A 230,686-nucleotide genomic window follows, 5' to 3' on the forward strand; every position below is an offset into this window, starting at 1 on the left:
GGGAGCGAGCCTGCTCGCGAAGAGGTCCCCCAGAGCAACAAAAATTCCGGAACCTGCAATGAAACAGAAACAAGCCCAATGGCCCTGGCACGTCCTGACCGTGCTGGTGCTGGTCGGCCTGGCGGGCGCGTTGTATTACGCCACGTCGCTGATGTCCTACGAATGGCGCTGGAACCGCGTGCCGCAGTACTTCGCCTATCAGGCCGAAGAGTCCCAGCGCGCCAGCGACATCTCCACCGTCACCGAACTGGTGCGCAAGGGCGGCAGCGCGCAGGTCACCCTGCGCAACGACGCCGGTGACGAGCAGCACCTGACCGTCGACGAAAACAGCCTGCAATTCGCTCAGGGCGACGATGTGGCCGAAGGTGACGTCGTAGGCGTGACCCGGCATTGGGCGGCAGGGCCGCTGCTGTGGGGCCTTTGGACCACGCTGTGGCTGTCGGTAGTGTCCGGCGTACTCGGTCTGCTGATCGGTCTGGTCACCGGGCTGTGCCGCTTGTCGAGCAACCCGACCCTGCGCGACCTGTCGAGCATCTACGTCGAACTGGTGCGCGGCACGCCGCTGCTGGTGCAGATCTTCATTTTCTACTTCTTCATAGGCACGGTGATGAACCTGTCCCGGGAGTTCGCCGGGATCGCCGCGTTGTCGCTGTTCACCGGTGCCTACGTGGCCGAGATCATCCGCTCCGGTGTGCAGTCGATTGCCCGTGGCCAGAACGAAGCGGCCCGCTCGCTGGGTCTGAGCGCCGGCCAGTCGATGCGCCATGTGGTGCTGCCGCAAGCGTTCAAACGCGTGCTGCCACCGCTGGCCGGACAGTTCATCAGCCTGGTCAAGGACACCTCGCTGGTGTCGGTGATCGCGATTACCGAGCTGCTGAAAAGCGGCCGTGAAGTTATCACCACCTCGTTCTCGCCGTTCGAAATCCTGTTCTGCGTTGCTGGCCTGTATCTGTTGATCAACCTGCCGCTGTCGAAAATCGCCAGCCGGCTTGAGCGGAGGCTCGCGCAAAGTGATTGAAGTCCGCGATCTGGTAAAAGTCTTCGACACCCGTGGTCAGGTAGTGCGGGCGGTGGATAACGTCACCACCACGGTGGCCAAGGGCGAAGTGCTGGTGGTGATCGGCCCGTCCGGCTCCGGCAAATCGACCTTCCTGCGCTGCCTCAATGGCCTGGAAGCGTTCGACTCGGGTTCGGTGAGCATCGACGGCCTGCAACTGGCCGACCCGAAAACCGACGTCAACGCCTACCGCCGCGAAGTCGGCATGGTCTTCCAGCACTTCAACCTGTTCCCGCACATGACCGTGCTGGAAAACCTCTGCCTGGCGCAGAAGGTCGTGCGCAAGCGCGGGCAGAAGGAAAGTGAGGCCAAGGCCTTGGCGTTGCTGGAGAAGGTCGGTATTGCGCAAAAAGCTCGCGAATACCCGTCACGTCTGTCCGGCGGTCAGCAGCAGCGCGTAGCGATTGCCCGGGCGCTGGCGATGGACCCGAAAGTGATGCTGTTCGACGAGCCGACATCGGCCCTCGACCCGGAAATGGTCGGTGAAGTGCTGGATGTGATGAAGAACCTGGCCGTGGAAGGCATGACCATGGTCTGCGTCACGCACGAAATGGGCTTCGCCCGGGAAGTGGCGGATCGGGTGCTGTTCTTCGATCACGGCAAATTGCTGGAAGATGCGTCCCCGGCGGAGTTCTTCGATGCGCCGAAGGATCCGCGCGCTCAGGCTTTCCTGCGTCAGGTCTTGTAACGGCGGCGTTCTCCCGGACGCCATCGCTGGCAAGCCAGCTCCCACAGTAAATGGGTTGAACACGAACTTTGTGAACGACTGGAAACCTGTGGGAGCTGGCTTGCCAGCGATAGCATCACCTCGGTCCACAGTGAACCGAGGTCGATGGATCACCTCAAACCTTGAACCGCCCCACCAGCATCTGCAGATGCGTCCCCAACCGCGCCAGCTCAACACTCGACGCCGCGGTCTCTTCACTCGCCGCCGACGTCTGATCCGACACATCCCGCACATTCAGCACGCTACGGTTGATTTCCTCGGCCACGGCACTCTGCTGCTCGGCTGCCGCTGCAATCTGCTGGTTCATCGCCTGAATCGCCGAGACGGTGCGGGTGATGCTTTCCAGCGAGCCACCGGCGCGGCGGGTCAGTTCGACGCTGCTGTCGGTCAGGCTGCGGCTGTTGTCCATGATTGTCGCCACTTGCTGGGTGCCGGTCTGCAGGCCGACGATCAGCTCTTCGATCTCTTCGGTGGACTTCTGTGTGCGCTGGGCGAGGCTGCGCACTTCATCGGCGACCACCGCAAAGCCACGCCCGGCTTCACCGGCACGCGCCGCCTCGATGGCGGCGTTGAGCGCCAGCAGGTTGGTTTGCTGGGCCACCGACTTGATCACGTCGAGCACGCTGCCGATCTTGTCGCTCTCGCGCTTGAGTTCGCCCATGGCCTCGGTGGAGTGGCCAACCTCGGCCGCGAGGCGCTCGATCTGCGCGATGGCTTCACCCACCACCTTGTCGCCTTCGCGGGCCTGCTGGTCAGCAGCGACGGCCGCTTCCGAAGCTTCCTCGGCGTTGCGCGCGACTTCCTGCACCGTGGCAGCCATTTCGTTCATGGCGGTGGCGACCTGGTCGGTTTCGACTTTCTGATTGTTGACCCCGGCGCTGGTCTGCTCGGTGACGGCAGACAATTCTTCGGCGGCACTGGCGATCTGCGTGACGCCGTCGCTGATGCCACCGATCAACTCGCGCAGGCCTTGGGTCATGCTCTGCATCGAACGTTGCAACTGGCCGAGTTCGTCGCGACGCTGCGACACCAGGTTGTGGGTCAAGTCACCGGCAGCCACACGTTCGGCGACTTTCAGGGTCTGGTTCAGTGGAATGATGATCTGCCGGGTGATCGCCCACGCAGCCAGCAAACCGAAGGCCACGGCCAGCAGGGTGGCGATGATCAGCATGTTCTTGGCGTGCGCGGCATCGGTATCGCGCACTACGGTTTGCGATTCGGTGAGTTTCTTGCTGACGTCGAGGAGGATGTCGCCCTGAGCCGTCATGGTTGCCCCGGCCTTGGCATTGCTCACCTGCGAGTCGCGGAACTGGGCGACCGCCGCGCGATAAGCCTTGATCGAGTCGGTGGCCTGTTGCAGGTTGGCGATGTGCTGTTCGGGCAGTTTCGCCGGCAGGCTGTCGAGGTTTTTCAGTGCATTGTCGATGGCGTCCAGCGCTGGCTGCTCCGCCTCGGCCTTGCCGCTGTAGGTGTAGCCGCGCACCTGATAGCGCGCTTGCTGCAACAGTTTGCTCAGTTCGATCACGCTGTTGAATTGCGCGACGCTGTCACCCTGCAGCATGGATTTCTCGACTTCCGAGACTTTGGCCACGGCATTGTCGGCACTGGCGCCAAGCTTGCTGCGCGCGTCCTCACGCTGCACGGTGGCCTGTGTCATGTCGGCGAAGGCGCGTTTGTACTCGGCGACAGCGGCCAGTTGCTGATCGACCATGGCCGCATCTGAGGGCTGCTCGATCAGGCCGCGCGCGGTTTGCAAGCCGCTGGCGAGTTTGGCCAGCAACTCGTTGACCGCGCCCGGGCCTTGTTCGCCACGACGCGCTTCATAGTCCAGACGCGCCAGGCGCAGGTCCTTGGTCAGTTCATTTAGGCTGGAGATGAAGCCGAGCTTGTCGCCACGGCTGATAATGCCGCTCATGCCGGTCCAGCCGGTAAAGGTGATCAACAGGGTGAGCAACAGCACCAGGCCGAAACCGATACCCAGCTTGCGTTTGACGCTGACGTTTCCAAGATTCTCGGCTAACCAACGGTACATGCGACGACTCCCCTCGGACCACTAATTGGACTTATGGGCACTGTATCGGCGGAGTGATGGCAATCTGTAACCCGAATTGAATGCCAACCCGGTTTCTGTAGGAGCTGACGAGTGCAACGAGGCTGCGATCTTTTGATCTTGCCGTTAAAAAACAAGATCAAAAGATCGCAGCCTGCGGCAGCTCCTACAGGGAGAGGTGTGTCAGAACAGGCGGGCGAGGAGGGCGGTGACGGCGGTTTCGACGCGCAGGATGCGCTCGCCCAGTTGCACCGGTTGCAGGCCAGACTTGGCAAGCAAGTCGATCTCGTAAGGAATCCAGCCACCTTCGGGGCCGATCGCCAGCGTTACCGGTTCGCTCAACGCGCGCGGGCACGGCGGAAAATTGCCGGGATGGCCGACCAGGCCGAGGGTGCCTTCGGTTATCGCAGGCAGTCGATCTTCGACGAACGGCTTGAAGCGTTTTTCGATGATGATGTCCGGCAGCACGGTATCGCGGGCCTGTTCGAGGCCGAGGATCAAATTCTCGCGAATCGCTTCCGGCTCCAGAAACGGCGTCTGCCAGAAACTCTTCTCGACGCGGTAGCTGTTGACCAGAATCACCTTCGACACGCCCATGGTCGCCACGGTCTGGAACACCCGACGCAACATCTTCGGCCGCGGCAGGGCCAGTACCAGCGTCAGCGGCAGCTTGGCCGGTGGCGGTTGAACGAGGCTGACGCGCAACTCGGCTTCGCCAGCCTCAAGGCGCAACAGTTCAGCCGAACCCATCAGCCCATTGATGCGCCCGACACGCAGGCTGTCGCCGACTTCGGATCGGTGGACCTCCTGCATATGCGTCAGACGCCGGTCACGCAGCACGACGCGGTCGGCCGCGATGAAGTCGGCCTCTTCGAGCAACAGCAGGTTCATGCCTGGGTCGCTGGCGGCTGGTCGTTGTGATCGTCAGCCGGCGTTTCGTCCGGGCGTTCGCGTTTGCTGACCAGGTTGCCAAACAGAATGCCGATTTCAAACAGCATCCACATCGGCACGGCCAGCAGGGTCTGCGAGAAGATGTCCGGCGGCGTGAGGATCATGCCGACCACGAAGCAGCCGATGATCACGTACGGACGGATCTTCTTCAGGTATTTGACGTCGACCACGCCGATCCACACCAGCAGCACCACGGCCACCGGGATTTCGAACGCGACGCCAAAGGCGAAGAACAGCGTCATCACGAAGTCGAGGTAGCTGGTGATGTCGGTCATCATTTCCACGCCGGCCGGGGTGGCCGCGGCGAAGAACTTGAAGATCAGCGGGAACACGAAGTAATAGGCGAACGCCATGCCGGTGTAGAACAGCAGGATGCTCGACACCAGCAGCGGCACGGCGACGCGCTTCTCATGCTTGTACAGGCCCGGCGCGATGAAACCCCAGATCTGGTGCAGGATCACCGGAATCGCGAGGAACAGCGAGACCATCATCGTCAGCTTCAGCGGCGTGAGGAACGGTGACGACACATCCGTGGCGATCATCGTCGCACCGGCCGGCAGGTACTGGCGCAGCGGCGTCGAGACGAAGGTGTAGATCTGCTGGGTGAAGGCGAACAACCCGGCGAAGATGATGAACACCGCCGCCACACAACGCAGCAGGCGGGTGCGCAACTCGGTGAGGTGCGATACCAGCGGCATGTGCTGGTCGTTTTCGGGGAGATCGCTCATGGGGCTCGCGGCGGCAAAGTGGTGTCGTGAGGCGCAGGTGTGATCGGCGCGGCGGTTGGAGATACGTGTTCAACCGAAGTTTCTGTAGCAGTCGACACGGGGGCTGGCGGCGCTACAGCGGCGGCAGGTGCAGGTATCGGAGCTGTTACGGCTGGCGCGGCTGGCGCATGAATCGTCTGCTCACCCACATGCTCAACCGGCGTCGGCTCCTGCTGAACCGGCGTGAAAATCTTCCGCGCCTCCTGCTCCAGCGACAGAATGTGCTCGTTGTGCAGTTGCCGACGGATCTCGTCGGCACCGATTTCACGTTCAACTTCCTGTTTGATCGCGTTGAAGCTGCGCTTCAGCCGCCCGACCCACAGGCCGGCGGTGCGCGCAGCGCCCGGCAGACGCTCGGGGCCCAGCACCAGCAGGGCAACGAGGCCGACGAGCAGCAGTTCAGAGAAGCTGATACCAAACATTTGTCAGTCTCACACGTCTTTGCGGATCGGCTCTTCGACTTTCTGCGCCTGCACGTCGATGGTGTGCGGCGGGTTGGCCTGAGCAGTGGCTTGCGGCTGCACCGGTGGTACCGGCTGCGCAGGCGTTACGGTCGGATCGGCGGCCGGTTTTTCGTCATCGTTCATGGCTTTACGGAAGCCCTTGATCGACTCGCCGACGTCGGTGCCGAGGTTTTTCAGTTTCTTGGTGCCGAACACCAGCACCACGACTACCAGAATGACGATCCAGTGTTTCCAGTCAAAAATGCCCATGTTGCTGTTCCTCTCTAAAAATTGTTCAGGCGGACGGACGCGAGGCTTTCTCGACGTGTCCGGACAGACCGAAGCGACGATCCAGTTCATCCAGCACGGCCTGCGGATGCTGCCCCAGTTGGGCGAGCATGACCATGCTGTGGAACCACAGGTCGGCAGTCTCGTAGATCACATCGCTGCAGTCACCGCTGATGGCGGCGTCCTTGGCGGCAATAATGGTTTCGACCGACTCTTCGCCGACTTTCTCCAGAATCTTGTTCAGGCCCTTGTGATACAGACTAGCTACATATGAGCTGTCGGCAGCGGCGCCCTTGCGCTCTTCAAGTACCTGAGCGAGGCGGGTCAGGGTGTCACTCATGTTTGTGTCCTGCGGAATAGATTGCGTGCGGGTCTTTCAAGACAGGGTCGACCGTTTTCCAGTCGCCGTTTTCGAAGACGCGGTAAAAGCAGCTTTGACGGCCGGTATGGCAAGCGATGTCGCCAATCTGTTCGACCATCAGGATGATCACGTCGGCGTCACAGTCCAGACGCATTTCATGCAGGGTCTGTACGTGGCCGGACTCTTCGCCCTTGCGCCACAGCTTGCCACGGGAACGTGACCAGTAGATTGCACGGTTTTCCGCAGCGGTCAGTTCCAGCGCTTCACGGTTCATCCAGGCCATCATCAGCACGCGTCCGGTCTTGTGATCCTGGGCAATCGCTGGCACCAGGCCATCGGCGTCCCACTTGATCTCGTCCAGCCAGTTTTTCATCTTCGACTCCGACAGCGAACCCGCACTTCAATAGTCGGGTTCAGGCGTTGAAACAGTGTGCCAGCCGATCAGCGAACTGGCTATCGGCGAACGACCAGATACAAGCCGACGGCCACCATGATGCCCGCCGGCCAATGCCCCAGTTCGTGCAGCGGGCCGCCGGCGGCGAGGATGGTACCGCCCGCCAGGTGCGCACTGCCGAGCAGGCGCAGGAACCAGTCGTCCTTGCGTTTGTGCCACGGTGGCGGCGGGTCGTAGGCGTGCGGTTGGGACATGCGTTCGAGCAGATCACGGGCCATGTTGGCCAAGTGCGGCAGCTGTTCGAACTGGCTCTGCACGTTGCCGATCAAGGCTTTCGGGCTGACGCGCTCGCGCATCCAGCGTTCGAGAAACGGTTGTGCGGTGTTCCACAGATCCAGATCCGGGTACAACTGACGGCCGAGGCCCTCGATGTTCAGCAAGGTCTTTTGCAGCAGCACCAGCTGCGGCTGCACTTCCATGTTGAAGCGTCGCGCGGTCTGGAACAGGCGCATCAGCACCTGGCCAAATGAAATATCTTTTAACGGTTTTTCGAAGATCGGCTCGCACACGGTACGGATCGCCGCTTCGAATTCGTTGAGTTTGGTTTCCGCCGGCACCCAGCCCGAATCGATGTGCAATTGCGCGACGCGGCGGTAGTCGCGCTTGAAGAAGGCGAACAGGTTGCGCGCCAGGTAGTCCTGGTCTTCCGGGGTCAGGCTGCCGACGATGCCGCAGTCGATCGCGATGTACTGCGGGCTCCACGGGTTGACGGTGCTGACGAAGATGTTGCCCGGGTGCATGTCGGCGTGGAAGAAACTGTCGCGGAACACCTGGGTGAAGAAGATCTCCACGCCGCGCTCGGCGAGCATTTTCATGTCGGTGCGCTGGTCGGCGAGGGTCGCCAGATCCGTTACCTGAATCCCGTAGATGCGCTCCATCACCAGCACTTTCGGCCGGCACCAGTCCCAATAGACTTGCGGCACGTAAAGCAGCGGCGAGCCTTCGAAGTTGCGCTTGAGCTGGCTGGCATTCGCCGCCTCACGCAACAGGTCGAGTTCGTCGTAGATGGTTTTTTCGTAGTCCTGCACCACGTCCACCGGGTGCAGCAGGCGGGCGTCGGCGGAGATCTTTTCGGCGGCGCGGGCGAGGATGAACAGCCACGCCAGGTCTTGGGCAATCACCGGTTTCAGGCCTGGGCGGATCACCTTGACCACCACTTCTTCGCCGGTCTTCAGTTGCGCAGCGTGCACCTGCGCCACCGAGGCCGAGGCCAGCGGCTCGACGTCAAAGCGGCTGAACACTTCGCTGATTTTCTTGCCCAGCTGTTCTTCGATCAGCTTGATCGACAGCTGCGAATCGAACGGCGGCACGCGGTCCTGCAGCAGCATCAGTTCATCGGCGATGTCTTCCGGCAGCAGGTCGCGGCGGGTCGAAAGAATCTGCCCGAACTTGATGAAGATCGGCCCCAGATCCTGCAGCGCCAGTCGCAGGCGCGCGCCACGGTTCAGCTCCAGCGGTTTGCGCGGGAACCAGCGCCACGGCAGCACGTAGCGCAGCGCCAGGAGAAACCAGGGCAACGGCAGCTCGAACAGCAGGTCATCGAGGCGGTAGCGGATCACGACGCGCTGGATGCGCAACAGACGGCGGACGGCAAGCAGCTTCATGCGTTATCGCTTGGGTCGAGGGATCGGGAAAGGCGCTCGAAACGCGCCTCGAGACGTTCCAGATCAAGTTTGATCCGGTCCAGCTCGCTGAACCGCGCTTCGGCTTCGCGCTGGCCGACGAGGGTGCGCGATTCTTCGGCGAGGTATTCGGCGAGGTTCTGGTTGAGGCTGGCAAATCCTTGTTGATACCAGCGCGCGCGGCTGCGCAGATGACCTCCGACCAATTGCGTGGCGACCGGGCCGAGCCAGCGCGAGAGTTCGTACTCCCAGTCCAGCTCGAGGTCCTGCAACACGCCGGCCAGTTCCAGCAACACACCGCTGTCACCGTCGAGCTCGACTTCCGGGGCGTGCAGCACCGCGGTCTTGTCTTTGCTCACGGCCAGTTTCACCAGGCTGGAAGCGGGTGCGCGCAGGGTGCAATCGACGCCGGTTTCCCAGTGCGAAGCGAGCATCAGGCCCTCATCGCTGGGCAGGATGAACAGTTGCAGCGCCGGGCTGCGGCAATCCACGGCAATCACTTTGCCGGTCAGATGCGCCAGCCGCGGCAGCGCCGTGCTGTCGAGACGCAGCACCCGGTTGAGGCCGAGTTCGACGCTGGCGAGCAGCCCGGTGAGCAACATCAGGGCTTGATGCCGCGGTGCAGGGCGACGATGCCTGCAGTCATGTTGTGATAGGTCACGCGGTCGAAACCGGCGTCGACCATCATCGACTTCAGGGTTTCCTGATTCGGGTGCATGCGGATCGATTCGGCCAGGTAGCGATAGCTTTCCGAGTCGTTGGTGATCAGCTTGCCCATCAGTGGCATGAAGGCGAACGAGTAGGCGTCGTAGGCTTTCGACATCAGCGCGTTGGTCGGCTTGGAGAACTCCAGCACCAGCAGGCGGCCACCGGGCTTGAGCACGCGCAGCATCGAACGCAGGGCGTCTTCTTTGTGCGTCACGTTGCGCAGGCCGAAGGCGATGGTCACGCAGTCGAAGTGGTTGTCCGGGAATGGCAGCTTTTCCGCATCGGCCTGGACGAATTCGACGTTGCCCGACACACCCAGATCCAGCAGGCGGTCACGACCGACCTTGAGCATGGATTCGTTGATGTCGGCCAATACCACCTGACCGGTCGGGCCAACCAGGTGCGAGAATTTCTTGGTCAGGTCACCGGTGCCGCCGGCGATATCGAGCACGCGGTTGCCTGCACGCACACCGGACAGTTCGATCGCGAAACGCTTCCACAGACGGTGCATGCCGCCCGACAGAAGGTCGTTCATCAGGTCGTATTTCGCGGCTACCGAGTGGAAAACCTCAGCGACTTTTTCCGCTTTCTGGCTTTCCGGAACGTTTTTGAAGCCGAAGTGAGTGGTGGGTTCGGCATCGCTGCCTTTGCGCTGATCAGTCATATCGCTGTCACCAAAAGAGAATGCGCGACATTCTAATCCCCAAGCCATGCTTTGTCTTGGAATGGCTAAAGGTAAGATGGGCGACCTTCGGGACGATTTGCCGCAGACGCGGTCAAGATTTACCGACACCCATTCATCAAGCAGGAGTCATTCAATGGCCAAAATCAGTGTTGAGCGTGCCCACAGCCTGGGCAAGGAAGCCGCCCGCGAGAAGGCCGACAAGCTGGCGCAGAAACTCTCCGATCAATATGGCCTGGAGCCGCAGTGGTCGGGCGACACCCTGAACCTCAAGCGCTCGGGCGTGAAAGGCGCAGTGCATGTGGCCGACGATTCGATCCGTGTCGACGTGGAACTGGGCATCATGATGTCGGCCATGAGCGGCATGATCAAAGCCGAGATCGAGAAGGCGCTGGATAAAGCGCTGGTCTGAACATCAAAAGATCGCAGCCTTCGGCAGCTCCTACAGGGGAATGTGTACCTCTGTAGGAGCTGCCGAAGGCTGCGATCTTTTCATTCAGGCACCCCTTATTTATGTCAGTTGTTAGGGTGCCGTTTCTAATTTTTCTCCCTACTTTGTGCCTGAGCCCGACACCTTTGCGGGCAGTTCCTCAAACCTTCTGCGCGTGAGGTGCACCATGGCCAAAGTCATTCTGAAGAAAAAAATCGACGCTTCGACTTCTGCTCTGAGCGACGTCAAATCCTATGCCCGCAAGATCTGGCTGGCAGGCCTGGGTGCCTACGCCAAGGTCGGCCAAGAGGGCAGCGACTACTTTCAGGAGTTGATCAAGGCTGGTCAAACTGTTGAAAAGAAAGGCAAAAAAGCCGTCACCGAAAAACTTGAAGCCGCCAACGCCGAGATCGATGAAGCCAAGGGTGAAGTCAGCTCGTTCAAAGGTCGTGTCGAAGTTCAGCTCGACAAGGTCGAGAAGGCGTTCGACTCCCGTGTGGCGAGCGCCTTGAATCGTATCGGCATTCCGTCTAAACATGACGTTGAGACACTCTCTGCTAAGCTCGATGAGCTGACGGCATTGCTCGAACGCGTCGCGCGTAAATCTTAAGGAGAACGGGATGGCTGGTAAAAAGAACACCGATAAAGAAGGCAGCTCGTGGATTGGGAAAGTCGAAGACTACTCCCGCAAAATCTGGCTGGCTGGTTTAGGCGTGTACTCGAAGATCGACACTGACGGCAGCAAGCTCTTCGAGTCACTGGTCAAAGACGGCGAGAAAGCCGAGAAGCTCACCAAGTCTGCAGTCGGCAAGAAAGTCGATGCCGCCAAGGACTCCGCTTCGTCGGCCAAGTCGCGCATCAGCGGCGTGAAAGATCGTGCACTGGGCAAGTGGGACGAGCTGGAAGGGGCTTTCGACAAGCGCCTGAACAGCGCGATTTCGCGCCTGGGTGTACCAAGCCGCAATGAAGTCAAAGCGCTGCACAGCAAGGTTGAAACCCTGACCAAGCAGATCGAGAAACTCACCGGTCTGAAGACCCAGCCGGTCGCGGCGAAAACTGCAGCGGCCAAACCGGCAGCCAAAACCGCCGCCAAGCCACTGGCCAAAGCGGCGGCGAAACCCGCTGCCAAAGCAGCGGCCAAGCCTGCAGCCAAAACCGCAGCAGCCAAACCTGCCGCTAAAACCGCCGCCGCCAAGCCGGCAGCAAAAGCTGCAGCCAAACCGGTAGCCGCCAAAGCCGCTGCGAAACCGGCGGCAAAACCAGCCGCCAAGCCAGCAGCGAAAACCGCAGCGGCAAAACCTGCTGCCAAGCCAGCCGCGAAACCGGCTGCGGCGAAAAAGCCGGCAGTGAAAAAACCGGCCGCGCCGAAAGCTGCCGCGCCAAAACCGGCCGCCCCGGCGGCTAAACCTGCTACCCCGGCAACCCCGGCCAGCGCGTCGAACTCCGCCGCTGCACCGACTCCGGTAGCGACCCCGACTGTTGCATCGACGCCGTCGACACCCACCAGTCAGTCCTGATTTTTCAGGGCAAAACAAAACGCCCGGCCTGTGAAGGTCGGGCGTTTTTGTTTGAAGATCAAAAGATCGCAGCCTGCGGCAGCTCCTACAGAATCGTTGCCAAACCGAAAAATGGGTGGCGAACATGACCAATGTAGGAGCTGCCGCAGGCTGCGATCTTTTGATTCTGGATCACTCGTGATCTTCAAGATACTGCAGGGCCATACGTTCGGTGGCGACTTTCACCGGCGGCAGCAGATGTGGCGCCACCAGCATCATGATCTGGTACACCACCAGCCTGACCTCACCTTCGCGATCGAGTATCCGTTGATAGTCCAGCGAGAACAGCAGGGTCATGGTGATCTGCTCCACCAGTTGCCCCAACGCCTGGGTATCACTGACCAACTGCCCTGCCGCCTTCAACTGCGCCAGCAATGACGCCAGGGTGCGCTTGAGCGCATTGAGCAGATGACGAATGCCTTTGGCCAGTTTCGGCAGCCGCCCGGCAAGGTTCGACAGGTCCTGGAACAGAAACCGGTATTGCGCCAGGCGCTCGACGATCAAGTGCAGAAACAGCCAGTAATCCTCCGGCGCCAGCTCGACGTCCGACGGTGGGTCGAGCAGTGGCGTCAGTTCATTCTGGAAACGCTCGAACAGGCCGAGAATCAGCGGCTCCTTGCCGTGGAAGTGGTAGTAGAGGTTGCCGGGGCTGATCCCCATTTCGTTGGCAACCTCCATGGTGGAGACATTGGGCTCACCCTTTTCGTTGAACAGTTGCAGGGCACATTCGAGAATCCGGTCGCGGGTTTTCATCCAGTCTTCTTAGAAAAGTTCGGTTAAGCGTCAGCGCACATGCACGTAGGTGCCGGGTGCTGCCTCCATCGGTGGATAGTTCGGGTTGCCGAGCGTGAACGTGGTTTCGCGCTGGGCGCCGGAGCGTTGCTGAATCCACTCCAGCCACTGTGGCCACCAGCTGCCGTCGACGCGTTTGGCGTCGTAGTACCAGGCGCGTGGATCGCTGCTGAGCTTGCCGTTCTCGACGTAGTTGGCTTTCGGGTTGCTCGGCGGGTTGAGGATGCTTTGCACGTGGCCACTGTTGGACAGCACGAAGCGCCGCTCCCCGCCAAGCAACAGGGTCGAGCGGTACACCGCGTCCCACGGCGTGATGTGGTCATTCATGCCGGCCACGCTGAAGCTGTCGACCGTCACTTTCTGCAGGTCGATCGGCGTGCCACAGACTTCCAGCCCGCCCGGATGGGTCAGCGGGTTGTGCTTGAAGAAGTCCAGCAGGTCGCCGTGAAATGCGGCGGGCAGGCGGGTGTTGTCGTTGTTCCAGTAAAGGATGTCGAACGCGGGCGGCTCTTTGCCCAACAGGTAATTGTTGACGAAGTAGCTCCAGATCAGATCGTTGGGGCGCATCCAGGCAAACACCTTGGCCATGTCGCGTCCGTCGAGCACGCCTTTCTGATAGGAGCGGCGCTTGGCGGCTTCGAGGGTTTGTTCATCGGCGAACAGCGTGGCCGGGGTTTCAATCTGACTGTCGAGCAGGCTGACCAGATAGGTCGCGCTGGAGACACGTCGCAGCTGCCGCTTGGCTTGCAAATGCCCCTGCAGGGCGGCAATGGTCAGGCCACCGGCGCAGGCGCCCATCAGGTTGACGTCGCGGGCGCCGGTGATCGCCCGGCAGATGTTCATCGCTTCTTCCACTGCTTCGACGTAGGTCGACAAGCCCCATTCGCGATGGCGCACGTCTGGATTGCGCCAACTGATCATGAACGTCTGCAGGCCATTTTTCAGCGCGTACTGGACGAAGCTGTTCTGCGGGCTGAGGTCGAAAATGTAGTACTTGTTGATTTGCGGCGGCACCACCAGCAGCGGCTTGGCGTATTGCTTTTCGCTCATCGACTTGTACTGGATCAGTTCAAGCATCTCGTTGCGAAACACCACGGCGCCAGAGGTGGTGGCGACGGTCTTGCCGACCTCGAATGCCTGTTTGGTGACCTGGCGCGGCAGGCCGTCGTTGTGCAGCAGGTCATCGAACAGATGACTCAGACCGCGCACCAGACTTTGCCCGCCGGAGTTGAACAGCTCCTTGACTGCCAGCGGGTTGAGCAGCGTATTCGACGGTGCCACCGCGTCGTTGAGCAAGGTGAAGGCGAAGTGCGCGCGGGCGCGATCGTCATCGCTCATGTTGCTTTCATCAATCCAGCTCTTGACCTGTTTTTGCCAGGCCAGATAGGCCTGCAGGCTGCGCCGGTAGAACGGATTGAGGCTCCATGCCGGATCAGCGAAGCGGCTGTCGTTCGGGTTGGTCGGGTGCAGGGTTTCACCGAGCAACACGCGACCGAGTTGGCCACCGAGTTTCAAGGCGTGCTTCGCGCTGTGAATCGGGTTGCGCAGACCGTGGGCGGCGACGCTGCGCAAGGTCGAGATCAGGTCCCGGCCGCGCAGGCCGGTGATCGCACTTTGTGCGTTGATGAACACGGCGGGGCTGGGCACAACGCCCGTCGCTGGTTTGTCGCGCATGACTCAACACTCCTTCGTCTTCAGGTCAAAAACAAACTCACCGAACCAGAACACCATAGTCGCTGTTACGGGTTGCTGCCCGCGCGGCGTCCTGCCGCGCACTTTGTTCAAAACCCTGCATAAAGCCTGCCGCAGTGATTCAGCCGCCCAGTGGGGTCGGATGCGGATGCATCACGGCGCGCTGGCGTTCCTCCTCAAGGAATTTCATGATGATCGGCGCCACGGCTTCGGCGCGGGTGATCAGGAACAGATGGCCGTCGTCGATGATGTGCAGCTGGGCGTTGGGAATCCGCCAGGCAAGCATGCGCATGTTGATCAGCGGGATCAGCGGATCGTCGTCGCCGGCCAGTACCAGCGTCGGCTGATGGATCTTGTGCAGCCAGTGAATGCTGGTCCAGCCCAGGCCGGCGAACAGCTGCCAGTAGTAGCCGAGCTTGCCCGCCGAACGCACCTTGGCGGCATGGCTGGCGGCCAGCGTCGGGTCGCGGCGGAACGAGCCGCCGTAGATCAGCGGGGCGATACGGATCACGTGCGATGGCTGAATGTAGCGCCGCGGACTGGCCATCATCCACAGCACTTTCGGTTTACCCGGCACCATCACCGCACCGGCGGCGGTCGCTGCCAGCACCAGTTTTTTGCAGCGCTCGGGGTAGTCGTGAGCAAACTGCTGCGCCAGCGCGCCGCCCCAGGACACGCCGATGACGTTGACCTGGCCGTAATCGAGGTAGTCGAGCATCCGCGCGGTCAGCTTCGCCAGCCCGGGAAAGCGATACGGCCGGTTGGGCGTCGACGAGCCGCCGACACCGGGCACGTCGAAGGCGATCACTTCCAGATCCGGGTCCAGCGCCGCGACAAATGGAAACACCAGCTCCAGGTTGGCGCCGATGCCGTTGAAAATCAGCAAGGGCGTCAAATGAGGCTTGCCGGGGCGTACCGCCGTGCGGAGGGTCTGACCATCCAGGTCGACGGTACGGAAAATGAACGGTTGCGGCATGCTTCAGGCCCTGTGGATTAATTCATCCCCGCTCCCCTGTAGGAGTGATTCTGTGGCGAGGGGATTTATCCCCGATCGGCTGCGAAGCAGTCGCAAAATCAATGGATGCGGTTTGTCAGTTGCACCGCGTCAGTTGGTTTTGGGGCCGCTGCGCGACCCATCGGGGATAAATCCCCTCACCACAAATTCACTCCACAGTTTGGGACGTCGGGTGGTGTCAGTTACCGCTCATGTACGTAAGTGCCCGGCGATGCTTCGCCTGCCGGATAAGCCTTGTTGCCCAGTTTCAGTGGCGCCTTCTTCAGATCGCCCGAGCGCTCGGCCTGCCATGCCTGCCAGTACAGCCACCAGGAATCGGTGTGCTTGGTCGAGTTCTCTTGCCAGTCATCGGCATTGGCGGCCATGCCTTCGCTGGTCATGTAACGCGATTTCGGGTTGCCCGGCGGGTTCAGGATGCTCTGGATATGCCCGCTGCTCGACAGCACGAACTCGACCTTGCCGCCAAACAGCTGCGCCGACTTGTAGCAGGACTTCCACGGGGTGATGTGGTCGTTGGTGCCGGCCAGCGAGAAAATGTCGGCAGTGACCTGCTTGAGGTCGATCGGCGTGCCGCACACTTCCAGTGCATTGGGCCGAATCAGTGGGTTGTTTTTGAACATCTCGATCAGGTCGCCGTGGAACGCGGCCGGCAACCGGGTGGTGTCGTTGTTCCAGAACAGGATGTCGAACACCGGCGGCTCGTTGCCGAGCAGGTAGTTGTTGACCCAGTAGTTCCAGATCAGGTCGTTGGGGCGCATCCACGCGAAGACCTTGGCCATGTCTTTGCCTTCGAGCACACCGGCCTGATAGGAGTGGCGCTTGGCGGTCTCCAGGGTCTGCTCGTCGACGAACAGGGCGACGTCGCTGTCCAGCGTGGTGTCGAGCACGCTGACCAGCAGCGTGAGGGCGTTGACCTTGTTCTCGCCGATCGTGGCGTAGTGGCCGAGCAGGGCGGTGCAGGTAATGCCGCCGGAGCAGGCGCCGAGCATGTTTACGTCTTTGCTGCCGGTGATGGCCGTGACCACGTCGACGGCTTCCTTGAGCGCATCGATGTAAGTCGAAAGGCCCCACTCGCGCTGGGCCTTGGTCGGGTTGCGCCAGCTGACGATGAAGGTCTGCACGTTATTGCGCAGGCAGAAGCGCGCCAGACTTTTGTCCGGGCTCAGGTCGAATACGTAGAACTTGTTGATCTGGGGTGGCACCACGAGCAGCGGGCGCTCGTGGACTTGCTCGGTGATCGGCTTGTACTGGATCAGCTCCAGCACGTCGTTGCGAAACACCACCGCGCCTTCGGTCACGCCCAGGCTCTTGCCGACCTCGAACGCGCCCATGTTGACCTGGCTCGGCATGCCGCCGTTGTGCACCAGATCCTTGGCCAGATGCGAGAGGCCATCGAGCAGGCTTTTGCCGCCGGTCTCGAAGAAGCGTTTGACCGCCGCCGGGTTGGCTGCGGTATTGGTCGGGGCCATGGCTTCGGTCATCAGGTTGATCACGAAGTGGCCGCGCGCGATGTCTTTGGGGGACAGGCTGCTGTCGTCGATCCAGGAATGGAGCTCCTTGCGCCACGCCAGGTAGGTTTGCAGATAACGTTTGTAGAGCGGGTTCTGACTCCACGCCGGATCAACGAAGCGACGGTCATCGCTGGCCGGTTGCAGTTCGGATTTGCCGAATAGCACGTTCTTCAGTTCGAGGCCGAAATGGGTGACGTGCTTGACGCTATGGATAGGTTGTTTGATGGCCTGGGTCAGCACCATTCGAGCAGAGGCCAGCAGATCCTTTCCGCGTAGCCCAACGACGGGATTAAGCCCCAGGGTGTTTTCCGAGGCTTGGTACTTCAGGTCATCGTTATTCTTGTTACTCATCTACGACGCTCCATTGTCCTGAGACGAGTACCCGGTTTCAGCTGTGCAGTTCCACAGCCAATGCCAGGTACTACTGCTCGGGTGACCGTTAATTCTGCATAGCTGCTTTACAGTTCATAGAGCACTGCAGGGAACTTGCCAGCTCCATTGGTTACCCGAGTTTAATTTTTTTCGCAAGCAGCCGATCCTCGACCGCCAGGCGCAGCATTCAAACAGATGAATTTAGAAAATGCCCTCTAAAGAGCAAGAGTCTCGGACTAGAGCATCAGCTTGACAATCGACTGGTCCGGATCGCGGGTTTTTCCGGCGGCTTTGAGCTCGGCCAGATAATCGGCCCAGAGTGCGTCATAACGTCGCCCCAGCTCGTAGAGGTAATCCCAGGTGAACAAGCCGCTGTCGTGACCGTCGTCGAAGGTCAGTTTCAGTGCGTAGTGACCGGCCGGTTCCAGGCCGCTGAGGCCGACATTGAGCTTGCCGAATTGCAGGATCGGTTTGCCGTGGCCCTGGACCTCGGCGGAAGGGGAGTGCACGCGCAGAAATTCCGCGGGCAGGGTGTACTCCTCGCCGGACGCGTACTTGAGCGTCAGGGTTTTCGAGGCTTTGTGCAGTTTGATGTCGGTGGGGATCGTGGTCATTGCAGGTCATCCGACTGTGATGAACCCCTGTAGGAGCTGCCGCAGGCTGCGATCTTTTGATTTTGCTTTTCAAGATCAAAAGATCGCAGCCTGCGGCAGCTCCTACAGGGAAGAGTGACCTACAGGATATAACGGGACAGGTCTTCGTTCTGCGCCAATTCGCCCAGATGGCTGTTGACGTACGCAGCGTCGATCAGGATCGGCTGGTCGTCATGCGCGCTGGCCAGGTCGCCGGCGCTGAACGATACCTCTTCCAGCAGACGCTCAAGCAGCGTGTGCAGGCGACGGGCACCGATGTTCTCGGTCTTCTCGTTGACCTGCCAGGCGATCTCCGCCAGACGCTTGATACCTTCGGGCTGGAACTGGATGTTCAGGCCTTCGGTTTTCAGCAGCGCACAGTATTGCTCGGTGAGCGAGGCGTGCGGTTCGCTGAGGATGCGTTCGAAGTCTTCCGGGCTCAGGGCCTTGAGTTCGACGCGGATCGGCAGACGACCCTGCAGCTCAGGCACCAGATCGCTCGGCTTGCTCAGGTGGAACGCACCGGAGGCGATGAACAGGATGTGGTCGGTCTTGACCATGCCCAGCTTGGTGTTGACGGTGCAGCCTTCGATCAGCGGCAGCAGGTCGCGCTGTACGCCTTCACGGGAGACATCGGCGCCGCCGACATTGCCGCGCTTGGCGACCTTGTCGATTTCGTCGATGAACACGATGCCGTGTTGCTCGACCGCTTCCAGCGCCTTGGCCTTCAGCTCTTCTTCGTTGACCAGACGCCCGGCCTCTTCGTCGCGCACCAGTTTCAGCGCTTCTTTGACCTTGAGCTTGCGGGCTTTCTTCTTGCCCTTGCCCATGTTGGCGAACAGGTTCTGCAACTGGCTGGTCATCTCTTCCATGCCAGGTGGCGTAGCGATTTCGATGCCGGCCACTTCGGCGACTTCGATCTCGATTTCCTTGTCGTCCAGCTGACCTTCACGCAGGCGCTTGCGGAACAGCTGACGGGTGTTGGAATCGCTGCTCGGGGTTTCTTCGTTACTGAAACCCATGCGTGCCGGTGGCAGCAGTGCGTCGAGGATACGATCCTCGGCAGCGTCTTCGGCACGGTGACGCACGCGGGTCATTTCCTGCTCGCGGAGCATCTTGATTGCGGCATCGGCCAGATCACGGATGATCGATTCGACGTCACGCCCAACATAGCCGACTTCGGTGAATTTGGTCGCTTCGACCTTGATGAACGGCGCGTTGGCCAGCTTCGCCAGACGACGGGCGATTTCGGTTTTACCGACACCGGTCGGACCGATCATCAGAATGTTTTTCGGGGTCACTTCAACGCGCAGCTCTTCAGGCAGCTGCATGCGGCGCCAGCGGTTGCGCAGGGCAATCGCGACGGCGCGCTTGGCATCGTCCTGGCCGATGATATGGCGGTTGAGTTCGTGGACGATTTCGCGGGGAGTCATGGACATAGTAATTGACGGTCCTCAAGCAGAAACAAGCCGTGGCACTTAGGCCGCGTCAGGCTTATTCAGCGAGATCCTGCTCCTCAATGGTCTGAGTGTGGTTGGTGAATACACAGATGTCGCCGGCGATGCCGAGGGCGGTTTCGACGATCTCACGGGCCGACAGGTCGGTCTTTTTCAGCAGCGCGCTGGCCGCAGCTTGCGCGTAGGCGCCGCCGGAACCCATGGCGATCAGGCCGTCTTCGGGTTCGACCACGTCACCGTTACCGGTGATGATCAGCGAGGCGTCCTTGTTGGCGACCGCGAGCATGGCTTCGAGGCGGCTCAGGGAGCGGTCGGTGCGCCATTCTTTGGCGAGTTCGACAGCGGCGCGGATCAGGTGGCCCTGGTGTTTCTCGAGCTGCCCTTCGAAGCGTTCGAACAGGGTAAAGGCGTCGGCGGTGGCACCGGCGAAACCGGCGATGACCTGGCCGTGGTACAGGCGACGAACTTTCTTCGCGTTGCCTTTCATCACGGTATTGCCGAGAGAAACCTGGCCGTCGCCGCCCATGACGACTTTGCCGTGGCGGCGGACTGAAACGATGGTGGTCAAGGGAAGAGTCTCCACGCAGCGGGGCGAAAATGCCTTATGCCCATTCATATGGGGGTGCTGGATAGGATTTCAACCACAGCGCGGGAGAGGGGACGAGCGGTGATGGAGGGGGATGCAAATCCCTGTGGCGAGGGAGCTTGCTCCCGCTCGGCTGCGCAGCAGTCGTAAAACCTGCAACCCCGGTCTGTCTGATGCACCGGATTCACAGGGTTTGGGGGCGCTTCGCACCCCAGCGGGAGCAAGCTCCCTCGCCACAAAGTCCGCCGAACGATTACGTTCGGCGAGAGGTCAGCGGCTCTGGCGTTGTTGTAACAACAGGTTGCTGAAACCGCTGCCGGCCAGTTGTTTCTGTGCGGTGGTCAGTTGCTCGCGATTGCTGAACGGGCCGACCAATACGCGGTACCAGGTTTCATCCTTCACCGTGCCCGACTCAACCGAAACAGCCTGGCCCAGCAGAATGATCTGCGCCCGCACCTTGTCCGCGTCCGCCTCTTTGCGGAACGAGCCGGCCTGGAGGAAGAACTTGGTCACCGGCGCCGCTTTCGCCACCGGCGGCGCTGGCGGCGGGGTAATACCTGACAGCGCAGCCTGCGCCCGCGCGGTGTCGATCTTCGCCGCTTCCGCCGGGGTGACCGGCGTGGTCGGCACTTGTGGCGTCGGCAAGGTTTTCTCCGGCACGGCATCCGGCGGCACGATCACTTCCGATTCCGGCAGCAGGGTGTAGAAGTCGTACTTCGGCTTCACCGGTTGCGTCGGGCTCGGCGGGGTCTTGTTGGCCTCGGCGATCTTCGACGCTTTCTGCTGCTGCGCCTGCTCGACTTTCTCGCGCTTGACCGTGTCGCTGCCCTTGCCCGGCTCCAGTTTCATCAGGAATACGATGAACGCACCGACCGTCAGGCCGATGGCCATCCACAGCCAGCCCGGAATCGGTTGCTTTGCAGGAGCTTGGTAACGGCTGGCGCCACGCTTGGGTGCAGGTTTTTTCTTGGCAGCCAACTTACATGCGCTCCAGAGTTTCCAGGCCCAGCAGTTCCAGGCCTTGCTTGAGAGTACGACCGGTCAGCGCGGCCAGGCGCAGACGGCTCTGCATCTGGGCCGGCGTCTCGGCGGCGAGGATCGGGCAGTTCTCGTAGAAGCTGGAGAACAGACCGGCGACGTCATACAGATAAGTGCAGAGGATGTGCGGCGTGCCTTTTTCCGCGACGTTGTTCAGCACTTCGCCGAACTGCGCCAGTTTCGCCGCCAGCTCGTGTTCGTGCTCGGCTTCGAGAACGATCTGGCCGTCGACTTCGCTGAAGTCCTTGCCCAGTTTGCGGAACACGCCAGCCACGCGAGTGTAGGCGTACAGCAGATACGGTGCGGTGTTGCCTTCGAAATTCAGCATCAGGTCGAAGTTGAAGCTGTAGTCGCTGGTGCGGTGCTTGGACAGGTCGGCGTATTTCACCGCACCGATGCCGACGACCTTGGCGATGTTGCGCAGTTCGTCTTCGGCCAGCTCCGGGTTTTTCTCTTTGACCAGGTTGTAGGCACGTTCCTGGGCTTCGGTCAGCAAATCGATCAGCTTCACGGTGCCGCCATCACGGGTCTTGAACGGACGGCCATCGGCGCCATTCATGGTGCCGAAGCCCATGTGCTCCATTTCCATCGGATGGGTCACGAAACCGGCCTTGCGCGCCACGGCGAACACTTGCTGGAAGTGCAGGGCCTGACGCTGGTCGACGAAGTACAGCGCGCGGTCGGCTTTCAGTTTGCCAGAACGGTAGCGCACGGCTGCCAGGTCAGTGGTGGCGTACAGGTAACCGCCATCGGCCTTGACGATGATTACCGGCAGCGGATCGCCGTCGGCGTTCTTGAACTCGTCGAGGAACACGCACTGGGCGCCGTTGCTCTCGACCAGCATGCCCGCGGCTTTCAGGTCGTTGACCACGTTGATCAGGTCGTCGTTGTAGGCGCTTTCGCCCATCACGTCGGCCATGGTCAGTTTGACGTTGAGCAGTTCGTAGATCTTCTGGCAGTGCGACAGCGAGATGTCCTTGAACTTGGTCCACAGCGCCAGGCACTCGGCATCGCCGGCCTGCAGCTTGACCACCAGGCCACGGGCGCGGTCGGCGAACTCTTCGGACTCGTCGAAACGCTGTTTGGCGGCGCGGTAGAAGTTTTCCAGATCGGACAGCTCGTCGCTGGTGATCGGGTTTTCCTGCAAGTAAGCCATCAACATGCCGAACTGGGTGCCCCAGTCGCCCACGTGGTTCTGACGGATCACTTCGTCGCCGAGGAACTCGAGAACACGGGCCACGCCGTCGCCGATGATCGTCGAGCGCAGGTGGCCGACGTGCATCTCTTTGGCCAGGTTCGGTGCCGACAGGTCGACCACAGTGCGCTGCACCGGACCGGCCTTGCGCACGCCAACGTGAGCATCGGCCAGCGCGGCGTCGAGGCGCGAGGCCAGAGCCTGGGTGTTCTGGAAGAAGTTGATGAAGCCGGGGCCGGCGATTTCGGCCTTGGTGACGTTGTCGTCGGCCGGCAGCGCAGCAATGATTTTCTCCGCCAGATCGCGCGGCTTCATGCCCGCAGGCTTCGCCAGCATCATGGCGATGTTGCTGGCGAAGTCGCCGTGGGTCTTGTCACGGGCGTTCTCCACCTGAATCGCCGGCGACAGGCCTTCAGGCAACACACCTTCGTTGACGAGTTGGGTGAGGGCTTGTTGGATCAGCTGGCGAATGGTGTCTTTCATGGTCTTCTCTTTCGACCGCAAGCGCGGCGGCGCATCGATGCGCGGGTGGAAAAACTGGGCATTATCCGTTGCGAAGACGGGCTTGCCAACCTTAGCAGGCAGGATGTGGATATGTGGTGACATTAAAAGCAAAAGATCGCAGCCTGCGGCAGCTCCTACAGGGGAACACGCTCGATTCTGTAGGAGCTGCCGCAGGCTGCGATCTTTTGATCTGCTAGTACAAATCCACCGGATCGACATCCAGCGACCAGCGCACGGCCCGCCCGCTCGGCATCTGCTCCAACTCCAGCAACCAGCTGGCGAGCAATCGATGCAGCGGTGCCCGCGCTGCCGCCTGCACCAACAGCTGCGCCCGATAGCGACCGGCTCGGCGCTCCATCGGCGCCGGCACCGGCCCTAGCAGTTCGATCCCGCCCAGCTTCTGCTCGGCCAGCAAACGCTCGGCGGCGCTGCATGCCTCATCGAGGAAACCTTCGGCCTGCCCCGGTTTGTGCGCTTCGGCACGCAACAGGGCCAAGTGTGAAAACGGCGGCAGTCCCGCAGCGCGGCGCTCGCTCAGCGCCTGTTCGGCAAAGGCGAAGTAGCCCTGCTCGGTCAATTGCACCAATAAAGGATGGTCGGCCAGGTGGGTCTGGATGATCACCTTGCCCGGCTCTTCCGCCCGACCGGCGCGCCCGGCCACCTGCACGATCAACTGCGCCATACGCTCGCTGGCGCGGAAGTCGCCGGAGAACAGCCCGCCGTCGGCATCCAGAATCGACACCAGCGTAACTCGGGGGAAGTGATGCCCCTTGGCCAACATTTGCGTGCCGACCAGAATGCACGGCTGTCCCTTCTGAATCGTCGCGAACAACTGATTCATCGCGTCCTTGCGCGAGGTGCTGTCGCGGTCGACGCGCAGCACCGGGTAATCCGGGAACAGAATCGCCAGGCGTTCTTCGGCGCGTTCGGTGCCGGCGCCCACCGGGCGCAGATCAACTTTATTGCACTTGGGGCATTGGCGCGGCGTGCGCTCGACGTTGCCACAGTGGTGGCAGCGCAGTTCGCCGTAGCGTTGGTGCACGGTCATTCGCGCGTCGCAGCGCGAGCACTCGGACATCCAGCCGCAATCGTGGCACAGCAACGTCGGCGCAAAGCCGCGCCGGTTGAGAAACACCAGCACCTGCTGGCCGGCCGCGAGGGTCTGGCCAATGGCTTGTTGCATCGGCCCGGAAATGCCGCTGTCCAGCGGACGGCTTTTCACGTCCAGCCGCAGGAAACGTGGTTGCCTGGCGCCGCCGGCCCGCTCGTTGAGGCGCAGCAGGCCATAACGACCGGTGTAGGCGTTGTGCAGGCTTTCCAGCGACGGCGTGGCGGAGCCGAGGACGATCGGGATGTTTTCCTGTCTCGCGCGCACCAGCGCCAGATCCCGGGCGTGGTAGCGCAGGCCTTCCTGCTGTTTATAGGAGCCGTCGTGCTCTTCGTCGATGATGATCAGCCCCGGGTTCTTCATCGGGGTGAACAGCGCCGAGCGCGTGCCGATAATAATGTCGGCCTCGCCGTCGCGCGCGGCGAGCCAGGCGTCGAGGCGCTCGCGGTCGTTGACCGCCGAATGCAGCAGGGCGATGCGTGCGTTGAAGCGCTGCTCGAAACGCGCCAGGGTCTGTGGGCCGAGATTGATTTCGGGAATCAGCACCAGCGCCTGCTTGCCGGCTTCGAGGGTTTCGCGGATCAGTTGCAAATAGACTTCGGTCTTGCCGCTGCCGGTGACGCCCGCCAGCAGAAACGCGTGATAACTGTCGAACCCGGCGCGGATCGCCTCGTAAGCGGCGCGTTGTTCGGTGTTGAGTGGCAACTCCGGCTGGGCCAGCCAGTGTTCATGGCGCACGCCGGGCGCATGCCGGCGGATTTCCACTTGCACCAGGCCCTTGGCCAGCAGCAGGTCGAGGCTGTCCTTGCTCAGCATCAGCTTGCTCAATAACTGATGAGCCACACCGTGCGGGTGCTGTGCCAGCGTCGCCAGCGCTTCCCGTTGCCGTGGCGCACGGGCGATGCGCGGATCATCAAGGCTGGCGCCGGGCGCGACGGACCAGAAGCGCTCCTGACGGGTCTCCGCCAGTTCGCCCTGACGCAGCAGCACCGGCAGCGCCCAGCTCAAGGTGTCGCCCAGGCTGTGCTGGTAATACTGCGACGTCCACAGGCACAGCTTGAACAGTGCGGGTGGCAACGGCGGTTCGACATCGAGCAGGGCCAGCGCCGGTTTGAGTTTCTCCAGCGGCACGTCGCTGGTGTCGGCCACCTCGACCAGAATCCCAATCATCTCCCGTCGCCCGAATGGCACCCGCAAGCGCATGCCCGGTTGCAACTGGGCGCGCTGCACCCCGGCCGGGGCCCGATAGTCGAACAGGCGGCGCAGGGGCGAAGGCAGGGCGAGGCGCAGAATGGCGTCGGGCACGCGGGGGGATCTCGATCAGCAGGCGATTAAAAGGACTGCGTACATAACCTGTGGGAGCGAGCCTGCTCGCGAAAGCGGTGTGTCAGGCGGCTGATAGGCTGGCTGATAGATCGTCTTCGCGAGCAGGCTCGCTCCCACAGGGACAGCGCAATGGGCCGGGAGCCTAGCAGACGGTCGGTCTCAGGGACAGCTTGCGCGATTGACATTGTCTGGTAGAATCCGCGGCCTAATTACGTGCGGTATTCAACAATAGTGTTGGGTGGCGGCACGCTAGCCTGAGGAATACACCATGAAAGCTGATATCCACCCGGATTACCCAGTAGTTGCTGTTACCTGCAGCTGCGGCAACAAGTTCGAAACCCGTTCGACCTTCGGCAAAGCCCTGGCGATCGACGTTTGCAACGAGTGCCACCCGTTCTACACCGGTAAGCAGAAGACTCTGGACACCGGTGGTCGCGTTCAGAAGTTCGCCGACCGTTTCGGTGCCTTCGGCGCCAAGAAGTAAGATTGGTCATCCTGGAAAGCCTCTACGGTTTTTCAAGGCTGATGAAAAAGGCGTCCCTTGTGGGCGCCTTTTTTGTGTCCGCGATTTGGCTGTCCGGCGCCCAGGCCTTCTGCACCGCGCCCAAAGGGCTGAGCAGTGTTGCGGTACAGCGCGTGGTCGACGGCGACACCTTGCGCCTGAGCGATGGACGCAGCGTGCGGATGATCGGTCTCAACACGCCGGAACTGGGCAAGCAGGGCCGCAGTGATGAGCCCTTCGCCGTGGCGGCGCGCAAGCGTCTTGAAGCACTGGTGGCGGACAGCGGCGGTCGGGTCGGTTTGCTGCCGGGCAAGCAGGCCAAAGACCGTTACGGTCGCACCCTCGCGCATGTCTACAGTTCAAGTGGGGCCAATCTTGAAGCGCAAATGCTTGCCGACGGCCTGGGTTTTCAAGTGGCGGTGGCACCGAATGTCGACCTGGTTGCCTGTCAGCAAGCCGCCGAACAGCGTGCACGAACCGCCGGGCGCGGGGTCTGGCGCCAGTCGCCTGTACTGAAAGCGGAGCATATCCGCGCTTCGGGGTTCGCCGTGGTCAGTGGGCGTGTGAGCAAGGTTCAGCGCAATCGTGGCGGAATCTGGATCGAGTTGCAGGGCTCGGTTGTACTGCGCGTTGCGCCCAATCTGCTCGGACAATTCGACAATACCCGGTTGCAGTCGCTCAAAGGCAGGCAGGTCGAGGCTCGCGGCTGGGTCGTTGACCGTTCACGGCGTGGCGGGTTGAAACCGGGTCAGCCGCGTTGGCTGCTGCCGTTGACCGATCCATCGATGCTGCAAAGTGTGCGCTGAAGAAAAATTGTAGACATTTTTTATGTCGATTGTGAACAGTCCAGCCCTTGTGCGCCGTGGCTCTTGGCCCAAAGTCGTAGGACAGGGCGCTTGACAGGGGTGACCGCTCAGTCTTGTGGGGACTTTGCGAGGCGCGTATCCTCGCTGACCAGTCTGTCCAACAGTAAAAAGCGGAATGCCAAAATGTCTGATCTGAAAACTGCCGCTCTCGAATATCATGCCAATCCTCGTCCAGGGAAGCTGAGTGTCGAGCTCACCAAGGCCACCGTTACCGCCCGCGACCTGTCGCTGGCCTACAGCCCCGGCGTAGCTGAACCAGTGCGTGAGATCGCCAGCAAACCTGAACTGGCCTACAAATACACCGGCAAGGGCAACCTGGTTGCAGTCATTTCCGATGGCACCGCGATTCTGGGGCTGGGTAACCTCGGCCCACTGGCTTCCAAGCCGGTAATGGAAGGTAAAGGCGTACTGTTCAAGCGCTTCGCCGGCATCGACGTGTTCGACATCGAAGTCGACTCCGAAAGCCCGCAGGCCTTCATCGACACCGTAAAACGCATCTCCATCACCTTCGGTGGCATCAACCTGGAAGACATCAAGGCACCTGAGTGCTTTGAGATCGAGCGCGCTCTGATCGAGCAGTGCGACATTCCGGTATTCCACGATGACCAGCACGGCACCGCGATCGTGACCGCTGCGGGCATGATCAACGCCCTGGAAATCGCCGGCAAAACCCTGCCGGAAGCCAAGATCGTCTGCCTCGGCGCCGGCGCTGCGGCCATCTCCTGCATGAAGTTGCTGGTGAGCATGGGCGCAAAAATCGAAAATATCTTCATGGTTGACCGTACCGGTGTGATCCACTCCGGCCGTGACGACCTGAACCAGTACAAAGCGGTATTCGCTCACACCACCGACAAGCGCAGCCTGGCTGATGCTCTGCAAGGCGCTGACGTGTTCGTCGGTCTGTCCGGCCCGAACCTGCTGAGCGCTGAAGGCCTGCTGTCGATGGCGGCCAACCCGATTGTCTTCGCCTGCTCGAACCCTGATCCGGAAATCTCCCCGGAACTGGCGCACGCCACCCGCAGCGACGTGATCATGGCCACCGGTCGTTCCGACTACCCGAACCAGGTCAACAACGTACTGGGCTTCCCGTTCATCTTCCGTGGTGCCCTGGACGTTCGCGCCAAGCGCATCAACGAAGAAATGAAAGTGGCTGCGGCCAACGCCCTGCGCGAACTGGCCAAACTGCCAGTGCCACAGGACGTGTGCGACGCCTACGGTGGTGCGCCGCTGGAATTCGGCCGTGAGTACATCATTCCGAAGCCAATGGACAAGCGCCTGATCACCCTGATCTCCGACGCTGTGGCGAAAGCTGCGATCGAGACCGGTGTGGCGACCCTGCCGTATCCGAAGAACTACCCGCTGAAAAGCGTGGATGACGTGTTCAACGGCTAAGCCGTTGTAGCGCTCCAACGAAAGCCCCGGCTTGTGAGAGTCGGGGCTTTTTGTTTGGCAGATCAAAAGATCGCAGCCCGCGGCAGCTCCTACAGTTGGCCTTGGTGGCCGCCGATTTCGCGGATCGGCGCCGATTCTGTAGGAGCTGCCGCAGGCTGCGATCTTTTGATCTTGCTTTGAAGCACAAAAAAGCCCCGCGCTTCTCACGAAGGCGGGGCTTTTTGCTTGGGCTGGATCAGAACAGATCGATCGGCGCCTGCTCATCCGCTGGCAGCGGGCTGCCCGGTACGGCACCGTTGCCCAGCTCATTCACCGAGGGCGGCGTGTCTTCGGACTTGAACAGCTCGAAGTAGGCGCCCGGCGTGCTTGGCGTTGCCGCACGACCGCTGACCGGATCCACCCGCAGGCTGAGAATGCCTTCCGGCTCAGGCTGTACGTGCGGCGGCTTGTCCTTGAGCGCGGCAGACATATAGTTCATCCAGATCGGCAGCGCCACGGTGCCGCCGAACTCGCGGCGGCCGAGGCTTTCCGGCTGGTCGAAGCCGGTCCACACGGTGGTCACGTAATCGGCGTTGTAACCGGAGAACCACGCATCCTTCGATTCGTTGGTGGTACCGGTCTTGCCGGCGATGTCGCTGCGGCCCATGGCCAGCGCGCGGCGACCGGTGCCGAGCTTGATCACGTCCTGCAGCATGCTGTTGAGGATGTACGTGGTGCGGCCATCGACGATTCGCTCAGCCACCGCAGGCACTTGTGGCGCAGCCGCAGCGCCCGGGGCTTCGCCCGGAACCGCAGCGGTGTTGACGGTAATCGGCTGAGGCGTCGGCGCTGCGATGCCATCGGTCGCCGAGCCGCCCTGTGGCACGGTCGGCGGGTTGGCGACGAACAGCGTGTCGCCGTTGCGGCTTTCGATCTTGTCGATGATGTACGGGGTGATCTTGTAGCCGCCGTTGGCGAAGGTGCTCCAGCCGGTAGCGATCTCCATCGGGGTCAGGGTCGCGGTACCCAGCGCCAGCGACAGGTTCGGCGGCAGGTCCTGCTTGTTGAAACCGAAGCGGGTGATGTAGTCGATGGTCTTGCCGACACCCATCGCCTGCAACAGGCGGATCGACACCAGGTTACGCGACTTGTACAGCGCTTCGCGCAGACGGATCGGGCCAAGGAAGGTGTTGGTGTCATTCTTCGGCCGCCAGACTTTGTCCAGGTACTCGTCGACGAACACGATCGGGGCGTCGTTGACCAGGGTCGCGGCGGTGTAACCGCTGTCCAGCGCAGCGCTGTAGACGAACGGCTTGAAGCTCGAACCCGGCTGACGCTTGGCCTGCAGGGCGCGGTTGTAGTTGCTCTGTTCGAAGGCGAAACCACCGACCAGCGAGCGAATCGCGCCGTTCTGTGGATCCAGCGACACCAGCGCGCCTTGCGCCTGCGGGATCTGGCTGAACTTCAGCGAGTTGTTCGGCTGGCGCTGCACGCGAATCAGGTCGCCGACCTGCGCCACGTCCGACGGCTGGCGCGGTGCGGCGCCCATGCTGTTGGTATTGAGGAACGGGCGTGCCCATTTCATGGTGTCCCAGGCGACGTGCTCTTCGCCGGTACGGGTCAGCACCTGCAAGCCATTCTTGTCGACCTGGGTGACGATGGCCGGCTCCAGGCTGCTGATGGTGCGCTGCTTGGTCAGTTCGGTGGCCCACGCTTCGTGGGTCTTGCCCGGCAGGCGCGACTCGGGGCCACGGTAACCGTGACGCTGGTCGTAGGTCATCAGGCCTTCGTGCAACGCGGTGTTGGCCATTTCCTGCAGGTTGCTCGGCACGGTGGTGGTGACGCGGAAACCTTCTGTGTAGGCGTCGCTGCCATAGCGGCCGACCATTTCCGCACGGGCCATTTCGGCGATGTACGGTGCGTTCACTTCCGGGGTCGGTACGTGATAGCTGGCGTTCAGCGGCTCGTTGATCGCGGCGGTGTAGTCGGCCTCGGAAATTTTTCCAAGCTTGTACATGCGGCCGAGGATCCAGTCGCGGCGTTCTTTGCTGCGCGCCGGGTTGGCCAGCGGGTTGAAGCGCGACGGGGCTTTTGGCAGGCCGGCGATCATCGCCATCTGCGCCAGGCTGACGTCGCGGATCGACTTGCCGTAATACACCTGCGCCGCCGCCTCGATGCCATAGGCGCGGTTACCCAGATAAATCTTGTTCACGTACAGCTCAAGGATCTCGTCCTTGGTCAGCTGTCGCTCGATTTGCAGGGCCAGAAGAATCTCAGTGGTTTTGCGCGAGAAGCTGCGTTCGCTGGTCAGGAAGAAGTTCTTCGCCACCTGCATGGTGATGGTGCTGCCGCCGGACTGGATGTGGCCGCTTTTGACCAGTTGGGTCGCGGCACGCATCAGGCTGCTCGGATCGACGCCATAGTGGTTGGCGAAATTGTCGTCTTCAGCACTTAGTAACGCATTAATGAAATTGGGTGGAATGTCGGCGAAACGGATCGGAGTACGGCGCATTTCGCCAAATTCTGCGATCAACTTGTTGTCGCTGCTGTAGACCCGCAGCGGAATCTGCAACTGAATGCTTCTCAGCGCCTCCACAGACGGCAAACCCGGACTAAGGTAAAGAAACGCGCCGCTGAGACCTAAAAGCAGTCCGCAGAAAACGGCGACGATGGACCAACCGAAAAATTTCAGCAGACGAATCAAGGCTTTTAAGCATCCAGGGCAAAGAATGAAGGTGGCGACAGGGTTCCGGTAACACACAGAACGGCCCGCGCCGGCAGTAAAAAGCGGAAAAAAACGCTGGGCATTATAAGCACTTTTCTGCTGGGGGCGTCATTTGCGCTTCTGTCAAGGCGTGATGAAGGAACGCAAGACGTATTACAGAGTCCGTAACTCACGGAAAGTCATAGGGAATTGGTAGTGCTGGGACTCTTCAATAAAAAGACCGATACGTTACTGGGGATCGACATCAGCTCCACTTCGGTGAAGCTGCTGGAACTCAGCCGTCAGGGCGACCGCTACCGTGTCGAGGCCTACGCGGTGGAGCCGCTGCCGCCCAACGCGGTAGTCGAAAAGAACATCGCCGAGCTTGAAGGCGTGGGCAATGCCTTGTCCCGTGTACTGGTCAAGGCGCGCACCGGGCTCAAAAGCGTGGCGGTGGCGGTGGCCGGTTCAGCGGTGATTACCAAGATCATCGAGATGGATGCCGGGCTGACCGATGACGAACTGGAAAACCAGCTCAAGATCGAGGCCGATCAATACATCCCCTATCCGCTGGACGAGGTCGCCATCGATTTCGAGGTCCAGGGTGTGTCGCCACGCAACCCGGAGCGGGTCAACGTGCTGCTGGCCGCCTGTCGCAAGGAGAATGTCGAAGTTCGCGAGGCAGCGCTGGCGCTGGCCGGGCTGACTGCGCGCGTGGTCGACGTCGAGGCCTACGCGCTGGAGCGCTCGTTCGGCCTGCTCGCCACTCAATTGGCCGCCTCGCAGGAGCGCCTGACTGTCGCCGTGGTGGACATCGGCGCCACCATGACCACCCTCAGCGTCCTGCACAACGGCCGAATCATTTATACCCGCGAGCAACTGTTCGGTGGCCGGCAACTGACCGAGGAAATCCAGCGCCGCTACGGTCTGACCGTCGAGCAGGCCGGACTGGCGAAAAAGCAGGGCGGTCTGCCGGATGACTATGTCAGCGAGGTGTTGCAGCCATTCCGTGACGCCCTGGTGCAGCAGGTCTCGCGCTCATTGCAGTTCTTTTTCGCCTCCGGGCAGTACCATTCGGTCGATCACATTCTGCTGGCCGGCGGCACAGCCTCGGTACCGGGGCTGGATCGCCTGATCGAGCAGCGTCTGGGCACCCCGACCCAGGTCGCCAACCCGTTTTCCGACATGGCCTTGAGCAGCAAGGTCAACGCCGGGGCCCTGGCCAGTGACGCGCCGGCCCTGATGATCGCCTGCGGGCTCGCGCTCAGGAGTTTCGACTGATGGCGCGGATCAACCTTCTCCCCTGGCGTGAAGAACGCCGCGAAGAGCGGCGCAAGCGTTTCCTGCTGATTCTCATCGGGGTCTTCGTCGGCTCGGTGGGCGCGGTATTTATCGCCGATCAGATCTTCAGTACCGCCATCGAGCGGCAGGCCGAGCGCAATGCCTACATCGGCAAACAGATTGCCGTGGTCGACGAACGAATCAAGCAAATCAGCGAACTCAAGGCGCGGCGCCAGCAACTGGTCGAGCGCATGCGCATCATCCAGGACTTGCAGGGCAACCGGCAGATCAGCGGGCGGATCTTCGACCAACTGGCGCGCACGCTGCCGGACGGGGTGTATTTCACCAGCGTGAAACTGGCCGGCAAGACGCTGTCGATCAGCGGCGCGGCGGAGTCGAACAATCGCGTTTCGGAGCTGATGCGCAATCTGGACGCCTCAGACTGGTTCGACGCGCCGAGTCTCAATGAAGTGAAAGCGACGACTGCCGGTCAGGTGGACCAGGCCAACGTCTTTCAGCTGACCGTTCGTCAGACCCAGCCGGCTGTGACGGAGGGCGACAAATGAAACCGTCCGAATGGCTGCAAAGTCTGCGCAATATCGACTTCAACGATCTGGACACCAGCAATATCGGCTCCTGGCCGGCCGCGGTGAAAAGCATCGCGGGAGTGTTCCTGGCGGTGCTGGTGCTGGCGCTTGGCTACAACTTTTTCATCAGCGACATGGAAAACCAGCTGGAAGCCAGGCGTCAGGAAGAAGACACCTTGAAAGAGCAATTCGCCAGCAAGGCGCGCATGGCCGCCAACCTGGAGTTGTATACCCAGCAGATGAAGGAGATGGAAAACACTTTTGGCGTGCTCCTGCGGCAGTTGCCCAGCGACACCGAAGTCCCGGGATTGCTCGAAGACATCACCCGCACCGGGCTGGGCAGCGGCCTCGAATTCGAAGAGATCAAACTGCTGCCGGAAGTGACTCAGCCGTTCTACATCGAGTTGCCGATCCAGATCACCGTCACCGGGGCTTACCACGACCTTGCGACGTTCGTCAGTGGGGTTGCCGGGTTGCCACGGATCGTCACCTTGCACGATTTCGAACTGGCACCTGCCAGCCCCGACGGCGGGACGAAGCTGCGCATGAACATCCTCGCCAAGACTTACCGCTACAACGACAAGGGGTTGGACAAATGACCCCGTTTCGTTTTTTCGCCCTGTCAGTGCTGTTGTTCGGCCTCAGTGGTTGCGGCAGCAGTGACGAGTTCAGTGACCTCGACGCATACATGAACGAAGTACGTTTGCGGCCGGCCGGCCGTATCGAGCCGACGCCGACGTTTCATTCCTATCCCACGTTCACCTACAGCGCGGCCAACCTGCGCAGCCCGTTCTCGCGTCAGGTGCGAGTCGATCTGGCCGGGCACCAGCGCGGCTCGCGCAACGCCAAACCCGACCCCAACCGGGTCAAGCAATACCTCGAAGGTTTCAACATCGAGCAGTTTGAAATGGTCGGCACGATCTCCAATGCCTCCGGCTCCTTTGCGCTGCTGCGCGGAGCGGGCGGGGTGCATCGGTTGAAAGTCGGCGACTACCTGGGGCGCAACGATGGGCGCATCGTCGCTATCAGCGCCACTCAGGTCGATGTGGTCGAGATCGTGCCCGACGGCGAAGGCGCCTGGCTGGAACGCCCGCGCACCATTCCTTTGAAAGAGCACTCATAGTGGAAGTCGAACAATGAACAGGATTTTCTCCACCCTCGGTTTTTCGCTATGGATAGCGCTGCTTTCACCGATGGTTCAGGCGGCCAGTCTCAAGGCGCTGGATGTCGCGGCGTTACCGGGTGACCGTGTCGAGTTGAAGCTGGCCTTTGATAGCCCGCCACCGCAACCCAAGGGCTACACCACCGAATCGCCGGCGCGGATCGCCCTGGACCTGCCGGGTGTCGCCAGCCAACTGACGAACAAGACCCGCGAACTGGGCAGCGGCAACGCCCGCAGTGCGACAGTGGTCGAAGCCAGCGACCGCACGCGTCTGATCATCAACCTGACGCAACTGACGCCGTATACCTCACGGGTCGAGGGCAACAATCTGTTCGTGGTGGTCGGGCAGGGCGCCAAGCCTGCTGCGCCAAAGCCTGCCGCTGCTGCGCCGCGACCGGTTGCGGCTCCGGCGAAGGCTTACACCCCTGTCGCCAAAACCATTCGTGGCGTCGATTTCCAGCGCGGTACTGCAGGGGAGGGGAACGTGGTCATCGACCTTTCCGACCCGAGCATCGCCCCGGACATCCAGGAGCATGACGGAAAGATCATTCTCAGCTTTGCCCGCACCCAGTTGCCCGACAGGCTGCGAGTACGCCTCGACGTCAAGGACTTCGCCACCCCGGTGCAGTTCGTCAATGCCACCGCCACTGGCGATCGCGCGGTCATCACCGTCGAGCCCAGCGGCACGTTCGACTATTCCACCTACCAGACCGACAACAAGCTGACCGTCAGCATCCGCCCGATGACCGTCGATGATCTGCAAAAGCGCAATGCCGACCGCAACAGCTACAGCGGCGAAAAGCTTTCGCTGAATTTCCAGGACATCGACGTGCGCTCGGTGCTGCAACTGATCGCCGATTTCACCAACCTCAATCTGGTGGCCAGCGATACGGTGCAGGGCGGGATCACCTTGCGTCTGCAAAACGTGCCATGGGATCAGGCGCTGGATCTGGTGCTGAAGACCAAAGGTCTGGACAAGCGCAAGATCGGCAACGTGTTGCTGGTGGCGCCGGCCGACGAAATTGCCGCCCGCGAGCGCCAGGAGCTGGAGTCGCAAAAACAGATCGCCGAACTGGCGCCGCTGCGTCGCGAGCTGCTGCAAGTGAACTACGCCAAAGCGGCGGACATTGCCAAGCTGTTCCAGTCGGTGACCAGCGCCGAAGCGAAAATCGATGAGCGCGGCTCAATCACGGTCGATGAACGGACCAACAACATCATTGCCTACCAGACCCAGGATCGCCTCGACGAACTGCGGCGGATCGTGGCGCAGCTGGATATCCCGGTGCGTCAGGTGATGATCGAAGCGCGGATCGTCGAAGCCAACGTCGATTACGACAAGAGCCTGGGCGTACGCTGGGGCGGTTCGATCCAGAACAAGGGCAACTGGAACACCTCCGGCGTCAGTAACGGCACCTCGACCACCATCGGCACACCGGGCAGTACCAGCACCAACTCGCCGTTCGTCGACATGGGCACGGTCGGTAACACATCCGGGATCGGCATCGCCTTCATCACCGACAATGTGCTGCTCGATCTTGAGCTGACCGCCATGGAAAAGACCGGCAATGGTGAAATCGTCTCCCAGCCGAAAGTGGTCACCTCCGACAAGGAGACCGCGAAGATCCTCAAAGGCACCGAAATTCCGTACCAGGAAGCCAGCTCCAGCGGGGCGACGTCAGTGTCGTTCAAGGAGGCTTCGCTGTCGCTGGAAGTGACGCCGCAGATCACCCCCGATAACCGCATCATCATGGAGGTCAAGGTTACCAAGGACGAGCCGGACTACCTGAACAAGGTGCAGGATGTGCCGCCGATCAAGAAGAACGAAGTCAACGCCAAAGTGCTGGTAAACGACGGCGAGACCATCGTGATTGGGGGCGTTTTCTCAAATACTCAAAGCAAGGTCGTAGATAAGGTGCCATTTCTTGGCGATGTGCCGTATCTTGGCCGCCTTTTCCGGCGTGATGTGGTTTCGGAGAAAAAATCCGAGCTGCTGGTATTTCTCACTCCGCGTATCATGAATAACCAGGCGATTGCTGTGAGTCGTTGATTCTGTGCGAAATTTGATTCTTGTAGGACCGATGGGCGCTGGAAAAAGCACCATCGGCCGGTTGCTGGCCAAAGAGCTGCGCCTGCCGTTCAAAGATTCCGACAAGGAAATTGAACTGCGCACGGGCGCCAATATCCCGTGGATCTTCGACAAGGAAGGCGAGCCCGGCTTTCGTGACCGTGAGCAGGCGATGATCGCCGAGCTGTGCGCGTTCGACGGTGTGGTGCTGGCGACCGGCGGCGGCGCGGTGATGCGCGATGCCAACCGCAAGGCCCTGCACGCGGGCGGGCGGGTGGTGTATCTGCACGCCTCCGTCGAGCAGCAGGTCGGGCGTACCTCGCGCGATCGCAATCGTCCTTTGCTGCGCACCGCCGATCCGGCGAAAACCCTGCGTGACTTGCTGGAGCTCCGCGATCCGCTCTATCGAGAGATCGCCGATCTGGTGGTGGAAACCGACGAACGGCCACCGCGCATGGTGGTGCTCGACATTCTCGACCGTCTGGCACAGTTGCCACCCCGTTAAAGCGCCGCCGGAAATGCGCTATCCTCGGCGTCCTGTCACCGCCGTCGAGGTTGTGGCGGATGGCGTGCGAGCGGCGTCACATCAGCTAAAGGTCGCAGACAACCAATAATTCAAGGCAGGACGCCTGCTTCCATCTTCACTGTGGGGACACATGCAGACACTCAAGGTCGATCTAGGCGAGCGCAGCTACCCGATTCATATTGGCGAAGGTTTGTTGGATCAGCCCGAGTTGCTGGCGCCGCATATCCACGGGCGGCAGGTGGCAATCATCTCCAACGAGACCGTTGCGCCGCTCTATCTCGAACGTCTGACCCGCAGTCTTGCGCCGTTCTCGGTGATTTCCGTGGTGTTGCCGGACGGCGAAGCCTTCAAGAACTGGGAAACCCTGCAACTGATCTTCGACGGCCTGCTGACCGCCCGTCACGACCGTCGCACCACGATCATCGCCCTCGGCGGCGGGGTCATCGGTGACATGGCCGGTTTTGCTGCCGCCTGCTATCAGCGCGGCGTGGATTTCATCCAGATTCCTACCACGCTGTTGTCCCAGGTCGATTCGTCGGTGGGCGGCAAGACCGGTATCAACCATCCTTTGGGCAAGAACATGGTTGGCGCGTTCTATCAGCCGAACGTCGTGCTGATCGATACCGCATCGCTGAAAACCCTGCCAGCGCGTGAGTTGTCGGCCGGTCTGGCCGAAGTCATCAAATACGGGCTGATCTGCGACGAGCCGTTCCTGAGCTGGCTTGAAGAAAACATCGACGCCCTGCGCGCACTGGATCAGAAGGCCCTGACCTACGCCATCGAGCGTTCCTGCGCGGCCAAGGCTGCGGTGGTCGGTGCCGATGAGAAGGAAACCGGCGTGCGTGCCACGCTCAACCTCGGCCACACCTTCGGCCACGCCATCGAGACCCACATGGGCTATGGTGTCTGGTTGCATGGTGAGGCGGTCGCCGCTGGCACCGTGATGGCGCTGGACATGTCCGCGCGCCTGGGCTGGATCAGCGAGCAGGAACGTGACCGCGGCATTCGTCTGTTCCAGCGTGCCGGTCTGCCGGTGATCCCGCCGGAAGAAATGACCGAAGCCGATTTTCTCGAACACATGGCAATTGATAAAAAAGTGATCGACGGTCGTCTGCGCCTGGTGCTGCTGCGCCGGATGGGCGAAGCGGTGGTGACCGCCGATTATCCGAAAGAGGTTCTACAGGCCACGCTGGGAGCGGATTACCGCGCTCTGGCTCAGCTTAAAGGTTAATAAGATTCCGATGACTAGTTTGCATGCCGACGAGGCGTTCCTCGGCCATTTCCAGTTAAGTCACGACCCTTTCGCGCCGCGGGTGCCGGGCTTCAAATTCTTCCCGGCCCAGCGCAAGCCGGTGCTGGGGCAACTGCACCATCTGGCGCGTTACAGCCAGTTGCTGCTGGTGGTCACTGGCCCGCAAGGCAGCGGCAAGACTCTGCTGCGCCAGGCGCTGGTAGCCAGCACCAACAAGCAATCGGTGCAAAGCGTTGTGGTTTCGGCCCGTGGAGCGGGCGATGCCGCCGGGGTGCTGCGTCAGGTTGCTCAGGCGCTGGACGTTGGGCAGGCCGAGGTCGGCGCGATTCTGGCGCAAGTGGTGCAGTTGGCGCTGACCGGGCAGGAAGTCTATCTGTTGGTGGATGACGCCGAGCAGCTCGACGAATCCGCGCTCGAAGCGCTGATGGCGCTGGGTGCCGGTGCACCGGAAGGGCGCCCGCACGTGTTCCTGTTCGGTGAGTCGTCGCTGATCGCGCAGCTCGAGGCCTTGCACCTTGAGGAAGAGCGCTTCCACGTCATCGAATTGCAGCCGTACACCGAAGAAGAGACCCGCGAATATCTCGACCAACGGCTCGAAGGTGCGGGCCGGGGTGTCGAACTTTTTACCGCGGATCAGATCTCTGAGATTCACGAAAGCTCGGAGGGTTGGCCTGGCAACATCAACCAGGTCGCTCGCGATGCACTGATCGAAGTCATGATTGCCAGCCGCTCTGCGGTCAAGCGTCCAAGTATGGGGTTCAACATGCCGAAGAAACACGTATTGGCGATTTCCGCCGTCGTTGTGGTCGCGGTCGCCGCCGCCTGGCTGATGCCGGGTCGCAACAAGGCACCAACCACCGGCGCACCTGCCAACGAACAGGCACAACTGCCGTTGGGCCAAGGCGCCAAGGGTGGCGCGCCGAACGTCGAGTTCGCCGGCAATACCCAGCCGATGCCGCTGCCGCTGGTCGGCAATTCGCAGCCGGTAATGCGCGGCCCGTTGGCTGAGGCCGCAGGCGGCATCACCGAAGGTGACGACGGCGTGCCGGTCGAAGGTTCCAGCGCGACGCCGCCAACCGTAACGACTTCCGCACCACCGGCAGGTGTTCCGGCCGGTCCAGCGCCGACGCCAGTGCCTGTTCCGGCGGCCAAGCCGACCCCGGCACCGACTCAGGTCGCCACCGCCAAGCCTGCTCCGGCAGCGCCAGCGGCCAAACCGGCCCCGGCGCCGGCCAAGCCTGTTGCTGCCGCCAAACCGGCCGAGAAGCCGGTTACCGTGGCCAAGGCTGCCGGTGGCAACTGGTACGCCGGTCAGCCGACCAGCAACTATGTGGTGCAGATCTTGGGCACCAGCTCCGAAGCGACCGCGCAAAACTTCGTCAAGGAGCAGGGCGGCGAGTACCGTTATTTCAAGAAAGTCCTCAACGGCAAGCCTCTCTACGTGATCACCTACGGCAACTTCGCCAATCGTGATGCAGCCGTTTCTGCCATCAAGGCCTTGCCAGCGAAGGTTCAGGCTGGTAAACCTTGGCCTCGCACTGTCGCCAGCGTCCAACAGGAACTGGCAACAACTCGCTGAAGATTCGGCGGCCTTACCCAGGCCGCCTCTCCAAGCACCTCAAAATTTCTACAAGTGCGCGCCGTCTCTACAGACCGCGTGCCTTGTGGTGTCTGCGTCACAGTAGTCTTTGAGTCGTTGCAGTCAGAATTAAAAAAGTTTTGACTAGCACAGCAGATCGCTTTAAACCTTTCACAAATGCGACATGAATTTGCGACATTTCGTCGTCAAATTTGTGAGCGTCTGTGTCGCTGTGTACAATGACCACCCTTTTGCCCCCGCAAAGCCGGCGTACGTTCGGCGCGGCAAGCAAGTGGTTGAATTGAAAAGAAATTTGCCTCGTAAAGAGGCAGCCTGGTGAGAAAGTGTCTATGAAAGCAGGTCTGTACCAACCAGATGAATTCAAGGATAACTGCGGTTTCGGCCTGATAGCCCATATGCAGGGCGAGCCCAGTCATACCCTTTTGCAAACGGCCATCGAGGCCCTGACCTGCATGACCCACCGCGGTGGGATTAATGCCGACGGCAAGACCGGTGACGGTTGCGGTCTGCTGATTCAAAAGCCCGATGCCTTCCTGCGGGCGATGGCCCAGGAAAACTTCAGCGTCGAGCTGCCCAAGCAATATGCCGTGGGCATGGTCTTCTTCAACCAGGATCCGGCCAAGGCCGAAGCCGCTCGCGAGAACATGAACCGCGAGATCCTCGCTGAAGGCCTGCAACTGATCGGCTGGCGCAAAGTGCCGATCGACACCAGCGTCCTCGGCCGTCTGGCCCTTGAGCGTCTGCCGCAAATCGAGCAGGTGTACATCGGCGGTGAAGGCCTGAGCGATCAGGACATGGCGGTCAAGCTGTTCAGCGCCCGTCGTCGCTCGTCGGTGGCCAACGCCGCCGACACCGACCACTACATCTGCAGCTTTTCGCACAAGACCATCATCTATAAAGGCCTGATGATGCCGGCTGACCTGGCCGCGTTCTATCCGGACCTCGGCGATCAGCGCCTGCAAACCGCGATCTGCGTGTTCCACCAGCGCTTCTCCACCAACACCCTGCCGAAATGGCCGCTGGCCCAGCCATTCCGCTTCCTCGCGCACAACGGCGAGATCAACACCATTACCGGTAACCGTAACTGGGCACAGGCCCGTCGGACCAAGTTCACCAACGATCTGATGGATCTGGAAGAACTCGGCCCGCTGGTCAACCGTGTCGGTTCCGACTCCTCGAGCATGGACAACATGCTCGAACTGATGGTTACCGGTGGCATCGACCTGTTCCGTGGCGTGCGGATGATCATTCCGCCTGCGTGGCAGAACGTTGAAACCATGGACCCGGATCTGCGTGCGTTCTACGAGTACAACTCGATGCACATGGAACCGTGGGACGGCCCGGCCGGCGTGGTGATGACCGATGGTCGTTACGCGGTGTGCCTGCTCGACCGTAACGGTCTGCGTCCGGCGCGCTGGGTCACCACCACCAACGGTTTCATCACCGTTGCGTCGGAAATCGGCGTCTGGAACTACCAGCCAGAAGACGTGATCGCCAAGGGCCGTGTCGGTCCGGGCCAGATCCTCGCCGTGGACACCGAAACCGGGCAGATCCTCGACACCGACGCGATCGACAACCGTCTGAAGTCACGTCATCCGTACAAGCAATGGCTGCGCAAGAACGCCCTGCGCATCCAGGCGACCATGGAAGACAACGACCACGGTTCGGCGTTCTACGACGTCGATCAGCTCAAGCAATACATGAAGATGTATCAGGTCACGTTCGAAGAGCGTGATCAGGTGCTGCGTCCGCTCGGCGAACAGGGCTACGAAGCCGTGGGTTCGATGGGCGACGACACGCCGATGGCCGTGCTGTCGCAGCGCGTGCGCACGCCATACGACTATTTCCGCCAGCAGTTCGCGCAGGTGACCAACCCGCCGATCGACCCGCTGCGTGAAGCGATCGTGATGTCGCTGGAAATCTGCCTCGGTGCCGAGCGCAACATCTTCCAGGAATCGCCGGAGCACGCCTCGCGCGTGATCCTCAGCTCGCCAGTGATCTCGCCGGCCAAGTGGCGCTCGCTGATGAACCTCGACCGCCCGGGTTTTGAGCGGCAGATCATCGACCTCAACTACGACGAAAGCGTCGGTCTGGAAGCGGCGATCCGCAACGTTGCCGATCAGGCTGAAGAAGCCGTGCGTGCCGGGCGTACCCAGATCGTCCTGAGTGACCGCCATATCGCCCCGGGCAAGCTGCCGATCCACGCTTCGCTGGCCACCGGCGCGGTGCACCACCGCCTGACCGAAAAAGGCCTGCGCTGCGATTCCAACATCCTCGTGGAAACCGCGACCGCCCGCGATCCGCACCACTTCGCGGTGCTGATCGGTTTCGGCGCCTCGGCGGTGTATCCGTTCCTGGCCTACGAAGTGCTGGGCGACCTGATCCGTACCGGTGAAGTGCTGGGCGACCTCTACGAGGTGTTCAAGAACTACCGCAAGGGCATCACCAAAGGCCTGCTGAAGATCCTGTCGAAGATGGGCATCTCGACCATCGCGTCCTATCGCGGTGCACAGCTGTTCGAAGCCATCGGTCTGTCCGAAGAAGTGTGCGAGCTGAGCTTCCGTGGCGTGCCGAGCCGCATCAAGGGTGCGCGTTTCGTCGACATCGAAGCCGAGCAGAAAGCCCTCGCTACCGAAGCCTGGAGTCCGCGCAAGCCGATCCAGCAGGGCGGTCTGCTGAAGTTCGTCCACGGTGGCGAATACCACGCGTACAACCCGGACGTGGTCAACACTTTGCAAGCCGCCGTGCAGCAGGGCGACTATGCCAAGTTCAAGGAATACACCTCGCTGGTGGACAACCGTCCGGTGTCGATGATCCGTGACCTGTTCAAGGTCAAGACCCTCGACAAACCGCTGGACATCAGTGAAGTCGAGCCGCTGGAATCGGTGCTCAAGCGCTTCGACTCCGCCGGTATCTCGCTGGGCGCCCTGTCGCCGGAAGCTCACGAAGCCCTGGCCGAAGCCATGAACCGCCTCGGTGCGCGTTCCAACTCCGGCGAAGGCGGTGAGGACCCAGCACGTTACGGCACCATCAAGAGTTCGAAAATCAAGCAGGTCGCGACCGGCCGTTTCGGGGTGACCCCGGAATACCTGGTCAACGCCGAAGTGCTGCAGATCAAGGTCGCTCAGGGCGCCAAACCGGGCGAGGGCGGGCAACTGCCGGGCGGTAAGGTCAACGGGCTGATCGCCAAGCTGCGTTATGCAGTGCCGGGCGTGACCCTGATTTCGCCACCGCCGCACCACGACATCTACTCGATCGAAGACTTGTCGCAACTGATCTTTGACCTGAAACAGGTCAACCCGAAGGCGCTGGTCTCGGTGAAACTGGTAGCGGAAGCAGGCGTCGGCACCATCGCCGCCGGTGTGGCCAAGGCCTACGCGGACTTGATCACCATCTCCGGCTACGACGGTGGTACCGGTGCTTCGCCGCTGACCTCGATCAAATACGCGGGCGCTCCGTGGGAACTCGGCCTGGCCGAAACCCACCAGACCCTGCGCGGCAACGACCTGCGCGGCAAAGTCCGGGTGCAGACCGACGGTGGCCTGAAAACCGGCCTCGACGTGATCAAGGCCGCGATCCTCGGCGCCGAAAGCTTCGGCTTCGGTACTGCGCCGATGATCGCGCTGGGCTGCAAATACCTGCGTATCTGCCACCTGAACAACTGCGCCACCGGCGTCGCGACCCAGAACGAGAAGCTGCGCAAGGATCACTACATCGGCACCGTCGACATGGTGGTGAACTTCTTCACCTACGTCGCCGAAGAAACCCGTGAGTGGCTGGCCAAACTGGGTGTGCGTTCCCTCGAGGAGCTGATCGGCCGCACCGATCTGCTGGAAGTCCTCGAAGGCCAGACCGCCAAGCAGCATCACCTGGACCTGACCCCCCTGCTGGGCAGCGATCACATCCCGGCGGACAAACCGCAATTCTGCGGCGTTGAGCGCAACCCGCCGTTCGACCAGGGCCTGCTGGCCGAGAAAATGGTCGACATGGCGACTTCGGCGATCAATGACCTCAGCGGCGCCGAGTTCGATCTGGATATCTGCAACTGCGACCGTTCGATCGGTGCGCGGATCTCCGGCGAAATCGCGCGCAAGCACGGCAATCAGGGCATGGCCAATGCGCCGATCACCTTCCGCTTCAAAGGCACGGCCGGTCAGAGCTTCGGCGTGTGGAACGCCGGCGGTCTGAACATGTATCTGGAAGGCGACGCCAACGACTACGTCGGCAAAGGCATGACCGGCGGCAAACTGGTCATCGTGCCGCCGAAGGGCAGCGTCTATCAGACTCAGAACAGCGCCATCATCGGCAACACCTGCCTGTACGGCGCCACCGGCGGCAAGCTGTTCGCCGCTGGTACTGCGGGCGAGCGTTTCGCTGTGCGTAACTCCGGTGCCCACACCGTTGTGGAAGGCACTGGCGATCACTGCTGCGAGTACATGACCGGTGGTTTCGTCTGCGTCCTGGGCAAGACCGGTTACAACTTCGGCTCTGGCATGACCGGTGGTTTCGCCTACGTGCTCGACCAGGACAACACCTTCGTTGACCGGGTCAATCACGAACTGGTGGAAATCCAGCGGATCAGCGGCGAGGCGATGGAAGCCTACCGCAGCCACCTGCAGAACGTGCTGAACGAGTACGTCAAGGAAACCGAGAGCGAGTGGGGTCGTGAACTCGCCGAGAACCTTGATGACTACCTGCGTCGTTTCTGGCTGGTGAAGCCTAAGGCTGCCAACCTGAAATCGTTGCTTTCCAGCACTCGTGCCAACCCGCAGTGATATGCGCCTGAAGAGTTTGATGAGGTTTTAACAATGGCTGAACGTCTGAATAACGACTTCCAGTTCATCGATGTCGGGCGCAAGGATCCGAAGAAGAAACTGTTGCGTCAACGCAAGAAAGAGTTCGTCGAGATCTACGAACCGTTCAAACCCCAGCAGTCGGCCGACCAGGCCCACCGCTGCCTGGGTTGCGGCAACCCGTATTGCGAATGGAAGTGCCCGGTGCACAACTTCATTCCCAACTGGCTGAAGCTGGTGGCCGAGGGCAACATCCTCCAGGCCGCCGAGCTGTCGCACCAGACCAACACCCTGCCGGAAGTCTGCGGCCGGGTGTGCCCGCAGGATCGTCTGTGCGAGGGTGCTTGTACCCTCAACGACGGTTTCGGTGCGGTGACCATCGGTTCGGTCGAGAAGTACATCACCGACACCGCATTCGCCATGGGCTGGCGCCCGGACATGTCCAAGGTCAAGCCGACCGGCAAGCGTGTCGCGATCATCGGTGCCGGCCCGGCGGGTCTGGGTTGTGCCGACGTGCTGGTGCGTGGCGGCGTGACCCCGGTGGTGTTCGACAAGAACCCGGAAATTGGCGGTCTGCTGACCTTCGGCATTCCCGAGTTCAAGCTTGAGAAGACCGTGCTGAGCAATCGTCGCGAAGTCTTCACCGGGATGGGCATCGAATTCCGCCTCAACACCGAGGTCGGTAAGGACGTGACCATGGAGCAACTGCTTGCCGAATACGATGCGGTGTTCATGGGCATGGGCACCTACACCTACATGAAGGGCGGTTTTGCCGGTGAGGATCTGCCGGGCGTCTACGACGCGCTGGATTTCCTGATTGCCAACGTCAACCGCAATCTGGGCTTTGAAAAGTCGCCGGAAGATTTCGTCGACATGAAAGGCAAGAAGGTTGTGGTGCTCGGTGGTGGCGACACGGCGATGGACTGCAACCGCACCTCGATCCGCCAGGGCGCCAAGTCGGTGACCTGCGCTTATCGTCGTGACGAAGCGAACATGCCCGGCTCGCGCAAAGAGGTGAAGAACGCCAAGGAAGAAGGCGTGAAATTCCTCTACAACCGCCAGCCGATCGCGATCGTAGGCGAAGACAAGGTCGAAGGCGTGAAAGTGGTCGAGACCCGTCTCGGTGAGCCGGACGCCCGTGGCCGTCGCAGCCCCGAGCCGATCCCGGGCTCCGAAGAGATCATCCCGGCCGACGCCGTGGTCATCGCGTTCGGTTTCCGTCCGAGCCCGGCACCGTGGTTTGAACAGTTCGAAATCCAGACCGACAGCCAGGGCCGCGTCGTCGCGCCTGAGCAAGGTCAGTACAAGCACCAGACCAGCAACCCGAAAATCTTCGCCGGTGGCGACATGGTGCGCGGTTCCGACCTGGTGGTGACGGCGATCTTCGAAGGCCGCAATGCGGCTGAAGGGATCCTCGATTACCTGGGCGTCTAACCTCGGATCCTGAACCAAACGCAATAACCCTGTGGGAGCGAGCCTGCTCGCGAAAGCGGTCTGTCAGCCAACTTCACTGTTGGATGTACCGGCCTATTCGCGAGCAGGCTCGCTCCCACAGTTGTTTCTCGGTGTTGCTGATAACGCCTTTCCAACGCAATAAATTGACCCGATAGACAAAAGGCTGACCTGCATCCGTGCCTTTTGCGTCGCGCTCTGAGAAAATGCCCGCACTTTTTTTCCGGATGCCGACATGACTGCCCTGAAGAACGACCGTTTCCTCCGCGCCCTGCTCAAGCAACCCGTTGACGTCACCCCGGTGTGGATGATGCGCCAGGCCGGCCGCTACCTGCCTGAATACCGCGCCAGCCGTGCCCAGGCCGGTGATTTCATGAGCCTGTGCATGAATCCGGAATTCGCTTGCGAAGTCACGTTGCAACCGCTCGACCGCTATCCGCAACTGGACGCGGCGATCCTGTTTTCCGACATCCTCACCATTCCCGATGCCATGGGCCAGGGCCTGTACTTCGAGACCGGTGAAGGTCCGCGCTTCAAGAAAGTCGTCAGCACCCTGGCGGACATCGAAGCGCTGCCGATCCCGGATCCACACAAGGATCTCGGCTACGTGATGGACGCGGTCAGCACCATCCGCCGCGAGCTGAACGGCCGTGTGCCGCTGATCGGCTTCTCCGGCAGCCCGTGGACCTTGGCGACCTACATGGTCGAAGGCGGTTCGTCGAAAGACTTCCGCAAGACCAAGGCGATGCTCTACGACAACCCGCAAGCCATGCACCTGCTGCTGGACAAGCTGGCGCAGTCGGTGACCTCGTACCTCAACGGCCAGATCCAGGCCGGCGCGCAAGCGGTGCAGATCTTCGATACCTGGGGCGGCAACCTGTCGGCGGCGGCTTATCAGGAATTCTCCCTGGCCTACATGAAGAAAATCGTCAGCGGCCTGATTCGCGAACACGACGGGCGCAAGGTGCCGGTTATCCTCTTCACCAAGAACGGCGGCCTGTGGCTGGAAAGCATCGCCGAGGCCGGCGCCGACGCACTGGGTCTGGACTGGACCTGCGACATCGGCAACGCCCGCGCCCGTGTTGGCGACAAGGTCGCGCTGCAAGGCAACATGGACCCGACCGTGCTCTACGCCAAACCGGAAGCGATCCGCACCGAAGTCGGGCGCATTCTGGCCAGCTACGGCAAGGGCAGCGGCCATGTGTTCAACCTCGGCCACGGCATCACCCCTGAGGTCGATCCGGAGCATGCGGGCGCGTTCCTGCGTGCGGTGCACGAGTTGTCAGCGCAGTATCACGAGTGATCGACGCCCAATAAAAAACGCCCGGCCAATGCCGGGCGTTTTTGTACAAGATCAAAAGATCGCAGCCTGCGGCAGCTCCTACATTNATTCGCGTTTCCCTGTAGGAGCTGCCGCAGGCTGCGATCTTTTGCTTTTAAGCTTTCACACCACCAAGTGGCGGCAACTTCGCCAGTTTCAACGCCACCAGCAGCGCCACCAGCAACAGCGCACCAATGAACAGGCCGATGCCATTCCAGCCGCCCAGATGCCAGAACACCCCACCCGCCGTACCGGCAATGCTGGAGCCGGCGTAATAACTGAACAGGTACAACGACGACGCCTGACCCTTGGCCTTGGTCGCGCGCCGGCCGATCCAGCTGCTCGCCACCGAGTGCGCGCCGAAGAAGCCGAACGTGAAGATCAGCATGCCGACGATCACCAGCAACAGCGGTGTGAACATCGTGAGCGCAAGGCCGGCGAACATCAGCGCGATGGTCGCCCACAGCACTTTGCGCCGTCCCAGTTTGTCCGCCAGGGAACCGATTTTGGCCGAACTGTAGATGCCCGACAGGTACACCACCGACAGCAAGCCAACGAACACCTGATCGAGGTTGTACGGTGCCGCCAGCAGGCGATAGCCGATGTAGTTGAACAGAGTGACGAACGCGCCCATCAGCACAAAGGCTTCAAGAAACAGCAGCGGCAGGCCGGCGTCGCGAAAGTGCATGGTGAAGCCGTCGAGCAGGCTGCGCGGATGCAGCGAGCGTGAGCGGAAGTTGCGCGATTCGGGGAGGATCTTCCAGAACACCACCGCCGCGACCAGCGCCAGGCCACCGATCACCAACATCGCCGTGTGCCAACTGACGAAGTCGATCAGCACCCCGGTGATCAAGCGGCCGCTCATCCCGCCAATCGCGTTGCCGCCGATGTACAGGCCCATCGCCAGACCGATGTGCTGCGGATGGATTTCCTCGCTCAAATACGTCATCGCCACCGCCGCCAGACCACTCAACGACAGCCCGATCAGCGCGCGCATGATCAGCACGCCGTGCCAGCTCGGCATCATCGAACTGGCGATCGTGCACAACGCGGCGGCGAACAGTGCCGCGACCATCACCGGTTTGCGCCCGATGCGGTCAGAGATCGGCCCTGTGATCAGCAGACCGAAGGCCAGCATGCCGGTCGCCACCGACAGAATCAGGCTGCTCTGCGCCGCGTTGATTCCATACTCGTGGGACAGCAGCGGCATCATCGGCTGCACGCAATACAGCAAAGCGAAGGTCGCGAAGCCGCCGCTGAACAGCGCCAGCACCGTGCGCATGAACATCGGCGTGCCTTTTTCGATGTAGATCTCCTGCAGCTCGGCGATGACATCGTCCGCCGCGGCAGGCGGAACTTCATGGGCAAGAGGGGCGGCGGCGGTTTTCACATCAGACCTCGGAGGGCACGGCCAGGCAGGCAATGAAAAAATCATATAGCTGGCTAATGTTTCTATCCAATATATTGTTCGACCTGTTTGATAGCTTTAACGACCTAATGGGGTTTCCATGGAATTGCGTCATCTGCGCTACTTCATCGCCGTCGCCGAAGAATTGCATTTCGGCCGCGCCGCACAGGTGCTGGGGATCTCTCAACCACCGCTGAGTCAGCAGATTCAGGCGCTGGAGCAAGAGGTCGGCGCGCGGTTGTTCGAGCGCACCAATCGTCGGGTCGAGCTGAGCGAGGCCGGCCGATTGTTTCTGCAGGAGGCGCGGCTGGTGCTGGCTCAAGTCGACAAAGCGGCGGATGTTGCACGGCGGGCGCAACTCGGAGAGTTGGGGGAACTGAAGATCGGCTTCACCTCGTCGGCGCCGTTCAACTCAACCATTCCACAGGCGATTTTTTCGTTTCGCCAGCGCTTCCCGGCGGTGCACCTGAACCTGCGGGAAATGAGCAGCACCATGGTCGCGGACGCGCTGGTGGATGAGTCGATCGAAGTCGGCATCATGCGTCCGCTGGGTTTGCCGGATTCGCTGAGCGTGGTTGAGCTGATGCGTGAGCCGCTGGTGGCGGTGCTCGGCTCCAAGCATCCGCTGGTGAACGGCAGCGAAGAAGGCCTGTTCCTGGCAGCCCTGGCCCTCGAACCGTTCGTGTTTTTCCCACGCAGTTACGGCAGTGGTCTGTATGCGCAGTTACTCAGCCTGGCGCGGGACGCCGGCTTCAGCCCGCATTTCGCCCAGGAGGCGGGCGAGGCGATGACCATCATCGGGCTGGTGGCGGCGGGCTTGGGGGTGTCGGTGTTGCCAGCGTCTTATCAGCGGATGCGCATCGATGGTGTGGTGTATCGGCCTTTGCTCGATCCGCAAGCGGTGTCGGCGGTGTGGCTGGTGCAGCGCAAGGATCAGAAATCGCCAATGGCCAAGGCGTTCGTCGAACTGCTGACGCGTAAAGTCGAACCTTCAAACGCTTGATTGCTGCGCAATCAAATCGCGAGCAGGCTCGCTCCCACAGGGCAACGCATTTCAAGGTGGGAGCGAGCCTGCTCGCGAAGACGCTCGCCCGAACACTGCATATTTCAGGGCAACCGCACCAGATCCCCCTTCAACGCCACTCGCGTGACAAAAATCCCTGCCCGACACTCATAGGTATTCAAATCCTTGCGCACATGCTGGTCGTAATAACTGACGATATTGACCACCGCATTCGCCCCGACCCGCTTGGCGTCGGCCTGCAACTTGATCAGGTTCGACTGCAGCACCCACTCGCAGGAATCGTGATCGCTCTTGTTGAAACCGTTGGTCTTCAAGTCGCTGACCACACCGCGCTGCAACAACCGCTGAGTTCCCTGAGGCCCGTTGCCGACCAGATAAAACTTCACACTGCCATCCAGCCGCCCGGCGCGAATCGCATCCGAGAGCACAGTTTCGAACGGCATGTACATCAGATTGGTGGCGTGGCTGGCGCTGGGCAATAACCCGAGGAGTGCGGCGGCGATCAGGGCTTTCACTTGCATGGTCATCTCCTTGACTTTGCGAGTCAGCATTCAACGATTTATGGAGTGTAGACACCGTACGTCGGTGCAGAAAAAACCGTCTGGTACATGTGTAGCTCAAGGGCTACACTCTCGGTCATGCCTGAGATCATTCGAAGTTCAACATTCTCCAGCTGGCTTTTGAAGCTGGCTGACAGCCGCGCCAGGATGCGTATTCAGGTGCGCATTGATCGTATGGCCGATGGGAATTTTGGTGATGTCAAAGCCGTCGGTGAGGGGCTCAGCGAAGTCAGAATTGACTATGGCCCCGGATATCGAGTCTATTTCATGCAACAAGGTCGGCAAGTGGTCATCCTCCTTTGTGGTGGAGACAAGAGCAGCCAACCCCGAGATATCAAGCAAGCCAGGCTCATCGCGGAGTCTTGGCAGGAGCAAAACCCATGACCGAACAATTCACTCGTTGGGACTCAGCCGAGTACCTCAAGACAGAAGAGGACATGGCCAATTATCTGGATGCCTGCATGGAGGAGGCTGGAGATGATCCTGCCTTTATCGCCAAGGCACTGGGCACCATTGCGAGAGCGCGAGGCATGACCCAAGTCGCACGTGACGCCGGGCTGTCTCGAGAAAGTCTCTACCGTGCACTGTCAGGTGAAGGAAATCCTGAGTTTGGAACGATTCTGAAAGTGGTGAAGGCGTTGGGCTTGAAGTTACATGCCAGCACTTGAGCTGAACTGAATAGCAAAGGGCGCCGCAAGGCGCCCTTTGTCGTTTCTACTGTCAATCAATCAACGTGTGCCAAATCCCCACGCAACGCCACGCTCGACACCACCAGGCCGGCGCGGCACTGGAATTTCTCGGTGTCCTTGTACAGGTCGCGCTGGTCGACGCTGGCGATGTTGATCACCGCGTTGGCGTCGGCTTTTTTCGCGGCGTTCTGCAGGGTGGCGAGGGCTGATTGCAGCGCCCAGAAGCAGGCGTCGGTGTCGGATTTGTTCGAGCCGTTGGTTTTGCGGCTGCTGCTCACGGTGTCGAGTTTGCGCACTTGCTTGGGCAGGGTTTCGCCCGCCAGGTAGAACTTCACGCTGCCGTCCAGCAGACCGGCGTCGGTGGCGCGTTTGACGCCCTCGCGAAAGCTCAGGTAGGTCGGCTCGTCGGCGCCTTGCTTGACGATGCCCAGGTCGTTGACGAACTCGATGTCCGGGTTGATCGACAACTCCTTGAGCACGTTGTCGCGCAGGCGGTTGACCCAGCGGTTGTAGTTGCCGTGGATCTTGCCGTCCTTGGCGTCGAGGCCGTAGCTGCTGCGGTAGTCGATTTCAAACGAGGTCGGGCTGAACGGGATGTCGACCTCGGCGTGGTGGCGTCCGCGTACCGTGATCGCCGCTTTGATCATGCCCGGGCGAACCGACTGCACCACCCACTGGCGGTCGTTGAGCGCGGTGACGATGGCGCGGCTCATCTGCGCCTGGGTGAAACCGAGGTTGGGCGAAAATTCTTCCTTGGCGTTGTAAACCGGTTTGCTGGTGCAACCGCCGAGCACCAAGGCCAAGGCCAGGGCCAGCAGGGCGGCGATGCGGTGAAACTGAGTCATTCCCTTCACTCCAAACGTGTTGCGGTCAGTGCCAGCGGCGGAAAATCAACGAGGTGTTGACGCCACCAAAAGCGAAATTGTTGTTCATCACGTAGTCGTGATGCATCTGGCGGAATTCGCCGCGCAGGTAATCGAGCTTGCCGCAGTGCGGATCGACTTCGTCGAGGTTGAGCGTGTGCACATACAGGTCGCGATTGAGCATTTCGATGCTGAACCACGACTCCAGCGCGCCGCAGGCCCCCAGCGTGTGGCCGAGGAAACTCTTCTGCGAGCTGATCGGCATGTGTTCGCCGAACAGACTGCTGGTTGCCAGTGTTTCGGCAATGTCGCCCTGTTCTGTAGCCGTGCCGTGTCCATTGACGTAACCGATGGCATCCGGCGTCAGCCCGGCGTCTTCCAGCGCCAGTTCCATGGCCCGGCGCATGGTGATCTGCTCGGGGCGAGTGGTGTGCTGGCCGTCGGCGTTGCTGCCGAAACCGACGATCTCGGCGTGGATCCGCGCACCGCGAGCCAGCGCATGCTCCAGCTCTTCGAGCACCAGCATGCCGCCGCCTTCGCCGATCACCAGACCGTCGCGGCCCTTGTCGTATGGACGTGGGCTGGTCTGTGGCGCGTCGTTTTTCAGGCTGGTGGCGTACAGCGCGTCGAAGACCATGGCTTCGGTCGGGCACAGCTCTTCGGCACCGCCGGCGAGCATCAGCGGCAGCCGTCCGAACTTGATCGCTTCATACGCGTAGCCAATGCCCTGACTGCCGCTGGTGCAGGCGCTGGACGTCGGGATCAGGCGTCCGGTGAGGCCGAAGAAAATGCTGATATTGGCCGCGGTGGTGTGCGGCATCATCCGCACGTAGGAGTTGGCGTTGAGCCCCTCGGCGACCGAGTTCAGCAGCATGTTGCCGAAGGCCTTGATCTCGTCGGTGCTGCCGGTGGACGAACCACACGCCACACCCATGCGCCCGTCCTTGATCGATTCGTCACCGAGCAGGCCGGCGTCAGCCAGCGCCTGCTCCGCCGCACCCACCGCCAGCCGTGACACCCGGCCCATGCTGCGCAGTTGCTTGCGGGTCCAGTGCGCCGGGACGAGAAAATCATCGATCGGCCCGGCCAGACGGGTGTTGAGTTCGCTGAAGCGGTCCCACTCGTGCATGCGGCGAATGCCGCTGCGGTTGGCCGCGAAGTTGCCGGAGATGGTCTGCCAGTCGCTGCCCAGCGAGGTGATGCCGGCCATGCCGGTGACGACGACGCGCTTCATCAGCACAAGCCTCCGTTGACCGCCAGGACCTGGCGGGTGATGTACGAAGCTTCCGCCGACATCAGGAAATTCACCGCAGCAGCGACCTCTTCCGGGGTGCCCATGCGTTGTGCGGGGATCATTTTCATCAGCTCTTCCACCGGCACGTTTTCATCCAGCATCGCTGTGTCGATCAGGCCCGGTGCGACGCAGTTAACGGTGATTTTGCGCTTGCCCAGTTCGATCGCCAACGCCTTCGCAGCGCCGATCACCCCGGCCTTGGAGGCGCTGTAGTTGACCTGGCCCCGGTTGCCGATCAAACCCGACACGGAGGTGATGCAGACGATCCGACCGGCGGCGCGACGACGGATCATCGGCATCATCACCGGGTGCAGGACGTTGTAGAAACCGTCGAGGTTGGTGCGCAGCACCACGTCCCAATCGTCATCGCTCAACGCCGGAAAAGCGCCATCGCGGGTCAGGCCGGCGTTAAGCACCACGCCGTAATAAGCACCGTGGGTTTCGACGTCAGCTTCAAGGATGGTTTTGCAGGCTTCGCGGTCGGCGACGTCGAATTGCAGGATGCGCGCGTGACGGCCCAGCGCTTCGATCTCGGCCTGTACCGCTTGCGCTTCGGCAACGCCGCTGCGGCAATGCAGGACGATGTCGTGCCCGGCCTGTGCCAGACGCAAGGCAATGGCGCGGCCGATACCACGGCTGGAGCCGGTGACCAGTACGGATTCAGTCATCGTTCGACTCCCTGGTTTGTTCAAGATATTGGCTGGGCTGCGGCGGGCGGAACACGTTCAAACGTGCGCTGGCCTCAATGCCGGGGGCGTTGATATGGCATTCGAAAACACCCATGCCGTTGTCGTCTTCCAGCGAACGAATGCCGTGGATGGTCAGTTCGCTGCCGGCCGGAAACGCCTCGACGTTGCACTCGAATTTACGTGTCCCGAGGAGGAAACCCAGCGCGACCGGGTTGCCCTTCTGCCGTGCGTGGCAACCGGCGAAGGCGGCTACGCTTTGCGCCATCAACTCGATGCCGACCCACGCCGGCAGGCTGCCGTCTGGCAGGTTGAACAAACCGTCGGGCTTGACGGTGAGGCGGGTGTGGATCTGCTCTTCGTCGAAGCTGAGGATGCGGTCGATCAGGATCATGTCGCCAGCGTGGGGCAGCAGTTCGGCGAGCGGCCAGTCATTCATGGAGCGTCTCCGATAATCAGGCTGACGTTGTTGCCGCCGAAGGCAAACGAATTGCTCATCAGGTAGCGGGGTGCAATGGACGACAGGCGTTCGCTCGCGGTCACCCACTTCAGCGCCGGCAAGTCGGGGTCGGGCTGGGCGTCCCAGACGTGGGGCGGCAAGGCTTGTTGCGGGTTGTCGGCGCTCAGGCTCAGCCAGCAGAACGCTGCTTCCAGCGCACCGGCCGCGCCGAGGGTGTGACCGGTCATCGGCTTGGTCGACGAGCAGGCCACGCCGTCGGGAAACAGCGTGGCGACTGCCAGACTTTCCATCGCATCGTTGTGCTGGGTCGCGGTGCCATGCAGGTTCAGGTAGCTGATGTGCGCCGCTTGCAACTGTGCGCGGCTCAAGGCTTTCTGCATGGCTTGCAGGGCGCCGCGACCGCTCGGTTCCGGCGCGGAAATATGGTGCGCGTCGGAGCTGGCGCCGCTGCCGAGCAGGGCAATGGCCGGGCCGTCGCTGCGCTGCTGGCTCATCAGAAACAGCACCGCCGCTTCGCCGATGTTGATGCCGTTACGGTTGGCCGAGAACGGATTGCAGCGCTGGTCGGACACCGCTTCCAGTGCGCTGAAACCGTTGAGCGTCAGTTTGCACAGGCTGTCGACCCCGCCGCACAGCACCGCGTCGCACAGGCCCAGATCAAGCAGGCGCTGTGCGCTCATCAACGCCCGCGCACTGGACGTGCAGGCGGTGGAAATCACGTAGGCCGGGCCGCTGAGCTGCAGCCAATCGGCGAGAAAGTTCGCCGGCGCGCCGAGTTCCTGTTGCCGATAGTCGTACTCGGTAGGGAACTGCTGCTCGCGAAGGTAGTGCGCCAGCCCGCGGCTGGCCTCGTCGATCCCCGAGGTGCTGGTGCCGAGCACCACGCCGATGCGCTCGCGACCATACGTCTGGATGGCCCGGTCGATGTCCTCGCGAATCTGCAGCGCGGCTTCCAGCAGCAGTTGATTGTTGCGGCTGCGCTGGTCGGTCAGTTCGGCCGGAACAGGCGCCAGCTCACCATGCACCGCCGCCACGGGCAATTCACGCTCGGCAACCCAGCCGGACTCGCGGCGCATGCCCGAGCAGTCACCGGCAAACAGGTTCTGCGCGACCTGTTGCTTGTCGCGGCCCAGCGCGCAGATCACGCCGAGGGCATTGAGGTAGGCAGTCATGGCGTCGGCTCACCGAGAGGAGAAACCCGATAGTGCGGGCCTTGGGGCAGATTCAATTGGAAACTCAACGGTTGTGCATAACGGATCGTCCAGCGCGGCGCCAGCGTGCGTTGCTCGCCCTGCTGCTGCGCGGTGGGGTAAGTGCGCGCCAGTTCGCCGGACGGGGTCAGGGCGAACAGCAGCGCGGCAAACAGCTCCCGGGCTTCGGGATTGGGCGGCAGCAGCCCGTCGGCCTGCCAGCGCCCGTCGATCAGTTGCTGACGGGCCTGGGGAATGCCCAGCGGATCCATCATCGACCAGCGGATGCCGGGGCCTTCGCGCTGGATCACCAACAGCCAGTCCTGACGCTGATCGGCCTGTTGGCGCTCGATGTGCAGTTGCAGCGGTAACGGCAGCGTCGGGTCGCTCGCGGGCAGCGGGGCCTGGCTGGCGCAACCACTCAGCAAAGCAAATGCCACCAAAATCAGCCATACCGCAAACCTTGTGGGAGCTGGCTTNTGGTTAACTGACACACCGCTATCGCTGGCAAGCCAGCTCCCACAGGGGTTTAGCTGTGCTGATCGAAAGTGGTACATCAGATGGATTCCTGCAATGGCTTGCGGGCGACAACGTTCACCAACGTTTCCTCACGCTCGCCAAACGGCTTCGGCCGGCGCAATCCGAACCGTTCCAGCAGTCCGAAATCCTTCGACCGGCTCCACCACAAATACGGGTACGAAACATTGCGCTCGCCAAACTCGAAACCCTGCTGGCGAATCATCTCCAGGTACTGCGCCGCGCTCTTTTGCACCTGCATCGGATGGCGGAACAGCCAGCGGATCACCCAAGTATCAATGTATGCCTCGGTGGACTCGGCGAACAGCAGATAACCACCCGGTTTGAGCACGCGGTAGAACTCGGCGAGGGCTTTTTCCTGCTCGACCAGATGATGAAAGGTCTGGTGGCAGAACAGCAGGTCAACACTGGCATCGGCCACATTGAGCGTCGCGCAGTCGCTGCCGATCAGCTCGACGTCGAAGCCCTGCCGCGCCGCTTCTTCGGCGCTCAATTGCAGGCTGTGCGGGTCGGCGTCGACGCCGATCAGATGCTGTGGGGCGAAGGTCTGGTGCAGGTGGCGGAACGATTTGCCCTGACCGCAACCAGCGTCCAGCAGCACCGGATTGGCCGGCAGCGAATCGCTGAACAATCCGCGTAAATCGTTGATCGCCACGCGCAGCACATGGTGCTGCCAGGTGTGGCTGCGCAGGAACCAGAAACCGAAGCGGGTTTCCTCGACGTAGCTGTCGCTCAAGTAATTCATGGGGCGTCCTTTGCACAGAGTTCGGAAATCATCTTCAGTCGGCGGCGTGCTTCGCTGACGAACGGATTGCGTTCATCCCAGGCGTAGCCGGCGAGGATCGAGCAGATCATTCGGCGAATGTCCGCCTGACTGTCTTGATAAAAAATCACGTCCTGAAAGGTGCCGGCATACCAGCCCTCGACGTAGCAGCGGAAGGTGTCGACGCCACGTTTGAGCGGCTCGGCGAACTCGCGCTGCCAATCGACGATTTCCCCCTGCAACTGCCGGTGCAGGACAGCGGCGGCCATGCTCGCCGAACGCATGGCGATGGTCACGCCGGAGGAGAACACCGGGTCGAGAAATTCCGCCGCGTTGCCAAGCAGGGCGAAGCCCGGACCGTGCAGGGTTTTCACATTGGCCGCATAACCGCCGAGGGTACGCGCCGGGGTGTCCCACACCGCGTTGTTCAATACAGCGGCGAGGCTCGGCGTTTCGCCGATGAAACCGCGCAGGCAGGCATCCAGATCGCTGTCGCGCCCCTTGAAGTGCTCGGCAGCAGCCACCACGCCCACCGAGCAGCGCCCGTTGCTGAACGGGATCGTCCAGAACCAGATGTCGCGGTGCTCGGGGTGGGTGGTGACGAGGATCTTCTCGCGGTCGAAGGCCGGGTTATCGATGTGATCTTCAACGTGGGTGAATACTGCCTGGCGCACCGGGAAATTCGACGGCGCTTCCAGATCAAGCAAACGCGACAGCACGCGCCCGTAACCGCTGGCGTCGAGCACAAAGTCCGCTTCGATGCGGTACTCGCTGCCGTCTTCGCGCAGCACGTCAAGCTGCGGTTTGGCCCGGTCGAAATCGACGCGGACGATGGCATCGCCGTAACGGAATTCGGCACCCTGCAATTCAGCCTGATCAGCCAGCAGCTTGTCGAAATCGGCGCGCTGCACCTGGAACGTGGTCGGCTTGCCTGCGGTGAAGGTGTCGCTGAAATCGAAGGCGCTGTAGCGCTCGCCCCAGGCGAAGGCGGCACCGGTCTTGCGCTGGAAACCGGCGGCATTGACTGCATCGAGCATGCCGGCCTCTTCGACGAAATCCAGGCAATGGCTGAGCAGGCTTTCGCCGATGGAAAACCTCGGGAAATGCTGGCGCTCGATCACCAGCACATCGTGGCCCTGGCGCTTGAGCAACGCGGCGGCGATGGCCCCGGAGGGGCCCGCGCCAATGATCACGACCTGACGGGATTCCATTTCAACGATTGGCACGTGAGCTCCCGGGCGCAGTGGCGCTGGTTTTCGTAGGCGCGCGGTGCAGGCCGATCAGGGCCGGCAACAGCGTCGCGATCAGGCCCATCAGCATCAGCGCGAAGTACAGCGCCGGACTGATGAGCTGTTGTTGCAGCAGCAGGTTGAGAAAGACGATTTCGCTCAGGCCGCGAATATTCAGCAACACGCTTTCACGCCAGCGGCTGGCGCCTTCGAACGATGCACCGGCCCAGCCCAGCCCGAGCCAGTTGCCGAGCAGTTTACTGGCAATCGGCAACAGCAGCAGCGCCGCCCATTGCACCGCGCCAAGGCTGGCCAGGGCGCTGTGCACGTCGATCTGCACGATGCCGAAGGTGAGGATCAGCGGGATCGCGATCCACGTCTGCAAGCGGCTCATCCACCGCGCCGGCAATGGCAGCACCAACGGCACTTTCAGCAAGGCCATGCACAGCAGATAACCGATGCCGAAAATCAGCGCGTTGAGTTTGTAGTGCTCGGCCAACACCAGCAGCGCAAAGAAGCCGAGGCTGTAGGTCAGCGGTCGGCGCACGCGCAACAGATGCAACAGCAGCGGCACGCAGGCCAGTCCCAGCGGCAGCAACAGACTGCTCAGATGCAGGCTGCCTTGAGCGAGGCCGAACAGCGTCCAGCAGGTCAGGTCGATGAGGATTGCGGTCTGCACCAGACGCCGGGTGGCGGCGGGCGGGTAGTCGATGTGGCGCAGGTACAGGTACAGCACCGGGATCGCCGTGATCGCGAACACCAGACCGATCGCCAGCGAGTTCAGCCACGGTTGCGCTGGCAGCAACCAAGCGGCGGCCGCCAGACCGGAGGCAAATGGCACGGCAAAACTCGGCACGGCGATTTTCACGCTCTGGCGATCCAGACGCAGGTCGATCACATCACTGAGAATGTGCCCGAGCAGCAGAGCGAAACTCAGGCTGTAGAGGTCTTTCAGCCACCCTGGTGCAATCAGTTCGGCGCCGTTGAGTTGCCAGGTCGGCTCAATCCAGAAGTACATCAACAGCGGCAAACCGAAGCTGGCCAGCAGCAACTGGCTGACGATCGGAATCAGGCCGAAGTGCCGACCGATACGGGTCGCCACGGCGAACAGCGCCAGGGCCATGAACCAGAAGCCGACGACCATCACGCTGCCGGCTCCGCGACGCTGGTGCTGTGGGCGTGACGTCCGGCCCATGGCGCGAGAATGAAGCTGAAGGCCAGCCCGAGGCTTACCGCCAGGCCGAAGTTGCTCACCGCCGGCGTGCTCGACACTGCCAGCAAACCGAACGACAACCAGGTCGTCAGCGCCGCCAGCAGGGTGCCCAGCAGACTCACCGCCGCACCGCCAACCTGTTCACGCATCAGGATCGCGTAATCGACGCTGATCGCCGTCACCAGCAGCAGGCCGAACAGGCTGAACAGGGTCAGCGGCTGGCCGAGCCATCCGAGGCTGGCCAGGCTGCACAGCGCCGCCAGCAGCGGCAGGGCGACGATGCGCAACGCGCCGCCGAAGCCGAACGGCACGATCAGCACCAGCACAATCAATACGCAGGAGGCGAGCTTCAGTTCGGCGGCGCTGATCTGGGTCGCGGCAAACACGTTGTTCAATTCACCGAGCCGATCGACCAGCATCACCCCCGGCAAGTCCAGCGCCTGCACCCGCAGCAGGGACGGATTGTTCAGGCCCTGCAGGCTGGTCATCGCCGCTACGCCGTCAGCGGTCGGGCCGAGCCACAGCGTGCGGTAGGGTTCGCCCAACGGCCCGGCCAGTGCCGCGTCGATGTCTTCGGCAGGCAGACTCTGCAACTGCTGCAACTCGGTTTGCAACGCCGCGAGCGGCACGCCGAGGTCGAGCAATGGCTGCCAGTGTTGCGGCAGTTTGCTCAGCGCTTCGCGAACCTGCTGTTGCTGGCTCGGCGGACTGAGCAACTGATCGAGGGCCAGATAGCCTTGCAGTTTGTCGAGGTTGACCAGTTGCTGCAGGCGTTCGCTCAGCGCGGCCTGACGCTCCAGCAACTCCTGCTGATTGGCCCCGCGCACCAGAAAGAACTGGCTGGTCGGCTGATAGCCGGTGATGCGTGCGATGGTCTGCGCCTCATCGGTCAGGCGTTGTGGCGCGCCGACCCATTGGCGAATGTCGTTTTTGCTTTGCAGCTGCACCAGACCGCCAGCGCAGAAGGCGATCAGCAGCGCCAGCAGCACCGGGGTGCGTACGTGTTCGAGCAGGTTTTCGCGCAGTTGCACCAAGCGCTCGGCCAGGCGCAGCGGCCATTGCGCCGGTTGCAGCTCAACGTTTTTCAGCAGGGCCGGCAGCAGGCACACCGCCGACAGATACGCGCCGAGCAAGCCGGCAGCGGAGAACACCGCGATTTGCGTCAACGCCGGAAAGGGCGTCCAGGCCAGCGCCAGATAACCGATGGCGCTGGTGATCAGGCTCAGCGTCAGCCCGGACAGGGTCAGGCGCAGCGCCGGCCAACTGCGCCACGGCTTGAGGCTCCAGCTTTTCGACAGATAGTGCAGCGGGTAATCCACCGCCACGCCGATCAGGCTGGAGCCGAGCACCAGCGTCATCACATGCATGTGGCCGAACACCGCGACGCAGGCCACCGCGCCGAACAGCATGCCCACCAGCACCGGCACGAACGCCATCAGCACCCGCCAGCGACGAAACGCCAACAGCAGCAACAGCAGAATACCGAGGGTGGCGCCGCCGCCGACCCAGGTCATTTCGCGGGTGGCTTGCTGCTGACCGTTGGCGGCGTACAGCAGACCGCTGGCGGCCAACAGTTGTACATCGGATTTCGCCGCTTGCTCGCGACTGTGCTGCAACAGATCGGCGACTTTCAGCGGCAGGTTCATGTCGAAGGCATTGCCGGTGGTGCGCGCGCGCAGCAGCACCCAGCTTTTTCCGTCCGCATCGGCGACCAGTGCGCCGCTGCCGATGTCCAGTTGCACCGCACCGTGTTTCGGCTGGCTGTTCTGGATGCGCCCGGTCAGGCCCAGCCAGTCGTCCTGGCTCGGTACCAAGGTGAAACCGTTGAACGGGTCGAACAGCGCCTGCACCCGTTGCTGAATGAACGCATCGGGATGCTCGGTCAGCAGTTGCCGGTCATCCGCCGAGAGCATCGCCAGCCGCCCTTGCAGCAGTTGCGTGCGCAGCGCCGGGAGGTCTGCCTGCAGATTCCACTGGACCTTTTCGAACAGACCGCTGGCTTGCCATTGCTCGCCGAGGGTTTGCGCCATGGCCAGCGCTTGCTGGCGATCGGCGTGCCCGACCAGCACCAGCATTTCCCGATTGAGCGGCTCCTGCATGCGCTGTTCGGCGCGCAGTTCGAGGGCGTCAGGGTTGGTCCCGGGCACCAGTTCCATGAGGTTGGCCGACAGCGGCGCACCGTCGCGCCACTGCCACCCGGCCAGCGCGACAACCGCCAGCAGCAGGATCAGGAACAGCCACGGCAGCCTGCGTTCACTCGGCAAAGTCATGTTGCTCCGCTTCGCTCAACGGCTGGTTTGCAATGCTGTCCTGCATGCGCAGCACGGTGCTGTCGCCCTGGGTTTCCAGCAGTTCGATGGTCTGTACCAGCTCACCACCGTTGATATTGATCTGATTGAACACTTGCTTGAGCAGCACCGAACGCGGGGTCAGGGTGAGTTTCCACTGCTGTGCGTCGCCGCTCAGGGCCAGTTCGAAATCCCGCTGCAAGCCGCTGCTGTCACCTTGCAGCACGGCGAGGAACAAACGGTTCTGTTCGGCCCCGGCGCTCTTGTTCGGCAGCAACTGCCAAGCGTTGCCGTCACGACGGGCGATGCCGTTGGCGGTGATGCGGTAATCCTGTTGCAGCGGGGTCTTGAGCAGCCAGAGCAGACCGTGGTTTTTCGCCAGCACGAAGCTGCCCTTGCTGAGCAACGGCTGAGGCAGGGCGCGCAGGTGTTTTTCCTGAATGAACTGGCCGTGGATAACGTCCGGTTTCGCCAGTTGTTCGCTCAGCTGTTGCAGGTCGAAGGCGTTTGCCAGCATCGACACGGCGAGCAGCGCCAGCGCGCCAAGGCCTTTGCAGAACAGGTTCATCGCAGCATCCTTTGCACCGCATCGGTGAACACTTTGGGGGAAGCCAGTTGCATTTCGCGGCTGCTTATTTCGACCGCCACCTGCACCGAGCTGGCGCGGGTCAGGCGTTCGCCGGTCTGCAAGTCGGTGATCAGATAATTGATCTTCAAGCGGTTCTCCCACTCCACCAGACTGGCGCGCACGTTCAGGCGCTGGCCGAACACCGCGCCGCGCACATAACGCATTTGCAGGTCGATGATCGGCCACGCGTAACCGGACTCGGACATCTGCGTGTAGTTGTGGCCGATCTGGTCGAGCAGCGCGCAGCGCGCCACTTCCAGGTATTTGACGTAATGCCCGTGCCAGACCACGTGCATAGTGTCGACGTCAAAAAACGGCACGAGGATTTCCGTGTCGGCGTGCAGCACTCCGGCGCTACGCATGCAGCCTCCAGTGTTGCTCGGCGATGCGTTGCAGGCACAGGCGCAGTTCGCCTTCGAGTGCACGGTCTTCGATCACCGGCGGGAAGTCCTTGGCCAGCTCTTCGTGCATGGCGGCCAGCGAAGGTGGCAGCGCACGCGCGTCTTCATCACGACCGCGCAACCACACGCCTTGATTGGCCGCGAGCAACGTGGCGGCGGCGACCTGTTCGGTCAGCTCCAGCACGCGGATCGCGTCACGGGCGGCGATGGTGCCCATGCTCACCTTGTCCTGGTTGTGGCACTCGGTGGAGCGCGAGAACACGCTGGCCGGCATGGTGTTTTTCAGCGCTTCGGCGGTCCAGGCACTGGTGCCGATCTGCACGGCCTTGAAGCCGTGGTTGATCATGGCGCGCTCCGCCGGGGCGCCGGACAGGTTGCTCGGCAAACCGTGGTTGTAGCGCTCGTCGACCAGCAGCGCGAGTTGCCGGTCGAGCAGGTCGGCGACGTTGGCCACCAGATTTTTCAGGCTGTCCATGGCGAACGCGATGTGCCCGCCGTAGAAGTGCCCGCCGTGCAGCACGCGTTCGGCTTCGGCGTCGATGATCGGGTTGTCGTTGGCGCTGTTGAGTTCGGTCTCGATGAACGAGCGCAGCCAGTTCAGGCTGTCGGCCAGCACCCCGAGCACGTGCGGGGCGCAGCGCAGCGAGTAGCGATCCTGCAGGCGATGCAGCGGCGCGGTCGGCGCGTCGATCGCCAGATCCTTGCGCAGCCACGCGGCGACCTGCATCTGCCCCGGATGCGGCTTGGCGGCGAACAGACGCTCGTCGAAGTGTTCCGGATTGCCTTGCAGCGCGACCACGTTGAGCGCGGTGATGCGCGTGGCCAGTTGCAGCAGATAGTCGGCGCGGGCGTAGGCCAGGCAGGCCAGTCCGGTCATCACCGCAGTGCCGTTCATCAACGCCAGCGCTTCTTTCGGGCGCAGCACCAGCGGCGTCCAGCCGAGTTCACGATGCACGTCGGCAGCCTGGCGACGCTCGCCACGGAACCACACTTCGCGCTCGCCGGACAGGGTCGCGGCGACGTAGGACAGCGGTGTCAGATCACCGCTGGCACCCACCGAACCTTCTTCGGGGATCAGCGGCAGGATGTCGTGCTCAAGGAAGGCGTGCAGGCGCTCCAGCAGTTCGATGCGCACGCCGGACACGCCGTGGCACAGCGACTGCAAGCGCGCCGCCAGCACGGCGCGGGTGGCTTGCGGGTCGAGCAGTTTGCCGAGGCCGCAACCGTGGAAGGTGTAGAGATGACGCGGCAGTGCCTCGACGTGATGCAGCGGCACCGCGACCACGCAGGAATCGCCGTAACCGGTGGTCACGCCGTAGATCACGCCTTCCTTGTCCAGCAGCGAATCGAGAAACCGCGCGCCTTTGGCGATGCGCTCACGGTAAGCGGCGTCGCTCTGCAACTGCACGGGCGCCTGACGGTTGGCCAGGGCCAGCACGTCTTCGATGCGCAAAGGGCGTTCGCCGAAGGTTACCGGCTCATGGGTTGGCGTCGTCATCGGTCTTCCAGAAAGGGTAAAAGTTGAACCATTGGTGCGGGGCTTGGAGGCAATAGTGACTCAGGCGCTGCGCGTAGCGGGTGGCCCACTGATGAATGACCTGCTCGCGCTCGCGGCGCGTCCACACCACGCTGTCGGCAAACGGTTCGAGGGTCAGGCGATAGTGACCGTCCGGTTGTTTCAGGCACATCAGCAGGTTGACCGGGCATTTGAGCAAACCGGCCAGCAACCACGGGCCTTGCGGAAACGCTGCCGGGTGGCCGAGAAAATCCACGCTGACGCTGCGCCCGCCGTGCAACGGCACGCGGTCGCCGGCAATCGCCAGCCATTCACCGCGCTCCAGGCGTTCGTGCAGTTGCAGCATGATCACCGGGTCCAGTTCGCTGACCTGAATCAGGCGCAGATTGGTCGCGCCGGCCTCGCCCAGCAAGCGGTTGAACTGTTCGGCGTGCTTGGTGTGTACCAACACGTTCATGGTGACCTTTTCGCCAATCTCGGCCAGTGCGCGGCACACTTCGAGGTTGCCCAGATGCGCGCCGACCAGCAGTTGCCCGCGACTGCCGCGCAGCTGATTGCGCAGCAGTGCCGGGTCGATGATTTCGATTTGCTCGATGCGCAGCTTGCCGTTCCACACGTCGAGCTTGTCGAGCAGCGAATCGGCGAACGCCATGAACTGGCGGAACACGCGCCAGTAACTCGGGCGCAATTCGGCGCGGTTGCTCCAGTCGGCCAGCCGTTGCTGGTATTGCCAGGCACTGTTGCGCGCGGTACGGCCGAACAGGAAGAAGTACAGGACGATGCCGTACAGCAGCGGACTGAGCAGGCGTCGGCCAAGCACTTTAGCGGCGACTGCGGTGAATTTCATCAGCAGGAAGCTGCCGCGCTCTTCTCGGTCGGCCCAGTGCTTCTTGTCGGTTTCGACGCTCATGTGCGCCACCGTCGCCAGAGGATGACGGGCAGGCGCAGCAGCATGCCGAAGAACAACCGGGTATGCATGCTGGAAATCAGCGCGTTGTCGAGGAACAGGCGGAAGTGCGAGACGCCGTCCAGCGGGTAATGCACGCTGGTCTGTAGCCAGCGCATCGGCTGGTTGCGCCACGCCAGGCGCACGAGGATGTCGGAGTCGAAATCCATGCGCTTGCCGACCCGCGCCGAGTCGATCAGCGCCAGCGTCGGAGTCAGCGGGTAGACGCGAAAGCCGCACATCGAATCGCGGATCTGCAGCGACAGCGTGTTGATCCAGACCATCACATGAGTCAGATAACGCGCGTACAAGCGGCCCTTGGGCACGCTCTCGTCGAACAGCGGATAACCGCAGATCATCGCGTCCGGGTGGGCGCGGGATTCCGCGACGAAACGCGCGACGTCGTGCAGGTCGTGCTGGCCATCGGCGTCCACTTGCAGGGCATGGGTGAAGCCCAGACGCGCCGCTTCGCGCAGGCCGGTCATCACCGCGCCGCCCTTGCCCTGATTGAGGGTCAGGCGCACCAGATGCACCTGATCACGCTCGGCCAGCGCATCCAGCACGCGCGCGCACGACGGGGTGCTCGCGTCGTCCACCAGAATGCACGGCAGGTCCTGGGCGAGCAGGGCGTCGACCACGGTGCCGATCGCGGTTTCATGGTTGTAGACCGGAATTACGGCGCAAGGGTTATGCATCGGCGGCTCCTAGCAGGATGCGTCCGCTGGAGCAGGTCGCGGTGTCATTGCGGTAGGCGAAATACAGCTTGCCGCGCTCGGGATCGAAACGCAGATGCAGCTGGACTTCATCGCCCGGGCGCACCAGTTGCTGGAATTTCAGCACTTCCATGCCGGCAAATTTGCCGGGCAGGTTCAGCAGTTGTCGGCCGAGGTTCAGTGCCCATTCGACCTGCACCACGCCGGGCAGCACCGGGGCTTTGGGGAAGTGGCCGCTGAAGTAGGCCAGATCCGGTGGAACACTCAATTGCAGGCTCCACTCGCTGTCGGTTTCGACTTGCTCCAGCACTTCTGGCGCTTTCGGCCGTGGCGCCAGCAACAGTGCTTCGATGTCGGCCTGGGGCAGTTTGCCCTGGCTGTTCAGCGGCAGTTGCCGCACCAGACGCCAGCGCCGGGGCAAGGCCAGCGCTTCGCAATGCTGGCTCAGGTGCTTGCGCAGGGCTTCGGTCAGGCTGCGGCGGCCGTGTTCACGCAAGGCAAACAGGCCGGCGTCGCTGAGCACCAGCAAGGCGCCGAGTACTGCGCGGTTTTCCTGAACCACGCCCAGCCGTGCTTCGGCGACCCAGTCATGGGCGCCCAGTGCCTGTTCCAGCATCGGCAGGGAAATGCGCTTCTCTTCGAGTTTGACGATACGGTCCAGCCGCCCGAGCAGTTCGAAACGCCCGTCGGCAGCGATGCACGCAGCGTCGGCGGTGTGTTCGACATGCCCCGCCGGCAAATAGGGGGAAGCGATCAGCAGGGCGCCGTCGCTGTCCTGGCTCAGTTCAACCCCGGCGAAGGGCTGCCACAGGCTGGCGCCTTGGCGCCAGGCGATGCCGCCGGTTTCCGAGCTGCCGAGGATTTCGGTCGGCCACTGTTGCAAGCGTTGCTGCAGGCTTTGCGCCGCGTCTGCGGGTAATGCGCCGCCGGAAGAAAACACCCGGCGCACGGCACTCAGTGCCGGCCAGTCGAGGTTGTCGCCCATGCGCTTGAGCAGCGCCGGGCTGCCGACCCAGGCGAAGGCCGGATGCTCGCGGCTGGCGCGTTGCAGATCTTCCGGGAACGCCAGTTGCCTGCGCACGAACGGCCGTCCCGCGCACAGCGGCCACAGCACGCGGAACAACAAGCCGTAGATGTGCTGAGTGGCGACACTGCCGATGATCCAGGCTTCACCCAGATCCGCCCCCCACAGCTGCTCCAGGGCTTCGACCTCGTTGGCCAGTTGGCGCAGGGTCTTGTCGATGCGCTTGGGCTCACCGCTGGAGCCGGAGGTGCACAGGCTCAGGCGGCACTGGTCGAGATCCAGTTCGGCGCCGGGCAGGGCAGGCTGCAACAGATCGCTCAGGTGTGAATCATCGGAGTGATCGCTTAGCCACAGATCGACTTCGCTCGACCAGCGCTGGCGGGTCTGCGCTTGCAGGTCCGCGGGCAACAGGACGCTGACGCCGGCGCGCCAGGCCCCGAGCAGGGCGATGGCGAGGTCGGCGGCATCCTCCAGATGCACCGCCATGTGCTGCACGCCGCGTGCCTGCAGGCCGGCGGCAACGCGCAGCGCCTGCTCGCGCAGTTGCGCATGGTCGAGGGCCGGGGTGTCGGTGATCGCTCGTCCCGGCAGGGCCTTGAGCAACAGTTGCTCAAGTTTTATCCAGTTCATTTACGGCCTCTTACCCGTTGTCGTATCAGCCATTCAATGGCAAACATCAGGCCGATCAATCCGTAGGAGATCAGGCCGGTGTACAACATCCACCAATGCAGCGGTGCCCACAGGGTCAGGAGCGCGGCGCACAAACCGTTGCAGAAGAAAAACACGCTCCAGGCCACGGTGACCTGACGGGTGTAGCGGATCGCCTCGGGCGGCAGTTGCGGCTCGCGCAGTCGCGCCAGGCGCTCGACCATCGGCGGGCCCCATTTCAGACTCAGGCTGAACAGCACCAGCATGAAGCCGCTGATCAGCACCGGGTACCAGCGCAGCAACAGCGGACTGTCAAACAGCGCCAGCAGCAGGCAGAACACGATCGCCACGCAGGCCATCCACAGACTGCCTGGCTTGCGCTCGCCAGTCAGGGCGCGCGCCAGCCACAGGCTACCCAGCAGCAGCCCGAACTGCCACGGGGCGAAGTGCTCCATGCCGAAATACACCGCAAAGGGGTACAGCAGCCCCGCCAGCAGCAGGCCGAGGCCGATCAATCGGCTCATGCGGCCGGTTGAACCAGACGGTAGACCGCCTCGACCACGTCGCCGACGGTGCGCACCGACTTGAATTCTTCGGCGGCGATTTTCTTGCCGGTCTGGCGTTTGATGTGATCGATCAGATCGACCGCGTCGATGCTGTCGATCTCCAGATCCTGATACAGGTTGGACTCCAGGCTGATGCGCCCCGGATCCAGTTCGAACAGCTCGACCAAGGCATCGCGCAGGGTGTTGAAAATGTCGTCACGAGTTTGCATGGTCCGGTCTCAAGCTGCCTGTTTTGCCGTGACGAATGCCGCAAGGCTCGCCACGTTGGTGAAGTGGTTACGGGTGTCTTTGGCGTCGGCGTCGATCTTGATGCCGTATTTTTTCTGGATCGCCAGACCCAGTTCCAGCGCGTCGACCGAATCCAGGCCCAGCCCTTCGCCGAACAGCGTCTGTTCGTCACCGATATCGTCGACGCTGATGTCTTCGAGGCCCAGGGCATCGATGATCAGCCGTTTGATGTCGCGCACCAGGCTAGGGTTATTCAGATCGCTCATCTTCGGCGAGCTCCTTAATAAAGTAAGAGTGCAAATAATCGTTGAGCTTGCGCGAGGCCTGCGGTGCGGGGCCTTGCGTGGCGAAAGTCTGTGGGTCTATATCGGCCCCGACACGAAAACTGAAGTGCACGCGGCGGTGGGGGATCCGATACCAGGGTTCGGCCTTGGTCAAGGTGGTCGGATTGACCTTGATGACCACTGGCGTAAGGATTTTCGCACCGCGCAGGGCAATCGCCGCCGCCCCCCGATGAAAGGCTGGCGCCTGACCGGGCTGAGTGCGCGTGCCTTCGGGGAAAATGATCAGGGTCTGGCCGTTTTGCAGGGACTCGGCGGCGGCGTCGAGCATGTCCATGCTGCCGTCATTGCTGATGTATTCGGTGCGGCGCAGCGGGCCACGGGTGAACGGGTTTTCCCAGAGGCTTTTCTTCACCACGCAATTGGCTTGACGCACGAGGCCGATCAGGAACACCACGTCGATCAGCGACGGGTGGTTGGCGATGATCATTTGCCCCGGGCGACCGAGACGTTCCGCCCCTTGAATGTCATACGTCAGCACGCCGGTGCGGGCCATGAAACGGACGAAAAACCAGAACAGCCGACTGACGGTCTGCCGTGCGCGCTGACGATGTTTCAAGGCATCGCCGGGCAGGCAACCGAGCAGCGGAAACACCAGCAGGCGCAAGCACAACCCGCCCAGCCCGAACAGCGCGAAACTTGCGGCGGTGGCCAGGAGGCGCCAGTAGTAGGCGTCGCGGTTTTTCTCGGTCACGGGTTGCGTTGCCAGGTCCATACACGATTTTTCCAGGCATGTTGGCAATGGGTTTGCTGACCGAGCAGGGTTCGCAACAGGTTCAGTGCGTGTGGCCAGTGCGCTTTGGACACTGCTTCCTGGCCGCTGTTCAAGGTCAGCCGCCAGTCGGTACCGGGGGTGAGCAGCAAACCGACCGCGTAAGGGAACGGCACGTCGTCGATCCACTGCGAATAGGCTTGGGGCGGCTGTTCTTCGGTGATGATCAGCAGCACCGCCGGAGCGCCTTCATCGAGCAGGGCGGCCGCTTCGAGAATGCCATGTTCCAGGCCATCGCCCGCTGCCGCAAGGGCCGTCATTTCGCTGGTTTCGCCGCGCATGATCGACCACAGACCGATGATCGCGTTGTGCACCGACAGGCTGAACTGCGTCGGCGACAACGGCTCGTCCTTGGCCAGGTCACTGAGGATCTCGAAGGTGCGCGGGGTTTCGCCGTGTCGTGAAACAAACACCAGCGGCAGGTTTTCCCGTCCGTCGGCCAGTGGCCAGCCGACACTGAACGCCATGCGCGCCAGACGGCTGAGGCGCCGGCGCTGCATGGCGGGCAGAAACGACACATCGGGCGCGGCATCGCTGTCCGGGAGTACGACCGGTTGTCGGCTCCAGGCCTGCCACGCGTCCACGCTGTCGAGCCCCGGGGCCCATGCGCGCCATTGGGCGATGTTGAAGTTGATCACGGATGTTCATCCTGCCCCTGCGGGCTTTTTATGACGCTTTGAGTCGCCAAAGCCGCGGCTGACCTGATGTGGCGCTTGGCGCCGGGTGGCGCGCATTATCCCGGTGCGACGAGTGTGTAGCAAATGTTGGTTACGTTTTGCGCAGCAAAATGTACCGAGTGGTCCGCAGAAAAACTGTCACTTGGCCATTATCCGGATCGTGCCGGATTTGTCTGTCGGGCCTGTCAGCGCACACGGCAGGTTTTTGCCCTCTGTGCCCGCTGATTTCTGCACCTGACTCTGTAGTCCGCGTCGTTGAAGGTAGCGAAGCGTACGCACAGGCAACTACACTCGGTCATTCTTTGATACACGGAGGTTTTGTCATGCGGCGCGTGGTGTTCAATCAGAAAGGTGGTGTGGGCAAATCCAGCATTGCCTGCAATCTGGCGGCAGTGAGTGCCAGCGAGGGCTATCGCACGCTGTTGGTCGACCTCGATGCCCAGGCCAACTCCACTCAGTATCTGACCGGGCTCACTGGCGATGACATACCGATGGGCATTGCCGACTTCTTCAAACAGACCCTGTCTTCCGGGCCGTTTTCGAAGAAAAACCAGGCCGACATCTACGAAACCCCGTTCGACAACCTGCACATCATCACCGCCACGGCTGAACTGGCCGATCTGCAGCCCAAGCTTGAGGCCAAGCACAAGATCAACAAGCTGCGCAAATTACTCGATGAGCTGGACGGCGAATACGATCGGATTTATCTCGATACGCCGCCAGCGCTGAACTTCTATGCGGTTTCGGCGCTGATCGCTGCCGATCGGGTATTGATTCCCTTCGATTGCGACAGCTTCTCGCGTCAGGCGCTGTACGGGCTGCTGGCGGAGATCGAAGAGTTGAAGGAGGACCACAACGACGGCCTGGAAGTCGAAGGCATCGTGGTCAACCAGTTCCAGGCCCGGGCCAGTCTGCCGCAGCAGATTCTCGATGAGTTGATTGCCGAGGGCTTGCCGGTGCTGCCGGTGTATCTGAACAGCTCGGTGCGCATGCGCGAGTCGCACCAGGCCAGCACCCCGCTGATCCACCTCGACCCACGGCACAAACTGACGCAGCAGTTCGTTGAGCTGCACAACCTGCTCGAAGACCACTGATTTTCCTGTGGGAGCGAGCCTGCTCGCGAAGCGGCCAGCACGTTCAACATCTCTGTTGACTGAACGGGCGCCTTCGCGAGCGGGCTCGCTCCCACATGGGGTCCTGTGGAGGGTCAGATGCCCTGGCTACGCAGCCACGCCAGCAACTGCGGCAACGGAAACGCCCCGCTCTGACGCGCCACTTCCCGGCCGTTCTTGAACAGAATCAAACTCGGAATCGAACGAATCCCCAACTGCGCCGACAACTGCTGATTGGCTTCGCTGTCGAGCTTGGCCAACCGGCACTTGCCCGCCAACTGCGCCGCCGCCTGCTCGAATACCGGCGCGAACGATTTGCACGGCCCGCACCAGTCCGCCCACACATCCACTAACAACGGCAGATCACCCTTGATCTGGCTGGCGTAGTCACCTTGCTTGAGTTCGAACGGCTTGCTCAGTAGCACCTCGGACTTGCAGCGCCCGCATTTTGGCTGGTCGGCGAGACGTTCGGCGGGGATGCGGTTGAGGCCGTTGCAGGCGGGGCAGGGGATCAGCAATGGGGTGGTCATGAACGAGGTCCAGTGAAGGGCGATAAACCCTAGTTGGAGACGTTTGCTCATATTTTCAATCATGCGGATTTCAATGTTGGATCTAGGCTGAGTCGTACCGAGGCAGACCGTTGGTCTGCCTGGATGTATCGCAAGTTGCGATAATTTTGTTTTGTGATTAACTCCCCATAGCAGAATGCGATAAGGATGTTGCATGCATGTGTTCAGTGAAAAACCCATTCGAGAGGCCAAGGAGCAGTGGCCACAGGCAGCAAGTGCGCTAGCGCAATGGTTTCGTCTGGCAAGCAGGAGTTATCCAAAGGACTTCGCGGCAATGAAGTCGATATTTCCTGCCACTGACAAGGTGGGTGATCTCCACGTTTTCGACATTGGTGGCAACAAACTGAGGCTAATTGCTTTTGTCAGTTATCGGTCACAAAGGCTCTACATCAAGCATGTGCTCGACCACCGCGAATACGATCGGGGCAAATGGAAGGAGGGAAAGGTATGAGTAGTTTGATCAAGACAGTTGCCGAGCACTGGGAGTTTGTCTCTCCGTTGCTGCGCAAACCGAAAAATGAAGAGGATTACGACGCCTTGGTTCAGGCCGTTGACGAGATCCTTGAGATAACCGGTGATGATGGCTCGCACCCACTCGCGAGTCTGGTGGACATCATCAGTGACTGGATTGGGGAGTGGGATCGCACACACCATCCGATGGCCGAGGCGAGCGGCGAAGAGGTCCTCGGCTACCTGATGCGCGAACATGGACTGACTCAGAGCGACCTGCCGGGTGTGGGTACTCAATCCGTTGTTTCGGAAATTCTGAACGGCAAGCGCAAGTTGAACTTGCGGCAAGTTCGCTGGCTGGCCGACTACTTCAAGGTGCCTGTAGACGTATTCATCTAGGCTGCCTCAAGACGAACAACTGATCTCCAGATGCTTGCCCCACTCCGGCGGCCGTTCGGCATAACCTTCCATTCCCGGCTGTTCGTCGAACGGTTTGCTCAACACCGCATGCAGCCGGCGCACCTCGGAGTAGTCGCCTTGTTCGGCGGCATCGATGGCCTTTTGCGCCAGGTAGTTGCGCAGGATGTACAGCGGATTGACCGCGTGCATCCGCGTACGGCGTTGTGCCTGATCGCTGTCACCATCGCGGGCAACCCGTGCCACGTAGCGCTCGCCCCAGGCGTCGAAGCCTTTGATGTCGACGAAGTCATCGCGCAATTGGGCGACAGCCTGTTCTGCTGAATCTTCGCCGAGGCGGCGGAAAAACAAGGTGTAGTCGACGCCGCTGTTCTGCATCAGCTGCAGCAGGTCTTCGAGCAATTTCTGGTCGTCATCTTCGGCGCTGGTGAAGCCGAGGCGGCGGCGCATCAGGTCGAGGTAATGCGCCTGAAACAGCGGCAGGTACAAACCGAGGGTTTCGCGCAGGGCTTCGACGCTGATGAACGGCGTCAACGCCTGGGCCAGGGCGCTGAGGTTCCACTGGCCGATCGGCACTTGATTGCTGAACGAGTAGCGACCCTGATCATCGGAATGGTTGCAGATGAAGTGGGCATCGAAATCGTCGAGGAAGGCGAACGGGCCGAAGTCGAAGGTGATGCCGAGAATCGACATGTTGTCGGTGTTCATCACCCCGTGACAGAAGCCGTAGGCCTGCCACTTGGCGATCAGTTCGGCATTGCGCTCGACGATCTCGCGGAACATTGCCAGATACGGTTCCGGCTGCTCCAGGCATTCGGGATAGTGCATCGCCAATACATGCTCGCCGAGCTGCTTCTGCTGCTCGGGACGCTTGGTGTAGTAGAAGTATTCGAAGTGGCCGAAGCGGATGTGGCTCGGCGCCAGACGCAACACCATCGCCGCGCGTTCCTGCTTTTCACGCCATACCGGAGTGTCGGAGCCGATCACGCAGGCCGCGCGTGAAGACGGGATGTTCAGCGCGTGCAGCGCTTCGGAAGCGAGAAATTCACGGATCGATGAACGCAGCACCGCCCGACCATCGCCCATGCGCGAAAACGGCGTCTGCCCGGCGCCCTTCAGATGCAGATCCCAATGTTCGCCGGCCTGGTTATACACCTCGCCGAGCAACAGCCCGCGACCATCGCCCAGTTGTGGCGTGTAGCCGCCAAACTGGTGCCCGGAATAGACCATCGCCCGCGGCTCGGCATCGGCCCACAGCTTGTGGCCGCCGAACAGTTCGGCAAATTCCTGAGTGTCCGCCGTCGTCGGCTCGATATCGAGCAGGGCCAGCGCCGCCGGGCTGGCGACGACCAGACGCGGGTTGTCGATCGGCTCGGGCAGCACATGGGCGGAGAACGCGTCGCCGAGGCGGGCGAAGCGATTGTCGAAGGTCAGTTCGTCGAGGGCTTTCAAGGGCCGGCTCCAGCAGAATGTCCGAGCATTCTGCTGGGATCAGACCGGTTAGTCGAGTTTGGCCGGCGGCGGCTCTTGCAGCGGCTTTTGCTCCGCGCCGATCGGGACGATGGTTTTGTTCTCGTCTTCGATGGGTACCAGCTTGTATTCCTGACCATGAAGGTTTTTCAGGTACACCTCCATCTGGCGGAACGAGATGTTGATGTGCTGCTTCTTGAATTCGCGGTTGATGAAGCGGTTCACTTCATCGATCACCGGGTTGCGGTCACCGAGGTCACGCACGTGCATGCGCAGTTCGTGATCGAGGGTGCTTTCGCCGAAGTTGAGGAAGTACACATGCGGCTCGGGTTCCTTGAGGACGCGCGGGTTTTCCCGGGCGGCCTTGAGCAGCAGTTCCTTGACCAGATCCAGGTCGGAGCCGTAATCCACACCGAGTTTCAGTGTGACGCGGGTAATGGTGTCGGTCAGCGACCAGTTGATCAGTTGCCCGGTAATGAACGTCTTGTTCGGGACAATGATGTCCTTGCGGTCGAAATCGGTGATGGTGGTGGCGCGGATGCGGATCTTGCTCACGGTGCCCGACAGGTTGCCGATGGTGATGGTGTCACCGATCCGCACCGGGCGTTCGAACAGGATCATGATGCCGGAGATGAAGTTGGCGAAGATCTCCTGCATACCGAAACCGAGGCCGACCGACAGCGCCGCCACCAGCCACTGCAACTTGTCCCAGCTGACGCCGAGGGTCGACAGCGTGGAAACGAAACCGACGCCGGCGATCACGTAGGACAGCAGCGTCGTGGTCGCATAGGCGCTGCCCTGCGCCAGATTGAGTTTCGACAGCACGAACACTTCGAGCAGACCCGGCAGGTTGCGCGCCAGGGCGAAGGTGATGCCGATGATGATCAGCGCGCCGAGCATGTCGCCGATGCTGATCGGCACCATGCTCATGTTGGCGCCGGTGCCGCTGGTGTATTCGTAGAGGGTGATGTTGTCGAGGTACGAGAACACCGAGATCAGGTCAGCCCAGACCCAGTACAGCGCGGCGATGAAGCCACCGAGCAGCGCCAGACGGATCAGGCGCAGGGACTGTTCGTTGACCTTCTCGATGTCCAGGGTCGGCTCTTCGATCACCGCTTCGCCGTCGCCGGCCTCCTTGGCCGCCTGACGTTTGGCCAGGGCGCGCTGATAGGCCAGGCGGCGTGCAGCGACCGCCAGACCGCGCACGAACGTGGCTTCGATCACCAGCCAGAACATCAGCAGGTACAGGGTGTTGATCAACCGGTCGCTGAGTTTCAGCGCGGTGTAGTAGTAGCCGAAGCACACCGCGACGAACAGGGCGATTGGCAACAGAGTGAACATCACGCCCACGGCCTTGCGGAACAGCGAGGTGTTTTCGTGGGCCGGGCTGCTGATCAACAGGCGGCTGAGCAGCCACGCCATCAGCGCGTAGCAGGTCAGCACCACCGGCATGCCGATGACGTCGTCGGCCAGCGCCGCCGGTTGCAGCTCGGCCACCGCCACCACGGTCACCAGCGCCATCACCACCAGCCCGAGGCGGCGGATCCAGCCCTGCAGGAACTCGACCTGCGGCTTGTCCCAGCGGAAATGCAACTCGGCCACACCGCCTGGCGAGAGAATTCGGTAAGCGGTGTAGAACACCAGCCACGCCTGACCCATTTGCAGCAGCGCCGCGCCCATGTTGGCGTTCTGCCCGCGGGCGTCGATCTGCAGGGCCAGCCCGCACAGCGCCAGGCCAAGGGCCACCGGCATCGCCAGCAGAATGTTGATCAGGATCGCCTGCGGGGTATGCCACTGGCTGTCACGCTTGAAGTGACCGATGTCCTGGTGAACCTTGTTCAGCCGCGCATACAGCGCCTTGCGCCGCCACAGCAGAGCGCCGATCAGCAGGGCCAGCGGCAGAAACAGCAGCGGACGCTGGGTCAGGCCGTCGGTCAGCTCGCTCAGGCTTGAGGCCAGCGGCAGGGTATCGATCTGCCGCTTGAGCCGCTCCGGCACACCGCGTAGCCATTCCGTGTCCAGTGGCTTGTTGCTGGGGATCCAGAACATCTGCTCGTCGAGGGTCGCACGCAGGCTCTGCGCGGTGCTCAGCAGTTGTTTCTGGTTGAGTTGCAGGGTGATCGATTCGTTGAGCACCGCGCTCAGCTCGCGGTTCAGACGTTCCAGCAGATCGGCGCGGGTGTTGGCCAGTTCCATCAGGCTCTTGCGCAGTTGCGGGGTGACTTGTTCCGGTGGCTGGGTGGAAAGCAGGTTGTCGACGTAGGTCGCCGGGTTGCTCAGCAGTTCGCGCTGCTGACTGACTTCGAACTGATACAGGCGAATGTCGGCGATCTGGTCCGCCAGATCGCGGTCGACCTTGAGCCGCGGCAACGCCTGCTTCTGCTTATAGAGAATCTTCGACAGCAGCAGGCTGCCCTTGAGCACGTTGATCTGCTCGTCGAGGGCGGAGTCGCTCTGGGTCAGGCTGTCGAGTTGCTGTTTGGTCTGCAGGTTCTGTTGGGTGACTTCGTTGAGGCGGTCGGTGCTTTTGAGCAGGTAATCGGAAAGTTTGAGGTTGGCGGCGCTTTCAGTGGCGAGCAGGCTGCTGCCGCCGGCCTTCTGTGCCTCGATCGATTGCTGGGTGACGGTTTCCTGCGACTGTGCCAGGCGCTTCTGGTTGATCAGCGTCTGCAGTTCCTGGATCTCGCGATCGAGTCGGTCGGACTTTTCCGTGAGCAGGTCGTGCTGGCTGTTGCCCAGATCCTGCAACTGGCTGTTGCCGGCCAGTTCCTGGCGACGCAGCGGGATCAGTGCGTTCAACGCGGCGAGCTCGGCGTTCAATTGATCGCGTTGTTCGGCACTGACGGTCTTGCCGCTGTCCTTGCCGGACTTGAGGATGTTGTTGATCTGCTGGATGCGCGTCTGGCTGGCAGAGATTTCTGCCTGCGCACGCTCTGGGCGAGTCTGGGCGGTGATGATCAGGCTGTTGGCATCGGCCAGGGCTTTTTGCAGGTCACTTTGCTGGGTCGAGCGATCGGTGAGGATCTGCTCCAGCTGCTGGATCGACTCTTTGCTGAAACGCTGCGCCACCGGCACCACTGCCGTGGCCTTGAGGCGCGTGAGTTCACGGGTGTTCTCGATGGTCTGCCGCGGGGCGGAGGCCAGTTGCTGCTTGAGGTCGATCAGCTTCTGCTCGTAATCACGCCGGCTGTTGAGCTGGTTGAGCGTGGTTTGCAGGACCGTTTGCAGGGTCTTTTTGTCGGCATCCGGCAGTTTGCTGTCGGCCAGTTTGTCCAGGCTGGCCTGCACGGCTTCGCTGGACGGCGGTTCAGCGGCATACAGCGGGCCGACGGAAAGACTCAGGCCCAGCAGGGCCGCGAAAAAGAAAGAGCGCAGGGTAGGCATAGAGACCGGTCAAGCAAGTGAGAGTGGACGCAGTTTAGAGGAAGAGACCGGGACCCGGGCGACTTCCTTCCGGGAATCTGACGCCCACTTTGCCGATCTTGTTCCCGTCCATGACCGCGACCGTCCAGTGGGTGTTGTTCCACTCCACCTGGTCGCCTACGATCGGCGCGCCGCCAACCTTCTGGGCAATGAACGCGCCCAGGGTCATGTCCGGATCAATGCCCTCGGCCGACAACCCGTAAAGCGCTGCAACCGCTTTAAACTGGGCGTCTCCTTCGAGGACGAAGTCACCGAAGAAGCGCAGGTCGAGGCCGCGTTGCGGCGCCTGGCTGAACAGTTTGCCGAGGGCCGGCAGGTTGTGTTCATGGCCGATAACACACAGCAAATCATCGACTTCCAGCACCGTACTACCCGACGGATGGAGCAGTTGCTGGCCACGAAACAGCGCGGCGATACGTGTCCCTTCGGGCATTTTCAGCTCACGCAGGGGCGAACCGATGCACCATTTCTCGGTGCCGAGTTTGTAAACGAACAGCTCCCACTCGCTGGTGATGTGCACCTCCAGCGCCGATCGCGAGATCGGGGCCGGCTCCGGCGGCACTGTCACCTTGAGCAGTCTGGCGACCCACGGCAGGCTTGTGCCCTGCACCAGCAGCGACACCAGCACGATGAAGAACGCGAGGTTGAAGTACAGCTGCGCATTCGGCAGCCCGGCCATCAACGGGAACACTGCGAGAATGATCGGTACCGCGCCGCGCAGACCGACCCAGGAAATAAACGCTTTCTCGCGACCATGGAACGCCTTGAACGGCAGCAGGCCGACGATCACCGACAGCGGCCGGGCGAACAGAATCATCCACAGCGCCAGACCGAGGGCGGGCAGGGCGATCGGCAGCAAATCATGCGGAGTGACCAGCAGCCCCAGCACGAGGAACATGCCGATCTGCGCCAGCCAGGCCATGCCGTCGAGCATATGCAGGATGCCGTGACGGCTGCGCACCGGGCGGTTGCCGATCACCAGACCGCACAGGTACACCGCGAGGAAGCCGCTGCCGTGCAGGGCGTTGGTCAGGGCGAACACCACCAGACCGCCGGCGATCACCAGAATCGGGTACAGGCCGGTGGCGAGGTTGATCCGGTTAACCAGTTGCAGCATCAGCCAGCCACCGCCGAGGCCGATCACGCCGCCGATGCCGAATTCGCGGATCAGGTGCGTCAGCAGGCTCCAGTGCAGGCCGGTCTGGCCGCTGGCGAGCATGTCGATCAGGGTCACGGTGAGGAACACCGCCATCGGGTCGTTGCTGCCGGATTCGATTTCCAGGCTGGCGGTCACCCGTTCGTTGAGGCCCTTGCCGCCGAGCAGCGAGAACACCGCAGCGGCGTCAGTCGAACCGACGATGGCACCGATCAGCAGGCCCTGAATCAGGTTCAGGTCGAACAGCCACGCGGCGGCCATGCCGGTCAGACCGGTGGTAATCAAGACCCCGACCGTCGCCAGCGACAGCGCCGGCCACAGGGCCACGCGGAAACTCGAAACCCGGGTGCGCAAGCCACCGTCGAGGAGGATCACCGCCAGTGCGAGGTTGCCGACCAGATAAGCCGTCGGGTAGTTATCGAAAATGATCCCGCCGCCATCGACCCCGGCGGTCATGCCGACCGCGAGGATGATCACCAGAATGGGGATGCCGAGACGGGAGGACAGTGAGCTGACAAGAATGCTCGCACCTACCAGCAACGCGCCGATCAAGAACAGGCTGTTGATGGTCGTCGCATTCAAAGGCAGTACTCCAGAAGCGTAAAGACGGGCACAAACTGACCATGCAGTCTGCGTGCCAGCGATTCTAACCTGTTGAAATGTGATGCTGTCAAAAAGGTTTTTACGCTGGCATCACATTGAATGTGCACCGAATGAAAACTGTGGTGAGGGGATTTATCCCCGATCGGCTGCGAAGCAGTCGTAAACCGGCTGATGGAGCAAACCTGATCCACCTTGTTAGCCGGGTTTGGGGCGGCTTCGCCACCCATCGGGGATGAATCCCCTCGCCACAATGGAGTGCTCCCGATATGGCGAAGTGGGCCTTACAGGCTGAACCGCCCGACCATATTGTTCAGGTCCAGCGCCAGGCGCGAGAGCTCGTTACTCGCCGCACTGGTCTGATTCGCGCCGGTGGCCGACTGCACCGACAGGTCGCGGATGTTCACCAGGTTGCGATCCACTTCGCGGGCCACTTGCGCCTGCTCCTCGGCGGCGCTGGCGATCACCAGATTGCGCTCGTTGATCTCGACGATCGCGCTGTTGATGGTGTCCAGCGACATCCCGGCGCCACGCGCAATGTTCAGCGTCGATTCGGCACGCTCGGTGCTGTTGCGCATCGAATCCACGGCGTGTTCGGTGCCGCTCTGGATGCTGCCGATCATGCGTTCGATTTCGCTGGTCGACTGTTGGGTGCGATGCGCCAGGGCACGCACCTCATCGGCGACTACGGCGAAACCACGTCCGGCTTCACCGGCACGGGCCGCTTCAATCGCCGCGTTCAGGGCCAGCAGGTTGGTCTGATCCGCCAGACCACGAATCACGTCCAGCACCTTGCCGATGTCACGGGATTCATTCGCCAGATCGCCGATCAGGGTCGCAGTGCTCTGTACATCGGCGCTCATGCGTTCGATGGCGCTGACGGTTTCCTGTACCAGATCACGGCCGTCGCCCGCCGAAGTGGTGGCGTTCTTCGAGGCTTCCGAAGTGCTTACCGCATTGCGCGCGACTTCTTCCACGGCGCTGGTCATCTCGTTGACCGCGGTGGCGGCCTGCTCGATTTCGTTGTTCTGCTGGGTCAGGCCACGGGCGCTTTCGTCGGTGACGCTGTTCAGCTCTTCGGCAGCGGAAGCCAGCTGGGTGGCCGAGCCGGAGATGCGCTGCAAGGTGTCGCGCAGCTTCGATTGCATCTTGGCCATGGCCGCGAGCAGACGCCCGGCTTCGTCGGTGCCGTCGACGTGGATCGGCTGGGTCAGGTTGCCTTCGGCGATGGTTTCCGCCGCGTCCAGCGCTTTGGAAATCGGCTTGGTGATGCTGATGGTCAGCAGCCAGGCGAACAGGAAGGTCAGGCCGGTCGCCACCACCAGCAGGGTGACCACCAGATTGAACGCCGAGGAATACTGGTCGACCGCCTCTTGATTGGTCTGGCTGATCTGCTCGCCGTTGATCTGCATCAGGCGGTTGAGCACGGTGTTCATCGCTTCGGAGTTGTTCAGCAACTCGGTGTTGAGCAGGTTGCGCAGCTCGTCCACCTGATTGTTGCGCGACAGGCTCTTCATCCGGTCTTCGATCTGGCGGTACTGGCCCAGCAACTGCACATATTGATCGTAGGCCGCGCGTTCCTGCGGGCCGCTGATCAACGGCTCATAGGCCGATTGGGCGGCGCGGATCTGCTGGTTGCGGGTGTCCAGCAGTTCCATGGTCTTCTGCTGCACGTCCGGCTCGCGGTTGACCAGCAAGCGATACGACAGCACCCGCAGGCGCAAGGTCAGCTGCGTGAACTCGTCGAGGTTCTTGATACTCGGCACGCTGCTGTTGGTGATGTCCTCGGCAGCGCCGCGGATTTTGCTCATCTGGTTCAGGGCGAACACGCCGAGAATCAGCATCAGGCCGCCGATCAGGGCGAAACCGGTAAACGCCCGGGGGGCGATATTCATATTGCGAAGGGACATGGCGCGGATACCAGAAAGGGCCGCATCCATGCGGGCTGAGACTGCTGTATGGATGACTTATCGGTCATACGACTAAAGTCTTGAGGCACTGTGCGTATTTGTCGCATAGGGGTCTGAGCGACGAAGTGCAGGAACCAGATCGGCAGATCACAGTCTTTTAAACTCGCGAGAACGGTCGGCCGCCAGGAAAATCAAGGCCTTGCGCCGGTATAACCCTGGCATCCGCAGTGACTTTTCTTTATCGTACGCGCCCTTTGAAAAACGCCTGGAAGATCAAAATGTTGGAAGCATCCCTCAGCCAATTGGAACAGCTCGTCAGCGACCTGGTGCAACAGAACCAGACCCTCGCGCAAACCAACCAGACCCTGTCCACGGAACTGGCCCAGGCCAAGGATGAAAACGAAAGCCTGCAACTGAGCCTGATGGAACAGGAAGAGAAGCATGGCGCCACCGCAGCGCGCATCCAGGCCCTGGTTGATCGCGTCAACGCAGGCCCTGTCAGCGCATGAACCACGGCACCGCAGGGGTAAAAGTCATCTCCATTCTCGGGGAGGACTATTCGATCAAGGCACCGGCCGGGGAAGAACAGACCCTGCTGGACGCCGCACTGATGCTCAAGGCCGCACTGGCCGACACCAAACGCAAATACCCGACGCTGATCGGTGACCGCTTGCTGGTGCTGGCAGCGATGAACCTGTGCTCGCAGCAGATCGAAATGAAGAAGCAGCACCAGCAGGAACTCGACCGTTACCAAGAGCAAGTCAGCGCCACGGTCGACACCATCGCCAAGACCATCAATCAGGGCTGATGGGGTTGCGCACAACCAAAGAATAGATTGTCGATCAGGTTGTATACAATCGGCACGGCTGTTGCATTGTTTCGGCCACTTATTCTTTGGGGGTGCTCCATGCAGTTGTGGCGACGCAGTATTCAATGGCAGCTGATTCTCAGCATGGGCACCGCCCTGCTGGTCAGCATCCTGATCGTGGTTGGCATTTATACCCTGGTGGTCAACCGCCTCGCCCAGAGCTATCTGGTCGAACAAGCGCTGCCGTCGAGCATCGAAGCGACGCGCAACGACATCGAACGCATCCTCGTCCAGCCGCTGACCGCCGCCAAAGACATCGCCAGCAACAGCATGGTGCGCGACTGGCTGGCCTCGGGTGAAGACAGCAGCAAAACAGCGGCCTTCGCGCAGTATCTGGAAGGCATCCGCGCCGAACATAAAGCCTTCACTGCGTTGATCATCGGCAGTGACTCCAATCACTACATCACCGAAAAAGGCCTGGATCGCACGCTCAGCCGGACCAAACCAGCCGATGCCTGGTTCTATTCCTTCCTCGACAGCAACCAGCCGCGCACCCTGAACATCGACAACGATGGCGCCACTGGAGAATTGGCGCTGTTCATCGACTTGAAGGTCGAGCAGGCCGGCAAAGTGGTCGGTGTCGCCGGGCTGGGCTTGAGCATGAAAGAGCTGTCGGAGCTGATCCACAACTTCAGCTTTGGCGAACGCGGCAAGGTCTATCTCGTGCGTTCCGACGGTTTGATCCAGGTCCATCCCGAGGCGCAGTTCAGCGGCAAGCGCACCCTCACGGAGCAAATCGGTGCGTCGGCGGCGCAAGCGGTCATGGGTCAAAAAGTCGCCACCAACAGCTCGTTCCAGCGCGATGGCGAAGACTTCCTCGCCTTCAGCCTGCCGCTGCGCGATCTGGGCTGGACGCTGGTGGCCGAAGTGCCGCAAGCGCAGATCTACGCCGAAGCCCGCAAGGCGATGTGGATGAGCGGCGGTATCGGCTTGGCGGTGGCGCTGGTGTGCCTGGCGCTGGTGGTGTGGCTGGCCCAGGGGCTGGTGCGACCGATTCGTCAGGTAACAGCCGCGCTGGTAGCGATCGGTAGCGGCGGTGGAGATTTGACCCATCGGTTAGATTCCAGTCGCGCCGATGAGCTGGGCGATCTGGCCCGAGGCTTCAACCGTTTCCTCGACAGCCAGCGCGGGCTGATCGGCGAAGTGCTGACCACCAGCGAGCGCCTGCGCACAGCCGTCGGCCAAGTGGCGAAAGTGGTGGAAAACACCGCTGAACGCTCCGGACGTCAGCAGGAAATGACCGACATGGTCGCCACCGCGGTGCATGAGATGGGCCTGACCGTGCAGGAAATCGCGCAGAACGCCGGCAACGCCGCTCTCGCCTCGCAAACCGCCCGGGATGAAGCGTTGCAGGCGCGGGAAGTGGTTGGCGGTTCGATTCGTCATATCGAAAGCATGTCCGATGATATTGGCGTGGCGGCGGGCGCGGTGGGTGAGCTGGCGCATCAGGTGGCGTCGATCGATTCGGTGCTGGCAGTGATTCGCGGGGTGTCCGAGCAGACCAATCTGCTGGCGCTCAACGCTGCCATCGAAGCCGCGCGGGCCGGGGACATGGGCCGTGGGTTTGCCGTGGTGGCCGATGAAGTGCGCACCTTGGCGCGCAGGACTCAGGCGTCTACTGACGAGATCCAGCAGATGATCGGCAGCCTCAAGCAAGGCGCGGAGAATGCGGTGTCATCGATGCGTACCGGGCAGGCGGCGACCGGCACCGGGGTTGAGTCGAGCCAGCGTACCGGCGCCTCCCTGACCGCGATTACCGGGCAGGTCGAGCGCATCAGTGACATGAACCATCAAGTGGCAACCGCGACAGAAGAACAGTCGGCGGTGACTGAAGAGATCAACCGCAACGTGCAGGGGATTTCCGATCTGGCCCGGGCCACGGCGGGAGAGGTGCGGGCGTGTCGTGAGGATTGTCAGATGTTGCAGCGGTTGGCGGATGATCTGGCGCGGCAGATGGGTGGGTTCAAGTTGAGCTAAAGGAGCAAGATCAAAAGATCGCAGCCTTCGGCAGCTCCTACATGGGAATGTGGTCCCTGTAGGAGCTGCCGAAGGCTGCGATCTTTTGCTTTTAGAACCACCCATCCTGCATCGCCAGACACGTATCATCCCGCGCCTCCAGCAACGTCAGCTCATGGTGACAGCCCGGCACTTCCCACGTCAGGAAAAAGCGCGCCGCCTGCAGCTTGCCCTGATAGAAGTCAGCATCTGCCGCATTGCCTTTGGCCAGACCTTCCTCGGCGCGGATCGCCTGTTCCAGCCAGCGCCAGCCAATCACCGTGTGCCCGAATACCTTCAAGTACAGCGCCGAATTCGCCAGGCTGCTGTTGACCTTGCCCTGCGCCAGATCGGTCAGCAGGCCGATGGTGACTGTTTGCAGGCGCGCCACCAGTTGCTCCAGTGGCTCACGCAGTGCGGTCAACGATTCATACGCGGTCGCGCGCTCGGCGGTGTTGGCGATCAGGCGGATCAGTTGCTTCAATCCGGCGCCGCCGTTCTGCGCCAGTTTGCGCCCGAGCAAGTCCAGCGACTGGATGCCGTGGGTGCCTTCGTGGATCGGGTTCAGGCGGTTGTCGCGGTAATACTGCTCAACCGGGTATTCGCGGGTGTAACCGTGGCCGCCGAGAATCTGGATCGCCAATTCGTTGGCCTTCAGGCAGAACTCCGACGGCCAGGATTTGACGATCGGCGTCAGCAGATCCAGCAGCTCATGGGCCTGTTTACGCTCGGCTTCGGTCTCCAGCGTCGTGGTGTCATCGAACAGTCGCGCCGCGTACAAACCGAGGTCAAACGCCCCTTCGACGTAGGACTTTTGCGTCAACAGCATGCGTCTGACATCGGCGTGCTGAATGATCGCCACTGGCGCGGTGGTTGGATCCTTGCTGTCCGGCACCCGCCCTTGCGGGCGTTCGCGGGCGTATTCCAGCGAGTACAGGTAACCGGCGTAACCGAGCATCACTGCGCCCATGCCGACGCCGATCCGCGCCTCATTCATCATCTGGAACATGTAGCTCAAACCATGGTGCGGCTTGCCCACCAGATAGCCGACGCACTCGCCATTATCGCCGAAGTTCAGCGCGGTGGAAGTGGTGCCGCGCCAGCCCATCTTGTGGAACAGCCCGGCCAGCAGCACATCGTTGCGCTGGCCGAGGCTGCCGTCAGCATTGACCAGAAACTTCGGCACGATGAACAGCGAAATACCTTTCACGCCTGGCGGCGCGTCGGGCAGTTTGGCCAGCACCATGTGCACGATGTTTTCCGACAGCGGATGATCGCCGCCGGAAATGAAGATCTTGTTGCCCTTCAGGCGATAGGTGCCGTCAGACGCCGGCTCGGCGCGGGTGCGAATATCCGACAGCGACGAGCCGGCGTGCGGTTCGGTCAGGGCCATGGTGCCGAAGAAGCGCCCGTCGATCATCGGTTGCAGGAAGCGCTGTTTCTGCTCGTCGCTGCCGAAGCTTTCGATCAGGTTGGCCGCGCCCATGGTCAGGAACGGGTAGGACGTGGTTGCCGCGTTCGCCGCTTGAAAGTGCGCAAAGCACGCTTGCGACAGCAGCGTCGGCAATTGCATGCCGCCCGCTTCGAAACTGCGCGCGGCATTCAGGAAGCCGGCCTCGAGGAATGCGTCCACCGCCGGTTTCACTTCCGGGATCAGAACCGCCTGACCATTTTCGTAGCGCGGCTCGTTCTCGTCGCCCTTGCGGTTGTGCGGCGCGAAGTATTTCTCGGCGATGCTGCGCGCGGTGCCGATCGCCGCATCGAAGGTTTCACGGTTGTGCTCGGCAAAAAGCTCACGCCGGGTCAGGCCCTCGGCATCGAGGACTTCGTACAGCTCGAAAGCCAGATTGCGGGAACTGAGCAGCGTCTCGGACATGGCGGCCTACCTGAAAATTGGGGTTGGGCCGAGTCTAGGCTCGCTGATAAAGGCTGAACAGGATGATTGATGGGCGTGATGTTGGAGCCCCGCAACAACTTTGCAAACACCCCAAAACAACTGTGGGAGCTGGCTTGCCAGCGATGGCGGCGGAGCAATCACCATTAATGGTGGCTGACACATCGCTATCGCTGGCAAGCCAGCTCCCACAGTTTTTTCTGCTGAACCGGGCACCTGTGCAGTACCCGGCTTAACGGTTTTTAACCGATAGTCATCAGGCTCGCATTACCACCCGCCGCCGCCGTGTTGAGGCTCAGTGCGCGCTCGATCACCAGGCGCTCCAGCGCGATGTTGGTCTCGCCCTGGGACAGGCCCTGAACGCCCACGATCGCACCGGCCCGCTTGGCGATCTGCTGGCAGACGCCACGCAACTGGTCGGAATGACCATGATGCAGCACGGCATCAAACACCACTTCATCCTTGTGCCAGTCGGCAACCCGTTTGATCCGCGCCTGAACGTCCTTCGGCAGGCGTGCGAACAAGGCCTTGCTGATGTCGGATTCCGGCCATACCGCCGAACCGCCGACCGCCAATACCGCCGCCAGTTGGGTCAGCAGATCACCTTCGACGTCCGCCAGGCACAGCACGTGTTCACGCGGCAGGATCGCGTAGCTGTTTTTCTCGCCGGTCGGGCCGGCCAGCACGCGGGTGATACCGCTTTGCGACTGCGCAGCGTATTGCGCGCACAGGGTGCTCAGTTCGGCGTATTTGTTGCTCTCGGCCCAGGCCTTGAAAGCGTTCAGCGGTTTGCTCATGGCCTCACGCAGACGCACGTCCGGGGCGACGAGCGCATCACCGCGAGCGAAGGATTGTTCGATGGCGTCCGTAGGACGCGTCGACAGCAGACGGTAGAGGTACAGCGGACCACCGGCTTTCGGGCCAGTCCCCGACAGGCCTTCGCCGCCGAATGGCTGCACGCCGACCACGGCACCGACGATGTTGCGGTTGACGTAGACGTTACCGGCGTTGACGTTGTCGATCACCTTGGCGATGGTCTCGTCGATGCGGGTGTGTACGCCGAGGGTCAGGCCATAACCGGAGGCATTGATCTGGCCGATCAACTGGTCGATGTCCTTGCGCTTGTAGCGCACCACGTGCAGCACCGGGCCGAAGATCTCGCGTTGCAGCTCGTCGAAGCTTTCCAGTTCGATCAGGGTCGGCATGACGAAGGTGCCGCGTTTGACTTCTTCACTGTCGGCGATAGCCACCTGGTACACGCTGCGACCTTTATCGCGCATGGCCTGGATGTGCTTGTCGATGCCGGCCTTGGCTTCGGCGTCAATCACCGGGCCAATGTCCACGGACAGGCGCTCAGGGTTGCCGAGACGGCTTTCAGCCATCGCGCCTTTGAGCATTTCGATGACGCGGTCGGCGGAATCTTCCTGCAGGCACAGCACGCGCAGGGCCGAGCAACGCTGACCGGCGCTGTCGAAGGCCGAGGACACCACGTCGATCACCACTTGTTCGGTCAGTGCCGAAGAATCGACGATCATCGCGTTCTGCCCGCCGGTTTCAGCGATCAGCGGAATCGGGCGGCCCTGGTTGTCGAGGCGACCGGCGATATTGCGCTGCAGCAGACGCGCGACTTCGGTGGAGCCGGTGAACATCACGCCTTTGACGCGCTCATCACCGACCAGACCGGCACCAACGGTTTCACCGCGACCCGGCAGCAGTTGCAGCACGCCTTCGGGAATCCCGGCTTCCAGCAGCAAACGCACGGCTTGCGCGGCAACCAGCGGAGTCTGCTCGGCCGGTTTGGCCAGTACCGGGTTACCGGCGGCCAGTGCGGCAGCGACCTGACCGCTGAAGATGGCCAGCGGGAAGTTCCACGGGCTGATGCACACCACCGGGCCCAGTGGGCGGTGGGCGTCATTGCTGAAATCGTTGCGCGCCTGCACCGCGTAATAACGCAGGAAGTCGACCGCTTCACGCACTTCGGCGATGGCGTTGGCGAAGGTCTTGCCGGCTTCACGGGCCAACAGGCCCATCAGTGGCTGGATCTCGCCTTCCATCAGGTCGGCGGCACGCTCCAGAATCGCCGCGCGCTCGGCTGGCGGGGTGGCCTGCCAGATGGGCGCAGCATTCAGCGCGCACTGGATCGCGTTGTCGACGTCTTCGACGGTAGCTTCTTGCACGTGACCGACCACATCACGGTGATCCGCCGGGTTCAGCACTGGCGCCGGGGCTTCGTTGCTGGAAGTGCAACCGAGCATTGGCGCGGCTTTCCAGTTGTTGTGCGCAGTGGCGAGCAGGGCGCAGGACAGCGAGGCCAGACGATGTTCGTTGGCCATGTCGATGCCGGCGGAGTTGGCGCGCTCGGCGCCGTACAGGTCACGCGGCAGCGGAATGCGCGGGTGCGGCAGGCCGAAACCACCTTCCACGGTCGCCATCTGCTCGATCTGCGCCACCGGATCGGCCACCAGTTCCTGAATCGAAATCGACTGGTCGGCGATGCGATTGACGAACGAGGTGTTGGCGCCGTTTTCCAGCAGACGACGCACCAGGTACGCCAGCAGGGTTTCGTGAGTACCAACCGGTGCGTACACGCGGCACGGACGGTTCAGCTTGCCTTCGGAAACTTTGCCGACAACCTGCTCGTAGAGCGGTTCGCCCATGCCGTGCAGGCACTGGAATTCGTACTGGCCCGGGTAATAGTTCTGACCGGCAATGTGATAAATGGCCGACAGGGTGTGGGCGTTGTGCGTGGCGAACTGCGGGTAGATGACTTCCGGCACCGACAGCAGTTTGCGCGCGCAGGCGATGTAGGAAACGTCGGTGTACACCTTGCGGGTGTAGACCGGATAGCCTTCCAGGCCTTCGACCTGGGCGCGCTTGATTTCGCTGTCCCAGTACGCGCCTTTCACCAGACGGATCATCAGGCGATGACGGCTGCGACGGGCCAGATCGATTACGTAGTCGATCACGTACGGGCAACGCTTCTGATAAGCCTGAATCACGAAACCGATGCCGTTCCAGCCGGTCAGTTGCGGTTCGAAGCACAGGCGCTCGAGCAGATCCAGCGACAGCTCCAAGCGGTCGGCTTCTTCGGCGTCGATGTTCAGGCCGATGTCGTATTGCTTGGCCAGCAGGGTCAGCGACAGCAGGCGCGGGTACAACTCGTCCATCACGCGCTCGTACTGCGCACGGCTGTAGCGCGGGTGCAGGGCCGAGAGCTTGATGGAAATGCCCGGGCCTTCATAAATCCCACGACCGTGGGAGGCTTTGCCGATCGAGTGGATGGCTTGTTCGTACGACGCCAGGTACTTCTGCGCGTCGTGTTCGGTCAGCGCCGCTTCACCGAGCATGTCGTAGGAATAACGGAAGCCCTTGGCTTCGAACTTGCTCGCGTTAGCCAGTGCTTCGGCGATGGTTTCGCCGGTGACGAACTGCTCGCCCATCAGGCGCATCGCCATGTCGACGCCCTTGCGGATCATCGGCTCGCCGCTCTTGCCGATGATCCGGCTCAGTGACGAAGTCAGGCCGGCTTCGTTGTGGGTCGACACCAGTTTACCGGTCAGCAGCAGACCCCAGGTCGCCGCATTGACGAACAGCGACGGGCTGTTGCCCAGGTGCGGCTGCCAGTTGCCGGTGCTGATCTTGTCGCGAATCAGTGCATCGCGAGTGCCCTTGTCCGGGATGCGCAGCAGCGCTTCGGCCAGGCACATCAGGGCCACGCCTTCTTGGGACGACAGGGAAAATTCCTGCAGCAGGCCCTGAACAATGCCTGCACGACCGCCGGCACTTTTCTGGTTACGCAGTTTTTCCGCGATGGTCGCGGCGAGTTTGTTGGTGGCTTCGGCCATCGGAGCCGGCAGGCGCGCCTGCTCGATCAGCATCGGCACCACTTCCGGCTCAGGGCGACGGTAAGCAGCGGTGATCGAGGCGCGCAGTACCGATTGCGGCAGGATGCTTTCAGCGAATTCGAGGAAGCACTGGTGCGCGTGATCGGTGTGGACTTCACCGGCGTCGTCGCTGTCCTTGGCGGTCAAACCGTTCAGCTCGGTCAGGGTTGCACCACCCTCGAGTTTTTCCAGGTAATTGAAAATTGCCTGCTTGATCAGCCAGTGCGGTGTGCGATCAATCGAGGTCGCGGCAGCCTTCAGGCGCTCGCGGGTCGGGTCATCGAGTTTGACCCCAAGGGTGGTGGTAGCCATATTTTTATCCTCATGGTTGCCACAGTTGCGTGGCATCAGCTGGCGGCAAGATTAGCCGTGCGCCGAAAGAGGTGCAACCGGGTGCAACCCTTTTTTGTCGGAAAAATAAACGCTTCGTCAGGAATTATTTTCTGGTACTGAAGTGCCGCTCCTGCTTGGTGCTTTTACTTCTAGCGGAGCGCCGTGACTGCGCTAAAAAGGAGCAAAAACGGCGTATTTATCGGTATATCCGACTAGGTGCAACTTAATCGCCAGAAACTGGTTGCACCTTTTTTACTTTGTTGCATAGCATTCGCGCCCAAGGTGCAACCGGGAATACCCGGTGCATCGGCTGGTGGCTTTCCTGGGGAAACATCAGTCCTAAATGCGCGGGATCCCGTTTCGTCTGCCAAACATCGTCGTTTGTGTGCGATTGATCACCGCTGCTACATAAAAACAAAGCCAGGGCGTAACTTAATGAGCGTAAGCAATCCAACACTGATCACGTTCGTGATCTACATCGCAGCAATGGTGCTGATCGGCTTCATGGCCTATCGCTCCACCAACAACCTTTCCGACTACATTCTTGGCGGCCGCAGCCTCGGCAGCGTGGTAACGGCTTTGTCCGCCGGTGCTTCCGACATGAGCGGCTGGTTGCTGATGGGCCTGCCGGGCGCCATCTACATGTCCGGTCTGTCCGAAAGCTGGATCGCCATCGGCCTGATCGTCGGTGCCTACCTGAACTGGCTGTTCGTCGCTGGCCGTCTGCGCGTGCAGACCGAGCACAACGGCGATGCCCTGACCCTGCCGGACTACTTCTCCAGCCGTTTCGAAGACAAAAGCGGCCTGCTGCGCATCATCTCGGCGGTGGTGATTCTGGTGTTCTTCACCATTTACTGCGCTTCCGGCATCGTGGCCGGCGCCCGTCTGTTCGAAAGCACCTTCGGCATGTCCTACGAGACGGCGCTGTGGGCCGGTGCTGCGGCGACAATTGCCTACACCTTCGTCGGCGGTTTCCTCGCGGTGAGCTGGACTGACACCGTGCAAGCCACGCTGATGATCTTCGCTTTGCTGCTGACGCCGATCATCGTATTGCTGGCCACTGGTGGCGTCGATACCACGTTCCTCGCCATCGAAGCCCAGGATCCAAGCAACTTCGACATGCTCAAGGGCACCACCTTCATCGGCATCATCTCGCTGATGGGCTGGGGTCTGGGTTACTTCGGTCAGCCGCACATCCTCGCGCGTTTCATGGCCGCTGACTCGGTGAAGTCGATTGCCAACGCCCGTCGCATCTCCATGACCTGGATGATCCTGTGCCTGGGCGGCACCGTCGCCGTGGGCTTCTTCGGTATCGCCTACTTCTCGGCGCACCCGGAAGTGGCCGGCCCAGTCACCGAGAACCACGAACGGGTGTTCATCGAACTGGCGAAAATCCTCTTCAATCCGTGGGTGGCTGGTGTCCTGCTGTCGGCGATTCTCGCCGCGGTCATGAGCACCCTGAGCTGCCAGTTGCTGGTGTGCTCGAGCGCCCTGACCGAAGACTTCTACAAAACCTTCCTGCGCAAATCTGCTTCCCAGGTTGAGCTGGTGTGGGTCGGTCGCGCGATGGTGTTGCTGGTGGCGCTGATCGCTATCGCCATGGCCGCCAACCCGGAAAACCGCGTGCTGGGCCTGGTGTCCTACGCCTGGGCCGGTTTCGGTGCCGCGTTCGGTCCAGTAGTGCTGATCTCGGTGATCTGGAAAGACATGACCCGCAACGGCGCACTGGCCGGCATCCTGGTCGGCGCCATCACCGTGGTGGTGTGGAAGCATTTCGAGGTGATGGGTCTGTACGAAATCATCCCGGGCTTCATCTTCGCCAGTCTGGCGATTTACATCGTCAGCAAAATTGGCGAGCCAACCAAAGGCATGGTGCAGCGCTTCGAAGCGGCGGAAAAAGATTTCCACCTGAACAAGTGATGCACTGAGCTTCGGCTCACAGAAAAACGGCCCGTTTCCTACAGGAGGCGGGCTGTTTTTTTATGCCCGTGATTTCTCGAATCCTGTGGAGACCCAATGTGGGAGCGAGCCTGCTCGCGAATGCGATTGATCATTCAATGAATGTGTCGACTGACATGCCGCATTCGCGAGCAGGCTCGCTCCCACAGTTGTTCGGTGGTGATTTTGAGAGAGTTGTCTGTAGTCGATTGCGCCAATATCCGAAGGCTTTTTCGCCAGAAAAAGTAGGGCAAATCTGATTTTCCCGTCACCCGTCCAACACCCGTTGCCCCTCATGCAGAATCGCCCGCCCTCAATCTGCAGAGACACATCGGATGTTCGCGCCTGCCAATCAACCGCGTTTCACGTTGACCCTTGAAGGCGCCCAATTTGATCTCAAAGTCCTTGAGTTCACGGGCAAGGAAGCCATCAGCCAACCCTTTCGCTTCGACCTGGAACTGGTCAGTGAACGGCCCGATCTGGACCTCGAGAGCCTGCTGCACCGTCAGGCGTTTCTGGGCTTCGATGCGGAAGGTTCCGGTGTCCATGGTCAGATTTATCGAGTCGGGCAGGGTGATTCCGGGAAACGTCTGACGCGCTATCACCTGAGCCTGGTACCGCGTCTGACGTACCTCGGGCATCGCATCAACCAGCGGATTTTTCAGCATCAGACGGTGCCGCAAATCGTCGCGCAGGTGCTCAAGGATCATTCGATTCTGCGCGATGCTTTTGAATTTCGCCTGGGCAGCGAGTACCCGGAGCGCGAGTACTGCGTGCAATACGCCGAAAGTGACCTCGCGTTTATCCAGCGCCTGTGCGCCGAAGTCGGCATTCATTATCACTTTCAGCACAGTCCGGAAGGTCACCTATTGGTGTTCGGTGATGATCAGACGGTGTTCCCGAAACTGGCTCAACCGACGCTTTATCTGCCCGGCAGCGGCATGGCCGGTGGCGCGCCGGCGATCAATCGTTTCAATGTTCGCGTGGAAACCCGTACCAGCGTAGTGACCCGGCGCGATTACAACTTCATCAAGCCGCGCCTGCAGCTGCAAAGTCGGGTCGACGGTGAGCAGCGCCCGGTGCTAGAGGATTATCACTTCCCCGGCCAATTCAACGATCGTGAAACCGGCAGGCACCTGGCCCAAAGAGCGCTTGAGCGACATGTCGCCGATTACCGTCAGGCCGAAGGCATCAGCGACGTATCTGCACTGGTGTGCGGACATTTCCTGCAACTGACCGAACACCCGCGCCGGGACTGGAATGACCTGTGGCTGCTCACCGCCATCGAACACCGTGGGCGGCAGCCGCAAGTGCTGGAGGAATCGGTCACCAGCGATGGGGAAACATTCCAGGGTTACCGTAATACCTTTCTTGCTACGCCGTGGGAGGTGTTCTTCCGCCCAGCCCTCGGCCCGGAAAAGCCACGGATGCTTGGCTATCAACCTGCCGTCGTCACCGGGCCGCACGACGCGGAAATCCACTGCGACGAGTACGGTCGGGTCAAGGTGCAACTGGCCTGGGATCGCGACGGCGAGCTCAACGAGCATTCCAGTTGCTGGTTGCGTGTGGCAACCGGTTGGGCACATGACCATTACGGCAGCGTGCTGATCCCGCGAGTCGGCATGGAAGTGCTGGTCGGTTTCATCGACGCCGATGCCGACAAGCCGTTGGTGATGGGGTGCCTGCCGAATGCCGCGACCCCGGTACCGCTGGACCTCCCGGCGGACAAGACCCGCAGCATCTTCCGCAGCCACAGCAGCCCCGGTGGCGGTGGTTACAACGAGCTGCGCATCGAGGACAAAAAGGGCGCTGAAGAAATCTACCTGCGCGCCCAGCGCAACTGGACCCAGCATGTACTGCACGACCAGCAGGTGCAGGTCGACAACCAGCGCAGCATCGTCGTCACGGGCACCGCCAAACATGAGTTGAAGGCCGACGAACAGCGCATCACCCACGGCCAGCGCCAGATCGAAGTCAAACAGGACGATCACCTGACGGTGGTCGGCGATCGGCATATTCGGGTGAGCAACCAGGCCACCAGCGCCAGCGCACAAATCCACGTCAGTGCCGGGCAGCAAGTGGTGATCGACGGCGGCGCGAGCGCCACGATTCAGGCCGGCGGGCAGTGGATCAACATCGGGCCTGGCGGGATCTTCAGTAGCGTGCCGATTCAGGTCGGTGGCGCGCCGATGGCGGCGATGAGCGCGGCACCCGGTGTGCCGGGACTGCCAGCGAAACTTGCAGCGGCACCGGCGGCCATGCTCACCGCCGCACAAATCATGAGCTTTAAAGGTGATGCGCCATTCTGCGAAGAGTGCGAGCGCTGCAAGGACGGTGTTTGTGCAGCCTGAGTGCCTGACGCCTTCAGCGTGGCTGGCGCGTGAGCCGCTAAAACCTGCGGAGCAACTGTTCGTGATTTTCAGTAATGCCAGCGACGCCAGGCCTCCGCTGGTCGGACCCAACCCGATCTGGGCGGACACGATCTACGCCGAGTGGGACGTGGTAATGCCCTTTGTGGGAATTGTCGCGCCGGACAGTGCGTTTCTCGATTGGGTGGCCTCTACCGAGTCTCGCGACTGGGGGTGGTTGGCGGTGTCCTCGGCGAGCCTGGAGGGGGTAGTTGAGCACTTTCGCAGCCTGACTCAAGTGCTGATGCCGGACGGCGCAGCGGTGTTTTTTCGCTTCTGGGATGGGCGTTTTGTGTTGCCGATCCTGCAGTCCGACGAAGTGCAATCTGCGCAGTTGATGCCGGTGATTTCGCGCGGCTTGATCAATGGACAGGCCGTGGAGATCGGGGGCAGGGCGCAGGTTTCGGGGCGAGTGTTTCCTTGGTGGAAAGTACCGGGGTCGGTCTTGGCCGCAACAGCTGATGACATTCGCATCGGCAATGCTGTGCAGTGGCTGAGCGAGGAGCATCCTGCCTTGTTCGAGGCCTTTCCCGAGCCGGTTTTACGTTGCAAGGTCAGGCGGTTTTTTCAGGTTTCAGCGTCGGAAGAAACGTCGCAATCGGCGTTATTGGACCATTTGCAGGACGAAGCAGAATGAAACTTCCGGGCGAAGTCCAAGGATCAGCGATGTTCGCGTCCTGGGCTTTGATAAAGCTTTCGATGGGTTGTTGAGGCAACTGAACTGTGGCGAGGGGATGAATCCCCTCGCCACAGGTATTGGACCGGATCTTAAGGTGTAAGAGGGCCGCTCAGCCTCCAACCCCTGACTTGCCGCCCGGTAAAAGGTAAACTTCACGGCCCTCGCAGGAGCAGCCATGAATTATCGTCACGCCTTCCATGCCGGCAATCACGCCGATGTGTTCAAACACCTGACCTTGACCCGCCTCATCGCCCTGATGTCGCGCAAGGAACAGCCGTTTGCCTATCTCGATACGCACGCCGGTATCGGTCTGTATGACTTGCAGGGCGATCAGGCCAACCGTACCGGCGAGTACCTGGAAGGCATCGCACGTTTGTGGGATCAGCCGGATCTGCCGGCGCTGACCGCCGACTACATGAAGGTGCTGCACGAGATGAACCCGGATGGCCAGTTGCGCTACTACCCGGGCTCACCGGAGCTGGCGCGGCGTCTGACCCGGCCGCAGGATCGGGTGATGCTCAATGAGAAACACCCGGAAGACGGCGTGCAGCTCAAGGAGAACATGGCCGGTGATCGTCGGGTCAAGGTGCATCTGGGCGAGGGCTGGCATGTGGCGCGGGCGATGCTGCCGGTGCAGGAGAAGCGTGCGGTGATGTTGATCGATCCGCCGTTCGAGCAGCTCGACGAGATGCAAAAGTGTGCGGCGTCGCTGAAAGAAGCAATTGGCCGCATGCGCCAGACCGTTGCGGCGATCTGGTATCCGGTGAAGGATCAGCGTGCACTGCGTCGTTTCTATCAGGATCTGGCCGGTACCGGTGCGCCGAAGTTGCTGCGCGTGGAACTGTTGGTGCATCCGCTGGATACGCCGAACAGCCTGAACGGCTCCGGCATGGCGATTGCCAATCCGCCGTGGGGGCTGGAGGAAGAATTGCGCGAGTTGCTGCCGTGGTTGTCGAAGAAGCTTGGGCAGACTCAGGGTGGATGGCAGATGGATTGGTTGATTGCTGAAAGCTGATCAACTGTTTTAGCGGTGTCTGAACGGACGCCTTCGCGGGCAAGCCCGCTCCCACAAAGTACTGCGCCATTTTGAAGTCGGCGCTAAACCTGTGGGAGCGGGCTTGCCCGCGATGCTTTGGGGTTTAGTTACCCGCCAGGCTCGGTGGCATGCACACGCCGGTGCCGCCGATCCCGCAATAACCTTCAGGGTTTTTCGCCAGGTATTGCTGGTGATAGGCCTCGGCGAAATACACGGTCGGCGCCTGTTCGATTTCGGTGCTGATTTCGCCCAGGCCTGCCTTCGACAGTTCAGCCTGATACACCGCTTTGCTCTTCAGCGCCGCGTCCAGTTGCTCTGGCGAGGTCGCGTAGATCACCGAGCGGTATTGAGTGCCGATGTCATTGCCCTGACGCATGCCCTGAGTCGGGTTGTGCAGTTCCCAGAACATCGCCAGCAGCTCTTCGTAGCTGACCTTGGCTTTGTCATACACCACCAGCACCACTTCGGCGTGGCCGGTCAGGCCCGAGCAGACTTCTTCGTAAGTCGGGTTCGGCGTGTAGCCACCGGCGTAACCGACCACGGTGCTGACCACGCCTTCGCGCTGCCAGAAACGGCGCTCCGCGCCCCAAAAGCAACCCAGACCGAAGATCGCGAAGTCGACGTCCTGGAAAAACGGGCCGAGCAACGGGGTTTCTTCGAAGACGAAATGCTTTTCAGGCAGGGTCATCGCGGTTTCGCGGCCGGGTAGAGCTTGGTCTTTGGTCGGTAGCACGTTTTTGTTCACCAGAATTTCCGAGCGCAGAACCATGATCGTTCCTCTCAGTCAGGATGGGATGTAAAAAATCAGACCGCCAGTGTGCCGAATGATGCCGGATTTCGCACTATTCAATGTAGGAGCAGCCTGCGGCAGCTCCTACATGAAAGGGCGGCGAGGGCTACAGGCAGAGCGGGCCGCGCGGGTAGCGCTTGAGCGCCTGGATCAGCTCGCCGCCGGGGATCGGCCGGTCGAACAGGTAGCCCTGGCCGACGTCGCAACGGTGGCGACGCAGGAACGCCAGTTGCTCGGCGGTCTCGATGCCTTCGGCCACGACCTTGAGCTTCAGGTTGTGCGCCATGGCGATCACCGCGGAGGTGATTTCCATGTCGTCCTGGTTGTCGGGGATTTCGTGGATGAAGCTGCGATCGATCTTGATGATGTCGATCGGGAATTTCTTCAGGTAACTGAGCGACGAGTAACCGGTGCCGAAGTCGTCCATGGCCAGGGTCAGGCCCAGACGCTTGAGCTGATCGAGCTGCAAGTGCGTATCTTCGGTGGCTTCCAGCAGCAAACCTTCGGTCAGCTCCAGTTCGAGCAGGCTGGCCGGCAGCGCTTCTTCCTTGAGGATGTTGGCGATGGACGCGACCAGATCCGGGTCGGAGAACTGCTTGGGTGACAGGTTGATCGCCACTTGCAGATTGCCCATGCCCGCGGCGGTCAGCGCTTTGCTCATGCGGCAGGCCTGGCGGGCAATCCACTTGCCGATCGGAATGATCAGGCCGGTCTCTTCGGCAACGCTGATGAACTGGTCCGGGCGGATCATCCCGCGCTCCGGGTGGTTCCAGCGCAGCAGTGCTTCCATGCCCAGCAGGCGACCGCTGCGCAGGCATAGCTTGGGCTGGTAGAACACGTCCAGCTCGTTCTGGGTCAGGGCGCGGCGCAGGTTGTTCTCGACGAACAGCTTGTAGCTGGCCTCGGCATTCAGCGCTTCGGTGAAGACTTGCACCTGATGCTTGCCGTTGGCCTTGGCCTTGTGCAGGGCCAGACCGGCGTTGCGCATCAGGGTTTGCGGATCGCGGCCGTGCAGCGGCGCGCAGGCCAGGCCCACGGAGCCGGTGACGCTGATCAGCTGGTTGTCGACGAACATCGGTTTGTCGAGGGTCGCCAGCAACTGGTTGGCGATCTGCTGGCCAGTGGCGAGATCAGTGTCGTCGAGCAGAACGGCGAACTCGTTACTGGCGAAGCGCGCGAGGCTGCCGCTCGGGCTGAGGCTGTTGCGCAGGCGCCGGGCGAGGCTGATCAACAGTTTGTCGCCGGTCTGGTGACCGAGGCTGTCGTTGATCCGCTTGAAGTTGTCGATGTCCACCAGCAGCAGGCTGATCGGTGTATCGCTATCGCGGGCGAAGCGCTCGTCCAGATTGCGGATAAACGCCGGGCGGTTGCCGAGGTTGGTCAGATTGTCGGTGTACGCCAGACGCTCGATGCGCTGTTGCGCCAGTTTGGTCTGAGTGATGTCTTCGTAGATGCCGATGTAGTGCGTCAGCTCGCGGTTATCGCCATACACCTTGGAGATCGACAACTGGCCCCAATACGGTTCGAGGTTCTTGCGCCGGCTTTTGAATTCGCCCTGCCAGCTGTTGCTCTTGGCCAGCGCCGATGGCGCGTCAAACAGCAGCTCGCTGAGGTTTTCCAGCGCCGGCAGTTCCGACAGGCGCTGGCCGTGGACTTCCTCGGTGGTGTACTGGGTGATCGCGGTGAAACTCGGGTTGACGTACTCGACCACGCCGTCGCAATTGACCAGCAAAAAGGCGTTGGCGCTTTGCTCGACCGCGCGCTGGAACAGGTGCAGGGCGCTGGTGGCGGTGCGGCGGTTGTGGTTGTTGATGACCTGGGCGAACTGATCCGCCAGTTCACCGGCAAAGGCGATTTCATCGGACTGCCAGGCGCGGGTGACGCCGGTCTGCTCCAGACAGAGCACGCCGACCACCTGGCCGTCGACGCGGATGCTGGCGTCGAGCATGGCGTTGACGTCGCGCGGGCGCAGGGCTTCGGCCATCTCGCGGGTGCGCGGGTCGCGCATCGCATTATGCGCGTCGATGGCGCGGCTGCCGTGCAGCGCTTCCATGTAGTCGGGGAAGCCGCTGATGTCGATCACCTCCGGCAGGAGGTATTCCTGCGTTGCGCGGTGATACGCGGAAATCGGCACCAGCAGATTGCCTTCGAGGTTCCACAGGCTGGCGCAGTCGATTTCATAGATGTCGCAGGCGCAGCGGGTGATCAGTTCGGCGGCTTCCTGCAGCGAGTTGTGGCTGCTGTAGCGCTGGCGGGCAAGCAGCAGAATCAGATCCTGCTGGGCGCGCACCCGATCAAGGTGCTGCAGTTGTTCCTGCTGGGCGCGCTGGTTGAGTTCGAGGGCAATCTGCAGGCGCGAGTTCTGGGTTTCGAGGTCGACCGAGGGCAACGCAGGCGCTTCGTCGAAGACATCATCGACCGCCAGCAAATAACCGCGCAGCAAGTGTCGATTGTGCTGCTTATAAGCTTCGCCGAGTTCGAGGATGCTCAGCACGCCAGCGGCGGTGTGCAGGGTGTAGCGCACCAGATAATGCGGGCTGTCGCGCAGTTGCTGCTGGATCGCGTCGTGCAACTGATAGCGCGCTTCCGGCTCCATCAGACTGGCATACGGTGAACCGACCAGTGCACAGAGCTCGACGGCCGGCTGGCCGAACTGGCGTTCGCAGTTGGGATCGAGAAACAGCATCGCCCAACTGGCTTCATTCAAGCGCTCGAAACGCAGCATGCCGAGCCGCGAGGGCACAGGCAACTGCGTCACTACCTCGGCCGCCATACGGCTGGCGGCATCGGGTTGGCTCTTCATGAAGGAACTCGCTTGGAAATATGCTGAACGCGCGGGCTCTCGCCCTCTTTACTGTTGCCTGCGGCAAGGTTGCATCATTGCGGCACCGACTGACAAGAGAGATGAAGGCCAAGTGCTATAAGAATGTGTCGGCCGCTCGGGGCATTTCTCCAGTGTGTGGTTGAAAAGAGCAAAAGATCGCAGCCTGCGGCAGCTCCTACAGGGGATGCATGCCAATGTAGGAGCTGCCGAAGGCTGCGATCTTTCAAGATCTCAGCGTAATTTCAGGCTGATCGATTGCAGCTTGTTGCCATCACGATCATGGTAATTGACCAGAATTTGATCAGTCTCGACGACTACATGGGCGAAGTTGTCTTCGCTGACGACCGGGCTGGTCAACTCATGCTGATAATCACCCGTCGCCGTGCGCGCCAGCGGTCGATCGAGGATGAACGTCGACGCCTTGGCATAGGGCAACAGCTTGCTGTTGCACAGCGGCGAGGAAACGATGGTGTGGACTTCGAAATCCGGGTCTTCACTATGCGTCAGGCGCGAGGTCAGCGAGCCATGCACATCGCCCGAGACAAACACGACATTCCTGATGCGTCGGGTGCGGATGGTTTCCAGCAGGCGCAGGCGCTGCTCCGGGAAAGCTTTCCAGGCGTCGTCGCCCAGCAGTTGGCGATCCGGGTAGAACATTACGCTGGTCACGACGAATTTCACCCGCGCTGGACTATTGATCAGCCATGCGATCAATGCCTGTTCCTGCGCCTCATCAAGTATGCGGCGATCATCGGCTGACAGGTTGCGGCGGGTGCGGCTGTCGGTCACAAACCATTCGATATCACCGTCACTGAATTGATACCAGTAGTGCTCGAGTTTTGCCCGATTCACCTTTTCCTTAGTTGTAAGTTCATGCGCCGGGCTGTGGCTGACTTGATAGATTTCATAGGCGGCCATTGCATTGCGATATAGCACTTGATCTGATTGTTTGGCATTCGCCGGCCAATTGTCTTCGATTTCGTGATCGTCCAGGATCATGTAAGTCGAAGTGCCGGACATCAAGCGCTGAATGTTCGGCTGAGAGAAGGCCGCACGGTACTTGCTGAGGATATCCTTATATTCACGATCAGGTGCGAACAGATTAAGGTCGTCGAGATAAACCTGATCACCCGTCATCAGGGTGGCACTGATCGGCGGCTGGGCACCTTCGATCAATTGGTTGATGGAGGCAAAGATCCGGTCACCCAGATGGGGCAGCACCGGCACCCCCGCCGTCATGCGCAAATAGCGGCAAGAGCCGACGATATAGGCCTTTGGCTGCAGGGCAGTGCTTGAACGGGTGCGCAATCGATAGATTTCCCGCGGCCACTGCAGCGGCAGTTCGGCGACACTGTCCACGGTATGGACCGGATTCATCGGGCTGAACCAGCCGGTCTGGTATTCATATTCGGTGTCACTGCTCAAGTTGTTGAGGGTGAACACTTCGGTCATGTCGCGCAGCGCACTGGGTTCGGCGAAAGTACTAGCTGACCACTGTTGTGTTCCAGACTTCCGATAGCGAATGGCGGCAAATACCGGTGCGTTGCCTTGCTTGTCGGCGCGCATGAGTATACGCGCGTGATGAGTTGTCGTGTGGCCGATAATCGGGCCAATAGTTGGCTTGAACATATTCGAGTCCGTTCGAGTAAGTTTCGTTTTTTATAAATAACGCAGGAAAATCGTTATTTAATCCGAGGGCAGAGATTAGTTGCCTGTCGATGAAAAATATCGAGACGAATTCGACTGCAGTCGTAGTTCAAGTAAACCCAACTTGTAGGAAGAGCCGCTGCACTTTTTTCAGGGCAAAAAAAGCCCCGTCAAACTGACGGGGTTGAGGTGCGAGCGTGTGGCGCTCGAAAACGTGGAACGCAGTCGGCCCTCCGTTGCCGGAGGGCCGAACGCTTTACAGCAGGATGGTGCGGATGTCGCCCAGCAGGCTGCCCAGACGCTGGGTGAAGCGTGCAGCAGCGGCGCCGTTGATCACACGGTGATCGTAGGACAGCGACAGTGGCAGCATCAGTTTCGGCTGGAAGGCTTTGCCGTCCCAGACTGGCTGAATGGTTGCCTTGGAAACACCGAGGATCGCCACTTCCGGCGCGTTGACGATCGGCGTGAAGCCGGTGCCGCCAATGTGGCCGAGGCTGGAAATGGTGAAGCAGGCGCCTTGCATTTCGTCCGAAGAAAGCTTCTTGGTGCGGGCTTTTTCAGCCAGCGAAGCAGCTTCTGCAGCCAGTTGCAGCAGGCTCTTCTGGTCGACGTTCTTGATGACCGGTACCAACAGGCCATCTGGAGTGTCCACCGCGAAACCGATGTTGACGTACTTCTTGCGAATGATCGCCTTGCCGCTTGGCGCCAGCGAACTGTTGAAGTCCGGCAGTTCCTTGAGCAGGTGCGCACAAGTCTTGAGCAGCAGCGGCAGGATGGTCAGCTTGACGCCGGCCTTCTCCGCGACGGCTTTCTGCGCAACGCGGAACGCTTCCAGCTCGGTGATATCCGCCGAGTCGAATTGCGTCACGTGCGGCACGTTCAGCCAGCTGCGGTGCAGGTTGGCCGCGCCGACCTGCATCAGACGGGTCATCGGCACTTCTTCGATTTCGCCGAAGCGGCTGAAGTCCACCACCGGAATCGGCGGGATGCCCGCGCCGCCGGTTGCGCCGCCAGCAGCTGGCGCTTCCTTGGCCTTCTGCATCATCGCCTTGACGTAAACCTGCACGTCTTCCTTGAGGATGCGACCGTGCGGACCGCTGGCGCCAACAGCGCTCAGCTCGACGCCGAACTCACGGGCCAGTTGACGCACGGCCGGGCCGGCGTGAACTTTGGCACCAGGCTTGGCCGGAGCAGCAACCGGAGCGGCAGCAGCAGGTGCAGCGGCAGCCGGAGCAGCAGCGGCCGGTGCCGGAGCGCTTGGCGCAGCGGCGGCAGCTGGAGCCGGGGCAGCAGCAGGGGCTGCGCCTTTGACTTTCAGCTTGAGGATCAGGTCGCCGGTACCGACTTCGTCGTCCAGCTTGATCGAAACGCTTTCCACCACGCCAGCGGCAGGCGATGGGATTTCCATGCTTGCCTTGTCGGATTCGAGGGTGATCAGCGACTGGTCGGCTTCAACGCTGTCACCAGCCTTGACCAGGACTTCGATGATCTTGGCCTTGCCGGCCGAACCAATGTCCGGAACGTGGATGTCCTGAACGCTGTCAGCCACTGGAGCAGCCGGGGCTGCCGCAGGAGCAGGCGCAGCAGCGGCCGGCGCAGCAGCCTGAGCCGGAGCGGCCGCAGCCGGGGCCGCAGCACCCGTCACTTCCAGATCCAGAATCAGGTCGCCAGTGCCGACTTCGTCGTTGAGCTTGACGCTGATGGCCTTGACCACGCCCGCGGCAGGCGACGGGATTTCCATGCTCGCCTTGTCGGATTCCAGGGTGATCAAAGATTGATCAGCCTCGACGGTGTCGCCAACCTTGACCTGGATCTCGATGATCTGGGCCTTGCCCGACGAACCGATGTCCGGCACGTGCACTTGCTGCACCGAAGCGGTAGCCGGGGCAGCGGCTGGCGCGGCTGGAGCAGGAGCGGCAGCCGGTTTGGCTTCAGCTTTTGCAGCCGGTGCAGCAGCAGGCGCAGGAGCCGCTTGCGCGGCGCCCTCAACTTCCAGTTCGAGCAGTTCGTCGCCTTCTTTCAGGCGGTCGCCCAGCTTCACTTTCAGGCTCTTGATGACGCCGGCTTTCGGGGCCGGCACTTCCATGCTGGCCTTGTCCGATTCCAGGGTCAGAATGCTCTGGTCGGCTTCGATGCGGTCGCCGACCTTCACAAACAGTTCAATTACTTCACCTTCACCGCTGCCGATGTCAGGTACGCGAATGAGTTCGCTCACAAAATGTCTCCTCAGCAGTCCAGTGGGTTGCGTTTTTCCGGGTCGATGCCGAACTTGACGATGGCCTCGGCCACCACTTTAGGTTCGATATCACCACGGTCAGCCAGTGCTTCCAGGGCTGCCAACACCACGAAATGACGGTCGACTTCGAAGAAATGACGCAGTTTCTTGCGGCTGTCGCTGCGGCCGAAACCGTCGGTGCCCAGGACTTTGAATTCCTTGGACGGTACCCACTGACGGATCTGCTCGGCGAACAGCTTCATGTAGTCGGTAGAGGCGATGACCGGACCCTTACGGCCGCTCAGGCACTCTTCAACGTAGCTCTGCTTGGGCTTCTGGCCAGGCTTCAGACGGTTGCTGCGCTCTACGGCCAGGCCGTCGCGACGCAGTTCGTTGAAGCTGGTAACGCTCCATACGTCAGCGCCGATGTTGAACTCTTCACGCAGAATCTTCGCCGCCTCACGCACTTCACGCAGGATGGTGCCGGAGCCCATCAGCTGTACGTGATGCGCTGCATCGCGGGTGTCTTCTTCGAGCAGGTACATGCCTTTCTTGATGCCTTCTTCGGCACCGGCCGGCATGGCTGGCTGCTGGTACGACTCGTTCATCACGGTGATGTAATAGAAGATGTCCTGTTGCTCTTCGGTCATCTTCTTCATGCCGTCCTGAATGATCACCGCCAGCTCGTAGCCGTAGGTTGGATCGTAGGTGCGGCAGTTCGGGATGGTCGCGGCCAGCAGGTGGCTGTGACCGTCTTCGTGTTGCAGGCCTTCACCGTTCAGGGTGGTACGGCCGGCGGTGCCGCCGATCAGGAAACCACGGGTACGGCTGTCGCCAGCGGCCCAGGCCAGGTCACCGATACGCTGGAAGCCGAACATCGAGTAGAAGATGTAGAACGGCAGCATCGGCTGGTTGTGGCTGGAGTACGAAGTACCGGCGGCGATGAAGGAACTCATGGCGCCCGCTTCGTTGATGCCTTCTTCAAGGATCTGACCTTTCTGGTCTTCCTTGTAGAACATCACCTGGTCTTTATCGACTGGCTCGTAGAGCTGGCCGACGGAGGAGTAGATGCCCAACTGACGGAACATGCCTTCCATACCGAAGGTACGGGCTTCGTCCGGGATGATCGGCACGATGCGCGGGCCGATTTCCTTGTCCTTGACCAGTTGCGCGAGGATGCGCACGAAGGCCATGGTGGTGGAAATTTCACGGTCGCCCGAGCCGTCGAGGATGGCTTTCAGGGTGTCCAGGTCCGGCGTCGGTACGCTGAAGCTCTGCGCGCGACGCTGTGGCACGAAACCGCCCAGTGCGGCACGGCGCTCGCTCAGGTAGCGGGCTTCGGCGCTGTTTGGCTCCGGCTTGAAGAACGGCAGGTTCTCCAGCTCTTCGTCCTTGACCGGGATGTCGAAGCGGTCGCGGAACAACTTCAGGCTGTCGACATCGACTTTCTTGGTGTTGTGCGCGGTGTTTTTCGCTTCGCCGGCACCGGTGCCATAACCCTTGATGGTCTTGGCCAGGATGACGGTAGGTTGTTCTTTGTGGTTGACCGCTTCGTGGTACGCCGCATAGACCTTGTACGGGTCGTGGCCGCCACGGTTGAGTTTCCAGATCTCGTCGTCGGACAGATCGGCAACCATTGCCTTGAGTTCAGGCGTGTTGAAGAAGTGCTCGCGAACGAACGCGCCGTCTTTGGCTTTGTAGTTCTGGTACTCGCCGTCGATGACTTCGTCCATGCGACGTTGCAGGATGCCGTCGACGTCCTTGGCCAGCAGTGGGTCCCAGAAACGGCCCCAGATGACTTTGGTCACGTTCCACTGTGCACCGCGGAACACGCCTTCGAGTTCCTGGATGATCTTGCCGTTGCCGCGAACCGGGCCGTCGAGGCGCTGCAGGTTGCAGTTGATGACGAAGATCAGGTTGTCCAGCTTCTCGCGGCCGGCCAGGGAGATGGCGCCCAAGGATTCCGGCTCGTCGCACTCGCCGTCGCCCAGGAAACACCAGACTTTCTGTTTGCCCGGCTGGATGAAACCGCGGTGTTCCAGGTACTTCATGAAGCGTGCCTGGTAGATCGCCTGGATCGGACCCAGACCCATGGATACGGTCGGGAACTGCCAGAAGTCAGGCATCAGCCAAGGGTGCGGATAGGACGAGAGGCCCTGACCGTCGACTTCCTGGCGGAAGTTGTTCATCTGGTCTTCGGTAATGCGGCCTTCCATGAACGCACGGGCGTAAACGCCTGGCGAGGTGTGGCCCTGGAAGTAGATCAGGTCGCCGCCGTGTTCGTCGGTCGGGGCCTGGAAGAAGTAGTTGAAGCCGATGTCATACAGGGTCGCGCTGGAAGCGAAGCTGGAGATGTGACCACCCAGGTCAGAATCTTTCAGGTTCGTACGCATTACCATGGCCATCGCGTTCCAGCGCACCAGCGAGCGAATGCGGCGTTCCATGAACAGGTCGCCAGGCATGCGTGCTTCGTGGGTTACCGGGATGGTGTTGCGGTAAGGCGTGGTGATGGCGTAAGGGAGCTGCGAACCGCTGCGGGTCGCCAGTTCACCCATACGGGTCATCAGATAGTGAGCACGGTCTTCGCCTTCTTTGTCGAGAACCGATTCCAGGGCGTCCAGCCATTCCTGGGTTTCGACGGGATCGAGGTCTTGCATGGCTTGCTCCAGGGCGGAAAGGCTTCCAGAATCGGTTGCCTGAGTTTGCGACTGGCCTTGTGGGCAGACGATTTAAAATTCTTGGATTGCCGACAGGTTGTTCCGGCGGCGTGTAGTTTTACTACAAATCTTTGAGCATTTCAGCCTTTCGCCTGTATAGACGAGTAGTAAAACTACAGAGGAAAGGCTTGTGGCCTCCGACTGCGTTGTGAGAATAATCGTTAAGGTTGGTCGATTACCATCCGAAAAAGGTGAAAGTTTGATGCTGGATGCCAAAGAAGAAGAAATTTCAGCTATTTCTAACTTTTGTTCGACAGTCCTTCGCGTAGCGGGTTTTCATCAAACACTACAAGCGGCCATTTACACGCCGATCAAGGATAGACCATGACCCTGCCCGTGCTTGCCGAACTCCCCGCCATTCTCCTGCCGTTGGTCACTCGATCCGAGCAGTCGTTCCGTACGGCCGTCGCCTCCCTTGAAGACGATCACGGCTTGTCGAACTGGACACCGGAGCGTTGGGCGCAATTCGCCCGCGTCGGCGCCGCCAGCGATTTCGTCATTGAACAGAGCGTTCGTGACCCTTTGATGTTGCTGACGCTGGTGCAGTCCGGCGAACTCGACCGGCCGTACGCGCCGGGTGAACTCTGCGCGCAGATTGCCGCCGCCGTGAACACCGCGCAAAGCGAAGATGAACTCGGTCGTGTCCTGCGTCGCCAGCGCGCTCGCCATCAGGTACGAATCATCTGGCGCGACCTGAACCGCCAGGCCGATCTGGTACAGACCTGCCGCGATCTTTCAGACATGGCCGACGCCACCATCGATCAGGCTTATCAATGGCTGTACAGCCGCCATTGCCAGCAGTTCGGCACGCCGACCGGTCGGCGCAGCGGTCTGCCGCAACAGATGGTCATTCTCGGCATGGGCAAGCTCGGCGCGGTCGAACTGAACCTGTCGTCGGACATCGACCTGATCTTCGCCTACCCCGAGGGCGGCGAAACCGTCGGCGTGAAACGCGCGCTGGATAATCAGGAATTCTTCATTCGTCTCGGTCAGCGCCTGATCAAGGCCCTCGACCCGATGACCGTCGACGGCTTTGTATTCCGCGTCGACATGCGCCTGCGCCCGTACGGTTCATCCGGCGCGCTGGTGCTGAGCTTCAATGCACTGGAGCAGTATTACCAGGATCAGGGCCGCGACTGGGAACGCTACGCGATGATCAAGGCGCGGGTGGTGGCCGGCGATCAGACTGCCGGCGCGCAGTTGCTCGACATGCTGCGCCCCTTCGTCTATCGGCGTTATCTGGATTTCTCGGCGATCGAAGCGCTGCGCACCATGAAGCAGTTGATCCAGCAAGAAGTGCGGCGCAAGGGCATGGCCGACAACATCAAACTCGGCTCCGGCGGTATCCGCGAGGTCGAGTTCATTGCCCAGGCTTTTCAGTTGATTCACGGCGGGCGCGACCTCAGCCTGCAACAGCGTCCTCTATTAAAGGTGCTGAGCACGCTGGAAGGGCAAGGCTATCTGCCGCCGGCAGTGATCAGTGAATTGCGCGAAGGCTATGAATTTTTGCGTTACACCGAGCATGCGATCCAGGCGATTGCCGACCGCCAGACCCAGATGTTGCCGGACGGCACTCAGGATCAGGCGCGGATCGCGTTCATGCTTGGTTTCGCCGATTGGCAGGCCTTCCACGAAAAACTGATGTTCTGGCGCGGGCGCGTGGCCTGGCACTTCGCGCAGGTGATCGCCGATCCCGATGAAGAAGAGGGCGCCGACTGCGAAGTGGTGGTCGGTGGTGAGTGGTTGCCGCTGTGGGAAGAGGCGCAGGATGAGGAGGCCGCTTGCCGACAATTGGAAGAAGGCGGCTTCAAGGACGCGAGCAAAGCGCTGAAAGCGCTGGCCAGTTTGCGTGGCAGCCCGCAATTGCGTGCGATGCAGCGCCTGGGTCGCGAACGTCTCGATGCGTTTATTCCGCGTCTGCTGGCTCAGGCGGTGGAACATGACAACCCGGATCTGGTGCTGGAGCGGGTGCTGCCACTGGTCGAAGCGGTGGCCCGGCGTTCGGCTTATTTAGTCCTGCTGACGGAAAACCCCGGCGCCTTGCGGCGTTTGCTGACGCTGTGCGCGGCCAGTCCGTGGATTGCTGAGCAGATCACCCGTTTTCCATTGCTGCTTGACGAGTTGCTCAATGAAGGCCGGCTGTTCAAGCCGCCACTGGCGCCGGAACTCGCCGCCGAGCTGCGCGAGCGGCTGACGCGGATCCCCGAAGACGACCTCGAACAGCAGATGGAGGCGCTGCGTCACTTCAAACTCGCGCACCGTTTGCGGGTTGCAGCGTCGGAAATCGCCGGCAGCCTGCCGTTGATGAAAGTCAGCGATTACCTGACCTGGCTGGCTGAAGCGATTCTCGAGCAAGTACTGGCCCTGGCCTGGCGCCAGACCGTGGCCAAGTACGGCACGCCGCTGCGCACTGACGGCAGTTTGTGCGATCCCGGCTTCATCATTGTCGGTTATGGCAAAGTCGGCGGGCTGGAACTGGGGCATGGTTCGGACCTGGATCTGGTGTTCATCCATGACGGCGATCCGCAGGCGGAAACCGACGGGCCGAAACCGATCGATGGCGCGCAGTTCTTCACCCGGCTGGGGCAGCGGATCATTCACTTGCTGACGGCGCAGACCAACTCTGGTCAGCTGTACGAAGTGGACATGCGTTTGCGCCCGTCCGGCGCGTCGGGGCTGTTGGTCAGTTCACTCGGTGCCTTCGAGCGCTATCAGGAAAATGAAGCCTGGACGTGGGAGCATCAGGCGCTGGTGCGGGCGCGGGTGTTGGTGGGCAGTCAGGATGTCGGCCAGGCCTTCGAGAAAGTCCGCGCGCAGGTTTTGGGCAAAGCGCGGGATCTGGCGAAATTGCAACAGGAAGTCAGCGAGATGCGCGCCAAGATGCGCGACAACCTCGGCACCAAGGGCACCGCAGCCGGTACGGCAGCTAATGCCTTCGAGGCCACGGCGCCGTTCGACCTCAAGCAGGACGCCGGAGGTATCGTCGATATTGAATTTATGGTGCAATACGCGGCCCTGGCGTGGTCGCACAGCCACCCGCCATTGCTGCGCTGGACCGATAACATCCGCATTCTGGAAGAGCTGGAACACGAAGGGCTGATGCCCGCCGAAGACGCCAGCCTGTTGCGCGAAGCCTATAAGGCTTACCGCTCCGCCGCCCACCGGCAGGCCTTGCAGAAGGACGCCGGGGTGATTGCAGGCGACCAGTTTGTCGAGGAACGCCGGCAGGTATTGCGGATCTGGAAAGAGCTGGGGCTAAGCTGAAACGCGCCAGTGAAGGCAATGAGATTCAAAAGGTGGGAGCGAGCCTGCTCGCGAATGCGGAGTGTCAGTCAATATCAATGCTGAATGATTCGGCCCCTTNGCTCCCACAGTAATCTGCGGTGAGTCGCAGGTATGTGAACAGATGCAAAACCATGTAGGAGCGAGCCTGCTCGCGATAGCGGAGTGACAGTCGACAGTCATGTTGAAGGTAATGACCCATCGCAAGCAGCGCCGCTCCCTCAGTGATTCTCGAGGCGGGGAGGCGTAAATGCCTCCCCGGTTCGTTTATGGAAACCACATGAATATTCTGATCGTTGGGCCCAGTTGGGTCGGTGACATGGTGATGGCGCAGACACTGTTTCAGTGTCTCAAACAGCGCCACCCGCAATGCGAAATCGACGTGCTGGCCCCCGAGTGGAGCCGGCCGATCCTTGAACGCATGCCCGAAGTGCGCAAGGCCTTGAGCTTTCCGCTCGGCCATGGCGCGCTGGAGCTGGCGACGCGTCGGCGAATCGGCAAATCCCTGGCCGGCCAGTACGATCAGGCGATCCTGCTGCCGAATTCGCTGAAGTCGGCGCTGGTGCCTTTTTTTGCTGGCATCAAGCAACGCACCGGCTGGCGCGGCGAATTCCGCTACGGTCTGCTCAATGACGTGCGCACGCTGGATAAAGAACGTTATCCGCTGATGATCGAGCGCTTCATGGCCCTGGCTTACGAGCCGAACGCCGAACTGCCGAAACCGTATCCACGTCCGAGCCTGCAAATCGATCCAGTGACCCGCGAAGCGGCACTGGCCAAGTTCGGTTTGACTCTCGACCGTCCGGTGTTGGCGCTGTGCCCCGGTGCCGAATTCGGCGAGTCCAAGCGCTGGCCGTCCGAGCATTACGCCAAGGTCGCCGAAGCGCGGATTCGCGAAGGCTGGCAGGTGTGGTTGTTCGGTTCGAAAAACGACCACGCGGTGGGCGAAGACATCCGTGCGCGGCTGATTCCCGGCTTGCGTGAAGAGTCGGTCAACCTCAGCGGCGGCACCTCGCTGGCTGAGGCCATCGACCTGCTGTCCTGTGCCGATTCGGTGGTGTCCAACGACTCTGGCCTGATGCACGTGGCTGCGGCGTTGAACCGTCCGTTGGTGGCGGTCTACGGCTCGACGTCGCCGGGTTTCACCCCGCCGCTGGCCGAGCACGTGGAAATCGTTCGACTGGGTCTGGATTGCAGCCCGTGCTTCGACCGTACCTGCCGGTTCGGCCATTACAACTGCCTGCGCCAGCTGATGCCGGACGCGGTCAACGACGCCTTGCAGAAACTGCAGGGCTCCGTGGTCGAGGTTCATTAAGTTGCGGGTATTGCTGATCAAGACTTCATCGCTGGGCGACGTGATTCACGCGTTGCCGGCGCTGACCGACGCGGCCCGGGCCATCCCCGGGATCAAGTTCGACTGGGTGGTGGAAGAAGGCTTCGCCGAGATCCCGACGTGGCACCCGGCCGTCGGCAAGGTGATCCCGGTGGCGATCCGTCGCTGGCGCAAGAACCTCTGGCAGACCCTCAAGAGCGGCGAGTGGAAGCGCTTCAAGCAAAGTGTGCGTGCCAGCCAATACGATCTGGTGATCGACGCTCAGGGTCTGTTGAAAAGTGCCTGGCTGACGCGCTACGTCAAAGCCCCGGTGGCCGGCCTCGACAAAGGCTCGGCGCGCGAGCCGATCGCTGCACGTTTCTATGACCGCAAACTGGCGGTGGCCCGTGGGCAGCATGCGGTCGAACGGGTGCGTCAGCTGTTCGCCATCGCCCTCGGCTATGACCTGCCCAAAGGGTTGGGCGACTACGGCCTCAACGTCGAGCGTCTGGTGGAATTGCCGCGCAAGAGTTCGTTCGTGGTGTTCCTGCACGGCACCACGTGGGACACCAAGCACTGGCCGGAAGCCTACTGGCGCGAGCTGACCGAACGCGTCGGCTATCTGGGCGTCGGGGTCAAACTGCCGTGGGGCAACCCGCTGGAGAAGGCCCGCGCCGAACGGATTGCCGCCGGTTTCAAACACGCCGAAGTGCTGCCGAAGCTGAATCTGGCCGGGGTCGGCAAAGTGCTGGCCGGCGCCCAGGCTTGTGTGGCGGTAGACACCGGTCTCGGTCATTTGGCCGCCGCGCTGGATGTGCCGACGATTTCGCTGTTCGGCCCGACCAACCCGGGCCTGACCGGCGCCTACGGCAAGGTGCAGATTCACATGGCCAGTGATTTCCCCTGCGCTCCGTGCCTGCAAAAGAAATGTACCTACCAACCGACTGCGCAGGATGCCCGTCAGTTTGACCTCAAGCGCGAGCAGCCTCTGTGCTTCACGCGTGTAAATCCCGAGCGTGTCGCCAGCCGTCTGAGCACGTTGTTAATGGCTGAGGAGCTGCGCTGATGCAATTGGCTTTTGTCCTGTACAAATATTTTCCGTTCGGTGGCTTGCAGCGCGACTTCATGCGCATCGCCCTCGAATGCCAGAAGCGCGGCCACCAGATCCGCGTCTACACGCTGATCTGGGAAGGCGACGTGCCGCCCGGTTTCGAAGTGCTGGTGGCGCCGGTCAAGGCGTTCTTCAACCACCGTCGCAACGAGAAACTCACGGCGTGGATGGAAGCGGATCTGGCCAAGCGTCCGGTGGACCGCTTGATCGGCTTCAACAAGATGCCGGGTCTGGACGTCTATTACGCCGCCGACGGCTGCTTCGAAGACAAGGCGCAGAACCTGCGCCATTCGCTGTATCGCCGTTGGGGCCGCTATCGCCACTTCGCCGAGTACGAGCGCGCGGTGTTCGCCAAAGACGCGAAAACCGAAGTGCTGATGATTTCCGAAGTGCAGCAGCCGCTGTTCATCAAGCATTACGACACGCCGCTTGAGCGCTTCCATCTGCTGCCGCCGGGTATCGCCCAGGATCGTCGGCGGCCGGCGGATGCCGACCAGATTCGCGCCGGTTTCCGCGCCGAATTCAACCTCAAGGACGACGAACTGCTGCTGGTGCAGATCGGTTCCGGGTTCAAGACCAAGGGCGTCGATCGCAGCCTCAAGGCGCTGGCGGCACTGCCTGCCGAGCTGAAGAAACGCACCCGGCTGTTTGTAATCGGCCAGGATGACCCCAAATTGTTCCAGATGCAGAGTGCCACTTTGGGCCTGGGCGACAACGTGACGTTCCTCAAGGGCCGCAGCGATATCCCGCGATTCCTGCTCGGCGCCGACTTGTTGATCCACCCGGCGTACAACGAAAACACCGGTACCGTGCTGCTCGAAGCGCTGGTGGCCGGTTTGCCGGTGCTGGTCAGCGCGGTCTGCGGTTACGCCCATTACATCGCCGAGGCGGATGCCGGGCGCGTGCTGGACGAACCGTTCGAGCAGGCGCAACTGACGCAGTACCTGACTGACATGTTGAGTGACGACGCTGCACGCGTGGCCTGGAGCCGCAATGGTCTGGCCTTCGCCGAGACGGCCGACCTCTACAGCATGCCGCAGCACGCGGCCGATGTGATTCTGGCGGAGCACGCTTAAATGAAGTTGATGCTGGCTGAACCGTTCAAGAGCCTGTGGGCCGGGCGCGACCCGTTCGCCGAAGTCGAAGGCTTGCAGGGCGAGGTCTATCGCGAGCTGGAAGCTCGACGCACGCTGCGCACGGAAGTCGACGGCAACGGATTTTTCGTCAAGATCCACCGGGGCATCGGCTGGGGCGAGATCTTCAAGAACCTGCTGACCGCCAAGCTGCCGGTGCTCGGCGCGGGTCAGGAATGGCAGGCAATCCAGCGTTTGCAGGCAGTCGGCGTGCCGACCATGACCGCCGTGGCTTACGGCGAGAAGGGCAGCAACCCGGCGGATCAGCATTCGTTCATCGTCACCGAAGAGCTGGCGCCGACCGTCAGCCTCGAAGATTTCAGTATCGATTGGGTCAAGAACCCGCCGCGGCCGAAACTCAAGCGCGCGCTGATCGCTGAAGTGGCACGCATGACCGGCATGATGCACCGCGCCGGGGTCAACCACCGCGACTGCTACATCTGCCATTTCCTGCTGCACACCGACAAGCCGGTCACGCCGGACGATTTCAAGCTCTCGGTAATCGACCTGCACCGCGCGCAGACCCGTGCAAAGATTACTCAACGCTGGCGCAACAAGGATCTGGCCGCGCTGTATTTTTCGGCGCTGGACATCGGTCTGACCCGTCGCGACAAGCTGCGTTTCCTCAAAGGCTACTTCCAGCAACCGCTGCGGCAAGTTCTGGCGGAAGAAGCGCCGCTGTTGAGCTGGCTCGAAGGCAAGGCCAACAAGCTTTATGCGCGCAAACAGCGTTACGGGGATGCGCTCTGATGGCGGGTTGGACTCTTGAGCCGCAATACAGCGAACTGAGCGAAGATTTCGGCAGCCTCGAAGCGGTGTTTGCTCTGCAGGGCGAGCGCCTGACCCGTGATCCGCTGTCCGAAGTCATCCGCGTGCAGCGCAACGGCGTCAATTACTACGTCAAACGCTACGTCGGCGCTGGCAAAGGCTTGCGCCGCTACCTGGGCAAGCCACGGGTGAAGATGGAGTGGCAGAACCTCAAGCGCTTCGCCAAGTGGGGCATTCCCACCGCCGAAGTGGTGGCCTGGGGTCTGGAGCGACGTGGCGCGGCTTATGCCCGTGGCGCGATGATCACCCGCGAGCTGCCGCGCACCGAAGACCTGTCGGCGCTGGCCGAACGCAACGATCCGAAACTCAAGGATCGCCTGTGGGTTGATGGCATCAGCCGGCAACTGGCCGGCTACACGCGAACCATGCACGACCACCGCTTTACCCATAACGATCTGAAGTGGCGCAACCTGCTGATCGACGATCAGGCGCAGCTGTTTTTGATCGACTGCCCGAACGGCGATTTCTGGCGCGGCTTTTGGCTCAAATACCGGATCACCAAGGATCTGGCCTGTCTCGACAAGGTGGCCAAATATCACCTGTCGAACACCCAGCGCCTGCGCTTTTACCTGCAATACCGCGGACGTGATCGGCTGAATGCCGCCGACAAGAAACGGATTCGCCACGTGGTGAGATTTTTCGAGGGACGCGAATGACTGATTTCCTGGCTGCTGAAGACCGGGCGCTGCTTGAGCGTCATGGCCTCGGCACTTTCGACGCGCTCTGGGCCAAGCAGCTCGAAGCCGTGGACGAACCGAACACCGATGGCGGTGGCTGGAGCAGCGTGTTTCGCCTGGAGCTGGAAGGTCAGGCCTACTACCTCAAACGGCAGAGCAATTACCTGACCCGCACCCTGCATGCGCCGTTCGGCGAACCGAGTTTTGCCCGCGAGTTTCGCAATATCAGCCGCTACAACAAGCTGGGAATTCCTGCGCTGCAAGCGGCGTTTTTCGGCGAGCGCAAGGTCAAGGGCGATGTTCAGGCGATCCTGCTGACCCGTGCCCTCGACGGCTGGGACGACCTTGATTCGCTGTTGCAACGCTGGTCCGAGCTGAGCGCCGCGCAGCAATCGGCCATTCTCAAGGCCTGTGGACAGCTGGCGCGCCAGCTGCACGGCGTGCGTCAGGTGCACGGCTGCTTTTATCCGAAACACATCTTTTTGCAGGCTGATGGCGACGCGTATAAGGCGCAGTTGATCGACCTGGAAAAGACCCGGCCCCTGCTGTTCGGCATGCGCGACCGGGTCAAGGATCTGGAGCCGCTGCTGCGTCGCGCCCCGGAATGGAGCGAGGCGCAATTGCGCGAGTTGCTCGCGGCCTATCTCGATCAGCCAGTCGACAGCTCACTGGTCGACAGTTGGGTGACGCGCCTGACCGCACGGCGCAGTCGCAAGGAGACCCGTTGATGCGCTTGTCCGAACTGAAAAACGCCGGGCGTGCGCCGAGTCTGCCGCTGACGATCAGCCTCGCTGATGCGGCCGGTCCTGCGGATCTGCAGTTGCTCAGTCTGCTGCGGGTGTTGCCGGGGCAGCGCTATGTCGGTGCCGGGGTCTGGCGCGGCCGGCCGGTGCTGGCCAAATTGCTGGTAGGCAGCAAGGCTGCACGGCATTTTCAGCGTGAGCTGGCGGGCGTCAAGCTGCTCGCCGAACAAGGCCTGACCACGCCACTGTTGCTGGCTGATGGCTTGCAGGACGGCGAGGGTGGCTGGCTGTTGTTCGAATTTCTCGAAGGTGCCGAAAGCCTCGGTGAGGCCTGGCAGAAAGTCGAATCACTGCCAGTGCTGGCGGACGAGCAATCGGCGGTGCTCGCCGAGGCACTGGGTGCTATCGGTCAACTGCATGGCAAAGGCTTGTGGCAGGAAGATCTGCACCTCGACAACCTGCTGCGCCAGGGCGGTCAGTTGTACTTGATCGACGGTGCCGGGATCTGTGCCGAAACTGCTGGCCAGCCGTTGTCGCGGCAGAAGGTGCTGGAAAACCTCGGGGTGTTTTTCGCCCAGTTGCCCAAGTCTCTGGAGCCGTTCACCGAAGAATTGCTGGTGTATTACCTGCTGAGCAACAGCGAGCATGCGCTGCCGCTGGAAGCGTTGCAGAAGCAGATCGCCAAGGTGCGCGCCTGGCGCCTGAAGGATTACCTGATCAAGGTGGGTCGCGAGTGCACGTTGTTCAGTGTTCAGCGCAGTGCATTTGGCTTGCGCGCAATCCGCCGCGAGGAAGAAGCCGCGATGCTGCCTGTGCTGGGTCAGGCCGATGCACTGCTCGATCAGGGCCATCTGTACAAGACCGGCGGCGCGGCGAGCGTTGGCAAAGTCGAGGTGGCCGGGCGCACGCTGGTGATCAAGCGCTACAACATCAAAGGCTTCGCGCATTGGCTCAAGCGTTTCTGGCGCCCGAGCCGCGCGTGGCATTCGTGGCGCGAAGGCAATCGCCTGGCGTTCCTCGGCATCGCCACGCCGAAACCACTGGCAGTGCTGGAAAAGCGCTTTCTGTGGCTGCGCAGTCGCGCCTATCTGGTGACCGAGTTCCTGCCGGGGCCGGACATCATCGAGCGCTTTGCGCCGTATGTTGAAAGCGGTGCAGCGCCGGAATCCGAGTTGCAGGCGCTGGATCAACTGTTCGCCCGATTGATTGCCGAGCGCATCAGTCATGGCGACTTCAAGGGGCACAACCTGTTCTGGCAGGAGGATCGCTGGGCGCTGATCGACCTGGATTCGATGTGTCAGCACGGTTCTTCCGGCAGCTTTGCCCCCGCCTATGCCAGGGATCGCGCGCGGTTTATGCGCAATTGGCCTGAAGGAAGCGCGCTTTATCAAGTCATTGACCAGCGTCTTCCCAAGGACAGCTCTAGCGCTGACTGAATCTGGGCTATCGGTCCTGTGCGGGCAAGCCCGCTTCCACAGTCGTTCCGGTCGTTCAGAACTTCCTGTGGGAGCGGGCTTGCTCGCGATGGCGGCGGTGCGGCTTGCCCCTCTCTTGAAAGGCGACGCCTGTGCTGTTTTTTACGTGTTCAGATAGCGCACCATTCCTGCAAAGCTGGTTGTCAGGTATTCAGTCACATCCCCTGTTACTAGAAGTTTGCCGTCGTTTTGTATATGGATGCGGTTGGCCAGATCAATCCCCCCAAGATTCGTCATGATTCTCCCGTCGGTGCCAAAAGTGGGGTCTACTTTTCCGTTTTCGAGATAGCGCATCAGCATAAAATCGGCTCTTTCGGCATTGCCGAACGACGCTCCGGCAGCTACAGCTTTGTTGTCGGACTGAATGGTTATTGTCGAGTGTATGGCGCCGCCGTCATACGCTTCAATGTTAGGTGTCCCCCCGTAAAATGAATCGTCCAGCTTTCCATCTGAATGGATGCGAGTGACCAGAGGCTGTTCCTTGCCCTCAAAGCGGGCATGACCCGAAGCGACAAATTTTCCATCCGATTGTTGTGCAATTCCTGTGATCTGCGCTGCCAGACTGCTCTTTACAGGAATGATGGCAAATCCATCGTCGCCAAAGGAAGTATCAAGCTCGCCATTTTCCAAGTAGCGGGTAAACATCAGCTTGCCATTTCTGGATCCTGCAAAGAGCAATTTTCCAGACTTCAATGTGAGTATTGACGAGATGTAAATTTTGCCGGCATACACTTCGCCATTCGACCCGAAGCTGCTATCTGGCTTACCGTTATCGAGAATGCGTCGGATAATGACTTTGTCGTCCTCAACGCCGGAAACCTCTGTGCTCACGAACACAATTTCCCCGTCGTCCTGTATTGCAATACAATTACATTTTTGCTTTCCAGAAGATTCATTAAAGATGAGTCGACCACCCTCACCAAATGAGAGGTCGAGATCACCTTCGGGCAGAACTCTGATAAGAAACACATTATGCACGAGCTTATCTAAACGGCCGAAAGAGCCAAATATAACGGCCTTGCCATCGGATTGCAGGGTAATCCATGCTTTTGTGATGGGCTGACGAGGGACAAGGTCGATGTACTTTATGCCCTGATCGCCAAAAAGGCTGTCTACAACGCCGGTATTCAGATGTCGTACGAGCGCCAGACGATCTCCGACTGCAATAACGCTGAGGATTTTCCCATCGGTTTGTAATACGGAAGAGCCAGGATTTGATATGCCTGGTAGATTGAAAAGTACCTTGCCTTCAACGCCAAAAGTCGGGTCAGGGGCGTTGTTGTTTTTAGAGTTGGTTAGTGTGTTCATTGTCTGCTTTCCTATGCGAAATTAATAACAAATGCGCGAGTGGCAATACCTGCTGTCTAGATATAAGCGTAATGATTTGTTGTGGGCTACTGTCAGAAATGACAGTCGCGACCAGCGGTGTTTAAACAATATTTGTTATCGCTACTGCGCCAGGGAAACTCTTCGGAAAGTGTGCGAAGGGACGGCGCTGAGCGTGGGCATGCCAGCCTGTCGCTCAGGCAAGGCGAAAGCGTTCTCCCCGTGTCAATTAACCTCTGGGTCATTCCCGTCATCTTTACGCTATAATCCCGCCCTTTAGCTGTCTCTCGCCCGGTGCGAGGGCACATCAATTTTCAAGGCGCATCGCGCCTGAATGCAGACTAAAGAGGCTAGACCCTGTGGCATTGACGATTCTTGGCCTGTCCGGCGCCCTTAGCCATGACCCTTCAGCCGCCTTGTACATCGACGGCAAGCTGGTGGCGGCGGCTGAAGAAGAGCGCTTCGTCCGCGATAAGCATGCAAAGAACCGCATGCCCTACGAATCGGCGAAGTTCTGCCTGGAACAGGCCGGTATCAAGCCGTCCGACGTTGACGTGGTGGCGATTCCGTTCGCCCCGATCAGCCTGTTCGGCAAGGCGCGCTGGCACTACGCCAAGCGTTACTGGTACGCGCCGGATCGCGCCCTCGACGCGATCCTGATGGGCAACCGTCGCTACAAGCGCTATCGCAACAAGATCGTCTGGTGCCTGGAGCAACTGGGTTTTGATCCGAAGAAGATCAAGATCGAACCAGTCGAGCACCATCTGGCTCACGCCTCCAGCGCTTACCACTGCTCGGGTTTCAAAGAGAAAACCGCGATCCTCGGGATCGACGGCAAGGGCGAGTACGCCACGACCTTCTTCGGTTACGGCGAAAACGGCAAGATCCACAAGATCAAGGAATTCTTCGATCCGGACTCCCTCGGCGGCCTGTATGGCGCGATCACCGAGTTCCTCGGTTTCGAGATGCTCGACGGTGAGTTCAAGGTCATGGGCATGGCGCCGTACGGCGACGCCAGCAAATACGATTTCTCGCGTCTGGCCTCGTTCGAGAACGGCGAGCTGGTGATCAACACCGACTACGCCAACGTGATCGGCCTGCGTCGCTACAAAGAGAAGGGCAAAGGCTTCTACTTCTCGCCGAAGCTGATCGAGTGGCTGGGTCCGAAGCGTGAAGGCGATATCGCCGACGAACCTTACATCCACTACGCCGCGAGCATGCAAGCGCTGTTCGAGAAACTGGCGTTGCAGATGATCGACTACTACCTGGGCGATGTGCTCAAGGAAACCGGCAAGCTGGCCTTCGCTGGCGGCTGTGCATTGAACGTCAAGCTGAACCAGAAAATCATTGCCCGCGATGACATCAAGGAGCTGTTCGTCCAGCCTGCGTCCGGCGATGCCGGCACCGCGGTTGGCGCAGCGGCCTATGTGTCCCACGCCCGTGGCGTGCCGGTCGAGAAGATGGAACACGTCTATCTCGGCCCGTCGTACAGCAACGAAGACGTGATCGCCGCGTGCGCCCGTCACGAGAACAAGCCGACCTGGCGCAAGCTCGACAACATGCCGGAGCAGATCGCCAAAATCATGGTCGATGGCAACCCGGTGGCTTGGTTCCAGGGCCGCATGGAGTTCGGCCCGCGTGCGCTCGGTGGTCGTTCGATCATCGGTTGCCCGAGCGTGGCCGGTGTGGCTGACCGCATCAACCACCAGATCAAGTTCCGCGAACGCTGGAGGCCTTTCTGCCCGTCGATGCTCGACACCGTGGCACCGCAGATGATCAAGATCGATCACCCGGCGCCGTTCATGACCTTCACTTTCGAAGTGGCTGAAGAGTGGAAGACCCGCGTGCCGGAGGTCGTTCACGAAGACGGCACTTCCCGTGCCCAGGTCCTGAAGCGCGAATACAACCCGCGTTACTACGACATGATGAAGGCGCTGGAAAACCTCACCGGCAACGGCGTGTCGTTGAACACCTCGTTGAACCGTCGTGGTGAACCGATGATCTGCTCGCCGACCGACGCGCTGAACATGTTCTTCGGCTCCGATCTGCAGTACCTGATCATGGAAGACATTCTGGTGGTCAAAGAGGGCGCAAACGCTTATGACTCGCTCGGCTGAACGCCATGTGCTGCAGTTCTGTCACGGCTATGACGGGCCGTTCCTCGACTGCGCACGGCAGTACGCCAGCCTGTTCGCGGGCACCGGTTATCGGGTGACCACGGTCTTTCTGACCGGGGCCGCCGACAGCGAGGTGGCCGCGGCGTGTGCTTCCGATGAAGTGTTGTTCATGGAATACAGCTCCAAGGCCATTCGTGGCCTGAAGCTGGGCGCCATCGGTGATCTGCGCAAGATCGCCGCTTCACGCAATTTCAGTTTCTGCATCGCCCATCGCTTCAAGCCGATCTACATCGCTTTGCTCGGCACGTCGCTGCCGGTGATTGGCGTGCACCACGCGTTTGACGATTACAAACGCGGCACGCGCAAGCTGTTCGCGCACATTTTCCGCAAGCGTCTGAGCCTGCTCGGCGTCTCCGACGCAGTACGCGACGACATGCGGCGCTGCCTGCCGAAATGGCCGTCGACCCGCATCCAGACCTTGTACAACCGCATTGATGTGCCGGCCTTGCAGGCCAGTCAGGTGTCAGCCCGCGAGGCTCGCGAGACCCTCGGTCTGGCGGCGGATGCGTTCATTGTCGGCAACGTTGGACGGCTGCACCCGGACAAGGATCAGGCCACATTGCTGCACGGTTTTGCTGCAGCGTTGCCGGGTTTGCCGGGCAACAGTCAGCTGGTGATTCTCGGCAAGGGCCGTCTGGAGCAGGACCTCAAGGAGCTGGCGCGCGAACTGGGCATCGGTGACCGGGTGCTGTTTCTCGGTCAGGTGCCGGACGCGCGCAATTACTTCCGCGCCTTCGATGTGTTCGCCTTGAGCTCCGATCACGAACCGTTCGGCATGGTGTTGCTTGAAGCCATGGCCGCCGGCGTGCCGTTACTCGCCACTGCCTGTGGCGGGGCCAAGGAAGTGGTCGAAGGCGTGGGCATTCTGTTTCCGCTGGGCGATGCCGAACACCTTGCACAAGGCCTGCAACATTTGGCCGGTATGGATGATCAGCAACGCCGGCAGTGCGCCGAGCTGATGCTCGATCGTCTGCGTGAGCGTTTCTCCGACCGTGCGGTGCGCGACACCTTCTGGCGTCTGCCGCAAGTTACCGATCTGGCACCGAGGGGCTGATGCTCAACCGATTTCAAGGCTGGCGCGAACGTGGCTGGTCGCCCGTTGACGCCTCCACCTATGCCACCGCCTGGCAGCGTTTTGGCGGCAGTGTCGCGACCCATCCTTTGGTCGTCGAGCGTCTGGCTGATCTGGCCGGCATCCCGGTGCGTTATCTGGCCTGGGAGCAGGACGGCGAAGTCAAAGCGGCAATCCCGACCTGGGGCCGTGATTTGGCGCTGTCCAAAGACGTGCTCAAGCGCAACGGCAAGAAAGGCCTGTTCGACCTCGGCAATGCCGAGTTGATTCTGCCGGCCGCCGCCGATGCCCAGGCGCCGCTGCGCCATCGCGCACGCTATCTGTCGGCGCTCAACGAAAACCGCTTCAGCGGCCTCAAGTTGCAGACCGAACAACTGGCCATGGCCCGCACCCCCGAAGAATTGTCGAAGAAGTTTCGCTACAACCAGCGCCGCGAACTGCGCCTGCTGGAAGAGGCGGGTGGACTGGTGCGCCCGGTCAGTGAGTTTTCCAGTGCCGAGCTGGCGGCGATCTACTGTGATCTGTTCCAGCGCCGCTGGGGCTTTCCGGCCACCGGCGCGGCGCGCATGGCCGAGGTCATCGAGCTGCTGCGCGAACTGTTGATCGGTTCGGTGATTTTCCTCAATGATGCGCCGATCGCGATTCAACTGGTGTACCGCGTCGAAGCGCCGGAGTGGATCAGCGTCGAGTACATCAACGGCGGCGTCGACCCCGAGACCCGCGAATTCAGCCCTGGCAGTGTGTTGAGCTTCCTCAATACGCAAAGCGCCTGGGAACAGGCGCGAGCACTGAACAAGCCGTTGCGGTTTTCCTTCGGTCGCGCCGACCGTGAATACAAGGATCGCTGGTGCAATCCCGTGCCGGTGTTCACCGTATGAGTCAGCCCATGAGCCGCAAACAGCAACTGCTCAAGCGTCATCGCCGCAACAAGCGCGTCACCTTGCTGATCGCCCTGATCGTGTTGATTGCGCTCGGTGTGCTGGTCGCGTGGTGGTTGCCGCTGGTGCTCGCGGTGGTCGGCTGGATCGCCCATGAATCGTGGTTTGCCGATCACCTGTTCTATTCGCCGAAAGACGATTACCAGTACAGCTTTCCGCCGTTTACACCGCAGCCGAAGGTGCATCTGAACGGCGAACAATTGCGTCTGGATGAAGGTGTGATGCTGGTCGACGAAGCGACGTTGATCCTCGCGGTAAAGGTTAAAAGCACTTGGCTGGGACGTTTCCTCGATCCGCGCGTCGAACTGCTCGGCGGGGCGAATCCGGATGCGCAAACCTTCGAACGCGGGGTCAATGGCCAGCGTTACCTGAACCTCAGTGGTCAGGCACAAACCCTGTCGCAAGGTCAGTTGCGTTTGCGCGGGCGCTTCTGCCGGGTCTCTGGCGAGCCTGTTTTGTGGGCGCTGGAGCAACGGGACTACCGCCGTCAACGGGTGATGGTGATTGCACCACACGCCGACGACGCCGAGCTGGCGGCCTACGGTTTGTACAGTCAGGCCGATGAAGCCTGGATTGTCACCCTGACCGCAGGCGAGATCGAAGCCGAGCACTATCAGCAGATGGGCCTGAACAAGGTCGAAGCGGCGCGACTCAAGGGTCGCCTGCGGGCCTGGGACAGCCTCGCCGTGCCACGTTGGGCCGGCGTACCTCAGGAACACTGCGTGCAACTCGGTTACTTCTGCCTGCAACTGGCCGCGATGCAAGCTGCGCCGAATCAGGCGGTAGGCTCGCGCGAAGCGGACTTGAATGACACGCGCCTGTTTCGTCAGTTGAATCCGTTCACTCTGCCGGGCGACGCCGATGGTGCGCCGACCTGGAACAACCTGCTGGCCGACCTGCGTGAAGTGCTGCTGCGCGCCCGTCCGGACGTGATTGTGTTGCCGCACCCGACCCTTGATCCGCATCCCGATCATATCTGCGCCCAGCAAGCGGTTTTGCAAGCGCTCCAAAGTCTCGACTGGCAGCCGACGTTGCTCGGTTACGCCAACCATTTGCACGACAACGACCGCTGGCCGATGGGCAACACCGGGCAGGGCATTGCCTTGCCGCCGGCCTTCGATGCGGCGGCGCCGATGCAGCCGCTGTGCCTGTCGCTGTCCCTTGAACAACAGCGGGACAAGGCCATGGCGCTGGGCATGATGCATGACCTGCAACCACCGGCGCCATTCAAGCGCCGCCTGCGCCGCGTGATTCAGCGCCTGCTCGCCGGGCGGACACGCTCGGTATACGGGGAAAACGAGTTTTTTCGAAAAGCGGTCAGACGCCAGGAATTGTTCTGGTTATTGAAGCACGGTGAACCGGGCGATCAGCGGGGAGAGTCATGAGTCAACGGTCCAAGGTGTTGCAGCTGCAACCCGACTACAACGTCAAAGCCCATGATTTCGCCGACCTGGCCGAGCAGATCGTCAAGGCGTTACCGGCTGATCGCTATGAAGTCACGGCGGCGTTCCTGCGCGGCAAACCGGGGCCGGGCGAGCCGGTGAGCCGGGCTGACCGTTCGGTGTACTTCGAGTTTTCCGACAAGTCGCTCAAAGGCATGCGCCTGCGGGCGATGTGGCAGCTGTACAAGTTCTGCCGTCGGGAAAAGTTCGATGTGGTGATCTGCAACCGCTTCAAGCCGGTGAATATGATGCTGGCGCTCAACCGCTGGTTGAAGGTGCCGCTGTGCATTGGCATCTCCCACGGTTTCGGCGAATACGACCGCTTTTACCGACGTCGTCAGACCCAGCGTCTGATCGATCGGCACTGGCGCTTCGTCGGCGTGTCACCGGCGGTCAAGCAGTACCTGCTCGATTGCGACTGCGGCTTCACCGACCAGAACACCTACGCCATCACCAATGCCATCGACATCGAGCAGGCCGAGGGCTTGCAGCACAGCCGCGAAAAAGCTCGCGAACTGTTGGGCCTCGACCCGAATGTGCGTTTGATTGGCGCGCTGGGGCGGTTGGTGTCGGTCAAGGGGCACACTTATCTGCTGCAGGCGTTCGCTGCACTGAAAGACAAATACCCGAACACTCAATTGGCGATCATCGGAGCAGGGCGCCTGCAGGCGCCGCTGGCGGCCGAGATCGAACAACTGGGCCTGAGCGGGCGTGCGCACTTGCTGGGCTTCAAGGAAAACGCCCTGCAATACGTGCGTGCGTTCGACATCTGGACCATGCCGTCGCTGGCCGAGGGCCTCGGTCTGGCGTTGCTCGAAGGCATGAGCGGACACCTGCCGGTGATCGCCTCGAATGTGCCGGCCATGTTGCCGCTGATCGAAGGCGCCGGTGGCTTGGCGATTACACCCAAGGATGTACCGAGTCTGGTCGCCGCGCTGGACAACTACCTCGCGCTATCGGATGAAGAACTCAAGGCCAAGGGCGAGCAGGCTTATCGCTACCTGCAAGAACAACACGACATCGAGGTGTTCCGTCAGCAATACCTGGACTTGATCGATTCTGGCCTGGAACAGGCCCGCAAGGAGCAGCCGTGAGCGAAGAGCAAGTCATGAGTGAAGCCAACGCCCTCGTCACGGTGATCATCGCCTCGTACAACCACGGCCCGTATATCGAGGAAAGCATCCTCAGCGTCCTCAATCAGACCTACAAGAACATCGAGCTGCTGGTGGTCGATGATGGCTCGAAGGACGACAGTGTCGAACGCATCAGCGCGTTGCAGGCGCAGTACGGTTTCGATTTTCGTGTGCAGCAGAATCAGGGCCTGACCAATACCCTCAATGGCGCTATCGCCCGTTCGAAGGGCAGCCTGATCGTGCCATTCGGCTCCGACGACATCATGTACCCGGAGAGAATCGCCACCCAGGTGGCGTACATGGCCGGCAAGCCCGAAGTCGGGATCTGCGCCGGCAACATCGAATTGATGCACGCCGATGGCAGCCTTTACCCGGAGAAGCGTCAGCGCCGCGACGTACCGTTCCGCCGTCTGGATTTCGACGATATGTTCCTTGAGCGCAAGCCGTATCCACCGGCGCCAACACTGATGATCCGGCGTGAGGCGCTGGACAAGGTGGGTGGGTTCGATCCGACGATTCGCCTTGAGGATCTGTACATCGAGCTGAAGGTGACCCGCGCCGGTTACTTCATTGACGGTTTGAACGTGGTGATGGCGCGTTACCGCAAGCACGCCACCAACTCGTACAAGAACCATCGCTTCATGATCGAGAACATTCTGCGCACCTATGCGCTGTTCAGCGATCATCCGCTGTATGACGAAGTACGCTTCAAGGCGCTGAACTCGATGTTCCTCAAGACCGCCAACCGCAATCGCAAGCTGGCCCGCGAACTGCTGGCACAGATCCCGTTCAAGGCCTGGAACAAGAAGACCTGGCGCGGCTTGGGGCGTTTGCTCTTTTCTCCGCTGGAAAAGGACTGAGGTCATGGTCGCTCGCACTCAGCGAGCGACTTTCTCCGGCAGGCGCTTTTCGCCCTTCTGGCGCTGGCGCAACCAATGCACAACCTTCTTGCCGGCAGCCATGCCCGGTTGCTCGATATAGAGGAAGGTCACGCTGCTGATCAGAATCAGCAGGCACGTGCAGATCGCCACCAGGGGCAGGTACACCGAAGTTTCCCGCGCATCGATATCCAGCAGCAGCGGCAGCCGTTGCACCATCAGCCACAGGACGAAACCGTGCAGCAGGTAAGTGCTGTAGCTGATTTCGCCGAGCCAGCGAATGCTGCGTGGTTTCAGCGCGCCGAACAGGCTGTTGCCGGACGCCACGATCACGAAAAACAGCGTCAGCAAAAACAGCGGCGCAGTCTTGAACGCCCGACTGAACGCGGTGAACGCAATCACCAGCGCGAGCACGGCGATGATGCTCGCCAGGCGTGACTGGCTCCATGCCACGAGCGCCGGGCGGCGAATCCAGTACGCGGCGGCGATACCGCCGAGGAAGCTCGCCAGAAAGTGTTTCTTCAGCGAATGCTCCCAACCGATGATCTGGTACAGCGCGTAGATGCCGATCAGGCACAGCACCACTTGCAACCAACTGCCGCGGTAGATGAACACCAGTCCGGCCAATGGCAGTGCCAGGTAGAAAAACACTTCATAGGCCAGCGTCCAGGTGACGTTGGATATCAGCATGCCGGAGTGTCGGTACTGGTTGATGTCCGGGCGGTCGAACGTCAGCCAGGCGAGAACCTGCTTGAGCACTTCCAGCCCCGGCTCTTTCAGCTGCCAGCTCTGCAAGTGGAAGATCGAGACGAACACCAGCAGCATCAATGGCAGGTACAGCGGGTACAGACGAAATACCCGTGAGACGCCGAACGCCAGCCAGTCATGGTTGCGGCCTTGCGCGAGCAAGCGGCTCCAGAACAGGAACCCGGTGATCATGAAGAACAGCGCGACGCTGCCCTGGCCCAGCATCGAATAGAAGTTGCTCGGTGGGAAGTCGATCACGCCGGTGCGCAAGAAGATCCAGGTAATGATCGAATGGTGCACGAACACACCAAACGCCAGATAGCCGCGCAGACCGTCGATGCTCGCATAGCGGCTTTCGCCGGAATGCTGCAGGTGCCGAGCAATTTTCGGCACCGCGCGCAACAGGAGCGCGGAGGTGACGATGGCCAGCAGGTAGGCTGCCAGCGCAATAAGAGGATTGGTTTCGATCATCACTGAACTCGGGCCGGGGCGTTGCCGGCCAGCACTTGCCTGTGCAGGTTTTCAACTGCGGATTTGGACGCCGTCACAGCGTATCCCTGGAGCAGGGCATCGAGGTGATCCTCGAACAGCCAGCGTTTGTCGACAGTGTAACGTTGCATATGACGCAAATTGCGTTGACGCATCGAAAGGCTGAGCGGGGTCGGGAAGATGCGCAGGTCGGCCAGATCAATCAAGCCGAACTCGCCATCTTCCAGTACCAGTACGTTGCCCAGGTGCAGCGAGCGGAAGTACACGCCTTTCTCATGCAATTGCGCCATGAATTTGCCGAAGCGTTCGATCAACGCCTGACGCACCGCCGGGGCGGTAATGCTCTGCAGCACCTGGCGCAGGGTGTGGCCAGGCAACGGTGCGTAATGCACGGCACTGCTGCCATCATCAAGACGGTAAACGTTCAATACTTGCGGGGTGGGAATCCCCATCTGGCGCAGTTGTTCGCTGTTGACTGCGAACCGCTCGGAGTAGGGGTTGAAACTGCCGGAGGTGTACCAGCGGCGACGACGGAACAGTTTGAGGAAGCTGCCATCGTTCAGGCACAGGACTTTCGGGCCCAGGCCGTCTTCTTCGATGATCCGGGCTTCGCGGCTCAATTGCTCAAGGCCTGTCACCGACAGCTTTTGCACGGGCAGGGTCAACAGGCGCCGCGCGCGTTGATTGATGCTCAGCGCCGCGATCAGTGCCAGCGGGATCCACAGCAGGAACCAGTGCTCCTTGGGCCGCGAAATGATCCCGCCACCTTCTGTCAGACCTGCGCCGATACCGAATATCAGCCAGGTCGAAGCAATGATCAGCATGGGCTGTACACGCTGACGCCAACTGCTCAGCAGGCCCCATAGCAGGAAGAACAGCCACGGCAGCAGGCCGATGATGCCGACGTAATACAGAACCCCCAGGACAAAACTGTGCGGCTCCTGAAAACTGACACCGTTGCCGGGGTCGACGGAAAGGCTGGCGCTGTAGCCATGGCCGATCCAGGGGTGATCAGCAATCATGTGCAGCACTTTTTGCCAGATTTCCAGGCGGTAGGAATCGCCACGTTCAATGATCATCTGCGCAAACAGGGTCAGAACGGTCGCGCCGCTCAGGGCCAGCGCGATCAATAACCCTACCGAACGTCGGTTCCAGCAAATGAAACACAGCCACAACGCGGCCATGGTCAGTGCTACCAGCGGCGTTCTGGAGCCGGTGCCGATCACCGCCATGAACATGACGGCCATCGCCGGTACGCTGAGCCACATCATCTGGCGGCGCTTGCAGGTCATGGTCACGCTCAGCCAGTAGGCGCTGAAGAACCCGAACAGGTGAGAGCTGAGCAGCGGATTATCGAAGGCGCCGCCGCCAATCAGGCGCATCCCCGGTTCATAGATCCGGGCGAACATGAACAGGAAAATGGTGGTTGCAATCAGGGCGACCAGCGCTGCGCCGAACAGCAAGGGTTGCAGGATGTCGGCGCGGTAGCGCACCAGCAGGTAGCTGCCGGCAAACAGCAGCAAGGTATGCAGTGGCGGCTTGAACATTCCGCCGAGCGGCTCGCCGCCTGGCCCCCAGGCGAGGCTGAGCAACGCCCACGCAGCGAACAGCAGGGCCGCGATGAAAATCGGCTCGCGCAGCAGCTCCTTGAGCTCACGCGGGCGCAGGCACAGTGCGATCAGTGTCGGGATGCTGAACAGCCCGTAGAACAACTTGTGATGAAGGCTTCGGCCCGGCAAAAAGAACAGCGCGCACAGGAGCAGGAAATAACCGGTGGGGAGTATCCACAGGCTAATGAAATCGAAAACTCGATTGGACGTACCGCTGAAGCCGCGAAGTTGCATGCTGTGAGATTCATTCCTGAGGTTGATCGACCATTCGAGTGATGGCTATTTGATGCAGAAAAGGTGCATAACAATAACAGCCTTTCGCCGATTGCCAGAACCCTGAAGAAGCTGTGCTAAAGTCAGCGTCCTTTTTATCGACTTTCGCGTGATATGACCGACTCCAGTCCCGCCGCAAGCCCTTCGAGCTTGAAAATCTACTTCCGCCTGCTCGGCTACGTCCGGCCGTACATCAGTCTGTTCCTGATCAGCATCGTCGGCTTTCTGATTTTCGCCTCGACGCAGCCGATGCTCGGCTACATCCTCAAGTACTTTGTCGATGGCCTGTCCAATCCTGAAGCGGTGCTGTTTCCCTCCGTGCCCTACCTGCGTGACCTGCAACTGCTGCAGGCCGTCCCGCTGCTGATCATCCTGATCGCCGCGTGGCAGGGGCTGGGTTCGTATCTTGGCAACTACTTCCTGGCCAAGGTTTCCCTCGGGCTGGTGCATGACTTGCGTGTGCAGCTGTTCAACAACCTGTTGGTGCTGCCCAACCGCTATTTCGACAAGCATAACTCCGGTCATCTGATTTCGCGTATCACCTTCAACGTGACCATGGTCACGGGGGCGGCAACAGATGCGATCAAGGTCGTAATCCGTGAAGGCATGACGGTGATCTTCCTGTTTGCCTCGCTGCTGTTCATGAACTGGAAGCTGACCCTGGTGATGGTCGCGATCCTGCCGCTCATCGCCGTAATGGTGCGCACCGCCAGCAAGAAATTCCGCAAGCAGAGCAAGAAGATCCAGCTGGCGATGGGCGATGTCACGCATGTAGCCTCGGAAACCATCCAGGGTTATCGCGTGGTGCGCAGCTTCGGCGGCGAGGCTTACGAAGAGCAACGTTTCCTCAACGCCAGCCAGAGCAACACCGACAAGCAACTGCGCATGACCCGTACCGGCGCAATCTACACGCCGATGCTGCAACTGGTGATCTACACCGCCATGGCGGTGCTGATGTTCCTCGTGCTGTTCCTGCGCGGTGACGCCTCGGCCGGTGACATGGTCGCCTACATCACCCTGGCAGGTCTGCTGCCCAAGCCGATCCGTCAATTGTCCGAGGTCAGCTCGACCATCCAGAAAGGCGTGGCCGGTGCCGAAAGCATCTTCGAGCAACTGGACGTCGAGCCGGAAGTCGATACGGGCACCGTCGAGCGCGATTCGGTGAGCGGTCGCCTGGACGTGCGCAACCTGAGCTTCACCTACCCGGGCACCGAGCGTCAGGTGCTCGACGACATCAGCTTCTCGGTCCAGCCGGGACAGATGGTCGCGCTGGTCGGCCGTTCCGGCAGCGGCAAGTCAACGCTGGCCAACCTGATTCCACGTTTCTATCACCACGACAAGGGTGAAATCCTTATCGACGATGTGGAAATCGAGCAGTACAAGCTGCTCAACCTGCGCCGTCATATCGCTCAGGTGACCCAGCACGTCACCCTGTTCAGCGACACCGTGGCCAATAACATCGCTTATGGCGATCTGGCCGGTGCGCCACGTGAAGACATCGAGAAAGCCGCGCGTGATGCCTACGCGATGGACTTCATTTCGCAACTGCCGCAAGGCCTCGACACTCAGGTCGGCGAGAACGGTGTATTACTCTCCGGTGGCCAGCGCCAGCGTCTGGCAATTGCCCGCGCGCTGCTCAAGAACGCGCCGCTGCTGATTCTCGACGAGGCTACTTCCGCGCTCGACACCGAATCCGAACGGCATATTCAGGCCGCGCTGGATCAGGTGATGAAGGGTCGCACCACACTGGTGATCGCTCACCGTCTGTCGACCATCGAGAAGGCCGATCTGATTCTGGTCATGGATCAGGGGCGGATTGTCGAGCGTGGTACCCATGATCAGTTGCTGGCGCAAAATGGTTACTACGCGCGCCTCAACGCCATGGGCCTGGATGCGCCGGCCGAAGATATCGCCTGATTCCAGGCCCTGCCCTGTGGGAGCGAGCCTGCTCGCGAAAGCACTGCAACAGACGACGTCCGTGTCGCATGTTCACCCGCTATCGCGAGCAGGCTCGCTCCCACAGTCGTTTGTATCCAGACCTTTACCCTTCTTGACCAAACCGGAATAAATCCGGACACCGCGCTTGTTAAGGTTCCTCACTGAACTCTGACTTTTATCGAGGGGGCCATCCCCGTCGCGCGGGTGCTTTCATGTTGCAACGCTATCTCTGGAAACTGCTGCCCAAGCCGCAGCGAGCCTTTCTGCTCGGGCGCCTGTCGGTGGTCGATCGGCAGGTGGTGAACAAGTCGATGTCGGCCAACCTGACGTTTCCCCAGCCCTTCCAGCAGCGCTCCTGCCTGTTCATCCATGTCCCGAAATGTGCCGGCAGCAGCGTTTGCACGGCGTTGTTCGACGGCTGGCGTCCCGGGCACTTGCCGTTGTACTGGTACGAAGAGCAATTCCCCGAGCAGTTCGCCAACGCCTTCAAGTTCGCCTTTGTCCGCGACCCGCTGGAGCGCGCCTATTCGGCCTACGCCTTTTTGCGTGGCAACGAGTTGAGCGCGCGTGACCATTCGGCGCAGCAGTTGGTGCGGCAGTACCGGGATTTCGACGATTTTGTCGCGCGCTGGCTGCATCCGGAAACGATTGCCCGGCAATTGCACTTTGCGGCACAGACCGACTTTCTTACCGATTCGCTGGGGCATCTGGCGCTGGACTTCATCGGTTATCAGGAGCACCTGGCGCGGGATTTTCGTCTGGTTTGCGAACAGTTGCGGCTGACTGGCGAGTTGCCTCACGTCAACGGCTCGCGGGAAAGGCAAACGATGCCGGCGCGGGAGTTCTGTACGGTGCGCACCCGGCGTCTGGTGCGTCGGGTTTATCAGCGTGATTACGAGTTGCTCGGTTATGAATGAGTTCCTGTCAATGCCGATGCAAGCCCCGGCCATTCGGCCTTACGGTCTGGCGTTGTCGCATCAGGCCCGTGCAGCGCTCAAGGCGCAACGCCCACGCTGCCTGTGGCTGACCGGATTTTCCGGCGCCGGTAAGTCAACCTTGGCCAATGCCCTCGAACTGCACCTGCATGCGTCGGGTCTGCACACCTTTCTGCTCGATGGCGACAATGTGCGCAATGGCCTGTGTCGCGACCTGGACATGAGCAACGCCTGCCGCCGGGAAAATACCCGGCGCATGGCCGAGGTAGCACGGTTGATGGTCGACGCCGGGCTGATAGTGATCGTTGCGGCCATTTCGCCGTTTCGCGCCGAACGCGATGCTGCGCGCAGGTTGTTTGCCCAGGGTGATTTCATCGAAGTGCACGTCAGCACTTCGCTGGAAGTCTGCGCCCGTCGCGATCCGAAAGGTTTGTATCAGGCCGTGCGGGAAGGAAGGATCAAGCACTTTACGGGCGTGGACAGTCCTTACGAGGCGCCATTGGCAGCTGAGTGGCAGATCGACACCGAGGCGCTGGAGTTGTCCGAATCCTGTGAGCAACTGGCGGCGCTGGTGCTCAAAAAATGAGCAAAGTAACGGACTGTTTCATCCTGTTGCAGGCTGCACTCAAGCCTGCGCCAACCCTGTGTTAATATCGCGCCCCTGTTCATTTTGTATGTGGGTTGCTCCATGAAGTTGTCCATGCCGCGATTCGATCAAGCCCCAGTCTTGGTGGTCGGCGATGTCATGCTCGACCGTTACTGGCATGGTGGAACCTCACGGATTTCCCCTGAGGCACCGGTTCCGGTCGTAAAAGTCGAGCAAATCGAAGACCGTCCGGGCGGTGCTGCCAACGTTGCCTTGAACATTGCCGCGCTCGGTGCGCCGGCGTCGCTGGTCGGTGTGACCGGTGATGACGAAGCCGCCGACAGCCTGAGCAACAGTCTCAAGGGCGCGGGCGTGCGTGCCCTGTTCCAGCGCATCGCGCATCAGCCGACCATCGTCAAACTGCGGGTCATGAGCCGGCACCAGCAATTGCTGCGTATCGACTTCGAAGAACCGTTTGCCACCGATGCGCTGGCCCTGGTCTCGCAGGTCGATGATCTGCTCGAAGGCATCAAGGTGCTGGTGCTGTCGGACTACGGCAAAGGCGCGCTGAAGAACCATCAAGCCCTGATTCAGGCGGCCCGGGCCAAAGGCATTCCGGTGCTGGCCGATCCCAAGGGCAAGGATTTTTCGATCTACCGTGGCGCCAGCCTGATCACGCCGAACCTCAGCGAATTCGAAGCCATCGTCGGTGGTTGCGCCGATGAGCACGAGCTGGTGAGCAAGGGCGCCGCCCTGATGCACGATCTCGAACTCGGCGCGCTGCTGGTCACCCGTGGCGAACACGGCATGACCCTGCTGCGTCCGGAGCATCCGGCGTTGCACCTGCCGGCCCGTGCCCGTGAAGTGTTCGATGTGACCGGTGCCGGTGATACGGTGATTTCCACCCTCGCGGCGGCAATTGCTGCCGGTGAAGAACTGCCGCACGCGGTGGCGCTGGCCAACCTGGCCGCCGGTATTGTGGTCGGCAAGCTCGGTACTGCAGCAATCAGCGCTCCGGAACTGCGTCGCGCGATCCAGCGTGAAGAAGGTTCGGAACGCGGTGTGCTGGGGCTGGAGCAACTGGTGCTGGCAGTGGCCGATGCTCGCGCGCATAACGAGCGCATCGTCTTCACCAATGGCTGCTTTGACATTCTGCACGCCGGGCACGTGACCTACCTCGAGCAGGCGCGCGCCCAGGGCGACCGTCTGATCGTGGCGATCAACGATGACGCCTCGGTCAGCCGCCTGAAAGGGCCGGGGCGTCCGATCAACAGTGTCGACCGCCGCATGGCGGTCCTCGCCGGCCTCGGTGCGGTGGACTGGGTGATCAGCTTCCCGGAAGGCACCCCGGAAAACCTGCTGCGCGAAGTCAAACCGGATGTGTTGGTCAAGGGTGGTGATTACGGTATCGACCAGGTGGTCGGCGCCGACATCGTCAAGGCTTACGGCGGCACGGTGAAAGTGCTGGGGCTGGTGGAAAACAGCTCGACCACGGCGATCGTGGAGAAAATTCGCGGTCACTGATTCAAGCTGAAAAGATCGCCGCCTGCGGCAGCTCCTGCATTGGAATGCGCTTCCCTGCAGGAGCTGCCGCAAGCGGCGATCTTTTGCGTTTCAGGAACTGACTTTCTTGCGCGGTACGATCTTCTTCAGCAGTTGCTTCGCCTTGCCGCGCAACCGCGCCAGGCCTGTGGGTTTCTCCGGCGGCGTCAGGCCTTGCTGGCGCAGCCAGTCCTTCCAGCGAATCCGCTCCTCGCGCACCAGCCAGCCATCCTGTCTGGCAAAACTTTCGGCCAGATACAGACCGCGCGTGCCGGCCGGAGACAGCTGACCTTTCTTCAAGGTGTACAGCTCAGCCAGCGGCTCACCATCCTGCAACGGCATCAGGTACAGATCCGGACGCTTGCGGTCCAGGCGCGCCACCAGTTGATCACCCTCCAGCCGCTCATCGACATGAAACAGGCTCAGCGATTTGGCTTCTTTTGGTACTTCCAGGCGCAGGTCGTAGATCAGTTGCAGCGACGCGGTGGGCAAATGCACATAGGCCCGGGGCCGTTCGAGCAATTGCAGATTGGCGCAGCGCACCGGCCGCGCCGAGCCGGACAACGGCGTCAGGCGAAACGGCAGCGCTTCGCGATAATGCAGGGCGGACGAGTAGGGCGCGGGCAGCCACGTGTCGTTGAATCGTCCGCCGAGCCAGCCCTCCGGGGTTTCCAGCAGGCACTCTTCGGCAATCTCTTGAATTGCGGTGTGCAGCGGGATGTTCAGCTCATGGGCCGGCACGTAACCGGAAATCAGCTTGAGCACCACGTCGCCGCGATCCTGCCGACGCTGGCGCACCAGCACCCAGTAGTCGCGATTCTGCCAATGCAGGGTCAGGCGCACCGAGACACCGAGGTTGGCCAGCTCCACCGCGAAACGCTCGGCATCCGCCACGCTCACCGGTTTGCGCCGCTGCAAGGTCTGGGCGAAATTCAGCGGCATGCCGACGCTCTGATAGCTCAGCCCCTCGGGCGTGGCCTCGACGAACAGCGGCAGTGTCTTGAAGTTGCTCGGGTTCTTTCTGATGAGCGTACGCGGCATGTCGGCTCCTGCTTAAGGCCGCGGGGCGGCGTCAGTGACCACGAAGGACCTGGGCAACGGTCGCAACGTTATGGGCGAGGTGCAGCGGATTGATCGTCCCGACAATAGCACTGGCCACGCCGGGCTGCTGGAACAACAGCTCGAAGCTGGCGCGTACCGGATCCACGCCGGGGCTCAGGCACACATGGCCGCTGGCCAGGGCCTTCTTCACCAGAATGGCTTTGCCGTGGGCAGCAGCATAGTCAATGACTGCCTTCTCGTTCTGTTCGTTCAGATTGTAGGTGACCATCGCGCAGTCCCCTTGCTCCAGCGCCTTGAGCCCGCCTTCGACGGTTTTGCCGGAGAAACCGAACCCGCGAATCTTGCCCTCGGCCTTGAGTGCGGCAAGGGTGGCGTAGACCTCTTCGTGCTCGAGGATCGCCAGATCGTTGCCGTCGGAGTGCACCAGCACCAGGTCGATAAAATCGGTTTCAAGACGTTGCAGGCTACGCTCGACCGACATCCGCGTATGCGCCGCACTGAAGTCATGGCGCGACAGGCCGTCGGCAAACTCTTCACCGACCTTGCTGACGATCACCCAGTCCTGTCGCTGGCCGCGCAGCAACGGGCCGAGACGTTCTTCGCTGCGGCCATAAGCCGGGGCAGTGTCGATCAGGTTGATGCCCAAACCTTTGGCCTGATTGAGCAGCAAGCGTGCCGCGTCATCGTCGGGGATCTGGAAACCGTTGGGGTATTTCACGCCCTGGTCGCGGCCCAGCTTGACCGTGCCCAGGCCCAGCGGGGACACCAGCAGGCCGGTGCTGCCCAGCGGGCGATGCAGTTCGTGCAGGGTCGCTACGCTCATGGCAACAATTGCTCCCAGGCCGGTACGCCCATCGGTGGTTTTGGCAGTGCCGGCAATGCTTCGGCAGGTTGCGGCTGAATGCCGTCGCGCTCCAGTGAGGCGATGACCCGGTCGGCAAAGTCCGGTGCCAGCGCCAGTTTGGTCGGCCAGCCCACCAGCAGGCGACCCTGCTCGGCAAGGAAAGCGTTGTCCGGGCGGGTCAGGCCGGTTTGCAGCGGCTCGGCGCGATCCACCCGCAAGGTCGCCCATTGCACCTGGCTCAGGTCGATCCACGGCAGCAATTGGCCGAGTTCTTTCTGCGCGGTGGCGATCTGTTCGGCAGGCTCGCGGGCCACACCATCACTCTCGGCAATGTCGCCGCCCAGGTACCAGACCCAGTTGCCATCAGCGGCCGGGTGAGTCGTGACGGTGATGCGCGGCTTGGTGCCGCCACCCAGGCAATGGGCGTACAACGGCTTCAGGCTTGGGCCTTTGGCGATGATCATGTGCAGCGGTCGGCGTTGCATCGCCGGTTGGGTCAGGCCCAGGTCTTCCAGCAACTGCGCGGTGCCGGCCCCTGCGCTGAGCACGATGCGCTGGGCGTGGATTTCACGACCGTCGACCTTCAGGCCGACCAGCACGCCCGCCTCCAGCAGCGGCTCGATGGTTTGTCCGGCGAGCAGACCGTCGCCGGCCAGATCGGCCAGACGCTGGATCAGGCTCGGCACGTCGACTACCAACTCGGCGAGGCGATAGACCTTGCCCTTGAAGCGCTTGTCTTGCAGCGCCGGCGGCAGTTGATCGCCCTTGACCTGATCGACTCGGCCACGCACGGCTTTACTGGCGAAGAAACTGGTGAGGTTGCCGGCGAGGGTGCCGGGCGACCACAGGTAATGCGCTTCGGACAGCACGCGCACGCCGGACAGGTCCAGCTCGCCGTTGCCGGCCAGCGCCTCACGCCAGCGGCGCGGCATGTCGGCGATGGCTTCCGAGGCGCCGGTCAGTGCACCGTGCAGCGCGTATTTGGCGCCACCGTGGATGATGCCCTGGGACTTCACACTCTGCCCGCCGCCGAGGCTGGCGCTTTCCACCAGCACGGTCGAAAAACCCTGGCGGCGCAGACGCGCGTTCAGCCAGAGGCCGGCGACACCAGCGCCGACAATCAGAACGTCGGTGGAAATAACGGATGGCATGCAACGACCTCAGTGTTCAAGACGAGGGCGCAGTATACAGACTCGGGGATCGGAGCTCAGAGGCGAAATAAGATCGCAGCCTTCGGCAGCTCCTACAGGGATATGCATTCCAATGTAGGAGCTGCCGAAGGCTGCGATCTTTTTCTTCAATGCCCTGCGGTCTTGGAGAACAACTGGATGACCACCACGCCGAGCACGATCAGCGCCATCCCGAGCATCGCTGGCACGTCCAGTTTCTGCCCATAAATGAACAGCGCCGCGACGCTGACCATGACGATGCCCATGCCCGCCCACACGGCGTAGGCGACACCCACCGGCACGGTGCGGACAACGAGGGTCAGCATCCAGAAGGCGATCCCGTAGCCGACGATCACCAGAATCAGCGGCAGCGGGGTGCTCAAGCCTTTGACCGCTTTCATCGAAACGGTGGCGATCACTTCGGCGCAGATGGCGATAGCCAGAAAGGCGTAGGCGTTCATGTGTAGATCCTCATGTAAAACGTTGCTTGCTGAGGCGGCATTCTAGTGATTCGCCAGATGCGGTAAAGTCATTACCTATCTGTTTTGAAGATGGGTCGATCAATGAATACCCAGTGGAATCTGGAACAATTGCGCGCCTTCGTCAGCGTCGCCGAACAGCGCTCGTTCTCCGCCGTCGCACGCCAGCAGCGCAAGGCGCAGTCAGCGATCAGCAGCGCGATTGCCCTGCTGGAAGATGATCTGGGCGTCAGCCTGTTCGAGCGTAGCAGTGGTCGCCAGCCCAGGCTCACCGAAGCCGGCGAGGCGCTGCTCGAAGAGGCGCGAGAAGTGTTGCGTCAATGCGAGCGTCTGAACGGTCGGGCGATGGCGATGATGCGCGGTCAGGAGGCGCAGTTGCGCGTGGCCCAGGACGAGGCCATGCCTTATCAGGCACTGGTGGAAAGCTTCGATGCGCTGGCCGGGCAATTTCCCAGCCTCGAAGTGCAACTGACCAGCGCCGCTCAGGGCGAAGTGGCGCGCAAACTGGTCGAACGCCGTGCCGATCTGGGCCTGCTGTTCTATCACGATGAAATCCCCGAAGCGCTGGAACGTCGGGTCTTGGGGCGGGTGGAAATGGTCACCGTCTGCGGTATCAATCATCCGTTGGCGGCGCAGTCCTACGTCACCTGCCAGCAGCTGGCGCAGCATCGGCAATTGCTGATGTCGACGCAAACCAGCGTCTATCCCGGCAACGAGCCAGCCAGCCCGCAGGTGTGGCGTGCCGACAGTTTCTATGTGATGGCCGAATGGCTGGTGCGGGATCTCGGCTGGGCGTGGCTGCCCCGGCATGTGGTGCAGTATTCGGCCTATCAGGGCCTGATGGTTGAGCTGGACAGTGAATGGACGCCGCCGGCGCTGGTGGTGGAACTGGTCTGGCGCCGCGACGAACCTCTCGGCCCTGCCGCAAGGTGGCTGGCGGAACGTTTTGCCGTGCACTTGCGGGCGATCGGCGACAAAAGTCGATAAACTCCGCCGCCATGAATAGAACTCTCTACACCGCGCTGTTTTACCTGGGGCTGCCATTGGTGGCAATTCGGCTGTGGCTGCGCTCGCGCAAGGCTCCGGCGTATGCCAAACGGATTGGCGAGCGCTTCTCTTATGGCATGCCGTCACTGCGACCCGGAGGCATCTGGGTGCATGCGGTATCGGTGGGAGAGAGCATCGCTGCTGCACCGATGATTCGCGCCTTGCTGCAACGTTATCCACAGCTGCCGATCACCGTGACCTGCATGACCCCGACCGGATCGGAGCGGATACAGGCACTGTTCGCCAGCGAGCCGCGCATCCAGCATTGCTATCTGCCATACGACTTGCCGTGCGCAGCGGCGCGTTTTCTTGATCACGCCAAACCGAAACTCGCGGTGATCATGGAAACCGAACTGTGGCCCAACCACATTCATCAGTGCGCCAAACGCGGGATACCGGTGGCGCTGGCTAACGGTCGTCTGTCCGAGCGTTCGGCGCGGGGCTATGGGCGCTTCAGCAAGCTGACCGCGCCGATGCTCACTGAAATGAGTTTTTTCGCGGTGCAGACCGAGGCTGAAGCCCAGCGCTTCCGAGATCTCGGCGCGCGTCCGCAGACGGTCGAGGTCACCGGTTCGATCAAGTTCGACCTGACCATCGATCCGCAACTGCTGCAGCGCGCCCATGAGTTGCGCGGCCAATGGCAGGCCTTGGAACGCCCGGTGTGGATCGCCGCCAGCACCCACGAAGGCGAAGACGAAGTGGTGCTCGACGCCCATCGTCGCCTGCTGGCGAATTACCCGAATGCGCTGCTGATTCTGGTGCCGCGTCATCCCGAGCGTTTCAATTCGGTGTTCGAGTTATGCCAGCGAGAAGGCTTTGCCACGGTGCGTCGTTCCACCGGTGCCAATGTCGAGGCAAACACCGCGGTGCTGCTCGGCGACACCATGGGCGAGTTGCTGTTTCTTTACGCGTTGGCGGACAGCGCCTTCGTTGGCGGCAGTCTGGTGCCGAACGGTGGACACAATCTGCTGGAGCCTGCGGCGCTGGCAAAACCAGTGCTCAGCGGCCCGCACCTGTTCAACTTCCTCGACATCGCCGCGCAGTTGCGCGAGGCCGGGGCGTTGGCCGAAGTGGATGACGCCGAAGGGCTGGCGGTGGAAGTGCAGCGCCTGTTCGAATTGCCGCGCGATGCCCAGCGCATGGCCGAGGCGGGACTGGCGGTGATGCGCCGTAATCAGGGAGCGTTGCAGCGGCTGCTGGATGGGCTGGGCCGGTTGATCAAATAGTCGCCTGGAACATTGTGGCGAGGGGATTTATCCCCGATGGGTTGCGCAGCGGCCCCCAAACCATTCACCTCGGTGATTCAGTCAGATCGGGTAAGCCGGGTTTACGACTGCTGCGCAGTCGAATCGGGGATAAATCCCCTCGCCACAGGGGATTTATTCAGATTGTTTACGGCCGTGCCTTGAGCTGTGCTTCGGCGGCTTTGGCCAGATCCGGCGGGAGGAAGTCCTTGTCCGGGTTGTAGTCGGCCTTCAAATAACGTCGCAGGTCTTCCAGATCACCCGGATTCAACGTCCCCGCCGCCTGCTTCAAGCGCAGGTTGTCGAGGATGTAGTCGTAACGGGTGTTGTTGTAGTTGCGCACCGAGGTGTACAGCTGGCGCTGAGCATCGAGCACGTCGACGATGTTGCGCGTCCCCACCTGATAACCGATTTCCGTGGCCTCCACCGCGCTCTGGTTGGAAATGATCGACTGGCGCCGCGCCTGTACCTGCTCGACATCGGTGTTCACCGCGCGGTGCAGGTTGCGGGTGTTTTCGACGATCTGCCGGCGCAGGGCTTCGCGCTGCTGTTCGCTCTGATCCAGTTGCGCATAGGACTGGCGCACTTGCGAACTGGTCAGCCCGCCGCTGTAGATCGGAATGTTCAGTTGCAACGCCAGCGTGCGTTGATCGACGTTGCCACCGTACGGCGTGCCGAAGGCGTTAGGGTTGGCGAAGCCGAGGGCGTCGTTGTCACCCTTTTCGTATTTGGCCACGGCGTCGAGGGTCGGCAAGTGGCCGGCCTTGCGCTGCTTGAGGGTCTGTTCGGCGGAGCTGACCGCAAAGTTGCTCGCCAGCAGATTGAGGTTCTGTTTGGCGGCGGTGTCGACCCAGGCCTTGGCGTCGTTGGGTGTCGGCGGCAGGATCGGCAACGTATGGACGATGCCCTGAATCGAGTTGTACTGACGGTTAGTCAGGGTGATCAGCGCTTCGAAGGCATCGTCGACCTGACGCTGGGCAACGATCCGGTTGGCACGCGCGGTGTCGTAGCTGGCTTGTGATTGCAGGACGTCGGTCTTGTCTGACAGGCCGACATCGAAGCGCTCGTTGGACTGGTCGAGCTGACGCTTGAACGCGGCTTCTTCTGCCTTGGTCGAAGCCAGGTTGTCCTGACTGCGCAGCACGTTGAAGTAGCTTTCGGCTGATTGCAGGATCAGGTTCTGTTCGCTGGCCGAGAGTTGCAAGGCGGCCTGTTCGTTGACGTCCTTGGCGGCCTGGTACTGGAACCAGCGGTCGGCACGGAACAAGGGTTGGGCCAGGGTCGCCTGATAGGAGTGCGCGCTGCGATTGGCAATGGCTGAAGGCTGGTCGATCGAGGTGCGCACATCCGCCACTTCGGCGCCGCCGGACAGGTTCGGCAGCAAGCCGGCACGGGCCTGTGGCACCACTTCTTTCTGCGCGCCGTACTGGGCGCGGGCGGCAGCCAGATCGGCGTTGTTGTCGACGGCTTCCTGATAGACGCTGACCAGATCGGTCTTGGTCGACAAGGGCGCTTCTGCTGCCCAGGCCATTGCGTTGGACGCACAAGACACGGCAAGAGCCAGTGAAAGTTTGCGCAGCATGAGGCGATCCCTAGCAAAAATATTACGAAAATAATGTGCGCGCCAAGGCTACGGCGCGGCCCCGGCAGCGTCAAGGCGCGCAGGGCACAGCGAGTGTAGTTGCGCAATCGTGCGGCAACAATCCTGCAAGTCCCGGTAATTGCGCCATTCATCATGGTGTTTGCCGCGGTGTTGGCGTTCTTTGCCGGTTGTGTCTAGACTGGCCGGGTTCTTGTCGGGGTGCCTTGCTATGAGGCTGAGATCGAATAATTTCGGATCCCGTTGAACCTGATCAGGTTAGCGCCTGCGTAGGGAACAAGATTTCTCGTCACCCGGCGAGTCCTCTTGTGCTTCGTCCGGGAAATTGTTCGACAATCGAACGCTCGACGACGATGCACAGCACCTTTCCTGGTGCGTCCGTGCCTTTCAGGTTCTGCTCCGACAATCCACTGCCTGGATGCTGTCTGGAGAGCCCGTGATGACTACAAAATCTAAAAACGCGATCAACCTGAGTGACTCGGCCAAGGTCGATGAGCAGTCGGTTCAGCCGTTCACCCGTTCGCAAAAAGTCTACGTTCAGGGCTCGCGCCCGGACATCCGCGTGCCGATGCGCGAAATCACCCTCGATGTGACGCCGACCGATTTCGGTGGCGAAATCAACGCGCCGGTCACCGTCTACGACACCTCCGGCCCGTACACCGATCCGAACGTGGTGATCGACGTGCGCAAAGGTCTGGGCGACGTGCGTTCGGCGTGGATCGATGACCGTGGCGACACCGAGCGTCTGCCAGGCCTGAGCTCCAACTTCGGTCAGGAGCGCCTGGCCGACCCGGAGCTGACCAAACTGCGTTTTGCCCACGTCAACAACCCGCGCCGCGCCAAGGCCGGGGCCAACGTCAGCCAGATGCACTACGCGCGCAAAGGCATCATCACCGCCGAGATGGAATACGTCGCCATCCGCGAAAACATGAAGCTGCAAGAGGCCCGCGCCGCCGGCCTGTTGACTCAGCAACACGCCGGCCACAGCTTCGGCGCGAGCATCCCGAAAGAAATCACCCCTGAGTTCGTCCGCGAAGAGATCGCCCGTGGTCGCGCGATCATTCCGGCCAACATCAACCACGTCGAACTGGAACCGATGATCATCGGCCGCAACTTCCTGGTGAAGATCAACGGCAACATCGGCAACAGCGCCCTGGGTTCGTCCATCGAAGAAGAAGTGGCGAAACTGACCTGGGGCATTCGCTGGGGCTCGGACACCGTGATGGACCTGTCCACCGGCAAACACATTCACGAAACCCGCGAGTGGATCATCCGCAACTCGCCGGTGCCGATCGGTACCGTGCCGATCTATCAGGCGCTGGAGAAGGTCAACGGCGTCGCTGAAGACCTGACCTGGGAGCTGTTCCGCGACACGCTGATCGAGCAGGCCGAGCAGGGCGTCGACTACTTCACCATCCACGCCGGCGTGCTGTTGCGCTACGTGCCGCTGACCGCCAAACGCGTGACCGGCATCGTGTCCCGTGGTGGTTCGATCATGGCCAAGTGGTGCCTGGCGCACCACAAAGAGAACTTCCTCTACACCCACTTCGACGAAATCTGCGAAATCATGAAGGCCTACGACGTCAGCTTCTCGCTGGGCGATGGCCTGCGTCCGGGCTCGATTGCCGACGCCAACGACGAAGCGCAATTCGGCGAACTGGAAACCCTCGGCGAGTTGACCAAGATCGCCTGGAAACATGACGTGCAGTGCATGATCGAAGGCCCGGGCCACGTGCCGATGCAGTTGATCAAAGAAAACATGGACAAGCAGCTGGAGTGCTGCGACGAGGCGCCGTTCTACACCCTCGGCCCGCTGACCACCGACATCGCCCCGGGTTACGACCACATCACCTCGGGTATCGGTGCGGCAATGATCGGCTGGTTCGGTTGCGCGATGCTCTGCTACGTGACACCGAAGGAGCACTTGGGCCTGCCGAACAAGGATGACGTGAAGACCGGGATCATCACCTACAAGATCGCCGCCCACGCAGCGGACTTGGCCAAAGGACACCCGGGCGCGCAGATTCGTGACAACGCCTTGAGCAAGGCGCGTTTCGAATTCCGTTGGGAAGACCAGTTCAACCTCGGTCTGGACCCGGACACCGCGCGTTCGTATCACGACGAAACCCTGCCGAAGGACTCGGCCAAGGTCGCGCATTTCTGTTCGATGTGCGGGCCGAAGTTCTGCTCGATGAAGATCACTCAGGAAGTCCGCGAATACGCAGCCAACCAGCGGATCGACGCGGTCGACGTGGACGTCGCCCAGGGCCTGGCGGAACAGGCCGAGCGGTTCAAGAAGGAAGGCAGTCAGCTGTATAAAAAAGTCTGATCCCTGACTGATCTTTTGTGGTGAGGGGATTTATCCCCGATCGACTGCGCAGCAGTCGCAATTTTGAGAACCGGGTCCTTCAGATGTACCGCATTCTCAGGTTTTGGGGCTGCTTCGCAGCCCATCGGGGATGAATCCCCTCGCCACAAGTGGGCCAGCTTGATCACACACAACAACAAATGTCCCTCTGAGATAACACCCTTGAGCATTCAACCCGGCACTTATTCCCCCGACCTCGCCGTATCCGCCGACAAGCGAGTATTTGGCGGTCGCGATCTGTTTTCCCTGTGGTTCTCCCTCGGCATCGGCCTGATGGTGTTGCAGACCGGCGCGTTGCTCGCGCCCGGTCTGGGCCTCTCCGGCTCGCTGCTGGCGATCTTCCTCGGCACCCTGGTTGGCGTGTTGCTGCTGGCCGCCGTCGGCGTGATCGGCAGCGACACCGGTCTGTCGTCGATGGCCGCGCTGAAACTGAGCCTCGGCAGCAAAGGCGCGAGCCTGCCGGCACTGCTCAATCTGCTGCAACTGATCGGTTGGGGTTCGTTCGAAATCATCGTCATGCGCGATGCCGCCAGCCTGCTCGGCACTCGCGCGTTCAGCGAAGGTTCGCTGTGGGCCAGCCCGATGCTCTGGACGTTGTGCTTCGGTGCGCTGGCGACCTTGCTCGCAGTCAGCGGGCCGCTGACGTTCGTGCGCAAGATCCTGCGCAAATGGGGTATCTGGCTGATCCTGGCGGCGTGCATCTGGCTGACCTGGAATCTGTTCGCCAAGGCGGATCTGGCGGCACTCTGGGCGCGTGCCGGGGACGGTTCGATGCCGTTTGCCGTGGGCTTCGATATTGCCATCGCGATGCCGCTGTCGTGGCTGCCGCTGATCGCCGATTACTCGCGTTTCGGCAAGCGCGCGAAAAACGTATTCGGCGGCACGGCGATCGGTTTCTTCGTCGGCAACTTCTGGTTGATGAGCCTCGGCGTGGCCTACACCCTGGCGTTTGCGCCAAGCGGTGAGGTCAATGCGTTGCTGCTGGCACTGGCCGGGGCCGGTCTGGGCATTCCGCTGTTGCTGATTCTGCTGGATGAGTCGGAAAACGCTTTCGCCGACATTCATTCGGCAGCGGTTTCCAGCGGGATTCTGTTGCGTTTGAAGGTCGAGCATCTGGCCTTGGCCATCGGCGTGATCTGCACTCTGATTGCACTGCTGGCGCCCTTGGCGCAGTACCAGAACTTCCTGTTGCTGATCGGCTCGGTGTTCGCGCCGCTGTTCGGCGTAGTGCTGGTGGATCACTTCATCCTGCGTAAGCGCAGCGCCCACGTGGCGTCAGCCGCATTGCGCTGGCCGGCGCTGTTGGCGTGGCTGGGCGGGATCAGCACCTACCACTTGCTGGCGAATCTGTATCCGGATGTCGGCGCGACCCTGCCGGCACTGGTGCTGGCAGGGCTGTTGCAACTGGTGCTGGGCCGGGCTTTCAGTTACGGCCGGGAAACAGCTCGGGTTTGAGGATGCCGTTCAGACGCGGGTAAGGAATCTTCAGTTCGACGTGGCCCAGTGCGTAAGGCGCGATGGTGCTCACGTCGTACTTGAGGATCACGCCACCGTAGGTCAGCGCCACGTTCGGGGTTTTCACGAACGGCCAGCTCTTCACGAAATCCGCTTCCTGATCGAGCTTGGTGCTGATCAGCCAGCTGTTGTGCGCCACCTGCGCAGCCTTCCAGAACGCGTCTTCCTGACCCGGCAGCAACATGTCCGACAGGTTCAGCACCTTGTGCTGCTGACGCGAGTAGTTGATGAAGCCGCGCCCCGGGGTGCCATGGGCGCCGCCGGTGTCGAGGTAGCTCGACAGTTCGATGATCACCAAGCCGTCATGCTGCTCGCGTACCTTGGCCTGCAGATAGCTGCTGTTGCGCGGGCCGGCGGTGCGCAGGAATTGATCACGATAGGCCGCCAGGGTTGGCGCGACCGCTGCGTTCTGCTCGGTGCGGGTCATTTGCAGCAGGCGCTTTTCGATAATGCCGTCCAGTGCAGGCTCGGCCGCGAAGTGCACGGTATCGATATTCACCAGCGGACAATCGGGGTTGGAACAGCCGGGTTTCAGGGTTTCCGAGGCGTCGCGGGTGGTTTCCAGCGGCGTGCGGTAGTTGGGCTGGAACAGGTTGGCGCAGGCACCCAGGGTCAGGGCGATGGCGGCCACGGAGGCAATTTTGAAAAGCGACATGGGCGTCCTTTCTGAAACAGGGGAAGGCAAAAAGTTATCCGCTTCGACTCTCGCCGAGGCAGTCAGTTCGCCACTAAGCTAATTAGAGTGGGTTTCGCCGCCACCGTCCATCCCGCTGACGGTAAAGGGGCTGCATCAATCATCACCGGCGCGTTAGGATGGCGCGAAGTCGAGGTTGCCGGTCACCACAAGGCACCTCGTATCGGGATTTGCAGTAAGAGAGGATGCTCATGACAGATTTTGCCAACGCCACTCCGGCCAACGTCGACGTCGTAAAGCGCGAGCGCTGCTACGAGGGCTTCTACAAGCTCGACCGTTTGCACCTGCGCCATGAGCTGTTCGCCGGCGGCATGAGCCGCGAGATCAACCGCGAAGTCTTCGTGCGCCACGATGCCGTGTGCCTGCTGCCGTACGATCCGCAGCGTGACGAAGTGGTGCTGCTCGAGCAGTTTCGCGTCGGGGCCATGGGCAAGACCGACAACCCGTGGCTGGTTGAGCTGGTCGCCGGTCTGATCGACAAAGTTGAAGTGCCGGAAGAAGTTGCTCACCGCGAGGCACAGGAGGAAGCTGGACTGGACATCAAGGCCCTGTGGCCGATGACCAAATATTTTCCGTCGCCGGGCGGCAGCAACGAATTCGTGCATTTGTACCTGGGGCACTGCAGCACCGACGGCGTAGGCGGCCTGCACGGGCTGGAGGAAGAAGCAGAAGATATCCGCGTTACGGTCTGGGCCTTTGAAGATGCCTTGCAGGCCGTCCGTGACGGACGCATTGCCAATGCGGCGAGCATCATCGCCTTGCAATGGCTGGCGCTGAACCGCGCCGAAGTGAGGGGGTTATGGTCGTAAACAAGCTGCGCGATCGTTATCGAGTTGACCTTGCGGGGCTGCAAGCCGCCTGCGAGGCCAACTACGCGCGCCTGATGCGACTGGTGCCGGACATGCGCAACGACCCCGAAGCGCGGCGCATCGCCGTGACTCAGGGCGAGCAGATGCTCGGCGTGCTGGCCCTCGAAGTGCTGCAGACCTGCCCGTACACCACCACTTTGCAGGTGCGCCAGGAGCACAGTCTGCCGTGGTTGCCGGTGCCGCAACTGGAGGTGCAGGTCTATCACGATGCGCGCATGGCCGAGGTGATCAGCGCCGAACATGCACGACGCTTTCGTGGCATCTATCCTTACCCGAACGCCGCGATGCATCAGCCGGATGAAAAGGCCCAGCTCAATCTGTTCCTGGGGGAATGGCTGAGCCATTGCCTGGCCCTGGGGCACGAGTACGAAGTCGTACGCTAGTTGTGAACTGCGTCCGGTTCGCCGGTTTCCCCTTTGCGCCATCCCCCAGCATAATTGCGGCACTCAACCGATTCCGTGCTCTTGCCCTGGGAGAACGCCTTGCCGAGCGTATCCACATTGACCACCGCCGATCCGGCGTTGCTGGTGCAGTTATCCGACAGTCACCTGTTCGCCGAGGCGGACGGCACGCTGCTGGGCATGAACACCCGCGAGAGTCTGCAAAAGGTCATTGAACTGGTGCTCAGGCAGCAGCCGCGGATTGACCTGATGCTGGCCACGGGTGATTTGTCACAGGACGGAACACTTGAGTCGTATCAACTGTTTCGCCAGATGACCGCGCAGATCGATGCGCCGGCGCGCTGGATTCCCGGCAATCACGATGAACCGCAAATCATGGCTCAGGCCGCGGTGCAAAGTGCGTTGCTGGAATCGGTGGTCGATGTCGGTAACTGGCGCGTGACCTTGCTCGATTCGGCGGTGCCGGGCTCGGTGCCGGGTTATCTGCAGGATGATCAGTTGCAGTTGCTGGCCCGTTCGTTGAGCGAAGCGCCGGAGCGCCATCATCTGGTGTGTTTCCATCATCATCCGGTGCCGGTGGGTTGTGCCTGGGCGGACCCGATCGGTTTGCGCAATCCCGAAGCATTCTTCGACGTGCTCGATCGTTTTCCACAGGCGCGCGCGGTGCTGTGGGGGCATGTACATCAGGAAATCGACCGCGAACGCAACGGCGTGCGGCTGATGGCCTCACCGTCGACCTGCATCCAGTTCGAACCGGGCAGTCACGACTTCAAGGTCGGCGAACAGGCCCCGGGGTATCGCTGGTTGCGGCTGTTGCCGGACGGGCGGCTGGAAACCGGTGTCGAGCGCGTGACTGACTTCGAATTCACCGTCGATTACGGTTCCAACGGTTACTGAAGACCACGGCGCGGCTTTCGCGAGCNACAGATCCAATGTGGGAGCGAGCCTGCTCGCGAAGGTGTCCTTACAAACACCCACGACTTCCCTGACTCCCTGTAAACTCCGCTATCTTTCGCCGACACTCAGGGAGCTCAAATGTCCGGTTCGATCCTCTATATCCACGGTTTCAACAGCGCGCCGGCCTCGAAAAAGGCCTGTCAGCTGGTCGAGGTGATGGAACGGCTGGGTTTGAGCGAGCAATTGCGTGTCCCGGCGCTGCATCACCACCCGCGTGAAGCCATCGGTCAGTTGCAGCAGGCGATTGCCGAGCTGGGCCGGCCGTTGCTGGTGGGAAGCTCACTCGGCGGCTACTATGCGACTCACTTGGCTGAGCGCCACGGCTTGAAAGCCCTGCTGGTCAACCCGGCGGTCAGCCCGCACCGGATGTTCGATGGCTACCTGGGCACGCAGAAAAACCTGTATACCGATGAGACCTGGGAACTGACCCATGACCATGTGACGGCCCTGGCCGAGCTGGAAGTGCCGGCACCCGTGGATGCGCAGCGCTATCAGGTGTGGTTGCAGACCGGCGATGAAACACTGGATTATCGCCTCGCCCAGCAGTATTACCGGGCCTGCGCCTTGCGCATTCAGGCCGGCGGCGACCATGGTTTCCAAGGGTTTGCCGGACAATTGCCGGCGTTGCTGAGTTTTGCCGGCATTGGCGCCGATTTGTACCAGGCAATTGATTTCACCGCACTGTGACGTCTTGCCCCTTTTTCATTGAATCACTGACGACGAGACCCTATGGCCACTCCCAGCGCTAGCTCTTATAACGCCGACGCCATCGAAGTCCTCTCGGGCCTCGACCCGGTGCGCAAACGCCCCGGCATGTACACCGACACCAGTCGGCCGAACCACCTCGCCCAGGAAGTCATCGACAACAGTGTCGACGAAGCCCTGGCCGGCCACGCCAAATCGGTGCAGGTGATTCTGCACGCCGACCACTCGCTGGAAGTCAGTGACGACGGACGCGGCATGCCGGTCGACATTCACCCGGAAGAGGGTGTGTCGGGTGTCGAGCTGATCCTCACCAAGCTGCATGCGGGCGGCAAGTTTTCCAACAAGAACTACCAGTTCTCCGGCGGTCTGCACGGGGTGGGTATTTCCGTGGTCAACGCCTTGTCGTCCGAAGTCCGGGTACGGGTGAAGCGTGACGGCAACGAATACCAGATGACTTTCAAGGATGGCTTCAAGGCCACCGAACTGGAAATCGTCGGTACCGTCGGCAAACGCAACACCGGCACCAGCGTGTACTTCGCGCCGGATCCGAAATATTTCGATTCACCGAAATTCTCCATCAGCCGCCTCAAGCACGTGCTCAAGGCCAAGGCTGTGCTTTGCCCGGGGCTGCTGGTCAGCTTCGAAGACAAAGGCACCGGCGAGAAAGTCGAGTGGCATTACGAAGACGGCCTGCGCTCCTATCTGGTGGACGCGGTCAGCGAATTCGAACGCCTGCCGGACGAGCCGTTCTGCGGCAGCCTGGCCGGTAATAAAGAAGCGGTGGACTGGGCGCTGCTGTGGCTGCCGGAAGGTGGCGACGCGGTGCAGGAAAGCTACGTCAACCTGATCCCGACGGCGCAGGGCGGCACTCACGTCAACGGTTTGCGTCAGGGCCTGCTCGACGCGATGCGCGAGTTCTGCGAATTCCGCAGCCTGCTGCCACGCGGCGTGAAGCTGGCGCCGGAAGACGTCTGGGAACGCATCGCTTTCGTGCTGTCGATGAAGATGCAGGAACCGCAATTCTCCGGCCAGACCAAAGAGCGTCTGTCGTCCCGTGAAGCGGCGGCGTTCGTTTCCGGCGTGGTCAAGGACGCTTTCAGCCTGTGGCTCAACGCCAATCCGGAAACCGGTCTGGCGCTGGCCGAACTGGCGATCAACAACGCCGGTCGCCGCCTCAAGGCGAGCAAGAAAGTCGAGCGCAAGCGCGTCACCCAGGGCCCTGCGCTGCCGGGCAAACTGGCTGACTGTGCCGGGCAGGATCCGATGCGCTCCGAGCTGTTCCTGGTCGAAGGTGATTCCGCCGGTGGTTCCGCCAAGCAAGCGCGGGACAAGGAGTTCCAGGCGATCCTGCCGTTGCGCGGCAAGATCCTCAACACCTGGGAAGTCGACGGCAGCGAAGTGCTGGCGAGCCAGGAAGTGCACAACATTGCCGTGGCCATCGGTGTCGATCCGGGCGCCACGGACATGAGCCAGCTGCGCTACGGCAAGATCTGCATCCTCGCCGACGCCGACTCCGACGGTCTGCACATCGCCACGCTGCTGTGTGCGCTGTTTGTCCAGCATTTCCGCCCGCTGGTGGATGCCGGGCACGTCTACGTGGCGATGCCGCCGCTGTACCGCATCGACCTCGGCAAAGAGATCTACTACGCCCTCGACGAAGCCGAGCGCGACGGGATTCTCGACCGTCTGGTGGCCGAGAAGAAACGCGGCAAGCCACAGGTCACCCGATTCAAAGGCCTGGGTGAAATGAACCCGCCGCAGCTGCGCGAAACCACCATGGACCCGAACACCCGGCGTCTGGTGCAGCTGACACTGGGCGACGATTTTGCCCAAACCTCGGAAATGATGGACATGCTGCTGGCGAAGAAACGCGCCGGTGACCGCAAGACCTGGCTCGAGTCCAAGGGCAACCTCGCCGAGGTGCTGGCCTGATGCGGTTTGGCTGGGCCTTGGCGGGTGCCGTGCTGCTGAGTGCGACGAGCGTGTCGGCCGAACCGCTGCAGGAGCTGCGCGTGCTCTCCGAACACCCGGTCGACGGCATGCGCGGCGGCAACCTGTCGGGGCTGGCCATGTGTGGCAGCGAGTTGTGGGCGGTGTCGGACCGTGATGACGATCAGATCTATCGACTCAATGCCGCCGATCAGGCCTGGCAGGCCGAAGCCTTGCACATCGACGTGCCGCCGGTGCCGGAGACCGGTTTGCCGTGGGGGTTGCGCTCGCGCAATTGGGCCGCGTCGTTCGTGCGCGGTGGCGACCTGGATTTCGAAGGCATCAGTTGCGACAGCACTGGCAATCGCTACATTGTCAGCGAGGGGCACGCGGCGGTCCTGCAAGTGCCCGTCAGCGGCCCGGTCAACTGGCTGAAGATTTCGCCGATGATGGTTCGCGAAGCGCGGGCCAGTGGCATGCTCCTGCATTTCAATGCGATCTTCGAAGGTCTGGCGATCAACCCGGCGGGCGATCAGATGTGGCTGGCCGGGGAACGGCAAAACCGTGGCTTGCTGTTGATCAAGCGTCAGCAGACCGTGTGGGATTGCGACGGTCGTTGCGTGCTGCTCAGCGAGGGCGGCAAGGAGATGCAGCCGCCGCAGTTCCCGCACGCCAAAGCGGTCGACCGCGACTTTTCCGACCTTTCGTTGTTCAACGGCAAATTGTTTACCCTTGAACGCAACGCCTTCCAGATTTGTCGGCGTGATGCGCAGACCGCCAAGGTCGAGCGTTGCTGGTCGTACGCTGCTGAACTGTTGCAGGCCAACCGCCGTTATTCGCAGAACTTCGGGTTGGAAGAGGCGCTGATCGTTGATGCGGAGGGGGCGTGGGTCGGCGTCGACAATAATTTCGGCCCGCGGGCTGACGGTGAGGTTCGGCCGATCGTCTGGCGCTTCGCCGCGCCTGAAGGTGGCTGGAGCGCCAAACCGTGAGTCAGCAACCGCCGGGCAAACGCGCCGGCCGGGTGTTGATGATTCTGGCCTGGTGCGCGGGACTGTTTCTGGCCACACGGTTTTTCGGCCAGTGGGAAGAACGTCAGCAGAATCCGAACGTGGTGGTCACGTCCGAGCAGCATGACGGCGTGGTCGAAGTAAAACTGGCGGGCAATGCCCAAGGGCATTTCGTCGCCAGTGGCCAGATCAACGGTGAGCCGGTGGAGTTCATGCTCGACACCGGCGCGACCGATGTGGCGATCCCGGCGGATCTGGCCAAACGCTTGAAACTGGAAGAAGGTTTCGGTGTGACCCTGAGCACGGCCAACGGCCTGAGCCAGGGCTACCGGACAAAGATCGAGCGCCTGCAACTGGGCGACATCGTGCTGCGGGACGTCCGCGCACTGGTGGCGCCGGGGCTGCATGGCGATCAGGTGCTGCTCGGCATGAGCGCTCTGAACAAACTTGAATTCACCCAGCGCGGTGGCACCATGCTGCTGCGCCAGACAACGAACCGATGAGGCCCGCATGAGCGACTCCCTTGATCTCAGCCTGGACGGTGTAGAACGCCGCTCGCTGGCTGACTTCACCGAAAATGCCTACCTCAACTACTCCATGTACGTGATCATGGACCGTGCCCTGCCGCATATCGGCGACGGTCTGAAACCGGTACAGCGGCGTATCGTCTACGCCATGAGCGAGCTGGGGCTGGACGCCGATTCCAAGCACAAGAAATCGGCGCGTACCGTCGGTGACGTGCTCGGCAAGTTCCACCCGCACGGCGACTCGGCGTGCTACGAAGCGATGGTGCTGATGGCTCAGCCGTTCAGCTATCGCTACACGCTGGTTGACGGTCAGGGTAACTGGGGTGCGCCGGACGATCCGAAGTCCTTCGCCGCCATGCGTTATACCGAAGCGCGCCTGTCGCGCTATTCCGAAGTGCTGCTCAGCGAGTTGGGCCAGGGCACGGCCGACTGGGGGCCGAACTTCGACGGCACCTTGCAGGAACCCTTGGTTCTGCCGGCACGTTTGCCGAACATCCTGCTCAACGGCACCACCGGCATTGCTGTCGGCATGGCCACCGACGTACCGCCGCACAACCTGCGCGAAGTCGCTACCGCTTGCGTGCGCCTGCTCGATGAGCCGAAAGCCACGGTCGAACAGCTCTGCGAACACATTCAAGGCCCGGACTATCCGACCGAAGCGGAAATCATCACCCCGCGTGCCGACCTGCTGAAAATGTACGAAACCGGCAAGGGCTCGGTGCGCATGCGCGCCGTGTACCACGTCGAGGACGGCGACATCATCGTCACCGCGCTGCCGCATCAGGTCTCCGGGGCCAAGGTGCTGGAACAGATCGCCGCGCTGATGCAGGCCAAGCCATCGAAAGCGCCACAGATCGCCGACCTGCGTGACGAATCCGACCACGAAAATCCGTGCCGCATCGTGATCATTCCGGTCAACAGCCGCGTCGATCACGAAGCGCTGATGCAGCACCTGTTCGCCAGTACCGAGCTGGAATCGACCTACCGGGTCAACGTCAACATCATCGGTCTGGATGGCAAGCCGCAGCTGAAGAACCTGCGGGCATTGCTGGTCGAATGGCTGGAATTCCGCGTACTGACCGTGCGTCGTCGCCTGCAATTCCGCCTCGACAAGGTCGAGCGCCGCCTGCACCTGTTGGACGGTTTGTTGATCGCTTACCTCAATCTGGACGAAGTGATCCACATCATCCGCACCGAGGAGCATCCGAAAGCCAAGCTGATCGAGCGCTTCGCCCTCAGCGAAATCCAGGCCGACTACATCCTCGACACCCGGTTGCGGCAGTTGGCGCGCCTGGAAGAGATGAAGCTGCGCGACGAGCAGGACGAACTGCTCAAGGAGCAGGCCAAGCTGCAAGCCTTGCTGGGCAGCGAAGCCAAGCTGAAGAAGCTGGTGCGTACCGAGCTGCTGAAAGACGCTGAAACCTACGGTGATGATCGTCGTTCGCCGATCGTCGAGCGTGCCGAAGCCAAGGCGCTGACCGAGCACGATCTGCTGCCGAACGAGAAGGTCACCGTCGTGCTGTCCGAGAAGGGCTGGATCCGCTCGGCCAAGGGCCACGATATCGACGCCACCGGCCTGTCGTACAAGGCTGGCGATGGTTTCAAGACCTCGGCGGCGGGGCGCTCCAACCAGTTTGCGGTGTTTATCGATTCTACCGGTCGCAGTTATTCGGTGGCCGCGCACACCTTGCCGTCGGCTCGAGGCCAGGGGGAGCCGTTGACCGGTCGTCTGACTCCGCCGCCCGGCGCCACGTTCGAATGCGTGCTGATGCCCGAAGACGATGCGTTGTACGTGATCGCCTCCGATGCCGGTTACGGTTTCGTGGTCAAGGGTGAAGACCTGCAAGCCAAAAACAAGGCCGGTAAAGCCCTGTTGAGCCTGCCGAACAACGCCAAAGTCATCGCGCCGCGCCCAGTGGCCGATCGTGAGCAGAACTGGCTGGCCTCGGTCACGACCGAAGGTCGCCTGCTGATCTTCAAAATCAGCGATCTGCCACAATTAGGGAAGGGCAAAGGCAACAAGATCATCGGTATTTCCGGTGAGCGTGTGGCCAGTCGCGAAGAATACGTCACGGACATCGCCGTACTTCCGGAAGGCGCTACCTTGGTGCTGCAGGCCGGAAAACGGACCCTGTCGCTGAAGGCCGACGATCTCGAACACTATAAAGGTGAGCGTGGACGTCGCGGGAATAAACTCCCGAGGGGCTTTCAGCGGGTGGATGCGCTGCTCGTCGAAAACCTCAATTAGGCGAAAACGCCCCTCTAGAGGCGTCGAACTACGATTTAACGCGTAGATCGACGCTTTGGCGCTGGAGTCGGAACGCATATTCACGGATGATATGGCCTTTCCAAGCGCCGGCGTGGCCGAGCGTTCTTCATATTTATTGAGTATTTTCACTGTGGTCAGCCTTGTGGCGGCCACCTGGACGGGATGATGACTGCTCTGCGCCCTCTTATTTTCCTGCTCGCTGGCGTTTTGGGCCTGGCGGGCTGCAGCGTTCACCAGCCGGTGTCGCTGTATCAACTGGACAGCGGAAGTCCGGTTCAGCCTGCGCAAAGCGCTGGCATGGCGGTTTTGTTGGGCCCGATCGTCGTGGCCGATTACCTGCAACGAGAAACCCTGCTGCAGCGTCAGCCCGACGGCAGCCTGCAAGCCTCGACCGATGGTCGCTGGGCGGGCAGCCTTTCGTCGGATATCGATCAATTGCTGATGCGACAGGTGGCGGGTCATCTGGACAGTCAGCGTGTGGTGCTGGCACCAGCGACGTTGGGCTTCACGCCGGATGTGCAGGTATTGCTGACCATCACGCGACTGGATTCCGGTCAGAAACAACCGGCGATCCTCGATGCGCAATGGCGTCTGATCGACCGTCGTGGGCAGGTACGCGATAACCGCATCGTTCATCTGCAAGAGTTGCATGCCGGGACCACGGCTTCGCAGGTGCAAGCACAGGGGATTCTGCTGCAGCGTCTGGCCGAGCAGTTGTCGCTGGCGCTCAAGCCATTGGCCAACCAGCCGCCGGTGGCCGAAGCACCGCGCAAAGCGGCGCCAAAACCGGCCGCGCCGGCAGCGGATGCCGAGAAACAGCCAAAGATCCCGATGGCCTCGCCGATTCGTACCGATATGGAAGTGTTCCGCTTCTAAGTCTGCATCAGCGTCAAACCAGAGCCCGCCTTGTGCGGGCTTTGTTGTGTCTGGGGGCTGGAGATCTTTGCCGTCAGTGCGGGCCTCTTCGCGAGCAAGCTCGCTCCCACAGGNGCGAAAGGGCCGGTACAGGCAACAAAAAAGCCCGCAGACAATCACTTGTCTGCGGGCTTCTGTGCATCAGGCCTGAAGCTTACGCCCGGCGCTCATGCATCCGCGCCAGTTGCCGCTCGAGCATCGACGGATAAGGCTCCATCAAGCGCTCCACACAGCAAGCCCCCTCAGGGCTGGCGATCGGACGGATCCGCGCACGCTGGCGAATCAGCCCGTCGTCACCGATCTTGCGCTCGACCAGCAGCAGGTTGCGGCTGTGCTGCGACAAGGCCAGGGCATCCTGGGCCGAGTCGGTCAGCAGCAAGTCGATCTGGCTCAGACCGAACAGGTCTTCACCCAGGGTCAGGCCCAGCTGCAATTGCAAGGTGATGCCGCTGTCGGCGACTTCGATCTGCAATTGATGGCCCAGCGCCCGCAGCAATTCACCGCAGCAGATCGCATTGGTCAGGTAGTCGTCACCGCTGTCTTCGGTGTGGAACAGCATCAGCGTGCTGCCGTCGTTCAGGGTTTCGATCTCGCCCTGATACAGCGAAGCGGCCTGATCGAGGCAATCGCGATAGCGCTCCAGCAACTCTTCCAGACGGGCACGCGGCAGGCGCCGCAGTTGTTCCTGCGAGCCCAGTTGCACGGCCAGTACCGCGCTGTGCTGGGGCACGCTAGGCGTGGCCTTGCGCGTGATCGGTTGCGGCGCTGCATCCAGCGATTCGTCGCGCAGGTCAGCAAAAGCGTCGTCGTCTTCATCGTCTTCAACGGTGCTGACCACGTGGCGCGGTGCAGGTTTTTGCGCAGCCATCGGGCGGGTTTCGTCAAAGCTCGGGTCACGCAGGTTGCGCACTTCGAACTCTGGCTCATCCTCTTCTTCGAACTCGGGTTCCGGCTCGGGCTCGGGTTTGGGCGCAGGCTCTGGGGCGAAGTTGGCGTGCAGCTGACGCGCCAGATCGCCGATCTCGTCCTGACGGTCGGTGCCCGGGGTGTATTCGTCGATGTTGCGCAGCCAGACGCGCAATTGCAGCAGCGGCGTCGACAGATAGCGGCCCATGCGCAGACTCAGGGCCAGCGACAGCGCCAACAGGATCGCACTGAGAATGCCCATGCTCTGCAGACTGATGGTCATCGGCTGCTGGAACTGATCCATGTCCAGGCTGATGCGCAGTTGCCCGGCGGTCACGTCCTGGAAGGTGATCTTGCTCTCGTACATGCCTTCGGCTTCGCCCAACAGGCTGTGCTTGGGGCGCTGACCGGATTCGGCGAGGATGCGGTTGTCCACGCTATAGATGGCCGCGTGGGCCACCAGCTTGTTCTTGGTCAGGTTGTTGAGCAGCACGTTGAGGCTGAGGATGTCGTTGGACACCAACAGTTCAGTGGCGGAGGTGGCGGTCTGCGTAGTCAGGCTTTCGCCCAGCGCGTCGGCCTGCTCGTGCATGGCCTGCTTGAACTGCAAGCCCATCACCCCGGCATAGATCACCAGGGCCAGAGCGACCAGGATCACGTTATGGCTGGCAATGCGCAATGCAATCGGCACACGGCGATGACGCAGTGCACGGAAGATCAGCAGGAAGAAGTTATCGGTTTTAACTGGCGTGGGCCGGTTCACTGAGCTCGGCTCTTTTGTCCGTGAAGTTGACGCGCAGTATAGCGACAGGCCCTAGACCGGCAAAGCGCTCGCGGTGCCCGATGGTCACTGAAAGTGGGTAGAATGCGGTTTTTTTCCAGTTGCGGGGGTGCGCGTTGCGCGAAATCGTCCTGATTAACATCACGGGAGTCGACCGTCCGGGTCTGACTGCGGCCATTACTGGCGTTCTGGCACAAGGTGGTGTGAACATTCTCGACATCGGTCAGGCGGTGATCCACGACACCCTGTCGTTCGGCATCCTGGTCGAGATTCCCGACTCCGAGCAAGGCAAAGCCGTGCTCAAGGACATCCTGTTCAAGGGCTACGAGCTCGACCAGCAGGTGCGTTTCACCCCGGTGTCCGAAGAGGATTACCAGCAATGGGTGGGCAATCAGGGCAAGAAACGCCACATCGTCACCCTGTTGACCCGCAAAGTGACCGCCGGCCAATTGCAGGCGGTCAGCTCGATCACCGCCAAATATGGCTTGAATATCGACCATATCGACCGTCTGTCGGGTCGCATGCCGCTGGACACGCCGGCGGACAAGGGCAAGGGCTGCATCGAGTTCTCTGTGCGTGGCGAAGCGGCTGATCCGCAGGCGCTGCGTGCCGAATTCCTCAGCGTCGCGCAGGAGCTGAACGTCGACATCGCCTTTCAGGAAGACTCGCTGTTCCGGCGCAACCGGCGTCTGGCGGTGTTCGACATGGACTCGACCCTGATCGAAGCCGAAGTCATCGACGAACTGGCCAAGGCCGCCGGTGTCGGCGAGCAAGTCTCGGCCATTACCGAGCGGGCGATGGCGGGCGAACTGGACTTCCGCGCCAGCTTCAAGGAGCGCCTGGCGTTGCTCAAAGGCCTGGATGTCAGCGTACTGGATTCGATCGGCGCCTCGCTGCGCCTGACTGAAGGTGCCGAAACCCTGTTCGCCGAACTCAAGCGTCTGGGCTACAAGACCGCGATCCTGTCCGGCGGCTTCACGTACTTCGCCAAACAGTTGCAGGCCAAACTTGGCATCGACTACGTGTTCGCCAACGAACTGGAAGTGGTCGACGGCAAGTGCACCGGCGTGGCGATCGAACCGATTGTCGATGCCCAGCGCAAGGCGGATCTGCTGAAGGAACTGGCGCACAAGGAAGGCTTGCGTCTGGAGCAGACCATCGCCGTCGGCGACGGTGCGAATGACCTGCCGATGCTGGCGATTGCCGGTCTGGGTGTGGCATTCCGCGCCAAGCCGCTGGTCAAGCAGTCGGCGAAGCAGGCGATTTCCACGCTGGGGCTGGATGGTGTGCTGTATCTGCTGGGCTTTCGCGATCGCGACGGGCAGTTGTAATTAAAGATCAAAAGATCGCAGCCTTCGGCAGCTCCTACACTGGAATACGCGTTTTCCTGTAGGAGTTGCCGCAGGCTGCGATCTTTTGCTTTCAAAGCGATTTCCACAACGAGTCGAAATCCTCCTCGCCCCCGCCATTGCGTGCGGCTTCCAGCGAGCGATAGGCAAACTGATTGAAACTGTGTGTGCTCGCCACCCGTCGATCCAGCCCGGCGCGGTGTTCTTCGCCATGGGTGTTGATCAGTACTTTATTGCCTTCCTGAAACGGCAGGCGCGGGGCCAGCAAGGTCGCGGGCAAGTCGATGGCACTGATCTCGGGCAGCAGCAGGCCTCGCAAGTAGTGGCTGTGATCGTCCCGCGAACGCACCAGTTGCAAACCGCAGGGCTCGGCGTGCGGCGCCACCAGCTCAAGGCCCATTTGCGGTCCGCCACCGCGTACCTGACGAATCCAGCGCACCACCGCAATGCTCCAGCCTTGATTCGAACTGTCCTGAATCCCGACCATCTCCCCGGCCTGCAACTCGGCGGGCACTTCGTTCGGCCAGCCCAGGCAATAACCTCCGGGGCTATGGTTGATCACCGGCAAGGTGTAAGTCGGGTAGTGCGGAGTGTGGTCGGCTGTGCTGTCGTCTTCGCCGATATGGTCGTACTGAATCTCTTCGTACGGCAGAAATTCCTCAGCGCTGTTTTGCGGGGCGGCGTCGAACGCCTGGCTCCAACTGTCTTTTTCGCCCTTGGCCACCGCGCGGCTGAAGTTCGCCGCGCGGGCGCCGGGATGCTTGAGCAACTCACTGAAAGTGCGTTCGCCTCCCAGGTAGAAGTGCAGGGCGCTCATGCCGACGCACACGGTCAGGTTGCCCTGGCCGGGGGTGCGCTGAAAACTGCGCTCGGCGGTCTGGCCCCAACTGGCGTGCAGATGCTGCAGGGTGTCGAGGCTCAGTCCCGACGGGACGGGCAGTGGCGTCGATGTTTCCTGATGCAGTAAATGCGCTTCGATGACATTCACCAGCGGCTGCGGATTGACGCCGAGCAGGGTGCCCTGTTGTTCTTGGCGAAACATGCTGCGGTAGCGCGGGCCGGTGTCCAGATCGGCGCTGATGGCGAACAGCCCGTCGTCCGGGCTGCCGGGATGCAGTCTGAGCAGGGCGCTCCACGGCTCCAGCACCTCAGCCAGTCGGGCGATCTGGTTCTGCCGCAGTTGGTTGCAACGAGCGCTGCCCAACAGCAGCGCGGCGATGTAGGTCTGCTCCAGGCTCAGCTCGGTGGTCAGGCTCGCCAGGTCGTCGTGCACCCGACGCTGTTGCAGTTGCAAGCCGCAGGCGCAGCGATACAACTGATGCAGCTCGAACCACAGTTGCTCCGGCGCCGGGCTATACAGCTGCGCGGCGCGCAGCAGTTGTCCCTTGAGCGCATGCGCAGCGCGTTGCAGGGCCTGACTGACCAGCGCCGCACGATCCTTGTGGTATTTGGGCACGATGCGCAGCGCGATCTGTTTGTAACCGATGGCCAACTGACTTTGCAGTGCCTGACACAGGTTGCTGATCTTGCGCGAACGGTCATCGAGCATGATCGCCTGATGCAGGAAGTGCCGTTCCAGATGCTGACAGACGAAATACACCTCAGGACGCAGCAGCTCCAGCAGTTGCAAGCGATTGTCACTAGGGGTCAGCAATTGATTGAGTTCGCCCAGGCCTTGGTACAACTGGCGGGCGGTTTCGCCGATGTTCGCCTTGGGCAGGCCGGCGATCCAGCGCTTGAGGTCGCGCGGGGTGGCTTCGCAGAACGACAGGCGCGACTGCGTGGGAATCGGAGCGCTCAGCAGCGGGGGGGAAATGGTCTGGCTCATGCCAAAAACCATAGCAGCAAATGAGCATGTCGGCCTTCAACCGGTAGGAGCTGCCGCAGGCTGCGATCTTTTGATCCTGGTTTTTAAAAACAAAGTCAAAAGATCGCAGCCTGCGGCAGCTCCTACACGGGGGCGCCGATGTATCAGGCGTTTGGCAGTGCCAGAGCCTGGCCCATTTGTACTGGCGAACCGGCGACCAACTCTTCAGCCCATTTCACCTGATCCGGGCCAAACAGCACGATCGCGGTCGAACCCAGCTTGAAGCGTCCCAGTTCAGCACCTTTTTCCAGATGAATCGGCGCACGGGCAGCTTCGTCGTAGCGGAAGGTTTTCAGCTCGCGCTTCGGCGGGGTCACCAGACCGGCCCATACGGTTTCAATCGAAGCGACGATCATCGCGCCCACCAGCACCACAGCCATCGGTCCGCGCTCGGTGTCGAAAATGCACGCCACACGTTCGTTGCGGGCGAACAGTTCCGGCACGTTTTCCGCAGTGGTCTGGTTGACCGAGAAAATCCGGCCCGGGATGTAGACCATTTCGCGCAGGGTGCCGGCCAGCGGCATGTGCACGCGGTGGTAATCCTTCGGCGACAGGTAAATGGTGGCGAAGTCGCCGCCCATGAACGGTGCGGCATTCGCCGCATCACCGCCGAGCAGTTCCAGCACGCTGAAACTGTGGCCCTTGGCCTGGAACACGCGACCGTGTTCGATCGGGCCGAGCTGGCTGACCGCACCGTCGGCCGGGCTGAGGATCGCGCCCGGGGTCTGGTCCAGTGGACGCGCGCCGTCTTTCAGGGCACGGGTGAAGAACGCGTTGAAGTGCTCGTAGGCGGTCAGGTCTTCGACCAGCGCTTGCGACATGTCCACCTGATAACGCTTGGCGAACCACTGGGTGAAGGCATTCTTGAACCAGCGCACGCGGCACTCGGCAATGCAGCCGGCCAGACGCGACAGCAGGTGATGAGGCAGCAGGTACTGGCTGAGGATAAACAGACGCTCTTTCATTAGTTGTCCTTAGAACCTTGAATCTCGACAGGCGTATCAGGGTGGTTGCCCCATTCGCCCCAGGAACCGGCGTAGCCCTTGACCCGCGGATAACCGAGGGACTTGGCCACCAGATAAGTGAAGCCCGACCGGTGATGGGTCTGGCAGTGGGTAATGATTTCTTTGTCCTTGGTGATCCCGAGGTCTTCGAGGATCTGCGGCATGTCCGTGCGGATCCGCAGCTGACGCGCCTTGTCCATGCCGGCGGTCCACTCGAAGTTCACCGCGCCGGGGATGTGTCCGCCTTTGGCGGCCAGCACCTTCTCGCCGGAATATTCCAGTGGCCCACGGGCATCCCAGATCGCCAGATCGGCGGCGCCGAGACGGCTTTGCAGGTATTCGCGAGTGGCGGTCGGCCCTTCGTGCAGGGTCAGCGCCACCGGGCCGCCCACCGCAGGCGGCACCTGGATCGACATCGGCATGCCCGCTTCCAGCCACGCCGGCAGACCGCCGTCGACATAGTGGTATTTGTCGTGACCGATCACATCCAGGAGCCAGATGAAACGTCCGGCCCAACCGCCGCCCTCGTCGTCGTAGACCACGTAGACCGCATCCTGGCGATGCCCCAGCTCACCGAACAACGCCTCCAGATCGGCTTTGGCCGGCAGCAGTCCCGGCGCCGGCGGCTGGCCGAGCTGGGTGCGTTTCGGGTCGACAAAGCGTGCGCCGGGAAGATGACCTTCGGCATAGCGGGCAGGGCTGGTCAGATCCACCAGAATCAGTTCAGGGGAATCGAGACGCGGGAGCAGGTCGCTCGGCTCGATGACGAGCGGCAAGCCAGAGAAGTCAGACATGTGAGGTCTCCAGAGCACAAAGGGGGGGATTGTAGCGCAGCCTCATCGGCCACGGCTGCTAAAGCTGTGCAGGGCTTTCTCGATGCATTGTGCAGTTTTGCCGAATGCCTGAACGGTGATGTCGGCGAACGGCCCGCCGCCCTGATCGGCCACGACGATCATGATCACCCGGCCGTTATTGACCAGTGAGCGCAGGAACAGGTGCTCGCCACGGAACAGCGAACGCAGGCCCGGCGGCAACAATGCGGAAAACTGTGCGTTGTTCTCGGGGTTGATCCGTACTTGTGCCTGCTGCGCGAGTAACCGTTGCAGGACTTTGCTCTGACTGACGACAAAATTCAGCGCGGCGGCTTCCTTCGGCAAACCGAAGGTCTGGTGTACGCGCAGATTGGACTGCGTGCGGTCGGCCATCAGAATCATCACCCGACGCATGCCGCTGGCGACCAGCGCATCGCGCGCGGCGACGGTCAGGCTCATGGCATTGGTGAAGCGGCTCGGCTCGGCCAGCAGTTCGGCGCATTGCCGGCGCCATTGCGTCAGGTCCTCGGCACTCGGCGCGGCCGCTGGCAGCATCCCGGCCGGCAAACGATGGGTACCCCACGGCCACAATAATGAAACGGCCGGGTGCCACAGATCGGGCATGGCATGCTGGCGCGCACTGTTGGCGGCTTGCTGGTGCAACTGCTGCTGCACTTCATCCATCGAGATTTGCAGATAAAGGCTGGTCAGGTACTGCCAGCGCTCGCTGTGCGGACTGTCCCAGGCCTGTTGCGCCGACAGCGCCAGACCGTTGGCCAGCAATACGGTGTTGGCCGGTTGATTGAGCCAGCGGCGCAAAGTCGGATCGTCATCGAGGCGATTCTGCTGGCGCAGCGGATGCTCGCTGTCGCGGGCGATACGCAGCACTTTCACCAGTTCGCGCTGTTCGCTGAGCAGCAGTTTATAGCCTTGCTGCACCCAGATCGGCAGGTGCCAGACCTGTACCAGTGACTCGGCGATCTTCAGCAGGCGTACGCCAAACAGTTGCTTCTCGACCACCAGCGCCGATTCGCCCTTGTGGATCACCCGCAGCTCCCACTCTTCGAGCAACTCGGGAAACGTCAGCGCCAGCGGCCATAATGGCGACAGAAACAACAGGCTGCCCCAATGAATGTCCTGCCACAGGCGCGCGAGGCGACTGGCAAAAAAACCGTTGGCCTGTTGTGTGGCGTGCTGGCTGATCATTTGCAGTTGGCGCAGGGCTTTGGGGATTTGCATCTGCGGTTCGACCGGCAGGCGCGCGAGCAATTCTTCGGTACGCGCCAGGCCCAGGCGGTTGATCGCCACCTCGAGATTTTCCGCCGCAGCGGCCAGGGTGCCGTGGGTGTGACGATTCGCCTCACGGATGATGCTCAAGGCCAGTGCCGGGCTGTCCTGCATCAGGTCGGCGATGTCGCGCAGCGAACTGCGGTTGTCACGGATCGCGCGGCACACCTTGTCGTGAGCCTCTTGCGGCACGGGCAGCCGGACGCTGTCGAGCAGCTTGACCCAGCCTTCGAGGGTGGTCGGTTTTACGTGTGGGACGTTCGTTTCATTAGCCATGTCTGGACGGGATCTTCACTGACTGTAGACGCGCCCGGCATGGGCTAAATTGGCTTTTCGCCTGAACTGGCTATAGTCTGGCGCAGTTTTGCCGATAAGTAGAAGAAGAGATTTTTTAACTTCCGAATATGACCTTGAACCCGACTTAAGTAAGTACTTTCTACCTATGGCTAAAATTATCGGCATCATCGTCGTATTCGCGAGCGTGCTCGGCGGATACGTGCTCTCCCACGGCAAAATTGCCGCCCTGATCCAGCCCTTCGAGGTGATGATCATCGGTGGTGCGGCCCTCGGTGCATTCCTCCAGGCCAACCCCGGTTACATGACGATGCACGTGCTCAAGAAATCCCTGAGCATGTTCAGTTCGCGCTTCAGCCACACGTTCTATCTGGAAGTGCTGGGCCTGATCTACGAGATCCTCAACAAGAGCCGCCGCGAAGGCATGATGGCCATCGAAGGCGACATCGAAGACGCCGCTGCGAGCCCGATCTTCGCCAAGTACCCGGCCGTGCTCAAAGACGAGCGCATGACCGCGTTCATCTGCGATTACCTGCGCATCATGTCCTCCGGCAACATGGCTCCGCATGAGCTGGAAGGCCTGTTCGACATGGAGCTCTACAGCCTCAAGGAAGACCTTGAGCACCCGTCCCATGCGGTGAACGGCATCGCCGACGCCATGCCCGGTTTCGGTATCGTCGCGGCGGTACTGGGTATCGTGGTGACCATGGCGTCCCTGGGCGAAGGCGATCAGAAATCCATCGGTCTGCACGTGGGTGCGGCGCTGGTCGGTACCTTCTTCGGTATTCTCGCGGCCTACGGCTTCTTCGGCCCGTTGGCGCATTCCCTGGCGCACGATGCCAAGGAAGAGCTGAACGTCTATGAAGCCATCAAGGCTTCGCTGGTGGCGTCGGCTTCCGGCATGCCGCCATCGCTGGCGGTGGAGTTCGGGCGCAAGGTTCTGTACCCGGCGCACCGTCCAAGCTTCGCCGAGCTGGAACAAGCCGTTCGCGGTCGCTAAGCCATGGAAAATAATCAGCCGATAATCATCAAGCGCGTCAAGCGCATAGCCGGTGGGCACCACGGCGGGGCGTGGAAAATCGCCTTCGCCGACTTCGCCACGGCGATGATGGCGTTCTTCCTGGTGTTGTGGCTGCTGTCCACCGCAACCCCGGAGCAAAAGATCGCCATCGCCGGTTACTTCAAGGATCCGGTCGGCTTCTCCGAAAGCGGCACGCCGTACATCATCGATCTGGGCGGCACACCGACCCTGGCGCCGGAAAACACTCTCAACCCTGAAGTGAAATCGCAGCCGCAACCGGACAAGGTCACGGTCGACACCGAGCAGGTCGAAGGCATGGCCGAGCAGGTCGAGAAAGAACGCCTGGAACTGTTGCTGCAGGAACTGCAGAACAAGGTCGACGAGAACCCGCAGCTGCAGAAGTTCAAGGATCAGATCCTGTTCGAGATCACCCCGAACGGCCTGCGCATCCAGATCATGGACGCCGAAAACCGGCCGATGTTCGACTCGGGTTCGGCACGTCTGAAGCCGTACTTCGAAGACATCCTGCTGGCCATGGCCGACACCATCAAAGCGGTGCCGAACAAGATCAGCATCAGCGGTCACACCGATGCCAAGCCGTACACCGGCACCGGTGATTTCGGTAACTGGGAGCTCTCGGCCAACCGTGCCAACGCCGCGCGGCGTGCGCTGGTGGCCGGCAGCTATCCGGATTCGCAGGTGGCGCGGGTCGTCGGTTATGCCTCCTCGGCGCTGTTCGACAAGGAGAACCCGTTCAACCCGGTCAACCGCCGCATCGACATCGTGGTCCTGACCAAAAAAGCGCAAGCGGCCATCGAAGGCTCGCAAGGTGCCGACGCAGCCAAGCCTGCGGCCGAAGGTCAGAACGGCGCCGCTCCGGCGACGCCGGTCGATCCGAACGCGTTGCCGGCAGACCAGCAACCGGTGCCGGCCCACGAGTTGCGCGAACGCTTGAACCTGTTCGACGACGCCGCACCGAAACCGGCCGCACCGGGGGCTGCAGCGCCAGCGCCAACAGCTCCGCCAGCCGCTGCACCGGCTCCTGCGCCGAAGCAGTGACCGACAAAAAAGCCGACAGTGATGTCGGCTTTTTTGTGGCTGTTGATCGGCTTCAGAAACCGCGCCGAATCCGGTTTTTCAGTTGTTCATGGAACAGATCGGCGTTGCGCTTATAGGTGCCGCTGAAGGACTCGTTGCTCGAATCCAGCGTCATCGAGCGCTTGCTCGACACTTCTTCACGATAGGCATCGATGAAGAAATTCAGATCACTGGCTGTGCTCAGCTTCGGCCACTTGTCCAGATACTCCGGCAACCGCGCGGGCCCGGTGCGGAACGAGCAGATCCGTCGGTTGCTGATGGTCGCTTCGCCGATTTCGAACGGCACCCACCACGACAGTGCGGTTTTCTCCGAAACCACCGCCAGCAGGTGTGTGCATTCGGTGATGTTGCGGGTGATCACCCCGGTGATGTCGTCGGTGGTCTGCGATTCCGGGTCGAGTACGTCGAGGTAGGTCTTGATGTTGGCCTGCATCAATTGGGCATTGATCGCCATGGCTTGCGGACGATCGATGTGGCGGTAGCTGATGAATACGGGCATCAGAAGTGTCCTTTTATGGCGAGTTCGCGGTAATAGGCGCCGAGCGCCGTGAGGCGGCAGCCGGTGGAGTGAAGCGCGGCGTAGTACATGTGTTCGGCATCCACCGGTTCGATCAGGCTGTGGCGGTTGCACATTTGCAGTTGCTTGAAGATGTCGCCGTGCTCGGGGTCGAACAGCGCTTCGGTGGGCTCGTAGCTGGGATCGAGCCGGAAGACGAAACTTGGCTCGGGGAACCAGTCCTTGAGTTTGCGCAGGGTTTCCTCGGCAATCAGCGGCGCGACTTCGCGCAGCGGCACGAACTGCGAGACATTGGTCTTGAACACCGGACGCTGTTCCCAGGCGCCCAGCGCATTGTCGACAAACGAATAAACGCTACCGGGGGTGACTTTGCCGAGTACGTTGGCAGCGCCACCGTGCAGCGCTTGCAGCAACAGATCCGTGAAGACGCCATGACCGCGACTCTCCACAGCGTACTGTTCTTTTTTGCAGGCCGTGAGAATGGTCACGCCTTCGCCGATCACACTGCTGCCGCCACGCAGATTACGCACGGCGCCTGCTGCGCCGGCCTGGCAGCAATCGAGAATGATGATTTTGTTCTTGATGTGCGGGGCCTTGTCCGCCCACTCCAGAATGTCACTGATGCGGATCCCGTCTCCGCCAGGCTGATAGTCCTGGGGAATCAGGAGTCCTTCGTCGATGCTGGTGTCGAACTGACCATGGCCGGCGAAGTACAGCAGTGCCACGTCACAGTCGCCTGAGAACAGGCTCTGGATCTGCTGTTTCATGTGGTTGAGCGTGAGTTTTTCTTCGGCTGAAGTCAGCACTTTGCTGCTGAAGTTCGGTCGCCCGTTGGCGTGACGCTCCAGCACCGACGCCATGGCCATGGCGTCGTTGCTACAGCCGCTCAAGGGCGAGACGTGGTCGTAGTGGTTGATGCCGATAAACAGTCCTTTGCGCATGGTTACACCGCCGTGTGCAGACGAATCGCACTGACGATGCTGTTGGTGTTCCACGCGCACTCGGCGTGAGCCGCCTCACGCACGACAGTGGAAATGCGCTCGGCGCCGAACGGCTTGATCGCGATGATCACTTTGCCCATGCGTTTGGCGATCTCGATTTCCTTGTTGATCCACTTGCTGTAAGTCGAATACATCCCGGCCATGATCAGCACCGCCGAGCACGGACGAATCTTGTTTTCGATGGCTTCTTCAAGCTGCTTGTCGGTCTGCGCGCCCATGATCGGGTTGTGCGGCGGCACGGAAAAATTCTTGAAACTGAAATCCGGTCTGGCGCCGAGCAGGCGTACCAGATTGTCGTGGGCGTGGGCGTAGTTCCACGAATGGCTGATGAACAAATGGTAGGTCTGCATGGGGTTCCTCGAAGGTGCGAAGGAGGACCCCAATCTAGGCATCTGACGCGGGCCTACAAGGGCTGGGCGGTGAAAGAGAAATGTCCTGCAAACAGGTGCGGGCGGGTCCGTCAGAAGAGTCTGACGTTTAACGGAATCGGGGATTTGTCAGGCGTGGTCCGACATCCGGCAGCCCTCGGGCGAGAGGCTGCCGGTGCAGATGTTTAGTAGCCGTTTTCCGGCAGGCTGGCGATGATCGAGCGGTAGCTGTTCATCCGCTGCTGCTGCACGCGGCCGTCTTCCAGGGCCTTGAGCAGTGCGCAACCGGGTTCGCGATCGTGTTTGCAGTCGCGGAAGCGGCAGGTGCCGAGCAGGTCGTTGAACTCGATGAAACCGGCTTCGACGTCGGCGCGGCTGACGTGGCCCAGGCCGAATTCACGGATACCCGGGGAGTCGATCAGCTCGCCGCCGCCCGGGAAGTGGAACAGGCGTGCGGTGGTCGTGGTGTGCGTGCCCTGACCGGACAGCTCCGACAACGGGCCGACACGGGTTTCGACTTCCGGCAGCAGGCTGTTGACCAGCGACGACTTGCCGACGCCGGACTGGCCGACGAACACGCTGATGCGCCCGTCGAGCTGCTTCTGCAACTGTTCCATGCCATTGCCGTGATGCGCCGAGACTTCCAGCACCGGATAACCCAGCGTGCGGTACACCGCCAGCAGGGCATTGAGCGCCGGGGCGTTTTGCTCGTCGATCAGGTCGAATTTGTTCAGCAGCAGCAACGGGCGGATGCCGGCGTGTTCAGCGGCCACCAGGTAGCGGTCGATCAGGTTGGCATGCGGCTCGGGCAGTGGCGCGAAGACAATGACGATCATGTCGACGTTGGCAGCGACCGGCTTGAGCTGGCCACGACTGTCCGGGCGGCAGAGTTCGGTGGTGCGCGGCAGTTGTGCGACGATCACGCCGATGCCCTGGTTGCCGGCGCGCCAGACCACCCGATCACCGGTCACCAGCGCCGGCAGGTTGGCGCGCAGGTGGCAACGGAATACCTGACTGGCCAGATCGCCGTCCACAGCCTCGACCTCGACCTGCACCCCGAAGTGGGCGATCACCAGACCGTGTTGCTCAGGCCCCAGATCGCCGCCCTCGAGGGCTTCGACCGCCGAGGACTCGCGTTTGGCGGCGCGGGCGGCGCGCTCGCCCTGAATCTTTTCGATGCGCCAGTTTTGACGACGATTGAGTTGGCGTTTGGCCATGGGTGTTCCGTCTGAAGAATGCAGCGATTAGGTAAAACGGCCGCGAGTTTAGCACGCCCGGGCACCGGCCTAGGCTAAACTGCGCAGCATTGCCTAGGAGCCCGAATATGCAAAACCCGCAGAACCTGATCTGGATCGACCTGGAAATGACCGGTCTGGATCCGGAAAACGACGTCATCATCGAAATGGCCACCATCGTCACCGACAGTGACCTGAACACCCTGGCCGAAGGCCCGGTGATCGCCATTCACCACAGTGACGAAGTGCTCGCCCGCATGGACGAGTGGAACACCCGCACCCACGGCAACTCGGGCCTGACCCAGCGCGTACGCGACAGCCGCATCAGCATGGCCGAAGCCGAGGCCGAGACCATCGCCTTCCTGGAAAAGTGGGTGCCAAAAGGCAAGTCGCCGATCTGCGGCAACAGCATCTGCCAGGATCGGCGCTTCCTTTATACCCACATGAAGGCGCTGGAAAGCTACTTCCACTACCGCAACCTCGATGTGTCGACGCTCAAAGAGCTGGCCGCACGCTGGGCACCGGACGTGCGCGACAGCTTCAAGAAGGGCAGCACGCACCTGGCACTGGACGACATCCGCGAATCGATCGCCGAGCTGCAGCACTACCGCAAGCATTTCATCAAGTTCTGATGTCGTCCCTGTAGGAGCAGCCTGCGGCAGCTCCTACAGAGGATTGTCGTGATCGCGCCCCCTTCTGGTGCGGCCCCGAAATGGCTAGACTGCGCGCCTTCCTGCCAGGACCGCCACCATGTTGCTGATGCTCTATCTGATCGCCATTACCGCCGAAGCCATGACCGGCGCGCTGTCTGCCGGGCGGCGCGGCATGGACTGGTTCGGGGTGGTGCTGATCGCCTGCGTCACGGCGCTGGGTGGCGGTTCGGTGCGTGATGTGTTGCTCGGGCACTATCCGCTGACGTGGGTCAAGCATCCGGAATACTTGGTGCTGACTTCGGCCGCTGCAATGCTCACCGTATTCACCGCCCGTTGGATGCGTCACCTGCGCTCACTGTTTCTGGTGCTCGACGCGGTCGGCCTGGTGGCGTTCACCCTGATTGGCTGCATGACTGCGCTGGAAATGGGCCACGGCATGCTGGTGGCCTCGGTCAGCGGCGTGATCACCGGCGTCTTCGGCGGCATCCTGCGCGACATTTTCTGCAACGACATCCCGCTGATCTTCCGCCGCGAACTGTACGCCAGCGTCTCGTTCGCCGCCGCGTGGTGCTACATGCTCTGCCTGTACCTGAATGTACCAAGCGAGCAGGCGATCCTGATCACGTTGTTCGGCGGTTTTCTGCTGCGGTTGCTGGCCATCCGTTTCCACTGGGAAATGCCCAAGTTCGTCTATAACGACGAGCATTAATGCATTCCCCTGTAGGAGCTGCCGCAGGCTGCGATCTTTTGATCTTGTCTTTTAAATATCAAAGTCAAAAGATCGCAGCCTGCGGCAGCTCCTACAATTGACCGTGTTGTTTCAGCGCCCACTCAACATGCTCACGCACCAGCTCTGATGGGTAGTCACGGCGCGCCTTCAAGGCTTCCAGTACCGGAATGCTCGATGGCGCGTTGCCCAGGCCGACCGCCAGATTGCGCAGCCAGCGCTCGTAACCGGCGCGGCGCAGCGGTGAGCCTTCGGTGCTGCTGAGAAATTTGTCCTCGTCCCACATGAACAGCTCCGCCAGTTCGGCGTTGTCCAGGTTGTGCCGTGGCTTGAAATCGCTTTCCCCGGATGGGCGGGCGAAGCGGTTCCACGGGCAGACGATCTGGCAGTCGTCGCAGCCGAACACCCGATTGCCGATCAGCGGGCGCAGGTCTTCGGGGATGGCGTTTTTCAGTTCGATGGTCAGGTACGAGATGCAGCGCCGGGCGTCCAGCACATAGGGGCCGACGAAAGCATTGGTCGGGCAGATGTCCAGGCACGCGGTACAGCGCCCGCAATGTTCGCTGCTGTGCGGTTCGTCCACGGGCAGCGGCAGATCGACAAACAGTTCACTCAAGAAGAAATAGCTGCCGGCCTTGCGGTTCAGCACGAGCGTATTTTTACCGATCCAGCCCAGCCCGGCCTGCTCGGCGATGGCTTTTTCCAGCACCGGGGCGCTGTCGACGAAGGCACGGAAACCGAACGGGCCGATCTGCGACTGAATCTTGTCGGCCAATTGCTGCACACGTTTACGGATCAATTTGTGGTAATCGCGGCCCAAGGCATAACGCGAAACGTAAGCTTTCTCCGGTTGCGCCAGCATTTGTGCCATTTGCGTGTCGCCGGGCAGGTAGTCCATGCGCAGCGAAACTATACGCAACGTGCCGGGAACCAGTTCCTCCGGATGCGAGCGTTTGCTGCCGTGGGCGCCCATGTAATCCATTTCGCCGTGGTAGCCGGCGGCGAGCCAGCGCTGCAGATGCTGCTCATGCTCGGCCAGGTCCAGACCGCTGATGCCGACTTGCTGGAAGCCCAGCTCGCGGCCCCAATCCTTGATCGATTGGGCGAGGGCGGGCAGATCTGTGGTGATGGCGGACATGAGGCGAGAGAAACCGGAGCTGAGGTGCGTATAATTCTGCCAGACATCGGAGCCCGAAGACGCATGCCGCACACGAAAGATGAATTACCCGACGCGCTGTATGGCGCCGCGCAGGTGCGAGCACTCGATGCGCGGCTGATCGCTGCGGGTACGCCGGGCTTCGAATTGATGCAGCGCGCCGCTCATGCGACCTGGCGCGCATTGGTGCGACAGTGGCCTGCGGCGAATCAAATGACTGTGCTTGCCGGGCATGGCAACAACGCCGGTGATGGTTTTCTGATCGCCGCGCTGGCGCACCGTGCCGGGTGGGCGGTGCGGGTGCTGGCCGTCGGTGATCCGCAACGCTTGCAGGGCGACGCGGCGCAGGCTTATGCGCAGGCCATCAACGATGGTGTCGCCGTGCAGGGCTGGACTGCGCACAGCGAGCTGCTTGGGGTGATTGTCGATGCCTTGCTCGGCACCGGGCTGACCGGCGATGTGCGCGAGCCGTATGTCGCCGCGATCAAGGCAATCAATGCCAGTGGCCTGCCGGTGGTGGCGGTGGATATTCCTTCCGGACTGTCTGCCGATACCGGGCATGTTCTCGGCGTTGCGGTTCGCGCCGACCTTACCGTGACCTTTATCGGCTTGAAGCTCGGCCTGTTCACCGGTGATGCGGCGGATCAGGTCGGGGCGTTGGTGTTTAACGATCTGCAAGCTGCTGCCGACGTCTACCGTGACGTTCCTGCCAGCGCTGTGCGTCTCGTGACGGCTAATCTTCCGCGACTGGCTGCGCGTGCGCCCGCTGCGCATAAAGGGCGCTTCGGGCATTTGCTGTTGATCGGCGGCGATCAGGGGTTTGGCGGGGCGATTCTGCTCAGCTCCGAAACAGCCCTGCGCAGCGGCGCCGGGATGGTGTCGCTGGCAACCCGACCGGAACATGTCCCGGCAGCGCTGACGCGGATGCCGGAAGTCATGGCGCTCGGCACGTCGTCGGCCAATCAGTTGATGGGTCTACTGGAGAAGGTTTCGGTGCTGGTGGTAGGCCCGGGTCTCGGCCAAGCGAGCTGGGGCCGGGCGCTGTTGTCCGCCGCCGCCAATGCGCAGTTGCCGCAGGTATGGGACGCCGACGCGTTGAATCTGCTGGCAAGCGGTTTTGTCAGCCTGCCCAATAATTGCGTGATCACTCCGCATCCCGGCGAGGCGGCGCGCCTGCTGGGAATCGATACCGCCCAGGTGCAGGCAGACCGCCCGGCCGCCGCGCGGGCGTTGAGCAAAAAATATTCGGCCGTCGTCGTGCTCAAAGGCGCCGGCAGCCTCATCGCCCATCCCGATGGGCGTCTGGCGCTGTGTCATCAAGGCCATCCGGCCATGGCCACCGCTGGTCTGGGCGATGTACTCGCCGGGTTGATCGGGGCGCTGCTGGCGCAGGGCATGGACGGCTACGATGCCGCGTGCCTCGCAGTCTGGCTGCACGCCAATGCCGGCGCGCAGCAAGGTAAATTCGGCCGTGGGCTGGCGGCCAGTGATCTGATTCCAGTCATTCGTCAGTTGTTGGAGGAGCATGCACCGTGTCTGAAGTAACCCTGTACCTGGCCGATGAACAGGCCATGAGCGACTTTGGCGCACGGATCGCCCGCGTTACCCGGGGCCACGGCCTGATTTTTCTCGAAGGCAACCTGGGCATGGGCAAAACCACGCTGTCGCGGGGCATCATTCGCGGGCTGGGGCATGTCGGCGCGGTGAAAAGTCCGACCTTTACCCTGGTCGAGCCCTACGAGATCGGCGATGTGCGCGCCTTCCACTTCGACCTGTATCGTTTGGTCGATCCAGAGGAGCTGGAGTTTCTCGGCATCCGCGACTATTTCGAAGACGACGCCCTGTGCCTGATCGAGTGGCCCGATAAAGGTGCAGGCTTTTTGCCAAAGCCTGACCTGACCATTACCATTAGCCCGCAAGACAGCGGGCGTTCGCTGAAAATGTTATCCCAGGGCTCGCGTGGCGAGGCCTGGTGTGCCGCTTTGGCATTGGAATCCAATTAAATGATGGGGTTAGGTATGCGCTTTCGCGCGTTGGTGGCTGCCGTTGGACTGATGTTGATGGCAGTGACCGTCAACGCTGTGGCCGAGACAAAGGTCAACAGCGTGCGCCTGTGGCGGGCGCCGGACAACACGCGACTGGTCTTCGACCTGAGCGGCCCGGTGCAGCACAGCGTCTTCACCCTGACCGCACCGGATCGGCTGGTGATCGACATCAACGGCGCTACCCTGGGTGCGCCGCTGAAAGTCTCGACCGCCAACACGCCAATCACCGCGATGCGTTCGGCCCAGCGTACGCCGACCGACCTGCGGGTGGTCATCGACCTGAAAAAAGCCGTCACCCCGAAAAGCTTCTCGCTGGCGCCGAACGCGCAATACGGTAACCGTCTGGTGGTCGACCTGTTCGACAACCCGGCCGATGCGGCGCCGCCGCCAGCTCCGACGCCATCGGTCGCCACCGTGCCGGCAGTGCCGGTGACACCGTCGGAACCGGCGATCAAACTGCCACCGGCCCCGGCCGGCAAGCGCGACATCATTGTGGTGATCGACGCCGGCCACGGCGGCGAAGACCCGGGTGCGTCCGGCTCGCGCGGCCAGCGTGAGAAAGACGTGGTGCTGCAGATCGCCCGCGAACTGCAGCGTCAGGTCAACGGCATGAAAGGCTTCCGCGCCGAACTGACCCGGACCGGCGACTACTTCATCCCGTTGCGCGGCCGTACCGAAATCGCCCGCAAGAAGGGTGCCGATCTGTTTGTTTCGATCCATGCTGACGCCGCGCCATCTGCAGCAGCCTTCGGTGCCTCGGTGTTTGCCCTGTCCGATCGCGGCGCGACATCGGAGACTGCCCGTTGGCTGGCCGACAGCGAAAACCGTTCCGACCTGATCGGCGGTGCCGGCAACGTCAGCCTCGACGACAAGGACCGCATGCTCGCCGGTGTGTTGCTCGACCTGTCGATGACCGCGTCGCTGACGTCCAGCCTCAACGTCGGTCAGAAAGTCCTGACCAACATTGGCCGCGTGACCCCGCTGCACAAGCAGCGCGTGGAGCAGGCCGGCTTCATGGTGCTGAAGTCGCCGGACATCCCGTCGATCCTCGTCGAAACCGGATTCATCTCCAACGCCAACGAAGCGAACAAACTCTCGGCATCGAGCCACCAGCAGGCGCTGGCGCGCTCGATCAGCAGCGGCGTGCGCCAGTTCTTCCAGCAGAACCCGCCACCGGGCACCTACATTGCCTGGCTGCGTGACTCCGGCAAGATCGCCCAAGGCCCGCGTGATCACCGCGTAAGCCCGGGCGAAACGCTGGCGATGATTGCGGTGCGTTATCAGGTATCCCCCGCGACGCTGCGTAGCGCCAACAACCTCAGCAGCGATGAGCTGAAGGTCGGTCAGCACCTGACCATCCCTGGCACCGAACTGGCGTCCAAAGAATGAACCAGGTGTTGAACGCCGCACGCATCGAACTGCTCAGCCCGCGGCTGGCGAACCAGATCGCCGCCGGTGAGGTGGTCGAGCGCCCGGCTTCGGTGATCAAGGAATTGCTGGAAAACAGTCTCGACTCCGGTGCCAAGCGCATCGACGTCGATGTCGAGCAGGGCGGCGTCAAGTTGCTGCGGGTGCGTGACGACGGCAGCGGCATTTCCGCCGACGACCTGCCGCTGGCGCTGGCCCGTCACGCCACCAGCAAGATTCGCAACCTCGAAGATCTGGAGCAGGTGATGAGCCTGGGCTTCCGTGGTGAGGCACTGGCGTCGATCAGCTCCGTGGCGCGCCTGACCCTGACCTCGCGCACCCGCGATGCCGATCAGGCCTGGCAGGTTGAAACCGAAGGTCGCGACATGGCGCCTCGGGTGCAGCCGGCGGCGCATCCGGTCGGTACCTCGGTGGAAGTGCGCGACCTGTTCTTCAACACGCCGGCGCGGCGCAAGTTTCTCAAGACCGAAAAAACCGAATTCGATCACCTGCAAGAAGTGATCAAACGTCTGGCGCTGGCGCGTTTCGACGTCGCCTTCCATCTGCGCCACAACGGCAAGACCATCCTCAGCCTGCACGAGGCCCACGATGATGCGGCCCGCGCCCGGCGGGTGGCGGCGATTTGTGGTTCGGGCTTTTTGGAGCAGGCGCTGCCGATCGAGATCGAGCGCAACGGCTTGCACCTGTGGGGCTGGGTCGGGTTGCCGACCTTCAACCGCAGCCAGGCGGACTTGCAGTATTTCTTTGTGAATGGCCGTGCGGTGCGCGACAAACTGGTGGCCCACGCGGTGCGTCAGGCTTATCGCGATGTGCTGTTCAACGGTCGTCATCCGACGTTTGCGCTGTTTTTCGAGGTTGATCCGGCGGCGGTGGACGTCAACGTGCACCCGACCAAACACGAAGTGCGCTTCCGTGACGGGCGCATGGTGCATGACTTCCTTTACGGCACGCTGCACCGTGCGCTGGGCGATGTGCGTCCCGAGGATCAATTGGCCGGCTCCGTGACGACCGCTGTCGTTCGGCCAACGGGCATCGAGGCCGGCGAGTTCGGCCCGCAGGGCGAAATGCGTCTGGCAGCCAATGCGCTGCTCGAGCAACCGCAGGCGCAACCGGCGTTCAACACGTCTTCGGGTGCCAGCGCTGGCGGCGCTTATCAGTATCAGTACACGCCACGTCCGCAGTCGGCGATGCCGCCGGCCGCCGAGGCTCAAGCCGCTTACCGCGAGTTCTTCGCACCGTTGCCGGAAGCGAATGCCAACGCACTGCCGGCCGGTCAGGAAGATATTCCGCCGCTCGGTTACGCACTGGCGCAGCTCAAGGGCATCTACATCCTGTCCGAGAACGCCCAGGGTCTGGTGTTGGTGGATATGCATGCCGCGCACGAACGGATCATGTACGAACGCCTGAAGATCGCCATGGCCAGCGAAGGTCTCAGCGGTCAGCCGCTGCTGGTGCCGGAGTCGCTGGCGGTCAGTCAGCGTGAAGCCGATTGTGCTGAAGAACACGCTGCATGGTTCCAGAAGCTGGGCTTCGAGCTGCAGCGTCTGGGCCCGGAAACGTTGGCGATCCGCCAGATTCCGGCGCTGCTCAAGCAGGCCGAGGCTAACCGGCTGGTGGGCGATGTACTGTCGGACCTGATGGAATACGGCACCAGCGACCGGATTCAGGCACACCTGAACGAACTGCTCGGCACCATGGCCTGCCACGGTGCGATCCGCGCCAACCGGCGCCTGGCCCTGCCAGAAATGAACGGCCTGCTGCGCGACATGGAAAACACCGAGCGCAGCGGTCAATGCAACCATGGCCGACCGACCTGGACCCAACTGGGCCTGGACGATCTGGACAAACTGTTCCTGCGCGGTCGTTGATGAGCCAGCTTCCTCCAGCGATTTTCCTGATGGGCCCGACCGCTGCGGGCAAGACCGACCTGGCCATCGAGCTGACCAAGGTCCTGCCGTGCGAGCTGATCAGCGTCGACTCGGCGCTGGTCTATCGCGGCATGGACATCGGCACCGCCAAGCCTTCCAAAGAATTGCTGGCCGAGTTTCCGCACCGGCTGATCGACATTCTCGACCCGGCTGAAGCCTATTCGGCTGCGGATTTCCGTCGCGATGCCCTGCAAGCCATGGCCGAGATCACCGCGCGCGGGAAAATTCCGCTGCTGGTCGGCGGCACCATGCTCTATTACAAGGCGTTGGTTGAAGGCCTGGCGGACATGCCGGCGGCGGATCCCGAAGTCCGCGCACAGATCGAAGAAGAGGCTGCGCGCCTTGGCTGGCAAGCCCTGCACGAGCAACTGGCGATCATCGATCCGGTGTCGGCGGCACGCATTCACCCGAACGATCCGCAGCGCCTGAGTCGGGCGCTGGAGGTTTATCGGGTCAGTGGCCAGAGCATGACCGCCCTGCGTCAGCAACAATCTGCGCAAAGTACTGAAGCAGCCGCTTCGGGACGGCAACAATTGCCCTATACTGTCGCGAACTTGGCGATTGCTCCGGCAAATCGCCAGGTACTGCACGAACGCATTAAACAAAGATTCACAAATATGCTGGAACAGGGATTCATCGACGAGGTCGTAGCCCTGCGTAAAAGAAGTGACCTGCATGCCGGGTTGCCGTCTATACGTGCGGTAGGCTACCGCCAAGTCTGGGACTACCTGGATGGCAAGCTGTCGTTAGCTGATATGCAGGAACGCGGCATCATTGCCACGCGTCAATTGGCCAAGCGCCAGTTCACCTGGCTGCGCAGCTGGGAAGAACTGCACTGGCTGGACAGTCTTGATTGCGACAATCTGCCACGCGCCTTGAAATACCTTGGGACCATCTCCATATTGAGCTGAGTCCTTGCAATTGCCGTCTATCCTTGGGGGTGTGGCGGCCAAAGCCATCTGAATTACCTATTTTTATTATTGAATCCTTAAAGGAGTGCGGCACATGTCAAAAGGGCATTCGCTACAAGACCCTTACTTGAATACTTTACGTAAAGAGAAAGTTGGGGTTTCCATCTACCTGGTCAACGGTATCAAACTGCAAGGCACGATCGAGTCCTTCGACCAGTTCGTTATCCTGCTGAAAAACACCGTCAGCCAGATGGTTTACAAACACGCTATCTCGACAGTCGTGCCAGTACGTCCAATTCGTCTGCCTAGCGCAACCGAATCCGATGCAGGTGACGCTGAGCCAGGTAACGCCTGATAGGAGTCTCCTTTGTTCTTTGAGCGCCACGGTGGTGGTGAGCGAGTCATCCTCGTTCACTTGGAAGGTCAGGACCCTGAGGCGCGCGAAGATCCGCAGGAGTTTCAGGAATTGGCTAATTCGGCGGGCGCCGAGACCGTTGCGTTTTTTAACGTACCGCGTCATCGGCCAACCGCCAAATTCCTGATTGGCAGCGGCAAGGTCGAAGAATTACGCGACCTGGTCCATGCCGAGAAGGCCGATCTGGTGATTTTCAATCACATTCTCACGCCCAGTCAGGAACGTAACCTCGAACGTGTTTTCGAGTGTCGCGTGATCGACCGTACCGGCCTGATTCTCGATATCTTTGCCCAGCGCGCGCGTACCCATGAAGGCAAGCTCCAGGTCGAACTGGCCCAGCTTGATCACATGAGCACCCGTCTGGTTCGCGGCTGGACTCACCTTGAGCGTCAGGGTGGCGGTATCGGCATGCGCGGCCCGGGTGAAACCCAGCTCGAAACCGACCGGCGTCTGCTGCGGGTACGTCTGCGTCAGATCAAGGGTCGTCTGGAAAAAGTGCGCAGCCAGCGCGAGCAATCGCGACGTGGCCGCTCCCGTGCGGATATCCCTACCGTGTCTCTGGTGGGCTATACCAACGCCGGCAAATCCACGCTGTTCAATAACGTGACCAAATCCGAGGTGTACGCGGCCGACCAGTTGTTCGCCACGTTGGACCCGACCCTGCGCCGTCTGGAACTGGACGACCTGGGGCCGATTGTTCTCGCGGACACGGTAGGGTTCATTCGGCACTTGCCGCACAAGCTGGTCGAGGCATTTCGGTCTACGCTCGAAGAGTCGAGCAACTCCGACCTACTGTTGCACGTGATCGACGCGGCCGAGCCGGATCGCATGTTGCAGATCGAGCAGGTGATGGTGGTGCTGGGCGAGATCGGGGCGCAGGACTTGCCGATCCTCGAGGTATACAACAAACTCGATTTGCTTGAAGGCGTTGAGCCACAGATCCAGCGCGATGCCGATGGCAAGCCACAGCGGGTCTGGCTGTCGGCGCGTGATGGCACGGGTCTGGAATTGCTTGAGCAAGCCATTGCCGAGTTGCTGGGCAGTGATTTGTTTGTGGGGACATTGCGCTTGCCGCAACGGTTCGCTCGACTGCGTGCGCAGTTCTTCGAACTCGGCGCGGTACAGAAAGAAGAACACGACGAAGAAGGCATCTGCCTGCTGGCCGTTCGTTTGCCCCGGGTCGAGTTGAATCGACTGGTAAGCCGCGAAGGATTGCAGCCGATGGAATTCATCGAGCAACACACTTTGCAATAAAAGCCTGGCAAAGCGGTTGTGCCGCAACGGCAGGCATTCTGTAGCATTGGTCGGCGCGCCGTGGGTGCGTCTTTGCTTTATCAGATGGAGAGCGCTATGGCTTGGAATGAGCCGGGTGGCAACTCGAATAATCAGGATCCTTGGGGTGGCAAGCGCCGCAATAACGGCGACCGCAAGGGGCCACCGGATCTCGACGAGGCCTTCCGAAAGCTGCAGGAAAGCCTGAACGGGTTGTTCGGTGGTGGTAAGAAACGCGGTGGTGACGACGGCGGTGGTTCGGGCAGGAGTGGTGGCGGCTTCGGCGGTCTGCTCGGCATCGGCCTCGTCGTGCTGGCGGCTGTCTGGCTGTACAGCGCGGTCTATGTGGTCGACGAGCAGGAGCAAGCCGTGGTGCTGCGCTTCGGCAAGTACTACGAGACTGTCGGCCCCGGCCTGAACATCTACTTCCCGCCGATCGACAAGAAGTACATGGAGAACGTCACGCGTGAGCGTGCCTACACCAAGCAGGGCCAGATGCTGACCGAAGACGAAAACATCGTCGAAGTGCCGCTGACCGTGCAGTACAAGATCAGCAACCTGCAGGATTTCGTGCTGAACGTCGATCAGCCGGAAATCAGCCTGCAGCATGCGACCGACAGTGCTCTGCGCCACGTGGTGGGTTCGACCGCCATGGACCAGGTGCTGACCGAAGGTCGTGAACTGATGGCCAGCGAAATCAAGGAGCGTCTGCAACGTTTCCTCGATACCTATCGCACCGGTATCACCGTCACTCAGGTCAACGTACAGAGCGCAGCGGCACCGCGCGAAGTGCAGGAAGCCTTTGACGACGTGATCCGCGCCCGGGAAGACGAGCAGCGTTCGCGCAACCAGGCGGAAACCTACGCCAACGGCGTCGTGCCGGAAGCCCGTGGTCAGGCCCAGCGTATCCTCGAGGATGCCAACGGTTACCGTGACGAAACGGTCTCGCGCGCCAAGGGTGAGGCAGACCGCTTTACCAAACTGGTCGCGGAATATCGCAAGGCCCCTGAAGTCACCCGCCAGCGTCTGTACCTGGACACCATGCAGGAAGTCTTCAGCAACACCAGCAAGGTACTCGTGACCGGCAACAAGAACGGCCAGAGCAACCTGCTTTACCTGCCGTTGGACAAGATGATCCAGAACAGTTCGGGCAGCAATGCACCGGTGACCGGTTCGGCCGCCGCCAGCAACAACACGGACGTCGCGCCGCATGTCACTGACCTGCCGCAGACACGTACAAGGGAGAGCCGCTGATGAGCAATAAATCGCTGATCGCCCTGATCGTTGGCGTTGTCGTGGTGCTGGTGGGCTGGAACTGCTTCTACATCGTCGCTCAGACCGAGCGTGCGGTGCTGCTGCAATTCGGTCGTGTGGTTCAGGCTGATGTTCAGCCGGGCCTGCATGTGAAAGTGCCTTACGTTAACCAGGTGCGTAAATTCGACGCACGTCTGATGACGCTGGATGCACCGACACAGCGCTTCCTGACCCTGGAAAAGAAAGCCGTGATGGTCGATGCCTACGCCAAGTGGCGCGTGAAAGATGCCGAGCGCTTCTACACCGCGACTTCCGGCCTCAAGCAAATCGCCGACGAGCGTCTGTCCCGTCGTCTGGAATCCGGTCTGCGTGACCAGTTCGGCAAACGCACCCTGCACGAAGTGGTGTCGGGTGAGCGTGATGCGCTGATGGCTGACATCACCGCGTCGCTGAACAAGATGGCGGAAAAAGAGCTGGGTATCGAAGTCGTCGATGTCCGGGTCAAGGCCATCGATCTGCCGAAAGAAGTGAACCGCAGCGTGTTCGAGCGCATGAGCACCGAGCGTGAGCGTGAAGCTCGCGAGCACCGCGCCAAGGGTAACGAGCTGGCCGAAGGCATCCGTGCCGACGCCGATCGTCAACGCCGCGTGCTGTTGGCTGAGGCCTATCGTGAATCCGAAGAGATTCGCGGTGACGGCGATGCCCAGGCTGCTGCGATCTACTCCAAGGCCTACGGTCAGGATCAGGAGTTCTACGGTTTCTACCGTAGCCTGCGTGCCTACCGTGACAGCTTCGCGAACAAATCCGACGTCATGGTTCTCGACCCAAGCAGCGACTTCTTCCGTTACCTGGAAAAGTCCAAGCCTTGATACGACGTTGACCTGAATCATTCCGCCCGGCGGCTAAAACCTCGGGCGGGGTGATCCTTTGGGAAAACGTGTGTATGATGCGGCAGCCGGGAAATTCCCGGCTTTTTTGCGTCTGCACGTTTGATTGCTGTTTTTTGTTGCAGGCATCGGGTTGAATGGCCCGAGCGTTTTTCGAGGAAAGTGATGGGCGAAGCCGGTAACAGGCCTTTCGCCGCGTCGTTCATGCGCGTGCGTTTTGAACGGTTTGGTCATTTTCTGCTTCACTCAAGGCTCGCCCGCAGGCTGGCCGCCCGGATCAAAGGGGAATGGCGTAATGGCAACGGTAGACCGCTGGCTGCTGCCAGATGGCATCGAAGAAGTACTGCCACCGGAAGCGGCGCGCATTGAAGTCGCGCGTCGTCAGGTGTTGGATCTGTTCCAGAGCTGGGGTTACGAGTTTGTCGTGACTCCCCATATCGAGTACCTGGAATCCCTGCTGACCGGTGCGGGCCAGGACCTGGATCTGCGTACCTTCAAGGTCATCGACCCGCAGTCGGGTCGGCAGATGGGATTCCGTGCCGACATCACGCCGCAAGTGGCGCGTATCGATGCGCACACCCTGCGTCGCGAAGGCCCGAGCCGTCTGTGCTACGCCGGCAGCGTGCTGCATGCCCAGCCGCGTGCACTGTCGTCCTCGCGCAGCCCGATCCAGTTGGGTGCCGAGTTGTACGGCGATGCCAGCCCGAGCAGCGACGTGGAAGTCATCAGCCTGATGCTGGCCATGCTGCAACTGGCCGATGTGCCGGATGTGCACATGGACCTTGGCCATGTCGGCATCTACCGTGGTCTGGCGCGTGCCGCCGGTCTGTCCGGTGAGGTTGAGCAGCAGTTGTTCGATGCGTTGCAACGCAAGGCCATCGACGAGGTCATTAGCTTGACCGAAGGCCTGCCGGCCGATCTGTCCGGCATGCTGCGGGCACTGGTCGATCTGTGTGGTGGCCGTGAAGTATTGAGCGCTGCCCGTGAGCGTCTGGCCAATGCGCCAGCGCCAGTGCTGGCGGCGCTGGAAGATTTGCTGGAGATCGCCGAGCGTCTGGCGACGCGTTTCCCGGATCTGCCGCTGTACTTCGATCTGGGCGAGCTGCGTGGCTACCACTACCACACCGGTGTGGTGTTCGCGGTGTTTGTCCCGGGCGTGGGTCAGTCCATCGCTCAGGGCGGTCGTTACGACGACATCGGCGCCGACTTCGGTCGTGCCCGTCCGGCGACCGGCTTCTCTACCGATTTGAAAACCCTGGTGACCCTGGGGCGTGCTGAGATCGAGCTACCGTCTGGCGGTATCTGGATGCCTGACAGTACGGATGCGGCACTCTGGCAGCAGGTTTGCCAGTTGCGCAGTGAGGGTCAGCGTGTCGTTCAGGCGTTGCCTGGACAACCTTTGGCCGCCGCCCGTGATGCGGACTGCGACCGGCAATTGATTCAGCAGAACGGGCTTTGGCAAGTATCGCCACTGGCTTCTTGAGTTTTCCTGCCGGCCATCGCCGGCACCAAGTTTGCGCGAATGAGGACAAGTGTTATGGGTAAGAATGTCGTAGTCCTGGGCACCCAATGGGGTGATGAGGGCAAAGGCAAGATCGTTGATCTGCTGACCGAACATGCTGCCGCCGTAGTGCGCTACCAAGGTGGCCACAACGCTGGCCACACCCTGGTGATCGACGGCGAAAAAACCGTCTTGCACCTGATCCCGTCGGGCGTGCTGCGCGAAGGCGTGCAGTGCCTGATCGGCAACGGCGTGGTGGTTGCACCTGACGCCCTGCTGCGTGAGATCACCAAGCTGGAAGAGAAAGGCGTACCGGTGCGCGAGCGTCTGCGTATCAGCCCGTCCTGCCCGCTGATCCTGTCCTTCCACGTGGCGCTGGACCAGGCCCGTGAAAAAGCCCGTGGCGAGCTGAAGATCGGTACCACCGGTCGCGGCATCGGCCCGGCTTACGAAGACAAGGTTGCACGCCGTGGCCTGCGCGTCGGCGACCTGCTGAACATGCCGCGTTTCGAAGACAAGCTGCGTGAACTGGTGGATTACCACAACTTCATGCTGGTGGGTTACTACAAAGAGCCGGCCATCGAATTCGAAAAGACCCTGGCCGAGTGCAAGGAATACGCCGAGCTGCTCAAGCCGCTGATGCTCGACGTGACTGCCGAGCTGCACGACCTGCGTCGCGCCGGCAAAGACATCATGTTCGAAGGTGCTCAGGGTTCGCTGCTCGACATCGACCACGGTACCTACCCGTACGTGACCAGTTCCAACACCACCGCCGGTGGCGTGGCGACCGGTTCGGGCGTTGGCCCGATGTTCCTCGACTACATCCTGGGCATTACCAAGGCTTACACCACTCGCGTCGGTTCGGGTCCATTCCCGACTGAGCTGTTCGACGAAGTGGGCGCGCACCTGGCCAAGCAAGGTCACGAGTTCGGTGCGACCACCGGCCGTGCTCGTCGTTGCGGCTGGTTCGACGCCGTTATCCTGCGTCGCGCCATCGATGTGAACAGCATCTCGGGCATCTGCCTGACCAAGCTGGACGTCCTCGATGGTCTGGAAACCATCAACATCTGCACCGGCTACAAGGACGCGCAAGGCAATGCCGTGGCGCCGACCGACGCTGACAGCTACGTGGGCCTGCAGCCTGTGTACGAAGAAGTGCCGGGCTGGACCGAATCGACCGTGGGTGCCAAAACCCTGGAAGAGCTGCCAGCTAACGCTCGTGCCTACATCAAACGCGTTGAAGAGTTGATCGGCGCGCCGATCGACATTATTTCGACGGGCCCGGATCGCAACGAAACCATCGTTCTGCGTCATCCGTTCGCTTGATAAGTCGTTGATGTAAAAAACAAAGGCCCCTTAATCGGGGCCTTTGTCGTTTATGCCTGTTGGACGGCATGACCTTTGCTGTAAATCTTCCTACAAGAGTGCCATCAAATTAATGGCGTCAGACGTAGAGGGATTCACAGTGTCGGCCGTTCTCTCACTGTTACAAAGCCGTTTGTTGCGGCCCGTGTTCGTTACCCTTGGTATCGCCCTTTTGGTGCAAGTGCTGGTGGCAGTCGCCCTGACACGAAGCACGGTCACGGCGCTGGAGGCTGATCTCGGCACTCGTCTGGGCGCTGACAGCCAAAAGCTCTCCGGCGAGCTGGAGCAGGCCGGGCGCGAAGTCACCTCAAGCCTCGATAACCTTTCCTCAAGTACCCGGCAACGTCTGACCGCTGGTCTGTCCGCGCGTCTGAAGGATGAGCAGGCACAACTGCGTGCGACGCTGGAAAAAGACCTGAAGGATTCGGCCAATGACATGGCCCAATTGCTCGCCTCGGTGGCGCCGCGCGCCATGTGGGACAGCGACGTGCCAACCCTGTCGGAATTTGCCCGTCGCGCCCAGCGTAACCCCAACGTGTTGTTCGTGGTTTACGATGACGCCACCGGACAACACCTGACGCGTTATCTCAATCGCGAAAACCCGATCAACAAGGCCTTGCTGGAAAAGGGCCAGGGCGAACGCGCGCTGGATAAAGTGCTGGACGCGGCGAAAAACGATCCGTCGGTCTACTACCTCGAGGCCTCGATCAATCCCAACGGCGTGGAAATCGGCAAGGTGCTGATGGGGGTGTCCACAGCCTCGGTGGAAACCGATCTGGCGGCACTGGACAAGCGCTTCTCGGCGCTGATCGCCAGCAGCGATCAACTGGTGGGCGATAGCCTCAAGGGCGCCGCCGCCGACAGCGCGACAGCAATGCAGGCGCGCCTGCAGTCGGCGCAATCCACCGCGACCGAGATGAAAGCAAATACCAGCAGCACCGTGCAGGAAGCCGCCGCGACCTTGCGCTGGCGTATCGGCATGGGCCTGGCACTCGTCGGTTGCGGCGTGCTGCTGTTGCTGGCGGTGGTGCTGGGGCACCGGGTGGTCAATCGCTTGAAGATGCTTAACGCGGCGATGGACGATCTGGCGGCGGGCGAGGGCGACCTGACCAAGCGCGTGCAGATCAACAGCAAGGACGAAATCGGCGACATGGCCTCGGCAGTCAATCGCTTTGTGGATAAGTTACAGCCGATCGTGCGCGAGGCGGGCGATGTGGCCCAGCGTACCGGCGTGGAAATCGGCGCCATGACCCTGCGCAATGCCGGTGCCGACGCCGCGGCCGGGATGCAGCGTGATGAAGTGGCGGAGAGCCTGCGCGCGCTGTCGCAAATGGCAGACGAGGCGCAATCGGAAAGCCATGCCATGCAGGCGGCGTTGAAGCAGGTGGTGGATATTCGCCAGGCCACCGATGAAAATACTCGCACCTCGGCGAAGGTCGGCAGTTTGATCGAGGCGCTGGCCGGGCAGGTCGATACCGGGGCGAAAGTCATCGAGCGACTGGCGCAGCAGAGCGAACAGATTGAAGTGGTGTTGACGGTGATTCACGGCATCGCCGAGCAGACCAACCTGTTGGCCTTGAACGCGGCGATCGAAGCGGCGCGGGCCGGTGAGACCGGGCGCGGTTTTGCGGTGGTCGCCGATGAAGTGCGCGCCCTGGCGAGCAAGACGCAAAGCTCGACGGGCGATATCCAGGCGCACATCGTCGCGTTGCAGCAAGGTGCGCGTGAGGCGGTCGAGGCGATTGGTCAGGCCGGGCGGCAGGCCAGCGAAGGGTTGCTGGTGTTGCGCGACAGTGCGCGGTTGCAGCAGTCGGTGCAGGCTTCGGTCGAGCAGGTGCACGCGGCGATCGGTCTGGCGACGCAGGCAGCGGCGCATCAGGCGCAGGGTGCGCAGGCAGTGCGCGGGCGGGTCGAGACGATCCATGCTCAGGCCGAGAAAGCGGCGCAAGCGGTGGTGGAAACCACGGCCAGTGGCAAGGTGCTGGATGGGTTGGCGGCGCAGTTGAAGGCCAGCCTGGGACAGTTCAGGGCCTGAGGTTGCCCCCTTCGCGAGCAGGCTCGCTTCCACATTCGATCGCATNCTCGGTCAAAATGTGGGAGCGAGCCTGCTCGCGAAAGCGGTGTCAGCGGCTCAGATACATCCGCGTCGTCAGCAGATACACCGGCAACCCCGACACCACAATCAACAGCGCCGCATAAGGCGCCGCCGCCGCAAATTCGACATTCGCGGTATGCGCCCAGACCTCGGTTGCCAACGTGTTAAGCCCGGTAGGGCTCAGCAGCAGCGTCGCCGTCAGTTCCTTCATCGCATCCAGAAACACCAGCGCAAACGCCGCGCCCAGTGCCGGGAAAATGATCGGCAGGGTCACCCGGCAAAACGCGGTGAACGACGAGGCCCCCAGCGTGCGTGCCGCTTCTTCCAACTGCGGCGCGGCCTTGTTCAGTGCCGTGCGAATCGGCGCCTGTGCCAATGGCAGGAACAGCAGCGCATAAGCGATCAGCAGCAATGCCGAGGTCTGGTACAGCGCCGGCACGTAGTGCAGGGCGAAATACACCAGCGTCAGCGCGATTACCAGGCCCGGCAAGGCGTGGAGCAGATACGGCAAGCGTTCGGCCCAGATCGCCAGTTGGCCCTTGTAACGCACCACCAGCAGCCCGACCGGCACCGCCAGCAGCAGGCACAGCGCCGCGCCACCGAGCGACAAGGCCAGCGAAGACAGCAGCGCCTCTGTGATCGCTGCGACCGGGAAGGCTGCCGATGAGCCAACCGCCAGCCAGTACGCGAGCATGGCCAGCGGAATTCCGCTGCCGACAATCGCCAGCAACAGGCAATACAACTGACCGACAATAGCCCACGGCCCCAATCGCACTTGCTCGGCCTGACGTGCCGCGCCCTGGCCTGTGCGCACATGGCGACCCTTGCCGCGGACACGCAACTCCAGCCACAGCAGCATCAGACAAAGCGCGAGCAGCACCGCCGAAAGCATCGCCGCGTTGGCGTTGCTGAATTCCAGTTCGAATTGCTGATAGATCGCGGTGGTGAAGGTTTGCAGGCCGATGATCGACAGCGCGCCGAACTCGACCAGCATGTGCAGGGCAATCAGCAGCGAACCGGCCAGCAGCGATGGCCAGAGCAACGGCAGGGTGACGCGGAAAAACACGCCCCAGCGGTTCTGTCCCAAGGTGCGAGCCGATTCTTCAAGGGACGGATCAAGGTTGCGCAGAGTTGCCGCGACCGGCAGAAAGATCAACGGATACTTCGACAGGCTCATCACCAGAATCGCCCCGCCGAGGCCTTCGAACTGCGCGCTCAACGACACCCAGGTAAAGCTGCTGACGAACGCCGGCACCGCGAACGGCAGGCACAGAATCACGCCCCATAGGCGTCGTCCCGGCAAATTGCTGCGCTCCAGCAGCCACGCCAGTGACAGGCCGATCACGCCGCACGTCAGCGTCACGCCAACCATCAACGCCAGCGTGTTGCGCAGCAGGCCAAACACATAGGGGCGCCACAGCAAGTGCAGCGCCTCGGCCCAGCCGGCCTGCCAGGCTTTCAGCCCGACGTAGGCCAGCGGCAACAGGCTCAGCACCACCAGTAATAAAACCGGCAGCACCAGCCAGATCGATGGCCGTTTGCGTCGTGGCACGTAACCCCCGCGCGCGGCGGGGGCGGATAACGATGCGGCCATCAGTTCAGGCCAACTTCACGTTCCAGCTCCAGGGCTTCCTCGGCGTTGCCCAAATCGGCCGGGGTCACGTTCGGCGCTTGCAGTTCGCTGAATGGCTTGAGGCCGCGATCCGATTCCATGCCCTTGTGCAGCGGGTATTCGGCGGTGGTCTGGGTGATCACGCGCTGACCTTCTTCGCTGGCCATGTAGGCAAGGAATTGCTGAGCTTCTTTTGGGTGTTTGCTGGATTTCAGTACGGCAGCACTGGACACGGTGATCAGTCCGCCGACATCGCCGCCGGTGAAGTAATGCAGTTTCGAGTCGAGTTTGCCTTTCTCACGCTGCAGGGCGAACCAGTAGTAGTTGTTCACCAATACGGTGGCGACCTCACCATTTTCCACGGCTTTGAGGGCGACCATGTTGTTGCTGTAGGTCTTGCCGAAAGCGCGCAGGCCGGTCAGCCATTCCTCGGCGGCGTCGCGACCGTGCAGCTTGATGATCGCCACGGCTTGTTCCTGGAATGCGCCGCTGGTCGGGACGAATCCGACTTTGCCTTGCCACTTCGGATCGGAGAACTCCATCACCGACTTCGGCAGGTCTTTCTCATCGACCAGTTTCGGGTTGTAGGCCACTACGCGAACCCGCGCGGTGACACCGATCCAGGTGCCGTTGCCGGCAACGTATTGTTTCGGTAGCACGGCCAGCGTGGCGTCATCGGTCCTGGCTAGCAGGCCTTGTTCGCCAAGGTTGTTCAGTGGTGGGGATTCTTCGGTGTAGATCACGTCGGCGGGGGAGCGGTCGCCTTCTTCGATGACCTGGCTGGCGAGCTGGTTGCTGCTGCCTTTGCGTACATTGACGTGAATGCCGGTCTTGGCTTCGAAAGCCTTGGCGATCGCATCGCCGACTTCCTTGTGTTGACCGTTGTAGAGCGTCAGGGAAACCGCATCGGCTGCCTGGGTGAGGGGAGTGGCGAGTGCCAGGCCGAGCAGGGTGAAGGTCAAGCCGCGGCGCAGGGTATTTCGAAACATCATTCGCAGGGTTCCTCACTGTCGCATTGCAAAAACTTGCAACAATGATAAACGATATTGTTTCTCAAGTGCGCCTTGCGGTCTGTCGCCAGCTCTGGTACGGCGCATTCGCAGAAATGTAGGAGCTGCCGAAGGCTGCGATCTTTTGATCTTTTTTTAAAAGCAAAGATCGCAGCCTTCGGCAGCTCCTACAGGGGCGGGGCGCAAGTTTTCAAACGCCAGAAACGCGAAAACCCGCTTTCGCGGGTTTTCGGGAAACTCAACGTCGTAACCTTGAGTTTGAATTGGTGCCCAGAAGAAGACTCGAACTTCCACGACCGTAAGGTCACCAGCACCTGAAGCTGGCGTGTCTACCAATTTCACCATCTGGGCATTCATCGCGAGCGTTGCCGCTGTTGATGTGGCGCACTATACGGAGCGCTTTTTGATCTGTAAACCCCTGATTTAATTTTAATTAATCGGGTTTGACAAAACCGTTCCCCGGAATGCAAAAAACCCGCTTTCGCGGGTTTTTGTGTGAGTCTTGAAACTGTTCTAGTCTCAATCTCGAAATTGGTGCCCAGGAGAAGACTCGAACTTCCACGACCGTAAGGTCACCAGCACCTGAAGCTGGCGTGTCTACCAATTTCACCACCTGGGCATCTCGTCAACGTGTGTACGTCGTCGATGGCGCGCACTATACGGAGCGCCTTTTTAACTGTAAACCCCCGGCAGCAAAAAAAATGATTTTTTTTACCGGCGGTGTTCAAAAGGGCTTTCAGGCGTCGATACAAGGCTTCAGAAGGGCCTTATAGAGTCGGAAATTTCCCGTTTGATGACGCCTATGCCAAACTAACCCGCATATAGACAAGGTGAAAACTCTCTAATGGCCGATTGGCAGTCCCTCGATCCCGAGGCCGCTCGTGAAGCGGAAAAATATGAAAACCCTATTCCCAGCCGCGAACTGATCCTTCAGCACCTTGCTGATCGGGGTTCGCCTGCTGCCCGCGAGCAACTGGTCGAAGAGTTTGGTCTGACCACAGAAGACCAGATCGAAGCCCTGCGCCGCCGCCTGCGCGCCATGGAGCGCGACGCTCAACTGATCTACACCCGCCGTGGCACCTATGCACCGGTAGACAAACTCGATCTGATCCTCGGTCGCATCAGCGGTCACCGCGACGGCTTTGGCTTCCTGGTGCCGGACGACGGCAGCGACGATTTGTTCATGAGCCCGGCGCAAATGCGTCTGGTGTTCGACGGTGACCGTGCCCTGGCTCGGGTTTCCGGTCTCGACCGTCGCGGTCGCCGGGAAGGCGTGATCGTCGAAGTGGTGTCCCGTGCCCACGAGAGTATCGTTGGTCGCTACTTCGAAGAAGGCGGCATCGGTTTCGTCGTGGCCGACAATCCGAAGATTCAGCAGGAAGTGCTGGTGACTCCGGGTCGCAACGCCAACGCGCAAATCGGTCAGTTCGTCGAGGTGAAAATCACCCACTGGCCGACGCCGCGCTTCCAGCCGCAAGGCGATGTGATCGAAGTGGTCGGCAACTACATGGCGCCGGGCATGGAAATCGATGTCGCGCTGCGTACCTACGACATTCCGCACGTCTGGCCTGAAGCGGTGCTGAAAGAAGCCGCCAAGCTCAAGCCTGAAGTCGAAGAAAAAGACAAAGAGAAGCGTGTCGATCTGCGCCATCTGCCGTTCGTCACCATCGACGGCGAAGATGCACGCGACTTCGACGACGCGGTCTACTGCGAAGCCAAGCCGGGCAAACTGCGTCTGTTCTCCGGCGGCTGGAAGTTGTACGTGGCAATTGCCGACGTTTCCAGCTACGTGAAGATCGGTTCGGCGCTGGACAACGAAGCCCAGGTGCGCGGCAACTCGGTGTACTTCCCCGAGCGCGTGGTGCCGATGCTGCCTGAGCAGCTGTCCAACGGCCTGTGCTCGCTGAACCCGCATGTCGACCGTCTGGCCATGGTTTGCGAGATGACCATCTCCAAGTCCGGCGAAATGACCGACTACTGCTTCTACGAAGCGGTGATCCATTCCCACGCCCGTCTGACCTACAACAAGGTCAGCGCGATGCTGGAAACCCCGAAAGCCACCGAAGCGCGCAAGCTTCGCGGCGAATACACCGACGTGGTGCCGCACCTCAAGCAGCTCTATGCGCTGTACAAAGTGTTGCTGGCTGCCCGTCACGTGCGTGGCGCGATCGATTTCGAAACCCAGGAAACCCGGATCATCTTCGGTTCCGAGCGCAAGATTGCCGAAATCCGTCCAACCACCCGCAACGATGCGCACAAGCTGATCGAGGAATGCATGCTGGCGGCCAACGTGGCCACCGCCGAATTCCTCAAGAAGCACGAAATTCCTGCGCTGTACCGTGTCCACGACGGCCCGCCACCGGAGCGTCTGGAAAAACTGCGCGCCTTCCTCGGCGAGCTCGGCCTGTCCCTGCACAAAGGCAAGGAAGGACCGTCGCCGAAGGACTATCAGGCCCTGTTGGCGAGTATCAAGGACCGTCCGGACTTCCATCTGATCCAGACCGTGATGCTGCGCTCCCTGAGTCAGGCGGTGTACAGCGCCCAGAACGAAGGTCACTTCGGTCTGAACTACGAGGCCTATACCCACTTCACCTCGCCGATCCGTCGCTATCCGGACCTGCTCACGCACCGCGCGATCCGCAGCGTGATCCATTCGAAGCAGGACACGCCGCACGTTCGCCGTGCCGGGGCGATGACCATTCCGAAGGCGCGCATCTATCCGTACGACGAGGCGGCGCTGGAGCAACTCGGCGAGCAGTGCTCGATGAGCGAGCGCCGTGCCGACGAGGCCACCCGCGACGTGGTGAACTGGCTCAAGTGCGAGTTCATGAAGGATCGCGTCGGCGAATCGTTCCCGGGCGTGATCACGGCGGTGACCGGTTTTGGTCTGTTCGTCGAGCTGACCGACATCTATGTCGAAGGCTTGGTGCACGTCACCGCGCTGCCGGGCGATTACTACCACTTTGATCCTGTGCATCACCGCCTGGCGGGCGAGCGCACCGGTCGCAGCTTCCGTCTCGGCGATACCGTTGAAGTGCGCGTGATGCGCGTCGACCTCGACGAGCGCAAGATCGACTTCGAGATGGCCGAAAAAACCATCAGCGCGCCGATTGGTCGTAAGAAGCGCGGCAGCGAAAGCACCGCTCCGGCTGCGACCAAGGCTGTGGAAGACAAGGCTCCGGCGAAAACCGCCAGCCGTCGTCCAGCCAAAGAGAAAGCCGTCGAGGCCTATCGCCCGAGCGATGCCGTGGCGAAAAACGCCGAGCTGCGCAAAAGCCGTGAATTGAAGAAGGCCTTGCTGGCCGAAGCCAAAAGCGGTGGTAAAGCGGCGTCTGGGGGAAAGACCGGACGGTCGGCGCCTGACAAGGCCGTCGGCGGCAAACCAGCCAAACCGAGCAAACACCGTAAAGGCCCGCCGAAAGCGGGTTCGGCTCCAGCCAAAAGTGGCGGGTCGCGTAAACCGAAGGCGAAGTCATGAGTCAGTTGGAAAAGATCTACGGCGTTCACGCGGTAGAAGCGTTGCTGCGTCACCACCCGAAACGCGTCAAGCAGATCTGGCTGGCCGAAAGCCGCAATGATCCGCGCGTGCAGACCCTGATCGAACTGGCCAACGAAAATCGTGTGCAGATCGGCCAGGCCGAGCGCCGCGAAATGGACGCCTGGGTTGAAGGCGTACACCAGGGCGTGGTCGCGGAGGTCAGTCCGAGCCAGGTCTGGGGCGAGGCGATGCTCGACGAGCTGCTCGACCGCACCGAAGGCGCACCGTTGTTGCTGGTGCTCGACGGCGTGACCGACCCGCACAACCTCGGCGCCTGCCTGCGTTCGGCGGATGCTGCCGGCGCGCTGGCGGTGATCGTGCCCAAGGACAAGTCGGCAACCCTGACGCCCGTGGTGCGCAAAGTGGCCTGCGGCGCGGCGGAAGTCATTCCGCTGGTGGCGGTGACCAACCTGGCACGCACTCTGGAAAAGCTCCAGCAGCGCGGTCTGTGGGTCGTCGGCACCGCGGGTGAGGCCGAGGTCAGCATTTATGACCAGGACTTGACCGGCCCGACCATCCTGATCATGGGCGCCGAAGGCAAAGGCATGCGTCGCCTGACCCGTGAGCACTGTGACTATCTGGTGAACCTGCCGATGGCTGGCAGCGTCAGCAGCCTTAACGTGTCCGTGGCCACCGGTGTGTGCCTGTTCGAAGCGCAGCGTCAACGCGGCGCCAAGGCCAAAGGTGCCGCGAAGAAGTAGTCTTGAGCTGAAATCGGTTCAAATGTGGGAGCGAGCCTGCTCGCGAAAGGGGTGTGTCAGGCGACAATAATGTTGCCTGATAGATCGCATTCGCGAGCGGGCTCGCTCCCACAGTGTTTTGTTTCAGGTCGAAGATCGGTGATTGTTCAAATAATCACCAATTGCCTTGCACCTCTGCAGTCCCTTCTCTACAATTGCGCCCCTTGCTGTGACGGCAGGCACGCATGTGCCCCGCGCCAGCAAGTCCATAAGTGTCATTCACTCCTTGTCTGACCGTTTTTGAGCGGCAGGCTACAACCCGTAAGGAGCATTCATGCGTCATTACGAAATCATCTTTCTGGTCCATCCTGACCAGAGCGAGCAAGTCGGCGGCATGGTTGAGCGTTACACCAAGCTGATCGAAGAAGACGGCGGCAAAATCCACCGTCTGGAAGACTGGGGCCGTCGTCAACTGGCCTACGCAATCAACAATGTTCACAAGGCTCACTACGTGATGCTGAACGTTGAGTGCACTGGCAAGGCCCTGGCCGAGCTGGAAGACAACTTCCGCTACAACGATGCTGTGATCCGTAACCTGGTCATCCGTCGCGACGAAGCCGTTACCGGCCAGTCCGAGATGCTCAAGGCTGAAGAAAACCGCAGTGAGCGCCGTGAGCGTCGCGACCGTCCTGAGCACTCCGACGCTGATGGCGTTGAGGGTGATGACAGCGACAACAGCGATAACGCTGACGAGTAATCCACGGACCTTTTAAGGAGCCTATCAAATGGCACGTTTCTTCCGTCGTCGTAAATTCTGCCGCTTCACCGCTGAAGACGTGAAAGAGATCGATTACAAAGATCTCAACACTCTGAAAGCCTACGTATCCGAGACCGGCAAAATCGTTCCAAGCCGTATCACCGGTACCAAAGCTCGTTATCAGCGTCAGCTGGCCACCGCTATCAAGCGCGCCCGCTTCCTGGCCCTGCTGGCCTACACCGACAGCCACGGCCGCTGAGACCGGGCAGTCGACAAGTAGCAAAGGATTGAATGCATGCGTGCCTTAGCTGAGTTCATCATGCGCGGCCGTATGCAGGCCACTCTCGTAGTGGCCGGGTGTGCAACATTGCCGTTGTTGTATTGGTTGGGTGCTGCCGCCGGGAGCCTGGTGCTTCTGCGGCGCGGACTGACGGACGCCATTGGCGTCCTGTCCCTGGGGCTGCTGCCGGCATTGATCTGGTGGCTGTATGCCGATGATCCGCGGGCACTTCTGGTGCTGCTGGGGTCTTCGGGGCTTGCGTTGGTGTTGCGCGCAAGCGAATCCTGGGTCCGCACGCTGCTGGTCAGCGTAGTGATGGGAGTGGTGTTTTCTGTGGTGCTCGGGGCAGCGTTTGCGGCCCAGATCGAGATGCTCGCGCAGGCCTTGATAAAGGTCATGCCGGCGCTTCTTGGTGAAACCTACAAGCAATTGTCGGTCGATGAGCAAGCGCGTTTCGCGTCCCTGATTGCACCGGTCCTGACCGGACTGATTGCGGCCTTGTTGCAGATCGTCAGCGTGCTGAGCCTGATTATCGGGCGTCATTGGCAGGCGTTGTTGTACAACCCGGGTGGTTTTGGTCGCGAGTTTCGCGCCATCCGGATCCCGCTGGGGCCGGCGATGTTGCTGCTGGCGTTGATGCTTCTGGGCCCGAATCTCGGTGCACAGATGGCCATGTTGACGCCGTTGTGCAGTGTACCGCTGGTGTTCGCCGGACTGGCCCTGATTCACGGGCTGGTCGGGCAGAAGCGACTGGCCGGTTTCTGGCTGGTGGGGTTGTACGTCACGCTGCTGTTGTTCATGCAGCTGCTCTATCCGTTGCTCGTGGTTCTGGCCATTGTCGACAGCCTGATTGATTTTCGCGGTCGTCACGTGTCGAAAGGCACCGATAACGCGAACGGTGAAGGTTAAAAGTTAAGAGGATTTCCACATGCAACTGATCCTTCTGGAAAAAATCGCCAACCTGGGCAACCTGGGCGACAAAGTAAACGTTAAGGCCGGTTACGGCCGTAACTACCTGCTGCCTTTCGGCAAAGCTACCGCTGCGACCGCTGCCAACCTGGCTGCGTTCGAAGAGCGTCGCGCTGAGCTGGAAAAAGCCGCCGCAGACCGTAAAGCATCGGCTGAAAGCCGTGCTGCCCAACTGGCCGAGCTGGAAGTGACCATCACTGCCACCGCTGGCGACGAAGGCAAGCTGTTCGGTTCGATCGGTACTCACGACATCGCTGACGCACTGACCGCCTCCGGCGTTGAAGTTGCGAAAAGCGAAGTTCGTCTGCCGAACGGCACCATCCGCAACGTGGGTGAATTCGACGTGGCTGTGCACCTGCACGCCGAAGTTGAAGCCACCGTACGCGTTGTCGTGGTAGCAGCTTAAGCAATACTTGTCGGCTGGCACCCTCGGGTGCTAGCCGGTAACATCGGGCACGATCCTGTTTACAGGTCGTGCCCTTTGTCTTTCTGGTACTCCCGTTTTCAACCCTGACTCCAAGTGGCCATGAACGAAATCACCGCTCCCGAGCAATACGATCTGCAAACCGCCGCGCTGAAAGTGCCGCCGCATTCCATCGAGGCCGAACAGGCTGTACTCGGTGGTCTGATGCTGGACAACAACGCCTGGGAACGCGTGCTCGATCAAGTCTCCGACGGCGATTTCTACCGGCATGACCACCGCCTGATCTTCCGTGCGATCGCCAAACTGGCCGATCAGAACATGCCGATCGACGTCGTGACCCTTGCCGAGCAACTGGACAAGGAAGGTCAGACGTCTCAGGTCGGCGGCCTCGGTTACCTCGGCGAGCTGGCGAAAAACACGCCGTCCGTCGCCAACATCAAGGCCTATGCGCAGATCGTTCGCCAGCGGGCGACGTTGCGTCAGTTGATCGGCATCAGCACCGAAATTGCCGATGCCGCGTTCAACCCGGAAGGTCGTACCGCCGAAGAGATCCTCGATGAGGCCGAACGGCAGATCTTCCAGATCGCCGAGGCGCGCCCCAAGACCGGCGGGCCGGTGGGCGTCAACGAACTGTTGACCAAGGCCATCGATCGCATCGACACCCTGTTCAACACCGCCGACTCGATCACCGGTCTATCCACCGGTTATACCGACCTTGACGAGAAGACCAGCGGCCTGCAACCGGCCGACCTGATCATCGTCGCCGGCCGTCCGTCGATGGGTAAGACCACCTTCGCCATGAACCTGGTGGAAAACGCCGTACTGCGCAGCGACAAGGCGGTGCTGGTGTACTCCCTCGAGATGCCAGGCGAATCGCTGATCATGCGTATGCTTTCGTCCCTGGGGCGTATCGATCAGACCAAGGTGCGTTCCGGCCAGCTGGAAGACGACGACTGGCCGCGCCTGACCTCGGCGGTCAATCTGCTCAACGACCGCAAGCTGTTCATCGACGATACCGCCGGCATCAGCCCGTCGGAAATGCGTGCGCGAACCCGGCGCCTGGTTCGCGAACATGGCGATATCGGTCTGATCATGATCGACTACCTGCAACTGATGCAGATTCCCGGCTCCAGTGGCGACAACCGGACCAACGAGATTTCCGAGATCTCGCGATCCCTGAAAGCCCTGGCCAAGGAATTCAACTGCCCGGTGGTGGCGCTGTCGCAGCTCAACCGCTCCCTGGAACAACGTCCCAACAAGCGTCCGGTGAACTCCGACTTGCGGGAATCCGGAGCGATCGAGCAGGACGCCGACGTCATCATGTTCGTGTACCGGGACGAGGTGTATCACCCGGAAACCGAGCACAAGGGCATCGCCGAAATCATCATCGGCAAGCAGCGGAACGGCCCGATCGGCTTTATTCGCCTGGCGTTTATCGGTAAGTACACCCGCTTCGAAAACCTCGCGCCGGGCAGTTACAACTTCGACGACGACGAGTAACGTCGAGCACTTGTGGCGAGGGAGCTTGCTCCCGATCGGCTGCGCAGCAGTCGAATTCTAGGGGCTGCTTCGCAACCCGGCGGGAGCAAGCTCCCTCGCCACAGGTAAAGCACAATTTCCGACCATAGCCGTCGGAATTGGTCAAAATTTGTGCTATATTCCGCGCCCGCGAAATTCAATGAAAGCCAACACCGGTTATCGACATGCAAGCAGCCAAGCCGTTATTTGACTATCCAAAGTACTGGGCCGAATGTTTCGGGCCAGCGCCATTCCTGCCGATGAGCAGGGAGGAGATGGATCAGCTTGGCTGGGATTCCTGCGACATCATCATCGTCACCGGTGATGCCTACGTCGATCACCCGTCGTTCGGCATGGCGATTATCGGCCGGCTGCTGGAGTCCCAGGGCTTCCGCGTCGGGATCATCGCCCAGCCGAACTGGCAGTCCAAAGACGATTTCATGAAGCTCGGCGAGCCGAACCTGTTCTTCGGCGTCGCGGCCGGCAACATGGACTCGATGATCAACCGTTACACCGCGGACAAGAAAATCCGTTCCGACGACGCCTACACGCCGGGTGGCATGGCGGGCAAACGTCCGGACCGCGCGAGCCTGGTCTACAGCCAGCGTTGCAAAGAGGCGTACAAGCATGTGCCGATCGTTCTCGGCGGCATCGAGGCGTCCCTGCGTCGCATCGCCCACTACGACTATTGGCAGGATCGCGTGCGCAACTCGATCCTGATCGACGCCAGCGCTGACATTCTGCTGTACGGCAACGCCGAGCGGGCCATTGTCGAAGTGGCCCAGCGCCTGTCCTACGGGCACAAGATCGAAGACATCACCGACGTGCGCGGCACCGCATTCATCCGCCGTGATACGCCGCAAGGCTGGTACGAAGTCGACTCCACGCGCATCGACCGTCCGGGCAAGATCGACAAGATCATCAACCCGTACGTGAACACCCAGGACACCCAGGCCTGCGCCATCGAGCAAGAAAAAGGCCCGGTGGACGATCCCGAGGAAGCCAAGGTCGTACAGATTCTGGCCAGCCCGAAGATGACCCGCGACAAGACCGTGATCCGCCTGCCGTCGATGGAAAAGGTGCGTAACGACCCGGTCCTGTACGCCCACGCCAACCGCGTGCTGCACCTGGAAACCAATCCGGGCAACGCCCGCGCGCTGGTGCAGAAGCATGGCGAGATCGACGTCTGGTTCAACCCGCCGCCGATTCCGATGACAACTGAAGAAATGGACTACGTGTTCGGCATGCCTTACGCACGGGTTCCGCACCCGGCGTACGGCAAGGAAAAGATCCCGGCCTACGACATGATCCGTTTCTCGGTGAACATCATGCGTGGCTGCTTTGGCGGCTGCACGTTCTGCTCGATCACCGAGCACGAAGGCCGGATCATCCAGAACCGTTCCGAAGAGTCGATCATTCGCGAAATCGAAGAGATCCGCGACAAGGTTCCTGGCTTCACCGGCGTGATCTCCGACCTCGGCGGCCCGACCGCGAACATGTACCGCATCGCCTGCAAGAGCCCGGAAATCGAATCCGCGTGCCGCAAGCCGTCCTGCGTGTTCCCGGGCATCTGCCCGAACCTGAACACCGACCACTCGTCGCTGATTCAGCTGTACCGCAGCGCCCGTGCCTTGCCGGGTGTGAAGAAGATCCTGATTGCCTCCGGCCTGCGTTACGACCTCGCGGTCGAGTCGCCGGAGTACGTCAAAGAGCTGGTGACCCACCACGTCGGCGGTTACCTGAAGATCGCCCCGGAACACACCGAGGAAGGTCCGCTCAACCAGATGATGAAACCGGGGATCGGTACTTACGACCGCTTCAAGCGCATGTTCGAGAAGTACACCAAGGAAGCCGGTAAAGAGCAGTACCTGATCCCGTACTTCATCGCTGCGCACCCGGGCACCACCGATGAAGACATGATGAACCTGGCGCTGTGGCTCAAGGGCAACGGTTTCCGTGCCGACCAGGTGCAGGCGTTCTATCCGTCGCCGATGGCCACTGCGACCGCGATGTACCACTCGGGCAAGAACCCGCTGCGCAAGGTCACCTACAAGAGCGACGGTGTGACTATCGTCAAGAGCGAGGAGCAGCGTCGTCTGCACAAGGCGTTCTTGCGTTATCACGACCCGAAAGGCTGGCCGATGCTGCGCGAAGCGCTGACCCGCATGGGCCGCGCCGACCTCATCGGGCCGGGAAAGCACCAGTTGATCCCGCTGCATCAGCCGGCTACCGACAGCTACCAGAGCGCCCGTCGCAAGAACTCGACGCCGGCTGGCAGTCACAAGGTCGCGAAAGAGAAGACCACCAAGATTCTCACCCAGCACACCGGCCTGCCGCCGCGTGCCAGTGACGGTGGCAACCCTTGGGACAAGCGTGAACAAGCCAAGGCTGCGGCGTTCGCCCGCAACCAGCAGGCGGCCAAGGAGCGCAAGGAAGCGGCCAAGGGCAAGGGACCGAAACCGGCGCGCAAGCCCGTCGTTCCGCGCTAAACCAAAAAACGCCAACCTTCGGGTTGGCGTTTTTTTTCAAGATCAAAAGATCGCAGCCTGCGGCAGCGCCTACAGAGGTTCGTGCGTTTCCCTGTAGGAGCTGCCGAAGGCTGCGATCTTTTGATCTTCGCCACATTTAGGCGCAACTTCCTCGAGCCATTTCCCCGCATCGCCCGATTTTGGTGCTGTACTGCCTTGAGCATTCCGGGAAAGCGCCCAAGCCTCTGCATGGCATAAGTCTTGCGCGCTTTCGAATACGCTTAGGCTCGCAGGAGGCACGCCGTGTCGATTCATGTCGCATTGCATCACGTCACGCATTACCGCTACGACCGCGCTGTCGAACTCGGCCCGCAGATCGTGCGCCTGCGTCCGGCCGCTCACAGCCGCACGCGGATCTTGTCGTATGCGCTGAAGGTCTCGCCCGAGCAGCACTTCATCAACTGGCAGCAGGACCCGCAGGGCAACTACCTCGCGCGGCTGGTGTTCCCCGAGAAAACCGACGAGTTGCGCATCGAAGTCGATCTGCTGGCCGAGATTGCGGTGTTCAACCCGTTCGACTTCTTTCTCGAACCCTACGCCGAGAAAATCCCCTTCACTTACGCGGCCGATGAGCGCAAAGAGCTGGCGCCGTACCTCGAAACCTTGCCGCTGACCCCGGCATTCAAAACCTATCTGGACGGGATCGACCGTACGCCGCTGCCCGCCGTGGATTTCCTGGTGATGCTCAATCAGCGCCTCAGCGAAGACATCCGCTACCTGATCCGCATGGAACCGGGCGTGCAAACCCCGGAACACACCCTCGAACAGGCGTCCGGCTCCTGCCGCGACTCAGCGTGGCTGTTGGTGCAGTTGTTGCGCAACCTCGGGCTGGCCGCGCGTTTTGTCTCCGGCTACCTGATTCAACTGACCGCCGACGTGAAAAGCCTCGACGGCCCGTCCGGCACCGACGTCGATTTCACCGACCTGCACGCCTGGTGCGAGGTTTACCTGCCGGGCGCTGGCTGGATCGGTCTGGATGCCACGTCCGGGCTGTTCGCCGGTGAAGGGCATATCCCGCTGGCCTGCAGTCCCGATCCTTCCTCAGCTGCGCCGATCAGTGGTCTGGTCGAGCCGTGCGAATGCCAGTTCAGCCACGAAATGTCGGTCGAGCGGATCTGGGAAGCGCCACGGGTGACCAAGCCCTACACCGATGAGCAGTGGCTGGCGATTCAGGCGCTGGGACGGCAGATTGATGCCGATCTGCTGGAAGGTGATGTGCGCCTGACCATGGGCGGCGAGCCGACCTTCGTTTCCATCGACGACCCGGATGGCGCCGAATGGAACACTGCAGCGTTGGGCCCGGACAAGCGTCGTCTCTCCGCCGAATTGTTCCAGCGCATGCGCCAGCACTATGCGCCCAAAGGTCTGGTGCATTTCGGTCAGGGCAAGTGGTACCCGGGCGAGCAATTGCCGCGCTGGTCGCTCAATTGTTATTGGCGCCGTGACGGCGTGCCGATCTGGCACAACAGCGCGCTGATCGCCGATGAACAACAGGACTACGGCGCCGACGGCGTGCTGGCCGGTCGCTTTCTCGCGAGTGTTGCCGAACGCCTGAAATTGCCTGCACGTTTCGTGTTTCCAGCCTACGAAGACCATTTTTATTACCTCTGGCGCGAGGGCGCATTGCCGAGCAATGTCAGCGCTGAAGATTCGCGACTTGAAGAGCCGCTGGAGCGTGCGCGTCTGCGCAAGGTTTTTGCTCAGGGGCTGGATAAGGTAATCGGCCAGGTGCTGCCGCTGGCCCGTACCGCCAAGGGTGATCAATGGCAGAGCGGGCGCTGGTATCTGCGCGACGAGCATTGCCGACTGGTACCGGGGGATTCGCCGCTGGGTTATCGCTTGCCACTCGGCTCGCAGCCGTGGGTGAAGGCCGCCGAGTATCCGTTCATTCATCCCAACGATCCGAATCAGGACTTCCCCGAGCTGCCGGACACCACTCGGCTCAACAGTCATGCCGAACCCGCCACGGCCGCCGAACGCGCGCCGAAAATCGACGAGTCCGCCGACTGGCTGACCCGCACCGCCTTCTGCGCCGAAGCGCGCGAAGGGCGTCTGTATCTGTTCATGCCGCCGCTGGAGCGGGTCGAGGACTATCTGGAACTGGTGGCGGCCATCGAGGCTACCGCCGAAGAGCTGCATTGCCCGGTGCTGCTGGAAGGTTACGAGCCGCCCAGTGACCCGCGCCTGAGCAACTTCCGCATCACCCCGGATCCGGGGGTGATCGAGGTCAACGTGCAGCCATCGGCGACGTGGGACGAACTGGTCGAACGCACAGAGTTTCTCTATGAACAGGCGCGGCAGACCCGCCTGACCACCGAAAAATTCATGATCGACGGGCGCCATACCGGCACCGGCGGCGGCAACCATTTCGTCCTCGGTGGCGCGACCCCGGCGGACTCACCGTTCCTGCGTCGTCCGGATCTGCTGCGCAGCCTGATCAGCTACTGGCACAACCACCCGTCGCTGTCCTACCTGTTTTCCGGGTTGTTCATCGGCCCGACTTCGCAGGCGCCGCGTGTTGATGAGGCCCGCAACGATGCTTTGTACGAACTGGAAATCGCCTTCGCGCAGATGCCTGAACCGGGCCAAGAGTGCGCGCCGTGGCTGGTGGATCGCCTGCTGCGCAATCTGCTGATCGACGTCACCGGCAACACTCACCGCGCCGAGTTTTGCATCGACAAATTGTATTCGCCGGATGGCGCTACCGGGCGTCTTGGTCTGCTGGAGCTGCGCGCGTTCGAGATGCCGCCCCACGCGCGCATGAGCCTGGCCCAGCAGTTGTTGCTGCGCGCGCTGGTCGCACGCTTCTGGCGCGAGCCGTATGCGCCGCCAAAACTGGCGCGCTGGGGCACCGAGCTGCACGACCGTTTCATGCTGCCGCACTTTATCGAGCAGGACTTCGCCGACGTCATCGTCGAACTGAACAATGCCGGTTACCCACTGCGCGCCGAATGGTTCGCCGCGCACCTGGAATTCCGTTTTCCCAAGGTCGGCGATTACGCCGTCAACGGCATCGAACTGGAGCTGCGTCAGGCGCTGGAGCCTTGGCATGTGCTGGGCGAGGAAGGTACGGGGGGCGGCACGGTGCGCTATGTCGACTCGTCGCTGGAGCGTTTGCAGATCAAACTCAACGGCCTGCCGCCGCAGCGTTATCTGCTGACCTGCAACGGCGTCCCGGTGCCGCTGCAACCGACCGGGCGCATCGGCGAGTTCGTCGCCGGTGTGCGCTTTCGGGCCTGGCAACCGGCCAACTGTCTGCAACCGACCATCCCGGTGCACGCGCCGCTGGTATTCGATCTGCTCGACACCTGGATGCAGCGTTCGCTGGGGGGCTGTCAGTACCACGTGGCGCACCCGGGCGGGCGCAATTACGAAACGTTGCCGGTCAACGCCAACGAGGCGGAGAGCCGGCGCATGGCGCGGTTTTTCCGTATCGGACACACGCCGGGAAAACTTCCGATACCCAACCTGACAATCTCCGACGAGTTGCCGATGACGCTCGATTTACGACGTTTCTAAGTCCTGCACGACATGCGGATTTTTCGTATATCCGCACGTCATGTGCCTGCGTTAGTCTGACCGTTCCCTGCTGTCTGCCGAGCTTTCCATGCCTGACCTGCTAGACCGCTACCCGCGCACTGCGGGCACTTATCACGAACTGCTGGATGACAGCGGGGAAGTGCGCCCGCACTGGCGGCGGCTGTTCGATCAATTGCAGCGCAGCACCCCGGCGCAACTGGTGCAGCGGCAGGCGTTGCTCGCCCGACAGATTCAGGAAAACGGGGTCACTTATAACGTCTACGCCGATCCGAAGGGCGCAGACCGCCCGTGGGAGCTGGACCTGCTGCCGCATGTGATCGCTGCTGATGAATGGCAGCACCTGTCGGCAGGGATTGCCCAGCGTGCGCGTTTGCTCAACGCGGTACTGGCGGATCTGTACGGGCCGCAGCGGCTGATCCGCGAAGGGCTGTTGCCGGCGGAGCTGGTGTTCGGCCACAACAATTTTCTCTGGCCCTGTCAGGGCATCGCGCCACCGGAAGAGGCGTTTCTGCATCTGTATGCCGTGGACCTGGCGCGCACGCCGGACGGGCGCTGGTGGGTTACGGCGGATCGTACCCAGGCGCCGTCGGGCGCCGGTTATGCGCTGGAAAACCGCACCATCGTTTCACGGGCGTTTCCCGAGTTGTACCGCGATCTGAAGGTGCAGCACCTGGCCGGGTTCTTCCGCACCCTGCAGGAAACCCTCGCGCGTCAGGCGCCATGTGCTGACGACGCGCCGCTGGTGGTGTTGCTCACGCCGGGACGCTTCAACGAAAGCTATTTCGAACACCTTTACCTGGCACGCCAGCTCGGTTATCCGCTGGTGGAGGGCGGCGACCTCACCGTGCGCGATGCCACGGTGTACCTGAAAACCCTCAGCGGTCTGCGCCGGGTGCACGCGATCATGCGCCGGCTCGACGATGATTTCTGCGACCCGCTGGAGCTGCGCACCGACTCGGCACTCGGGGTGCCCGGCTTGCTGGAGGCGGTGCGTCAGGGCCGGGTGCTGGTGGCCAATGCGTTGGGCAGCGGCGTGCTGGATTCACCAGGATTGCTCGGATTTTTGCCGAAGATCAATCAGTACCTGTTCGGCGAAGAACTGCTGCTGCCGTCCATCGCCACCTGGTGGTGCGGCGAGGCGCCGGTGCTGGCGCAGGCGCTGGAAAAACTGCCGGAGCTGCTGATCAAACCGGCATTTCCTTCACAAAGCTTCGCGCCGGTATTCGGCCGCGATCTGAGTGAACAACAGCGTCAGGCGCTCGCCGAGCGCATGCAGGCCCGGCCATACGCTTATGTCGCGCAAGAGCTGGCGCAGTTGTCGCAGGCGCCGATCTGGCAAGCCGAAGACGGCCAGTTGCAACCGCGAGCCATCGGCATGCGCATGTACGCCGTGGCCAGTCGCGATGGCTATCGCGTGCTGCCCGGTGGCCTGACCCGGGTGGCCGCCGAGGCCGATGCCGAAGTGGTGTCGATGCAGCGCGGTGGCGCGAGCAAGGACACTTGGGTGCTGGGCGAGCGTGCGCCGAGTGGCGAACAATGGAAAACCCAGCGTAACGTCGGCGTACACGATCTGGTGCGCCGCGATCCGTACCTGCCCTCGCGGGTGGTGGAGAATCTGTTCTGGTTCGGCCGTTACTGCGAGCGTTGTGACGACAGTGCGCGACTGCTGCGGATCATGCTCGCGCGGTATGTCGATGGTGATGATCCGCAAGCCTTGCAGGCAGCGGTGGCGCTGGGCGAGCGTCTGATGTTGCTGCCGGAGGAGGGCGAGTTGCCGGAGCGGCTGCTGGCGGCGCTGCTCGGCGAGGACTGGTCGTTCAGCCTGCGCTCCAACCTGCAGCGCTTGCAGTGGGCGGCCTCGCAGGTGCGCGGCAAGCTTTCGCGGGAGAACTGGCAGGCGTTGGTCGAGTTGCAGCGCGAGGCGCTGGAACTGGACACCGAGGAGCCGGATTTCGGCGAGTTGCTGGATTTCCTCAACCGGCTGGTGATGTCACTGGCGGCGTTGTCCGGGTTTGCCCTCGACGACATGACCCGCGACGAAGGCTGGCGCTTTCTGATGATCGGCCGACGCATCGAACGTTTGCAATTTCTCAGCAGCAGTCTGGCGGCGTTTCTGCGTGGTGCCGGGGCGTTCGATCAGGCCGGGCTGGAATGGCTGCTGGAACTGGGCAACAGCAGTATCACCTACCGTTCGCGGTACCTGGCGGTGGCGCAGTTGATTCCGGTGCTCGACCTGTTGCTGCTCGATGAGCAGAACCCGCATGCGGTGCTGTTCCAGTTGAAACTGGTAACCCGCACGTTAAAACGCTTGAACGATGATTTCGGCGTGCCTCGCGAGGCCGGGCTGGCGCAATTGGTCGAGCGTCTGGCGCGGTTCGATCTGGGCTGTCTGGAGAACCCGCTGTTCGGGGAGAACAGCGTGCGTGCGGCGCTCGATGGTCTGGCGGATCTGCTGCAAGCGATTGCCGAGGCCAGCGCTCAGGTGTCCGATCGTCTGGCGCTGCGCCACTTTGCCCATGTCGATGATGTCAGCCAGCGCACGGTGTCCGTCTGATGAGCGCCCTTTACCAGATCCTCCACGACACCTGTTACCACTACGACAGTCCGGTGTCGCTGGCGCAGCAATTGGCGCACCTGTGGCCGCGTGAGTGCGCATGGCAACGCTGCACCGAGCAGCAATTGCTGATCAGCCCGGAGCCGACCACGCGGCGCGATGAGCTGGATGTGTTCGGCAATCCGCTGACCCGGCTGGCCTTCGAGCGCCCGCACGACGAGTTGCAGGTCAACGCCCGGCTCACGGTTGAAGTGCTGGCGCGACCGCTGGCGGACTTCAATCTGTCCCCGGCGTGGGAGCAGACGCGCAACGCGCTGACCTACAGCAGCCAGCCGTTGTCCGCCGAAATGCTGGAGGCTTGTCGCTATCGCTTTCAGTCACCCTACGTGCATTTGAAGCGCAGCTTCGTCGAATTCTCCGAAAGCTGTTTTCCTCCGGGCAAGCCCCTGTTGCTGGGCGTGCAGGATTTGATGCAGAAGATTTTCAGCGAATTCACTTTCGACGCCGAGGCGACGCAAGTGGCGACACCGCTGGTCGAGGTGCTGGAGCGCCGGCGCGGCGTGTGTCAGGACTTCGCGCATCTGATGCTTGCCTGTGTGCGTTCACGGGGGCTGGCGGCGCGCTACATCAGCGGCTATCTGCTGACCCAACCGCCGCCGGGCCAGCCACGGCTGATCGGCGCTGATGCTTCACATGCGTGGGTGTCGGTGTTCTGTCCGGTATCGGGCTGGGTGGATTTCGATCCGACCAACAACGTGCAGCCGGCGCTGGAGCACATCACCCTGGCGTGGGGCCGGGATTTTTCCGATGTGTCGCCGTTGCGCGGGGTGATTCTGGGGGGCGGTTCGCATGATCCGGAAGTGCGGGTCACGGTGATGCCATTGGAATGAAGACAATCGAGTGTGGGGAGCTTTTGTGGCGAGGGGATTCATCCCCGATCGGCTGCGAAGCAGTCGCAAAACAATTTGGGGCCGCTTCGCGACCCATCGGGGATAAATCCCCTCACCACAGATCGCTCACTCCGGGAGCGAATCAGCAATCAGCTCAGGCGTCGGGCGCCTGGTCTTTCGGTGCATCAACATCAACATCAACATCAACATCGTCATCAGTCGCCACTTCCCCGTCAGGGTTCAGTGCCGCTTCTTCAGCCATCTGTTTCTTGCGCTGAAGCTTTTCCTCTTTCTTCTGCTCCTTTGCCAGGTCTCGTTGACGTTTGGCGAAGGAGTAATTGGGTTTGGCCATGGGCGATCCTCTGGGGTCGAAGGTGAGGTTGAGCGGCGCGTATTCTGCCCTGTATCGGTGTCCGGCGGTTAGCCGGGTTTTTGGTCGACCCACTTGGGCGTGACGGTCGGCTTCCACTGATCGAGGGCGTCGAGCAGGGTTTGTGGCGATTCGCTCACTTGCAGCATGTCACGATGCGGCGCGCGAACGAAGCCTTCGCCGACGATATGGTCGAGAAAAGCCGTGAGTTTGCTGTAGAAACCGTTCACTTCCAGCAGCCCCAGCGGTTTGCCGTGGTAGCCGAGCTGACCCCAGGTCCAGACCTCGAACAGCTCTTCCAGCGTGCCGAGGCCGCCGGGCAATGCGATGAACGCATCGCTCAGTTCGGCCATGCGCGCCTTGCGCGCGTGCATGCCATCGACCACTTCTAGGCGCGTCAGGCTTTTGTGGCCGATCTCCTTGTCCATCAGGCTTTGCGGAATGATCCCGATCACTTCGCCGCCAGCGGCCAGGGCGGCGTCGGCGACAAGGCCCATCAATCCCACGGCACCACCACCGTAAACCAGCGTCAGCTGGCGCTCGGCGAGGGCCCGGCCAAGGGCTTGGGCGGCTTCGGTGTAAGCCGGATCAGTGCCGGCGTTGGCACCGCAAAATACACAAACGGATTTGAGAGACATGCCTTCCTCCTGGGTCAATCCGTCACAGGGTAATGGCTGGCACGCCTTGATCCAAGGACTAAACTTCGCGTTCCGGTGATTCAAAGGTACCGCTGGCGCCACAGGCGTAGGCGGCGAGCAAACTGCACAACAGACCGTTAAAGAACATGACAGGCACTCCGTTTCAGTAGATGCGCCGATCATAGGCCCGGCCGGGAAATCTGGCCGGTAGATTGTTTCGATGAGTGTCATAGCCTGAAAGTTGTATACAATTTTTGACTCAAGTCATAGGAACTTGCGAAGATTTCAGGCAGTCTTTCCATCATTCGTGTTTTTGTTAACCCTGCCTTGGAGATTCACCATGTTTTCCAAAGTTGTTGCGGTATCCCTGCTGGCGCTGGCCAGCAGCCAATTGATGGCTGCCGAGTGCAAAACCACCGTTGACTCCACCGACCAGATGTCCTTCAACACCCAGTCGATCGTGATCGACAAGAGCTGCAAGACCTTCACCGTCGAACTGACCCACTCCGGCAGCCTGCCGAAGAACGTCATGGGCCATAACCTGGTGGTCAGCAAAACCGCTGACATGCAGCCGATCGCTACCGACGGCCTGGCCGCTGGCATCGACAAGAACTACCTGAAAGACGGCGACGAGCGCGTTATCGCTCACACCAAGATCATCGGTGCCGGCGAGAAAGACTCGCTGACCATCGACGTATCGAAGCTGACCGCTGGCACTGACTACGGCTTCTTCTGCTCGTTCCCGGGCCACATCTCGATGATGAAAGGCACGATCACTGTTAAGTAATCAACGCCACCGCGTCATCGTTCTTCGCGAGCAAGCCCGCTCCCACAGGGTTTGTGTCGGTCACACATTTTGTGAACAGCCGGGACACTGTGGGAGCGGGCTTGCCCGCGAAGAGGCCATCAGCATCGACAGGTGAACTGGCCAAAGAAAAGCCCGCCGAGGATCGCTCCTCGGCGGGCTTTTTCATTCGGTCGCCGATCAAGGCGCAAACGGCATGACCCGTTTGTGATGGGTCTTGTTGTAGGTGTTGACGATGATGTCGAACGCTTCCTGACGCACCGGCTCGCCGTGCAGGAAGGCGTCGATCTCGGCGTAGGTCACGCCGTGGGACGCTTCGTCCGGTTTGCCCGGCGACAGGTCTTCCAGATCCGCTGTCGGTACCTTTTCCACCAGCGATTCCGGCGCGCCGAAGCTGCGGGCAATCGCCCGGACCTGGTTTTTCACCAGACCGCTGAGCGGGGCCAGGTCGCAGGCGCCGTCGCCGAACTTGGTGAAGAAGCCCATCACCGCTTCCGCCGCGTGGTCGGTACCGATCACCAGCCCGTGGGCCGCGCCGGCGATGGTGTACTGGGCGACCATGCGCATCCGCGCCTTGGTGTTGCCGAGCACGAAATCCACCGACACCGCGTGTTTGCCTTCGAACGCCGCCACTTCACTGGCCAGCGACTTCACCGCCGGGCCAATGTTGACCGTGTGGCGCTCGTCCGGGGCGATGAAGTCCACCGACGCCTGGGCGTCGTGTTCATCGAACTGGGTTTCGTACGGCAGGCGCACGGCAATGAACTTGTAGGCGTGGTCGCCAGTGCGCTCGCGCAGCTCACGCATGGCGCGTTGGGCCAAGAGACCGGCGGTCAGCGAGTCGACGCCGCCGCTGATGCCCAGCACCAGGGTCTTGAGGCCGGAATTGACCAGGCAATCCTGGATAAAGGTGATGCGTCGGGCGACTTCCGCTTCGAGGGCCTGATGCCCGGCGAATGGCGGTTGCACCTTGAGCTGTTCAGCAATCTCACGCTGTACGGCTTGCATGAATTCACTCCTTGCTAGATAGGCTGGAAACGGCAGGAACCTGGAACACATGTCGCAAATAGGCGACGAAATTCGGATCTTTACAGTGAGTCTTGCCGGGCTCGTCGGAGATCTTCGCCACCGGCTGGCCGTTGCAGGCGGTCATTTTAAGCACGATGCTCATCGGTTCGACACCCGGAATGTCACAGGTCAGGTTGGTACCGATGCCAAAGCTGACGTTGATCCGCCCGTGCAGCGCGCGGAAGATCTCCAGCGACTTGGGCAGGGTCAGGCTGTCGGAGAACACCAGAGTCTTGCTCATCGGGTCGATGCCGAGCTTGTGGTAGTGGGCGATGCATTTTTCGCCCCACTGCACCGGATCCCCGGAGTCGTGGCGCAAACCATCGAAGAGCTTGGCAAAGAACAGGTCGAAGTCGCCGAGGAAGGCGTCGGTGGTGATGCAATCGGTGAGCGCAATCCCGAGCAAACCTCGGTACTCGCGCACCCAGCAGTCGAGCGCGGCGATCTGGCTGTCGATCAAGCGTGGGCCGAGTTGCTGGTGGGCCATGATCCATTCATGGGCCATGGTGCCCAGCGGTTTCATGTCCAGTTCGCGGGACAAGTGCACGTTGCTGGTGCCGACGAAGCGCCCGGGGAAATCGTGCTTGAGCACATTCACCACTTCTTCCTGCACGCGATACGAAAAACGCCGACGGGTGCCGAAATCGGCGACCTGCAATTGCGCCAGTTCGTCGGCCGAGGCGTTGGCGCTGAGCCAGTCGAACTTGCGATACAGCTGCTCACGCGCCTGCACCAGTTCGATTTCGCGGTAGCGATAGCGGTTGCGCACTTCGCTGACGATCGCCAGCAGCGGCACTTCGTAAAGGATCACATGCAGCCACGGGCCGCGCAGACGAATGAACAACTCGCCGTTCTCGATGCCGGTGTGGAGGTAGCGCAGGTTGAAGCGGAACAGTCCGAGAAAGCGCAGGAAATCCGGCTTGAGGAAGGTGATGCGCTCGAGAAAACTCAACTGGTCGGCGCTCAGGCTCAGCTCGGCCAAACGCTCGATCTGGTAGCGAATCTCGGCCAGATACGGCCGCAGATCCTCGCTGTTACGGCAACGAAACTCCCATTCGACTTCGACGTTGGGGTAGTTGTGCAGCACCGCCTGCATCATCGTCAGTTTGTAGAAGTCGGTGTCGAGCAGGTTCTGCACGATGCGATCGGCAAACACACTCTCGCTCATAAACGGGGTCTCCAGGTGCACCACGCAATGCGTGGGATCAATCAATGACGCTAGTGGCGCATATCAGCGGTGGGGATTGCCAGCAATTTTTGGCCTGTAGCGGATTTTGCTTAATGTAGGAGCTGCCGAAGGCTGCGATCTTTTGATCCTGAAAAACAAGATCAAAAGATCGCAGCCTTCGGCAGCACCTACAGGAGAATCAGTGGTCGTCGGGGCTATCGATCTGCTCCAGCATCCACTTCACAAAATCGCGCACCTTCGGCACTTCCGCCGCATGTTCCGGGTAGGCCAGGTAATAGGCGTCGGAGCTGGGCATTGCATGCTGCCAGGGAATGACCAGTTTGCCGTCGGCCAATTCCTCTTCCACCAGAAACCGTGGCAGCAGCGCTACGCCGCAGCCGACCTGGGCGGCGCGGATGCACATATAAAAGGTTTCGAAACGCGGCCCGTGGTAGCTGTGTTCGGTGTGGTAACCCTGACTGTCGAACCAGTCGTGCCAGGCCTGTGGACGCGAGGCGTTTTGCAGCAGCACCAGATCGGTCAGTTGCGTCGGATCGGTGAATGGCTGATCCGGCAGGCTGCCGGGCGCGCAGACCGGCACCAGCTCTTCGCCGAACAGCTTCAGGCATTCGGTGCCGGGGCGCGAACCCTGGCCGAAATAGAACGCCAGATCGCTGCGCCCCTGCAGCAGATCATCCGCCTCCTGCTCGTTGCACAGGTCGAGATGGATCGACGGGTGGCGCAGACGCCAGCCTTTCAGACGCGGAACCAGCCAGCGCGCGCCGAAGGTCGAGGGTGTGGAGACGCGCAGGACTTCGGTCTCGCCGCCGTAGGAACGCAGGTAATGCGTGGACATTTCCACCTGAGTGAGGATTTTTCGGACTTCCACCAGGTACAAATCCCCGGCCGGAGTCATCTGCAAACGCCGACGCACTCGGCGGAACAACAAGTGCTGCAACAATTCCTCAAGCTGCGCGACCTGTTTGCTGACGGCGCTCTGGGTCAGGTTCAGTTCTTCGGCGGCCCGGGTGAAGCTCAGGTGCCGGGTCACGGCCTCGAAGCACTGCAGCGCGGTGATCGACGGCAGGTGGCGTTTGTTCAGCATGGGTGGTCCTTTTTCTTGTCTTTCTATGCGCAGCATGAATAAACGGAATGATATCTCGCGTAAAGGTCGTTTGTTGCCTTGCCTTCGGGAAGCTACAACTAAAGGCCTGCCCGGTCGTGAACATTCGGCCGCACATATTCAGTTTTTCGCTTGAGGAGTGACCCATGGTTGCCGCATTGCTTGATCGTCTTGGTGTGAACCCGGCCCTGTACCAGAACGGCAAAGTGCCGGTGCATTCGCCCATCGACGGCAGCCGCATCGCCGCCGTGAACTGGGAAGGCCCGGCCGAAGTCGAGCAGCACATCAGTCGCGCAGATCATGCGTTCGAGCAGTGGCGCAAGGTGCCGGCCCCGCGTCGCGGCGAGCTGGTGCGTCAGTTCGGCGAGGTGCTGCGCGAATACAAGGCTGACCTCGGCGAACTGGTGTCGTGGGAAGCGGGCAAGATCACCCAGGAAGGCCTCGGTGAAGTGCAGGAGATGATCGACATCTGCGACTTCGCCGTCGGCCTGTCGCGTCAACTGTACGGCTTGACCATCGCCTCCGAGCGCCCGGGCCACCACATGCGTGAAACCTGGCATCCGCTGGGCGTGGTCGGCGTGATCAGTGCGTTCAACTTCCCCGTCGCGGTGTGGGCGTGGAACACCACGCTGGCGCTGGTCTGCGGCAACCCGGTGGTGTGGAAACCGTCGGAGAAAACCCCGCTGACCACACTGGCCTGCCAGGCATTGTTCGACCGTGTGGTGAAGAACTTCACCGATGCGCCGGCGCACTTGTGCCAGGTGATCATCGGTGGCCGTGACGCTGGCGAAGCACTGGTGGATGATCCGCGCGTGGCGCTGATCAGCNGCGCCACCGGCAGCACCCGCATGGGCCGCGAAGTGGCGCCGAAAGTCGCCGCGCGTTTCGCTCGCAGCATTCTTGAACTGGGCGGCAACAACGCGATGATCCTCGGTCCGAGCGCCGATCTGGACATGGCTGTACGCGCCATTCTGTTCAGTGCGGTCGGCACCGCCGGTCAGCGTTGCACCACCCTGCGTCGCTTGATTGCCCATGAGTCGGTGAAGGAAGAAATCGTCACCCGCCTCAAAGCCGCGTACGCCAAAGTGCGCATCGGCCATCCGCTGGAAGGCAATCTGGTCGGCCCGCTGATCGACAAACACAGCTTCGAAAACATGCAGGACGCGCTGGAGCAGGCACTGAGCGAGGGCGGGCGGGTATTCGGCGGCAAGCGTCAGCTCGAAGAACAGTTCCCCAACGCCTACTACGTGTCGCCGGCCATCGTGGAAATGCCGGAGCAGAGTGACGTGGTCTGCAGCGAAACCTTCGCCCCGATCCTCTACGTGGTCGGCTACCGCGACTTCCAGGAAGCGCTACGCCTGAACAACGCGGTGCCGCAAGGCCTGTCGTCGTGCATCTTCACCACCGACGTGCGCGAGGCCGAGCAGTTCATGTCGGCAGTCGGCAGTGACTGCGGCATCGCCAACGTCAACATCGGCCCGAGCGGCGCGGAAATCGGCGGCGCATTCGGTGGCGAGAAAGAGACCGGTGGTGGTCGTGAGTCGGGTTCCGACGCCTGGCGCGCGTACATGCGTCGGCAGACCAATACCGTGAACTACTCGCTGGAGTTGCCGCTGGCGCAGGGCATTACCTTCGACTGAGTTTGGAATGACGCAGATCCTGGGAGCGGGCTTTTGTGGAGAGGGGATTTATCCCCGATGGGCTGCGCAGCGGCCCCAAAACATGCAATCGCGGAGTTTCAGATACACCGCATGCACTGGTTTTACGGTTGCTATGCAACCGATCGGGGATAAATCCCCTCGCCACAGGGCTTTATCCCACAGGATCAGCAGTGTGTTTGGCAGGTTTCTGTTGGAGTCTGGCAATGCCGTTACGCGAAGAATGTCTGTGGGAAAAACTCACGCCGCAGCGCCCGGATAACACCGCGCTGCGGGGCGAGGTCAAAGTCGATGTCTGCGTGATCGGCGCCGGGTTTACCGGGTTGTCGGCGGCGCTGCATCTGTTGGAAAAAGGCAAAAGCGTCTGCGTGTTGGAAGCGCATCGCGCAGGTCACGGCGGCTCCGGGCGCAACGTCGGGCTGGTCAACGCCGGCATGTGGATCCCGCCGGACGAGATCGAGGCCGGGTTCGGCGAAGCGGTCGGCAGTCAGCTCAACCGCATGCTCGGGGCGGCACCGGCGCTGGTGTTCAGCCTTGTGGATAAATACCACATCGATTGCCAGTTGCGCCGCGAAGGCACCCTGCACATGGCGCACAACGCCAAGGGCGAGGCGGATCTGCGCAGTCGCGAGCAACAATGGAAGCGTCGCGGGGCGCCCGTCGAGTTGCTCACCGGCAAGGCCTGCGAGCAAGCCACCGGCACGCAAAAGATCGCTGCCGCGCTGCTCGACCGCCGCGCCGGCACGCTCAACCCGATGGCCTATGTCACCGGACTGGCCAACGCGGTGAAAGGGCTGGGCGGGCAGATGTTCGATCACTCGCCAGTGACCCGTCTCGAGCGCGTGGGCCAGCAATGGTCAGTGCAGACCGAGCACGGTTCGGTACTCGCCGAGCAAGTGGTGATCGCCTCCAACGCCTACACCGAGGGCGACTGGACCGAACTCAAGCGCAACTTTTTCCCCGGTTACTACTATCAGGTCGCCTCAGTACCGCTGACCGAAGACGCCGCCCATGACATTCTCCCCGGCGGGCAGGGCTCGTGGGACACGCGGCAGGTGCTGAGCAGTATCCGTCGCGACAAGGACGGCCGGTTGTTGCTCGGCAGTCTGGGCAACGGCAACCAGAAACCGACGTGGTTCCTCAAGGCCTGGGCCGACCGGGTGCAGCAGCATTACTTCCCCAACCTGAAACCGGTGGAGTGGGAGTGCACCTGGACCGGGCGCATTGCCTTTACCCCCGATCACCTGATGCGGCTGTTCGAGCCGGCGCCGGGACTGGTGGCCGTCACCGGTTACAACGGTCGTGGCGTAACCACTGGCACTGTGGTCGGCAAAGCCTTCGCCGACTATCTGTGTAACGGAAATCCTCAAGCCTTGCCGATCCCCTTCGCACCGATGCAGCCCCTGGCCGGTGTCGGCCTGCGCAGTTGCCTGTACGAGGCCGGGTTCTCGCTGTATCACGCGGGCCAGTGCCTGCGCATCGTCATCTGAGTGTTGAAATATGTTGCGTAACACGGCGCTTTTCGGCGTAGCGACTAGCCTGTAATGGTGCGGGTTGTAGCAGTCCCGCACCAGCAGTGTGCAGTTCGGTGACGCGAGCTGTTACAGGCTGGTTGCACGTCGTTTGGTGCCGCGGTTGCAATGATGGCGCAAGCGGGTTGCGCCTGAGATTTAAAAAGGTTTCACCTTCCGCGGTTTAGACGGTTGCACGCCCAATGAAAATGGGAACGAAACAGTCGAAATAACAAGAAAGCAGCGACTTTTTGAAGAATAAAAAACCGATGGCACGGCGCTTGCTCAGAGCATTCAGTGAAGTGAAGTCGCAGTGCCAACTAAAAAAAACCTTGGAGCACCACCTCATGTCCCAGACGTTTTACAAGAAAGGCTTTCTGGCCCTCGCAGTGGCTACTGCGTTGGGTGTTTCTGCGTTTGCTCAAGCTGATGTGAAAATCGGTGTAGCGGGTCCAATGACTGGCGCCAACGCGGCATTTGGTGAGCAGTACATGAAGGGTGCACAGGCGGCGGCGGACGCGGTCAACGCGGCGGGTGGCGTCAACGGCGAGAAAATCGTACTGGTCAAGGGCGATGACGCCTGCGAGCCGAAACAGGCAGTGACAGTCGCCAAGGATCTGGTCAACCAGAAGGTAGCCGGCGTGGTCGGTCACTTCTGCTCCTCTTCCACCATTCCCGCCTCGGAAATCTACGACGAAGCCGGCGTTATCGCGATCACCCCGGGTTCCACCAACCCGCAAGTGACCGAGCGCGGCCTGAGCGCCATGTTCCGTATGTGCGGGCGTGATGACCAGCAAGGCATCGTCGCGGGCGATTACATTGTCGATGTGCTCAAGGGCAAGAAAGTCGCCGTGCTGCACGACAAGGACACCTACGGTCAGGGCCTGGCCGATGCGACCAAGGCTCAACTGGAAAAGCGTGGCGTGAAGCCGGTGCTGTATGAAGGCCTGACTCGTGGCGAGAAAGACTTCAGCGCCGTGGTCACCAAGATCCGTGCGGCCGGTGCCGACGTGGTCTACTTCGGCGGCCTGCACCCGGAAGCCGGGCCGCTGGTCAAGCAACTGCGCACCGAAGGCCTGAAAGACGTGAAGTTCATGTCTGATGACGGCATCGTCACCGACGAACTGGTGACCACCGCCGGTGGCCCGCAATACGTTGACGGCGTGCTGATGACCTTCGGCGCCGACCCACGTCTGCTGCCAGACAGCAAGACCGTGGTCGATGCGTTCCGCAAGGCTGGCACCGAACCCGAAGGCTACACCCTGTACGCGTACGCGTCGGTTCAGACCCTGGCGGCCGCCTTCAACGGCGCCAAATCCAACAGTGGCGAAAAAGCCGCCGAATGGCTCAAGGCCAACCCGGTGAAAACCGTGATGGGTGAGAAAGCCTGGGACAAGAAAGGCGACCTTAAAGTGTCCGACTACGTGGTTTACCAGTGGGACGCGAGTGGCAAATACCATCAGCTGGAAAAACAGAAGTAAGGGCTGACGCGATCAGCTTGATCCCCACCAATACCTGTGGGAGCGGGCTTGCCCGCGATGGCGTCAGGTCAGTCGACACACAGGTTGGCTGATCCGCCGCTATCGCTGGCAAGCCAGCTCCCACAGAAGATCGGTGGGTCTGGGCTCATCGCGCTCTGACATTGCTCCGACGTAAATCTGTATTTTTCCTAGAAGAACCGCCCGCCCCGGCGGGCAGGTTCTCATTGCGTGAGATTGCGTTATGGATGGTATTTTCCTGCAGCAACTGGTCAACGGCCTGACCCTCGGGTCGGTCTATGGCCTGATCGCCATCGGCTACACAATGGTCTACGGCATCATCGGCATGATCAACTTCGCCCACGGCGAGGTTTACATGATTTCCGCTTACCTGGCGGCAATCAGTCTGGCTCTGCTGGCTTACTTCGGTATCGAATCCTTCCCGCTGTTGATGCTCGGCACGCTGGTGTTCACCATCGTCGTCACTGGCGTCTATGGCTGGGTAATCGAACGCGTCGCCTACAAACCTCTGCGCAACTCCACCCGACTGGCACCGCTGATCAGCGCCATCGGCATCTCCCTGATCCTGCAGAACTATGCCCAGATCAGCCAGGGCGCCCGCCAACAGGGTGTTCCAACGCTGCTCACCGGTGCCTGGCGCATTGACGTCGGCAGCGGTTTCGTCCAGCTGACCTACACCAAGATTTTCATTCTGGTGGCCGCGTTCGTCGGCATGGGCCTGCTGACCTACGTGATCAAGTACACCAAGCTCGGCCGCATGTGCCGCGCCACCCAGCAAGACCGCAAGATGGCCTCGATCCTGGGGATCAACACCGACCGGGTGATTTCCTACGTGTTCATCATCGGTGCAGCGATGGCAGCTCTGGCCGGCGTGCTGATCACCATGAACTACGGCACGTTCGACTTCTACGCAGGCTTCGTCATCGGCATCAAGGCGTTCACCGCCGCCGTGCTCGGCGGGATCGGCTCACTGCCCGGCGCGATGCTCGGCGGGATCATTCTCGGGATCTCCGAGTCGCTGTTCTCGGGCCTGGTCAACTCCGACTACAAAGACGTGTTCAGCTTCTCGCTGCTCGTACTTGTTCTGGTCTTCCGGCCTCAGGGCCTGTTGGGCCGTCCTCTTGTGTCGAAGGTGTAAGCGATGTCTTCAACCACTCAAAAAAACATCGATATCAAAAAAAGCCTGGTTGAGGCGATTCTGGCCGGCCTTATTGCCTTGATCGTGTTCGGCCCGATTGTCGGTGTCGTGCTCGACGGCTACAGCTTCAACCTCGAACCAACCCGCGTGGCGTGGATCATCGGCATTGTCATGATCGGCCGCTTTGCCTTGAGCCTGTTTCTGCAGACGCCCAAGGGCCTGAAGATCCTCGACGGATTCGAGAGCACCGGTTCCGGTGTACATGTGCTGCCTGCCGATCACAAATCACGCCTGCGCTGGATCATTCCACTGCTGATTGTGCTGGCGGTGATTGTGCCGTTTGTCTCCAACTCGTACCTGCTGGGCGTGGTCATCCTCGGGCTGATCTACGTGCTGCTGGGGCTGGGGCTGAACATCGTGGTTGGCCTCGCCGGTCTGCTCGACCTCGGTTACGTGGCGTTCTACGCCATCGGTGCCTACGGTCTGGCGCTCGGTTATCAATACCTCGGGCTGGGCTTCTGGACTGTGCTGCCGCTGGCGGCGATCACCGCGGGTCTGGCCGGCTGCATCCTCGGTTTTCCGGTGCTGCGTCTGCACGGTGACTATCTGGCCATCGTGACCCTGGGCTTCGGTGAAATCATCCGCCTGATCCTCAACAACTGGCTGTCGCTGACCGGCGGGCCGAACGGCATGCCGGCGCCCTTGCCGACGTTCTTCGGCCTGGAATTCGGCAAGCGGGCCAAGGATGGCGGGGTACCGTTCCATGAGTTTTTCGGCATCGCCTACAACCCGGACGTGAAGTATTACTTCATCTATACGGTGTTGTTCCTGGTGGTGCTGGCCGTGCTGTACATCAAGCATCGTCTGGTGAAAATGCCGGTGGGCCGCGCCTGGGAAGCCTTGCGCGAAGATGAAATCGCCTGCCGCTCGATGGGCCTGAACCACGTACTGGTCAAGCTCTCGGCGTTCACCATCGGTGCGTCGACCGCAGGTCTGGCCGGGGTGTTCTTCGCCACCTATCAAGGCTTCGTCAACCCGACCTCGTTCACCTTCTTCGAATCGGCGCTGATCCTCGCCATCGTCGTGCTCGGCGGCATGGGCTCGACCATCGGCGTAGTGATCGCAGCGTTCGTGCTGACGGTTGCTCCGGAACTGCTGCGCGGCTTCGCGGAATATCGCGTGCTGCTGTTCGGCATCCTGATGGTGTTGATGATGATCTGGCGACCTCGAGGGCTGATCCGCATCAGCCGTACCGGGGTCACTCCACGCAAAGGTGCCATTCACTATGAGAGGACTGCGCCATGAGTGAAGTCGTACTCTCTGTGGAAAAACTGATGATGCACTTCGGTGGCATCAAGGCCTTGAGCGATGTCAGCCTCAAGGTCAAACGCAACTCGATTTTTGCCCTGATCGGGCCGAACGGTGCCGGCAAGACCACGGTATTCAACTGCCTGACCGGGTTCTACAAGGCCTCCGGCGGCAAGATCGAACTCAACGTGCGCGGCAAGCAGACCAACGTCATCCAATTGCTGGGCGAGTCGTTCAAACCGACCGACTTCGTCTCGCCGAAAAGCTTCCTCAGTCGCCTGTATTACAAGATGTTTGGTGGCACGCATCTGGTGAACCGCGCCGGTCTGGCCCGGACCTTCCAGAACATTCGCCTGTTCAAGGAAATGTCGGTGCTGGAAAACCTGCTGGTGGCGCAGCACATGTGGGTCAACCGCAACATGCTCGCCGGCATCCTCAACACCAAGGGCTACCGCAAAGCGGAAAGCGATGCGCTGGACTGCGCGTTCTACTGGCTCGAAGTGGTCGATCTGGTGGACTGCGCCAACCGCCTGGCCGGTGAGCTGTCCTACGGTCAGCAACGTCGTCTGGAGATCGCCCGGGCCATGTGCACGCGGCCGCAGATCATCTGCCTCGACGAACCGGCCGCCGGCCTCAACCCTCAGGAAACCGAAGCGCTGAGCGCGATGATCCGGCTGCTGCGCGACGAGCATGATCTGACCGTGGTGCTGATCGAACACGACATGGGCATGGTCATGAGCATTTCCGACCACATCGTGGTGCTGGATCACGGCGTGGTCATCGCCGAGGGTGGACCCGATGCGATTCGCAACGATCCAAAAGTGATTGCCGCCTACCTGGGCGCCGACGAAGAGGAACTGGTATGAGCAAACCGATCCTCGAACTCAAAGGCCTGGACGTGTTCTATGGCCCGATCCAGGCCCTCAAAGGCGTGTCGCTTGAGATCAACGAAGGCGAGACGGTCAGCCTGATCGGCTCCAACGGCGCGGGCAAATCGACGCTGCTGATGTCGATCTTCGGCCAGCCACGGGCGGCGGGCGGACAGATCCTCTATCAAGGCATCGACATCACCCACAAGTCCTCGCACTACATCGCCTCCAACGGCATCGCGCAGTCGCCGGAAGGGCGGCGGGTGTTCCCCGACATGACCGTCGAGGAAAACCTGCTGATGGGCACCATCCCGATTGGCGACAAGTACGCCAAAGAGGACATGCAGCGCATGTTCGAGCTGTTCCCGCGGCTCGAAGAGCGCCGCACTCAGCGGGCGATGACCATGTCCGGCGGCGAACAGCAAATGCTCGCCATTGCCCGCGCCTTGATGAGTCGGCCGAAGCTGTTGTTGCTTGATGAACCGAGCCTGGGCCTGGCGCCGATCGTGGTGAAACAGATCTTCGCCACCCTGCGTGAACTGGCGAAAACCGGCATGACCATTTTCCTCGTCGAGCAGAACGCCAACCATGCGTTGAAGCTGTCGGACCGGGCGTATGTGATGGTCAATGGCGAGATTCGCCTGACCGGTACCGGTAAAGAGCTGCTGGTGAACGAGGAGGTGCGTAACGCTTATCTGGGCGGGCACTGACCCAACCGTTGTCATGCACAGCCCCGGCGACGCGAGTCCCGGGGCTTTTACATCTCAAACCACCACAACCCCTGTAGGAGCTGCCGAAGGCTGCGATCTTTTGATNTCAAAACAACATCAAAAGATCGCAGCCTTCGGCAGCTCCTACATGGAATCAAGCCAGGACATCAAGCACATTCTGAAATTGTGGAAAACAAATTCCCATCGCTGTCAAAGCGCGACATATAGACGCTGCAAATGGCTGTTTTTCCACAGTTTTGACTTGTCCCCGTTTGCTGTGGAGCTGGCTGTGAATAACGTGGGAGTAGCTGGCTGAAGCCCTTGTGTGACGTGGCTTGCAGGCGGGTGATCGCTTTTTGATCAGGCGTTTTTGCGGGAGCCGAAGACGCTGTTGTCAACCTTTTTCTGGGCCGCGCAGTAGAGGCAATTCCATGTGAACAAGCCTGTGGATAAGTCTGTGACTAAACTCTGGAAAGACCGCGCTGAGGGCCGTAATTACTGGCCTCGCGCAATCACCGCACTGACCGGCCGGTCGTGCAAAATGCCATCTCCGGCACAACCGCGGCTTCAGGGTCAAGCAAAAAACTTTCTATTTTCCGCGCAAAGCCTTGTGTGGCGCGGCTTTGCGCGTTTCTACTTGCCCCCGGAAACTGTGGAAGGGACTGTGGATAACGTGCGTGCACATGGCTACAGGCCACGGCAGGTATGGCGTAGCGACGGTTGATCAAAATTTGATCGGAATATGTCCCGGTGCGGGTGTTGCTCGTAAATGCCGGGCCGGGCATGCTGGCTGCTGATTTTCTATTCCAATGGCTGCGCTGGCGGCCGACGCAAGGAGAACACGATGTCCAACACCCTGTTTATTACCGGCGCAACCTCCGGTTTTGGTGAAGCCTGTGCCCGTCGATTTGCCGAGGCTGGCTGGAAACTGGTGTTGACCGGTCGTCGTGCAGAGCGTCTGAATGCCCTGTGCGCCGAACTGTCGGAGCAGACTGAAGTGCATGGCCTGGTACTTGATGTACGTGACCGCAAGGCGATGGAAGAGGCAATTGCCAATCTGCCGCCGTCGTTCGCCAAGCTGCGTGGCCTGATCAACAACGCCGGGCTGGCGCTGGGCGTCGATCCGGCACCCAAATGCGACCTCGACGACTGGGACACCATGGTCGACACCAACGTCAAAGGCCTGATGTACAGCACTCGCCTGCTGTTGCCACGGTTGATCGCTCACGGCCGTGGCGCCGGCATCGTCAACCTCGGCTCCATCGCCGGTAACTATCCGTACCCGGGCAGCCACGTGTATGGCGCGACCAAGGCGTTCGTCAAGCAATTCTCGCTGAACCTGCGCTGCGACCTGCAGGGCACCGGCGTGCGCGTCAGCAACATCGAGCCGGGCCTGTGCGAAAGCGAGTTCTCGCTGGTGCGTTTTGCCGGTGACCAGGAACGCTACAACGCCACCTACGCCGGGGCCGAGCCGATCCAGCCGCAGGACATCGCCGAAACGATTTTCTGGGTGCTCAACGCGCCAGCACACATCAACATCAACAGCCTGGAGCTGATGCCGGTGAGCCAGACCTGGGCCGGGTTCGCCATCGAGCGTAACAAGGCGTAAGACCGCATAATGGCCATCGCTGGCTTGCCAGCGATGAGGCCGTAACAGGCAAAACATGGCGGTAAGGTAAACTCATCTCCGACAAACCCCACCGCACCCCGCGGTTCAAAGGTTTTTAGAGGAGGCTACGTGAGTAACCGAGGTGAGCAGTCGTTGCTCAAACAATCGACCATCCTGATGTTCGCGGTGTCGATTGCCGGGATCGTCACCGGTTTTGTTTCAGGTTCGCAATCCATCCTTTTCGATGGTTTTTTCTCGCTGATCGCAACGTTCATCAAAGTACTGATGTTGATCACCGCCAGGTTGATCGCCAAAGAAAGCAATCATCGCTTCCAGTTCGGTTTCTGGCATCTGGAGCCGATGGTGCTGCTGATCGAAGGCAGTTTCCTGCTGTTGATCGCTATCTATGCGTTTCTCAACGGTGTGTTCGGCATCATCAACGGCGGCCGCGACATCGAGCTGGGCTTGGTGATCATTTATGCGGCGGTGTTCACCGTCGTCGAGTTCGCCTACTTCTTCTACGTGCGTCGGCGCAATCGCAAACTCAAGTCCAGCCTGATCCAGTTCGACAACATCAGCTGGCTGGTGGACGCGATGCTCTCGGTCGGCCTGTTGATCAGTTTTCTCGTGGCGCTGCTGCTCAAGGCCCAGGGCTTTGAGGCGTGGGCGAAATTTGTCGACCCGCTGATCCTGATCGTGCTGGCGCTGACCATGTTGCCGCCGGCGTTCAAGATCCTCGGCCCGGCGCTGCGCGATGTGCTGGGTATTGCCCCGGATACGCTGGATGATCAGGTGCGTCAGGTCATGGAGGCGGCGAAGGTCGAACACGGTTTCGACGATTACGTGACCTACGTGCAGAAGCACGGACGGGCGCGGTTCATCGAGATTCATGTGGTGTTGCCGGCGAATTACCGGTTGCACAGCGTTGGGCAACTGGATGCGTTGCGGGAGGAGATTTCGGCGCAGTTGGGCGAGCCGGATGCGGCGCGCTGGTTGACCATCAGCTTCACGGGCGACAAGAAGTGGATTGCGTGATGTAACCCCCCATTTAGGCTGACAACACATTTGTGGCGAGGGGATTTAGCGAAACGTCGCACCGCCCCGATGGGCTGCGCAGCGGCCCTGCTGTTTTAGGGGCGCTTCGCGCCGTCGGGGATAAATCCCCTCACCACAGTAATCCCTTTGCAACAGCAATCCCATTTTTCATGAGATCAGCGCAGGTATTCAGCCAATCCGCTATAGCACGTCGCCAAGTGATAAGGCGTGGTCGATGGCATGTCCTTGCGGCTGACCTCACCCAGTTCATCCCGGCACTCATGCCACCCGCCCGCATGCAGAAACCGTTGCTGCAGCGCCTGCAACTGGCGCAGTACCGCGGCTTCGCTGTCCGGACGCAAGGTCAGGGCGCGCAAATATTCTGCCTGTGCCCAGATGCGTTGGGTCGAATCTTTCGGGCGACCATCCCGTTGCAGATCGAGCATTGCCCGCACTGCGCCTGAAGTTTGTTCAACGCCGAATTGTTCGGTGAAAGCGAATGCCCGGTCCAGCGCCGCGTGCAGTTTCGAGCCGCGCAGCAGTGATGACGACTCCAGCAGGAAATACCATTCGAACTGATGCCCCGGCTCGTACCAGTTATCCACAGCGCCCAGCGGTTTCTCCATCAGCACGCCGTGCTGCGGATCGACGAAGTGTTGCTGCATGCCTGTGCATAATTCGACGAGCGCGTGCTGCGTTGCCGCATCCTCGCGCACGGCGAGGGTGGCGAGGAACGCTTCGGCCAGGTGCATCAGCGGGTTTTGCAGCGGACCGCTTTGCAGGTTGCTCCAGTCGCGGTCCAGGCACGCTTCGTACAAGCCATCGCCAGTGGCGAAGCGCTGGGCGATCACTTCCAGTGCAGCGTTGAGCGTGGATTCCACCAACGGCTCGCGGGACTTGGCCCAGTAATGGGCGCAGGCGAACAGGATGAAGGCGTGGGTGTAGAGGTCTTTGCGCTGATCCAGCGGCTGGCCTTGCGCGTCGATGCTGTAGAACCAGCCGCCGTGCTCGGCATCATGGAAGTGCCGTTGCAGCGAGCGGAACAGCGCGGCGGCGCGCACCTCGGCGTTATCCACAACCCCGATCCGGCTGGAAAACAGGTACAGCTGCCGTGCGCAGGCCATCGCCCGGTAGCGTTGCGGTGGCAAGGGTTGGTGCGCCGCGTCGAGTGCCTCGTAAGGCAGCGCCATGTCGGCGTTCCAGCCCGGGCCTTGCCAGAGCGGCACGATCACGTTCAGAAAGTGCTGTTGCACGTCGCTGAACAGGGCGGTCAATTCGGGCAGGGAGGTGGAGCGGCAAGCATGGGGCATTGGCGGACGTCGTCACGGCTGGGGCGATTGCGCGACATGGTAGCAGAGCGGCGGGCCTTAGAGACGCGGAGTCTGTCAGTCCGCCTTCGCGAGCAAGCCCGCTCCCATAATTGAATCGGATTCGCAGCTTGATTCTGTAGGAGCTGCCGCAGGCTGCGATCTTTTGATCTGGCTTTTAACAATCAAAGTCAAAAGATCGCAGCCTGCGGCAGCTCCTACAGGAGAGTGCAGTCCAATTGTGGGGGCGATAAAGATCAGCCGGCCAGCAACCAGGCGCCAGTCACCGCCGAAGCAGCACCTGCCACTCGCACCAACGGCGCAGCAGCCTGCGGCAGAACACGAACCACGGCATAACCCGCCGCATGCAGCGCCGCCGTCGCCGCGACAAAACCGGCGGCATACGCCCAAGGACTGCTCATGTCCGGCAGTTCCAGGCCATGCGCCACACCGTGGAACAGCGCAAACAGCGCCGTTGCCGCCACCGCCATCACCAGCGGTGGACGCACCGCCAGTGCCACTGCCAGACCCAGCGCCAGCACCGAAGCGGCGATCCCGCTTTCCAGCGCCGGCAACTCCAGCCCTTCAAAACCGAGCATGCCGCCGATCAGCATGGTGCCGACAAACGTGCACGGTAGCGCCCAGCGCGCCGCGCCTTGTTGCTGCGCCGCCCACAGGCCGACCGCAATCATCGCCAGCAAGTGGTCGAGGCCGCCGATCGGGTGGCTGATACCGGCGACCAGCCCACTGTCGCCGTGGCCCGGGTGGGCGAAGGCGAGGGCCGGGGTCAGCAGCAGCGCCACGGCGCCGAGAATGCGTTTGAGTGTCATGGAGAAGCTTCCTTGTTGGTCAATGAATCAGGCGGCGTTCAGCAGGCCTTGGCGTTCGATGAAGGCAATGATGTCTTCCAGGCCCTGGCCGGTTTTCTGGTTGCTGAAGACGAACGGCTTGCCGTTACGCATGCGCTGGGTGTCGCTGTTCATCATTTCCAGCGACGCGCCGACCAGCGGCGCCAGATCGATCTTGTTGATCACCAGCAGATCGGACTTGCAGATCCCCGGCCCGCCCTTGCGCGGCAGCTTGTCGCCGGCAGAGACGTCGATCACGTAAATGGTCAGGTCTGACAGCTCCGGGCTGAAGGTTGCCGACAGGTTGTCACCACCGGATTCGACCAGAATCAGGTCCAGCCCCGGAAAGCGTCGGTTCAGTTGATCGACGGCTTCGAGGTTGATCGAGGCGTCCTCGCGGATTGCCGTGTGCGGGCAGCCGCCGGTTTCCACGCCGATGATGCGTTCCGGTGCCAGTGCTTCGTTGCGCACCAGAAAGTCGGCGTCTTCGCGGGTGTAGATGTCGTTGGTGACGACGGCCAGGTTGTAGCGATCACGCAGCGCCAGACACAGGGCCAGGGTCAATGCGGTTTTGCCGGAACCGACCGGGCCGCCGATGCCGACGCGCAGGGGTTGTGTGTTCATGGTTTGTTCTCCTAAGAGCGAAACAGTCGGCTGTACTGGCGCTCATGCGCCATGCACGCCAGGGACAGGCCGAACGCGGCGCTGCCGATGTGTTCGGGATTAATGCGGGTGGCGTCCTGCTGCGCTTGTTGCAGCAGCGGCAGCAGTTCGCTGGTCAGGCGCTGGGCGGCTTGCTGGCCCAGCGGCAGGGTTTTCATCAATACCGCGAGCTGGTTTTCCAGCCAGCTCCATAGCCACGCGGCGAGCGCATCCTGTGGGCTGATTTGCCAGGCACGGGCGGCGAGTGCCCAGCCGAGGGCCAGATGCGGTTCCGCGCATTGCTCAAGAAAGCGGCGGGCCGGCGCGTCGAGTTCCGGCAGACCGTTGAGCAACTGCTGCAGCGAGTAACCCATCTGCCGACTCTCCAGATGCAACTCGCGGGTCTCGCGGCTGGCGCGGTGGGTTTCGCAGAGATGCAGCAACTCGGGCCAGTTTTCCTCGGCCGCAGCCTGACAATGGGCGAGCAGCAGCGGCGCTTCGAAACGGGCGAGGTTGAGCAGCAGTTGATCGCTGATCCAGCGCCGGGCGCTGTCCGGGTTGTTCACGCGGCCGTTATCCACCGCCATTTCCAGGCCTTGCGAATAGCTGTAGCCGCCAATCGGCAGTTGCGGACTGGCCAGGCGCAGCAGCGCCCAGGCCGGATTCACAGGCGAACGCCGAACTGATGGAGTTTGGGCGCGTAATTGAAATCTTCGTCGCCATGCCGCGAATGGTGATGGCCGCCGCCGTAGGCACCGTGCTCCGGCTGGAACGGCGCTTCAATCGCTTCGACCTGCGCGCCGAGCTGTTCGAGCATGGCCTTGAGCACGTAATCATCGAGCAGACGCAGCCAGCCATCGCCGACTTGCAGAGCGACGTGGCGGTTGCCCAGGTGATAGGCGGCGCGGGTCAGTTCAAAGGCATTGGCGCAGGTGACGTGCAGCAGTTGCTCGGGGCGGGCGCAGACGCGAACGATGCGGCCGTCTTCGGCCTGCAGGCATTCGCCGTCGTATAACGGCGCCTGACCACGCTCCAGAAACAGCCCGACGTCTTCGCCATCGGCACTGAAACAGCGCAGACGGCTTTTGCTCCGCGCTTCGAAGGTCAGGTGCAACTCGGCGGACCAGACAGGTTGAGGGTCGATTCTGCGATGAATCACCAGCATCGGAAAGCTTCCAGCAGTGGACTGTAGAGAGGGCTAGAGCAAGGGGCTTGCCAACCGTGCGAGATGTAGGAAATCCCTGTCGGAGCGTAGAGGATGTTTCAAGATGTTGCAGAATTTTGGAAGATTTTGGTGCGTGAAGATTTTTACATGCACCAATTTGTGGCCAATAAAAAAGATCGCAGCCTTCGGCAGCTCCTACAGGGGGTTGGTGTAGGAGCTGCCGAAGGCTGCGATCTTTTGATCTTTACTCGGTGCTGCCCAGCCCTTGCCAGTGCTTGAGGCCGATAAAGATGAAGCGCAATTGCTGGGTGATCTTCGCCTGGGGTGTCAAATGTTCCGGCAGGGCCTCGGCAGGCGGGTCGATGATGTCCGGCAGGGTGGCGAACACCGATTTGACGATCAGGTCGGCTATCACGCTCAGGCCGGCTGCATCCAGATGTTGCAACTTGGGCATCAGCGTCAGGTCGGCGGCGAGGTCGGCGCTGATGTTCTCGCGCAGACGACCGATCGCCTGACGCACCGGCAGCGAGCCGCCGTACTGTTCGCGGGCGAGAAACAGAAATTGCGAGCGGTTGGCGCTGACCACGTCGAGGAAGATCCGCACCGACGCATCGATAATGCCGCCCATGACGAATTCGTTGTGGCGCACCAGGCGGATGGTCTCGCGGAAGGTCTGGCCGACTTCACTGACCAGCACCAGCCCCAGCTCGTCCATGTCGGCAAAATGCCGATAGAAACCGGTGGGCACGATGCCGGCGGTCTTGGTTACTTCGCGCAGGCTCAGGCTGCCGAATCCTCGGCCGCTTTCCATCAAATGGCGGGCAGCGTCCATCAGGGCATTGCGGGTCTGTTGTTTCTGTTCGGCGCGGGGCAGCATCGCAAAGGCGTTTTCTTGAGCGGGACAAGCGCCGCACTCTAGCAAATCGGCTTTGCTGGCGTCGAACGGCAGGGGGAATGTCAGCGGTAAAAAAGGGTTTTGCAGATTGCCAGTGCTGAAAAAGTCAAAAGCCCAATCCGGTGATTGGGCTTTTTTTCCAGGCCGCCATGGGCTTAGCTCAAAGCGCTGTTGCGTTCGATCACACGGTCACCACCACCTTCGGCAACGGCTTGGCCCAGTGGGGTTTTGTCGAAACCGTCTTCGGCAAGGGTCTGGCCCTGTGGGGTGCGGTCACCACCACCTTCAGCGAGGGTCTGGCCTTGTGGAGTGCGGTCGCTGCCATCGGAAGCCAGGGTCTGACCTTGTGGAGTCTTGTCATAGCCGTCTTGCACCAGACCTTTCTCTTCCAGACGATCACGGCCACCTTCTGCTACAGCTTGGCCTTGTGGCGTCTTGTCGTAGCCATCTTGTACCAGGCCTTTTTCTTCCAGACGATTACGGCCGTTTTCAGCCAGGGTCTGGCCTTGTGGTGTGCGGTCGCCGCCATCAGCAGCCACAGTCTGGCTGAACACCGAGTGGCTGGATTTCACTTGTGGGGTAGCCTGATCGGCAGCGGGCAGGGCGAAAGCAGTGCTGGCTAGCATCGACAGGGTAAGGCTGAGCAGTAATTGGCGTTTCATGATGGGTTGCTCCTTGGGAGGGCGATAAAGTGGGTACGAAGCCAATGCTACTCTCGATAAGTCGATATAAAAGTTCATAAACGCAATGGTAATAATCAACAGAATTGATTGTTCTGCCGAGGCGCTCTAGCTCGGGCGTTTGCGGGCGGCGGTTTTGCACCGCAGTGGGTATTTTCGACTCACTCGCGCCTCGCAAATGTGCGGGTGGCGGTAACGCTGTTCGACCAATCGGTCAGCATTCGGGCGATTTTTTGCCACGGAATCTATATTCCGATTAAACCTGCGCACTGTTTGCCAGTCGTAGAATTCATGAGGGCCGCTTTGGCCCGCCGTTTCAGCTGTGCGTCGCGAAGTCGGCGTGCGGTCGTCATCAGGAGTTTTGTGCATGACGCGCACCGGGAAAATCTTCAGTTGGACCTTCGCCATCCTCGTACTGCTGCTGGCGGTACTCGTTCTGATCATCGTGTTCTTCGATTGGAACCGGATCAAACCGCCGCTCAACGCCAAAGTTTCGGAAGAACTGCATCGACCGTTTGCCATCAATGGCAACCTCGCGGTGATCTGGCAGCGTGAGCCGGACGAGGGCGGCTGGCGGGCCTGGGTGCCGTGGCCGCACGTGGTGGCTGAAGACCTGACGCTGGGTAATCCGGACTGGTCGAAGCAGCCGCAGATGGTCACGCTCAAACGCGTGGAGCTGCGCATCTCGCCGCTGGCCCTGCTGGCGCAACGGGTGACGATCCCGCGGATCGACCTGACCGAACCCAATGCGCAACTGCAACGCTTGGCCGATGGGCGCGCCAACTGGACCTTCAAGTTCGACCCGAAAGACCCGAACGCCGAACCGTCGAACTGGGTGGTGGACATCGGCGCCATCGGTTTCGACAAGGGCCATGTCACGCTGGACGACCAGACGCTGAAGACCAATCTCGACGTGGTGATCGACCCGCTGGGCAAACCGATTCCGTTCAGCGAAATCGTCGGTGACAAAGCCGCGAAAACGGCCCAGGACAAAGGCACCGCGCCGCAGGACTATGCGTTCGCGCTGAAGGTCAAAGGCCAGTACCACGGCCAGAATCTCACCGGCCAGGGCAAAATCGGCGGGTTGCTGGCGTTGCAGGACGCGAACAAACCGTTCCCGCTGCAGGCCCAGGCGAAGATCGGCGCCACCAGCCTCGAACTCGCCGGCACGTTGACCGACCCGCTCAACCTCGGTGCTCTCGATCTGCGGCTGAAACTGGCCGGTGCCAGCCTCGGCAACCTCTATCCGCTAACCGGCGTGACCCTGCCGGACACGCCGCCGTACTCCACCGACGGCCATCTGATTGCCAAATTGCATGACGCCGCCGGGGCGAAATTCACCTACGAGCAATTCAACGGCAAGATCGGCGGCAGTGACATTCATGGCGATCTGACCTACGTCGCCAGTCAGCCTCGGCCAAAACTCAGTGGCGCGCTGCTGTCCAATCAACTGCTGTTCGCCGACCTCGCGCCGCTGATCGGCGCCGACTCGAATGACAAGCAAAAGGCCCGCGGCGGCGAGAGCAAGCAGCCGACCGACAAAGTGCTGCCGGTTGAAGAGTTCAAGACCGACCGCTGGCGCGCGATGGATGCCGACGTCGAGTTCACCGGCAAACGCATCGTGCACAGCGAAAAACTGCCCTTCACCGACCTTTATACCCACCTGAAACTCAACGACGGCGAGCTCAGCCTGGAACCGCTGCGCTTCGGCGTGGCCGGCGGCAATCTGGACGCGCAGATCCGCCTCAACGGTCGCGCCGAACCGCTGGAAGGGCGGGCCAAACTGACCGCGCGCGGGTTCAAACTCAAGCAGTTGTTCCCGACCTTCGAACCGATGAAAACCAGTTTCGGTGAGCTCAATGGCGACGCCGATATCAGCGGCCGCGGCAATTCGGTGGCCAAGCTGCTCGGCGGCGCCAATGGCCAGTTGAAGATGCTGATCAACGACGGCGCGATCAGCCGTGAGCTGATGGAATTGGCAGGGCTCAACGTCGGCAACTACGTGGTCGGCAAGATCTTTGGCGACAAGGAAGTGAAGATCAACTGCGCGGCGGCGGACTTCGACATCAAGACGGGTCTGGCGACCACTCGGCTGTTTGTGTTCGAT

General features: G+C 61.3%; 192 protein-coding genes, 2 tRNA genes, 2 pseudogenes and 1 riboswitch (1 of these 197 cut by a window edge). Of the genes and pseudogenes, 103 read left to right on the forward strand and 93 right to left on the reverse strand.

Going from position 1 to position 230,686, the window contains the following annotated elements; genetic code table 11:
- Nucleotides 1-58 precede the first annotated feature (58 nt).
- Nucleotides 59-1,018 carry an amino acid ABC transporter permease gene (locus tag ACTJKS_RS07725; protein WP_108181432.1) on the forward strand — a complete coding sequence of 320 codons (960 nt, stop codon included), beginning with the start codon at nucleotides 59-61 and terminating at the stop codon, nucleotides 1,016-1,018.
- Nucleotides 1,011-1,745, forward strand: a complete 735-nt coding sequence (locus tag ACTJKS_RS07730) for an amino acid ABC transporter ATP-binding protein (RefSeq protein ID WP_041071506.1) — start codon at nucleotides 1,011-1,013, stop codon at nucleotides 1,743-1,745. Before ACTJKS_RS07725 ends, ACTJKS_RS07730 begins: the two co-directional genes overlap by 8 nt.
- 154 nt (nucleotides 1,746-1,899) lie before the next feature.
- Here ACTJKS_RS07730 and ACTJKS_RS07735 read toward each other — a convergent pair whose 3' ends face one another.
- The 11 genes and pseudogenes from ACTJKS_RS07735 to ubiE all read right to left on the reverse strand — a co-directional run bounded on the left by ACTJKS_RS07735 (nucleotide 1,900) and on the right by ubiE (nucleotide 10,092).
- Complete coding sequence (locus tag ACTJKS_RS07735) at nucleotides 1,900-2,772, reverse strand: methyl-accepting chemotaxis protein (protein WP_371260422.1); 873 nt, start codon at nucleotides 2,770-2,772, stop codon at nucleotides 1,900-1,902.
- A pseudogene (locus ACTJKS_RS07740) lies at nucleotides 2,755-3,816 on the reverse strand (methyl-accepting chemotaxis protein); the annotation flags it as partial. The pseudogene ACTJKS_RS07740 and the gene ACTJKS_RS07735, both read right to left, overlap by 18 nt.
- A gap of 201 nt (nucleotides 3,817-4,017) precedes the next feature.
- The gene (locus ACTJKS_RS07745; RefSeq protein WP_262947726.1) at nucleotides 4,018-4,725 is read right to left on the reverse strand and encodes a 16S rRNA (uracil(1498)-N(3))-methyltransferase; all 708 of its coding nucleotides are present in this window, start codon (nucleotides 4,723-4,725) and stop codon (nucleotides 4,018-4,020) included.
- Nucleotides 4,722-5,513, reverse strand: a complete 792-nt coding sequence (gene tatC / locus ACTJKS_RS07750) for a twin-arginine translocase subunit TatC (protein ID WP_041071516.1) — start codon at nucleotides 5,511-5,513, stop codon at nucleotides 4,722-4,724. The genes ACTJKS_RS07745 and tatC overlap by 4 nt, the downstream gene beginning before the upstream one ends.
- Nucleotides 5,510-5,974, reverse strand: coding sequence for a Sec-independent protein translocase protein TatB (gene tatB, locus ACTJKS_RS07755; RefSeq protein ID WP_108181435.1), 465 nt, complete (start codon nucleotides 5,972-5,974; stop codon nucleotides 5,510-5,512). The genes tatC and tatB overlap by 4 nt, the downstream gene beginning before the upstream one ends.
- A gap of 9 nt (nucleotides 5,975-5,983) precedes the next feature.
- On the reverse strand, nucleotides 5,984-6,265 hold the full coding sequence (locus ACTJKS_RS07760; RefSeq protein ID WP_003220847.1) for a twin-arginine translocase TatA/TatE family subunit: 282 nt from the start codon (nucleotides 6,263-6,265) through the stop codon (nucleotides 5,984-5,986).
- A 25-nt stretch (nucleotides 6,266-6,290) separates the two neighbouring features.
- Complete coding sequence (locus ACTJKS_RS07765) at nucleotides 6,291-6,623, reverse strand: phosphoribosyl-ATP diphosphatase (RefSeq protein WP_003220849.1); 333 nt, start codon at nucleotides 6,621-6,623, stop codon at nucleotides 6,291-6,293.
- Nucleotides 6,616-7,017, reverse strand: coding sequence for a phosphoribosyl-AMP cyclohydrolase (gene hisI, locus ACTJKS_RS07770; protein ID WP_007909357.1), 402 nt, complete (start codon nucleotides 7,015-7,017; stop codon nucleotides 6,616-6,618). The genes ACTJKS_RS07765 and hisI overlap by 8 nt, the downstream gene beginning before the upstream one ends.
- A gap of 80 nt (nucleotides 7,018-7,097) precedes the next feature.
- Nucleotides 7,098-8,702 (reverse strand): ubiquinone biosynthesis regulatory protein kinase UbiB, encoded by a 1,605-nt coding sequence (ubiB, locus tag ACTJKS_RS07775; protein WP_108181436.1) that lies wholly within the window; start codon nucleotides 8,700-8,702, stop codon nucleotides 7,098-7,100.
- Nucleotides 8,699-9,322, reverse strand: a complete 624-nt coding sequence (locus ACTJKS_RS07780; RefSeq protein WP_086793910.1) for a ubiquinone biosynthesis accessory factor UbiJ — start codon at nucleotides 9,320-9,322, stop codon at nucleotides 8,699-8,701. The genes ubiB and ACTJKS_RS07780 overlap by 4 nt, the downstream gene beginning before the upstream one ends.
- Nucleotides 9,322-10,092 (reverse strand): bifunctional demethylmenaquinone methyltransferase/2-methoxy-6-polyprenyl-1,4-benzoquinol methylase UbiE, encoded by a 771-nt coding sequence (gene ubiE, locus ACTJKS_RS07785; RefSeq protein WP_007961779.1) that lies wholly within the window; start codon nucleotides 10,090-10,092, stop codon nucleotides 9,322-9,324. Before ubiE ends, ACTJKS_RS07780 begins: the two co-directional genes overlap by 1 nt.
- A gap of 154 nt (nucleotides 10,093-10,246) precedes the next feature.
- On the opposite strand from ubiE, the gene ACTJKS_RS07790 reads away from it, so the two are divergent.
- The 3 genes from ACTJKS_RS07790 (at nucleotide 10,247) to ACTJKS_RS07800 (ending at nucleotide 12,057) form a co-directional block, all read left to right on the forward strand.
- Entirely contained in the window at nucleotides 10,247-10,522 is a 276-nt protein-coding gene (locus tag ACTJKS_RS07790) for a polyhydroxyalkanoic acid system family protein (RefSeq protein WP_003220859.1), read from the forward strand.
- A gap of 205 nt (nucleotides 10,523-10,727) precedes the next feature.
- Nucleotides 10,728-11,150: a phasin family protein gene (locus ACTJKS_RS07795; protein WP_041074948.1), complete on the forward strand. Its 423-nt coding sequence runs from the start codon at nucleotides 10,728-10,730 to the stop codon at nucleotides 11,148-11,150.
- A 10-nt stretch (nucleotides 11,151-11,160) separates the two neighbouring features.
- Nucleotides 11,161-12,057: a phasin family protein gene (locus ACTJKS_RS07800; RefSeq protein WP_198760257.1), complete on the forward strand. Its 897-nt coding sequence runs from the start codon at nucleotides 11,161-11,163 to the stop codon at nucleotides 12,055-12,057.
- Between the two features lie 171 nt (nucleotides 12,058-12,228).
- Here the strand turns inward: ACTJKS_RS07800 and ACTJKS_RS07805 are convergent, their stop codons facing one another.
- From ACTJKS_RS07805 to ACTJKS_RS07850, 10 genes are all read right to left on the reverse strand, one after another.
- Nucleotides 12,229-12,849 carry a TetR/AcrR family transcriptional regulator gene (locus ACTJKS_RS07805; RefSeq protein WP_262947727.1) on the reverse strand — a complete coding sequence of 207 codons (621 nt, stop codon included), beginning with the start codon at nucleotides 12,847-12,849 and terminating at the stop codon, nucleotides 12,229-12,231.
- A 30-nt stretch (nucleotides 12,850-12,879) separates the two neighbouring features.
- Nucleotides 12,880-14,562: a class II poly(R)-hydroxyalkanoic acid synthase gene (gene phaC / locus ACTJKS_RS07810; RefSeq protein ID WP_041074942.1), complete on the reverse strand. Its 1,683-nt coding sequence runs from the start codon at nucleotides 14,560-14,562 to the stop codon at nucleotides 12,880-12,882.
- A 139-nt stretch (nucleotides 14,563-14,701) separates the two neighbouring features.
- Nucleotides 14,702-15,556 (reverse strand): poly(3-hydroxyalkanoate) depolymerase, encoded by an 855-nt coding sequence (phaZ, locus tag ACTJKS_RS07815; RefSeq protein ID WP_041074940.1) that lies wholly within the window; start codon nucleotides 15,554-15,556, stop codon nucleotides 14,702-14,704.
- 221 nt (nucleotides 15,557-15,777) lie between these two features.
- Nucleotides 15,778-17,457, reverse strand: a complete 1,680-nt coding sequence (gene phaC, locus ACTJKS_RS07820; RefSeq protein ID WP_262947728.1) for a class II poly(R)-hydroxyalkanoic acid synthase — start codon at nucleotides 17,455-17,457, stop codon at nucleotides 15,778-15,780.
- A 257-nt stretch (nucleotides 17,458-17,714) separates the two neighbouring features.
- A complete protein-coding gene (locus tag ACTJKS_RS07825) occupies nucleotides 17,715-18,092 on the reverse strand; it encodes a gamma-butyrobetaine hydroxylase-like domain-containing protein (protein WP_086793902.1) in 378 nt (125 codons plus the stop codon).
- Nucleotides 18,093-18,211: 119 nt separating this feature from the next.
- Nucleotides 18,212-19,549 carry an ATP-dependent protease ATPase subunit HslU gene (gene hslU, locus ACTJKS_RS07830; protein WP_047290886.1) on the reverse strand — a complete coding sequence of 446 codons (1,338 nt, stop codon included), beginning with the start codon at nucleotides 19,547-19,549 and terminating at the stop codon, nucleotides 18,212-18,214.
- Between the two features lie 55 nt (nucleotides 19,550-19,604).
- Nucleotides 19,605-20,135: an ATP-dependent protease subunit HslV gene (gene hslV, locus ACTJKS_RS07835; RefSeq protein WP_007968352.1), complete on the reverse strand. Its 531-nt coding sequence runs from the start codon at nucleotides 20,133-20,135 to the stop codon at nucleotides 19,605-19,607.
- 288 nt (nucleotides 20,136-20,423) lie between these two features.
- Nucleotides 20,424-21,131: an SPOR domain-containing protein gene (locus ACTJKS_RS07840; protein WP_041074932.1), complete on the reverse strand. Its 708-nt coding sequence runs from the start codon at nucleotides 21,129-21,131 to the stop codon at nucleotides 20,424-20,426.
- A 1-nt stretch (nucleotide 21,132) separates the two neighbouring features.
- A complete protein-coding gene (gene argS, locus ACTJKS_RS07845; RefSeq protein ID WP_108181442.1) occupies nucleotides 21,133-22,869 on the reverse strand; it encodes an arginine--tRNA ligase in 1,737 nt (578 codons plus the stop codon).
- A 214-nt stretch (nucleotides 22,870-23,083) separates the two neighbouring features.
- Nucleotides 23,084-25,303, reverse strand: a complete 2,220-nt coding sequence (locus ACTJKS_RS07850) for a primosomal protein N' (RefSeq protein ID WP_198760316.1) — start codon at nucleotides 25,301-25,303, stop codon at nucleotides 23,084-23,086.
- A 289-nt stretch (nucleotides 25,304-25,592) separates the two neighbouring features.
- On the opposite strand from ACTJKS_RS07850, the gene rpmE reads away from it, so the two are divergent.
- From rpmE to ACTJKS_RS07865, 3 genes are all read left to right on the forward strand, one after another.
- On the forward strand, nucleotides 25,593-25,808 hold the full coding sequence (gene rpmE / locus ACTJKS_RS07855) for a 50S ribosomal protein L31 (protein WP_041074926.1): 216 nt from the start codon (nucleotides 25,593-25,595) through the stop codon (nucleotides 25,806-25,808).
- 41 nt (nucleotides 25,809-25,849) lie between these two features.
- Nucleotides 25,850-26,632 carry a thermonuclease family protein gene (locus ACTJKS_RS07860; RefSeq protein WP_440828813.1) on the forward strand — a complete coding sequence of 261 codons (783 nt, stop codon included), beginning with the start codon at nucleotides 25,850-25,852 and terminating at the stop codon, nucleotides 26,630-26,632.
- A gap of 183 nt (nucleotides 26,633-26,815) precedes the next feature.
- Entirely contained in the window at nucleotides 26,816-28,084 is a 1,269-nt protein-coding gene (locus tag ACTJKS_RS07865; RefSeq protein ID WP_198760314.1) for a malic enzyme-like NAD(P)-binding protein, read from the forward strand.
- Between the two features lie 235 nt (nucleotides 28,085-28,319).
- On the opposite strand, the gene ACTJKS_RS07870 is transcribed toward ACTJKS_RS07865, so the two are convergent.
- Nucleotides 28,320-30,767 carry a penicillin-binding protein 1A gene (locus ACTJKS_RS07870; protein WP_198760172.1) on the reverse strand — a complete coding sequence of 816 codons (2,448 nt, stop codon included), beginning with the start codon at nucleotides 30,765-30,767 and terminating at the stop codon, nucleotides 28,320-28,322.
- Between the two features lie 216 nt (nucleotides 30,768-30,983).
- On the opposite strand from ACTJKS_RS07870, the gene ACTJKS_RS07875 reads away from it, so the two are divergent.
- The 11 genes from ACTJKS_RS07875 (at nucleotide 30,984) to hemE (ending at nucleotide 46,788) form a co-directional block, all read left to right on the forward strand.
- Nucleotides 30,984-32,048, forward strand: coding sequence for a pilus assembly protein PilM (locus tag ACTJKS_RS07875; protein ID WP_041074920.1), 1,065 nt, complete (start codon nucleotides 30,984-30,986; stop codon nucleotides 32,046-32,048).
- Nucleotides 32,048-32,614, forward strand: coding sequence for a PilN domain-containing protein (locus ACTJKS_RS07880; RefSeq protein ID WP_041074918.1), 567 nt, complete (start codon nucleotides 32,048-32,050; stop codon nucleotides 32,612-32,614). The genes ACTJKS_RS07875 and ACTJKS_RS07880 overlap by 1 nt, the downstream gene beginning before the upstream one ends.
- Nucleotides 32,611-33,234, forward strand: coding sequence for a type 4a pilus biogenesis protein PilO (pilO, locus tag ACTJKS_RS07885; RefSeq protein WP_047290892.1), 624 nt, complete (start codon nucleotides 32,611-32,613; stop codon nucleotides 33,232-33,234). The genes ACTJKS_RS07880 and pilO overlap by 4 nt, the downstream gene beginning before the upstream one ends.
- Nucleotides 33,231-33,758: a pilus assembly protein PilP gene (locus ACTJKS_RS07890; RefSeq protein ID WP_262947731.1), complete on the forward strand. Its 528-nt coding sequence runs from the start codon at nucleotides 33,231-33,233 to the stop codon at nucleotides 33,756-33,758. The genes pilO and ACTJKS_RS07890 overlap by 4 nt, the downstream gene beginning before the upstream one ends.
- Nucleotides 33,759-33,771: 13 nt before the next feature.
- Nucleotides 33,772-35,844 (forward strand): type IV pilus secretin PilQ, encoded by a 2,073-nt coding sequence (gene pilQ, locus ACTJKS_RS07895; protein ID WP_262947732.1) that lies wholly within the window; start codon nucleotides 33,772-33,774, stop codon nucleotides 35,842-35,844.
- 4 nt (nucleotides 35,845-35,848) lie between these two features.
- Nucleotides 35,849-36,367, forward strand: a complete 519-nt coding sequence (aroK, locus tag ACTJKS_RS07900) for a shikimate kinase AroK (protein WP_108181448.1) — start codon at nucleotides 35,849-35,851, stop codon at nucleotides 36,365-36,367.
- A gap of 151 nt (nucleotides 36,368-36,518) precedes the next feature.
- The gene (aroB, locus tag ACTJKS_RS07905) at nucleotides 36,519-37,619 is read left to right on the forward strand and encodes a 3-dehydroquinate synthase (RefSeq protein ID WP_041074910.1); all 1,101 of its coding nucleotides are present in this window, start codon (nucleotides 36,519-36,521) and stop codon (nucleotides 37,617-37,619) included.
- 10 nt (nucleotides 37,620-37,629) lie between these two features.
- Nucleotides 37,630-39,219 (forward strand): AAA family ATPase, encoded by a 1,590-nt coding sequence (locus ACTJKS_RS07910; RefSeq protein ID WP_262947733.1) that lies wholly within the window; start codon nucleotides 37,630-37,632, stop codon nucleotides 39,217-39,219.
- Nucleotides 39,220-39,569: 350 nt separating this feature from the next.
- Nucleotides 39,570-44,015, forward strand: a complete 4,446-nt coding sequence (gene gltB / locus ACTJKS_RS07915; RefSeq protein ID WP_108181450.1) for a glutamate synthase large subunit — start codon at nucleotides 39,570-39,572, stop codon at nucleotides 44,013-44,015.
- 33 nt (nucleotides 44,016-44,048) lie between these two features.
- The gene (locus ACTJKS_RS07920; protein WP_007909438.1) at nucleotides 44,049-45,467 is read left to right on the forward strand and encodes an FAD-dependent oxidoreductase; all 1,419 of its coding nucleotides are present in this window, start codon (nucleotides 44,049-44,051) and stop codon (nucleotides 45,465-45,467) included.
- Nucleotides 45,468-45,720: 253 nt separating this feature from the next.
- Nucleotides 45,721-46,788: a uroporphyrinogen decarboxylase gene (gene hemE / locus ACTJKS_RS07925; RefSeq protein ID WP_007968321.1), complete on the forward strand. Its 1,068-nt coding sequence runs from the start codon at nucleotides 45,721-45,723 to the stop codon at nucleotides 46,786-46,788.
- Nucleotides 46,789-46,921: 133 nt separating this feature from the next.
- Here hemE and ACTJKS_RS07930 read toward each other — a convergent pair whose 3' ends face one another.
- Entirely contained in the window at nucleotides 46,922-48,136 is a 1,215-nt protein-coding gene (locus ACTJKS_RS07930) for an MFS transporter (protein WP_440828819.1), read from the reverse strand.
- 178 nt (nucleotides 48,137-48,314) lie between these two features.
- Here ACTJKS_RS07930 and ACTJKS_RS07935 point away from each other — a divergent pair, with 178 nt between their 5' ends.
- Nucleotides 48,315-49,217: a LysR family transcriptional regulator gene (locus ACTJKS_RS07935; RefSeq protein WP_108181452.1), complete on the forward strand. Its 903-nt coding sequence runs from the start codon at nucleotides 48,315-48,317 to the stop codon at nucleotides 49,215-49,217.
- A 104-nt stretch (nucleotides 49,218-49,321) separates the two neighbouring features.
- On the opposite strand, the gene ACTJKS_RS07940 is transcribed toward ACTJKS_RS07935, so the two are convergent.
- The gene (locus ACTJKS_RS07940; protein ID WP_108181453.1) at nucleotides 49,322-49,759 is read right to left on the reverse strand and encodes an excinuclease; all 438 of its coding nucleotides are present in this window, start codon (nucleotides 49,757-49,759) and stop codon (nucleotides 49,322-49,324) included.
- Nucleotides 49,760-49,876: 117 nt separating this feature from the next.
- Here ACTJKS_RS07940 and ACTJKS_RS07945 point away from each other — a divergent pair, with 117 nt between their 5' ends.
- Together ACTJKS_RS07945 and ACTJKS_RS07950 are read left to right on the forward strand one after the other, a co-directional pair.
- The gene (locus ACTJKS_RS07945) at nucleotides 49,877-50,182 is read left to right on the forward strand and encodes a type II toxin-antitoxin system RelE/ParE family toxin (RefSeq protein WP_041074898.1); all 306 of its coding nucleotides are present in this window, start codon (nucleotides 49,877-49,879) and stop codon (nucleotides 50,180-50,182) included.
- Nucleotides 50,179-50,466: an addiction module antidote protein gene (locus tag ACTJKS_RS07950; RefSeq protein ID WP_007943750.1), complete on the forward strand. Its 288-nt coding sequence runs from the start codon at nucleotides 50,179-50,181 to the stop codon at nucleotides 50,464-50,466. The genes ACTJKS_RS07945 and ACTJKS_RS07950 overlap by 4 nt, the downstream gene beginning before the upstream one ends.
- A gap of 56 nt (nucleotides 50,467-50,522) precedes the next feature.
- Here the strand turns inward: ACTJKS_RS07950 and ACTJKS_RS07955 are convergent, their stop codons facing one another.
- From ACTJKS_RS07955 to ACTJKS_RS08055, 21 genes are all read right to left on the reverse strand, one after another.
- On the reverse strand, nucleotides 50,523-51,332 hold the full coding sequence (locus ACTJKS_RS07955; protein WP_041074895.1) for a hypothetical protein: 810 nt from the start codon (nucleotides 51,330-51,332) through the stop codon (nucleotides 50,523-50,525).
- Nucleotides 51,333-51,357: 25 nt separating this feature from the next.
- A complete protein-coding gene (locus ACTJKS_RS07960; protein ID WP_108181454.1) occupies nucleotides 51,358-52,584 on the reverse strand; it encodes a beta-ketoacyl-ACP synthase in 1,227 nt (408 codons plus the stop codon).
- A complete protein-coding gene (gene fabG, locus ACTJKS_RS07965; RefSeq protein ID WP_108181455.1) occupies nucleotides 52,584-53,312 on the reverse strand; it encodes a 3-oxoacyl-ACP reductase FabG in 729 nt (242 codons plus the stop codon). Before fabG ends, ACTJKS_RS07960 begins: the two co-directional genes overlap by 1 nt.
- Nucleotides 53,305-53,769, reverse strand: a complete 465-nt coding sequence (locus ACTJKS_RS07970) for a hotdog family protein (protein ID WP_041074889.1) — start codon at nucleotides 53,767-53,769, stop codon at nucleotides 53,305-53,307. The genes fabG and ACTJKS_RS07970 overlap by 8 nt, the downstream gene beginning before the upstream one ends.
- Nucleotides 53,766-54,962, reverse strand: coding sequence for a beta-ketoacyl-[acyl-carrier-protein] synthase family protein (locus ACTJKS_RS07975; protein ID WP_108181456.1), 1,197 nt, complete (start codon nucleotides 54,960-54,962; stop codon nucleotides 53,766-53,768). The genes ACTJKS_RS07970 and ACTJKS_RS07975 overlap by 4 nt, the downstream gene beginning before the upstream one ends.
- Nucleotides 54,959-55,537: a hypothetical protein gene (locus ACTJKS_RS07980; protein WP_440828814.1), complete on the reverse strand. Its 579-nt coding sequence runs from the start codon at nucleotides 55,535-55,537 to the stop codon at nucleotides 54,959-54,961. Before ACTJKS_RS07980 ends, ACTJKS_RS07975 begins: the two co-directional genes overlap by 4 nt.
- Nucleotides 55,537-56,262, reverse strand: coding sequence for a class I SAM-dependent methyltransferase (locus tag ACTJKS_RS07985; RefSeq protein ID WP_041074885.1), 726 nt, complete (start codon nucleotides 56,260-56,262; stop codon nucleotides 55,537-55,539). The genes ACTJKS_RS07980 and ACTJKS_RS07985 overlap by 1 nt, the downstream gene beginning before the upstream one ends.
- Nucleotides 56,259-57,506 carry an NAD(P)/FAD-dependent oxidoreductase gene (locus ACTJKS_RS07990; protein ID WP_198758215.1) on the reverse strand — a complete coding sequence of 416 codons (1,248 nt, stop codon included), beginning with the start codon at nucleotides 57,504-57,506 and terminating at the stop codon, nucleotides 56,259-56,261. The genes ACTJKS_RS07985 and ACTJKS_RS07990 overlap by 4 nt, the downstream gene beginning before the upstream one ends.
- Complete coding sequence (locus ACTJKS_RS07995; protein WP_108181458.1) at nucleotides 57,493-58,656, reverse strand: sodium:proton antiporter; 1,164 nt, start codon at nucleotides 58,654-58,656, stop codon at nucleotides 57,493-57,495. The genes ACTJKS_RS07990 and ACTJKS_RS07995 overlap by 14 nt, the downstream gene beginning before the upstream one ends.
- Nucleotides 58,653-60,992, reverse strand: a complete 2,340-nt coding sequence (locus ACTJKS_RS08000; protein WP_108181459.1) for an MMPL family transporter — start codon at nucleotides 60,990-60,992, stop codon at nucleotides 58,653-58,655. The genes ACTJKS_RS07995 and ACTJKS_RS08000 overlap by 4 nt, the downstream gene beginning before the upstream one ends.
- Complete coding sequence (locus ACTJKS_RS08005; protein WP_108181460.1) at nucleotides 60,976-61,578, reverse strand: outer membrane lipoprotein carrier protein LolA; 603 nt, start codon at nucleotides 61,576-61,578, stop codon at nucleotides 60,976-60,978. Before ACTJKS_RS08005 ends, ACTJKS_RS08000 begins: the two co-directional genes overlap by 17 nt.
- Nucleotides 61,575-62,000: an acyl-CoA thioesterase gene (locus ACTJKS_RS08010; RefSeq protein WP_108181461.1), complete on the reverse strand. Its 426-nt coding sequence runs from the start codon at nucleotides 61,998-62,000 to the stop codon at nucleotides 61,575-61,577. The genes ACTJKS_RS08005 and ACTJKS_RS08010 overlap by 4 nt, the downstream gene beginning before the upstream one ends.
- A complete protein-coding gene (locus ACTJKS_RS08015) occupies nucleotides 61,993-63,537 on the reverse strand; it encodes an HAL/PAL/TAL family ammonia-lyase (protein WP_108181462.1) in 1,545 nt (514 codons plus the stop codon). Before ACTJKS_RS08015 ends, ACTJKS_RS08010 begins: the two co-directional genes overlap by 8 nt.
- Nucleotides 63,518-64,465 (reverse strand): LpxL/LpxP family acyltransferase, encoded by a 948-nt coding sequence (locus ACTJKS_RS08020; protein WP_108181463.1) that lies wholly within the window; start codon nucleotides 64,463-64,465, stop codon nucleotides 63,518-63,520. The genes ACTJKS_RS08015 and ACTJKS_RS08020 overlap by 20 nt, the downstream gene beginning before the upstream one ends.
- Entirely contained in the window at nucleotides 64,462-65,196 is a 735-nt protein-coding gene (locus ACTJKS_RS08025; RefSeq protein ID WP_108181464.1) for a glycosyltransferase family 2 protein, read from the reverse strand. The genes ACTJKS_RS08020 and ACTJKS_RS08025 overlap by 4 nt, the downstream gene beginning before the upstream one ends.
- Nucleotides 65,189-66,868, reverse strand: a complete 1,680-nt coding sequence (locus tag ACTJKS_RS08030) for an acyl-CoA synthetase family protein (protein ID WP_108181465.1) — start codon at nucleotides 66,866-66,868, stop codon at nucleotides 65,189-65,191. The genes ACTJKS_RS08025 and ACTJKS_RS08030 overlap by 8 nt, the downstream gene beginning before the upstream one ends.
- Nucleotides 66,865-67,410 carry a hypothetical protein gene (locus tag ACTJKS_RS08035; RefSeq protein WP_086793854.1) on the reverse strand — a complete coding sequence of 182 codons (546 nt, stop codon included), beginning with the start codon at nucleotides 67,408-67,410 and terminating at the stop codon, nucleotides 66,865-66,867. Before ACTJKS_RS08035 ends, ACTJKS_RS08030 begins: the two co-directional genes overlap by 4 nt.
- A complete protein-coding gene (locus ACTJKS_RS08040; RefSeq protein WP_041074867.1) occupies nucleotides 67,407-67,661 on the reverse strand; it encodes an acyl carrier protein in 255 nt (84 codons plus the stop codon). The genes ACTJKS_RS08035 and ACTJKS_RS08040 overlap by 4 nt, the downstream gene beginning before the upstream one ends.
- A gap of 9 nt (nucleotides 67,662-67,670) precedes the next feature.
- The gene (locus ACTJKS_RS08045) at nucleotides 67,671-67,946 is read right to left on the reverse strand and encodes a phosphopantetheine-binding protein (RefSeq protein ID WP_108181466.1); all 276 of its coding nucleotides are present in this window, start codon (nucleotides 67,944-67,946) and stop codon (nucleotides 67,671-67,673) included.
- On the reverse strand, nucleotides 67,930-68,736 hold the full coding sequence (locus tag ACTJKS_RS08050; protein ID WP_041074863.1) for a lysophospholipid acyltransferase family protein: 807 nt from the start codon (nucleotides 68,734-68,736) through the stop codon (nucleotides 67,930-67,932). The genes ACTJKS_RS08045 and ACTJKS_RS08050 overlap by 17 nt, the downstream gene beginning before the upstream one ends.
- Complete coding sequence (locus ACTJKS_RS08055; RefSeq protein ID WP_041074861.1) at nucleotides 68,712-69,431, reverse strand: beta-ketoacyl synthase chain length factor; 720 nt, start codon at nucleotides 69,429-69,431, stop codon at nucleotides 68,712-68,714. The genes ACTJKS_RS08050 and ACTJKS_RS08055 overlap by 25 nt, the downstream gene beginning before the upstream one ends.
- 362 nt (nucleotides 69,432-69,793) lie before the next feature.
- On the opposite strand from ACTJKS_RS08055, the gene ACTJKS_RS08060 reads away from it, so the two are divergent.
- Complete coding sequence (locus ACTJKS_RS08060; protein WP_041074859.1) at nucleotides 69,794-70,564, forward strand: ParA family protein; 771 nt, start codon at nucleotides 69,794-69,796, stop codon at nucleotides 70,562-70,564.
- Nucleotides 70,565-70,677: 113 nt separating this feature from the next.
- Here the strand turns inward: ACTJKS_RS08060 and trxC are convergent, their stop codons facing one another.
- A complete protein-coding gene (gene trxC, locus ACTJKS_RS08065; RefSeq protein ID WP_108181468.1) occupies nucleotides 70,678-71,112 on the reverse strand; it encodes a thioredoxin TrxC in 435 nt (144 codons plus the stop codon).
- Between the two features lie 193 nt (nucleotides 71,113-71,305).
- Here trxC and ACTJKS_RS08070 point away from each other — a divergent pair, with 193 nt between their 5' ends.
- Together ACTJKS_RS08070 and ACTJKS_RS08075 are read left to right on the forward strand one after the other, a co-directional pair.
- Entirely contained in the window at nucleotides 71,306-71,602 is a 297-nt protein-coding gene (locus ACTJKS_RS08070; protein WP_047290919.1) for a type II toxin-antitoxin system HigB family toxin, read from the forward strand.
- Nucleotides 71,599-72,000: a helix-turn-helix domain-containing protein gene (locus ACTJKS_RS08075; protein ID WP_108181469.1), complete on the forward strand. Its 402-nt coding sequence runs from the start codon at nucleotides 71,599-71,601 to the stop codon at nucleotides 71,998-72,000. Before ACTJKS_RS08070 ends, ACTJKS_RS08075 begins: the two co-directional genes overlap by 4 nt.
- Before the next feature lie 6 nt (nucleotides 72,001-72,006).
- Here the strand turns inward: ACTJKS_RS08075 and selO are convergent, their stop codons facing one another.
- The 5 genes and pseudogenes from selO to ACTJKS_RS08100 form a co-directional block, all read right to left on the reverse strand.
- Nucleotides 72,007-73,470: a protein adenylyltransferase SelO gene (gene selO / locus ACTJKS_RS08080; RefSeq protein ID WP_262947736.1), complete on the reverse strand. Its 1,464-nt coding sequence runs from the start codon at nucleotides 73,468-73,470 to the stop codon at nucleotides 72,007-72,009.
- Between the two features lie 48 nt (nucleotides 73,471-73,518).
- Nucleotides 73,519-76,872, reverse strand: coding sequence for a mechanosensitive channel MscK (gene mscK / locus ACTJKS_RS08085; protein WP_108181470.1), 3,354 nt, complete (start codon nucleotides 76,870-76,872; stop codon nucleotides 73,519-73,521).
- Between the two features lie 34 nt (nucleotides 76,873-76,906).
- A complete protein-coding gene (locus tag ACTJKS_RS08090) occupies nucleotides 76,907-78,649 on the reverse strand; it encodes a potassium/proton antiporter (RefSeq protein WP_262947737.1) in 1,743 nt (580 codons plus the stop codon).
- A 302-nt stretch (nucleotides 78,650-78,951) separates the two neighbouring features.
- Complete coding sequence (locus ACTJKS_RS08095; RefSeq protein ID WP_371851408.1) at nucleotides 78,952-79,824, reverse strand: methyl-accepting chemotaxis protein; 873 nt, start codon at nucleotides 79,822-79,824, stop codon at nucleotides 78,952-78,954.
- Between the two features lie 30 nt (nucleotides 79,825-79,854).
- Nucleotides 79,855-80,607, reverse strand: a pseudogene (locus ACTJKS_RS08100) (MCP four helix bundle domain-containing protein); the annotation flags it as partial.
- Between the two features lie 248 nt (nucleotides 80,608-80,855).
- Here ACTJKS_RS08100 and ACTJKS_RS08105 point away from each other — a divergent pair.
- The 3 genes from ACTJKS_RS08105 (at nucleotide 80,856) to ACTJKS_RS08115 (ending at nucleotide 83,422) form a co-directional block, all read left to right on the forward strand.
- On the forward strand, nucleotides 80,856-81,086 hold the full coding sequence (locus ACTJKS_RS08105; RefSeq protein ID WP_007967306.1) for a hypothetical protein: 231 nt from the start codon (nucleotides 80,856-80,858) through the stop codon (nucleotides 81,084-81,086).
- Entirely contained in the window at nucleotides 81,083-81,385 is a 303-nt protein-coding gene (locus ACTJKS_RS08110; protein ID WP_007967308.1) for a cell division protein ZapA, read from the forward strand. Before ACTJKS_RS08105 ends, ACTJKS_RS08110 begins: the two co-directional genes overlap by 4 nt.
- Nucleotides 81,386-81,484: 99 nt before the next feature.
- Nucleotides 81,485-83,422 (forward strand): methyl-accepting chemotaxis protein, encoded by a 1,938-nt coding sequence (locus tag ACTJKS_RS08115; RefSeq protein WP_108181472.1) that lies wholly within the window; start codon nucleotides 81,485-81,487, stop codon nucleotides 83,420-83,422.
- Between the two features lie 91 nt (nucleotides 83,423-83,513).
- Here the strand turns inward: ACTJKS_RS08115 and ACTJKS_RS08120 are convergent, their stop codons facing one another.
- Entirely contained in the window at nucleotides 83,514-85,316 is a 1,803-nt protein-coding gene (locus ACTJKS_RS08120; RefSeq protein ID WP_108181473.1) for an acyl-CoA dehydrogenase, read from the reverse strand.
- 260 nt (nucleotides 85,317-85,576) lie between these two features.
- Complete coding sequence (putA, locus tag ACTJKS_RS08125) at nucleotides 85,577-89,530, reverse strand: trifunctional transcriptional regulator/proline dehydrogenase/L-glutamate gamma-semialdehyde dehydrogenase (RefSeq protein ID WP_108181474.1); 3,954 nt, start codon at nucleotides 89,528-89,530, stop codon at nucleotides 85,577-85,579.
- A gap of 456 nt (nucleotides 89,531-89,986) precedes the next feature.
- Between putA and putP the strand changes: the two genes are divergently transcribed.
- The 4 genes from putP to ACTJKS_RS08145 all read left to right on the forward strand — a co-directional run bounded on the left by putP (nucleotide 89,987) and on the right by ACTJKS_RS08145 (nucleotide 95,591).
- Nucleotides 89,987-91,471, forward strand: coding sequence for a sodium/proline symporter PutP (putP, locus tag ACTJKS_RS08130; RefSeq protein WP_108181475.1), 1,485 nt, complete (start codon nucleotides 89,987-89,989; stop codon nucleotides 91,469-91,471).
- A 353-nt stretch (nucleotides 91,472-91,824) separates the two neighbouring features.
- Entirely contained in the window at nucleotides 91,825-93,840 is a 2,016-nt protein-coding gene (locus tag ACTJKS_RS08135) for a type VI secretion system Vgr family protein (protein ID WP_108181477.1), read from the forward strand.
- Nucleotides 93,830-94,534, forward strand: a complete 705-nt coding sequence (locus ACTJKS_RS08140) for a DUF4123 domain-containing protein (RefSeq protein ID WP_108181478.1) — start codon at nucleotides 93,830-93,832, stop codon at nucleotides 94,532-94,534. The genes ACTJKS_RS08135 and ACTJKS_RS08140 overlap by 11 nt, the downstream gene beginning before the upstream one ends.
- Nucleotides 94,535-94,751: 217 nt before the next feature.
- Nucleotides 94,752-95,591, forward strand: a complete 840-nt coding sequence (locus ACTJKS_RS08145; protein WP_003220988.1) for a 23S rRNA (adenine(2030)-N(6))-methyltransferase RlmJ — start codon at nucleotides 94,752-94,754, stop codon at nucleotides 95,589-95,591.
- Between the two features lie 124 nt (nucleotides 95,592-95,715).
- Here the strand turns inward: ACTJKS_RS08145 and msrA are convergent, their stop codons facing one another.
- The 5 genes from msrA to aceE all read right to left on the reverse strand — a co-directional run bounded on the left by msrA (nucleotide 95,716) and on the right by aceE (nucleotide 105,745).
- Nucleotides 95,716-96,381, reverse strand: coding sequence for a peptide-methionine (S)-S-oxide reductase MsrA (gene msrA, locus ACTJKS_RS08150; protein ID WP_047290930.1), 666 nt, complete (start codon nucleotides 96,379-96,381; stop codon nucleotides 95,716-95,718).
- Nucleotides 96,382-96,508: 127 nt separating this feature from the next.
- Nucleotides 96,509-99,205: a putative bifunctional diguanylate cyclase/phosphodiesterase gene (locus ACTJKS_RS08155; protein WP_108181479.1), complete on the reverse strand. Its 2,697-nt coding sequence runs from the start codon at nucleotides 99,203-99,205 to the stop codon at nucleotides 96,509-96,511.
- Nucleotides 99,206-99,457: 252 nt separating this feature from the next.
- Nucleotides 99,458-100,855 (reverse strand): alkaline phosphatase D family protein, encoded by a 1,398-nt coding sequence (locus tag ACTJKS_RS08160; RefSeq protein WP_262947738.1) that lies wholly within the window; start codon nucleotides 100,853-100,855, stop codon nucleotides 99,458-99,460.
- A gap of 274 nt (nucleotides 100,856-101,129) precedes the next feature.
- Nucleotides 101,130-103,088, reverse strand: a complete 1,959-nt coding sequence (gene aceF, locus ACTJKS_RS08165) for a dihydrolipoyllysine-residue acetyltransferase (protein WP_262947739.1) — start codon at nucleotides 103,086-103,088, stop codon at nucleotides 101,130-101,132.
- A gap of 11 nt (nucleotides 103,089-103,099) precedes the next feature.
- A complete protein-coding gene (aceE, locus tag ACTJKS_RS08170; protein ID WP_003220999.1) occupies nucleotides 103,100-105,745 on the reverse strand; it encodes a pyruvate dehydrogenase (acetyl-transferring), homodimeric type in 2,646 nt (881 codons plus the stop codon).
- A gap of 262 nt (nucleotides 105,746-106,007) precedes the next feature.
- On the opposite strand from aceE, the gene ACTJKS_RS08175 reads away from it, so the two are divergent.
- The 9 genes from ACTJKS_RS08175 (at nucleotide 106,008) to ACTJKS_RS08215 (ending at nucleotide 116,327) form a co-directional block, all read left to right on the forward strand.
- The gene (locus ACTJKS_RS08175; protein ID WP_256198919.1) at nucleotides 106,008-106,133 is read left to right on the forward strand and encodes a hypothetical protein; all 126 of its coding nucleotides are present in this window, start codon (nucleotides 106,008-106,010) and stop codon (nucleotides 106,131-106,133) included.
- Complete coding sequence (gene glnE / locus ACTJKS_RS08180; protein ID WP_086794212.1) at nucleotides 106,130-109,069, forward strand: bifunctional [glutamate--ammonia ligase]-adenylyl-L-tyrosine phosphorylase/[glutamate--ammonia-ligase] adenylyltransferase; 2,940 nt, start codon at nucleotides 106,130-106,132, stop codon at nucleotides 109,067-109,069. Before ACTJKS_RS08175 ends, glnE begins: the two co-directional genes overlap by 4 nt.
- Before the next feature lie 298 nt (nucleotides 109,070-109,367).
- Entirely contained in the window at nucleotides 109,368-110,402 is a 1,035-nt protein-coding gene (waaF, locus tag ACTJKS_RS08185; RefSeq protein WP_047290935.1) for a lipopolysaccharide heptosyltransferase II, read from the forward strand.
- Between the two features lies 1 nt (nucleotide 110,403).
- Nucleotides 110,404-111,465 (forward strand): lipopolysaccharide heptosyltransferase I, encoded by a 1,062-nt coding sequence (gene waaC / locus ACTJKS_RS08190; protein WP_262947740.1) that lies wholly within the window; start codon nucleotides 110,404-110,406, stop codon nucleotides 111,463-111,465.
- Nucleotides 111,465-112,586: a glycosyltransferase family 4 protein gene (locus ACTJKS_RS08195; RefSeq protein WP_142579696.1), complete on the forward strand. Its 1,122-nt coding sequence runs from the start codon at nucleotides 111,465-111,467 to the stop codon at nucleotides 112,584-112,586. The genes waaC and ACTJKS_RS08195 overlap by 1 nt, the downstream gene beginning before the upstream one ends.
- The gene (gene rfaP, locus ACTJKS_RS08200; protein ID WP_108181485.1) at nucleotides 112,587-113,393 is read left to right on the forward strand and encodes a lipopolysaccharide core heptose(I) kinase RfaP; all 807 of its coding nucleotides are present in this window, start codon (nucleotides 112,587-112,589) and stop codon (nucleotides 113,391-113,393) included.
- A complete protein-coding gene (locus ACTJKS_RS08205; protein ID WP_041065844.1) occupies nucleotides 113,393-114,127 on the forward strand; it encodes a lipopolysaccharide kinase InaA family protein in 735 nt (244 codons plus the stop codon). Before rfaP ends, ACTJKS_RS08205 begins: the two co-directional genes overlap by 1 nt.
- Entirely contained in the window at nucleotides 114,124-114,876 is a 753-nt protein-coding gene (locus tag ACTJKS_RS08210) for a lipopolysaccharide kinase InaA family protein (RefSeq protein WP_108181486.1), read from the forward strand. Before ACTJKS_RS08205 ends, ACTJKS_RS08210 begins: the two co-directional genes overlap by 4 nt.
- Complete coding sequence (locus ACTJKS_RS08215; protein ID WP_262947742.1) at nucleotides 114,876-116,327, forward strand: lipopolysaccharide kinase InaA family protein; 1,452 nt, start codon at nucleotides 114,876-114,878, stop codon at nucleotides 116,325-116,327. Before ACTJKS_RS08210 ends, ACTJKS_RS08215 begins: the two co-directional genes overlap by 1 nt.
- 141 nt (nucleotides 116,328-116,468) lie before the next feature.
- On the opposite strand, the gene ACTJKS_RS08220 is transcribed toward ACTJKS_RS08215, so the two are convergent.
- On the reverse strand, nucleotides 116,469-117,674 hold the full coding sequence (locus tag ACTJKS_RS08220; protein ID WP_262947743.1) for a hypothetical protein: 1,206 nt from the start codon (nucleotides 117,672-117,674) through the stop codon (nucleotides 116,469-116,471).
- Between the two features lie 377 nt (nucleotides 117,675-118,051).
- On the opposite strand from ACTJKS_RS08220, the gene ACTJKS_RS08225 reads away from it, so the two are divergent.
- The 6 genes from ACTJKS_RS08225 to ACTJKS_RS08250 are packed head-to-tail and all read left to right on the forward strand — an operon-like array spanning nucleotide 118,052 to nucleotide 125,314.
- Nucleotides 118,052-119,809: a carbamoyltransferase family protein gene (locus ACTJKS_RS08225; RefSeq protein ID WP_007967355.1), complete on the forward strand. Its 1,758-nt coding sequence runs from the start codon at nucleotides 118,052-118,054 to the stop codon at nucleotides 119,807-119,809.
- A complete protein-coding gene (locus ACTJKS_RS08230) occupies nucleotides 119,793-120,923 on the forward strand; it encodes a glycosyltransferase (protein ID WP_027611372.1) in 1,131 nt (376 codons plus the stop codon). Before ACTJKS_RS08225 ends, ACTJKS_RS08230 begins: the two co-directional genes overlap by 17 nt.
- Nucleotides 120,923-121,819, forward strand: a complete 897-nt coding sequence (locus tag ACTJKS_RS08235; protein ID WP_262947746.1) for an antimicrobial resistance protein Mig-14 — start codon at nucleotides 120,923-120,925, stop codon at nucleotides 121,817-121,819. Before ACTJKS_RS08230 ends, ACTJKS_RS08235 begins: the two co-directional genes overlap by 1 nt.
- A gap of 8 nt (nucleotides 121,820-121,827) precedes the next feature.
- Complete coding sequence (locus ACTJKS_RS08240; RefSeq protein ID WP_262947747.1) at nucleotides 121,828-123,264, forward strand: PIG-L deacetylase family protein; 1,437 nt, start codon at nucleotides 121,828-121,830, stop codon at nucleotides 123,262-123,264.
- Entirely contained in the window at nucleotides 123,261-124,415 is a 1,155-nt protein-coding gene (locus tag ACTJKS_RS08245) for a glycosyltransferase family 4 protein (protein ID WP_041065819.1), read from the forward strand. The genes ACTJKS_RS08240 and ACTJKS_RS08245 overlap by 4 nt, the downstream gene beginning before the upstream one ends.
- Before the next feature lie 14 nt (nucleotides 124,416-124,429).
- The gene (locus ACTJKS_RS08250; protein WP_041065906.1) at nucleotides 124,430-125,314 is read left to right on the forward strand and encodes a glycosyltransferase; all 885 of its coding nucleotides are present in this window, start codon (nucleotides 124,430-124,432) and stop codon (nucleotides 125,312-125,314) included.
- Between the two features lie 18 nt (nucleotides 125,315-125,332).
- Here ACTJKS_RS08250 and ACTJKS_RS08255 read toward each other — a convergent pair whose 3' ends face one another.
- Nucleotides 125,333-126,550, reverse strand: a complete 1,218-nt coding sequence (locus ACTJKS_RS08255) for an acyltransferase family protein (RefSeq protein WP_108181491.1) — start codon at nucleotides 126,548-126,550, stop codon at nucleotides 125,333-125,335.
- The gene (locus ACTJKS_RS08260; RefSeq protein ID WP_262947748.1) at nucleotides 126,550-128,412 is read right to left on the reverse strand and encodes a bifunctional O-antigen ligase/aminoglycoside phosphotransferase family protein; all 1,863 of its coding nucleotides are present in this window, start codon (nucleotides 128,410-128,412) and stop codon (nucleotides 126,550-126,552) included. Before ACTJKS_RS08260 ends, ACTJKS_RS08255 begins: the two co-directional genes overlap by 1 nt.
- A gap of 153 nt (nucleotides 128,413-128,565) precedes the next feature.
- Between ACTJKS_RS08260 and msbA the strand changes: the two genes are divergently transcribed.
- The 4 genes from msbA (at nucleotide 128,566) to hldE (ending at nucleotide 133,434) form a co-directional block, all read left to right on the forward strand.
- Nucleotides 128,566-130,368, forward strand: coding sequence for a lipid A export permease/ATP-binding protein MsbA (gene msbA, locus ACTJKS_RS08265; RefSeq protein ID WP_041065811.1), 1,803 nt, complete (start codon nucleotides 128,566-128,568; stop codon nucleotides 130,366-130,368).
- A 233-nt stretch (nucleotides 130,369-130,601) separates the two neighbouring features.
- The gene (locus ACTJKS_RS08270) at nucleotides 130,602-131,306 is read left to right on the forward strand and encodes a sulfotransferase family 2 domain-containing protein (RefSeq protein ID WP_041065808.1); all 705 of its coding nucleotides are present in this window, start codon (nucleotides 130,602-130,604) and stop codon (nucleotides 131,304-131,306) included.
- Nucleotides 131,299-131,910: an adenylyl-sulfate kinase gene (gene cysC, locus ACTJKS_RS08275; RefSeq protein WP_262947749.1), complete on the forward strand. Its 612-nt coding sequence runs from the start codon at nucleotides 131,299-131,301 to the stop codon at nucleotides 131,908-131,910. Before ACTJKS_RS08270 ends, cysC begins: the two co-directional genes overlap by 8 nt.
- Nucleotides 131,911-132,012: 102 nt before the next feature.
- On the forward strand, nucleotides 132,013-133,434 hold the full coding sequence (gene hldE / locus ACTJKS_RS08280) for a bifunctional D-glycero-beta-D-manno-heptose-7-phosphate kinase/D-glycero-beta-D-manno-heptose 1-phosphate adenylyltransferase HldE (protein WP_440828815.1): 1,422 nt from the start codon (nucleotides 132,013-132,015) through the stop codon (nucleotides 133,432-133,434).
- A gap of 90 nt (nucleotides 133,435-133,524) precedes the next feature.
- Here the strand turns inward: hldE and ACTJKS_RS08285 are convergent, their stop codons facing one another.
- The 4 genes from ACTJKS_RS08285 to ACTJKS_RS08300 all read right to left on the reverse strand — a co-directional run bounded on the left by ACTJKS_RS08285 (nucleotide 133,525) and on the right by ACTJKS_RS08300 (nucleotide 136,988).
- Complete coding sequence (locus tag ACTJKS_RS08285) at nucleotides 133,525-134,493, reverse strand: hypothetical protein (RefSeq protein WP_041065799.1); 969 nt, start codon at nucleotides 134,491-134,493, stop codon at nucleotides 133,525-133,527.
- A 31-nt stretch (nucleotides 134,494-134,524) separates the two neighbouring features.
- Nucleotides 134,525-135,337 carry an aldo/keto reductase gene (locus ACTJKS_RS08290; RefSeq protein WP_182403552.1) on the reverse strand — a complete coding sequence of 271 codons (813 nt, stop codon included), beginning with the start codon at nucleotides 135,335-135,337 and terminating at the stop codon, nucleotides 134,525-134,527.
- Nucleotides 135,334-136,509, reverse strand: a complete 1,176-nt coding sequence (locus tag ACTJKS_RS08295) for an NAD(P)/FAD-dependent oxidoreductase (protein ID WP_262947751.1) — start codon at nucleotides 136,507-136,509, stop codon at nucleotides 135,334-135,336. Before ACTJKS_RS08295 ends, ACTJKS_RS08290 begins: the two co-directional genes overlap by 4 nt.
- Before the next feature lie 146 nt (nucleotides 136,510-136,655).
- Complete coding sequence (locus ACTJKS_RS08300) at nucleotides 136,656-136,988, reverse strand: DMT family transporter (protein ID WP_003221050.1); 333 nt, start codon at nucleotides 136,986-136,988, stop codon at nucleotides 136,656-136,658.
- A gap of 102 nt (nucleotides 136,989-137,090) precedes the next feature.
- Here ACTJKS_RS08300 and ACTJKS_RS08305 point away from each other — a divergent pair, with 102 nt between their 5' ends.
- Entirely contained in the window at nucleotides 137,091-137,993 is a 903-nt protein-coding gene (locus ACTJKS_RS08305; RefSeq protein ID WP_108181497.1) for a LysR family transcriptional regulator, read from the forward strand.
- Nucleotides 137,994-138,004: 11 nt separating this feature from the next.
- Nucleotides 138,005-139,279, forward strand: a complete 1,275-nt coding sequence (gene waaA / locus ACTJKS_RS08310; RefSeq protein WP_262947752.1) for a lipid IV(A) 3-deoxy-D-manno-octulosonic acid transferase — start codon at nucleotides 138,005-138,007, stop codon at nucleotides 139,277-139,279.
- Nucleotides 139,280-139,445: 166 nt separating this feature from the next.
- On the opposite strand, the gene ACTJKS_RS08315 is transcribed toward waaA, so the two are convergent.
- The gene (locus tag ACTJKS_RS08315) at nucleotides 139,446-140,879 is read right to left on the reverse strand and encodes a TolC family outer membrane protein (RefSeq protein ID WP_041065783.1); all 1,434 of its coding nucleotides are present in this window, start codon (nucleotides 140,877-140,879) and stop codon (nucleotides 139,446-139,448) included.
- 205 nt (nucleotides 140,880-141,084) lie between these two features.
- Nucleotides 141,085-141,190, forward strand: a riboswitch (TPP riboswitch).
- A gap of 146 nt (nucleotides 141,191-141,336) precedes the next feature.
- On the opposite strand from ACTJKS_RS08315, the gene thiC reads away from it, so the two are divergent.
- Together thiC and cytX are read left to right on the forward strand one after the other, a co-directional pair.
- Nucleotides 141,337-143,226, forward strand: coding sequence for a phosphomethylpyrimidine synthase ThiC (gene thiC, locus ACTJKS_RS08320; RefSeq protein ID WP_041065780.1), 1,890 nt, complete (start codon nucleotides 141,337-141,339; stop codon nucleotides 143,224-143,226).
- A gap of 201 nt (nucleotides 143,227-143,427) precedes the next feature.
- Nucleotides 143,428-144,720 carry a putative hydroxymethylpyrimidine transporter CytX gene (gene cytX / locus ACTJKS_RS08325; protein WP_108181499.1) on the forward strand — a complete coding sequence of 431 codons (1,293 nt, stop codon included), beginning with the start codon at nucleotides 143,428-143,430 and terminating at the stop codon, nucleotides 144,718-144,720.
- Here cytX and ACTJKS_RS08330 read toward each other — a convergent pair.
- Nucleotides 144,689-145,435 (reverse strand): RsiV family protein, encoded by a 747-nt coding sequence (locus ACTJKS_RS08330; protein WP_041065775.1) that lies wholly within the window; start codon nucleotides 145,433-145,435, stop codon nucleotides 144,689-144,691. The two genes, cytX and ACTJKS_RS08330, sit on opposite strands and share 32 nt — an antisense overlap.
- A gap of 230 nt (nucleotides 145,436-145,665) precedes the next feature.
- On the opposite strand from ACTJKS_RS08330, the gene ACTJKS_RS08335 reads away from it, so the two are divergent.
- The 9 genes from ACTJKS_RS08335 (at nucleotide 145,666) to ACTJKS_RS08375 (ending at nucleotide 155,017) form a co-directional block, all read left to right on the forward strand.
- Nucleotides 145,666-146,283: an NUDIX domain-containing protein gene (locus tag ACTJKS_RS08335; RefSeq protein WP_041065772.1), complete on the forward strand. Its 618-nt coding sequence runs from the start codon at nucleotides 145,666-145,668 to the stop codon at nucleotides 146,281-146,283.
- Nucleotides 146,274-146,726, forward strand: coding sequence for a DUF1249 domain-containing protein (locus tag ACTJKS_RS08340; protein WP_007967395.1), 453 nt, complete (start codon nucleotides 146,274-146,276; stop codon nucleotides 146,724-146,726). Before ACTJKS_RS08335 ends, ACTJKS_RS08340 begins: the two co-directional genes overlap by 10 nt.
- 99 nt (nucleotides 146,727-146,825) lie before the next feature.
- On the forward strand, nucleotides 146,826-147,641 hold the full coding sequence (gene cpdA / locus ACTJKS_RS08345) for a 3',5'-cyclic-AMP phosphodiesterase (protein ID WP_108181500.1): 816 nt from the start codon (nucleotides 146,826-146,828) through the stop codon (nucleotides 147,639-147,641).
- A gap of 138 nt (nucleotides 147,642-147,779) precedes the next feature.
- Nucleotides 147,780-148,388, forward strand: coding sequence for a YqiA/YcfP family alpha/beta fold hydrolase (locus tag ACTJKS_RS08350; RefSeq protein WP_047290961.1), 609 nt, complete (start codon nucleotides 147,780-147,782; stop codon nucleotides 148,386-148,388).
- A gap of 42 nt (nucleotides 148,389-148,430) precedes the next feature.
- On the forward strand, nucleotides 148,431-150,338 hold the full coding sequence (gene parE / locus ACTJKS_RS08355; protein WP_047290962.1) for a DNA topoisomerase IV subunit B: 1,908 nt from the start codon (nucleotides 148,431-148,433) through the stop codon (nucleotides 150,336-150,338).
- Nucleotides 150,338-151,327 (forward strand): esterase-like activity of phytase family protein, encoded by a 990-nt coding sequence (locus tag ACTJKS_RS08360; RefSeq protein ID WP_108181501.1) that lies wholly within the window; start codon nucleotides 150,338-150,340, stop codon nucleotides 151,325-151,327. The genes parE and ACTJKS_RS08360 overlap by 1 nt, the downstream gene beginning before the upstream one ends.
- Nucleotides 151,324-151,848, forward strand: coding sequence for a retropepsin-like aspartic protease family protein (locus ACTJKS_RS08365; RefSeq protein ID WP_041065757.1), 525 nt, complete (start codon nucleotides 151,324-151,326; stop codon nucleotides 151,846-151,848). Before ACTJKS_RS08360 ends, ACTJKS_RS08365 begins: the two co-directional genes overlap by 4 nt.
- A 7-nt stretch (nucleotides 151,849-151,855) precedes the next feature.
- Nucleotides 151,856-154,120, forward strand: coding sequence for a DNA topoisomerase IV subunit A (gene parC, locus ACTJKS_RS08370; RefSeq protein WP_003221074.1), 2,265 nt, complete (start codon nucleotides 151,856-151,858; stop codon nucleotides 154,118-154,120).
- Between the two features lie 186 nt (nucleotides 154,121-154,306).
- Nucleotides 154,307-155,017 carry a PqiC family protein gene (locus ACTJKS_RS08375; RefSeq protein WP_108181502.1) on the forward strand — a complete coding sequence of 237 codons (711 nt, stop codon included), beginning with the start codon at nucleotides 154,307-154,309 and terminating at the stop codon, nucleotides 155,015-155,017.
- 193 nt (nucleotides 155,018-155,210) lie between these two features.
- Here the strand turns inward: ACTJKS_RS08375 and ACTJKS_RS08380 are convergent, their stop codons facing one another.
- A complete protein-coding gene (locus ACTJKS_RS08380; RefSeq protein WP_041065751.1) occupies nucleotides 155,211-156,725 on the reverse strand; it encodes an AhpA/YtjB family protein in 1,515 nt (504 codons plus the stop codon).
- 134 nt (nucleotides 156,726-156,859) lie between these two features.
- Between ACTJKS_RS08380 and serB the strand changes: the two genes are divergently transcribed.
- Nucleotides 156,860-158,074, forward strand: coding sequence for a phosphoserine phosphatase SerB (serB, locus tag ACTJKS_RS08385; RefSeq protein WP_007967407.1), 1,215 nt, complete (start codon nucleotides 156,860-156,862; stop codon nucleotides 158,072-158,074).
- A gap of 91 nt (nucleotides 158,075-158,165) precedes the next feature.
- Here the strand turns inward: serB and ACTJKS_RS08390 are convergent, their stop codons facing one another.
- The 4 genes from ACTJKS_RS08390 to ACTJKS_RS08405 all read right to left on the reverse strand — a co-directional run bounded on the left by ACTJKS_RS08390 (nucleotide 158,166) and on the right by ACTJKS_RS08405 (nucleotide 163,338).
- Entirely contained in the window at nucleotides 158,166-159,920 is a 1,755-nt protein-coding gene (locus ACTJKS_RS08390; protein WP_108181503.1) for a molecular chaperone, read from the reverse strand.
- 143 nt (nucleotides 159,921-160,063) lie between these two features.
- Nucleotides 160,064-160,924 carry an archaetidylserine decarboxylase gene (gene asd, locus ACTJKS_RS08395; RefSeq protein ID WP_041065746.1) on the reverse strand — a complete coding sequence of 287 codons (861 nt, stop codon included), beginning with the start codon at nucleotides 160,922-160,924 and terminating at the stop codon, nucleotides 160,064-160,066.
- The gene (rhdA, locus tag ACTJKS_RS08400) at nucleotides 160,924-161,757 is read right to left on the reverse strand and encodes a thiosulfate sulfurtransferase (RefSeq protein WP_047290968.1); all 834 of its coding nucleotides are present in this window, start codon (nucleotides 161,755-161,757) and stop codon (nucleotides 160,924-160,926) included. The genes asd and rhdA overlap by 1 nt, the downstream gene beginning before the upstream one ends.
- 42 nt (nucleotides 161,758-161,799) lie before the next feature.
- Nucleotides 161,800-163,338 carry an HDOD domain-containing protein gene (locus tag ACTJKS_RS08405; RefSeq protein WP_108181504.1) on the reverse strand — a complete coding sequence of 513 codons (1,539 nt, stop codon included), beginning with the start codon at nucleotides 163,336-163,338 and terminating at the stop codon, nucleotides 161,800-161,802.
- Between the two features lie 166 nt (nucleotides 163,339-163,504).
- On the opposite strand from ACTJKS_RS08405, the gene motA reads away from it, so the two are divergent.
- Both motA and motB read left to right on the forward strand, forming a co-directional pair.
- Entirely contained in the window at nucleotides 163,505-164,356 is an 852-nt protein-coding gene (motA, locus tag ACTJKS_RS08410) for a flagellar motor stator protein MotA (RefSeq protein WP_007952169.1), read from the forward strand.
- Nucleotides 164,357-164,359: 3 nt separating this feature from the next.
- Nucleotides 164,360-165,436, forward strand: coding sequence for a flagellar motor protein MotB (motB, locus tag ACTJKS_RS08415; RefSeq protein ID WP_007967412.1), 1,077 nt, complete (start codon nucleotides 164,360-164,362; stop codon nucleotides 165,434-165,436).
- Between the two features lie 52 nt (nucleotides 165,437-165,488).
- Here motB and ACTJKS_RS08420 read toward each other — a convergent pair whose 3' ends face one another.
- From ACTJKS_RS08420 to rsgA, 4 genes are all read right to left on the reverse strand, one after another.
- Nucleotides 165,489-165,974 (reverse strand): toll/interleukin-1 receptor domain-containing protein, encoded by a 486-nt coding sequence (locus tag ACTJKS_RS08420; RefSeq protein WP_041065725.1) that lies wholly within the window; start codon nucleotides 165,972-165,974, stop codon nucleotides 165,489-165,491.
- Nucleotides 165,974-166,933, reverse strand: coding sequence for a caspase family protein (locus ACTJKS_RS08425; protein ID WP_108181505.1), 960 nt, complete (start codon nucleotides 166,931-166,933; stop codon nucleotides 165,974-165,976). The genes ACTJKS_RS08420 and ACTJKS_RS08425 overlap by 1 nt, the downstream gene beginning before the upstream one ends.
- A 2-nt stretch (nucleotides 166,934-166,935) precedes the next feature.
- Nucleotides 166,936-167,343 (reverse strand): TIR domain-containing protein, encoded by a 408-nt coding sequence (locus tag ACTJKS_RS08430; RefSeq protein WP_041065719.1) that lies wholly within the window; start codon nucleotides 167,341-167,343, stop codon nucleotides 166,936-166,938.
- A gap of 203 nt (nucleotides 167,344-167,546) precedes the next feature.
- Complete coding sequence (gene rsgA, locus ACTJKS_RS08435; protein ID WP_440828816.1) at nucleotides 167,547-168,578, reverse strand: small ribosomal subunit biogenesis GTPase RsgA; 1,032 nt, start codon at nucleotides 168,576-168,578, stop codon at nucleotides 167,547-167,549.
- Nucleotides 168,579-168,685: 107 nt separating this feature from the next.
- Between rsgA and orn the strand changes: the two genes are divergently transcribed.
- Nucleotides 168,686-169,228 (forward strand): oligoribonuclease, encoded by a 543-nt coding sequence (gene orn, locus ACTJKS_RS08440; protein ID WP_003221098.1) that lies wholly within the window; start codon nucleotides 168,686-168,688, stop codon nucleotides 169,226-169,228.
- A 118-nt stretch (nucleotides 169,229-169,346) separates the two neighbouring features.
- Nucleotides 169,347-169,958: a trimeric intracellular cation channel family protein gene (locus tag ACTJKS_RS08445; protein WP_047290974.1), complete on the forward strand. Its 612-nt coding sequence runs from the start codon at nucleotides 169,347-169,349 to the stop codon at nucleotides 169,956-169,958.
- A gap of 91 nt (nucleotides 169,959-170,049) precedes the next feature.
- Here ACTJKS_RS08445 and queG read toward each other — a convergent pair whose 3' ends face one another.
- Nucleotides 170,050-171,114 carry a tRNA epoxyqueuosine(34) reductase QueG gene (gene queG, locus ACTJKS_RS08450; protein WP_108181506.1) on the reverse strand — a complete coding sequence of 355 codons (1,065 nt, stop codon included), beginning with the start codon at nucleotides 171,112-171,114 and terminating at the stop codon, nucleotides 170,050-170,052.
- 63 nt (nucleotides 171,115-171,177) lie between these two features.
- Here queG and ACTJKS_RS08455 point away from each other — a divergent pair, with 63 nt between their 5' ends.
- From ACTJKS_RS08455 to ACTJKS_RS08510, 12 genes are all read left to right on the forward strand, one after another.
- Nucleotides 171,178-172,677 carry an NAD(P)H-hydrate dehydratase gene (locus ACTJKS_RS08455; protein WP_108181507.1) on the forward strand — a complete coding sequence of 500 codons (1,500 nt, stop codon included), beginning with the start codon at nucleotides 171,178-171,180 and terminating at the stop codon, nucleotides 172,675-172,677.
- Entirely contained in the window at nucleotides 172,665-173,135 is a 471-nt protein-coding gene (gene tsaE, locus ACTJKS_RS08460; protein ID WP_108181508.1) for a tRNA (adenosine(37)-N6)-threonylcarbamoyltransferase complex ATPase subunit type 1 TsaE, read from the forward strand. Before ACTJKS_RS08455 ends, tsaE begins: the two co-directional genes overlap by 13 nt.
- Before the next feature lie 51 nt (nucleotides 173,136-173,186).
- A complete protein-coding gene (locus ACTJKS_RS08465; RefSeq protein WP_373557748.1) occupies nucleotides 173,187-174,566 on the forward strand; it encodes an N-acetylmuramoyl-L-alanine amidase in 1,380 nt (459 codons plus the stop codon).
- Between the two features lie 5 nt (nucleotides 174,567-174,571).
- Complete coding sequence (gene mutL / locus ACTJKS_RS08470) at nucleotides 174,572-176,473, forward strand: DNA mismatch repair endonuclease MutL (RefSeq protein WP_186448485.1); 1,902 nt, start codon at nucleotides 174,572-174,574, stop codon at nucleotides 176,471-176,473.
- On the forward strand, nucleotides 176,473-177,444 hold the full coding sequence (miaA, locus tag ACTJKS_RS08475) for a tRNA (adenosine(37)-N6)-dimethylallyltransferase MiaA (protein WP_108181510.1): 972 nt from the start codon (nucleotides 176,473-176,475) through the stop codon (nucleotides 177,442-177,444). The genes mutL and miaA overlap by 1 nt, the downstream gene beginning before the upstream one ends.
- A 94-nt stretch (nucleotides 177,445-177,538) precedes the next feature.
- Nucleotides 177,539-177,799: an RNA chaperone Hfq gene (gene hfq, locus ACTJKS_RS08480; protein ID WP_003221112.1), complete on the forward strand. Its 261-nt coding sequence runs from the start codon at nucleotides 177,539-177,541 to the stop codon at nucleotides 177,797-177,799.
- 12 nt (nucleotides 177,800-177,811) lie between these two features.
- Nucleotides 177,812-179,113: a ribosome rescue GTPase HflX gene (hflX, locus tag ACTJKS_RS08485; protein ID WP_003221114.1), complete on the forward strand. Its 1,302-nt coding sequence runs from the start codon at nucleotides 177,812-177,814 to the stop codon at nucleotides 179,111-179,113.
- A gap of 96 nt (nucleotides 179,114-179,209) precedes the next feature.
- Nucleotides 179,210-180,385 carry an FtsH protease activity modulator HflK gene (gene hflK, locus ACTJKS_RS08490; protein WP_041065698.1) on the forward strand — a complete coding sequence of 392 codons (1,176 nt, stop codon included), beginning with the start codon at nucleotides 179,210-179,212 and terminating at the stop codon, nucleotides 180,383-180,385.
- Complete coding sequence (gene hflC, locus ACTJKS_RS08495) at nucleotides 180,385-181,254, forward strand: protease modulator HflC (RefSeq protein WP_041065696.1); 870 nt, start codon at nucleotides 180,385-180,387, stop codon at nucleotides 181,252-181,254. Before hflK ends, hflC begins: the two co-directional genes overlap by 1 nt.
- Nucleotides 181,255-181,567: 313 nt before the next feature.
- Nucleotides 181,568-182,755 (forward strand): ATP phosphoribosyltransferase regulatory subunit, encoded by a 1,188-nt coding sequence (locus tag ACTJKS_RS08500; protein ID WP_108181511.1) that lies wholly within the window; start codon nucleotides 181,568-181,570, stop codon nucleotides 182,753-182,755.
- A gap of 54 nt (nucleotides 182,756-182,809) precedes the next feature.
- Nucleotides 182,810-184,099, forward strand: coding sequence for an adenylosuccinate synthase (locus tag ACTJKS_RS08505; RefSeq protein ID WP_085711159.1), 1,290 nt, complete (start codon nucleotides 182,810-182,812; stop codon nucleotides 184,097-184,099).
- 139 nt (nucleotides 184,100-184,238) lie between these two features.
- Entirely contained in the window at nucleotides 184,239-186,173 is a 1,935-nt protein-coding gene (locus ACTJKS_RS08510; RefSeq protein ID WP_108181512.1) for a methyl-accepting chemotaxis protein, read from the forward strand.
- Nucleotides 186,174-186,261: 88 nt separating this feature from the next.
- On the opposite strand, the gene ACTJKS_RS08515 is transcribed toward ACTJKS_RS08510, so the two are convergent.
- The 4 genes from ACTJKS_RS08515 to ACTJKS_RS08530 form a co-directional block, all read right to left on the reverse strand.
- The gene (locus tag ACTJKS_RS08515; protein ID WP_108181513.1) at nucleotides 186,262-187,827 is read right to left on the reverse strand and encodes an ABC transporter permease; all 1,566 of its coding nucleotides are present in this window, start codon (nucleotides 187,825-187,827) and stop codon (nucleotides 186,262-186,264) included.
- A complete protein-coding gene (locus ACTJKS_RS08520; RefSeq protein ID WP_108181514.1) occupies nucleotides 187,827-188,837 on the reverse strand; it encodes an extracellular solute-binding protein in 1,011 nt (336 codons plus the stop codon). Before ACTJKS_RS08520 ends, ACTJKS_RS08515 begins: the two co-directional genes overlap by 1 nt.
- Before the next feature lie 282 nt (nucleotides 188,838-189,119).
- Nucleotides 189,120-189,206 (reverse strand) — tRNA-Leu (locus tag ACTJKS_RS08525).
- A gap of 181 nt (nucleotides 189,207-189,387) precedes the next feature.
- A tRNA-Leu gene (locus tag ACTJKS_RS08530) sits at nucleotides 189,388-189,474 on the reverse strand.
- A gap of 225 nt (nucleotides 189,475-189,699) precedes the next feature.
- Here ACTJKS_RS08530 and rnr point away from each other — a divergent pair.
- From rnr to ACTJKS_RS08585, 11 genes are all read left to right on the forward strand, one after another.
- Nucleotides 189,700-192,333 carry a ribonuclease R gene (rnr, locus tag ACTJKS_RS08535; protein ID WP_041065679.1) on the forward strand — a complete coding sequence of 878 codons (2,634 nt, stop codon included), beginning with the start codon at nucleotides 189,700-189,702 and terminating at the stop codon, nucleotides 192,331-192,333.
- Nucleotides 192,330-193,094: a 23S rRNA (guanosine(2251)-2'-O)-methyltransferase RlmB gene (gene rlmB / locus ACTJKS_RS08540; RefSeq protein ID WP_108181515.1), complete on the forward strand. Its 765-nt coding sequence runs from the start codon at nucleotides 192,330-192,332 to the stop codon at nucleotides 193,092-193,094. Before rnr ends, rlmB begins: the two co-directional genes overlap by 4 nt.
- A 313-nt stretch (nucleotides 193,095-193,407) precedes the next feature.
- On the forward strand, nucleotides 193,408-193,830 hold the full coding sequence (gene rpsF / locus ACTJKS_RS08545; RefSeq protein ID WP_003221133.1) for a 30S ribosomal protein S6: 423 nt from the start codon (nucleotides 193,408-193,410) through the stop codon (nucleotides 193,828-193,830).
- Between the two features lie 28 nt (nucleotides 193,831-193,858).
- Nucleotides 193,859-194,089 carry a 30S ribosomal protein S18 gene (gene rpsR / locus ACTJKS_RS08550; protein ID WP_002551829.1) on the forward strand — a complete coding sequence of 77 codons (231 nt, stop codon included), beginning with the start codon at nucleotides 193,859-193,861 and terminating at the stop codon, nucleotides 194,087-194,089.
- A 36-nt stretch (nucleotides 194,090-194,125) separates the two neighbouring features.
- Nucleotides 194,126-195,019 (forward strand): hypothetical protein, encoded by an 894-nt coding sequence (locus ACTJKS_RS08555; protein ID WP_108181516.1) that lies wholly within the window; start codon nucleotides 194,126-194,128, stop codon nucleotides 195,017-195,019.
- Nucleotides 195,020-195,038: 19 nt separating this feature from the next.
- Nucleotides 195,039-195,485, forward strand: coding sequence for a 50S ribosomal protein L9 (rplI, locus tag ACTJKS_RS08560; protein ID WP_003186385.1), 447 nt, complete (start codon nucleotides 195,039-195,041; stop codon nucleotides 195,483-195,485).
- A gap of 120 nt (nucleotides 195,486-195,605) precedes the next feature.
- Entirely contained in the window at nucleotides 195,606-197,003 is a 1,398-nt protein-coding gene (gene dnaB / locus ACTJKS_RS08565) for a replicative DNA helicase (RefSeq protein ID WP_041065665.1), read from the forward strand.
- A 203-nt stretch (nucleotides 197,004-197,206) separates the two neighbouring features.
- Complete coding sequence (locus ACTJKS_RS08570) at nucleotides 197,207-199,510, forward strand: YgiQ family radical SAM protein (protein WP_262947757.1); 2,304 nt, start codon at nucleotides 197,207-197,209, stop codon at nucleotides 199,508-199,510.
- A gap of 282 nt (nucleotides 199,511-199,792) precedes the next feature.
- Nucleotides 199,793-203,068, forward strand: a complete 3,276-nt coding sequence (locus ACTJKS_RS08575; protein ID WP_262947758.1) for a transglutaminase family protein — start codon at nucleotides 199,793-199,795, stop codon at nucleotides 203,066-203,068.
- Between the two features lie 88 nt (nucleotides 203,069-203,156).
- Entirely contained in the window at nucleotides 203,157-205,643 is a 2,487-nt protein-coding gene (locus tag ACTJKS_RS08580; protein WP_262947759.1) for a circularly permuted type 2 ATP-grasp protein, read from the forward strand.
- Nucleotides 205,643-206,533 carry a transglutaminase family protein gene (locus ACTJKS_RS08585; RefSeq protein WP_108181520.1) on the forward strand — a complete coding sequence of 297 codons (891 nt, stop codon included), beginning with the start codon at nucleotides 205,643-205,645 and terminating at the stop codon, nucleotides 206,531-206,533. The genes ACTJKS_RS08580 and ACTJKS_RS08585 overlap by 1 nt, the downstream gene beginning before the upstream one ends.
- A gap of 154 nt (nucleotides 206,534-206,687) precedes the next feature.
- Here the strand turns inward: ACTJKS_RS08585 and ACTJKS_RS08590 are convergent, their stop codons facing one another.
- The gene (locus ACTJKS_RS08590; protein WP_262947760.1) at nucleotides 206,688-206,885 is read right to left on the reverse strand and encodes a hypothetical protein; all 198 of its coding nucleotides are present in this window, start codon (nucleotides 206,883-206,885) and stop codon (nucleotides 206,688-206,690) included.
- A gap of 68 nt (nucleotides 206,886-206,953) precedes the next feature.
- Nucleotides 206,954-207,541, reverse strand: a complete 588-nt coding sequence (locus ACTJKS_RS08595) for a TIGR00730 family Rossman fold protein (RefSeq protein WP_095138130.1) — start codon at nucleotides 207,539-207,541, stop codon at nucleotides 206,954-206,956.
- Between the two features lie 340 nt (nucleotides 207,542-207,881).
- On the opposite strand from ACTJKS_RS08595, the gene azu reads away from it, so the two are divergent.
- On the forward strand, nucleotides 207,882-208,328 hold the full coding sequence (gene azu / locus ACTJKS_RS08600) for an azurin (RefSeq protein ID WP_108181521.1): 447 nt from the start codon (nucleotides 207,882-207,884) through the stop codon (nucleotides 208,326-208,328).
- A gap of 198 nt (nucleotides 208,329-208,526) precedes the next feature.
- Here azu and nadE read toward each other — a convergent pair whose 3' ends face one another.
- The 3 genes from nadE to ACTJKS_RS08615 form a co-directional block, all read right to left on the reverse strand.
- Nucleotides 208,527-209,354, reverse strand: coding sequence for an ammonia-dependent NAD(+) synthetase (nadE, locus tag ACTJKS_RS08605; protein WP_262947761.1), 828 nt, complete (start codon nucleotides 209,352-209,354; stop codon nucleotides 208,527-208,529).
- Between the two features lie 4 nt (nucleotides 209,355-209,358).
- Nucleotides 209,359-210,582, reverse strand: coding sequence for a nicotinate phosphoribosyltransferase (gene pncB, locus ACTJKS_RS08610; RefSeq protein ID WP_041065644.1), 1,224 nt, complete (start codon nucleotides 210,580-210,582; stop codon nucleotides 209,359-209,361).
- 199 nt (nucleotides 210,583-210,781) lie between these two features.
- Nucleotides 210,782-211,687: a LysR family transcriptional regulator gene (locus tag ACTJKS_RS08615; protein ID WP_041065642.1), complete on the reverse strand. Its 906-nt coding sequence runs from the start codon at nucleotides 211,685-211,687 to the stop codon at nucleotides 210,782-210,784.
- A gap of 164 nt (nucleotides 211,688-211,851) precedes the next feature.
- Between ACTJKS_RS08615 and amaB the strand changes: the two genes are divergently transcribed.
- The 9 genes from amaB (at nucleotide 211,852) to ACTJKS_RS08660 (ending at nucleotide 223,042) form a co-directional block, all read left to right on the forward strand.
- Nucleotides 211,852-213,345 carry an L-piperidine-6-carboxylate dehydrogenase gene (gene amaB / locus ACTJKS_RS08620; protein ID WP_440828817.1) on the forward strand — a complete coding sequence of 498 codons (1,494 nt, stop codon included), beginning with the start codon at nucleotides 211,852-211,854 and terminating at the stop codon, nucleotides 213,343-213,345.
- A 224-nt stretch (nucleotides 213,346-213,569) separates the two neighbouring features.
- Nucleotides 213,570-214,853, forward strand: coding sequence for an L-pipecolate oxidase (gene amaA, locus ACTJKS_RS08625; protein WP_108181524.1), 1,284 nt, complete (start codon nucleotides 213,570-213,572; stop codon nucleotides 214,851-214,853).
- A gap of 368 nt (nucleotides 214,854-215,221) precedes the next feature.
- Complete coding sequence (locus ACTJKS_RS08630) at nucleotides 215,222-216,355, forward strand: ABC transporter substrate-binding protein (protein WP_041065631.1); 1,134 nt, start codon at nucleotides 215,222-215,224, stop codon at nucleotides 216,353-216,355.
- Nucleotides 216,356-216,596: 241 nt separating this feature from the next.
- On the forward strand, nucleotides 216,597-217,511 hold the full coding sequence (locus ACTJKS_RS08635; protein WP_027613532.1) for an ABC transporter permease subunit: 915 nt from the start codon (nucleotides 216,597-216,599) through the stop codon (nucleotides 217,509-217,511).
- 3 nt (nucleotides 217,512-217,514) lie between these two features.
- Entirely contained in the window at nucleotides 217,515-218,816 is a 1,302-nt protein-coding gene (gene livM, locus ACTJKS_RS08640) for a high-affinity branched-chain amino acid ABC transporter permease LivM (protein WP_041065627.1), read from the forward strand.
- Nucleotides 218,813-219,685: an ABC transporter ATP-binding protein gene (locus ACTJKS_RS08645; protein ID WP_041065624.1), complete on the forward strand. Its 873-nt coding sequence runs from the start codon at nucleotides 218,813-218,815 to the stop codon at nucleotides 219,683-219,685. Before livM ends, ACTJKS_RS08645 begins: the two co-directional genes overlap by 4 nt.
- Nucleotides 219,682-220,398, forward strand: coding sequence for an ABC transporter ATP-binding protein (locus ACTJKS_RS08650; RefSeq protein WP_108181526.1), 717 nt, complete (start codon nucleotides 219,682-219,684; stop codon nucleotides 220,396-220,398). The genes ACTJKS_RS08645 and ACTJKS_RS08650 overlap by 4 nt, the downstream gene beginning before the upstream one ends.
- A gap of 844 nt (nucleotides 220,399-221,242) precedes the next feature.
- Nucleotides 221,243-222,007: an SDR family oxidoreductase gene (locus ACTJKS_RS08655; RefSeq protein WP_047291000.1), complete on the forward strand. Its 765-nt coding sequence runs from the start codon at nucleotides 221,243-221,245 to the stop codon at nucleotides 222,005-222,007.
- Between the two features lie 129 nt (nucleotides 222,008-222,136).
- Entirely contained in the window at nucleotides 222,137-223,042 is a 906-nt protein-coding gene (locus tag ACTJKS_RS08660; protein ID WP_086794257.1) for a cation diffusion facilitator family transporter, read from the forward strand.
- A 176-nt stretch (nucleotides 223,043-223,218) separates the two neighbouring features.
- On the opposite strand, the gene ACTJKS_RS08665 is transcribed toward ACTJKS_RS08660, so the two are convergent.
- The 7 genes from ACTJKS_RS08665 to ACTJKS_RS08695 all read right to left on the reverse strand — a co-directional run bounded on the left by ACTJKS_RS08665 (nucleotide 223,219) and on the right by ACTJKS_RS08695 (nucleotide 228,561).
- Entirely contained in the window at nucleotides 223,219-224,352 is a 1,134-nt protein-coding gene (locus ACTJKS_RS08665) for an AGE family epimerase/isomerase (protein ID WP_108181527.1), read from the reverse strand.
- A gap of 254 nt (nucleotides 224,353-224,606) precedes the next feature.
- Nucleotides 224,607-225,179, reverse strand: coding sequence for a HupE/UreJ family protein (locus tag ACTJKS_RS08670; RefSeq protein ID WP_047291003.1), 573 nt, complete (start codon nucleotides 225,177-225,179; stop codon nucleotides 224,607-224,609).
- A 27-nt stretch (nucleotides 225,180-225,206) separates the two neighbouring features.
- Nucleotides 225,207-225,821, reverse strand: coding sequence for an urease accessory protein UreG (ureG, locus tag ACTJKS_RS08675; RefSeq protein WP_041065601.1), 615 nt, complete (start codon nucleotides 225,819-225,821; stop codon nucleotides 225,207-225,209).
- Between the two features lie 11 nt (nucleotides 225,822-225,832).
- Complete coding sequence (locus ACTJKS_RS08680) at nucleotides 225,833-226,507, reverse strand: urease accessory protein UreF (RefSeq protein WP_103368038.1); 675 nt, start codon at nucleotides 226,505-226,507, stop codon at nucleotides 225,833-225,835.
- On the reverse strand, nucleotides 226,504-227,004 hold the full coding sequence (gene ureE, locus ACTJKS_RS08685; protein ID WP_003221180.1) for an urease accessory protein UreE: 501 nt from the start codon (nucleotides 227,002-227,004) through the stop codon (nucleotides 226,504-226,506). The genes ACTJKS_RS08680 and ureE overlap by 4 nt, the downstream gene beginning before the upstream one ends.
- A gap of 244 nt (nucleotides 227,005-227,248) precedes the next feature.
- Nucleotides 227,249-227,881 (reverse strand): TetR family transcriptional regulator, encoded by a 633-nt coding sequence (locus tag ACTJKS_RS08690; RefSeq protein WP_007966952.1) that lies wholly within the window; start codon nucleotides 227,879-227,881, stop codon nucleotides 227,249-227,251.
- A gap of 173 nt (nucleotides 227,882-228,054) precedes the next feature.
- Nucleotides 228,055-228,561 carry a hypothetical protein gene (locus tag ACTJKS_RS08695; protein ID WP_041065594.1) on the reverse strand — a complete coding sequence of 169 codons (507 nt, stop codon included), beginning with the start codon at nucleotides 228,559-228,561 and terminating at the stop codon, nucleotides 228,055-228,057.
- A 385-nt stretch (nucleotides 228,562-228,946) separates the two neighbouring features.
- Between ACTJKS_RS08695 and ACTJKS_RS08700 the strand changes: the two genes are divergently transcribed.
- Nucleotides 228,947-230,686: the 5' portion of an AsmA family protein gene (locus ACTJKS_RS08700; RefSeq protein ID WP_108181528.1), read on the forward strand. 336 nt of this gene lie beyond the right edge of the window; 1,740 of the gene's 2,076 nt are visible here — the first part of the coding sequence; the start codon lies at nucleotides 228,947-228,949; the stop codon falls past the right edge of the window.

This window comes from Pseudomonas sp. 22189 (assembly GCF_052045635.1).
Lineage (GTDB): Bacteria > Pseudomonadota > Gammaproteobacteria > Pseudomonadales > Pseudomonadaceae > Aquipseudomonas > Aquipseudomonas parakoreensis.

Bases quoted from the DNA above. Each gene is read 5' to 3' on its own strand.
- ACTJKS_RS07725 (WP_108181432.1), top strand. From the start codon at position 59: ATGAAACAGAAACAAGCCCAATGGCCCTGGCACGTCCTGACCGTGCTG.
- ACTJKS_RS07735 (WP_371260422.1), bottom strand. From the start codon at position 2,772: ATGCAGAGCATGACCCAAGGCCTGCGCGAGTTGATCGGTGGCATCAGC.
- ACTJKS_RS07745 (WP_262947726.1), bottom strand. From the start codon at position 4,725: ATGAACCTGCTGTTGCTCGAAGAGGCCGACTTCATCGCGGCCGACCGC.
- tatC (WP_041071516.1), bottom strand. From the start codon at position 5,513: ATGAGCGATCTCCCCGAAAACGACCAGCACATGCCGCTGGTATCGCAC.
- tatB (WP_108181435.1), bottom strand. From the start codon at position 5,974: ATGTTTGGTATCAGCTTCTCTGAACTGCTGCTCGTCGGCCTCGTTGCC.
- ACTJKS_RS07760 (WP_003220847.1), bottom strand. From the start codon at position 6,265: ATGGGCATTTTTGACTGGAAACACTGGATCGTCATTCTGGTAGTCGTG.
- ACTJKS_RS07765 (WP_003220849.1), bottom strand. From the start codon at position 6,623: ATGAGTGACACCCTGACCCGCCTCGCTCAGGTACTTGAAGAGCGCAAG.
- hisI (WP_007909357.1), bottom strand. From the start codon at position 7,017: ATGAAAAACTGGCTGGACGAGATCAAGTGGGACGCCGATGGCCTGGTG.
- ubiB (WP_108181436.1), bottom strand. From the start codon at position 8,702: ATGAAGCTGCTTGCCGTCCGCCGTCTGTTGCGCATCCAGCGCGTCGTG.
- ACTJKS_RS07780 (WP_086793910.1), bottom strand. From the start codon at position 9,322: ATGTTGCTCACCGGGCTGCTCGCCAGCGTCGAACTCGGCCTCAACCGG.
- ubiE (WP_007961779.1), bottom strand. From the start codon at position 10,092: ATGACTGATCAGCGCAAAGGCAGCGATGCCGAACCCACCACTCACTTC.
- ACTJKS_RS07790 (WP_003220859.1), top strand. From the start codon at position 10,247: ATGGCCAAAATCAGTGTTGAGCGTGCCCACAGCCTGGGCAAGGAAGCC.
- ACTJKS_RS07795 (WP_041074948.1), top strand. From the start codon at position 10,728: ATGGCCAAAGTCATTCTGAAGAAAAAAATCGACGCTTCGACTTCTGCT.
- ACTJKS_RS07800 (WP_198760257.1), top strand. From the start codon at position 11,161: ATGGCTGGTAAAAAGAACACCGATAAAGAAGGCAGCTCGTGGATTGGG.
- ACTJKS_RS07805 (WP_262947727.1), bottom strand. From the start codon at position 12,849: ATGAAAACCCGCGACCGGATTCTCGAATGTGCCCTGCAACTGTTCAAC.
- phaC (WP_041074942.1), bottom strand. From the start codon at position 14,562: ATGCGCGACAAACCAGCGACGGGCGTTGTGCCCAGCCCCGCCGTGTTC.
- phaZ (WP_041074940.1), bottom strand. From the start codon at position 15,556: ATGCCGCAACCGTTCATTTTCCGTACCGTCGACCTGGATGGTCAGACC.
- phaC (WP_262947728.1), bottom strand. From the start codon at position 17,457: ATGAGTAACAAGAATAACGATGACCTGAAGTACCAAGCCTCGGAAAAC.
- ACTJKS_RS07825 (WP_086793902.1), bottom strand. From the start codon at position 18,092: ATGACCACGATCCCCACCGACATCAAACTGCACAAAGCCTCGAAAACC.
- hslU (WP_047290886.1), bottom strand. From the start codon at position 19,549: ATGTCCATGACTCCCCGCGAAATCGTCCACGAACTCAACCGCCATATC.
- argS (WP_108181442.1), bottom strand. From the start codon at position 22,869: ATGAAAGACACCATTCGCCAGCTGATCCAACAAGCCCTCACCCAACTC.
- rpmE (WP_041074926.1), top strand. From the start codon at position 25,593: ATGAAAGCTGATATCCACCCGGATTACCCAGTAGTTGCTGTTACCTGC.
- ACTJKS_RS07860 (WP_440828813.1), top strand. From the start codon at position 25,850: ATGAAAAAGGCGTCCCTTGTGGGCGCCTTTTTTGTGTCCGCGATTTGG.
- ACTJKS_RS07865 (WP_198760314.1), top strand. From the start codon at position 26,816: ATGTCTGATCTGAAAACTGCCGCTCTCGAATATCATGCCAATCCTCGT.
- ACTJKS_RS07880 (WP_041074918.1), top strand. From the start codon at position 32,048: ATGGCGCGGATCAACCTTCTCCCCTGGCGTGAAGAACGCCGCGAAGAG.
- pilO (WP_047290892.1), top strand. From the start codon at position 32,611: ATGAAACCGTCCGAATGGCTGCAAAGTCTGCGCAATATCGACTTCAAC.
- ACTJKS_RS07890 (WP_262947731.1), top strand. From the start codon at position 33,231: ATGACCCCGTTTCGTTTTTTCGCCCTGTCAGTGCTGTTGTTCGGCCTC.
- pilQ (WP_262947732.1), top strand. From the start codon at position 33,772: ATGAACAGGATTTTCTCCACCCTCGGTTTTTCGCTATGGATAGCGCTG.
- aroB (WP_041074910.1), top strand. From the start codon at position 36,519: ATGCAGACACTCAAGGTCGATCTAGGCGAGCGCAGCTACCCGATTCAT.
- ACTJKS_RS07910 (WP_262947733.1), top strand. From the start codon at position 37,630: ATGACTAGTTTGCATGCCGACGAGGCGTTCCTCGGCCATTTCCAGTTA.
- gltB (WP_108181450.1), top strand. From the start codon at position 39,570: ATGAAAGCAGGTCTGTACCAACCAGATGAATTCAAGGATAACTGCGGT.
- ACTJKS_RS07920 (WP_007909438.1), top strand. From the start codon at position 44,049: ATGGCTGAACGTCTGAATAACGACTTCCAGTTCATCGATGTCGGGCGC.
- hemE (WP_007968321.1), top strand. From the start codon at position 45,721: ATGACTGCCCTGAAGAACGACCGTTTCCTCCGCGCCCTGCTCAAGCAA.
- ACTJKS_RS07935 (WP_108181452.1), top strand. From the start codon at position 48,315: ATGGAATTGCGTCATCTGCGCTACTTCATCGCCGTCGCCGAAGAATTG.
- ACTJKS_RS07940 (WP_108181453.1), bottom strand. From the start codon at position 49,759: ATGCAAGTGAAAGCCCTGATCGCCGCCGCACTCCTCGGGTTATTGCCC.
- ACTJKS_RS07945 (WP_041074898.1), top strand. From the start codon at position 49,877: ATGCCTGAGATCATTCGAAGTTCAACATTCTCCAGCTGGCTTTTGAAG.
- ACTJKS_RS07950 (WP_007943750.1), top strand. From the start codon at position 50,179: ATGACCGAACAATTCACTCGTTGGGACTCAGCCGAGTACCTCAAGACA.
- ACTJKS_RS07955 (WP_041074895.1), bottom strand. From the start codon at position 51,332: ATGACTCAGTTTCACCGCATCGCCGCCCTGCTGGCCCTGGCCTTGGCC.
- ACTJKS_RS07960 (WP_108181454.1), bottom strand. From the start codon at position 52,584: ATGAAGCGCGTCGTCGTCACCGGCATGGCCGGCATCACCTCGCTGGGC.
- fabG (WP_108181455.1), bottom strand. From the start codon at position 53,312: ATGACTGAATCCGTACTGGTCACCGGCTCCAGCCGTGGTATCGGCCGC.
- ACTJKS_RS07970 (WP_041074889.1), bottom strand. From the start codon at position 53,769: ATGAATGACTGGCCGCTCGCCGAACTGCTGCCCCACGCTGGCGACATG.
- ACTJKS_RS07975 (WP_108181456.1), bottom strand. From the start codon at position 54,962: ATGACTGCCTACCTCAATGCCCTCGGCGTGATCTGCGCGCTGGGCCGC.
- ACTJKS_RS07985 (WP_041074885.1), bottom strand. From the start codon at position 56,262: ATGAATTACTTGAGCGACAGCTACGTCGAGGAAACCCGCTTCGGTTTC.
- ACTJKS_RS08000 (WP_108181459.1), bottom strand. From the start codon at position 60,992: ATGACTTTGCCGAGTGAACGCAGGCTGCCGTGGCTGTTCCTGATCCTG.
- ACTJKS_RS08005 (WP_108181460.1), bottom strand. From the start codon at position 61,578: ATGAACCTGTTCTGCAAAGGCCTTGGCGCGCTGGCGCTGCTCGCCGTG.
- ACTJKS_RS08010 (WP_108181461.1), bottom strand. From the start codon at position 62,000: ATGCGTAGCGCCGGAGTGCTGCACGCCGACACGGAAATCCTCGTGCCG.
- ACTJKS_RS08015 (WP_108181462.1), bottom strand. From the start codon at position 63,537: ATGACGACGCCAACCCATGAGCCGGTAACCTTCGGCGAACGCCCTTTG.
- ACTJKS_RS08020 (WP_108181463.1), bottom strand. From the start codon at position 64,465: ATGAGCGTCGAAACCGACAAGAAGCACTGGGCCGACCGAGAAGAGCGC.
- ACTJKS_RS08025 (WP_108181464.1), bottom strand. From the start codon at position 65,196: ATGCATAACCCTTGCGCCGTAATTCCGGTCTACAACCATGAAACCGCG.
- ACTJKS_RS08030 (WP_108181465.1), bottom strand. From the start codon at position 66,868: ATGAACTGGATAAAACTTGAGCAACTGTTGCTCAAGGCCCTGCCGGGA.
- ACTJKS_RS08035 (WP_086793854.1), bottom strand. From the start codon at position 67,410: ATGAGCCGATTGATCGGCCTCGGCCTGCTGCTGGCGGGGCTGCTGTAC.
- ACTJKS_RS08040 (WP_041074867.1), bottom strand. From the start codon at position 67,661: ATGCAAACTCGTGACGACATTTTCAACACCCTGCGCGATGCCTTGGTC.
- ACTJKS_RS08045 (WP_108181466.1), bottom strand. From the start codon at position 67,946: ATGAGCGATCTGAATAACCCTAGCCTGGTGCGCGACATCAAACGGCTG.
- ACTJKS_RS08050 (WP_041074863.1), bottom strand. From the start codon at position 68,736: ATGGACCTGGCAACGCAACCCGTGACCGAGAAAAACCGCGACGCCTAC.
- ACTJKS_RS08060 (WP_041074859.1), top strand. From the start codon at position 69,794: ATGCGGCGCGTGGTGTTCAATCAGAAAGGTGGTGTGGGCAAATCCAGC.
- trxC (WP_108181468.1), bottom strand. From the start codon at position 71,112: ATGACCACCCCATTGCTGATCCCCTGCCCCGCCTGCAACGGCCTCAAC.
- ACTJKS_RS08070 (WP_047290919.1), top strand. From the start codon at position 71,306: ATGCATGTGTTCAGTGAAAAACCCATTCGAGAGGCCAAGGAGCAGTGG.
- ACTJKS_RS08075 (WP_108181469.1), top strand. From the start codon at position 71,599: ATGAGTAGTTTGATCAAGACAGTTGCCGAGCACTGGGAGTTTGTCTCT.
- mscK (WP_108181470.1), bottom strand. From the start codon at position 76,872: ATGCCTACCCTGCGCTCTTTCTTTTTCGCGGCCCTGCTGGGCCTGAGT.
- ACTJKS_RS08095 (WP_371851408.1), bottom strand. From the start codon at position 79,824: ATGGCCAAGATGCAATCGAAGCTGCGCGACACCTTGCAGCGCATCTCC.
- ACTJKS_RS08105 (WP_007967306.1), top strand. From the start codon at position 80,856: ATGTTGGAAGCATCCCTCAGCCAATTGGAACAGCTCGTCAGCGACCTG.
- ACTJKS_RS08110 (WP_007967308.1), top strand. From the start codon at position 81,083: ATGAACCACGGCACCGCAGGGGTAAAAGTCATCTCCATTCTCGGGGAG.
- ACTJKS_RS08115 (WP_108181472.1), top strand. From the start codon at position 81,485: ATGCAGTTGTGGCGACGCAGTATTCAATGGCAGCTGATTCTCAGCATG.
- ACTJKS_RS08120 (WP_108181473.1), bottom strand. From the start codon at position 85,316: ATGTCCGAGACGCTGCTCAGTTCCCGCAATCTGGCTTTCGAGCTGTAC.
- putA (WP_108181474.1), bottom strand. From the start codon at position 89,530: ATGGCTACCACCACCCTTGGGGTCAAACTCGATGACCCGACCCGCGAG.
- putP (WP_108181475.1), top strand. From the start codon at position 89,987: ATGAGCGTAAGCAATCCAACACTGATCACGTTCGTGATCTACATCGCA.
- ACTJKS_RS08135 (WP_108181477.1), top strand. From the start codon at position 91,825: ATGTTCGCGCCTGCCAATCAACCGCGTTTCACGTTGACCCTTGAAGGC.
- ACTJKS_RS08145 (WP_003220988.1), top strand. From the start codon at position 94,752: ATGAATTATCGTCACGCCTTCCATGCCGGCAATCACGCCGATGTGTTC.
- msrA (WP_047290930.1), bottom strand. From the start codon at position 96,381: ATGGTTCTGCGCTCGGAAATTCTGGTGAACAAAAACGTGCTACCGACC.
- ACTJKS_RS08155 (WP_108181479.1), bottom strand. From the start codon at position 99,205: ATGAAGAGCCAACCCGATGCCGCCAGCCGTATGGCGGCCGAGGTAGTG.
- ACTJKS_RS08160 (WP_262947738.1), bottom strand. From the start codon at position 100,855: ATGTTCAAGCCAACTATTGGCCCGATTATCGGCCACACGACAACTCAT.
- aceE (WP_003220999.1), bottom strand. From the start codon at position 105,745: ATGCAAGACCTCGATCCCGTCGAAACCCAGGAATGGCTGGACGCCCTG.
- ACTJKS_RS08175 (WP_256198919.1), top strand. From the start codon at position 106,008: ATGCTGGATGCCAAAGAAGAAGAAATTTCAGCTATTTCTAACTTTTGT.
- glnE (WP_086794212.1), top strand. From the start codon at position 106,130: ATGACCCTGCCCGTGCTTGCCGAACTCCCCGCCATTCTCCTGCCGTTG.
- waaF (WP_047290935.1), top strand. From the start codon at position 109,368: ATGAATATTCTGATCGTTGGGCCCAGTTGGGTCGGTGACATGGTGATG.
- ACTJKS_RS08195 (WP_142579696.1), top strand. From the start codon at position 111,465: ATGCAATTGGCTTTTGTCCTGTACAAATATTTTCCGTTCGGTGGCTTG.
- rfaP (WP_108181485.1), top strand. From the start codon at position 112,587: ATGAAGTTGATGCTGGCTGAACCGTTCAAGAGCCTGTGGGCCGGGCGC.
- ACTJKS_RS08205 (WP_041065844.1), top strand. From the start codon at position 113,393: ATGGCGGGTTGGACTCTTGAGCCGCAATACAGCGAACTGAGCGAAGAT.
- ACTJKS_RS08210 (WP_108181486.1), top strand. From the start codon at position 114,124: ATGACTGATTTCCTGGCTGCTGAAGACCGGGCGCTGCTTGAGCGTCAT.
- ACTJKS_RS08215 (WP_262947742.1), top strand. From the start codon at position 114,876: ATGCGCTTGTCCGAACTGAAAAACGCCGGGCGTGCGCCGAGTCTGCCG.
- ACTJKS_RS08220 (WP_262947743.1), bottom strand. From the start codon at position 117,674: ATGAACACACTAACCAACTCTAAAAACAACAACGCCCCTGACCCGACT.
- ACTJKS_RS08230 (WP_027611372.1), top strand. From the start codon at position 119,793: ATGACTCGCTCGGCTGAACGCCATGTGCTGCAGTTCTGTCACGGCTAT.
- ACTJKS_RS08235 (WP_262947746.1), top strand. From the start codon at position 120,923: ATGCTCAACCGATTTCAAGGCTGGCGCGAACGTGGCTGGTCGCCCGTT.
- ACTJKS_RS08240 (WP_262947747.1), top strand. From the start codon at position 121,828: ATGAGCCGCAAACAGCAACTGCTCAAGCGTCATCGCCGCAACAAGCGC.
- ACTJKS_RS08245 (WP_041065819.1), top strand. From the start codon at position 123,261: ATGAGTCAACGGTCCAAGGTGTTGCAGCTGCAACCCGACTACAACGTC.
- ACTJKS_RS08250 (WP_041065906.1), top strand. From the start codon at position 124,430: ATGAGTGAAGCCAACGCCCTCGTCACGGTGATCATCGCCTCGTACAAC.
- ACTJKS_RS08255 (WP_108181491.1), bottom strand. From the start codon at position 126,550: ATGATCGAAACCAATCCTCTTATTGCGCTGGCAGCCTACCTGCTGGCC.
- ACTJKS_RS08260 (WP_262947748.1), bottom strand. From the start codon at position 128,412: ATGCAACTTCGCGGCTTCAGCGGTACGTCCAATCGAGTTTTCGATTTC.
- msbA (WP_041065811.1), top strand. From the start codon at position 128,566: ATGACCGACTCCAGTCCCGCCGCAAGCCCTTCGAGCTTGAAAATCTAC.
- ACTJKS_RS08270 (WP_041065808.1), top strand. From the start codon at position 130,602: ATGTTGCAACGCTATCTCTGGAAACTGCTGCCCAAGCCGCAGCGAGCC.
- cysC (WP_262947749.1), top strand. From the start codon at position 131,299: ATGAATGAGTTCCTGTCAATGCCGATGCAAGCCCCGGCCATTCGGCCT.
- hldE (WP_440828815.1), top strand. From the start codon at position 132,013: ATGAAGTTGTCCATGCCGCGATTCGATCAAGCCCCAGTCTTGGTGGTC.
- ACTJKS_RS08285 (WP_041065799.1), bottom strand. From the start codon at position 134,493: ATGCCGCGTACGCTCATCAGAAAGAACCCGAGCAACTTCAAGACACTG.
- ACTJKS_RS08290 (WP_182403552.1), bottom strand. From the start codon at position 135,337: ATGAGCGTAGCGACCCTGCACGAACTGCATCGCCCGCTGGGCAGCACC.
- ACTJKS_RS08295 (WP_262947751.1), bottom strand. From the start codon at position 136,509: ATGCCATCCGTTATTTCCACCGACGTTCTGATTGTCGGCGCTGGTGTC.
- ACTJKS_RS08300 (WP_003221050.1), bottom strand. From the start codon at position 136,988: ATGAACGCCTACGCCTTTCTGGCTATCGCCATCTGCGCCGAAGTGATC.
- ACTJKS_RS08305 (WP_108181497.1), top strand. From the start codon at position 137,091: ATGAATACCCAGTGGAATCTGGAACAATTGCGCGCCTTCGTCAGCGTC.
- waaA (WP_262947752.1), top strand. From the start codon at position 138,005: ATGAATAGAACTCTCTACACCGCGCTGTTTTACCTGGGGCTGCCATTG.
- ACTJKS_RS08315 (WP_041065783.1), bottom strand. From the start codon at position 140,879: ATGCTGCGCAAACTTTCACTGGCTCTTGCCGTGTCTTGTGCGTCCAAC.
- thiC (WP_041065780.1), top strand. From the start codon at position 141,337: ATGACTACAAAATCTAAAAACGCGATCAACCTGAGTGACTCGGCCAAG.
- ACTJKS_RS08330 (WP_041065775.1), bottom strand. From the start codon at position 145,435: ATGTCGCTTTTCAAAATTGCCTCCGTGGCCGCCATCGCCCTGACCCTG.
- ACTJKS_RS08335 (WP_041065772.1), top strand. From the start codon at position 145,666: ATGACAGATTTTGCCAACGCCACTCCGGCCAACGTCGACGTCGTAAAG.
- ACTJKS_RS08340 (WP_007967395.1), top strand. From the start codon at position 146,274: ATGGTCGTAAACAAGCTGCGCGATCGTTATCGAGTTGACCTTGCGGGG.
- ACTJKS_RS08350 (WP_047290961.1), top strand. From the start codon at position 147,780: ATGTCCGGTTCGATCCTCTATATCCACGGTTTCAACAGCGCGCCGGCC.
- parE (WP_047290962.1), top strand. From the start codon at position 148,431: ATGGCCACTCCCAGCGCTAGCTCTTATAACGCCGACGCCATCGAAGTC.
- ACTJKS_RS08360 (WP_108181501.1), top strand. From the start codon at position 150,338: ATGCGGTTTGGCTGGGCCTTGGCGGGTGCCGTGCTGCTGAGTGCGACG.
- parC (WP_003221074.1), top strand. From the start codon at position 151,856: ATGAGCGACTCCCTTGATCTCAGCCTGGACGGTGTAGAACGCCGCTCG.
- ACTJKS_RS08375 (WP_108181502.1), top strand. From the start codon at position 154,307: ATGACTGCTCTGCGCCCTCTTATTTTCCTGCTCGCTGGCGTTTTGGGC.
- ACTJKS_RS08390 (WP_108181503.1), bottom strand. From the start codon at position 159,920: ATGAGCCAGACCATTTCCCCCCCGCTGCTGAGCGCTCCGATTCCCACG.
- asd (WP_041065746.1), bottom strand. From the start codon at position 160,924: ATGAAAGAGCGTCTGTTTATCCTCAGCCAGTACCTGCTGCCTCATCAC.
- rhdA (WP_047290968.1), bottom strand. From the start codon at position 161,757: ATGTCTGACTTCTCTGGCTTGCCGCTCGTCATCGAGCCGAGCGACCTG.
- ACTJKS_RS08405 (WP_108181504.1), bottom strand. From the start codon at position 163,338: ATGGCTAATGAAACGAACGTCCCACACGTAAAACCGACCACCCTCGAA.
- motA (WP_007952169.1), top strand. From the start codon at position 163,505: ATGGCTAAAATTATCGGCATCATCGTCGTATTCGCGAGCGTGCTCGGC.
- motB (WP_007967412.1), top strand. From the start codon at position 164,360: ATGGAAAATAATCAGCCGATAATCATCAAGCGCGTCAAGCGCATAGCC.
- ACTJKS_RS08420 (WP_041065725.1), bottom strand. From the start codon at position 165,974: ATGCCCGTATTCATCAGCTACCGCCACATCGATCGTCCGCAAGCCATG.
- ACTJKS_RS08425 (WP_108181505.1), bottom strand. From the start codon at position 166,933: ATGCGCAAAGGACTGTTTATCGGCATCAACCACTACGACCACGTCTCG.
- ACTJKS_RS08430 (WP_041065719.1), bottom strand. From the start codon at position 167,343: ATGCAGACCTACCATTTGTTCATCAGCCATTCGTGGAACTACGCCCAC.
- rsgA (WP_440828816.1), bottom strand. From the start codon at position 168,578: ATGGCCAAACGCCAACTCAATCGTCGTCAAAACTGGCGCATCGAAAAG.
- orn (WP_003221098.1), top strand. From the start codon at position 168,686: ATGCAAAACCCGCAGAACCTGATCTGGATCGACCTGGAAATGACCGGT.
- ACTJKS_RS08445 (WP_047290974.1), top strand. From the start codon at position 169,347: ATGTTGCTGATGCTCTATCTGATCGCCATTACCGCCGAAGCCATGACC.
- queG (WP_108181506.1), bottom strand. From the start codon at position 171,114: ATGTCCGCCATCACCACAGATCTGCCCGCCCTCGCCCAATCGATCAAG.
- ACTJKS_RS08455 (WP_108181507.1), top strand. From the start codon at position 171,178: ATGCCGCACACGAAAGATGAATTACCCGACGCGCTGTATGGCGCCGCG.
- ACTJKS_RS08465 (WP_373557748.1), top strand. From the start codon at position 173,187: ATGTTGATGGCAGTGACCGTCAACGCTGTGGCCGAGACAAAGGTCAAC.
- miaA (WP_108181510.1), top strand. From the start codon at position 176,473: ATGAGCCAGCTTCCTCCAGCGATTTTCCTGATGGGCCCGACCGCTGCG.
- hfq (WP_003221112.1), top strand. From the start codon at position 177,539: ATGTCAAAAGGGCATTCGCTACAAGACCCTTACTTGAATACTTTACGT.
- hflK (WP_041065698.1), top strand. From the start codon at position 179,210: ATGGCTTGGAATGAGCCGGGTGGCAACTCGAATAATCAGGATCCTTGG.
- hflC (WP_041065696.1), top strand. From the start codon at position 180,385: ATGAGCAATAAATCGCTGATCGCCCTGATCGTTGGCGTTGTCGTGGTG.
- ACTJKS_RS08500 (WP_108181511.1), top strand. From the start codon at position 181,568: ATGGCAACGGTAGACCGCTGGCTGCTGCCAGATGGCATCGAAGAAGTA.
- ACTJKS_RS08505 (WP_085711159.1), top strand. From the start codon at position 182,810: ATGGGTAAGAATGTCGTAGTCCTGGGCACCCAATGGGGTGATGAGGGC.
- ACTJKS_RS08515 (WP_108181513.1), bottom strand. From the start codon at position 187,827: ATGGCCGCATCGTTATCCGCCCCCGCCGCGCGCGGGGGTTACGTGCCA.
- ACTJKS_RS08520 (WP_108181514.1), bottom strand. From the start codon at position 188,837: ATGATGTTTCGAAATACCCTGCGCCGCGGCTTGACCTTCACCCTGCTC.
- rnr (WP_041065679.1), top strand. From the start codon at position 189,700: ATGGCCGATTGGCAGTCCCTCGATCCCGAGGCCGCTCGTGAAGCGGAA.
- rlmB (WP_108181515.1), top strand. From the start codon at position 192,330: ATGAGTCAGTTGGAAAAGATCTACGGCGTTCACGCGGTAGAAGCGTTG.
- rpsF (WP_003221133.1), top strand. From the start codon at position 193,408: ATGCGTCATTACGAAATCATCTTTCTGGTCCATCCTGACCAGAGCGAG.
- rpsR (WP_002551829.1), top strand. From the start codon at position 193,859: ATGGCACGTTTCTTCCGTCGTCGTAAATTCTGCCGCTTCACCGCTGAA.
- ACTJKS_RS08555 (WP_108181516.1), top strand. From the start codon at position 194,126: ATGCGTGCCTTAGCTGAGTTCATCATGCGCGGCCGTATGCAGGCCACT.
- rplI (WP_003186385.1), top strand. From the start codon at position 195,039: ATGCAACTGATCCTTCTGGAAAAAATCGCCAACCTGGGCAACCTGGGC.
- dnaB (WP_041065665.1), top strand. From the start codon at position 195,606: ATGAACGAAATCACCGCTCCCGAGCAATACGATCTGCAAACCGCCGCG.
- ACTJKS_RS08570 (WP_262947757.1), top strand. From the start codon at position 197,207: ATGCAAGCAGCCAAGCCGTTATTTGACTATCCAAAGTACTGGGCCGAA.
- ACTJKS_RS08580 (WP_262947759.1), top strand. From the start codon at position 203,157: ATGCCTGACCTGCTAGACCGCTACCCGCGCACTGCGGGCACTTATCAC.
- ACTJKS_RS08585 (WP_108181520.1), top strand. From the start codon at position 205,643: ATGAGCGCCCTTTACCAGATCCTCCACGACACCTGTTACCACTACGAC.
- ACTJKS_RS08590 (WP_262947760.1), bottom strand. From the start codon at position 206,885: ATGGCCAAACCCAATTACTCCTTCGCCAAACGTCAACGAGACCTGGCA.
- ACTJKS_RS08595 (WP_095138130.1), bottom strand. From the start codon at position 207,541: ATGTCTCTCAAATCCGTTTGTGTATTTTGCGGTGCCAACGCCGGCACT.
- azu (WP_108181521.1), top strand. From the start codon at position 207,882: ATGTTTTCCAAAGTTGTTGCGGTATCCCTGCTGGCGCTGGCCAGCAGC.
- nadE (WP_262947761.1), bottom strand. From the start codon at position 209,354: ATGCAAGCCGTACAGCGTGAGATTGCTGAACAGCTCAAGGTGCAACCG.
- pncB (WP_041065644.1), bottom strand. From the start codon at position 210,582: ATGAGCGAGAGTGTGTTTGCCGATCGCATCGTGCAGAACCTGCTCGAC.
- ACTJKS_RS08615 (WP_041065642.1), bottom strand. From the start codon at position 211,687: ATGCTGAACAAACGCCACCTGCCGTCGATCACCGCGCTGCAGTGCTTC.
- amaA (WP_108181524.1), top strand. From the start codon at position 213,570: ATGCCGTTACGCGAAGAATGTCTGTGGGAAAAACTCACGCCGCAGCGC.
- ACTJKS_RS08630 (WP_041065631.1), top strand. From the start codon at position 215,222: ATGTCCCAGACGTTTTACAAGAAAGGCTTTCTGGCCCTCGCAGTGGCT.
- ACTJKS_RS08635 (WP_027613532.1), top strand. From the start codon at position 216,597: ATGGATGGTATTTTCCTGCAGCAACTGGTCAACGGCCTGACCCTCGGG.
- livM (WP_041065627.1), top strand. From the start codon at position 217,515: ATGTCTTCAACCACTCAAAAAAACATCGATATCAAAAAAAGCCTGGTT.
- ACTJKS_RS08645 (WP_041065624.1), top strand. From the start codon at position 218,813: ATGAGTGAAGTCGTACTCTCTGTGGAAAAACTGATGATGCACTTCGGT.
- ACTJKS_RS08650 (WP_108181526.1), top strand. From the start codon at position 219,682: ATGAGCAAACCGATCCTCGAACTCAAAGGCCTGGACGTGTTCTATGGC.
- ACTJKS_RS08655 (WP_047291000.1), top strand. From the start codon at position 221,243: ATGTCCAACACCCTGTTTATTACCGGCGCAACCTCCGGTTTTGGTGAA.
- ACTJKS_RS08665 (WP_108181527.1), bottom strand. From the start codon at position 224,352: ATGCCCCATGCTTGCCGCTCCACCTCCCTGCCCGAATTGACCGCCCTG.
- ACTJKS_RS08670 (WP_047291003.1), bottom strand. From the start codon at position 225,179: ATGACACTCAAACGCATTCTCGGCGCCGTGGCGCTGCTGCTGACCCCG.
- ureG (WP_041065601.1), bottom strand. From the start codon at position 225,821: ATGAACACACAACCCCTGCGCGTCGGCATCGGCGGCCCGGTCGGTTCC.
- ureE (WP_003221180.1), bottom strand. From the start codon at position 227,004: ATGCTGGTGATTCATCGCAGAATCGACCCTCAACCTGTCTGGTCCGCC.
- ACTJKS_RS08690 (WP_007966952.1), bottom strand. From the start codon at position 227,881: ATGCTGCCCCGCGCCGAACAGAAACAACAGACCCGCAATGCCCTGATG.
- ACTJKS_RS08695 (WP_041065594.1), bottom strand. From the start codon at position 228,561: ATGAAACGCCAATTACTGCTCAGCCTTACCCTGTCGATGCTAGCCAGC.